Origin of the sequence: Pandoraea pnomenusa, assembly GCF_040391475.1 — a bacterium.
GTDB lineage: Bacteria > Pseudomonadota > Gammaproteobacteria > Burkholderiales > Burkholderiaceae > Pandoraea > Pandoraea pnomenusa_C.
On record NZ_JBEBXS010000003.1, the window covers coordinates 56,322 to 283,169 of the forward strand.

A 226,848-nucleotide genomic window follows, 5' to 3' on the forward strand; every position below is an offset into this window, starting at 1 on the left:
TGCTCTTCGCCCGAGCGCATCGCAGCACACTGCGACGCACGGCAACTGAGCGGACAACAGCCTCCGACGAAAAACAAACGCCGAGCCTGACGCATTGCACAAGCAATGCGCCGGACTCGGCGTTGGTCATTTTGCATTGATCGACGTTTGTCGGCGATGCCGGCCGGCAGCGCGTGTGACAGCCATCGCGCAACGCAAATTGTCTGACGCTTAGTGCAGCGTGGGCGCGTCGTCTTCGTCTTCGTCGACGATCTCGAGACCCGATGCGCCATGCGCATGCTGGTGCTCGATCTCTTCTTCCGTCGCCGGACGCACGTCAGCCACCGTCAGTTCGAAACGCAGTGCCATGCCGGCGAGCGGATGGTTGCCGTCGAGCACGACCTTGTCTTCAGCCACGTCGGTCACCGTGTAGATGAGCGTGTCGGCCTCGTCTTCGCCGTCTTCCGGCGTGCCTTCGAACTGCATGCCGACTTCCAGCGGTTCCGGGAAACGGCCACGTTCCTCGACCTTGATCAGCTCGGGATCGTAGTCGCCGAAGGCATCGGTCGGTTCCAGTTGCAGTTGCGTGGCGTAGCCGACGTCATGCCCATCGAGCGCTTCCTCGATCTTGGGGAACGTGCCATCATAGCCGCCGTGCAGATAGACCATCGGCTCGGCGCCGCTTTCTTCGATCAGGTTGCCCTGAGCGTCCGACAACTTGTAAGTCACCGAGACGACGGTATTCTTTTCGATCTTCATCAAACTCTCCGAAAAACAGCCCGCATTATACGCGCAGCCGTATGACAGCGACCCGGCAATCACTCGGAGCAACGCGACGACCTCCGCATGACGACATCCCTCCCCTCATCGCCCCTGCTCGGCGGCCTCGCGCCCGACGCGTTCATGAAGCGCTACTGGCACAAGCGTCCACTGCTCATTCGACAGGCGATTCCCGGCTTTACGGCCCCCCTTTCGCGTGACGCACTGTTCGCGCTCGCGGCGCAGGACGACGTCGAATCTCGTCTCGTGAGCTTTGCCCGCAAGCGGTGGCAACTCGCGCATGGCCCTTTCGACGCCGACGACCTGCCGCCGCTCACCCGCAAGCAGTGGACACTGCTCGTGCAGGGCGTGAATCTTCACGCACCGGCCGTCGATGCGCTCATGCAACAGTTTCGCTTCATTCCCGACGCCCGTCTCGATGACGTGATGATCAGCTACGCGACCGATGGCGGCGGCGTAGGCCCGCACCTCGACTCGTATGACGTCTTCCTGCTCCAGGCGCACGGCCAGCGCCGTTGGCGCATCGGGCCGCAGCGAGACACCACGTGGCAGGAAGGCGTGCCGCTGCGCATTCTCAAGCACTTCGACGCCGAAGAGGAATGGGTACTGGCGCCGGGCGACATGCTGTATCTGCCCCCGGGCTATGCGCACGACGGCGTTGCCGTCGGCGAATGCATGACGTACTCCATTGGCTTTCGCGCGCCGCTCGAACAGGAAATGCTGGAGAACTTCCTGTACTACCTCGCGGAAAACGCAGCCGACCTGCCATTCGCACGCCATTTCGCGGGTCGATACGCGGATCCGAAGCAATCGGCCGTCAAACATCCCGCTGCGCTGCCCGATGCCATGATCGACACGCTGATGTCGCAGTTGGAGAAGGTGCGATGGGGACAAAAGGAAGTGGAAGATTTCCTCGGCCGCTGGTTGAGCGAGCCGAAGTCGCATGTGTTCTTCGATCCGCCCGAGCGCCCGATTTCCGTCGACAAATTCGCGCGCGAAGCCGCGTCGCGCGGCGTTTCGCTATCACCCAAGACACAGCTGTTGTATCGACGCAACCGCTACTACGTGAACGGCGAGCCGCTTGAAGTCCCCGCCAGCACGCGATCAACGTTGCGCATGCTCGCCGATCATCGAAAGCTAAATGCAACGGAATGTGCGAATTTCGAGCAAAAAGACCAAGAAATCGTTGAAATTCTGTACGATTGGTATGCTTCGGGATGGCTACAACTCGAGCCGGACTCGGGGCCGGTGCGAAAGTTGCGCGCTGTAAGGAAAAAAGCGGGGTAATTGCGCGAGATTGACGTGACGCGTTGGGGAAAACCCAATATAATTTCTCGCCAAGCAGCTTGCATAGCCAAGGGTAATCCTCAATTGCCAATGTCTCGCAATCGGCTTTGCGCTGGCAAGAGCGTATTACCGTAACTAATTATTCATTCGCTTGTCTTCTACCATAAAAGGACGTGATCATGAAGAAGTCTCTCCTCGTCGCTTCGTTGTTGGCTATCGCCCTGACCGCCTGCGGCAAGAAGGAAGAAGCCGCTGCTCCGGCCGCTGACGCTGCCGCTTCGGCTGCTGCTGCTGCTTCGGACGCTGCTTCGGCTGCCGGCGCTGCTGCTTCGGACGCTGCTTCGGCTGCTGGCGCTGCTGCTGACACGGCCGCTTCGGCTGCTGGTGCTGCTGCTGACGCTGTTGCCTCGGCTGTTGACGCTGCTGCCAGCAAGTAAGCTCTCGCTGCCTCACGGCAGTTGAGCAAAAAAAGCCGGTCTTTCGACCGGCTTTTTTATTGTCCTTCGCTTGAGTTTCCCCTCGCCTTCCTTCCCTGCCTCACCCGCCTGCGCGCCGCTATCGGCTGCACGCGCCAGAGTGCTCCCTAGTAGCCCTCGCAATTCACCGCACTAGCACGTCAGCCAGTCGAAACCGCCCGCCTGCGTCGCCACCAAAATTTCCGTCGCCTCGGTGCCAATGACCGCCGACATGGCCGCCATGGCGAGTTCCGGCGTGTTGTTCTGCTCGCTCAAATGCGCGCAGATCACCCGTTGCAACCGAACTCTGTCGATAGCCCCGAGAATCTCCGCTGCAGAATCGTTCGCCAGATGGCCATATGTGCCACCAATGCGCGCCTTGAGCGACGGCGGATACTTGCTGTTGGCGAGCATCTCACGGTCGTGGTTGCATTCGAGCACCAGGGCGTCGCAACCGCCGAGCGTGGCGATGAGATGCGCCGTCGGGCAACCGGCATCGGTGAGCACCCCCAGACGTCGCACACCGTCGGAGAAGACGAATTGCAGCGGCTCACGCGCGTCGTGAGGCACCGTATAGGGATGAAGCTCGAGATCGCCGACCGACAGCCGCTCATCGGAACGACACCAGCGCACCAGCGTATCGTCGCCGTCGGATTTGAGCGTGGCATGCACCTTGACGGCCTGCCCCGTGCCCCAGCTCATGATGAGCGGAATCCGGTACTTGCGTGTGAGGGAAAGCGCACTGCCGATGTGATCGGCATGCTCGTGGGTGATCACGATGGCGTCGAGCGACGCCACGTCGATCGAGCGAGCCGCCAGGCGCCGCTCGACCTCTCGCATCGAGAAACCGCAATCGAGGAGAATACGCGTCGTGGAGGCGCCTTCCGACGCCTCCACCAGCAGGGCATTGCCTTCGCTGCCGCTGCCTAAACTGGCGAACCGCACGCCCCGCCTTAACGGAGCTGGTTGCCGATAACGCTGATGATCGTCTGCGCGATCTGCGAGTTGTCGACGTTACCCTTGTCGTCGAGCACTTGCACACGGGTCTGGCTGTCGCCTCGGCCCTGAACGTTCACGCTGAACTTCTTGGCCTTCTTGCTATCCTGCACTTCCTTCGCATGGAACAGGCTGTAGAAGAAGCCGTTGTCCTTGGCGAGCGTGGCCGGATCGACATAGCTCACGAAGTACAGACCCTTCGCGCGATCGCGGTCGTCCACCGTGAAGTTGCCGCGATCGAGCGCCACGCCCACACGACGCCATGCGCGATCGAACGGCTCGTTGATGTCGAGGTAAGCGGCGTCAGCCGTCTTCACGACCTGGCTCGTCGGACCACCGGTCGACTTGGCGTTCTCGACCTGCGCCTTGGCCTGATCGGCCTGCGCACCGAAGCGCTGCATCAGCTTGGTCAGCATGATCGCTTCGAGACCGGGATCGTTCGGCGCCGGCTCCCACTTGGTCGTGTCCTTCTGCGAGTTCGTGAACACTTCGACCATGCGACGATGCGTGATGTAGATGTCCGTGCCGCCGTTCGGATCACGTTCCACACGGGTACGGAAGCGATCGCGTTCGCCGGTCGAATACAGGCCGTCGAGCACCTTGCCGAGCAGATCGCGGATGATGTCCTGATTCAGCTTGGCGCGGTTTTCCGCCCAGTCGGTTTCCATCACGCCGGTATCGGCGGAATCGATCGTCAGCACGAAGCCGTTTTCTTGCCAGAACTCACGCAGCGTCGGCCACAGATCGCCGGCCGGCTTCTGGATCACGAGCCAACGCTCGTTGCCGTCGCGCACGACCTTCATGCCCGGCACGTCCGGCAGCACGGTGTCCGTCGGGTTGGCAGCAACGACCTTCTGCTGGGTTTCGTAGTTCGACAGCGTGGCGGTACCGCCCGGCGTCACATACTTGCGGTCTGCGGCCTGAACGTTCGTCAGATCCGGCGGAACGTCGAGCGAGGGGCCCGTCTTCGAGCTCTTGTAATCGACCTTGTCCGACGACAGCGCGCTCGAGAGCGAGCTGCATCCGGCAACGAGGGCCAACGAGGCAATAGCGGCCCATGCCAGCACGGGACGAGCTACGGAATTACTGACGATTCGTTTCATGAGTCGCAAAAAAAGGGGTGGGCAACGAACCCGGGTGCCTGAACGACAGGTTAGACAACGGCGATGTTGGCCGACTTGAGGGCAGCGAGCACCGTCTCGTGGCACGGCTGCGCAAGCGGCGTGAGCGGCAGGCGAATGCCCGACGCGATCATGCCCATCTTCTGCAGCGCCCACTTCACGGGGATCGGATTGGCTTCGACAAACATGGCTCGGTGCAATTCGAACAGCTTGAATTGCAGTTCCCGGGCCTTGGCCACGTCACCGGCCAGCGCAGCGGCGCACAGATCGTGCATCGCACGCGGTGCCACGTTCGCGGTGACCGAGATATTACCCTGACCACCCATGAGCATCAGCGCCACGGCAGTCAGGTCGTCGCCACTGTACACGGCGAAGCTCTTCGGGGCACGCCGGATCAGGTCGATGCCGCGATCCAGGTTGCCGGTGGCGTCTTTCACGCCCACGATGCCAGGCACTTGCGCCAGACGCAGCAGCGTGTCGTTGCTGGCGTCTGCCACGGTACGGCCGGGCACGTTGTAGAGAATGACCGGAAGGTCGACAGCTTCCGCGATCGCGCGGAAATGCTGGTACTGCCCTTCCTGCGTCGGCTTGTTGTAGTACGGCACGACCTGCAGCGACGCATCGGCGCCGACCTTCTTGGCGTGCTTCGTGAGTTCGATGGCTTCTGCGGTCGAGTTCCCGCCCGTACCGGCGATCACCGGCACCTTGCGGCCGCGCGACTTGCCGGCTTCGGCCGTTTGCTGCACGGCGATCTCGACGAGTTCGCAATGCTCTTCGACGTTGACCGTCGGCGATTCGCCCGACGTACCGACGATCACGATACCGTCCGTGCCTTCGTCGACGTGCCAGTTGATCAGGTTGCGCAGCGCTTCGCGGTCAAGGCTGCCGTCCTCTGCCATCGGCGTGACAATCGCGACGATACTGCCTTGAATCGGAGTTTGGGTAGTCATGGTTGATCGAACAATTCAGCGATAAGGGTGGATTGTAGCGGATTACGCAGCCGCCTCGTACAGCGCGGCAGTGCCGGGGTTTTCCCCGGGGGCGGCACGCGTGGCGCACAAGCGCTGCACACAGGCCGCGCGCGGCGCCGGTAATGTCACGTCTTCGAAGCCCGCCACGCGCAGTCCCGCCTCGCCTGCGACCGCGAGCAACTCGCCCGGCGCCAGCAAAAACAGCGGATTGGACGGTTTCCCGTACCTTTCGTTTCCGTGCGCAAAGGTCTCGTAAATCAGCACACCGCCCGGCGCAACACTCGCGGCGATGGCGTTGAACAGCGGCCGGTGCAGATAGTTCGTCACGACAACCGCATCAAAGGTCTCGCCCGGCGCGAACGGCCACGGCGCGCCCTCGAGATCAGCGATCAGCGTCGTCACGCCGGTCAGCGTTGCCATCGTGGCAAGCGCCGCGGCATCACGATCGACGGCCGTGACATGCGCCCCGCGCGCGGCCAACCAGCGCGCATGACGTCCGTGACCGCATGCGAGATCGAGCACGTGGGCACCGGGGGCAATCAGATGCGCCCAGCGCACGAGCCACGGCGACGGCGCACCGGTGCCATGCACCATCCCGGGAGCGGCCGCAGACGTCATGAATAGGACAGTCCCATGGCTTCGCGCACGTCGCGCATGATTTCCTGCGCCGACTTGCGGGCCTTTTCGCAGCCGTCGGCCACGATCGCGCGCAACAGCGACGGATCGTCCATGTACTTCTGCGCGCGCTCGAGCATCGGTTGCTGCTCGCGCAAAATGCCCTCGATGACCGGCTGCTTGCATTCGATGCAACCGATTCCGGCACTGCGGCATCCCTTCTGCACCCATTCGCGCGTGTCGTCGTCGCTATAGACCTGATGCAACTGCCACACCGGGCACTTCTCCGGATCGCCCGGATCGGTGCGACGCACGCGTGCCGGATCCGTCGGCATCGTGCGCACTTTTTTCGTGATCGATTCTGCGTCTTCGCGCAGGCCGATGGTGTTGTTGTAAGACTTCGACATCTTCTGGCCATCGAGCCCCGGCATGCGCGACGCCGGCGTCAGCAGCGCCTGCGGCTCGACAAGAATCAGCTTGCGCGCGCCTTCGAGATAGCCGAAAAGACGCTCGCGATCGCCCATCGACAGCGATTGCGACTCGGAAAGCATGGCACGCGCCTGTTCGAGCGCTTCGTCGTCGCCCTGCTCCTGGTACGCCGTGCGCAACTCCAGATACAGCTTCGCGCGCTTGCTGCCGAGCTTCTTCGACGCAGCCAGCGCCTTCTCTTCGAAGCCGGTTTCACGACCGTACAGATAGTTGAAGCGCCGCGCGATTTCGCGGGTCATCTCCACGTGGGGCACCTGATCTTCGCCGACCGGCACGTGCAGTGCGCGGTAGAGCAGAATGTCGGCCGCCATGAGCACCGGATAGCCAAGGAAACCGTACGTCGACAGGTCCTTTTCCTTGAGCTTCTCGATCTGCTCCTTGTACGTCGGCACCCGTTCGAGCCAGCCCAGCGGCGTGCTCATGCCGATGAGCAGTGCCAGCTCGGCGTGCTCGGGCACCTTGCTCTGAATGAAGAGCGTTGCCTGATTCGGATCGATCCCTGCGGCGAGCCAGTCGATCAGTACGTCCCATACGTTCTGTTCGATGACTTCCGGCGTTTCGTAGTGCGTGGTGAGCGCATGCCAGTCGACCACACAGAAGTAGCACGGATACTCCGACTGAAGCTGAATCCAGTTCTTGAGCACGCCGTGATAGTGGCCGAGATGCAGGCGACCTGTCGGTCGCATGCCGGAGAAAACGCGTTCGGGGTACATGGTCTCGTTATGTTTTGCGAAAACTTCAGGAAAGCAGCGACAACAGCGGCGTGAGCATCCAGACGATGACGTCACGGCCCCACTGGATGAGCGGCCACAACCACACGCGGCCGAGCACGCCGCTCACCACCAGCGCCATCACGATAAAAAAGCCGAAAGGCTCCACGCGCGAGAGCGTGTAGGCCGCGCGCGCAGGCAGCAGCGACACCAGCACGCGTCCGCCGTCGAGAGGCGGCACGGGAAACAGGTTGAACATGCACATCACGAGGTTCACCAGCAGCCCCGCCTGCGCCATCATCATGAAGAACGGCTCGTGAACGCCCGTCAGTTGCAGGACGACGGCGAGCACCGCCCAGAGAAAGGCCTGTACGAAGTTGCAGAGCGGCCCGGCGAGCGCGACCCAGATCGTATCGACGCGCGGATTGCGCAGGCTGCCGAACGCCACGGGCACCGGCTTCGCGTAACCGAACAGGAACGCCCCGCTGGTCATGAAATAAAGCGCGAGCGGCACCAGAATGGTGCCGATCGGGTCGATGTGCTTGAGCGGGTTGAGCGTCACGCGCCCCATCAGAAAGGCCGTAGGGTCGCCGAAGTATTTCGCGACATAGCCGTGGGCGGCCTCGTGCAACGTAATCGCGAAGAGGACGGGGAGCGCGTAGACCGCAATGGTCTGGATCAGGTCTGCATTCATAGCCAGCTATTGTATCAAGCAGACCCGCACGCCAGTATTACCGCGTATTGCACGATACGCTGGCGCACGGTGGCCGCCCGATTTCCCCGACCGCGCATATTTTCGCCTACGCCAGCCCGAACGGCGCCAGCGCCCCGCGCCCGCGACGCAGCACCTCCGGCGGCGTGACGGTCAGGTCGACCACCGTCGACGGCTCTTTGGGACACGCACCGCCGTCGATCACCAGATCCAGCTGCTTTTCCAGCTTTTCTCGAATCTCCTCCGGGTCGTTCAGCGGCTCGTCCTCGCCGGGCAGAATCAGGGTCGTCGCAAGCAGCGGCTGGCCCAGCGCTTCGAGCAACGCCAGCGTGATGGCGTGTTCCGGCACGCGCAGACCGATGGTCTTTCGCGACGGATGCGAGAGTCGGCGCGGCACTTCCTTCGTCGCCTCGAGAATGAACACGTACGGCCCCGGCGTGGTTGCTTTGATCAGCCGGTATTGCCGGTTGTCGACGATGGCAAACTCGGCCAGTTCGGACAGATCGCGCACGAGCAACGACAGCAACTGCTTCTCGTCGAGTCCGCGAATACGACGCAAGCGGTCCACGGCGTGCTTGTCGTCGATGTGGCACGCAATCGCGTAGCTCGAATCGGTCGGCAATGCCACGATGCCGCCCTTGTCGATGATCTGGGCGGCCTGCTTGATAAGACGTGGCTGAGGATTTTCCGGATGAATCTGGAAGAATTGCGACATAGCGTCGTAAGGTTACTGCCAGCGGCTCCAGATAGGGGTGAGATCCTCGGGCAGCGCAGGCAGCTTGCCGAGTAGCGCACGGCTCTCGGTCGGTCCATGGAAATCCGAGCCGCGCGACGCCAGAAAACCGTACCGGCGCGCGACGTCGGCATACTCGCGGTACTGCTCCGGCGTATGGCTGCCGGTAATCACTTCAATCGCCTCGCCGCCCAGATCGCGGAACTGATCGAACAGCACCCCGAATTCCAGCGGCGAAAACTTGTAGCGCCCCGGGTGCGCCACGGCAGCAATGCCGCCCGCGCCCCGAATCCACTTCACCGACTCTTCCAGCGTGGCCCACCGGTGCGCCACGTAGCCCGGACGCCCTTCGGCCAGATACTTGGCAAACACGTCGGAAACCGACGCGCATTTGCCGATCTCCACCAGATATCGCGCGAAATGCGTGCGCGAGATCAGATCGGGGTTGCCGACGTAACGCAGCGCGCCTTCATAGGCATCGGGAATTCCGGCGGCGGCGAGTTGGTCGCTCATCTGCTGCGCCCGTGCCGCCCGCCCGCCGCGCGTAGCGCCCAGCCCGTCGATCAGCGTGGGATTATCGGGGTTGATGTTGAGCCCGACGATATGCACGGTGCGATTCGCCCACGTGATGGAAATCTCCACGCCGCTGACGTATTGCATGCCGAGCGATTCCGCCGCCGCACGCGCTTCGCGTTGACCGCCGATCTCGTCGTGATCGGTCAGCGACCACAGCTCGACGCCGGCCTCGAACGCAACCTGCGCCACTTCAGACGGCGACAGCGTGCCGTCCGATACCTTGGAATGACAATGGAGATCCGCGTTGAGCATGATGAGCCGCCGGCAAGCCGTCTGGTCCACCAGACACCGGCGCGTGACGTAGTAATGACGCCTTCATTCTACCGCTCAAGTGCACGTGACGCGAGTTGCCGTCACGTCCGGTCGCGGCAGAAGTCGTCGATCAGCCGCGCCACTTCCTCCGGCTGATCGTGATGCAGCATGTGCCCCGCATCGGCCACGAAGGCTTCCGTCAAATTCGGAAAGACCTCGAAGCGTTCCCGGAAGACGTCCCCACCCTGCGCCCCGGCAAAGTGTTGCAGCACCTCGGAATCCCGGGCTTCGACGTGCAGCACCGGGGCGCTCACGTTGCTCCATACGGCCATGGCCTCGTCGAGACGGTACGGATACGGATTCGTGATCTTGTGGGCGGCATCGGCAAGCAGATGCCATTGACCATCGTCCGCCTGACGTGCCCAGCGCTGCGCCAGCCATGCAGCGCGCTCGGGCGTGAGGCGCGGGTTGGTCTTGCGCAAGCGCGCGGCCACGTCGTCCAGCGTGGCGTACGGGCGCAGCGTCGGGGGGCTTTGCAGGTCGTCGAGCCAGCGGCCCAATTGACGAATCGCCGCAAGCGGCTGCGCGGGCGGCAGACCGAAGCCTTCCAGATTCACCAGGCGCCGCACCCGCGACGGCCGCACCCCCGCGTACAGGCAAGCGACATTGCCGCCCATGCTGTGGCCGACGAGGTTGATGGCCTCGCCCGGCGCCGCATACACGTCGAGCAGGGCCTCGAGATCGGCCAGATAGTCCGGAAACCAGTAGCTGGCGCTGCGGCCGTCGGCGACGGGCCAGTCCGTCAGCCCGAAACCGCGCCAGTCCGGCGCGAACATATGCCAGCGTTGTGCCAGCGTCTGTGCCACGAACTGGAACGACGCCGAGACGTCCATCCAGCCGTGCAGGAGAAACAGCTTCGGCGCGCCAGGCGTGCCCCACTGACGTACATGATGGCGCAGGCCGCGCACAGTCAGAAACTCGGATCGCGATTCAAACATGATTCAGGCTCGACGCAGACAGATACTGAAGATCGAAACGATTGGGGTAAGCGCCGAGTATATCGGCTGGCGGGACGGCTTCAAAAATGCAGAAGACGACTGACGACGGGTCGCGTGGCGACTCACTCGTTCGCCTGGAGCGCCGCGAGCTCATCCTCGTCGAATCCCGCCTGCCGGCGGGCGTCGAGATTGAACGGCCCGCGAAGTCGCGGCGCGCTGTACTGCTTTGCAAGCCGGGCATAAGTCTCGACGGGCTCGCAACCGGCGCGCTCGCAGCCCCAGCGATACCAGTGATTCCCGATGGCCACGTGACCGATCTCGTCGCGCAGGATGATGTCGAGGATCGCCGCCCCGGCTGCGTCGCCCGCGCCAGCCAGCTTGGCCCTGATCGGCGGACTGGCGTCCAAGCCGCGCGCTTCGAGCGTGCGCGGCACCAGTGCCAGACGCGCCAGCCAGTCACCGGAAGTGCGGCGCGCCATTTCCCACAGGCCGTCGTGCGCGGGGAAACAGCCGTAGAAATACGTGTCGCCCAGCGTTTTGAGGTGCGCCGCCAGCAACGAGAAGTGATAGGCCTCCTCCACCGCCACCTGCAGCCAATCGTCGTAATACGCCACCGGCAGGTCGTCGAAACGCCAGAGCGCATCGAGCGCGAGATTGATGGCGTTGAATTCGATGTGGGCGAGCGCGTGCAAAAGCGCCGCGCGCCCTTCCACCGACGTGACGGCCCGGTGTTTCAGCTCTCTTGGCGACACGAGCGCCGGTGTCGCCGGACGCCCCGGAACCCCGGCATCTCGCTCATCGGGGTTGTGGGAAGCCCCCGCCGCCTCGAGGTGGCGCGCCGGATACCACCGCGCGGCGCCGCGCTGCACCGCCTCGCGAAGCGCCGTGACGCCCTCGGCCTTCTCATACGGGTCGCCAAGGCGCAGCAGCGCCAACGCGCGGGCTCGCGCGCAGTCCGCGTCATCGGAAGGGCTTCGGGGATCGTGAAAATCGCGCGCAGTGGATTCTGGCGCCGCATTGGGCGCCGCGGCGGCGCCGGGCGCAGGAGTGAAATCGGCCATGACGTTACAATAGCAATTTCGTCGATTCTAACCGCGAACCGAAGCTGCCATGCCGATCTATAAACTTGGAGACAAGACCCCGCAGATCCACGAGAGTGCTTTCGTGGCCGACACCGCGACCATCATCGGCGAAGTCGTTCTCGCCGAGAACAGCAGCGTGTGGCCGGGGGTGGCGATTCGCGGGGACAACGAACCGATCAAGGTCGGCGTGGGGACCAACGTGCAGGAAGGCGCCGTGCTGCACGCCGACCCGGGCTTCCCGCTGACGCTCGCCAATGGCGTGAGCGTGGGCCATCAGGCCATGCTGCATGGGTGCACCGTGGGCGAGAACTCGCTCATCGGCATTCAGGCGGTGCTGCTCAACGGCGCGGTCATCGGCCGGGACAGCCTGGTGGGCGCAGGCGCACTGGTCACCGAGCGCAAGACCTTCCCGGATCGCTCGCTGATTCTGGGCGTTCCCGCCAAGGTTGTGCGCGAACTGACCGACGAGGAAGTCGCGAACCTCAAGCGCAACGCGGATGTGTACGCAACGCGCCGTCAGGTCTTCAAGGAACAGTTGGTGCGCATCGGCTGAACGGGCCACCGGCCACGGCGTGCGCCGGCCAGCCGGCGCGCGGCGTCGATGCCGACGTGTTGAAAATGCGGCGCGCGCCCCCAAATACTGCAGCATTGACGCGCCAATCCCCGGCTTTTGTGCAATTTCGGCCCCGTTTGTGCGTTTTTTGTCCATCGCACCACCGCCCGGCACATTGACCGCCGTTGCCGCATTTTTCAGGAATTCAACCGTGTCCGATCAACTTCAGAAATTCATGTTCGACGCCGCCCCCGTGCGCGGCGAGTACGTCAGCCTCGACGCCACCTGGCGCGCCGTGCTGGAACGTCACGACTACCCGGCTCCCGTGCGTCACCTGCTGGGCGAAATGATGGCGGCAGCCGCCTTGCTCACGGCCAACGTCAAGTTCGACGGCGCGCTGATCCTGCAACTGCACGGCGACGGCCCGGTCAGCATGGCGGTCGTGGAGTGCAATGCCGACCTCACGATGCGCGCCACCGCCAAGTACCACGGCGAGATCCCCGACGACGCCACACTGAAGGCGCTCGTGAACGTCAACGGCCGCGCGCACTTCGCCATCACGCTCGACCCGCGCGTCAAGCAACCGGGGCAGCAGCCGTATCAAGGCGTGGTGCCCCTGTCCGACGAACACGGACCGCTGCCCGATATGGCGTCGGTGCTCGAGCATTACATGCACCATTCGGAGCAGCTCGATACGCGGCTGTGGCTCGCCTCGGACGGCGATCACGCGGTCGGGATCCTCCTGCAGAAGCTGCCGGGCCACGGTGGTACGGCCGGCATTGGTGCCGAGCGGGCGCCCGAACTGGACGAGGACACGTGGAACCGCGTCTGCCAGCTCGGCAACACGCTCAAGCGCGAGGAAATGCTCAGCACCGATCGGGAAACCATGCTTCACCGCCTGTTCTGGGAAGAGACCGTGCGCGTGTTCGATCCGCAGGTGACGTCGTTCCGTTGCACGTGTTCGCGCGACCGCGTCGCCAACATGCTGCGCACGCTTGGCGAAGCCGAGGTCATGAGCGTGTTCGACGAACGCCCCAATGTCGAAGTCGCCTGCGAGTTCTGCCGCCAGGTCTATCACTTCGACAAAGTCGACGCTGCACAGCTCTTTACCGAGCAGTCGCACGCCGCGCCGTCCGCACAACATTGATTCGCGCCAGCTCGGCGCCACGCCACGCAGGATCGCCGTCGGATCGCGGCCCCGTCGCTTCAGCACGCCCTACGTAGCCTACGGGAACGTATGGCGTGCCCGCGAATCTGAGTTTGAGCATCGACGATAACGACAGGCATTCGCTCGGGGAACTCACGCATGACCAGATCCGCGCCTTTGGCGCCCTCCGCTTCCATCGCCTCCATCGTTTCCGCCGGTGCCCCCGCGATTCGTCGCATTGGCGGGACACTCGGCGTGCTCTCCCTGACGCTCGCGGCGGGTTGCGCGCAGCTGCAACTGCCGCCGCCCGACGCACCGGTGGCGCGCCTGCCCGAAGCACCGCCGAGCGCCGCAGCGCCTGCCATGACGGAGGCACAAGCGCAGGACCTTACGCGGCTGAACAAGCGGATTTTCGAGGAACAGGAATCGACCATCGAGCAAGAGCGCGCGCAGCGGGCGCTCGATGCGGCCATGCGCAACTACTACAACAGCAACGCCTACTTCTATGGCGGCTGGGGTGGCCCGGGCTGGTATGGCCCGGGATGGTACGGACCCGGATGGTACGGCCCTCGCTCGTCGGTGGGCGTGAGTGTCGGCTTCTGAGCGACACCATGGCGTGAGGCAATAAAAAAGGCGTTCCCGAGGGAACGCCTTTTTCGTTTTACGGCCTGCGCCTGCCAGCGGCGATCAGTGATGTTGCGCCTTGTGCGCAGACTGCGCCTTGCCCTTCGACGGCGACGCGGGCGTCGCAGCCGGCGGTGCAGCGGCCACCGTCTTGTGCGCGGGCTCGGTCGACGACACGAGCGGTGCATCGCCGCCCGACACCCCTTGCGGGCCACCGGAGCCGTCCGGACCGACGAACTGCACGAACACTTCGCCGTCCTTGACCATGCCCAGCTCGAAACGAGCGCGTTCTTCGATCGCCGCCGTGCCGTCCTGCAGATCCTGCACTTCGCCGGCAAGGCGATCGTTACGTTCCTTCAACTGCTCGTTCTTCTGCTGTTCGGCGCTCAGCTCGTCGCGCAGTTCGTGCACGTACAACCAACCACCGTGGCCGAACCAGAGCGGATACTGGATCACTACTAACAGCAGCACCAGTACCAAGGTCACCATTCGCATGCTTTCGCCTGGCAAGAATTCCGGGATACGGCCCCCGACCGGAATCGGGGGTCATCTCCCGGGGAAACGGAATTAGCGCAGATTGTAGAACGTTTCCTTGCCCGGATACGACGCGATATCGCCGAGATCCTCTTCGATGCGCAGCAGCTGGTTGTACTTGGCGATACGGTCGCTACGCGAGAGCGAACCGGTCTTGATCTGACCGGCGTTGGTGCCCACGGCGATATCGGCGATCGTCGAGTCTTCGGTTTCGCCCGAACGGTGCGACACAACCGCCGTGTAGCCCGCGCGCTTGGCCATTTCGATGGCGGCGAACGTCTCGGTGAGCGTACCGATCTGGTTGATCTTGATGAGGATCGAGTTGGCCACGCCCTGGTCGATACCTTGCTTCAGGATCTTCGTGTTGGTCACGAACAGGTCGTCGCCGACCAGTTGCACCTTCTTGCCGAGCTTGTCGGTCAGGACCTTCCAGCCGGCCCAGTCGTCTTCCGACATGCCATCTTCGATCGACACGATCGGGAACTTGTCGCACAGATTGGCGAGGTAGTCGGCGAACTCTTCCGAGCTCAACGACAGCCCTTCACCGGCCAGTTCGTACTTGCCGTTCTTGTAGAACTCGGTCGAAGCGCAGTCCAGTGCGAGCAACACGTCGTCGCCCAGGCGGTAGCCGGCGTTTTCAACAGCTTGCTGGATGGTCGTCAGGCACTCTTCGTTCGACGCGAAGTTCGGTGCGAAACCGCCTTCGTCGCCCACGGCCGTGCTCATGCCCTTATCGGCGATCAGCTTCTTGAGCGCGTGGAAGATCTCGGCGCCGCAGCGCAGGGCTTCACGGAAGCTCGACTGGCCAACCGGCATCACCATGAATTCCTGGATGTCCAGGCTGTTGTTGGCGTGTGCACCGCCGTTGACGATGTTCATCATCGGCACCGGCATCTGCATGGCGCCCGAACCGCCGAAGTAGCGATACAGCGGCAGACCGGCTTCTTCGGCAGCGGCCTTGGCCACCGCCATCGACACGGCCAGCATGGCGTTCGCGCCGAGGCGCGACTTGTTGTCCGTACCGTCGAGTTCGATCAGGGTCTTGTCCAGGAAGGCCTGTTCGGCGGCGTCCAGGCCCATGATCGCTTCCGAAATCTCGGTGTTGATGTGCTCGACAGCCTTCTGCACACCCTTGCCGAGATAGCGATCCTTGTCGCCGTCGCGCAGTTCGATCGCTTCGCGCGAGCCGGTCGACGCGCCCGACGGCACTGCCGCACGGCCCATCACGCCCGACTCCAGCAGCACGTCGCACTCGACCGTCGGGTTGCCGCGCGAGTCCAGCACTTCGCGCCCGATGATATCTACGATTGCACTCATGTATTCCTCGGTATCTGTATGACTAAAACGCTAAAGGGAACCTGCTTCGCGCCGCGACCCGCCATGCGCCGTCTCCACGCCGGGCGCGCAACCCTGAGAAGCAGCGCGCGCCGAATCCTGACGTGGGCGCCGATGCTGCGCTCGCGCGGACACCGGCTGGGCAATACGTAGACGGGGGAACAACGGCGCCTCGAAATGAGGCACGGGCGGCCTGTGGGATGACATCGATGTCGACGGTGCGCTCGGCGTACGGCACGCGGGCATCTCCTGAGGGCTCGCCTTCGCGGCGGCCACTGCGACCGCTGCGCGACAAGCTTAACGACTCGACGCCATGCTGCCAAGGCGTCTGGCCGCTATACCCGTCCTGTGGGCGTACTGATAGTGGCCCCAGGACGGTGTGTCTCATTTCAGTTGAAATTATTTTCCAGAAACTCGCCCTGTTTCACCGCCGCGTCAATGGTCTTGAGCGTGGTGAGCAGTTCGCGCATGCGGCCGAGCGGCACGGCGTTCGGACCGTCCGACAATGCGCAGGCCGGATCCGGGTGTGTTTCCATGAACAGTCCCGAGACGCCCACGGCCACGGCGGCACGCGAGAGCACCGGCACGAACTCGCGCTGACCGCCCGAGCTGGTGCCTTGCCCGCCGGGCAGTTGCACCGAGTGCGTGGCGTCGAACACGACCGGCGCGCCGGTCTCGCGCATGATCGCCAGTGAGCGCATGTCCGAGACCAGATTGTTGTAGCCGAACGAAACACCGCGCTCGCAGGCCATGAACACGTCATCGGGCAGACCGGCTTCGCGCGCGGCGTCGCGGGCCTTGTCGATGACGTTGATCATGTCGTGCGGTGCGAGAAACTGCCCCTTCTTGATGTTCACCGGCTTGCCCGACTGGGCGCAGGCACGGATGAAATCGGTCTGGCGGCACAGAAAGGCCGGCGTTTGCAGCACGTCGACGATAGGCGCCGCCACGGCGACATCCTCTTCGGTATGCACGTCGGTCAGCACCGGCACGCCGAGCTGACGGCGCACTTCCTCAAGGATCTTCAGGCCTGCGTCACGCCCCGGGCCACGATACGACTTGCCCGAGCTGCGATTCGCCTTGTCGAACGACGACTTGTAGATGAACGGGATGCCCAGCGCGCTCGTCATTTCCTTGAGCTGCCCCGCGACGTCGATCGTCATTTGCTCCGATTCGACAACGCAGGTACCTGCGATCAGGAAAAACGGCTGATTCAGGCCAACCTCGAAACCGCACAGTTTCATGGGAACTCCTTGTTTCTCGCTCGCTGCGGTTCAGTCTCAGGCGGCCTTCTTGCGCGCTTGCTGACCTGCCAGCGCCGCTTCGACATATGCCTTGAAGAGCGGATGGCCGTCACGCGGCGTCGACGTGAATTCCGGGTGGAACTGAACGCCCACGAACCACGGGTGCACCTGCTGCGGCAGCTCCATCATTTCCGGCAGATTCTCGGTCGGCGTACGCGCCGAAATCACCAGACCTGCGGCTTCGAGCTGCGGGACATAGTGGTTGTTGACTTCGTAACGGTGACGGTGACGTTCGTTGACCGTCTCGCCATAGATGCGCGAGGCCAGCGTTTCGGTCTTGACCGGCACGCGCTGCGAGCCCAGGCGCATGGTGCCGCCCAGATCCGAATTTTCGGAGCGTTGCTCGATCTTGCCGTCGCGGTCCTGCCACTCGGTGATGAGAGCCACGACCGGGTGCGGCGTCGACGGCTCGAATTCCGTGCTGTTCGCGTCGGCCAGCTTGGCCACGTCGCGCGCGAATTCGATCACGGCGAGCTGCATGCCCAGGCAGATGCCCAGGTACGGCACGCGGTTCTCGCGGGCGAAGCGAATGGCCTTGATCTTGCCTTCGGTACCACGGCGACCGAAACCGCCCGGCACGAGAATGGCGTCGAGATGCTTGAGCGCGTCCGTGCCGTCCTTCTCGATCTGCTCGGAATCGATGTACTCGATGTTCACGCGCGTTTCCGTGTGGATGGCGGCGTGACGCAGCGCTTCGATCAGCGACTTGTACGACTCGGTCAGATCGACGTACTTGCCGACCATGCCGATGGTGACTTCATGCTTCGGATTCTCGACGGCATGCACCAGACGCGTCCACATGGACAGGTCGGCCGGCTTGGCTTCGATCTTCAGTTCGTCGCAGATGATCTTGTCCATGCCCTGGTCATGGAGCATCTGCGGGATCTTGTAGATGGTGTCGACGTCCCAGACCGAGATCACGGCGTCTTGCGGAATGTTCGCGAAAAGCGAGATCTTCGCGCATTCGTCTTCCGGAATCTGACGGTCGGCACGGCACAGCAGCACGTTCGGCGAAATACCGATTTCGCGCAGCTTCTGCACACTGTGTTGCGTCGGCTTGGTCTTGAGTTCGCCGGCCGTCGCAATGTACGGCACGAGCGTCAGGTGCACGAAGGCCACGCTGTTGCGGCCCAGGCGCAGGTTCATCTGACGTGCGGCTTCGAGGAACGGGAGCGACTCGATGTCACCGACCGTACCGCCGATTTCGACGATAGCCACGTCCGGATGGCCGTCCCAGGTCGAACGCGCACCGCGCTCGACGAAGGCCTGGATTTCATTGGTGATGTGCGGAATGACCTGCACGGTCTTGCCGAGATACTCGCCACGGCGTTCCTTGCGGATCACCGATTCGTAGATCTGGCCCGTGGTGAAGTTGTTCGCACGACGCATCTTGGCGCTGATGAAGCGCTCATAGTGGCCGAGATCGAGGTCGGTTTCCGCACCATCCTCGGTCACAAACACCTCGCCGTGCTGGAACGGGCTCATGGTGCCCGGGTCGACGTTGATGTAGGGATCAAGCTTGAGGAGGGTGACTTTGAGGCCACGCGATTCGAGAATCGCGGCCAGAGATGCGGCAGCAATTCCCTTACCAAGAGAGGAAACCACGCCGCCCGTGACAAAAACGAATTTGGTCATCGCAGTAATTGCTCGCGGGAAAGCCGGATTATACCCGAAAGCCGCCTCGCCCTCGACGTGCAGCGCGGCAAATTTTGACCTTGACAGGCATCGCACGGGCCGTCCCGGCACGTACGGCGCGCGCTCGCGCGAATCCGCACGCGCGCACAAATGCCACTTCCCCTCCCCGCGCCGCCAACCCGCAGCGAACGACCGGTATCAGGCGGCCATCGGATGGCGATGCGTTCCGCGCAATTCCGCAAGCATCTCCCGCACGGCGGCGGCCGTCTCGAGCGGACGCTCCATTGGGAAAAGATGTGTGCCCTGAACATAGCGCAAATGGGTGCCGACGATACGGCGCGTTGCGCCGATCCCGGCCTGCCGAAGCTCGCGCGACTCCGTGCCTGCGAGGAAGCCGACGGGTACCGGCACGCCTCGCAGGGCGCGAACGGCAAGCAACGGCGGCAGCGTGAGATAGATCCGATATTCGATATCGCGGGCGAATGCGAGCCGTCGCGCGTCGCCCTCTCCGCTCGGAAGCGTTCCGCAATCGATGTAGTCGCGCAGCACGTCCGGGTCCCAGCTCGCAAACGCCGGCTTGCTGGCGAAATGCTGCCAGGCGGACTCCCAGTCGGGCCAGTGATCGCGACGACGCTTGGTCACCCCCGCCGGAGACATGCGTTCGTAGAGCCCGGTCAGCATGCCCAGACGCAGCATCTGCGTGCGCCAGCCAGGGGTCACGATGGGAGAGTCGATCATCACGACACCCCGCACGCAGCGCGGCGCCTTGAGCGCCGCCATGAGGCTGAGGAAGCCGCCCAGCGAGTGTCCGACAAGCCACACCGGTTCGCCGCCGTATTGACGCTCCAGTGTGTCGACCAGCTCGTTGCGCAAATAGCGCCAGCCGGGTGTGACCGGATAACGCGGATCGTGGCCGATGCGATCGATGGCGCGCACGTCGTACTCGTCGGCGAGTGCGCCCAGCATCTTGCGGTATACGCCAGCGGGGAAGCCGTTGCCGTGCGAGAAATGAATGATGTCTCGTGTCATGGAATTCGTTGTCATGGCGAAGCACGCACGCTACGTGGTACTCGCAAAGCCATTTTAGCCAACCGCTCGCCTGATTCCCGTAGAGGTTTCCGTCGAATCGGGACGGGTCGCGGCGCGTTACCGGTGACGACGCTCACGCCGGTCACGCGCGAATGGGCACACGCCTGCGGCACGGCGCGGGCGGACAGCGTGTTGCCGATATCGTTGCGGCATCGGCACCGGCGTGGCGTTCACGGGATCCCGGGCGCCTCCGCATGCCAATACCGGCGATGTCGTTCGCGATACGACGCCGCCTCGATGCCTCGCGCCGTCGCCGTGAAACGCACGCCCCCGTGCGTCGGATTGCTCCAGAGCGCCGCGCCTGCAGCCTGATAGCGGGCGACGACCGGCGGCCTGGGATGCCGAAAACGATTGCGGTAGCCCGTTTGAAACACGACATGCCGTGGCGCTACGGCCTGCACGAACGCTGGCGTCGACGATGTCTGACTGCCGTGATGCGGCGCAAGCAGAATGTCCGCGCGCAGGGCGGAACCGAATCGCGCGAGCATGGTTGTCTCTTGCGGCGCCTCCACGTCGGCGGCAAGCAGCGCGCTGTGGCGCGCGTTCGCCACCTTTAGCACGCAACTGACGCCATTCGGACCCATGCGACCGAGCCAGCCCTCGCGCAGCGCCGGCGTGTCGGGGTGCAGGAACTGGAAGCTCACCCCATCCCACGTCCATCGCTGCCCGGCGAGGCAGGTTTGGTGCCGCTCGGCGGCACGCCGCACCCGGTGGCCGGATGGCAGCGACGACAGGAGCTGCGCCTGCGGGTAGGCCCGAAGCACACTCTCGGCCCCACCGAAGTGATCGTCGTGCGCATGACTGACGACGAGTCGATCGAGCTGCCGGATGCCATGCGCGCGCAGGTAGGGGACGATCACACGTTGCCCAGCGTCCGTACGCGGCCCCAGCGGTGGCCCCGCGTCGAACAGCAACGCGTGTTTTGCCGTCTCCACCAGCACTGCATTGCCCTGCCCGACGTCGAGCATGGTGACGCGGAATTCACCTTCGTCCAGCGGTGGCGAGGTCGCGAAGCATGCCGGACTCAGCAGCGCGAAACCCGCCAATCGGATTCCGGCGCACGCCGCCCTCCAGCCACGCATCCACATGGGCAATGGCGTCAGAATCGCAATCACGCCACCCACGGCCGCAGCCTGAACCCACGCCGGCGCGACAGCCACGCGCCATACCGCCCACGGAAATGCCGCAAGCGTTCCCAGCCAATCGGCCAGCCACACGACGACAATATGGGCGGCGGCCAGCGTCCACTGCGCCAAGGCGTGCGGCAACAGCAGGCTTGCCAGGGCCAATGGCGTCACGATCAGTGTCATGACGGGGATCGCCACGGCGTTCGCCAGCGGACCGAGCAACGGCACCGCACCGAACCAGGCAAGCGACAACGGGATCAGGCCGATGGTCACGGCATATTGCGCTCGCGCGGCCTGTCCGAGCCGCTCGCCCATCGCAACCGCCCACAGGTGCCACCTCCCTCGGCGCTGCGGCTCGGCCGCTGCCGACGCACGTGACTCCCATGACTCCCGTGATGCTCGTCGCGCTCCCCGCGTCACTGATGTGCGACGCCGCCGTCCCGCCATGACCAGCGCCGCGACGGCGCCAAACGACAACCACAGCCCCGGCGTCACGACCGCCCACGGATCCAGCGTCACAATGACTGCCAACGCCCACGTCAGCACGTACGACGGCGCCGCAGATCGTCCGCTCAACAGCGCCGTCACCAATATCGCCACCATGCCGACCGCACGCCGCACGGGCACGCCCCACCCCGCCACCGCACCATAGGCCACCGCGACGATCAGAGCCGCGATCGCTGCGGCCTTCGGCGCGGGCAACCAAAGCGGCAGACTAAAGCGGGAGCCACAGACGCGTCGCCACAGCATTCCCGTCAACGCGGCCACCATGCCAGCAACGAGCGACACGTGGAGCCCCGAAATGGCGAGCAGGTGATTGACCCCGGTATCGGCGAACACCTGCCAGTCGCGCTCGGCGATGTCGCCGCGCTCACCCAAGGCGAGCGCCATCAGTACGCCGCCATATCGGGCCGAGGGCGTCGACGACATGAGCGCCGCTCGAAAATCGTCACGCAGCTTCGCGCGCCAGGCGGCGAATCGATACCCCGGCACCGGTCCGGCCTGCCGGCGCTGCGGCGTCGCTTCCCGCGTCGACTGGCCTTTGCCACGGAAAACCTGCACGAATCCCGTCGCGCGAACGCCTCGCGCCAGCGCCGCCAACTCCGCGTCGAAACCGTGCCAGTTGGCGAATCCCCGTGGCGCCTTGAGCCGTACGGGCAACTGCCATTGCTCCCCCGTACGGGGCGCGGCGACCATGCGCAACATGTTCGCGCCCCCTTCACCGCCCCAGCGCGCCCGGCCCGGCCACACCAGCTCAATTCGCGCCGGCACCGCCGCCCGCTCGCATGTTGCCGAATGACTGCGGTCGTGCAGCGCTGCAGCGCTTTCCGAAACGGACGTCCGGCTCACGTCGGACGGCAGTGCGCATCCGTCCTTCACGAGGTAGGCTCGCTCCACATCGAATGCGAATCGAAGGTTGTCGTCGCTCGACACCGGTAGTCCGTCTACGACGCCCACCACGATCACATCGCGGCCTTCCAGCGATGAAAGCAGGTATTCGCCCAAGCGCGTTTCGGCGCGAAACGCGGCCCACGCGAATCCCAATACACCGGCACACAACGCCAGAATGACCCGCACACCCTGGCGGCGCCAGCGATTGCCCCTGCGCCGACTCGCGCCTTCGCTTTCCACATGCGCCGGTGCATTCGGCGCAACGCCGCCGCGGATTCTTTCATGCCGGGCCGTTGCGTTCGTTCGCGCGCAGTGCGGCGGGTCGATCTCCGGCAGCGCCGCGCCGTTCTGCCCGGCCGTCCCGGATCGCTGCCTTGCCGCGCCCCTCGCGCCGACGACGTCCGTCGCGGGTGCCCGCTCCGGACGCCCGCCGTCAGGTCCCGGAAGCCTCGTGAAATCGCGCGCCGCCGCCCGCCACATCGCCGGGATTGCCGCAAACATCCCAATGGCCGACACCGCAGCCGCACCGCCAACGACAGCGCCGAACCACGGCCCGGAAGGCAACGTCGGCGCCTGCTGCAGCCACCAGACGCCTGCGACCCACGCAAGCAGCACCAATCGCATGACGTCACCACGTCATGGTTCAGGATTCGCGCGACGCCCGGGCGTCAGCGCGATACCGACGGGGAAATAAGCGAGGTAACAGGCGTCGGCCCGTCGCCGGGCGTCATTGCCATCGCACCGGACAGGCGCGGCAGCACGCGCCACGCATTGGCGCACGTCGCCTGCGATAGCGCGTCATCCGACACCCCGCGAAGCGCCGCAAGCACCTGCGCGATTCGCGGCAACTCGACCGGGCTATTGCGCTGCTTGTAACGCCATTCCGGCGCAATGTCAGGCGCATCGGTCTCGAGGACGAGGGTATCGAGTGGCAGATCCGCCGCGAGACGACGAATCTGGAGCGCGCGATCGAAGGTCATCTGCCCGCCGAACCCCAGACAGAAACCTCGTTCAATGAACATGTCCGCCTGCTGACGGCTGCCATTGAACGCATGCGCGATGCCGCCGCGCGGCGTGAAGATCCGGAGTTGCTTGAGCAGTGCGTCCTGCGAACGACGCACGTGAAGAATGACAGGCAGATCGAAGTCGCGCGCGATCCTCAACTGCTCGACATAGAAGAATTGCTGACGCTCGGGGTCCAGCGTCTTGACGAAGAAATCCAGACCGATCTCGCCGATACCCACGAAGCGCGGATCGCCCATCGCCGCTTCCACCGCGCGGCGCAACGTCGCAATGTCCTCGTCTCGTGCGCGCGGCGTGTAGAGCGGATGGATGCCGAGCGCATACGCGCCCCCCGGCATCGCGCGAGCGGCCGCACGCGCCGCATCGAAGGTCGCGCACTCGACGGCGGGCACCACGAGTCCCGCCACGCCTGCGGCAGCGGTGTCGGCAATCACGGTCGAGCGGTCGGCGTCGAACTCGGCCGCATCGAGATGGCAATGGGTATCGATCCACATGGTCTGGTGTCCTTGAGCGTCAATTCTACGGGTCAGGGACAAGGCTCGCACGCCCGGCACGCTATGGCCATCGGACAACACCTTGTTCGGGCCTCGGAGATGGCCTAATTTCGCCACGTCCGCCGCGCCCCCTCCGACTCGCAAAAATGCAAAACGCCGGGGAATTCCCGGCGTTTGACTTACCGCAGCGACGCTTCAAACCGCCCCGAAGCGCAACCTCACGCTACCTCACGCAACCTCCAGCACGCCTTCGCGCAACCGGAGTGCGCGGTCGCAACGCCGCGCCAGATCAATGTCGTGCGTCACGATCACGAAGCTGGTCCTGAGCGTCTCGGACAATTCCAGCATCAGTTCGAACACGGTCTCGGCCGTATGCCCGTCGAGGTTGCCGGTCGGCTCGTCGGCGAGCACGCACGCCGGTTGGGTAACCAGCGCCCGCGCCATCGCCACGCGCTGACGCTCGCCGCCCGAGAGCTCCGACGGACGGTGCTTCACCCGCGAACCGAGTCCCACGCGTTCGAGCATTGCCTGCGCACTCGCGCGCGCTTGCTCGGTCGGCATGCGACGAATGCGCAACGGCATCGCCACGTTGTCGAGCGCCGAGAACTCAGCAAGAAGATGGTGAAACTGATAGACGAAGCCGAGCGACTGATTGCGCTGCGTCGTCTTGTCGCGCTCGCGCAGCGACGAAAACGGCTTGCCCAGCAGCGACACTTCGCCGCGCGACGGATCGTCGAGCCCGCCCAGCACGTGCAGCAGCGTGCTCTTGCCCGACCCGGACGCCCCGACGATCGCCACCTTCTCGCCGGGCGCCACGTCGAGACTCGCGCCGTTGAGCACCGTCACGTTGAGCTGCCCCTGCTTGAAGGTCTTGTGCAGATCGCGCGCGCGCAGCACCGGACCGTCGTAGGCGAGATTCGGCACCGGGTTCATGGATGGGTTCGCGTTACTCATAGCGCAGGGCCTCCGCCGGTTTGACGCGCGACGCGCGCCAGCTCGGGTAAATCGTCGCCAGAGCCGAGAGGATGAACGAGATCACCCCGATGCGGATCACGTCCGACGATTGCAGATCCGAAGGCAATTCGGAGATGAAATAGATGTCTTGCGGCAGGAAATGAATGCCCAGCAGACGCTCGATGAACGGCACGATGGTGCCGATGTTGACCGAGATCAGGCAGCCGAGGCCCACGCCGAGCAACGCGCCCGCAAAGCCGATGGTCACGCCCTGCACGATGAAGATTTTCATGATCGAGCCAGGCTGCGCGCCAAGCGTACGCAGAATGGCGATGTCCGCGTACTTGTCGGTCACCGTCATCACGAGCGACGACACCAGATTGAACGCGGCCACGGCGATGATCAGCGTCAGGATGATGAACATCATGCGCTTCTCGGTCTGCACCGCAATGAACCAGTTCTTGTTCTGCTGCGTCCAGTCGCGCACCCACATGTTGCCCGAGAGCGTCTTGGCCAGTTCGCGCGCCACGAGCGGGGCCTGCTCCATGTCCTGAATTTTCAGACGCACGCCGGTCGGACCGTCGAGTCGATAGAGCGTCTCGGCATCGTGCAGGTCGATCAACGCCAGCGAGCTGTCGTATTCGTAATGCCCGGCGGTGAAGATCGCCACCACGGTGAACTGTTTCACACGCGGCAGCACCCCCGCCGGCGTGATCGTGCCTTGCGGCGCGACGAGCGTGATCTTGTCGCCAATGCTCACGCCCAGCCCGCGCGCCAGTTCGCGTCCGAGCACAATGCCGAAGCTGCCCGGCGTGAGATTGGCCAGCGTGCCTTCGGTGATCTGCTTGCCGAGATCGGAGACCTTGGCCTCCTCGCTCGGCACGATGCCGCGCAGCACCACACCGCGCACATTGTCTTCACGCGTGAGCATGGCCTGCTCGCCCACATAAGGTGCGGCGGCGATGACGTTCTTGTTTTGCAGCGCTTCGGCGGCGGTGCGTTGCCAGTCGGGCAGGTTGCCGTCGACCGCAAAGACCTCGATGTGCGCCAGCACGGAAAGCATGCGGTCCCGAACTTCCTTCTGGAAGCCGTTCATCACCGAGAGCACCACAATGAGCGCTGCCACGCCCAGCGCAATGCCGGCCATGGAGATGAAGGAGATGAAGGAGATGAAACCGTTGCCGGAGGATCGCTTGCCGGTGCGTGTATAGCGCCAGCCGATCTGCCATTCGTATGGGAATTTCAAACGGATTCCTGATTCTTGATAAGGATCGATCGGAGCGTGCCGGCGCCGGTCTGCACCAGCGCCTGAGCCCGGCACCCGGTCCCTGCCCGGGGCAACGGACGGCACGTTCCGTACCTGACGTCAGGGTCACCCAACTGCCAGCGCGAAGTTTGCCATACAATTCGCCTCGACATGGATACACCTGCCCTGCACTTTCTCTTGCCGTTCGCGCTCCCCGCGTCGGCCCATTTGCCCGCACTGCTGGCCGAATTGGAGTTGCCCGCGCTCGAAAAGTTGCTCGCGCGCGGCGTTCCGGCGGCGCAGGACGTGCCGGAAGACCCGTTTGTCCCCACGCTGCCGCACGAGCGCTGGCTGGCCGACGCCTTCGGCCTGCCCGGCGTGCCCGCGCGCGCGCCGCTGGCGCCGTTCATGCTCCTCGAGGACAGTGGCTCGCTCGATACCCGCGTCTGGTATTGCGCCCAGCCCGCCCATATCCACATCGCCACCGACCATCTGGTGCTGACGGACCCGGCCGAGCTGGCGCTGAGCGCCGAGGAATCGGCGGCCCTCTTCACCACGGCGCATGCGCTGTTTGCCGAAGAAGGCGGCGAGCTGATCGCCCCGCGCCCCGATCGCTGGTACCTGAGCGCACCGGCGCTCGGCGAGCTGCTGACGGCGTCTCCGGCCCGCGCGGCCGGTCGTAACGTCGATATCTGGCTACCCCAGGGCAAGGCCGAGCTGACGTGGCGCAAGTGGCAGAACGAAGTGCAGATGGCCTGGTACGACCATCCGGCCAATCAGGCCCGCGAAGCGCGCCGCCTGCCGCCGGTCAACGCCTTGTGGCTGTATGGCGGCGGTCAGCGCATTGCCGCGCCCCGCCTGAATCGCCCATGCGTGACCGTGCTGGCCGACGACCCCGCCACGCGCGGTCTGGCCACTCACCTCCAGATCGCCTTGCATGGCACGAGCGCGGGCCTCGGCGCCGCGAACGGCCGCACGCTCGTGCAGATCGACTCCCTTACACCGCATTTCCTGATGGAAGACTGGGCGCGCTGGCGCGATGCCCTCGTGGACATCGACCGCACATGGCTCGCCCCCGCGCTCGAGCGCGTGTCCAAGGGCGAGTCGCGGGAAGTCGCGCTCACCCTGTGCGGCGACAGCCACAGCCTGACGATTCGCTCGCGCGGTGGCGACCTGCGCAAGTTCTGGCGACGTCAGTCGCTCGACGCCCGCATGGTGTCGTTCGCCCGGCTGGGTGAGGTCGTGGCATGACCGACATCGTCACCCGTCATGTCGACGACACGACTGCCGACGCCCTGGCGCGAGACGGCGTTCACCCGGTGCTCGCCCGCTTGTTCGCGTCGCGCGGCGTAGTCGGCAGCGAAGAGACCGAGACGGCGCTCGCGCGCCTGATTCCGCCCACACAGCTCAAAGGCGCGCAGGAAGCCGCTGTCTTCCTCGCCAACGCCATCGATGCGGGCAAGCGCATGCTCGTCGTGGCCGACTACGACTGCGACGGGGCAACCGCCTGTGCGGTGGCCGTGCGCGGCCTGCGCATGTTCGGCGCCAAGGTCGAGTACCTCGTCCCGAACCGCTTCGAATACGGCTACGGCCTCACGCCCGAGATCGTGGCGCTGGCCGCCAAGGGCAAGCAAGGTCCGCCTGATGTCTTGATTACCGTCGACAACGGCATCGCCAGTCTCGACGGCGTGGCGGCCGCGCAAATGCTCGGCATCGAAGTCGTGGTGACCGATCACCACTTGCCGGGCGCAGACCTGCCGAACGCGCGTTGCATCGTCAACCCGAACCAACCCGGGTGCGAATTCCCGAGCAAGAATCTGGCAGGCGTGGGCGTAATGTTCTACGTGCTGCTCGCGCTGCGTGCCGAACTGCGCGCGCGCGGCGCCTTCGAGGGGCGTGAGCAGCCGCGTCTGGACACGCTGCTGGATCTCGTCGCGCTGGGCACCGTGGCCGACGTCGTGAAGCTCGACGCCAACAACCGCATTCTCGTCGCGCAGGGCCTCTCGCGCATGCGCGCAGGCCGGATGCATCCGGGCATCAACGCGCTGTTTCGCGCCGCTGCCCGCAATGCCCGCCAGGCGGGCAGCTTCGATCTGGGCTTCGGTCTCGGCCCACGCCTGAATGCCGCCGGACGCCTCGCCGACATGTCGCTCGGCATCGAGTGCCTGCTCACCGACGACGACGCGCGCGCATGGCACCTCGCCCAGGAGCTCGACGCCATGAACCGCGAGCGCCGCGAAATCGAAGCCGGCATGCAGCAGGAAGCGCTGGCCGATCTGGCACGCTTCGATCCGCGCGCCGCCACCACGCTGTGCGCGTTCAACGAGACCTGGCATCAGGGCGTGATCGGCATCGTGGCCGCGCGGCTCAAGGAGAAGTTCTACCGTCCGACCATCGTGTTCGCACCGGGCGACGACGGGCAGATCAAGGGCTCCGGACGCTCGATTCCGGGCTTTCACCTGCGCGACGCGCTCGATCTCGTCACCAAGCGCGAGCCGGGGCTGATCGGCAAGTTCGGTGGCCACGCGATGGCGGCCGGCCTCACAATCGCCGCCGACGCCTTGCCGCGCTTTCAGGCCGCCTTCGAAGCCGTCGGTCAGGAATGGCTCGACGAGAAGGCACTCTCCCGTGTGATCGAGACGGATGGGGACATCGGCGACGAATGCTTCGTCCCGCCGTTCGTCGCGTTGCTCGACGCGCAGGTTTGGGGCCAGGGGTTCCCGCCACCGGTGTTCTCGGGGGAATTCGACGTGCTTTCGCAAGCGATCCTCAAGGACAAGCACCTCAAGCTGCAACTGGGGCGCGGCCGCATGCGCTTCAATGCGATCTGGTTCAACCACGCCGACACGTTGCCGAGCCGCGCGCGCTTCGCTTACCGATTGGCGGCCGATACGTTCAACGGGGTCTCGCGCGTACAGATGATCGTCGAGCACGCCCAGGGCTGACATCGCACGGCGACGGTGCGCCCCGCCTTCCGGGCAACACCGTCGCCTTCCCCTTGCACGCTACGCCGCTACCTGCGGCATGCCCCAACCGAATCTCAATTGAATCTCAACCGAACGGCGCTGCTGAGCGACGCGTGCGTCCGATCGGCGTGACGAATGCGAGCACGGCGGGCGCCAGCACGCGTACCCGATGCCAGCAACGCGACGGCACCACCGCCAGTCGCGGCGCCACGATTTCCAAGGTTCGCGACACCCCTGCCAGATCGACGTAGTCGAGCGCCAACGCACCGCGCGCGACCATCAGCAGTTCGTCGCCCGCTTCGTGGCACTCCCAGATGTCTGCATGGACGGCTGCGTCGTCGGGCGCATCGAACATGCCGATCATGCGCCGTGCGCCGCTTCGTGTGGCAAGCGTTGCGAGCATGTCGTCGTCATAGAGCCCGAGGAGCGCGTCTCGCCCCATGCCGCAAGCCCACGGCAGCCGCGCCCCCAACGCCCGCTCGTGATCGCCGTGAATGTCTGCCGCGTCCCCGGTATCGGGGACATCATGGCCATCACGGACGTTTCGCGCGTCAGCGCCCACGAACGGTCTCCCCGGCGGGGGTAGCAGGGGTAGCGGCGCCGTCGAGCACCAGCTTCGCCGACACGTGACGCGGCCCCATCACACGCTGACCGGTCAGCACGATGGTGCGCATCGCCTCGGCCCAGCCCTGCATCGACGCGCGCGACACCTCCGCGTGTACGACACTCGTGCCGGCGGAACTGGCGCGACGCGGTGCCTTGCCCGCCGGCCAGGCGCGGCGCAATTCGTCGTCGACAGGCGTGTCGTGGAAGCCGCCGCTCATCGTGACGTCGAACGCCAGGGCGCTGCCCGTGCAATACGCCATGCCCGAGACACCGAAGCGGTGCTCGCCTTCCGCGACCAGCCCCGTTACCTGAAACAGGCGAGACGACGCCCCCTCGCGCGGCGCGAGCACCAGCTCGATGGGCAAAGGCCCTTCGCCGTCGAGTTGATATGTCCCGTGCAGCGCGACCGTCGACGCCGCGCCGGCGCAGACGTCCGATCCCGGCGCCGCCGCGACCGTGGCCGCTCCCGAAAGCAGCAATGCCGCCGCAGCGCCGTGAATGGCGCACTTGAGATTCGTCGTTGGGTTCATGTCCTGGCTCCTGTGTGAAGACGCGACGCCGACAACCGACCGGCAAGCCACGCTCGCCGGTCGGTTGTCGCATCCGTCGTTTCAGTAATCGGCACGCAAGGTCAGCATGACGCTGCGCGGTGTGCCGTAGTGGTTGTTCCAGCTCGCGTTCGACAGGCTCTGGTAGTAGCGCCGATCGAAGACGTTGTTCAGATTGAGCGCCGCCGACACATGCTTGTTGTAGCGATACCCCGCGCGCAGATTCACCGTCGCGTAGCCGCCTTGCCGGAGCCGCAGCCCGTTGGAGGTGGCCGACGTCTCGCTCTGCACGTCGATGCCGCCGCCCACGCTCCAGCGCCGCGCGTCGAAGGGCAGTGCGTAGTTCGTCCAAAGGCGCAGCAGATGACGCGGCGCGAAGTCGGCGAACGTCTGCCCCTGCATCGTGGCGTCGCTGAGGTACTTCGTCGTGTTGAACGTGTAGCCTGCGAACACATTCCACGCGTCGGTGATCTGCCCGTTCGCCTGCATCTCCACCCCCTGGCTCTGCACGTCGCCCGACGCGATGTAGCGGCACGTCGTGCCCACGCACGGCACGCTCGGGTCGGTCTGCGCCCGGTTCTTCTGACGGATGCGGAACACGGCGAGCGAGACGTCGAGTGCGCCGTCCAGCAACTGCCCTTTCACGCCCGCCTCGTAGCTCGCGCCGGTGATCGGCTTGAGCAGGTTGTCGCCCGCGTCGAGCACCGTCTGGGGCTGGAAGATGTCGGCATAGCTCGCATAGAGCGACCACTGATCGTTCAGATCGAACACGATGCCGCCGTAAGGCGTCGCCTTCGCGCCGGTGCGGTAGCTGCTGGCCGGCGCGTGCTGGTCCCACCACGACACGCGCGCGCCCAGCACGAGCGTGAGCGGTTGCGCAAGACGTATGCGTCCCATGACGTAGGCGCCGTTCTGAACGGTGCGTGTGGGCGTCACGCTCGAGAACGGGCCGGTGGCCGGCTCCGGGACCGTGTTCGGGTCCCAGCGGAAAACGTTGACCGGACGGCCATTGACCGGCGGCACGAGCGCAGCACTGCGTTGTTGTGTCGTGGCTTCGAGCCGTTGCAGCCCGAAGAGCAGGTGATGCTCGCGGCCGAACAGCTTCACGGGGCCGTCGACCTGCAAGTCCAGGCCGGTCTGCGTGTTGTCGAAGCGATATGCCGCCCCGGTCAGTTGGCTGCCCGCGCCGGTCGACGGATTGATCGCGCCGAATGCCACGCCGTATTTGAGATCGCCGCCGGCATCGAGATAGTTCGCCGAGAGTTTCGCCGCCCAGCCGCTGCCCAGTTGCTGTTCGAGCGTGCCGAATACGCGCGTTTCGGTCCAGTTGAAGGTGTCCCACGACGAGCCCAGGAAGGTGGCGCGCGGCAGATTCAGGTCGCCTCCCGTGGTGGAGAACGGCACACCCGCGAGGTTCGGCGTCGAGGTCGTGCGCTGATGCTGCACGCCGACACGCAACATCGTCGACGCCGTGAGATCGGCCTCGGTCACGCCGTAGATCGTCGTGGCGTGCTGGCGGCCCACGTCGTAGTACATGCGCTGGCGGTCGTCCGAGACGGCGACACGCGCGCGCAACGAGCCGCTGGCGTTGAGCGGGCCGCCGATGTCGGCCTCCTCGCGATACCGGTCCCAACTGCCGAGCGTGGCCGACGCCGACGCCGCGAACGTCTTGCCCGGCCGCTTGTGCACGAGATTGACGAGTCCGCCCGGATTGCCCGTGCCGTGAAACAGGCCAGTCGCACCGCGAATGATCTCCACGCGTTCATAGGGCGTCATGTCCTGCGGACCTGCGGCCGTGTTGGCCATGAGGACCGGCACGCCGTCCTGCTCGAAGGCGTCGAGCTTGAAGCCGCGCGAGTAGAACGCCGTCGTGAGCAGCACGTAAGGTTGCACGGTAATGCCGGGAACCCGCTGCAAAACGTCTTCGACGGTGTGCGTGCCCTGCTGCGACATGAGCGTCTCGTCGACCACCGTGACGGTTTGCGGGATATCGCGCACCGACGGCGCAATGCGCCCGAGCAACGACCCCTGCTTGTCGGGATCTCGCTCGGCCGTGCCGCTCACCGTTGTGACGGGCAACGCGGCTGCGGCGTTGGTGGATACAGACGACTCGGCGGGCGCTGTCTGCGCGAAGGCAGACGTCACGACACCGCCGGTCACGACGGCGAGCGCCGCCAGGCTAACGGCTCGCCACACCCCGGGCGTGACCATCGGCGCCGTGCGCAAATCGGCAGCGGCACTGGAACAGATTGTTTTTTTGGAAGACATCGGCAACACATCAACGAGACGGAAAATCGATCTCGTCATCGTGCCGGGTACGTCCGGCCGTGACTCGCGTTTGCATCACCATCGCTGGCGATGCCATCACGAAGTGTCGCGTCGGCCTGTCAGCGGACTTCGCGCGTAAGTGTGTTGGGCAGCACGCCGAAGCGCTCGCGGAAGACCTTGGTGAAGTGCGAGTCGGTGTAGCCGCACTGCCATGCCGCTTCGCTCACGCTGATGCGGCGCGCGCTCAGCAACGTGAACGCCGTGGCGAGCCGACGCTCGCGCACATAGCCATGCACGGTCGTGCCGAACTGTTCGCGAAAGCCCGCACACAACTTGTTGACGTTGATGCCGACCTCGCGCGCCAGCGCCGGCAGCGACGGCGGCGTCTGCAATTGCGTGTCGAGCAAATCGCGCGCGGCAAGGACTGCGCGTCGCGTTGCGCGCTCGCGTTGGGACTCGCACGCACGGCGAACATGATCGCCGGAAGGTCCGGCCGTGACGCTCGCACTGCGCGGCGCCCTCGAGGCGTCCGACGCACGATCCGGCACATACGCGGCACAGCGCGCCAGCGCGTCGAACGACTGACCGACCAGCGCCAGGCGTTGCCATGCAGCGTCACTGTCGTGCGCGGGAGGTGAGATCATCGCGCTCGCCCAGCGACGCTCGTCGGCACTCATGGGACGCGTGAGCACCGCACTGCGCTCACACCAATCCCCTCTGACATCCGCCGGACCGCTCGCACAACGCGCATCCCACACGGCGTCGCGCCAGCCGCGCGTGAGCGCGTGCGCGTCGAGCCCGCACGTCGTTTGCAAGTAGCGCTCGGACACGCGAAGGCTGCAATACCGCAACGCGCCCGATTCGCCGTAGACATTCTCGATATCGAGCGCCTGCGCCCCGAAGCACACGTTGACGCTGCCCCCTGCCGCACGCAGCAGCGAAGCGCCGTTCGCCCCCCAATGCAACGCCCCGTCGAGCAGAAAGACGATCTTGATGGCGCCCGCGTCCAGCGCCTCGCGCACCGATTCGCCCGCGCTCGCCCGTTGCACGCCACGCGCGAGCGACAGGCCGTCGAGATCGATAGCGTGCCGCCACGGCTCAGAAGTGACCATTCCCCGATCATCCCGCATCAAATGTTAATGAGACCCATTATCATTTGATGCGGAACTTTACGCAACGAGCGGCAACCTGCGCACGCAAATTCTCGTTGTGCGAGAGGACGATTCGGAGAATCAGGCGGGCTGCGCCTCGGCGACGTACTCATGCATCACGCGCAGGAACGCTTCGCGCGCCGGGTGCACGTCTACGCCGCGATGCCGCACGAAGAAGTTCGGCACGGCGGCGAGATCTTCCATCGCGTGTCCGACGATATTCGCTTCCTGCCGGTAACGCAGGTAAATGCCGCGCGGCACCAGCGAGTACCCTACGCCCGCGCCGACGCACGCCACGATGGTGGCGTAACTGCCGTAGCTCAGAATGCGCCCCGGTGTGACCGCATTCGCGGCCAGCCACTGCTCCATCGTGGCGCGATACGGGCAGCCGGGCGGCCACATCAGCAACGTGGCGCCGGACAGATCCGATGCCTCGTGTACCCGGCCCGCCCGGGCCGGCGCAACGAGCACGATCGGTTCGCGGTAGATCTCGTCGGCCACCACCGACGCCTGCGCCTGCGCTTCCAGACAGGCCGTGCCGGCGATCAGCGCCGCATCGACGCGCCCGTGCTGAATCTCGTCGAGGAGATTGAGCGACGTATCGGTCACCAGATTCAGACGCACTTTCGGATACGCCGCATGGAACCGGGCAAGCACGGCGGGCAGCCGCGACGTCGCCGACGATTCGATTGCGCCAAGCGAAAAGTCGCCGGACGGCTCGTTGGCCGGATTGAGCGCCGCGGCGGCCTCACGCGAGAGCGCCAGAATGCGCTCGGCGTACCCGAGCAACGTGCGCCCGCTCGGCGTCAGTTGCAACTTGCGCCCCTGCCGGTGAAAGAGTTTGACGCCGACCGTGTGTTCGAGCGAGCGGATGCGCGCCGTTACGTTCGACTGGACGCAATGCAGCGCCTCGGCCGCCCCCAGCACACTGCCCTCGTCCACGATGGCCTTGAAGGTCTGAAGTTGCAGGAAGTCCATGAACGTCTCCGGGGAGGCATCGGGCACCCTGTCGAGGGTGCGGGAAAGGCACTGGGAAAAGGGTATCGCCCATGTTACTCGGCGAGCGCCGTCACTTCAATAATAGTGAACAAAATCGCCTCAACATTTCACTTTTTTAGTGCACGGGAAAGGCATAAGCTTCGGGTTATCCCTAGTGCGACGTCTGTCATGGCATCCCGCCTCCGGCCAGTACGCCGCCTCTCGCGAAGGAAGTCACATCATGTTCCGCCCTCTGCCCGCTGCCGCCCAAGTCAACGCCTACGCTCCGGTGGTTGCTGCGCCGGTCACGCCGCTCGGTCTGTTTTTCCGCGCCGTCGATCAATGGCGCGTGAGCTACGAGCAGCAATTGCAGGCCGAGGCCCTCGCCTCCTTCGACGACACCTCGCTGGCCGATGCCGGCTACGCGCGCGACGCGTTCGGCCTGCGTCACGCCGCACGCTGAAGACGCTGCCGCGCTGCGGCGGGCGTCGTCACCGGAGTCACACCGAAATCCCCGCAAAAGTGGGGGAAACAGGGCCTTCGCTGCGCTATAATTGCGGTTTTCCCGAATTCGCAACTGTCATAGCTCATGGAAGCCGAACGCCTCAACGCTCTCGAATCCCTGCTCGCCGATCTGCGCACCCGCGTCGGCGAGCTCAGGGGGTATCTTTGACTTCGATGTCAAGCAAGCTCGCCTGACCGAAGTCAACAAGGAACTCGAAGACCCCAACATCTGGAACGATTCCAAGCGTGCCCAGGCGCTGGGCAAGGAAAAGAAGTCGCTCGACGGCATCGTCACCAACCTGACGGAGCTCGACACCGGCCTTTCCGACACGCAGGAACTGTTCGACATGGCCCGCGATGAGGGCGATGAGGACTCGCTGCTGGCGCTCGAGAGCGACACGCAGGGTCTCGCCGAACGCGTGGGCGAGATGGAGTTCCGCCGGATGTTCAACAACCCGGCCGACCCGAACAACTGCTTCATCGACATCCAGGCCGGTGCCGGCGGTACCGAAGCCAACGACTGGGCCGGCATGCTGCTGCGCCAGTACCTGCGCTATTGCGAACGCAAGGGCTTCAAGGCCGAAGTGCTCGAAGTGTCGGACGGCGACGTCGCCGGCATCAAGAGCGCGTCGCTCAAGGTCACCGGCGACTACGCCTACGGTTATCTGCGTACCGAGACTGGCGTGCACCGTCTGGTGCGCAAGTCGCCGTTCGACTCGTCGGGCGGCCGTCACACCTCGTTCGCCAGTCTGTTCGTCTATCCGGAAGTCGATGATTCGATCGAAATCGACATCAATCCGGCCGACGTGCGTACCGACACGTATCGCGCATCGGGCGCCGGTGGTCAGCACATCAACAAGACCGACTCCGCCGTGCGTCTGACGCACATCCCGACCGGCATCGTCGTGGCCTGCCAGAACGACCGTTCGCAGCACCGCAACCGCGCCGAAGCGTGGGACATGCTCCGCTCGCGTCTGTTCGAGCACGAGATGCGCAAGCGTCGCGCCGAGCAGGACAAGCTCGAGTCGAGCAAGACCGATGTGGGCTGGGGTCACCAGATTCGCTCGTACGTGCTCGATCAGTCGCGCGTCAAGGACCTGCGCACCAGCGTGGAAACCGGCAATACCGGCAAGGTGCTCGACGGCGATCTGGACGACTTCATCTCGGCGAGCCTCAAGCAGGGAGTGTAAGGAATGGCGTTTGTCCGCACGCTTGCCGTGTGGGTGGTGAGCGCGTTGTGCATGCAGCGCGCCGCCGTTGCCGCCCCGGCCAGTACACCGGGCGCACCGGGTGCAAGTCCCGAGACGGGACCGTACCTGCATGAACTGCTCAAGCGCCCGGATTTTTCGGGCGCTTACGCGCGCATCGTCGCGCCGCGCAATGTTCCCGCGTGGGTGCGCCAAGGGGGCACGTCGACGCCATCGCAACGGGTGAGCGTCGCCGGCAAGCCGTGGTTGCTGGTGCAGAGCTGCAAGCCGCACGACTGCCCGAGCGAGTATGTCCACATTTTGTACGAGCCGCGCTCGCAGGCGATCGCGGCACTGTTCGTGCGAGACCCCAGTGCGACGGCCAATGCCGGACCACGTCAGGATCGCACCGAACTGATCTGGCTGGGCGCGCCCGACGGCTCGCTCAAGAATGCCCTGCTGCACACGCTGCGTTTTACCGAATAACCTCATCGTTCGCATCATGACCGATCACAACACTCCGGCCCAATCGGCCACCCCGGCCGGCGACCTGCCGCAGGACGACAACAAGCTCATCGCCGAACGCCGCGAGAAGCTGCAAGCCTTGCGCGCCAACGGCGTGGCCTTCCCCAACGACTTCCGTCCCGAGCAGCACGCGGGCGATCTGCAGACGCAGTATCAGGACGTCGACAACGAAGCGCTCGAAGCCAACCCGGTCGCCGTCTCGGTGGCGGGCCGCATGATGCTCAAGCGCGTGATGGGCAAGGCCGCGTTCGCGACGGTGCAGGACGGCAGCGGCCAGATCCAGTTCTTCATCGGCCGCGACGATGTCGGTGCCGACTCGATGACCGCCTTCAAGGGCTGGGACATCGGCGACATCATCGCCGCGACCGGCACGCTGTTCCGCACCCGCACCGGCGAGCTGTCGGTCAAGGTCAAGGAACTGCGCCTGCTTGCCAAGGCGCTGCGCCCGCTGCCGGACAAGTTCCACGGCCTGGCCGATCAGGAAACGAAGTATCGTCAGCGTTACGTCGACCTGATCACCTCGCCCGAGACGCGCAACACGTTCCGCGCCCGCGCGAAGGCCATCGCCTCGATGCGCAAGTACATGACGGACGCCGACTTCATGGAAGTCGAGACGCCGATGCTGCACCCGATCCCGGGCGGCGCCGCGGCCAAGCCGTTCATCACGCATCACAACGCGCTCGACATGCAGATGTATCTGCGTATCGCGCCGGAACTGTATCTGAAGCGCCTGATCGTCGGCGGCTTCGAGCGTGTGTTCGAGATCAACCGTAACTTCCGTAATGAGGGTGTGTCGCCGCGCCACAATCCGGAATTCACGATGATGGAGTTCTACGCTGCCTATACGGATTACCGTTGGCTGATGGACTTCACCGAAGCGCTGATCCGCAACGCGGCCGTCGACGCGCGCGGCACCGCGACCATCGAGTATCAGGGTCGCGAACTGGACCTGTCCAAGCCGTTCCACCGCCTGACGATCGTCGAGGCGATTCGCAAGTACGCTCCGGAATACACCGCCGCGCAACTGGCCGATGTCGAGTTCGTGCGCGGCGCGCTGCGCAACTACAAGGTGAATGTCGACGCACCGCAGTTCAAGAACGCCGGCCTGGGCGCACTGCAACTCGCCCTGTTCGAAGAGACGGCCGAAAGCCAGCTCTGGGAACCGACGTTCATCGTCGACTACCCGGTGGAAGTCTCGCCGCTGGCGCGTGCGTCGGACACGGTGCCGGGCATTACCGAGCGCTTCGAGCTGTTCATCACCGGCCGTGAGATCGCCAACGGCTTCTCGGAGCTGAACGATCCCGAAGACCAGGCCGCACGCTTCCGCGCGCAGGTCGAGCAGAAGGATGCCGGCGACGAAGAAGCCATGTATTACGACGCCGACTACATTCGTGCGCTCGAATACGGCATGCCCCCGACGGGCGGCTGCGGTATCGGCATCGATCGCCTGATCATGCTGCTCACCGACAGCCCGAACATTCGCGACGTGCTGCTGTTCCCGCACCTGCGCCGCGAAGACTGAGTCGCCGTTCCTTCGGCGTGCGGGGAAGTCCCACCGTCGCGCCGATAGTAAAAAATGCCGCAGCCTCCAGCGCTGCGGCATTTTTTTTGAGTGACGGCATTCGAGCGTGTGCCTCGACACGGATCACGCGCCAGGCTCGGTCACCGTTGCTCGCGAGGGCATTGTCGCCGTGGCGGGCGGGTGTGTTGTCGTCGGCGCCTCCGTTGGCGTTGGCGTTGGCGTTGGCGTTTCGGTCATTATTGATGCCGACTGGGTGGTTGCCGTGGTTGCCGTGGTTGCCGTGGTTGCCCTGGTTGTTGGCGTCGTCTGCGTTGCGCCTGACGCAGGCTGCGCCGTCGTCGTCCGGCGCGCATCACATGCCTCGCGCCGGCGCGTCAGTGCATCGTCCCCTGCCCGCCTGTTGCGCGGATTACGCCACCAGTCGCCGACACATTCGCGCGCGAAATCGGTGGTCTCGATGGCGGCCACCGTCTCCGGTGCCCCATCCGCACCGAGTACCGGGAACGATCCGCCGCGCACGGTCACGCGCGTCACGTTCGTCAGACAATCGGCGAATCCCGCCGCATGGCTGTGCAGCGACAGAATGCGTGCGACATCCGGATCGATGACTTCGTGAGGATCGACCTTCGTCGGCAGACGGCCCAGTACGTCGCGCCCGATCGCCCGGTAGAAGCTCGGATACGGATTGGCGAACCACGCGCCTTCGCAGACGTGCGGCATTCCCTTGCGCGTACCCGCCAGCCCCCACCAGCCCAAATCGTATTCCAGCCCGGCCATCGTGCCCGGCGTGAAGCCCGGCTGTTCGATGTAGATCGACGGGATTGCCATGGCGTCGGCCGTCCGGAAGTCGCTCGCCCCGCGAGACGCGTCGTCGGGACACGGAATGCCAAAAACGCTTTCGAGTCTGCTCTTGGGCGCGGGCATGTGCGGCGGCGGCGCGCCAAGGCATCGCAATCGCGTCTCGACGCCGGACGTCACCGCGCGGCTCGTGTCGTTCACCGGGCAGCCCTCGACGGGCGTCACCGCATCGAGCAACTCGAGCCAGAACGCCCCGTCGCGATGCTCGCGCAGGTAACCGATACGATCCGGCTCGGAATGCAGATGCATGACGGTGCGCCCTTCGGACTGCACCTCGACCGGTGCATGCATGGGAAGCAGTGTGTGGCAGCGCTCACGCGACACGGGTTGTGCAACGGCTTCGCACAAACGTGCCCCCGCAAAGTCCCCTGTCATGCATGCCGCCAGGGGTGACGTCGAGATGCCCGTCCCCGACAACGGCGTGCCGGGCGTCGCCGACGTGACCATCGTGGATGCGGGAGGTGCGTGATAACTTGCCGCGATCGGCATGAAAGCTGGCATACGTGGACTCCTTCAGACTCGGCAGCGGATTGTGCCGTCAAGGAGTCTAGGTAGCGTTCACACGTGCATTGTCGCGTCGCGTACGCGACCTATCCGAATCGGACGCGGCGCTTCAGAATGCCGGACTGCCGCGATACGCGGACGGCCAGTCGCCGTCCAGTCGCAACCAGCTTCGTGAGATGGGAAGGATCGCGCCGCTCGACGCCTCCTCGGCCAACTGCCGCAATGCCAGCGACGACAATGTCCTGCTATCCGTCGGGAACACGAGAAGAAACGTGCGATTGAGTGCCACGGCCGCGAATTCGGTCATGTGGAAGTGTTCAACCATCGACTGATAGAGATTGCCCAGCACGAGACCACCGGCGGGTGCCATCCAGTTGCCGCGGCATCCGCCGATCAATGTACCGTCGTCGAGCCGGGCGATGCCGAACTCGAAGTGGCGCGCCGTCCACGCCCGCGAGAGATTCGACGCGCCCTGCCCGAAGGCTGCTTCGAACGTCAGCCCGGCGGCCGTCAGATCCTTGCCGTGCAATTGCCGCAATCCCATCGGGCCGTCGAGCACGAGCGTCACGAAGACATCGTCGGAAAACGGTTCGCTGACGTCGCCCTCGGGGTCGTGCGCGTCGACCCAGGCACGCGACACCACGTACGGATAGATGTGCGGATGACTGGCCGCATCGAGCGGCGTGTCCAGCGGCGGCAACGTGTCGATCATGGGCATCCTGTTCACAGACAATGCGTGTCATTATGCGCGAGCCATCGCCGCAACGCACGGCATGCGATCACCGGCGCTCAACTTGTTTCAGTTGTTAAGACAGCGCCGCGCGCCCAGTCTGAAGAAGCCACTCAAACAGCCGAAATTTCCTTATTTTTCATGATCTTAAGCATCGCCACCCGTCAATTTCAGTGACGTCGACGCGACGCACGTTTTACATCGCGTTACAAAAAGAAACGGATGCCGAATCTCCGGTGGCGGACACTTTGTGCATGCGAAACAGCCCCGTGCACGCCAGCATGCAGAAAGGGCTGACGCGTTAACCGCACGATGGAGAGAACAACATGGATAACGATCTGCAACCGCGTCGTATGCACCCGCTGGTGGCGGCCGCCGCCGGCAGTATCGTCGTCGTCAGCCTGCTCGGTGTTGCCGCCATTACCGGCGTGCTGCCGGTCGCCAGGAGCACCGACGGACCGGCACCGAGCGGCAATAATTCGCAGTACACACTGACATCGTCGCAAACGCAGCCCTCGCTGAACGCGCAGCAGGCATCGCAAACGCCGCAGCCGCCGGCGCAGTCTCAGCAAGCCCTGCAGCAAGCCCAGTACGCGCAGCAGCAAGCCCCTGCGCAACGCGCCCCGGCACCGCAGTCGTATGCCCAGCAGCAAGGCGGGGCCCCTGCACAACAGCAAGCAGCGACCTGCTCGACCTGCGGCACCGTGCAATCGGTCGAGCCGATTCGCACGCAGGGCCATGCCTCCGGTATCGGTGCCGTGGGTGGCGCCGTGGCGGGCGGTCTGCTCGGCAACCAGTTCGGCGCCGGTAACGGTCGTACGGCCATGACCGTCGTCGGCGCGCTCGGCGGCGGTCTGGCCGGGAACGAGGTCGAAAAGCGCGTGCGTTCCGACACCGTGTACCGCGTGTACGTGCGCATGGATACCGGCAAGACGCGCTATTGGACCTATCAGTCCGCACCGGGCGTACAACCGGGGGATCGCGTCCGACTTGAGAACAACGGTCTGGTGCGCGCCAGCTGACACGCCTCTCGCGATGCGATCGCGACTTTGGTCACTCGCATCCCAGAAATGCAAAAGCCGCTCGAAAGAGCGGCTTTTGTTTTGTCTGCGTGACGTCGCGAAACGACGTCACACGGCGCAGCGATGCCGATCAGTCGACTCAGTCAGCTTCGTCGATCCACGCCTGCTGGATGGCCTCGAGAATCTTCTCGCCCGAGCGGTCCGGGGCGTCGTCGAAGCCGTCGAGTGCCATGACCCACGCGTGCAGGTCGGTGAAGCGCACGTATTTCGGGTCGACGTCGGGATGCGTTTCCGTCAGCGCAATCGCGATATCCAGCGTGTCAGTCCATTTCATGGGGCATGCTCCTGTTGTTCTCTCGTCACTGCAAGATGCCTGTCGGCACCGCTCAGTGATTTTCCTTCGCGTGGTTGATCGTGTACTTCGGAATCTCGACGACGAGATCCGTGTCGTCCGGCATCAGCGTCTGGCACGACAGACGCGACGTCGGCTCGAGCCCCCACGCCTTGTCGAGCAGATCCTCTTCTTCGTCTTCCGCCGGTTCGAGCGACTCGAAGCCCTCGCGCACGATCACGTGGCACGTGGTGCAGGCGCACGACAACTCGCACGCATGCTCGATTTCGATATGGTTATCCAGCAGTGCGCGGCACACGGACGTACCCGGCGCAACTTCCAGCACGGCGCCTTCCGGGCACAGCTCGACGTGAGGCAATACTACGATTTGAGGCATGGCTTTAGGTTTCCGTGTGTGTCTTACAGTTTGTCGATGTCCGCCACGCGACGGCCGGCCAGCGCTGCACGGATGCTCTTGTCCATGCGGCGCGCGGCAAACTCGTCGGTCGCGTGCGAGAGCGTTTCGGTCGCCGCCTTGATGGCGGTCTGGTCGTCGCCCGCGGCCTTCTGGCGCAGGTCGGCCAGCAGGCCGTCGATCTGTGCGCGCTCACCGGCGTCGAGCAGTTCCGGATCGGCCTGCAACGCGCTGTCGATGGCGACCAGCAGACGCTCGGCCTCGACCTGCTGCTCACGCAGCGCACGCGCGCGCATGTCTTGCTCGGCCGAGCCGAAGCTGTCCTGCAGCATGCGGGAGATGTCGTCGTCCGCCAGACCGTACGACGGCTTGACCTCGATGGACGCGGCCACGCCCGAGTGCATCTCCTGTGCCGAGACCGAGAGCAGACCGTCGGCATCGACCTGATACGTCACGCGAATGCGCGCCGCGCCGGCCGTCATCGGCGGAATGCCGCGCAGCTCGAAGCGGGCCAGCGAGCGGCAATCGGACGCCAGTTCGCGTTCGCCTTGCAGCACGTGGATCGCCATTGCCGTCTGGCCGTCCTTGAATGTGGTGAATTCCTGGGCGCGGGCCACCGGAATCGTCGCGTTACGCGGGATGATCTTCTCGACGAGACCGCCCATCGTCTCGACACCGAGCGAGAGCGGAATCACGTCGAGCAGCAGCCAATCGTCGCCCTCGGCCTGATTCCCGGCCAGCAGGTTCGCCTGCACGGCCGCGCCGAGCGCCACGACCTGATCCGGATCGAGATCGACCAGCGGTTCGCGACCGAAGAAAGCGGCCACCGCGGCACGCACTTGCGGCATGCGCGTGGCACCGCCCACGAGCACAACGCCCTTGACGTCTTCCGGGCCCATGCCCGCGTCGCGCAGTGCCTTGCGCATCGGGCCGATCGTGCGTTGCACGAGCGGAGCGCCCAACGCGGTGAATTGTTCACGCGTGAGTTGCAGGTCGACACTTCGGCCACCGGACAGCGGCAGCGCAATCGACGCCGTCTCGGCATCGGTCAACGCTTCCTTGGCGGTGCGCGCGTGATCGAGCAGACCGCGCACGTCTTCCGGCGTCAGGGACGCGATATCGAGACCGGCCGTCTGCGCCGCCCAGCGGTAGATGGCCTGATCGAAGTCGTCACCGCCGAGTGCAGAGTCGCCACCCGCGGCAAGCACTTCGAACACGCCCTTCGTCAAACGCAGGATCGAGATGTCGAACGTGCCGCCACCCAGGTCGTAGATCGCGTAGAGACCTTCCGCAGCGTTATCGAGACCGTACGCAATGGCGGCGGCCGTCGGTTCGTTGAGCAGACGCAGCACGTTCAGGCCCGCCAGACGCGCGGCGTCCTTGGTCGCCTGACGTTGTGCGTCGTCAAAATACGCGGGGACGGTAATCACGGCACCGACGAGATCGTCGCCCAGCGTGTCTTCGGCGCGCTGGCGCAGCGTGGCGAGAATCTCGGCCGATACCTCGACCGGGCTCTTCACGCCGCCAGCGGTCGTCATCTGCACCATGCCGGGCGCGTCCACGAAATCGTACGGCGCGTTGTCGGCATGCGCGACATCGGCCAGGCCCCGGCCCATGAAACGCTTGACGGAAACTATGGTGTTGCGCGGATCGCTGGCGGCCGCCGCTTTGGCGTCGTAGCCGATCTGCGTACGCGGACCGCCCAGATAACGCACGACGGACGGCAGCAGCACGCGGCCCTGGTCGTCGGGCAGCACTTCGGCCACACCGCTGCGTACGGAGGCGACGAGCGAATGCGTCGTGCCCAGGTCGATGCCCACGGCGAGTCGCCGCTGGTGCGGCGCGGGGGACATGCCGGGTTCGGAAATTTGCAGAAGGGCCATGACTTTGCAATGCGGGCGACGCGCTCGCGCGTGCGCCCTGTTCTCAAGCGGTTCTCAATGACATGTGACGGCGCCGCACCGGGCCGTCACGCGTTTTCCAGCATTTCGATGCGCTGCCCGATGTCGTCTTCGGCGCGCGCAATGAACATCAGTTGGCGCACGGCTTCGGCCGCCGGCTGCCAGGCTTCGCTGTCGAGCCAGTCGCCCAGCTTCGCGAGCCGCACGCGACGATCGTCGCGCAACGATTTTGCCAGCGCGTCGAGGGCGCCGATGTTGCGCGCGGCCACGGCGTCGTCGATGGCTTCGCGCCACTCCATCTGCTGCATCAGGAAGTCGGGGGCCATCGCGGTATTGTTCTCCGCGCCCACGTCGATGCCCTGCAACGTCAGCAAATAGGTCGCACGCTGCAGCGGGTCGCGTAACGTGCGGTAAGCCGCGTTCGCCTGCGCCGCCCATTGCATGGCGACGCGGCGCTCCGCATCGCTCGCACTGGCGAACCGGTCAGGGTGCACGCGCGACTGCACGGCACGGTACGCGGTGTCGAGCGCCTCGCCGTCGAGCGCAAAGCGCTGCGGCAGCTCGAACAGCGTGAAATAGTTGTCAGTCAATGCACTCATCGCGCAATCGTAAAAAAAGCGGCTCGCGCCGCCTTGTTGCCTACGCTGCTACCCATCCGAGCGCCTCACGGATCCGGCGGCTCGCCGCGTTCGCATTTGCGACAGCGCAGCCGGGTGCCCACCATGGCGTCGCGGCCGGCCTGGCTTTGCGTCCATGTCCGGATCTGCCACGGAGGGAGATGCCGGACATGTTGCCCATGCCCGCAGGCCAGTCGTGCGACCCATTGGCCTTCGTCGTCCTGCCGAAAACCGATGATCTCGCGCCACGGCGCGACATCACCGGTGTCGTCAGTGTCAGACGCGGAAGGATTCGCCGCAGCCGCACTCATCCTTGACGTTCGGATTGTTGAAGCGGAACCCTTCGTTCAGGCCTTCGCGAGCGAAGTCCAGCTCAGTGCCGTCAATGTACGGCAGGCTCTTCGGATCGACGATCACCTTCACGCCGTGGCTTTCGAAGACCGTGTCCTCGCCCGCCACTTCGTCGGCGTACTCCAGCTTGTAGGCCAGGCCCGAGCAACCAGTCGTCTTCACGCCCAGCCGCAGGCCCACGCCCTTGCCGCGCCGCGTCAGATAACGCGAAACGTGCTGCGCGGCCTTCTCGGTCAATGTAACGGCCATCTTTGCCTGATTCCTTTATCGGTCGTGCCGATCACGCAGCCGCAGCGGCATCGGCCGACTGGCCGTGCTTCTGCTTGTAGTCGGCAACGGCGGCCTTGATGGCGTCTTCGGCCAGGATCGAGCAGTGGATCTTCACCGGCGGCAGTGCCAGTTCCTGCGCGATTTCCGTGTTCTTGATGGAAAGCGCCTGATCCAGCGTCTTGCCCTTGACCCATTCGGTCACCAGCGACGACGAAGCGATCGCCGAGCCGCAACCGTAGGTCTTGAACTTGGCGTCTTCGATCACGCCTTCTTCGTTCACGCGAATCTGCAGCTTCATCACGTCGCCGCACGCCGGTGCGCCGACCATGCCCGTGCCAACGGCGTCGTCGCCCTTCTCGAACGAACCGACGTTACGCGGGTTTTCGTAGTGATCCAGAACTTCCTTGCTGTACGACATGGCTAACTCCTTGAATGCTCAGTGTGCGGCCCACTGGATCGAATTCAGATCGACCCCGTCCTTGTACATTTCCCACAGCGGCGAAAGATCGCGCAGCTTGCCGATCTTGCTCTTGAGCAGTTCGACCACGTAGTCGACTTCCTGCTCGGTCGTGAAACGACCCACCGTGAAGCGAATCGAGCTGTGCGCCAGTTCGTCGTTACGACCCAGGGCACGCAAGACATACGAAGGCTCCAGCGACGCCGACGTGCAGGCCGAACCCGACGACACGGCAACGTCCTTGATCGCCATGATGAGCGACTCGCCTTCGACAAAGTTGAAGCTGATGTTCAGGTTGTGCGGGACACGTCGTTCCATGTCGCCGTTCACATAGACCTCTTCCATTTCGGTCAGGCCCTTGAGCAGACGATCGCGCAGCATGCGCACGCGCTCGTTCTCGACAGCCATTTCCTCACGTGCCAGACGGAACGCCTCGCCCATGCCCACGATCTGGTGCGTGGCGAGCGTGCCCGAACGCATGCCGCGCTCGTGACCGCCGCCGTGGATCTGCGCTTCGATGCGCACACGCGGCTTGCGGCGAACATACAGCGCGCCGATACCCTTCGGACCATACGTCTTGTGCGCCGAGAACGACATCAGGTCGACCTTCAGCTTGGCCAGATCGATCGGCATCTTGCCGGTCGCCTGAGCGGCGTCGACGTGGAAAATGATGCCCTTCTCTCGGCAGATCTCGCCGATGGCCTCGATGTCCTGAATCACGCCGATTTCGTTGTTCACCGCCATGACCGACACCAGAATCGTGTCCGGACGCAGCGCGGCCTTGAGCACGTCGAGGTCGAGCAGACCGTCGTCCTTCACATCCAGATAGGTGACTTCGAAGCCTTCGCGCTCCAGCTCACGCGTGGTGTCGAGCACGGCCTTGTGCTCGGTCTTCACCGTAATCAGGTGCTTGCCCTTGCCTTGATAGAAGTGCGCCGCACCCTTCAGGGCGAGGTTGTTCGATTCGGTGGCGCCGGACGTCCACACGATCTCGCGCGGATCGGCGTTCACCAGCTTGGCAACTTCCTCGCGTGCCTCTTCCACTGCCTGCTCGGCAGCCCAGCCGAACGAGTGGCTGCGCGATGCCGGGTTACCGAACTGCTCGCGCAGGTAAGGCAACATCTTGTCCACGACGCGCGGGTCAATCGGCGTCGTGGCGCTGTAGTCCATGTAGATGGGGAGGTTGAGGGTGTCGTTTTTCATGGGGTGCTCCAGGATCGTGCCGTGGCGCCTGTTATGAACGGGCCATATCGAAGACCGAATTGGGAATGCGCGTCGCGATGGTCTGATTGTTCGTACCGGACTCGCGCGTGTCGCGCAGAACGGCCTGCTGGGCCTGTTTGCTGCGCTGCTGCTCGACGAGGTCGCGCAGCGAAACCGAATCGAGATACTCGACCATTTTCTGGTTGAGTGTCGCCCACAACTCGTGCGTCATGCAGTGGCCGCGATGGCCGTCCTGGCCCTTCTCGCAATTGCCCTTGCTGCCGCACTGCGTGGCGTCGAGCGGTTCGTCGACGGCGATGATGATGTCCGCGACCGTCACCTCTTCCGCGCGGCGCGCGAGACTGTACCCGCCGCCCGGACCGCGCACGCTCTCCACGATCTCGTGGCGGCGCAGCTTACCGAACAACTGTTCCAGATAAGAGAGGGAAATTCGCTGACGCTGACTAATGCCCGCAAGCGTCACGGGACCCGCGTCCTGGCGCATGGCCAGGTCGATCATCGCCGTGACGGCGAAACGGCCTTTCGTGGTAAGTCTCATGATGATGCAGGGGATTAATCTCGACTATTTTCGTCAAGTATAAATTCCCTACGAATTTAGTCAAGTACTTCTGGCGCACTTTTTGCGGAAGTTCCGTCGCCCGTTTGTGAAAATTCTCATTTTTCGGGACGTGCCTCAGTCTGCGGCGAGCGCAGCGGGAACAGCAGCACCAGGGGATTGCGCAGCACGGCGCGCCAGATGGCGCGATGGATTTGCCGGCGGTCGCCCAATCGCAGTGGACGCGATCGGAGCGCCATATGGAATGCTAACGCAAAACTGACACCGACGTTGAGCAGCGCCATCGATCCGACCCCGGCGACGGCCATCCAAAGTGCGGGGTCGCGCAGCACCGGGAGGCCGATCACGCCGATGGACGTGGCAATGGCCCCCGTCGACAGCGTGACGTGCCGGACCTCGAACGGCAATGCAAACGCCGTGAGAATCGCTGGCACCAACCCCAGCATGAAGCCGAGCGTGAGGTTGCCGAGTACCGGCGCAATATGACGCCGGCACGCGTCGGCGATGCGCGCCGCGCCCTGGCGCCCGAATACGAAACGCAACCGACGGTTGTACGCAAGCACGTCGCCAACGCCGTGCAGCGCAAACCAGTTGTCGGCCCAGCCGGATATCAGGCTCGAACACCATAGCAACACGCCGGTCAGCGCGGCGAAGAACGGCGTGACACCCAGAATCGAGAATGAGCTCAGCGTGGCGTGCGCCTTCTCCGGCGGGATCGTATTCATGCCGAGCGCCGCCGAGACGGCCCACTGCACCAGCAGACAGAACGGAAATACCATCGCCAGATTGCCGAAGATGGCCGCCGCTTGCGTACGCACCAGCGCGATCACCTCACCGACGAAGGCGTCCATACCGGCCGGCGTGTCCACGTCATCGAGCTTGCTGGCGATGGCCGGGGCCGTCATGGCCGGCTGTTTCGTCGCCAGCGTGAAGTGGCAGAAATGCATGAAGAGGAAGCAGATCGCGTAGTTCGCCCCGGCGAGGAAGCCTTCGACGATCGTCGGCAGGTGTGCGCTCGTGATCAGGAACTTGACGTAGACGGTCACCACCGTCACGAGCCCGCCACCGCAGGCCATCTTGAGCATCGTGAAGTATTCGCTGCGGGTCTGGGCGATGTAGTGCTCGCCCGTCTCGGCGCTGCGCTCCACGACCTTGCGTGCGAGCAGGCCGAACGACGTTCGTGCCAGCTCGCCTACGCTCTGGCTGGCCTGATTGGCCCGCACCAGATCGGCCAGCAGTTTCACGCGCGCCACGGCACGCTCCCCCGGTTCGCCCTGCGTGAGCCACGCGTCGAGCAGACGCTCCAGTCGCCGGATTCTCGCCTTCGTGCGCTCTACCTGAAAGACGATATCCACGCTCACGCCGTTTTCATCGAGATGCGCATAGACCTGACGCACGGCGCGCCCGCAGTCGTCGAGCAGCGCGCGGAACACATTGATTTGCTGCACGAAGCGCTGCGACGCCGGAGCGCCGTGGGCAAACTCCGCCCCGGCGTCTTCGAGTTCCTGCATCGCGCGCCCAAGCCGATAGAACGGCGACTCGGTCACGCGCGGGTACGGCAGGCGCGTACGCACCGCCTGCGACAGTCCGGTCGACGCGATCTGGTCGACGAGGTGATGCATCGCAGCGAGCAGATCCTGCGCGAATGGGTTCCAGTCGACGTTGTCGTCCTCGTCCTGGCCGAAGTGCAGCAAGGCGATGAGGTCCGCCAGCAACGCCGGGGGCATGGCGGCGATCCAGTCCGCCGCCCCGCCGTCCGGGAACATCAGCGAACAGAGCGCCGAGAGATCGCGTCGCGTGGGCGGCGGCGGGATCAGCGCCTTTTCGATACGCTCGACCAGCGCGCTCCAGAACCCGGGGCGCACCGGCATGCCGGTATCGCACAGCAGCGAAATGGCGTCGCTCTCATTGATGACACTGCGCAGCGTGCGTGCCACCGGCAGACGCCACGCCGGGTTGCGTTCGAGCATCTGCAGCAGGTAGCGCAGGCGCGTGTGCGGACGATAGCGCGCCGCCTCGCCCGCCGCCCGGTCCTCATTGACGAGCGCACCGCGCTTTTGCACCCAATGCGCCAACTCGATCAGCCACTGATTGCGAACGGCCAGTGGCGCATCCGGATCGGCATGCGCGAGCAGTTCGTCGAGCTGATGGCCGGCGTGACGCGAAGCGCGCCATTTACGCCAGTACGAGGTGAGCGAATTGAACATCGATGAGCGGGCGGGTGAAGTGAAGACGTGAGACGGGGAAAACTGCGGGAGAACGTGAATACGGCAAATACGGCCGAGTGGCGCGCAAGCGCGCGCCGCGATGGGGCGAATGATAGCCCCATCGGCATCGGTCGCGAAAGTGCGAGACGCCGCTCAGGCGTTCTTTTCGAGCCGGGCCAACAGGCCGTCGAGGCCGTCTTCGATGTAGTCGAGCACGGTCTCGAAGCCTTGCGCGCCGCCGTAGTACGGATCGGGCACCTCGGTGGCGTCGTGCCGCGTTGCGAAGTCCATCAATCGCACGATCTTGTGACGATACTCGGCCGGGCACCGCGCCAGGAGCTCTGACACGTTGGCGTTGTCCATCGCCACGATCCACTCGAAGCGCTCGAAGTCGTCGGCGGCGACGCGTCGTGCGCGCAACGCACTCAGGTCGTAGCCGCGCCGTTCGGCGGCCGCCTGGGTGCGATCATCCGGCGCGTGTCCGATGTGATAGCTGTGCGTGCCCGCAGAATCGACGGCCACAACATCGGTCAGCCCCGCAGCTGCCAGGCGATGACGGAAGATGCCGTCGGCACTGGGCGACCGGCAGATGTTGCCCATGCAGACGAAAAGGACGGAAGTTTGCTTCATACGCCCCTCACGCCTTCGGTCCCAACTCGGCTTCGCTCGCGCCGTCCGTGCCGAACACCAGCGCCTTCACGTGCAGCAACTGGTCGCGCACCTTGGCGGCCTTCTCGAACTCGAGGTTGCGGGCGTGCTCCTGCATCTGTTTCTCGAGTTTCTTGATTTCGCGGGCCAACTGCTTTTCCGACATGTCCTGATAGTGAGCCTGCTCCTTCGCCTCGGCGAGTTCCGCCTTCGCGTCCTGCGGATCGTAGACACCGTCGATGATGTCCTTGATGCGCTTCTTCACGCCCTGCGGCACGATGCCGTTCGCCTCGTTGTGCGCCGTCTGCTTTGCGCGGCGACGCTCCGTCTCGCTGATGGCCCGCTTCATCGAATCGGTCATCTTGTCCGCGTACAGAATGGCCGTGCCATTGACGTTACGCGCGGCGCGCCCGATCGTCTGAATCAACGACCGCTCGGCACGCAGGAAGCCCTCCTTGTCCGCATCGAGAATGGCCACGAGCGACACTTCCGGAATATCCAGGCCCTCACGCAGCAAGTTGATCCCGACGAGCACGTCGAATGCGCCCAATCGCAGATCGCGGATGATCTCCACCCGCTCGACGGTGTCGATATCGCTGTGCAGATAGCGGACCTTCACGCCGTTATCCGAGAGGTATTCGGTGAGCTGCTCGGCCATGCGCTTCGTGAGCGTGGTCACCAGCACCCGCTCCTCCACGGCCACGCGCTTGTTGATCTCCGAGAGCACATCGTCGACCTGCGTGCGCGCCGGACGCACCTCGATGATCGGATCGACGAGGCCCGTCGGACGCACCACCTGCTCGACCACCTGCCCCGTGCGCTTGCCTTCGTAATCGGCCGGCGTGGCCGACACGAAGATTGCCTGGCGCATCTTGCGTTCGTACTCGGCAAACTTGAGCGGACGGTTATCGAGCGCGGACGGCAGGCGGAACCCGTAGTTCACGAGGTTCTCCTTGCGCGCACGGTCGCCGTTGTACATGCCGTTGAACTGCCCGATGAGCACGTGCGACTCGTCGAGGAACATCAGGGCGTCGGGGGGCAGATAGTCGACGAGCGTGGGCGGCGGCTCGCCCGGCGCCGCGCCGGACAAGTGTCGCGAGTAGTTTTCGATGCCCTTGCAGAAGCCCAGCTCCTGCAACATTTCCAGATCGAAGCGCGTGCGTTGTTCGAGTCGCTGCGCCTCGACGAGCTTGCCTTCCTTATAGAAGAAGTCGAGCCGCTCGCGCAGTTCGTCCTTGATGGTCTCGATGGCGCGCAACACCGTCTCGCGCGGCGTTACGTAGTGTGAGGACGGGTACACCGTGAATCGCGGCACCTTCTGCCGCACCCGGCCGGTGAGCGGATCGAACAGTTGCAGCGTATCGACTTCGTCGTCGAACAATTCCACACGAAGCGCCAGCTCCGCGTGCTCGGCCGGGAAGATGTCAATGGTGTCGCCGCGCACGCGGAACGTGCCGCGTCCGAAATCCGTTTCGTTGCGCGAGTACTGCATGGCGATCAGCCGCGCGATGATCTCGCGCTGCCCAAGTTTGTCGCCCTGGCGCACCGTCAGAATCATCTGGTGGTATTCGCTCGGATTGCCGATACCGTAAATCGCCGACACGGTCGCCACGATCACCACGTCGCGCCGCTCCAGCAGGCTCTTGGTCGCCGACAGGCGCATCTGCTCGATGTGCTCGTTGACCGACGAATCCTTCTCGATGAAGAGATCGCGCTGCGGCACGTACGCTTCCGGCTGGTAGTAGTCGTAGTACGAGACGAAATACTCCACCGCATTTCGCGGGAAGAATTCGCGGAACTCCGAGTAGAGCTGTGCGGCGAGTGTCTTGTTCGGCGCGAATACGATGGCCGGGCGACCGAGGCGCGCGATGACGTTGGCCATCGTGAACGTCTTGCCAGAGCCCGTCACGCCGAGCAGGGTCTGGAACGCCAGTCCGTCCTCCACACCCTCGCTCAACGCGGCGATCGCCGTAGGCTGGTCGCCGGCGGCAGGGAACGGACAGTAGAGCTGATAAGGCGAATCCGGGAACGTGAGGAACTTGCTTTCGTCGAGATCGTTGTCAGCCGCAGGGGTCATGGCGGGGGCGCGAGCATGAGAGACGTAATCTGGCATTCTAGCGCGTCGGACGATTCCCTGAGTCCGATGGGTGACAGGAGCGGAGCGCGAGGAGAAGCGCGTCGATCGTCGCAAAAGGCGCGGTCCCGGCGGCATGGCTTCCCGGCGCCGCGCGCAAGCGATTTCACCGATTTCTGGCCAATTTCTGGCATTCCGTGGCAGTTTTCGTGCCGAAATACGGTCAATTCACACGGTAGCGGGCAGTGTTTACCACAAGCGCGGGTAATCTTCGCTAAAATAGCGAGTTGGGCCGATCCTGCGTTAGTTGCAGCCGACCCGCTGCATTTTCCTACTACCTGCCTCGAGCCGTCGAAATGACTCTCTTTTCCGCTGTCGAACTCGCCCCGCGCGACCCCATCCTTGGCCTGAACGAAGCCTACAACGCCGATCACCGCACGAATAAGGTGAACCTGGGCGTCGGCGTGTATTTCAATGCGGAAGGCAAACTGCCCCTGCTCAAGGCCGTGAAGGCAGCGGAAGAACAACGCGTGGCCGCCGGTCTGCCGCGCGGCTACCTCCCGATGGAAGGCATTGCCGCCTACGACAAGGCCGTGCAGGAAATGCTGTTCGGCAAGGAATCGCCCGTGCTGACCGAAGGCCGCGTGGTCACCGCCCAGGCACTCGGCGGCACTGGCGCCCTGAAGATCGGCGCCGACTTCCTCAAGCAACTGAACCCGAACGCTACGGTCGCCATCAGCGATCCGAGCTGGGAAAACCACCGTGCCCTGTTCACGACCGCCGGCTTCAACGTCGTGTCGTACCCGTACTACGACGCCGAATCGCACGGCGTGAACCTCTCGGGCATGCTCGACATGCTGGGCCAGGAGCCGGAAGGCACGATCGTCGTGCTGCACGCCTGCTGCCACAACCCGACCGGCGTCGACCTGACGATGGACCAGTGGGCGCAAGTCGTGGAAGTCGTGAAGGCCCGCAAGCTGGTGCCGTTCCTCGACATCGCCTACCAGGGCTTCGGTGACGGCATCGATGCCGACGCCGCCGTGGTGCGTCTGTTCGCCGCCTCGGGCCTGAACTTCTTCGTATCGAGCTCGTTCTCGAAGTCGTTCTCGCTGTACGGCGAGCGCGTGGGCGCCCTGTCGATCGTCACGAGCAGCAAGGACGAAACGACCCGCGTGCTCTCGCAACTCAAGCGCGTGATCCGCACCAACTACTCGAACCCGCCGACGCACGGTGGCTCGGTCGTCGCCGCCGTGCTGGGCAACGCCGAACTGCGTGCCCTGTGGGAAGAAGAACTGGCCGAAATGCGCGAGCGTATCCGCGCGATGCGTCTGGCACTGGTCGAGAAGCTGCGCGCCCACGGGGTCGAGCGCGACTTCTCGTTCGTGATCAAGCAGCGCGGCATGTTCTCGTACTCGGGTCTGACGGCCGACCAGGTCGAGCGTCTGCGCGAAGAGTTCGGCATCTATGCCGTGAGCACGGGCCGTATCTGCGTGGCCGCGCTCAACGACAAGAACATCGACCACGTCGCTTCGGCCATCGCCCAAGTGCTGCGCTAATCGCGCCAGCGTGCCCCGATGAGAAAGCCCGCCGCCCGGCGGGCTTTTTTTGTACCCCCGCTTGTTGCGTCGCAGCAACGATAGCTTATATCAATGATATCGATAAGCTAACACTATCGATCTGATGCGGATTTGCCATATATCAGGGTTATGCTGCGTTGCACACCCGCGATAAACGGTTGCATAATTCCCCCACCATCCGCCTCAGGGCACACAACATGCTGTATCAGATTCATGAGTACAACCGCGCGTGGCTGAATCCCCTCACCACGTGGGCCAAGGCTGCGGCGACGACGTTCGTCACCCCGGGCAGCCTGCTTTCGATGATGCCGGGCGCCCCGCGCATCGCCGCCGGTTACGAGCTGCTGTACCGGCTCGGCAAAGACTACGAAAAACCCGAATTCAACATCAAGGCGGTCGAAGTCGACGGCCATAACATTCCCGTCGTCGAAATGACGGCGATGGAAAAGCCGTTCTGCCGCCTGCTGCGCTTCAAGCGCTATGCCGACGACGCCAGCGCCGTCGGTCAGCTCAAGGACGATCCGGTGGTGCTGGTCGTGGCACCGCTCTCGGGCCACCACGCCACGCTGCTGCGCGACACGGTCACGACACTGCTCAAGGACCACAAGGTCTACATCACCGACTGGGTCGATGCCCGCATGGTGCCGCTCGAAGCCGGCGCGTTCCATCTGGATGATTACGTCGGCTACATCCAGGAGTTCATTCGCCATATCGGCGCAGAGAACCTGCATGTGATCTCGGTGTGCCAGCCGACGGTACCGGTGCTCGGCGCGATTTCGCTCATGGCGTCGAATGGCGAGAAAACGCCTAAAACCATGACGATGATGGGTGGCCCCATCGACGCGCGCAAGAGTCCCACCTCGGTCAATTCGCTCGCGACGAACAAGTCGTTCGAGTGGTTCGAGAATCACGTGATTCACCCGGTGCCGGCCAACTACCCGGGCTCGGGACGCCTGGTCTATCCGGGCTTCCTGCAGCATGCCGGGTTCGTCGCGATGAATCCGGACCGCCACCTGAAGTCGCACTGGGATTTCTATCTGGACCTGATGCGCGGCGACAACGACGACGCCGACTCGCACCGCCGCTTCTACGACGAGTACAACGCCGTGCTCGACATGGCGGCCGAGTATTACCTCGACACGATCAAGACGGTCTTCCAGGACTTCAGCCTGGCACGCGGCACATGGGATGTGTCCGGCGAGCGTGTGCGTCCGCAGGACATCAAGACCACGGCGCTCTTCACCATCGAAGGCGAGCTGGACGACATCTCGGGCAGCGGTCAGACGCAGGCGGCGCACGAACTGTGCACCGGCATCCCGGCCAAGCGCCGGGCGCACTTCACTGCACCGTCGTGCGGCCACTACGGGATCTTCTCGGGCAGCCGCTGGCGCAACGTGATCTATCCGCAAATCCGCGACTTCATCGCCAAGCACGGCTGATCGTCGATCGCGCCGCCATACGAAAACCGCCGCGAGGGCTTCGGCCCACGCGGCGGTTTTTGTTTCTGGCGAGCGCCCGATCGGCGAAGATCAGCGCACGCGCAGCGAATCGAGCAGCATCCGCGTATTGAAATCGGAATAGGATTTGCGCGGCTCCCCCACCATCACGTCGCGGCCCATGACGATGGACAGCGTGTGGCGGTTCGACATGACGTAATACCCCATGGCGGAAATTGTCACGTACAGGTCCACGGGATCGACGCCAACACGAATCTCGCCGCTGGCTTCCCCGCGCTTGAGCGTTTCCGTCAGCAATTCGACGATGGGCGAAATCTGCTGACGAATCTCCGTCGACTGACGCATCGACTTGGCTTCATGCAGATTCTCGTTATTGATGAGCCGGATGAGCTCGGGGTGCTCGGCGTAGTAGTCCCACACGAAATGGGCCAGCTCGGCCACGGCGTCGAGCGGCGCAAGCACGTCGAGCTTGAGCGCGTGTTCCGCGCGATTGAACTCTCCATAGACCTCTTCGAGCACGGCCAGATAGAGCTGGTCCTTGTTGCCGAAGTAGTAGTACAGCATGCGTTCATTGATGTCGGCTCGGCGGGCGATGCTGTCCACGCGTGCACCGCTCGAACCACGTTCCGCAAATTCCTCGATCGCCGCGGCGAGAATGCGCTGGCGGGTGCGTTCGGGGTCCCGTTTGATCTTCGTTTCTGATGTTGTCATGATCGGCCGGTCGTTCTCATCGGGCGGAATTATGGCACAACGGTTTCAGTGTTTCCGCAAAATGCAGGATAATTCGACTTTCCGCCGAATCCCCCACAACAGACGTGTCCGAAGTCACCGCGCTCGCCCAGCGCATCGATGCCCTATTGCCCCAGACGCAGTGCACCAAGTGCGGTTACGACGGATGCCGCCCGTACGCCGACGCCATTGCCAGCGGGCAAGCCAACTATAACCAATGTCCGCCGGGCGGTGCAGAGGGCGTCGCACGCCTGGCAAAACTGCTCGGCCGCCCTGTCATCGCACTCAATCCGGAGAACGGCGTGGAGCGCGCCCGCCCGCGCGCCGTCATCGACGAGTCGCTGTGCATCGGCTGCACGCTCTGCTTGCAGGCCTGCCCCGTCGACGCCATCATCGGCGCGGCGAAACTCATGCACACCGTGATCGAAGACCGTTGCACGGGCTGCGATCTGTGCGTGCCGCCCTGCCCGGTGGACTGCATCGACATGGTGCCGGTGACCGGCGAGCGCACGGGCTGGGACGCCTGGTCGTCAACGCAGGCCGACGAGGCACGTACGCATTTCGAAGCGCATCAGGCGCGTCTGGCGAAGGAAAAGGCCGAGCGCGAAGCACGACTGGCCGCGCGCGCGGCACGCGTCGCCGAAAATAACGCGCCGAAGGCATCGGAAGCACCATCGGATACGACATCGACGCCCTCGCCGGTTTCATCTGCCGACACTCAAACTCCGCAACCCGCCGTGGACGATGCGGCCGCCGCGGCGGCACGCAAGCAGGCCATCATCCAGGCCGCACTGGAGCGCGCCCGCCAGAAGAAGGCCGCACTCGCCGCCGAGGGACTCGGGCCGAAGAATACCGAGAACGTTTCGGCATCCGTGCAGGCACAGATCGACGAAGCCGAAGCGCGACGCAAGCGTCTCGGCATCGCCCCCGACGACGACAAGGCGTAGACCGGCGCCCGTCACTTTCGCAACCATCACAAGACCGACCGCGCGCCACCCGCCATGAACGACGCCAAACGCCGTGCCCTGTTCGAGACGCTGCAACAGCTCAATCCGAATCCGACGACCGAGCTGGAATACACGTCGCCGTTCGAGTTGCTGATCGCCGTGCTGCTCTCGGCGCAGGCCACCGACGTCTCCGTCAACAAGGCCACCCGCAAGCTGTACGCCGTCGCGAACACCCCGGCCAAAATGCTTGCGCTGGGCGAAGCCGGCGTCTCCGATTACATCAAGACCATCGGCCTGTACCGGACGAAGGCAAAGAATGTCATTGCCACCTGCCGATTGCTCCTCGACGTGCATGGCGGTGAAGTGCCGCGCTCTCGCGAAGCGCTCGAAGCGCTGCCGGGCGTGGGACGCAAGACGGCCAACGTGGTGCTCAACACGGCATTCGGCGAAGACACGATTGCCGTCGACACGCATATCTTCCGCGTGGCGAATCGCACTGGCCTCGCGCCCGGCAAAGACCCGCTGGCCGTGGAACTGGCACTGGAGCGCGTCACGCCGCGCGAATTCAAGCACGATGCCCACCACTGGCTCATCCTGCACGGCCGTTATGTGTGCAAGGCGCGCAAGCCGGAGTGCTGGCACTGTGCCATCGAGCCGCTTTGCGACTTCCGTCCGAAGACGCCGGCCCCCAGGGCCTGACGCCACACCGGCCAGCGAATACGTCACAAACAAAACGGGCGGCCCGATAATCGGGACCGCCCGTTTTGCTGATCTCGGGGATCGTTCTGCCCCGTCAGGCGCAGGACATCACGACCTCACGGCAACGACTCAGATGATGCGCGCCGCTTCGTCGAACGACAGACGCGGATTGCGCGGGAACAGTTGCGCCTGATCGCCGTAGCCCAGATTGCAGATGAAGTTCACACGCCATTCCGTACCGGCGAAGAACGTGTCGTTGACCTTCTGTGCGTCGAAGCCGGCCATCGGGCCGCAGTCGAGCCCCAGCGCGCGTGCCGCGAGAATGAAGTAACCGCCTTGCAGCGAGCTGTTCATGTGCGCCGCACCGGCGGCCTTGGCAGCGTCGCCCGAGAACATCGGCACCATCTTTTCGGCACCGTTCGGGAACAGCTTCGGCAGGTGCTCGTAGAACTTCAGGTCGTAGGCGATGATCGCCGTCACCGGGGCGGTGCGCGTCTTCTCGACGTTGCCCGGCGCCATGCATTCGACCAGCCTGGCCTTCGCTTCCTGGCTCTTCACGAAGACGATGCGCGCAGGCGTGGTGTTGGCCGACGTCGGGCCCCACTTCACGAGGTCGTACAGCTCACGCAGCGTTTCGTCGCTGACCGGCTTGTCGAGCCACACGTTGTGCGTGCGGGCATCGGTGAACAGTTGGGCGATGGCTTCTTTGGCGATGGTGCTCATTACGATTGACCTCGGGTGGTGAATTGCAAACGTTGGGCGATTGTACCGTCGTCGCGACGCACGCGCTGACGCGGCAAAAAACCCCCTGCAGCTGCCGCTCCCCCCTCCCCCGACCACTCATCAACCGCCCGACGACGTCCCACGCGCAGACAGCCACACCACCCCGGCCAGAATCAGCACCCCGCCGCCCAGCTGTGCCGGGGTAAGCGTTTCGCCCAGCAGCATGGCGGCGAGCAGAACGGTGACCACCGGCTCCAGCGTGGAGAGCATCGATGCGCGGCCCGCGCCGAGTCGCTGCAACCCGGCAAAGAACGTGAGAATCGCAATGACCGTCGAGCACACGGCAATGGCGACGAGCGCCGCCCATCCGCCCGCGCCGGAAGGCCAGTGCAACGGCGCACCCTGCGACGCGCGCACCGCCGCCATCAATCCGAACGAGACGGTGGCCGCCAGACAGACCAGCGTTGCCGTGGCACGGGCATCGACACCCCGCGTCAGCTTGGCGCCAACGACGATATAGCCCGAATAAATCAACGCCGCCGCCACGGCCAGCACCATGCCCAGCGGCTGGCCTTGCCCACCGCCCACCGTGAGTGCCGTACCGAGTGAGCAAAGCAACAGCGCGCCGAGCTTCACCGGCGTGAGGCGTTCATGCAGGAAGACCGCCGCCAGCATCGTCACGAAGACCGGGTAGAGATAGAGCAGAAGCGCCACGAGCGACGCTTGCGCGTATTGCAATGCCCCGAAGAAGCAAAGGGACTGGCCGACGTAGCCGATACCGCCCATCAGCGCGATGCCCAATGCCTGACGCCGCGATGGAAACCTCACGCGCCGTACCCGACACCAGCCGAGCAGCAGCATCGCCGCCACGAAAAAGCGGAACAGCAGCATGGCAAACATGTCGGCCCCGGCGGCCGACGCCGCCCGCGCGAAGATCGCCATCGCGCCGAATGCCGAGGCCGATACGGCGATCAGCACCACGCCCGCCCACGCCGAAGGCGGGGGGGTGGATGGCGTGACGTGAACATCGCCGCGAGCGGCGCAGGCGCGAGGGCTTTGCGACATGATTAGGCAAATTGAGCGACAATACGGCGTGTTTTCCAAGCGTTACCGGCGCGTTCCGTTCATGGCGGAGCCGCCCGGCGTATGGCTTGCAGCCGGGGATCAGTCTCCGGCATTGTAGCCACGGCACGCCCCACAAGAACCCCACGGAGTCCCCATGTTCAATCCGAGCCGCGACGAAGTCCGGCAATTCTTCTGTACCACCTGGCAAAAGCAGCGCAGCGGCAGCATTCTCACGCCACTGGAGACCATTGCCGCCGACTGGATACAGGAACACCCCGAATATCACGATGCGCTCGCCGACACCGACGAGGCCAGCGCGCGCGACTACTCGCCGGAGGCCGGGCAGACCAACCCGTTCCTGCATCTGTCGATGCATCTGGCCATCAGCGAGCAGGTCTCGATCGATCAGCCGCCGGGCATTCGCGCTGCGTATGAAAAGCTGACGAACCGCCTCGACTCGCCGCACGAGGCCCAGCATCGCATCATGGAGTGCCTGGGCCAGACGCTCTGGGAAGCGCAACGCAGCGGCCAGCCGCCCGACTCGGATGCCTACCTCCAGCGCATCGAGCAACAGGCATCGCGCTGAACGGCGAAGCACGGACGCGCCCGGACACCGAACGGCAGCCTCCACGCGACGAGCCACGCCGCGACAGCGCCGAGGCTCACAACACGAAACGACGGCCACCCATCGGGTAGCCGTCGTTTTTTGTGGACCTTTCCTGCGCTGCGGCTTACTTCTTCGTGACGAGATCGCCCGGCAGCGATTCGATGTAGGCCGCAATGTCCTTCAATTCCTGCGACGTGAACGGACGCGGCTTGCCGTCCTTGCCCACGGTGGCCGGATTGGACATGACCTGCGTCTTCATGATTGCATTGCTGCGACCGAACACCAGGCTGGTTTCGTTCTGGTACGCACGCAGGGCGTTATAGAGATAGTCCTGATACTGACCGGCCAGCTTCGGGTACTCGGGCGTGATCGGCGCGTTCAGATTGGCACCGTGGCAGCTCGCGCACATGCCCTTCTCGACGAGCGCCTTGCCGTTGGCCACGTTGCCGGCAGCGAACGCCGCGCCGGACACCAGGGCGCCGAGCGTCAGGGAAGCCGTCACGGCGGCTCGGGTCATTGCATACATCGAAAGCTTCATCGTGTTCTCCTCAGCCACGCACGTTTTATTTCTGGGGATTGACCGGCGTCGATGCCGACTGGGCCGCGTAGTAGGCGGCGATGTCGACGACATCCTGCTCGGTCAACGTGGCTGCGATGGCGTGCATCGACTGGAACTTGCGGTCGCCCTTCTTGTACTCGTTCAGGGCGTTTTCGATGTACTTCGCGTTCTGCCCGCCGATGCGGGGCACGTGATACACCTCGGGATACGCGGTGCGATAGTCGGGGATGCCGTGGCATCCGATGCACATCGCGACCTTGTTTCTCGCGTTCTCGAGGTTTGGCTTGAGTTCGGCCGCATGAAGCGTGAGCGATGTGCTGCCAAGCGCTAGCGCCATCATCGTGAGGAACTTTTTCATGGTCTTCTTGGGAACGTTTTTGGTTGGAATACCGGCCCGCAACACGCAGGTCGTCGTCCCGGCTCCAAGGCCGCCGACCTGTGAAAAAAGCAATCGATTGTAACCCACACCCCGCGCCCCGCAAACTCGGGGGTGACCCGCACAGTTCTCCGAAGTTTTTTCGCAAACCCTTGATCGAAAGGCACATTTTCATTGCCCGAGCGAGCCGTATGCGCAATGTCTTATACTGAACTTTTTCCCTGCCCGGCCAGACGGCCGGCTGTTTGCGGACGGTTCAGACAATGCGCTTCGAAGGCTCTTCCCAGTACGTCGCCACCGACGACCTCAAGCTCGCCGTAAACGCGGCGGCCACGCTCCAACGTCCGCTGCTCATCAAGGGCGAACCCGGCACCGGCAAGACCATGCTCGCGGAGGAAGTCGCCGCCGCGCTCGACATGCCGCTGCTCCAGTGGCACGTCAAGTCCACGACCAAGGCGCAGCAAGGCCTGTACGAATACGACGCCGTGTCGCGTCTGCGCGACTCGCAACTGGGCGACGAGCGCGTGCGCGACATCGCCAACTACATCGTCAAGGGCGTGCTGTGGCAGGCATTCGAGGCCGACCAGCCGGTCGTCCTGCTGATCGACGAGATCGACAAGGCCGACATCGAATTTCCCAACGATCTGCTGCGTGAACTCGACCGCATGGAGTTCTACGTCTACGAGACACGCCAGTTGATCAAGGCGCGCCACCGGCCGCTCGTCATCATCACGTCGAACAACGAGAAGGAACTGCCCGACGCCTTCCTGCGCCGCTGTTTCTTCCACTACATCAAGTTCCCCGAGCCGGCCACGATGCAGTCGATCATCGACGTGCATTTCCCGAACATTCGTCGCGAACTGGTGAACGCCGCGATGGCCACGTTCTTCGAAGTGCGCGAGATCCCGGGCCTGAAGAAGAAGCCCTCGACGTCCGAGCTGATCGACTGGCTCAAGCTGTTGATGGCCGAGGAAATCGGCCCCGAAGCCCTGCGCAGCGCCGACAACAAGCTGGCGATTCCGCCGCTCGCGGGCGCGTTGCTCAAGAACGAGCAGGACATGCACCTGTTCGAGCGTCTCGTGTTCATGAATCGCGCCAACCGGTAAGCGCGCCAACGTCATGCTGATCGACTTCTTCTACACCTTGCGCGCGGCCAAACTGCCGGTGTCGGTCAAGGAATACCTCACGCTGCTCGAAGCGCTGCAGCGTCAGGTCATCGCGCCCTCGCTCGACGAGTTCTACTACCTGGCGCGCCTCTCGCTCGTGAAGGACGAGAAGCATTACGACAAGTTCGATCAGGCGTTCGGTGCGTATTTCAAGGGCGTGCAGCAAGCGGTCGATGCGTCGGGCGAAGTGCCGCTCGAATGGCTCAAGAAGCGCATGCAACGCGAGTTGTCCCCCGAGGACAAGGCGCGCATTCAGGCGCTGGGCGGGCTCGACAAGCTCATGGAGCGGCTCAAGCAACTGTTCGACGAGCAGAAAGGCCGTCACGAAGGCGGCAACAAGTGGATCGGCACGGGCGGCACGTCGCCCTTCGGCAACGGCGGATTCAACCCCGAAGGCATTCGCATCGGCGGCCAAAGCAATGGCAACCGCACGGCGGTCAAGGTGTGGGACCAGCGCACGTATCGCGATTACGACGACGCCGTCGAACTCGGCACGCGCAACATCAAGGTCGCCCTGCGTCGCCTGCGAAAGTTCGCCCGCGAGGGCGCCGCAGAAGAGCTCGACCTCGACGACACCATCCGCTCGACGGCCGCCAACGCCGGATGGCTCGACCTGAAACTGGTGCCCGAGCGTCACAACAACGTGAAGGTGCTGATGCTGCTCGACGTGGGCGGCTCGATGGACGATCACATCGCGCGTACCGAAGAGCTGTTCTCGGCGGCAAAGTCCGAATTCAAGCATCTCGAGTTCTACTACTTCCACAACTGCGTGTACGACTATCTGTGGCGGCAGAACCGACGCCGTCACAGCGAACGCTTCGACACGTGGGACGTGCTTCGCAAGTATCCGCCCGATTACAAGCTGATCTTCGTGGGCGACGCCACCATGAGTCCCTACGAAGTCCTGCAACCGGGCGGCTCGGTCGAGTACAACAACAAGGAAGCCGGTGCGGTGTGGCTGCGCCGGTTCATCGACCGCTACCCGCATCACGCCTGGCTCAATCCGGAGCCCGAGGGGATATGGCAATATCGCCAGTCGATCTCGGTCATCCGTCAGCTCTTCGCGAATCGGATGTACCCGATTACGCTCGCCGGGCTGGAGTCGGCCATGCGCGTGCTAAGCAAGTAAGCGTCGCCTTCGGGCGCCGCACACGACGGCGGCGCCTCGTGCCCTCCCTGCAGGCATCGGTCGTCGGGCATCGCGCGTCGCGCGTCGCGTGACCGCCCATCACAACAACAACGTAACAACGAGAGACAGGCTTCCATCATGACGTCCAGCACGACTCCCCTGCCGCCCCTCCGGCCGTTGGCAGACACGTCGCCATCGGCCATCGTGGCCGGCTTCGTGGCCATGATGACGGGCTACACCAGCTCGCTCGTCCTGATGTTCCAGGCCGGACAGGCCGCGCACCTGTCGGCGGCGCAGATTTCGTCGTGGATCTGGGCGCTATCGATCGGCATGGGCCTGACGACCATCGGGCTGTCGTTGCGCTACCGCACGCCGGTGGTGATCGCGTGGTCGACACCGGGCGCCGCGCTGCTGATCACGTCGCTGCCGGGCGTACCGTATGGCGAAGCGATCGGGGCATTCATCGTCTGCAACGCGCTCATTGCACTCTGCGGGCTGACCGGCGGGTTCGAGACCATCATGCGGCGCGTGCCGCCCGCGCTGGCATCGGCATTGCTCGCGGGGATTCTGTTTCGCATCGGGCTGGAGATCTTCGTGGCCGCCCAGCACCAGACGGCGCTCGTGCTCTCGATGTTCTTCACCTACCTTGTCGTCAAGCGCCTCGCATCGCGCTACGCGATTCTGCTGGCGCTGATCGTGGGAACGGCGGTCGCGGGCGGGCTGGGGCTACTCGACTTCAGCCATTTCAACGTCTCGCTGGCCAAGCCGGTGTGGACGACGCCGTCGTTCTCGCTGTCGGCCACGATCAGCATTGCGATTCCGCTGTTCGTCGTGGCGATGGCCTCGCAGAACGTGCCGGGGCTCGCCGTGCTGCGCGCAGACGGCTACAAGGTGCCTGCGTCGCCGCTGATTTCGACGACCGGCATTGCGTCGGTGCTGCTCGCACCGTTCGGTTCGCACGGCATTCATCTGGCGGCCATTACGGCCGCGATCTGCACCGGACGCGAAGCGCACGAAGATCCGAACAAGCGCTACACCGCCGCCGTCTGGTCCGGTGTGTTCTATCTGATCGCGGGCACGTTCGGCGCGACCATCGCAGCGCTGTTTGCGGCATTCCCGAAGGCGCTCGTCGTCTCGATCGCGGCGCTTGCGCTGTTCGGCTCGATCATGAACGGTCTGGCCAACGCCATGCACGATACGAAGCAACGCGAAGCCGCGCTCATCACGTTCATGGTGACGGCGTCGGGTCTCACGCTGCTGTCCATCGGCTCGGCGTTCTGGGGATTGATCGCGGGCGTGCTGACGCTGGCGATTCTGCAGTGGCGGCGTGCCTGAGCGGCGGCGGGTGGTACCATCCTGCCCGCAATCACATTCGACCTTTCAGCAATTTTCGTAACCGCAGGAGCAGCAACATCATGGCAGTGATCGACCCGACCCCGGTCTTCAAGGACAACCTCTCGCAAATGACGATGCAGGGCATCGTGATCGACGGTATCGCCCGTATCGAATTGCTCGATGGCGCAGGCGCCGTGGTGGCGACCATCGAGAATGCGCCGGGCAAGCAAGGCTCGCTCGCCGTGTATCACTACCTCAAGCAAGCGTTCGGCGCGCTCGATGCCAAGGCCGCCCAGCACGGTCTCGCCGTGTTCGCCGAACATACCGCCGACGCCCGCAATCGCCCGGGCGCTCACCCGAACGTCGATCGCCTGCTGGCCATCGTCGCCGGTGGCGAGACCCTGCGCATCGAGGAAATCGCTGCCTGACGTGGCGAGCGGCACCGGCGGCACGCCCGACCGGCGCCCCGTGCCACGCGTGTGCGTGGCACGCGCAAAGAAAAAGCCAGCCTCACGGCTGGCTTTTTTGCGTCTGATCGGCGCGCTTCACGCCGCGCATGCCATCGGCGTCAGATCGTCAACACCGGACCGCCGTCACCATTGGCCGAGCGCAGTTGCTTGACCCAGCGCTTCGCAGGCAGGCCCGTCGCGGCCTCGACCACCTTGGCGCGTGCCTCGACGTCCGCCCATGCCACGGATAGCTGCGGGCCGTTGAACGCGAGCACGATCACGTTGCCGTCATGCACTTCGGGGAATTCGATCACTCGATTGTCGAACGCCTGACGCAGGCGACGAATGTTTTTCGGATAGCTGTCGTGATCGCCGAACAGGTTCATCGTCAGCATGCCCGGCTCGCGCAGCGTAGCGCGGCAGGCCTTGTAGAACGCCGGCGTGTCGTGCACCGGACCACGCGCAGTGGCGTCGTAGAGATCGATCTGCAGCACATCGACGGCGCCGTGATTGGCGGCGTCGGTCACGAAGTCCCAGGCGTCCATTTCGCGCACTTTCAGGTAGCGCGAGTCGCCGGGCATATCGAACATGGTGCGTGCGGCAACGACCACGGCCGGGTTCAGCTCGACGGCGGTCACTTGCGTGCGCGGGAACTGCTTGGCGGAGAACTTGGTGATCGAGCCGGTACCGAGGCCCAGTTGCACCACGTGCTTGGGCACATGCATGAACAGCAGCCACGCCATCATCTGCTGCGCGTATTCGAGTTCGATACGGTCAGGCTTGGACAAACGCATCGCGCCTTGCACCCATTCCGTGCCGAAATGCAGGTAACGCACGCCACCCATTTCCGAGAAAGTCACCGGTGCGAAACGCGGCTTGTAGGCCGGACGCGGGGAGCGGGCGGAAGTCTCGTCGGTCACGAACGCTTCGGCTTCGATGGATTTGCGTTTGATGAGGGTCATGTGTCCTTCTGTGATGCTCGGGAAATTCCGATGGGTTCGCATTGTACCGGGTTCGCGGCAACCGCCCCCTCGGACCACTCGGAGCACTCGGACCGCTCAGGCCAGCCACTCGCGCAGCGCGAGCCACGCGTCGCGCTTCGTTGCATAGGGAATCGTGTACGCCGGGCTGCTCGATGGCAGCAACACGACCGGCAGGCCCACACCGCCCTGCGCCAGCGCACGCTGCCCGATGCGGGCCGCCGTGCCGCCGTTGAAGGCAACCGCACGCAGCGACGGCAAGGTCGCGATCAACCCGGCGAGATCGCTGCCCGCGTGCAGTCGGATGTTGCTGTCGAGGCTGCCCGCTCGGCGCGCCTGCGCCACCACGTCCCACAGCCCCACGCCATGCTGGCGCACCCTCTCGAGCCGATCGGCGTAGGTGCATGACGGCAACGGCTCACCAATCACCTCGCCGACCAGATGCCAGAAACGATTCTGCGGATGCGCATAGTACTGCTGCTGCGCGAGCGAGACTTCGCCGGGCAAACTGCCGAGAATGAGCACGCGCGTGTGGGCATCCACCACGGGCGGGAAGTTGCGTTTGAGATCGCGGAGATCCAGGGGGTTGACGGGAGCAGGTGAGTTGGCAGCGGACATGACGCTTACTCGTGCGTCTGCGCGGCGTGCGCCGCCTGCAACCGACGCCAGAATCGCGGCAGGAACGCTTCGGTCACGAGCAACGGGGCGCCGTGACGCAGAAATACGGAGCGGCGTGCCCACAACCGCGCGCGCGGGTTGGCGCCAACCAACGGGTCGCGGGCATCGTGACGCGCCCGGCCGTGCAACAGATGCCGTGGACCCAGCGGGCTCGACACCAGCACCGATCGGGTCACCGTGGGATCGTGATACAGCAGATCGGCCAGCGGACGCGTACGCAGACGACGCATCGCCTGCCAGATCGATCGGCTGTACGCGAGCGGCGTAACGCTATGCGCGACGACCACCGGCTCGCCGTCGACCAGCAAGATCACGTCGCGGGCCCACATGGGTGTACGCGGCGCAACGCCAATGGCGCGGCACTGATCGGCGTCGGCGGGCATCACGCGCTCCGCTACGACGCGCACCGTCACCCGGCCGAGCGCCGACAAATGGCGTGTGAGCGCACCGCCCCGGGTCAACCAGTCCTTGTGACGACGCGAGAGCGCCGGTGCCGGGACAGCCTGCCAGCGCCGCCCGCTTACATCGAATCGGAAAGTCATGGCTCGGCATTATAAAGGCGAGACATGTCGTCACGCCGCCCACGAAATCGTCGTCGCCCTGAATGGCGAGTTCGCGATGGGAACCCCGCCCTGCGGGCCTGCAACGCTCGCGCCGCCGCCCGGCCACGACAGCACGCAGACAAAAAAGCCCCCGCGACATTTCGACGCGGGGGCCTTCGATCGATGCGAGCCACGCGCACGAGTCCATGCTCGTCGCGTTTGCGCCATCAGCGCGCGGCGAGCAGCAGCGCGTTGGTGCGCTTCACGAACTCGGCGGGATCTTCCAGATTGCCGCCTTCGGCAAGCAACGCCTGATCGAACAGCAGATGCGACCAGTCGGACAGATCGGCGCTCTCGGCCGTGAGACGCTTGACGAGCGGGTGCTCCGGGTTGATCTCGAGAATCGGACGGAACGCCGGCATTTTCTGACCGGCCGCCTTCATCAGACGCTGGAGCGTGCCGCTCATGTCGTTCTCGTCGGACACGAGGCACGACGGCGAATCGGTCAGACGGAACGTCACGCGCACGTCCTTGGCCTTCTCGCCGAGCACTTCCTTCATCTTCTCGACGAGCGGCTTGAGGTCGTCGCTGGTCTTCTCCTGCGCGGCCTTCTCGCCGGCGTCTTCCAGCGCCCCCAGATCGAGGTCGCCGCGTGCCACGCTCACGAGCGCCTTGCCCTCGAACTCGTGCACGTAGGAGAGCATCCACTCGTCCACGCGATCCGTGAGCAGCAGCACTTCCACGCCCTTCTTGCGGAACACTTCCAGATGCGGACTGTGGCTCGCCGCCACCCAGCTCTCGGCCGTGACGTAGTAGATCTTGTCCTGACCTTCCTTCATGCGGCCAACGTAATCGGCCAGCGACACGCTTTGCTCGGCGGAGTCGTTGTGCGTGCTCGCAAAGCGCAGCAGCTTGGCAATGCGCTCACGGTTCGCCTGATCCTCGCCGGTGCCTTCCTTGAGCACCTGACCGAATGCACCCCAGAACTGCGTGTACTTCTCTTGCTGGTTCTCGGCCAGATCCTCGAGCAGACCCAGCACACGCTTCGCGCAGCCTTCGCGAATCGCCTTCACGTCGCGGCTTTCCTGCAGGATTTCACGCGACACGTTCAGCGGCAAATCGGCCGAATCGACCACCCCGCGCACGAAACGCAGATAGTTCGGCAGCAGTTGCTCGGCGTCGTCCATGATGAACACGCGCTTCACGTACAACTTCAGGCCACCTTGCGAATTGCGATCCCACAGGTCGTACGGCGCGTGCCCCGGCACATACAGCAGTTGCGTATATTCGCTGCGGCCTTCCACACGGTTATGCGTCCAGGCCAGCGGTGCCTGCATGTCGTGGGCGATGTGCTGGTAGAACTGCGTGTATTGCTCGTCGGTGATCTCGCTTTTGCTGCGAGTCCACAACGCGCTTGCCTGGTTGACGGTCTCGTCAGCCTCGGCCGGCACCATCGCCTGCTTCTCCTCGTCCCAGGTTTCGCCGCGCATGACAATCGGCAGCGAAATGTGGTCCGAGTACTTGCGGATGATCGATTGCAGTTGCCACGACGACAGCAGCTCGTCCTCGCCTTCGCGCAGGTGCAGCGTGATGGCGGTGCCGCGCGGGGCGCGCTCGATGGTCTCGACCGAGAAGTCGCCCTCGCCGGTCGACGACCAGCGCACGCCTTCTGCGGCGGGCAAACCGGCGCGACGCGACTCGACCGTCATGCGGTCCGCCACGATGAATCCGGAATAGAAGCCCACGCCGAACTGCCCGATGAGGGCGGCGTCCTTCTGCTGGTCGCCCGACAGGCGCGAGAAGAATTCCTTCGTACCGGACTTGGCGATCGTGCCCAGATGCGCGATGGCTTCCTCGCGGCTCATGCCGATGCCGTTGTCCTCGATGGTGACCGTGCGGGCGTCCTTGTCGAACGACACGCGAATCTTGAGTTCCGGATCCTGCTCGTACAGCGTCGCATTGTTGATGGCTTCGAAGCGCAGCTTGTCGGCCGCGTCCGAGGCGTTGGAGATCAGCTCGCGCAGGAAGATTTCCTTGTTGCTGTACAGCGAATGAATCATCAGTTGCAGAAGTTGTTTGACTTCTGCCTGAAAGCTCATGGTTTCTTGCGCCATGGTCGGGAACCCTCGTGGATCGGTGAGATGAATGGAATGTCGACGCGAACCGCGCTGCGGCGCACTTGCGCGCGCGCTACCGCAGCGACGGTACAGCTCGGAACATAGGGACGAGCCGCCAGCATTTCAAGGCCGGCAGGAGGGTTATTTTGCGCAGACTTACCCGAGGTTGCGCGAAATTGCGGCCTGACGCGGCCGGACGCGACGAAAGCGCCGAGCGCCGCGGGGCGAATTGGGAATTGGGAATTGGGAATTGCGAATTGCGCATCGCCCATCGCGGCACCACCCAGCCGCCGTTTCAGGCCGCCAGTTCGAGCTGCCGCGACAGAAAGGTCAGCATGGCGGGATCGCTGGAGCAGGCAATGTTCATGCGCATCCACGTGCTGGGGGCCTGACGTGGCGAGAACAGCGCCCCCGGGGCGAACAGGAATCCGGCCTCGTGTCCGGCCGCCGCGATCGCACTCGTGTCGATGCCCGTGTCGACCCAGAAGAACATGCCCGACGTCGGCTCGCCGAACATACGCAGACCGAGGCGCTCCAGATGTCGCCGGGAGCCGTCTCGCACCTCGTCCAGGCGAGAGCGCAAACGCTCGACGTGACGCCGGTAATGCCCCTCGGTCAGCGCCTTGTAGACGATACGTTCGTTGATCTCCGGCGTGGTCGACCCCGAGAGCATCTTGTGATCGACGAAGGTCTTCGCCAGCGCGGGCGAACAGGCCACGAACGCCACCCGCAAATTGGCGGCGAGCGTCTTCGAGAAGCTGCCCATGTAGATCACGCGTTTGAGCTGATCGAGACTCGCCAGACGCGCCACCTGCTGATGCGGCGGACACAGGTCGCAGTAGATGTCGTCTTCGAGCACCATGAAGTCGTACTGCTCGGCGAGTCGCAGAATCTGGAACGCGCGAGCCGGCGTGAGCGACGTCCCCGTCGGGTTCTGAAGAATCGAATTGAGAATGAGCAACTTCGGACGATGCTGCTGCACGAGCCGTTCGAGCGCCTGCATGTCGAGCCCGTCGGGCGTGTAAGGCACGCCGACCGTGTTGGCGCCCTGCGACGCAATGCGGCCGAACATGACGAACCACGCCGGATCGCCCACCAGCACGGTATCGCCCGCACGCACGTAGAGCCGCAGCAGAAAATCCACTGCCTGCGTAATGCCTGACGTCAGCACGATCTGATCGGGCCGTGCGCCGATTTCGAGTTCCGCGAGTTGCGTCTGAAGTTGGACGCGCAACGGCAGGAAACCCAGCGGATTGCCCGCCTGCAGCAGATGCGCGCTCGACTGACGACTCATCGAGCGCATGGCCGACGTCATCATGTCGGCATCGAGCCAGCTTGCCGGCAGATAGCCCATGCCGGGCCCGCGCTCGGGCGCCACCTGATGCAGCATGCTGCGCACCAGCCACGCCACGTCCAGCGGTCCCTGCGTCACCATGGGTGCCGCGGCATTCTGCGGCGGCATCACCGGCCGCTCGCGCACGTAGAACCCCGAGCCGCGGCGCGCTTCGAGATACCCCTGCGCCACCAGCCGTTCGTACGCTTCGACGACGGAGAAACGCGATACGCGCTTGTCCTCGGCCAGCGAGCGGATCGACGGCATACGCATGCCCGGCAGGAACACCCGCTCTTCGATCCGCAGGCTCGCCCACTGGACGAGCTGGTCGACGAGCGTCATGCGCGCCGTTTCGATCGCGGCGTTGTCCGCCAGGATCAACGGAGAAATACGGTTCGTTGTCGTCATCGTCATCCACCTTGGCGGTGCGCACATGAAATCGCACCACACCCAACCGCATTCGGAAATTACGCATCGGTTGTGCCGATGCTGGCATTCGCGAGCGCTTGCCAACAGGCGTCGCTCGTTCAGCTGACAGACGCTTCGTGGTCAAAGTGTCAGCCCAATGCCGCTCATGGCTCAGCACTCTACGCCAGCCAGTTCCCCTGTCAATCCTGAACTGTACCGAAGATTACCTCGCCATCTGTATCGGTACTGTACCGGAGTTAACCGATAAAGTGTCCTCTCAACTGGAGACCGCCATGCGTGAAATCCGACTCTTCGAACTGGACCGGGGACAGACCGTCTTCTGGCAGAGCCCGGCTGCCGACTTCCCGCAATCGCTTCACGTATTGCAGGGACTGCTGTGGGTCACGGTGGAGGGCGAGCCCATCGACCACTGGCTGCACGCCGGGGAGAGTTTCGAGATGCGTGCCGGTCAACGTGTGTGGCTCGGCACCTGGCAGGAAGGCGCGCGTTTGCGCGTGAGCCAGCCTGCGCAAACGCTATCGGCGTCGGGCAGCCCGCGAGTCCCGCGTGCGCGCCGGCCCGGCTGGCGTCTCGTGTGGCGTGATATCGCCGCGCGCCTGACGAACCGTACCGTCTCGCGGCTGTCGCGCGGCTAAGGCGCTACCGCCCGGTCGCCATCCGGCCCGTAGACGCGTCGTCAACGCCAAATCAGCGCGATACCCGCGCGAGGCGGAGTAAGCTATCGGTTTTGCCGCGTGAACCCATTATGTCTGCACCTCAAGCCCTGAAACTGGACCATCTCGTGATCGCCGCCGCCACGCTGGAGGCGGGAGAAGCGCACGTCGTCGAGCAACTGGGGCTGACGGACGTCGTGCCGCAACGCGGCGGCAAGCACGCCCGCATGGGCACGCACAACAGTCTGCTGGGGCTGTGGGGTGGCGTGTATCTGGAGATCATTGCGATCGATCCGGAAGCGCCACCGCCGGCTCGCCCGCGCTGGTTCGGTCTGGATGACCCCGCCGTGCAGGCACGCCTCGCGCGTGGCCCGTATCTCGCGCATTGGGTGGCACGTGTGGATCGCCCGCGCTCGTTGCCGCGCTGGCAGGCGCAGTACCCGCAGCGACTCGCACCGGCGATCGCCATGCAACGCGGTGCGCTGACGTGGCAGATCGGGGTGCCCGATGACGGCAGCTTGCCCACATGGCAGGGCGCAGGTCAGGGCCTGTTGCCCACGCTGATCCAGTGGGACTCGCTGCAGCATCCGTCCGATGCGCTGCCGTCCTCGGACTGCGCGGTCACGACATTGCGCGGCTTTCACCCGCAGGCCGCGACGATCAACGAACAATTGCAGTGGCTGGGCGCAGACGCGCTCGTCAACATTGAAGATACGCTGGTCGAGCCGTCGCTTGCGGCGGAGTTTGACACCCCCGACGGTCCGCGCACCTTGCGCTAGGGCCCCGAAACACCCCACGCCCGGCACAACGCATGGCGGGCGGCGCACCCCACGAGACACACGAGGCGACACCATGAATTCGCGCGAATCCCAAGGCATGTTGATCGGATTGATCGGCGTGCTGATCTTCAGTCTGACGTTGCCGATGACGCGCATCGTCGTGGCGGAGGTCAACCCGCTGCTCAACGGGCTGGGTCGCGCGCTCGTGGCCGCGGTTTTCGCCGGGGCGCTGCTGTGGTGGCGCCGCGAGACATGGCCGACGCTGCGCCAGTTGAAGAGCCTTGCCATCACCTCGCTTGGCGTCATCATCGCGTTCCCCGTCTTCTCCGCCTGGGCGATGAAGACGATCCCGGCCTCGCACGGCGCGGTCGTCAATGGTTTGCAGCCGTTCTTCGTCGCGATCTACGCCTATTGGCTGGGCGGCGAACGGCCGTCGCGCGGCTTCTGGGGCTGCGCGCTCATCGGCAGCGCACTGGTCATCGCCTTCGCGCTGCGCGCCGGAGGCGGCACCCTGCATGCGGCCGACGGCCTGATGCTGCTCGCCGTCGTCATCGGTGCACTCGGCTATGCCGAAGGCGGCAAGCTCGCCCGCGAAATGGGCGGCTGGCAAGTCATCTGCTGGGCACTCGTCGTGTCGGCACCGGTGCTGCTGCTGCCCGTCGGCTGGCTCGCCTGGCACCAGCCGTGGCCGGTCAGCGGCAAGGCGTGGGGTGCATTCGCCTACGTCACTCTGTTCTCGCAATTCATCGGCTTTTTTGCATGGTATGCGGGCCTCGCCATGGGCGGAATCGCACGCGTAGGCCAAGTACAATTGCTTCAGATTTTCTTCACGATTGCGCTGTCCGCCCTCTTTTTCGGCGAACAGGTCGACGCGGTCACCTGGCTTTTCGCCGCCGGTGTCGTCATGACGATCGCACTCGGCAAGAACATGAAGATCGGCGCCTCGCGACTCACGGGCAAACCGGTCTGACGACGCGCGGCGGCGCACGCGATCCCTGCGCCGCCACACGTCTCCCCCCAGACGATTGCACCTGCCCTCACGCCTGCGGCACCCGCATCGTCCGACACTCGCGGCCACACGGAAAGGCCGCACCATCAAAAAAAGCGAGATCATCATGCATGATTGGCAATATTCGGAACGCGCCCGCAATCTGACCAGCTCGGCCATTCGCGAAATTCTGAAGGTCACCGAGCGCCCGGAGGTCATTTCCTTCGCCGGCGGCCTGCCCTCGCCCGCCACGTTCCCGGTGGCGCAAATGCGCGCCGCCGCCGAGCGCGTATTGACCGATTCGCCGCAAGCCGCCCTCCAGTACAGCGCCACCGAAGGCTTCGCGCCGCTGCGCGAATGGATCGCAAAGCGCTACTCGCGCGACGGCCTCACGCTCGCGCCCGAGAACGTGCTGATTACCACCGGATCGCAGCAAGGCCTCGACCTGATCGGCAAGATCTTCATCGACGAAGGCAGCCGCGTGCTGGTCGAAGCCCCGAGCTATCTCGGCGCCCTCCAGTCGTTCTCGCTGTTCGCGCCGAAGTACGTGCCGGTGCCCACGGACGATCACGGCCTGCTGCCCGAAGCGCTCACGCCGGAACGGGTAAACGGTGCACGTTTCCTGTACGCCATGCCGAACTTCCAGAACCCGACCGGACGCCGTCTGCCGATGGCGCGCCGCGAGGCCCTCGCCGCCGTGGCAAAGCGCGAGGGGCTGGCGATCATCGAAGACGACCCGTACGGCGAACTCGACTACGAAGGCCAGCGTCTGCCGAGCCTGATGTCGCTCGCACCCGAGCACGTGCTGTACATGGGCTCGTTCTCGAAGGTGATGGCGCCGGGCCTGCGCCTGGGCTTCATCATCGGCCCGAGTGCCGTGATCGCCAAGCTCGTGCAGGCCAAACAGGCAGCCGACCTGCATACGCCGAGCCTCACGCAACGCATCGCCTACGAGGTCGTGAAAGACGGCTTCCTCGACACGCACATCCCGTCGATCCGCACGCTGTACGCGGCACAGGCGCAGGCCATGCTCGCGTCGCTCGCCAGGCATATGCCGGCCGACGCAACGTGGACCACGCCCGCAGGCGGCATGTTCATCTGGTTGACATTGCCCGCCGGCATCGACACCATGCAATTGCTGGAGAAAGCGATTGCCCAGAATGTGGCGTTCGTGCCCGGGGCGCCGTTCTATGTCGACACCCCGCAAGCCAATACGCTGCGTTTGTCGTTCGTGACGGTGCCGCCCGAGAAGATCGAGGTGGGTGTGGCGCGCCTCGGTGCGCTTATCGCCGACGCCCTTCCGCGTCGCGCGGCCTGATCCGACGCTCGCTCTCGCGCTGGCCCGGCATGCGTCGGGCCAGCGCGTTTCCAGCCATCTGCAACTGCCTTACCGGCCGATCCGGCGACGCACGTATCGGCAGGTCCGAATCAACGAATCTGCAAGGAAGCCGTACATGTCCGTCTACGACAAACTGAAGCAAATGGGTATCGAATTGCCGAGCGCAGGTGCGCCCGCTGCCGCCTATGTGATGAGCGCCCAGACCGGCAACACCGTGTTCCTCTCGGGCCATCTGCCGAAGAAGGATGGCAAGATCTGGACGGGTAAGCTCGGCAAGGACGTCAGCGTCGACGAGGGCAAGGCTGCCGCACGCGCCGTCGCCATCGAGCTGATCGCCACGCTGCACGCCCACACCGGCGACCTGAACAAGGTCAAGCGCATCGTGAAGCTGATGAGCCTCGTCAATTCGACGCAGGAATTCACCGAGCAGCATCTGGTGACGAACGGTGCGTCGGAACTGCTCGCGGAAGTGTTCGGCGACGCTGGCAAGCACGCCCGCTCGGCCTTCGGCGTCGCACAGATTCCGCTGAACGCCTGCGTCGAGATCGAGCTGATCGCTGAAGTGGCCTGACGCGTCGGGGCACCAAAGAACCGCGTACTGCGGGGCGCGGCCGGCAGGAAGGGACGCATCATCCCCTGCGCTCTCGCAATGAAAAACAGCCACCCTCGGGTGGCTGTTTTGCTATCGAGCGACGCCCGACTTCGCGTTCGATCAGCGCGGCGTCACGCTCACGTTGGCGTAGGCACGACGCATGGCGATCGCCACGCCCAGCGAGATCACGACGGCCACGGCGAGCAAGGCAATCACGCCATGCCAGCCGTGCGACTTGAGCATCACGCCGGAGTAGCTGCCGAGCAGGCTCGACCCGAGGTAGTAGAAGAACAGATACAGCGCAGACGCAATCGCCCGGCCCTCGGTGGCGCGACGTCCGACCCAACTGCTCGCCACCGTATGAGCGCCGAAAAAGCCGAATGTGAAGATCGCCAGACCGATCACCACACCGAGCACCTTCGGCGCGAGCATGGTCAGCAGCCCCACCATCGACAGCGCGACCAGTACCCACAGCAAGCGCGCACGGCCCACGCGGTCGGAGAGCGGCCCCGCGATGAACGAACCGACCACGCCGATCAGGTACATCGCGAAGATCGCACCGATGGCCGCATGCGGCAGGTGAAACGGCGGCGCGGAAAGGTGGAATCCCAGATAGTTGTAGACGCTCACGAAGCTGCCCATCATCAGCCCTGCGAACAGATACAGCCCCAGCAGCGCCGGGTCCCCCAGATGGCGACGCGCGTGGCCCAGCGCTTCGCGCACCGTCATATGACGCGGAGTGAAACGGCGTGAATGCGGCAGGCTCCGGGCGAACTCCAGCCCCATGGCGAGACAGACAAGACCGATCACCGCCACCGACACACGCCACGAAAACATGTCCGCGACGAACGCCGAGAGCACCCGGCCAGCCATGCCGCCCAGAATGTTGCCGCCGATGTACAAGCCCATCGACATGCCCAGCGACCGCGGGTCGATCTCTTCGCTCAGGTAGGCCATTGCGATGGCCGGCAGCCCGGAAAGGGCCAGCCCCTTGAGCGCGCCGAGGATCACGACCGTCTCGAAGTTGGTGGAAAACGCGCTCGCCAGCGTGAGCACCGACGAACTCAACAACGCGATGGTCATCATCCGCTTGCGGCTCACGCGATCGGCGGCGACGCAGGTCACGAGCAAACCGAGCGCCATCATCATCGTGGCCGCCGAAACCGACCAACTCGCTTGCGCCGGTGAAATGCCGAACGTGGTGGTCAGCAGCGGCAGCAGCGACTGCATGCAGTACAACTGCGCGAACGTCGAGAAGCCACCGAAGAACAGCGCCCGACTGATGACGGCGTACTCGCGCGTGCCGCGCGAAACGCCCGCCGGAAGCTTGGCGGCCGATGCGCCGGCCGCGCTCGCGGCATTGGGAAGCGGAAGGGAATTCGTTGTTGCCATGACATTGGCCCGCCTCACGCGGGCCAAGGGTGAAATGTATACGCCGAATGATAGGTTTGCCGTTACCCTACGTCCAATATATATTTAAGCGACATTTCCATATATAAAACAAATCAATCGACATCGAGCAAGGATAGATGCATGGAACTGCGCCACCTGCGTTACTTCGTGACGGTTGCCGAAGAGCTGCATTTCAGCCGCGCGGCAGAGAAGCTCAACATCGGGCAGCCACCGCTGTCGATGCAGATCCGTGCCCTCGAAGAGGAATTGGGCGTGACACTGTTCGAACGTTCGCAGCGTCGGGTCTTCCTGACGACGGCCGGACGGGCGTTTCTCGTGCGCGCCCGCCAGATCCTGGCCGATGCCGAAGCGGCGCGTCTGGAAGTGCAGCAAATCGCCGGTCTCGACGCGGGGGAACTGCGCATCGCGTTCACCACGTCGGCCCCGATGACCAACCTGATGAAGCGCGTGTTGACCGGTTATCGACAAAGGTATCCGCGGGTGACGCTGACCTTGAGCGAATCGCCGTCGGAACGCCAGCGCGACGCGCTCGCGGAGCGCACGCTCGACATTGGCCTGCTGCGTCAGGCGGAGGACGCGCCGCCTGTGGCCGGCTTGCATTTCGAGACATTGATCGACGAAAGACTGGTCGTCGTGCTGCATCAGGGGCATGCCCTGGCGAACCACACGCGTCTGTCGATTGCGGATCTGGCGAACGAGGCGTTCATCATGCATCCGCCCGATGTCGGCACGGCGGTGGATGGCAAGATCCGCCGGATGTGCGAGCGTGCCGGCTTCGCCCCCCGAGTCGTGCAGGAAGCGCGCGAGTCGACGACGATCGTCGCGCTCGCGGCGAGCGGACTGGGCGTGGCAGTTCTGCCCGCAGCCGTGCGTTGTATTCAGATCGAGGGGGTTCGGTTCATGGCGTTGAGCGAGCCCGACGCCCATACACCGTTGCTGCTGGCGAAGCGCCGTGACGATGCCAGTCCGCTCGTGCAGGCCTTCGTTGCGATGTGTCGCGAAGTTGCCGGACATCTCGATGTGACGAGCCAGCCAGAGGTCTGACCGGCTCGCTTACGACGCATCAGGAACGCCTCAGGACGCGTCAGGATGCCTCATGACACCGCGCCCGGTGCGGGCTCCCGTCGAGCGCCGCCCTGGACGCCGTGGTGCCCCGGATGCCGTGATGCCGTGGTGCCGTGGCGCCGTGGTGCCGTGGTGCCGTGGTGCCGTGGTGCCGTGGTGCCGTGGTGCCGTGGCGCCGTGGCGCCGTGATGCCGTGGCGCCGTGACACCCGTGCTGCCGTGACACCCGAGGTGCCGCCGCTCGGCTCGCTCAGCCTCGCAGCGACGCCGCTAAGCCGATCACGACGATACCTAGCACCAGGTTAAGGATCACCAGACGGCGAATGCCGTTGACCGCTGCGGCGCCGTCCGGCCACGACTGCGCCTGCACCGCGCGCTGCAGACGCGGGAACAGCGCGAAGCGAATGTGCCCGAAGACCAGCATCATCACCACGCCAACGCCCGCCATCGCATGCACGGGCCAGCGCGCATGCAGTCCGCCCATGCCGAGCATCATGTGACCGCCCGAGAGCAGGATCACGACGATCGCGACGCCCACCCACGTGAAGAAGCGCGTGAACGCCGCCTCCCACAACGGCAGCCGTTGCTGCGGCGAGAGCTCCGAAGACGCCGGACGCAGACACGCCAGCGCGAAAAACATCCCGCCAATCCAGACGGCGACACTCACCAGATGCAGGAAAAGGCTGAAGGCATAAACGCTCATGCGTGACTCCCGTCAGGATGCCGAAGGCGCGGCCGGCAGTACCGGCGCGAGCGAACGCGGTTTGAACGTGGCGAACTTGACGCCCGGCGCACGCCCCTTGCGGGCACGCTTGCCGATGTTCGGGGCCAGCGAAGCGCCCGAGAGCGTCTCCGACTGCTCCTTGCCACCGCGCACTTCACCGAAGACGATGACACCGGCCTCACTGATCGGCACCGCCGACACGAGCGTCTGCTTGGCCTCCAGTCCGATGAGTGTGACACCACGCCCGCCGCCGGTGAGCGACTTCATTTCGTCCATGCCGAACACGAGCAGACGTCCATCGCTCGACAGGCACGCCACCGCGCTCGCCCCTTGCCAGATCGGCGTCGGCGCCAACGGCTCCGCACCCTCGTCGATCGTCATGAACGATTTGCCTGCCTTCACGCGGCTGACCATGTCGCCCAACTTCGTCGTGAAACCGAAGCCTGCCGAGGTCGCCAGCAGCAACGGCTGCTCGCCCGACGCGGCGTAGTAGTGCAGCAGGCGCGAGCCCGATTCGAGTTCGATCAGCGAGGTGAGCGGCACCCCGTCGCCACGCCCGCCCGGCAGCAATGCCACCGCCACCGAATACACGCGGCCATTACTGCCCCATGCGATCAACGGATCGACGGTACGGCACTCGAATGCGCCATACAGCGAATCGCCCTGCTTGAACGAGAAGCCCTGCGCGTCCAGGCCGTGGCCCTTGAGCGCGCGCACCCAGCCCTTGGACGAGACGACCACCGTGACCGGTTCGTCGATCACGCGCGCCTCGGCAACGGCACGCTTTTCCTCCTGAATGAGGGTGCGACGCTCGTCGCCGAACTGCTTCGCGTCGGCTTCGATTTCCTTGATGATCAGGCGCTTCATCGTGCTGTCGTTGGCGAGCAGCTCCTCGAGCTTCGCCTTCTCGTCACGCAGCGCGACAAGCTCCTGCTCGATCTTGATCGCTTCGAGTCGCGCCAACTGACGCAGGCGAATTTCGAGAATGTCTTCCGCCTGACGCTCGCTCAGCTTGAACGCACTCATCAGGGCGGCCTTCGGCTCGTCCGATTCGCGAATGATGCGGATGACTTCGTCGATATTCAGAAAGACGATCATCCGCCCTTCGAGAATATGGATGCGGTCGTCGACCTTGCCGAGTCGATGACGCGAACGACGCGTGACCGTCTCGAAGCGGAAGCCGATCCATTCGGTGATGATTTCGCGCAGCGACTTCTGTGCCGGACGTCCGTCGGCGCCCACCATCACGAGGTTGACCGATGCGCTCGACTCCAGGCTCGTGTGCGCGAGCAGCATCGTGATGAATTCCTGCTGGTCGATGCGGCTCGACTTCGGCTCGAACACCAGACGCACCGGAGCGTCCTTGCCCGACTCGTCGCGCACCGTATCGAGCATGCCGAGGACCGACTGCTTGAGGTTCTGCTGCTCGGGGGTCAGCGATTTCTTGCCGAGCTTGACCTTCGGGTTGGTGATTTCCTCGATTTCCTCGAGCACCTTCTGACCCGACGTATTCGGCGGCAGTTCATACACCACCGCCTGCCACTGGCCGCGCGCCATTTCCTCGATCTTCCAGCGCGCACGCACCTTCAGACTGCCGCGGCCGCTGTCGTAAGCGGCGCGAATTTCCGCCGCGCTCGAAATCAACTGGCCGCCGCCCGGGAAGTCCGGACCCTGCACGTGCGTCATCAGCTCCGCATCGTCGAGCTTCGGATTACGGATCAGCGCCACGGCGGCCGAGGCGACTTCACGCAGGTTATGCGACGGGATTTCCGTCGCCAGCCCCACGGCAATGCCCGAAGCACCGTTGAGCAGCACGAACGGCAAGCGCGCGGGCAGCAGGCGCGGCTCCTGGGTCGAACCGTCGTAGTTCGGCACGAAATCCACCGTGCCGGCATCGATTTCGTCGAGCAGCAGTCTGGCGATCGGCGTGAGGCGCGCTTCCGTGTAACGCATGGCCGCTGCGCCGTCGCCGTCGCGTGAGCCGAAGTTGCCCTGCCCGTCGATCAGCGGATAGCGCATCGAGAAATCCTGCGCGAGACGCACCAGCGCGTCGTAGGCGGATTGATCCCCGTGCGGGTGGAATTTACCGAGCACATCGCCGACCACGCGAGCGGACTTCACCGGCTTGGCGTCGGCCGCGAGGCCCATTTCGTTCATGGCGAACAGAATCCGGCGCTGCACCGGCTTCTGGCCATCGCAGACGTCCGGCAATGCCCGGCCCTTGACCACACTGATGGCGTAATCGAGATAAGCGCGCTCGGCATACGCGCCGAGCGTCAGCGTGTCGTCATCCGACGGTTGCGTAAAGAGATCTTCTACTTGTTCCATAAAACCTGTGGGTTTGCTGCGAACGTTTGACGAGTGTTCGGGTAGACGTTGACCGCGAGATCATACCAAGCTCGCTGGCACATTTCGGCAAAAACGCGTCCGAATGCCAAAGCAAGGCACGATTTCGGAATTTCGGAAGCCGGAATCAGCGCAAACGCGGGGGCGTTTCGGAAAATTCCGGGGGGTATATCAGTCTGTGGACGGCACGGAGGAGAGTGCCGGCGCCGACTCACGCATCGACGCGTTCGGCATGGTAGCAGGCACGACGGGCAGACCGGACGGTGCGCCGAGAATGACGTGGATACGCCCATCGCGCGACCCCGTCACGCGTGCATTGCCGACCTTGCCCTGACCGCCGCTGGCGCGCAGCGTACCGGCCGTGATGCCCGCAGGGGCATCGGGGTTGAAGCGCCGGTAGAGTTCGAGCACGGCGGCAACGTAGTCGCGTGTCTCGGGATAGGGAGGAATCTGGTCGGCGTGACGGGCGACGGCGCCCTCGCCTGCGTTGTAGGACGCGAGCACGAGTTCGAGGCGATCGGGGTATCGGGCCTGCAGATCGCGCAGATAGCGGGCACCGGTCAGCACATTGATCTGGGGATCCGTGAGCTTGTCGGCCACCGTACGTCGCGCATCGGCACGAACGCCGTAACGCTCGCCGGTCGCCGGGAGAACCTGCATGAGACCCACCGCGCCCTTGGGCGAGACGGCCGCGCTGTCGAAACCGGACTCGGCCGCGATCACCGCCTTGAGCAACGCCGCATCGACGTGAAACTGCTTCGCCGCCTGTGCGATTACCGGCGCCAGGGTCTTGAGGTTGGGATGACGGGCCAGCGCATCGTACAGACGCGACCGGTCGACACCGCTGACCACCCCGCCCTGCGGCGCGCCCATATCGACGTTGCCGCCCGAGCCCAGTACGAGACGATAGCGTGCGTCGAGCTTGCGCGCGGCGAGATGGGCAACGCCATTCTCGTCGACGTACCCATAGAGTTCGGCGTGCGCGAGGGGCGTCGCGGCAAGCAGCGTGGCTGCCAACGCGGGGCCCGCGAGAGCGCGCAGAGAGAACTTTCGGCGAAGCGCGCTGCGGCGATCCGCCGTCGAAACGGTATTACTGTTGACCTTTGACATGCACCTTGATCGTCTGGCTCATCGCCGGACCGTACGACTGGTGTGCCCCGTTGGCGAACTGCATCGTCAACGTGTGATCACCGGGCGTCAGATTGACAGTCGTCTCGGTCTGGCCTTTGCCAAAATGCAGGTGGGTGTCGTCGGTGGGCACGACCTGACCTGCCGGAATCGAATCGCCGTCGATGATGAGATGGTGATGACCGGTATTGGGCGTCATGTCGCCCGCCGGTTTGATCTCCATCCCCTCGACGCCGAACTTGACCACTACCGGATTCGTCACCGTTGCGCCATTGGCTGGCGTCACGAAGAAGACGCGGGGCTGAGCCGACTGTGCCACGGCGACGGCGCTGGCCGCCGCCAACATCACGGGCACGACAATGCAACGCATAGAACGCAACATAACGCGACTCCCGGTAGGGTGAAGGTTGGATTATCCCATCATGTGAGCACTCACGCTCGTTAGGCCGTGCATCAGGCCGTACGTGAGGCTCCCGTCATTGGAACGACATCGAAAAACGCGTTCAGATGTCCGCTTCCACTTCATTGCCCTTGGCTTCGAGCCAGCTACGACGCTGCGCCGCTTCGCCCTTGCCCATGAGCATGTTCATGCGTGCCACCGTGGCGTCGAAGTCGAGACCGCCGAGTGACACCGGGCTCAACCGGCGAGTATCGGGGTTCATCGTCGTTTCCCACAGCTGCGCGGCGCTCATTTCGCCAAGGCCCTTGAAGCGGCTGATCGACCAGGCCGTCTCTCGCACACCGTCCTTGCGCAACTTGTCGAGAATGGCTTCGAGCTCACCCTCGTCCAGGGCATAGAGCTTTTGCGCCGGCTTCTTGCCACGCGCCGGCGCGTCCACGCGATACAGCGGCGGGCGCGCGACATACACGTGCCCCTTCGCGATCAACTGCGGGAAGTGGCGGAAGAAAAGCGTGAGCAACAGCACCTGGATGTGCGAACCGTCGACGTCGGCATCGGAAAGAATGCAGATCTTGCCGTAGCGCAGATTCGACAGGTCGGGTGTGTCGTTCGCACCGTGCGGATCGACGCCGATCGCCACCGCGATGTCGTGCACTTCGTTGTTTGCGAAGAGACGGTCGCGTTCGGTCTCCCACGTGTTCAGCACCTTGCCGCGCAGCGGCAGAATCGCCTGAAACTCCTTGTCGCGCCCCATCTTCGCCGAGCCGCCCGCCGAGTCGCCCTCGACAAGGAACAGCTCGTTGCGCGTGATGTCTTCCGTCTCGCAATCGGTCAGCTTGCCGGGCAGCACGGCCACGCCGGAGCTCTTCTTCTTCTCGATCTTCTGGCCGGCGCGCGTACGCGCCTGCGCCTGACGAATCACGAGTTCGGCAAGCTTCTTGCCATGCTCGACATGATGATTGAGCCACAGCTCGAGTGCCGGACGCGTGAACGACGAGACCAGACGCACGGCGTCGCGGCTGTTCAGGCGCTCCTTGATCTGCCCCTGGAACTGCGGATCGAGCACCTTGGCCGACAGCACGAACGACACGCGCGAGAACACATCTTCAGGCAACAGCTTCACGCCCTTGGGCTGGAGATTGTGCAATTCGATGAAACCGCGAACGGCCTGGAACAGGCCTTCGCGCAGGCCCGACTCATGCGTGCCGCCTGCCGGCGTCGGAATCAGGTTGACGTAAGACTCGCGCACCTGCGCACCGTCCTCGGTCCATGCCACCACCCAGGCCGCGCCCTCCCCCTCGGCGAAACTGTCTTCGCTGCCGTCGGCAAAACGTTCGCCCTCGAACAGCGGGATCAACGGCTCGGCGCCGTTCAGCGACTCCACGAGATAGCCGCGCAGGCCGTGCTCGTAGAACCACGTCTGTTCTTCGCCGTTCTTTTCCTGGCGCAGCGTGACGCGCACGCCCGGCAGCAGCACCGCTTTCGAGCGCAGCAAACGTTGCAGTTCGCCCAGCGGCAGTGTCGGGCTGTCGAAATACCTGGTGTCCGGCCACACGGTCACGCGCGTGCCGCTCTTCTTCTCGCCGCGCGGTGCGGGGCGAGAATGCAACGCCACATTGACATTGCCGCCGTCGGCGAATTCGAGTTCGGAGATTTGTCCGTCACGCCAGACCGTCACGGCCAGACGCGTTGCCAGTGCATTCGTCACCGACACGCCAACGCCGTGCAGGCCACCCGAGAACGTATAAGCGCCGCCGGCGGCCTTGTCGAACTTGCCGCCCGCGTGCAGTCGCGTGAACACGATTTCGACGACCGGCACACCCTCTTCCGGGTGAATGCCGACGGGAATACCGCGACCGTCGTCCTCGACGCTCACGGAACCGTCCTTGTTCAACGTGACGAGAATCTGCTTGCCGTAGCCGCCAAGCGCTTCGTCCGACGCGTTGTCGATGACTTCCTGAATGATGTGCAGCGGATTTTCGGTACGGGTGTACATGCCCGGGCGCTGCTTGACCGGCTCAAGGCCCTTCAGAACCTTGATGGACGCTTCGCTGTACTGGGCGGGCGAATTTTTTTTCGACATAGCGTGACTGAATGAGGGTTCGTCGCGGGCGATTATCCACATTTCCTGTGGACAACCACGGGGAAAACCCATTAACACATGACAAAAGTGACGCCGGATCAACAACTTGAGTTGCGGCGCCCACATAATGGGCACTTAAGGCGCGCCCTGCGTCCGGCAACGTCCGTCCGGCGCGGGCAACGCCCGATGAATCGCGGCCTATTGTACTGTCACTCGCGGCGCGTTCGAGTGACAACGCGCAAGCCGCTCACGGCACCTCCCGTACCTTATGCGCCCTCGCCGCGCTGCTTGGCTTCGAGCACTTCCCAGCGTTCGAGCGCCTCGAGCAATTCCAGTTCGATCGCTTCGAAACGTTCGGACAACGCCGCTCCCGCAGCGGGGTCCTTCACGAAAATCGAACCGTCCTCAATCTTCGCGGCCGCTTCTTTTTGCTCGGTTTCCAGCGCGGCAATGCGCTCGGGAAGGCCGTCGAGTTCCCGCTGTTCCTTGTAGCTGAGCTTGACGGTGCGGTTGGTGCCGCGCTTGGGCGCGCTCGCCGCTTCCTTCACCGCATCCTCGGCCGGCGCGCGCTGCGCCGCGAGTGCAGCGGAACGTTCGCTCTGCACCTGCCAGTCGGTGAAGCCACCGACATACTCGCGCCAGTGACCATCGCCTTCGGCCGCGATCACGGACGTGACCACGTTGTCCAGGAACGTGCGGTCGTGGCTCACGAGGAACACCGTGCCGCTGTATTCCTCAAGGAGTTCTTCCAGCAGTTCGAGCGTCGGAATGTCGAGGTCGTTGGTCGGTTCGTCGAGCACCAGCACGTTGGCCGGGCGCGCGAACAAGCGGGCCAGCAGCAAACGGTTGCGCTCGCCGCCCGAGAGCGACTTGACCGGCGAACGGGCGCGCTCGGGGGAGAACAGGAAGTCGCCGAGATAGCTCATGACGTGCTTGCGCGTGCCATTGATCTCGATCCAGTCGCTGCCCGGGCTGATCGTGTCGAGCAGATTGCGCTCCGGATCGAGCTGCGCACGCATCTGATCGAAGTACGCGACCTGCAGGTTGGTGCCCACGCGAATCTGTCCGCTGTCCGGCGCGATCTCACCGAGGATCAGCTTGAGCATGGTCGTCTTGCCCACGCCGTTCGGCCCCACGAGACCGACCTTGTCACCACGCATGAGCGTCGCCGTGAAGTCGCGCACGATCATTCGTCCGCCATACGACTTCGTCACGTTGGTCAACTCGGCCACGATCTTGCCGGACTTCTCGGCCTGCGCAACGTCCATGCGCACGTTGCCCTGAATCTCGCGACGCTCTGCACGCTCGTTGCGCATCGTCTTCAAACGCTCGATACGCGACACGCTGCGCGTGCGCCGTGCTTCCACGCCCTTGCGAATCCACACCTCTTCCTGCGCGAGCAGCTTGTCGAACTTGTCGTTCTCCACGCGCTCGACTTCGAGTTGCGCCGCCTTGCGTTCCTGGTATTGCGTGAAGTTGCCCGGGTACGAAAGCAGGCGTCCGCGATCGAGTTCGACGATGCGCGTCGCCACGCGGTCGAGGAAGCTGCGATCGTGGGTAATGAACAACAGCGCGCCACGGTAGCCGATGAGCAGCTCTTCAAGCCAGCGGATGGCGTCGAAGTCCAGGTGGTTGGTCGGTTCGTCGAGCAGCAGCACGTCGGGCTTGGCCACCCAGGCTTGCGCCAGCGAAACGCGCTTTTGCATCCCGCCGGAAAGTGCGCCCACGCGCGCATGGGCGTCGAGTCCGAGCTGCGCGATGGTCGTCTCGACGCGCGTCTTGAGTTGCCATGCGTCGGCGGCATCGAGCGACGATTGCAACGTATTCAGACGCGCGAGCAGCGCGTCGTGCTCGGCACCGTCGGGGGCGTCGGCGAGTGCGGCGGCCGTGTGATCGTAGTCGGAGAGCAAGCCGTGCAGATCGCCCAGCCCCAGTGCCACGGCGTCGAAAACGCTGTGCTCCGGGTTGAACTCCGGCTCCTGCGCCACGTAGATCGTGTGCAGGCCCGCCTGACGTGCGACGAGCCCGTCGTCGGGCGAGGTCAGGCCCGCGACGATCTTGAGCAGCGACGACTTACCGGCGCCATTGCGCCCGATAAGCCCGACGCGCTCACCGGCTTCGAGCGAAAAATCGGCATTGTCGAGCAATGCCACGTGACCGAACGCCAATTGGGCGCCCGTAATGGAGTACAAGGCCATGTGTCGGGAAACGCGAGAACTGCGATGGGAGATATTGTAGTGCCGGGCACGCAGGCCCGGCCGATATTGCCGAAATTGCGAAAATTCCGAGTCGGCTTGCGCCTGGCAACGCCGCTATTGCGCCACCGGCGCGCGCAGCATTTCGATATGCATGATGCCGTCTTCATCATACGGCTCGCTGGCCTTCACAAAGCCGAAGCTGCCGTAAAACGCTTCCAGATGGGCCTGCGCGCCAATGCGCACCAGGGCGTCTGGCCACTGCACCTCGGCGATGGCCACCGCCCGCGCCAGCAACTCGCGCCCGAGGCCCGTGCCGCGATGCGACGCAGACGTGATCACGCGACCGATCGACGCTTCGTCGTAGGCGAGTCCGGGAGGCAACAACCGCAGATAGGCGGCAATCTGCGGCAGGTTCGAGGCGTCGCGCGACTGCGCGATGAGGTGCAGGCTCTGGGCGTCTCGTCCGTCGATGTCCTGATACGGGCATTGCTGCTCCACCACGAACACCGCATTTCGCGCGGCCAGGATGCGGTAAAGCAACGTGCCGCCCAGCTCATCGAACGACTTGCACATCCATTCCATTCCCGACTCCCCGGCCTTCGCGTAGCAAAGGCGGGACTATAGCACCGTCGCCAATCGACGATGCCAGCACCGCGCACACTGGGGGATGGGAAAAACCGGCTTACTGGTAGTAGACGATGCCCTGCTCGATGTCGGCACGGGCGTTGCGCTCGGCGTCGTCGAGGGCGTTGACCTGGGTGGCGAAACCATAAGCGGTTTGCACCTGGTAGGCACCCACTTTTTCCAGACCTTTCTGGGTCGGACGATGAATCTCGTAGTAGGCGTCCCAGCGAGCATTGTCGCGCTCGACGGCATGGACGCTGTACTGGAATTCTTGGTATTGCGTTGTTTTCATTTTGTATCCTTCTTACTGCTTGAAATTTGACGAATAACTATCCCTCTCGAATCGGCTTACGGTGGTGAGAGTGCAAACTCGCACAAATGTTTCCGTGAAGTGCACGCAGCGTATCGATCGAATGTGACAAACACGCGACATTTGCGTGACTGACATACGACAAACCCGACTGACGAGCACCGATGATGTACCGCGCGGCAAACCGCATCGCATGACGCAAGACCATGCGATCACCTGCGTTGCGCAAACCAAGGCGCAACTCGGGCGTGCTGTACGACTTCCTGTTTCGGGGAACGGTGGCCACTCATCCGGTCCGGACGGCGGCGAGAACGACGAAGCGTTCAAAGCGACATGCAATCAATAGCGCGACGCGCGACACTTCTGTAATGGTTTTCGTGTCGTGTGTCGAACAGCACCGAAAGGGGAGATTCCCCTGCCCGGCGATGCATGCCACGGGAAACTGCCTAATGCCCCCGAAGATGACGGGGAAATAAATGCAGTTGGCGAATGATAGCAGAAATCGACGCGCTGCGCACCGTAGCGCGTCGACCCGCATCCCGCGGCCATTTCCTAGGGGGCAGGCTCCCGATCGTCGATCTGGCGCAGCACCCAGTACATATAGCCGGCGAATGCGCCGAAGACCACGTGGCCGGCGACCATCGCCCAGCCGCGCGAGTCGATGAACCACGGGAAGAGCTGCGTCATCACGTAGAAATTGACGGCGTACACGACCAGCCCGAAAACGCCGCCCGCCACCGAGACGGTCACCACGTCCGAATCCAGACGGAACGGGGCGACGATTGCGCCGAGCACGACGCCCAGCACCACGCCGATGGCCGCATGCACGATGAGCGCCATCGCGACAATGGACAGATCGAACGTGGCCGGCTGCGTGATGATGCCCGGGCCGAGCACAATGGCCGCGACCATGCGCGGCGGCACCCACGGACTCTGGCCCGAGACCATCAGCACCATGAGCATTTCGACGGCGGAGAAAAAGGCACAGGCAACAAAGCCTGCGACGGCGGCAGCCGCCCAGTCCGGCGAGCGGTGCGTATAGCGGTGCGAGTGAAGGTGCAGTTCCATGATCTCCTCCCTGAAGGGTCACTCACGGAGCCACCGGCAAGACGGCGCGACCGGCAGTGTTTTCAGGATAGGACAATCCTTGCGTGGCGGCGGAAGTGCCGTCATGTCAACGCTATATACTTGGGTCACGGCCCGCCGTCGGCGGGACTTTCGGGAGATATCGTATGTCCAGTCTTATTGGCTTGCTCGTCGCTATCGTACTCGTGGGGATTCCCGTCTGGCGCATTCTGACCCGCCTGGGCCTGTCGCCCTGGTTCACCATTCTGGCCTTCATCCCGGTCGTGAACATCATTTCCCTGTGGTTGCTGTCCTACGCGAACTGGCCGGGCCAGCGCGGCACGGCGCAAGTGCCCACGGTGTAACCGTCGCCCGGCGCCGGTGCCTCGCGCGTGCGGGGCATTGGCGCGCCGGCGGCCCCGGCGCAGTCTTGACCCGGGCGGCAAGCGGGCCGCGCATGTGCCGCATGGGGCGTGCATCGATGCTCGCCCGTGGTGCAGTGCGGTACGGTAGAATATTCGTCAAACACCGTACACTGGACAGGCATGAGCACAGAGCTGAACGCGGCATCCAATTTCATCCGCAACATCATTGACGAAGACAACCGTTCGGGCAAATGGGGCCAGCGCGTCGAAACGCGCTTTCCGCCGGAGCCGAACGGCTATCTGCACATCGGTCACGCCAAGGCCATCTGCCTGAACTTCGGCGTGGCGCGCGATTACGATGGCGTGTGCCATCTGCGCTTCGACGATACCAATCCCGAGAAGGAAGAGACCGAATACGTCGACTCGATCATCGATATGGTCAAGTGGCTCGGTTTCAGCTATCAGACACCGCAGAAGGAACACCTCTACTTCGCGAGCGACTATTTCGAGCAGCTGTATCAGGGCGCCGAGATGCTGATCCAGCGCGGCAAGGCGTACGTCGACAGCCAGAGCGCAGACGACATGCGCGCCAACCGCGGCAACCTCACGGAGCCGGGCAAGGATTCGCCGTTCCGCAATCGCACGGTCGAGGAGAACCTCGACCTGTTCCGCCGCATGCGGGCAGGCGAGTTCGCCGATGGCACGCACGTGCTGCGCGCCAAGATCGACATGGCCTCGCCGAACATCAACCTGCGCGACCCGGCGATCTACCGCATCCGTCACGCCCATCACCATCGCACGGGCGACGCATGGTGCATCTATCCGATGTACACGTACGCGCACCCGCTCGAAGACGCCATCGAGAACATCACGCACAGCCTGTGCACGCTGGAGTTCGAAGATCAGCGCCCGTTCTATGACTGGGTGCTCGGCGAGCTGGCCGATGCGGGCATGTTCACGCGCCCGACGCCGCAACAGATCGAATTTGCCCGTCTGCAACTGACCTACGCGATCACGAGCAAGCGCAAGCTGCGCCAACTGGTCGACGAGAAGTTCGTCGACGGCTGGGACGACCCGCGCATGCCCACGCTCGTCGGGCTGCGTCGTCGCGGCTTCTCGCCGGAGAGCCTGCAACTGTTCTGCGAGCGCATCGGCGTGGCGAAGTCGGCGTCGTGGATCGACATGAGCATTCTCGAACAGGCCCTGCGCGACGATCTCGATCCGAAGGCGGCGCGCGCCACAGCCGTGCTCGACCCGCTCAAGCTGATCATCGACAACTATCCGGAAGGCAAGCACGAAGACTGTCAGGCACCTGTGCACCCGCACTTCCCCGAGCGCGGCATGCGCACGTTCCCGATCTCGCGCGAGCTGTGGATCGAACGCGAAGATTTCCAGGCCGAGCCGGTCAAGGGCTTCTTCCGTCTGTTCCCGGGCAACAAGGTGCGCCTGCGCTACGGTTACGTGGTGGAGTGCACGGGCTTCGACACCGATGCCGACGGTAACGTGAGCGCCGTGCACTGCAATTACTTCGAAGACAGCCGTTCGGGCACGCCGGGCGCAGACAACTACAAGGTCAAGGGCAACATCCACTGGGTGAGCGCGTCGCATGCGCTGGCCGCGGAAGTGCGCATCTATGACCGTCTGTTCCTCGATCCGAATCCGGACGCGGGCGAGAAGAACTTCCTCGACTTCATCAATCCGAACGCCAAGCATGTGACCCAGGCTTACATCGAACCGGGACTGATGAGCGCCGCGCCGGAAGACCGCGTGCAGTTCGAGCGCCACGGGTACTTCGTTGCCGATCGTCACGACTCGGTCCCGGGCAAACCGGTGTTCAACCGCATCGTGTCGCTCAAGGACAGTTGGGCCGTGAAGCCGGCCAAGGGCGGCGGCAAGTAAGCACGCCGTAGCCTGATCGCTGGACCGAACCCGCGCCGTCGTGCGCGGGTTTTGCTTTTTTGTGCCGCCCAACCCCGTGCACACGTGCGACGCCGCCCCCTTCCTCGTCGCTGTCCTCCCAGGCCCAGGCCGCAGCCCCCCGTCAAATACCGACTATAACCAGCGCACACGCCCGGTGGTCGCGGTTCGGCGTAAGCTCCCGCGCAACGCTCGCACCATGCCTGTCGCGCCCCGGTTCAGCACCGGGCCAACCGGCATGGCTGCGTGTCTCCTGCGGCAGCTCCGGCGGCCGCTGTTCATACCTTCGCCCGCCATGTCGCGCTTATCCTCGTCGCCGTCCCTGCCTGCAGCCCCTGTTCCGCCAGCCCTGACACCCCGGCAAGGGGCAGCGCGCTGGCTGCTCGACGAGTTGCCCGCGCTCGCGGCGAACTTTGCCCAGATCTATTTCATCCCATCGGCGGGCATCGGGTTGGGGCTGTTCGCCGTGCTCGCCCTCGCGGACTGGCATGCGGCCGTGACGGGGCTGGCGGCAAGTGCCGCCGCATCGTCGATTGCGGTGGTTTTGCAGTTGCCGTCCGGACCTCGACGCAGCGGGCTTTTCGGCTACAACGCCGCGCTCACCGGCGTCGCGTTCGGAGTGCTTTGGCAGCCCGGGTTGGCGTTTGCCGCATGGCTCGCAGTCTGCATCGGCATGACGGTCGTTGCCACCGCCGCACTTGCGCGCCGCCGGTGGCCAGCGCTGACGGGGCCGTTCGTCGGCGTGATGGCCCTCACGTGGTCCGTGCAGCCGTGGCTGGCCCTGACGCCGCGTGTCGGCGCATTCGCGTGCGACACCGGCACGCCAGGCTTTGTCTTCTGTTCCGTGGGGCAGGTGGTGTTCATCGCGCCGCTGGCGCTCGGGCTGCTCACCTGGTACGTGCTGACGCTCTGGAACGTACGCACCACGCTGTGGGCACTGGCCGCCGGGATCGTCGTTTGGGCGGCCATCTGGGCGCTTGCCGTGTCTTGGCCAGGGGGTGTCGGACAAGCTGGCGGCATTGGCGTCAATGCCTTCCTGGCTGCGCTCGGACTCGGCGCTTTCGGGCGTCGCCCGTCCGTGCGCTTCGGTGGCGCCGTATTGGCCAGCGTCTTTTGCGTAATGTTGGGCGCCGTGCTCGGCCCCGTGGGCTGGCCATATTTCACGTTGCCGTTCAATCTGGCCGTCTGGATCGTGCTGGGTCTGACGGCGGCCCGCCAAGCGCCGGTGCAAGCATAAAAAAATGCCCGGAACGTCTATGTCCCGGGCACTCGCTCATCGCTAACCCCGTATTGCGAAGCTGCCGTCTGTGCGGCCGAGGATTTCTCAGCTTCCCCGTGTGGTTTTGGCCTGCCCTCGCTCGCTATCGCGCACTTTCGAGCGCGTCCGAGCATTTTAATGCACATCTATTGTTGTTATCACTGCTTCCTCCCTGACGCTCACTAACGCCCCCCGACGCTGCGAACCGCTACCGAAGCCCAGGCCTCTTGCGTGCCGTACTAGTATCAACGGACGATTTCGAAAAAAGTTGACCGGGGTATACACCGATCGGCAATGCATGCCGCACGACAGCAGATCTCGCGAACGCACCGGCCGTAACGCCCGACACTGGCGGATCAGTCGGCCTCATCGCCTTCGTCGTGCGCACGAGGCTTGCCTGACGTCCCGGGCGTCTTCACGACGGCGTATCGCGCCAGTGTCTCCTGACGCGCGACATCGTGGGCCACCAGCGGCTGTGGATAATCCCGTCCCAACACCACATCGGCCTCATCCAACGTTTGCGGATCGGCCCGCCACGGCGCATGCAGCGCCTTGTCGGGCAATTGGGCCAGCTCGGGCACGTACTTTCGAATGAAGCGCCCCTGCGGATCGAATTTCTCGGATTGCGTCACCGGGTTGAAGATGCGGAAATAGGGTTGCGCGTCGCACCCGGTAGATGCGGCCCACTGCCAGCCGCCATTATTCGCGGCCAGATCGAAGTCGTTGAGCGCCTGCGCGAAGTAGGCTTCGCCGCGCCGCCAGTCGATCCCCAGATCCTTGATCAGGAAGCAAGCCGTCACCATCCGCAGACGGTTATGCATATAGCCGGTCTGATTGATCTGCCGCATCGCGGCGTCGACCAGCGGATAACCGGTTCGCCCCTCGCACCACGCAAGGAAGGCCGCGTCGGCCGCCTTGCCGCTCGCCCATTCGATGGCGTCATACGCCGGTTTGAACGCCCTGCCGACCACATGCGGGTGGTGATGCAGGATCATGAAATAGAACTCGCGCCAGATCAGTTCGCTCAGCCATGTTCGCGCGCCATTGCCGGCGTCGCCACCGCGCGACATCGCAGTATGCGCTTCACGCGCGAGCGTACGGATGGAGATCGTGCCGAAGCGAAGGTGCACGGACAGATAGCTCGGCCCGCGCATCGCCGGATAGTCGCGGCGCGCGTGATAGTGCGCCATGCGCGGCAGGAAATCGTCGAGCAGTTGCTGCGCGCCCGACTCGCCCGGCGGCACGACCATCCGGCGCGACGCCGGCACGTCGAACCCCAGCGACGCCAACGACGGCATCGTGCCGCTCGCGCCCGTCGCATCATGTGGCGGGACGACCAGCCGCTTGACATCGGCCTTGCGCCCATGCGGCGCGAGATCCACCGGCCGCACCTGCTTGAGCCATGCCCGCTGATACGGCGTGAAGACGCTGTACGGCTCGCCTTGTGCCGACAGGACCTCGTTGATCTCGAAGATCACGTGATCCTTGACGCCCTCGAACCCGATGCCGATCGCGTCGAGCGAACGGGCCACCGAGCGATCCCGTTTCACCGCCGCCGGTTCGTAATCGCGCCCGGCGAACACCGTCTCGACACGGAGCGACTTCGCCAGCGCCGGAATCTCCTGGGCCGGATCGCCATGCCGGACAATCAACGCCCCGCCGGCCGCCGTCAGCGCGTCGGCCAACTCGCGCACGCTGTCATGAATGAATGCGACCCTGCGGTCGTCGCGCGGCAGTCCGTCGAGAATCGTCGTGTCGAACACGAATGCCACGTAAACTTCGGCGCACGTCGCGAGCGCCTGGGCCAGCGTCGCGTTGTCCGTGCAGCGCAGATCGCGCCGCAGCCATACCAGACCTTTGTGGAATTCGCTCATGTCGGTTCGGCGCGACAACCGCACGCCGTCTTCGAGGGTTCGCGGGACATGCCCGCCAAATCCCGTACCATAGCGAGATCGCGGACTTTATGCCATCGGCCTCGATTACCTCATGATTCGGAAGCTTCCGATTTCCGCCCCCTCGCGCCTCGTTCCCGCCATCCTGATCTGTCTGACGGCGACGTTATTCGTGACGGGGTGTGCGACCCCATCGAAACCGCAAGTCGGGGCTGCCGCCACACGGCCTGCGGCCCCCGACGCCGCCACGCTGCGTGAGCGTCATCTGGCGGCCGCCGATGCCGCGGCCGACCAGTATCGAACTTGCCTCTACGGCCACGTCGCCCGGTACGTCAATCTGGTGCCCGACCCCACGCGACTGGCAGACGAAGCCGCCACCGAGTGTGCGCCGATCACGGAACGCTTCCATCGGGAGCGTCAGGCGGCGATCGTGACGTACACCTCGCGCTCGGACGCAGCACAGCAAGCCGATGCCGCCACACTCACGCTGCAAGCCGACGGACTGCGCGTTGCGCGCGCCCGTGCCACGGAGTTGCGAGCGCTTCGTTAAAGGATTTGTGCACCGGATTCGGGTTGGCCTTACGTAGTCTCCCGAACGTGCTTTCCCTAATCGGGCAAGCCCCGATTGGCGAAAAACCCGCAGGTGACCAAAATGAAATCGCCCTCTTACGTCCTTTTGGGGGTACTGCGACAACGTCATTTGCCCGCTTCGGCGGGCATTTTTCTTCGGAATCCGCAGAAATCGCGTCCGTGACGTTCAGGACGAGGAGGTCGTGATGTGCATCTTCAGCGCACGCGAAATGGATGTCACTTGTCGTCGGGCGCACGCGGCGCCGACGCGTCCGCGCCCGTCGTATCCTTCGGCGGTTCGTCGTGTCCCAGCCACCGGTGCACGAGGGCTTCGACCCGCCCGCCGAGCGCCAGCACGATAAGCAGCAGCACCATCGCGGCGAGCGCGATGTGCCATCGACCGAGGCCGCAGATGATGCCGATGCCGGTCGTGCTCCAGAGTGCCGCGGCCGTCGTAAAACCGTGCACCGACGAACCGTGATTCGGCCGGATGATGCACCCGGCGCCGAGAAAACCGATCCCCGCCACGATGCCCTGCACTACGCGGCTGACCGACGTGCTGTCGTAGGTCAGTGTCGAGCCCGGGAACGGGACAACGGCGAGCACGAACAACGCCGAACCGAACGAGACGATGGCCAGCGTGCGCAGGCCGACCGACTTGTGATGCAGATTCCGGTTCAGCCCGACGAGGCCGCCCAGAATCAGGGCCGCAGTAAGCCGCAACGTGACCTCGGTGATCTCTGCCATCCTTCACCCCGCCCCTTTGTCCTTTAGGCGCCCGCAGCGCGTGTCATGCCTGTGATGCGGCATTATCACCTGCCGATGGCGGTGTGAGGCTGCCCGCGTCGTCCCAGTCGTCGAAGAGTCGCAATTGCCGCGTCGCCTGCGCTTCCAGCATTCTCACCCCCACGCCCAGAAGTCGCACGGGACGCCGCTTGCGCCCGACGGCCTCCGCAAGCAACTCGCGGCACTGGTGCGGATCGACGCCAAGCGCGCCGGCTTCCGCCGTCGTGCGCGAGAAATCGGCGAAGCGGATCTTGACGAAGACCTTCGCGATCGCAAACGGCTCGCTGCGGCGCGCCCGCGCAATGCGCTCGGCGAGTTGCTGGAGCAGTGGTTCGAGCGCGGCCTCACAGTCCGCCAGCGTGCGCAGGTCGCGTGTATAGGTCGTCTCGACGCTGATCGACTTGCGCTCTCGATCCGGACTGACCTCGCGTGTGTCGATGCCCCGGCAACGCTCATACAGGCGCTGGCCGAACACACCAAAACGCTCCGAGAGTTCCGCCATCGAATGACTTCGTAAATCCCCGCACGAATCCACGCCCAACGCGCGCAACTTCTCCGCGGTCACCTTGCCGACGCCGAACAAACGCTCGACCGGCAGCACGGCCACGAAGGCATCTACTTCCGCCGGACGCACGACGAACATGCCGTCCGGCTTGCGCCAGTCACTGGCAATCTTGGCGATGAACTTGTTGGGCGCCACGCCCGCAGAGACCGTCAGCCCGACCTCGGCCGACACGCGCGCGCGAATCTCGCGCGCAATCAGCGTGGCCGAACCGTCGCAACGCTCGCTTTGCGTGACATCGAGATACGCTTCGTCGAGCGACAGCGGTTCGACAAGCTCCGTGTAGTCGCGATAGATCGCCATGATCCGCTTCGATGCTTCCTGATAGCGCTGCATCGACGGCGGAATGATGCGCAACTCGGGGCAGAGCTTGACGGCCTGCGCCGAGGGCATGGCCGAGCGCACGCCAAAGGCACGCGCCTCGTAATTGCAGGTGGCGACCACCCCGCGCTGGTCCGGCTGACCGCCAACGGCCAGCGGAATGCCGCGCAGCGACGGGTCGTCCCGCATCTCGACGGAAGCGTAGAAACAGTCGGCGTCGCAGTGGATGATCTTGCGCGTAATGGATGACATGGCGGGCGGCGAAAACACTGTGCAAATATACAGAATTCACGCAGCATTTGTGCCCCATCAGTCACATCCCGTCACCGCACGGGCAAGAACTGAAGAAACTGGGCGCCCAGCAAGTTTTGCACGTACCCGATGCCGGCACGCCGGTACTTCTCGTCGAGCATCTCTGCGAGCAGATCGAGACGACCGATGATCTTGCCGAATTCGCGCTCGAAGCTCACGTTGCGAACGTCGGCGATCTCGTTCGCGAACAGCAACGGATGGCCTGCGACGTCGCGGCGGCTCGCCAGCAGCCATGCGGCGATCTCGACATTTCGCGCGGCGTTGTAGATGCGTTGCGCGTCGAGCCCGTCGCTCAGGTAGAACACCGTCGATCCCCCATGCGCCGTGATGATCGTGTCGGACAGACTGAAGATGAACGCGGCAACACGATCGCCGCCGAATGCCGGATCGAGCGACAACGACAGCGCTTTCACGTCGCGCAGGCCCTTCAAGTCCGCGACCGTGCGTCGCCCTTCGACAGCGGCGCGCAGGTCGGTCAGGGCCTGGGCCTGCGTAGTTGCCCCGCTCTTGCGCCACTCGCGCGGATTGCGCTTGTAGAGCTTGTCCGCGAGCAAATACAGGCTTTCGAGGTTCGCGCGCATGGCGAGTGTCGCCATGCGGTTGGTATCCGTCTGCGCGAGATCGGCTGTCGTCATCGCCGTCGAACGCACCGTGCCGTGCGCCGTCGTCGTGTCCTGATAGGAAACGCAACCGGTGCACATCGCCGCACCGAGCAGGGACGTCATCATCCATCGCGTTCGCGAGCGGCGGAGCGAGACACGGCGCCTTGACGGGAAAACAAGCCGTCGGGTGATGGGCATATCGAAATCCATTGGCGACGACAATCGACGACTCTACGCGATGAACCGCCCAGGTTCGCGCCCGCGCCGGCGGAAAATTGTGACATTCGGTAACGCACGCGTCGTTGGCGCACTCAAGGCAACAGCGCTTCACGCGAATGCGCGAACAGCGGATGCGTCATCGCCTCCTCCAGTCTGAGCACCGGCGTCACGCAGCAATCGGCCTGTGCGAATCGCTCGATCCACTCGCGTTGCGGCGCGCCCTCAAACACCGCTGCCAGTTCGGCTTGCAGCGAGCGCGCGTCCTCGCCACCCACGATCTGCCCGAGCGACCAGTGACGCGTCTTCCATTCGCTGCGCCCCAGCACATCGCACATCGTCTGCCAGAACTTGAGCTCCAGCGCCCCCACGGCCATGAAGCGCCCATCGCTGGTGCGATAGACCTGGTAGCAAGGCACGCCGCCGTTGAGCAGATCTCCGCCCGCCCGCGACACCTGCCCCTGCCGATGCAGCGCCACGGCAGGCACGACGTTCGAGCGGAAAACCTCGTGCGTCATCGAGATATCGAGCCACCGGCCGCGCCCGGTGCGTTGTGCCGCCACCAGCGCCGCCAGCACGGCTTGCACCGCCGCCTGCCCGCCTCCGTACAGGTCGCCGATCTGGAAGTTAGGTACGATCGGCGCGTCGTCGGCGTCGCAAAGCTGGTCGAGCACGCCGGCGTAACCGATGTAGTTGATGTCGTGTCCCGCCGCCTGTGACAGTGGGCCATGCTGCCCATACCCGCTGATCGACGCCATCACCAGCGATGGCCGGTGGCGCGCAAGCGTTTCGTAGTCGAAACCGAGTCGCGCCATTACCCCCGGACGAAATCCTTCGAGCAGGACGTCGGCGCGCGCGACCCACTCGAGAAACGTCGCGCGCCCGTCGGCCTGTTTGAGATCCAGCCGTTCAACGGTCTTGCCGCGATTGAGCAGACGCCAGAAACCACTCGGCGGCGTCTCGCCGTCGCGCAGCATCATCTCGCGCGCATAGTCGCCGGCGCCCGGATCTTCGATCTTCACGACGTGTGCGCCCAACTCCGCGAGGCGCAATCCCGCGAGCGGGCCGGGCAACAATCGAGTGAGATCGAGGACCACCACGCCGGCGAGTGGTGCGTCGGACGCATCGGCGCGATCAGACGGACGCCGCGCGGCAGACGAATCGGGCTCGGTGGATTCGGCGGAAGTAGCAGACGTGGCGGAAGTGGCAAACGCGGCGGACACAGCGGACGACTGGATCATGACGGGGCACGGAACGGATGGCAGGGATGCCCACACCGTACCGCGCCATGCCGTCCATCCGCAAGCGGATAACAGGCATCCTTCGTTCGGATAACTCCGAATTCAGCCTCACCCGGCGCTGTCTTTCCACAAAACGGGACCGGCCGCACCGGAGGTGTCGCCCGTCGCCGGGTCGTGCGCGGGTTCCGCCACCACTCCCTCGCTCAACAGGCGCGCGATCTGACCGTCCGGATAGCCCAGATCGCGCAAGATTTCATGCGTGTGCTCGCCCGCAGCAGGTAACGCGCGCCGCGCAGGCAAGCGCTGACCAGCCATCGTGATCGGCAGCAGCGGCACCTGCGTGGGTTCGCCGTCCTCGGTCAACAGATCACCCAGCCCGCCGCTCGCGCGCAAGTGCGGGTCGTCGAACAGGGCCTGCGGTTTGACGATAGGCGCGAACGGCAAGCCATGCCGTTCGAAGGCAGCGGCCAGATAGCCGGCGTCGAAACCCTCGATCATCTCGCGCAGTAGCGGTAGCAGCCAGTCACGCGCCAGCACGCGATCGTTGTTGGTGGCGAGCCGTGGATCTTCCGCCAGGTCGTGACGGCCGAACACGTCGCAGAAAATCCGCCATTGGCTATCGCTCACCACCGCCAGGAAAATCTGCACGCCGTCGCGCGCGGTGAACACGTCGTAGATGCCCCACGCAGAGACCCGCGCGGGCATCGGGTCGGGCGCAGCGCCCGTCACCGCGTACTGCTGCATGTGTTGCGCCGCGAGCAGCACGCAATTCTCGAACAAGGCGCCCTGCACTTCCTGCCCGCGTCCCGTGGTCTTGCGCTCATAAAGCGCCGCGAGCGCCGCCAGCGCACCGAAAACACCGCCCATGATGTCGTTGACCGACGAGCCCGCACGCAACGGCTGCCCCGGCGGGCCGGTCATGTACGCCAGCCCGGCCATCATCTGCACGACCTCGTCGAGGGCCGTACGCGCCTCGTAAGGTCCGGGCAGAAACCCCTTCAGCGACACGTACACCAGTGCCGGATTGAGCCGCGAGAGCGTCCCGTAATCGAGACCGATCTGTCGCATGCGCCCCGGCTTGAAATTCTCGGTGAGCACGTCGGCCGTGCCCACCAGTCGCAGGATCAACTCGCGCCCCTCAGGCCGGCTCACATCCACGGCGAGGCTTCGCTTGTTGCGGTTGAACGTTCGAAAGAAGCCTGCACCCGTGCCCAGCAGACGCCGGGTGGCGTCGCCGCCGACCGGTTCCACCTTGATGACGTCGGCACCGAGGTCGCCGAGCACCATGCCGCACGTAGGCCCCATCACCATGTGGGAAAACTCCACAACGCGAATGCCCTTCAATGGCATCGGCGTTGCAGGGGACGCGTCCTGCATCGACTACCCTCCCGAACCTGCGCTCGACGCTGTGTCGTGTCTGCGGTCCGGCACGCTCACCGGATGCGGCACGAATCCATCGCGTCTTAGTTGATCGAAGCCGACGATATACCCCGCCAAGGCACTCGCTGCCACCGTGGCCGGACTGCCCAGCCACATCTGTCCCGGCCCGGAACGGCCAGGAAAATTCCGGTTCTGCGCGCTGATGACCACCTCATCGGCGGCGCGCGACACGCCGGGTCCGGCATTCACGCAGGCACCGCAACCCGGCGCGAGCATCGTCACGCCCGCAGCCTGAAATACCTTCACGTAGCCCTGGGCTTCGCACCATGACTGCACATCTTCACTGCCGTATTGCAGGTAGAAGCGCACACCGTCGGCCACGCAATGGCCGTGCGCCAGGCCCCAGGCGAGCACGTCGTGGCACGCCCGCAGATCGTCGCGCTTGCTACCCGTGCACGACCCGCCGTAGGCGATATCGATCGATACCGTCGCCGACAGATCGGCCAGTGCCACGCCGTTGCCCGGGTCGCCCGGACTCGCCACCATCGCGCCGAGTCGTGCGCAGTCGACTTCGATCACGTGGGCGTACGATGCCTGCACATCGCTCGTCATCCACGGCGCCAGTGCGACATCGATGCCGCGCCGCTCGCGCAAGTAGCGCACGGTTTCCTCGTCGGGCACGACCAGTCCGGTCAGTCCGCCAATCTCCGCCACCATGTTGGTAAGCGTGGCGCGTTCGTCGGTCGACAGCGCGCGCACCGCGTCGCCCGTGAATTCGATGATCTGGCCAATGGCGCGCCCGTCGCGGATATAAGGCAAGTGCAACAGGTGCAGCGCCAGATCCTTCGCGCCCACGCCCGCAGGCAACCGCGAGTGCAATTGCACGAGACAGGTGCCCGGCACCGCCAGACGCGCGTCGCCCGTCAACCAGGCATTCGCCATTTCGGTCGCCCCCACCCCGAACGCGAAGGCCCCGAGTGCACCGCAATGCGGCGTGTGCGAATCGGTGCCGACGACGACTTGCCCCGGCAGCGCGTAACGTTCGAGCATCAGGGCGTGGCAGATGCCCTCCGAGCCGCCGCCCGTGGCGCGTCCGTGAAGCCGGATATCGTGCGCCGCACAGAATTCGCGCTGCACCGCGCCGAGCCGTTGGGCCGCGTCGACCAGCGACGGGGCCCGGCTGCCATCGGCCGTCACGGCGTCGAGGTGCGTAAGGTGGTCTTCGAAACACAGCATCGACGCCCGATCATGGAGCGGGGGCACGTCCTCGCCTATGGTGTCGAACGCATGACGCAGGAAGCTCACCGCCATCGGCGTGACGTATTCGTGGGAGAAGCGCCAGTCGGCGGGCACGAACACGGCGTCGCCCGCACGCACGCGCGGCACGCCCAGCGCTTTTGCAATGATCTTCTCGCCGTACGTCATCGGCCCCGGCGCGTGGGCGGGACAGGGCGGCACGACTTCACCCGTCAGGCGCCGCCGTGTGTAGCCGAACAGCCCGCCGCTGCGCACGATCGCTTCGCCGAGGGCGTCGCAATCTTCCAGGAACGCCTCGATGGGCACGGCTTCGCCCGCTTGCAGACGCTCTGCGAGCGCCACGTCGGTCGACATCAACAGCCCGAGGTTCTGGCAGTTCTGCGCATAGATGCGCTCGAAGCTCTCGGCAATCACGATGCGAATGCCCGCGCACCATTCGGCAAACGGACTGGCTTCGCGCGACGACCCTTTGCCCCGACGCAAGCCGGCGACCGACAGCGCAAAGCCGCCGTCACGTACCGCGTTCGGCCTGACGGGGAACACACCGGCCGGATCGGCAGCGTCGTCATTGCATCGCAATCCGACATAAACGTAGTCGCCCAGCGTTTCGTCGAACGCCAGACACGCCCACGCGGGCGTCATTTCGTCGGTGGAGATCTGATCGCGTAGCGCACCGGCCTCGGCACGCGTGAGCACTTCCCCCGACAGTTGCCGGGTCATGGCCTCGGCACGGTCGCTCAACCACAACACCCGGCCATTCAGTTGCACGGTCGCTTGCATGGGATCGCTCCTCGATGGTTCCCGCATGGGGGTCACCCGTCTCGATCGCAAGTTCCGTGCCGAACCGAGGTGCGGCAACGAAGGGAAAGTGAAGTCATCACGTCCAAACACCCGTTTGTCGGGCGATGTTCAGGGGTACTGGCGATTTGCCTGCACGGCAAACGTGTTGGTCCAGGTGTCGCCCAGGCGGATCTGCGCCGGCTTGACTTCCGGCGTGAACGACGCGAGCGCCTTGAGCGCCGTGGCCGGGCCGCCGGTCGGCATCATGCCGTCGGGCGAGAACGCCTCGCGGCAATTGGCGAACGCCTTCAGATAGAGCGTCTTGTCGCCCAGCAGATACGATTCGGGCACCGTCTTGATGAGATCGGCGCCCGACGCATGTGCCAGCCATTTGTCCGCGCGCACGATGGCGTTGGCCAGCGCCTGCACGGTGTGCGGATTCTTCTGGATGAAACTTTGCGGTGCATACATGACGGCTGCCGGCATCGGACCGCCGAACACGGCGCGGGTACCGGCCTGCGTGCGGGTGTCGACAAGCACCTTCAGGTCGCCCGACTCCTGCAGCAGGGTCATCATCGGATCGACGTTGGACACGGCATCGACCTGACCGCCGCGTGCGGCGGCCACCACCGTGGCGTTGCTCCCCACGCCGACGATGGACACGTCGTTCGGCTTGAGGCCGGCCTTGGTCAACGCCACGTTCACGAGCATGTGCGTACTCGACCCCGGTGCACTCACGCCAATGCGCATGCCTTTGAGATCCTTGACCGACTTGACCTCGTCCGCCTTGCCCTTGACCACGCCGAGCACGAGTTGCGGCGCGGCGCCCAGCACGACGAACGCCTGATAGGTCAGCCCTTTGGTCTGCATCAGCAGCGTATGTTCGAACGCGCCGGTCCCCACGTCGGCACTGCCGCCTACCACGGCTTGCAGGGCTTTCGAGCCGCCCGCAAAGTCGTCGATGGTCACGTCGAGGCCTTCGTCCTTGAAGTAGCCGAGCTGCTCGGCAATGGTCAGCGGCAGGTAGTAGAGCCCGGGCTTGCCGCCCACGGCGATGGTGATCTTCGGTTTTTCCAGCGGTTGTGCAGGCGCAGCAAAGGCCCCGGAGGTCAGGCTCAGTGCCACGAGGCCCAGGGCCATGAGCGTGAGAACGAGAATCAATCGTCCCACGGCATCGCGCACGCGGCGCGCTTCGGCTTGTCTCATCGCGTGTCTCCTCCCGCCTGATGCGGGACGCAGGCGCGCTCCGGCTCGTCGGCCGGAATCGCTATCGGCCCCCAGAGCATCCGCCGGCCCCGCTGTGGGCACAAGTTGTGTTTCGGCATGCCACGCATCGCCGTTCACGATGCCTGTGCGTGCCGTGGGGGGCAATCCTGGGTGCCATCTGAGGTGCCATCAGGCCTCTTCGCACCCATCGGTTGTTACGCGCGTTCCCTCTGTTACGTTACGCGCGCACAAATGGTCGACCAGCATGCGCGACGCCACGGGTAGCGCGTCGTAACGCCGCACGCACACGATGAGTCGTCGGTCGGCCCACGAATCGGTCAGCGGCACGATGCGCAGCGCTGCTCCGTCCGTGACTTGCGAATAGATGCCCACAGCCTCGCGCGGCGCCACGGCCAGCCCCAGGTTGGCACGCACCATCCGGCAGACTGCTTCGAATGTCGAGACATGGATGCGGAATTTGACGGTCTTGCCCTGTTCGGCGGCCAGACGTCGCAGCACGGTGTACATGGCGCTGTCCGGATGCACGCCCACGTGGTCGAAATCGAGCGTGTCGATGAACGCGAGTTGCTCGGCGCCGGCCAGCGGATGATCGCGATGCAGCACGGTCACGATCTGGTCGTGGCGATAGGGGAAGACTTCGACGTCGCGGGTGTCCACGGCGTCCCAGCAGATACCGATATCGGTCGCACCGTCGGCCACACCGCGCACGACCTGCGCACTGGTGTGCTCTTCGAGGTCGACCTTCACGCCTTCGTGACGGCGCAGGAAGGCGCCCAGTTCATCGGGCAATGTTTCGACGATGGAGGAAACGTTGGCGAAGATGCGAATGTGGCCACGCACGCCGCTGGTGTATTCGGACAGATCGCCCTGCATCTTCTCGAGACTGCGCAGGACGTTGCGCGCGTGATGCAAGAGCGCCTCACCGGCGGGCGTGGCGCGTACGCCCCACTTGTGGCGCTGGAGGAGTGCGGAGCCGACGAGGGACTCGAGGTCGTTGATCCGCTTGCTCACCGCAGAAGGCGCGATGAACTCGCGCTCGGCCGCGCGGGCAATGCTGCTTTCCTCGCAAACCGCAACGAACAGTCGTAACGACACCAGATCGATCCGCCATAGCGCCATGCCTGTCTCCCGAAGGCACTGCATTGACAGCGATATTGCGGCGTGTGTGGCAAAAATGCCACCGGGCGCCGCCCTTGACGACACTGGAAAACAACACCGGGCCCCTGGAGGGAAGTCCGGCAGCCGCACAGACCCTGTCGACGACGATGGAGAGGGACCTGACGGAACGCGCCTCGGGTGCCGACAGGTTACAGGTTCCCGTCGGACGTCGTGCGTCCGTTTCAGTGTGCCCGCGCCGGTCCCTCCCAAGGCCCCGCTAGCGCATCGATCCCACAAGCAAAACGGTACCCCATCCCCCGTCTGCACTGTCGAACGATACCTCTGGCGGTGGTGCCGACGCCAAGGCCATGAACAGCCAACATTTGCAAATGATGATCGCAATCATTTTGTTGACGCTCAGACATCCCGGTTTCGTTGCCGGGTCTGCTTTGACTATAGTGCGGCGCTATCGGGGCGGCAACCGGGAATCGTTTCAGGAATTTACAACGGGGTAGAGTGCGGCCTCGAAACACCGCCTCGCACAGCGCGACGCTCCCGCCGCGCCAACGCCCTGCGTCCATGCGTCAATGTGTCAGCGCCGGCGGGCAATCGCGCGCGCGAGCACCAGTACCGGCAGCAGCCCCACGAGCACGAGTGTCAGGGCTGGCACGGCGGCCTCAGCCAGGCGCTCGTCCGCCGCGAGATGACTCGTGACGACGGCGAGCGTATCCATGTTGAACGGGCGCAGTGCGAGCGTCGCGGGGAGTTCCTTCATGACGTCGACGAAGACCAGCAGTGCCGCCGTCAACACGCTGCCGCGCAGCAGCGGCAGGTGCACGCGTCGCAGCATCGACCAGCCGCCTACGCCCAGACTGCGGGCGCTCGCGTCGAGATTCGGGGCGATGCGGGCGAAGCCGGCGTCGACACTTTGCAGCGCCGCCGGCAGGAAACGCACGAGGTAGGCGTAGATCAACACGCCGCCAGTACCGGCGAGCACGAGGCCGTCGGCCCCGAACACGTTGCCGATCCACGTGTCGAGATGCAGCACCGGCGTGAGAATGCCCAGCGCGATGACCGCGCCCGGGATCGCGTAGCCCACACCCACGAGGCGCACGGCGAGGCGCGTAACGCGTCCCGGCGCCAGCCGTTGTGCGTATCCCAGCACGATGGCAAAGAGGCTCGCGACGAGCGCGGCCATCGCGGCAAGGCGCACGGTGTTCCAGACCCACTCGCCGTAGCGCGTCCACGGCACCTGATCCAGCTCGGAGACCGCGAGGCGCAGCATGATGAGCGCAGGCAACACGAAGCCGATGACCAGCGGCAACGCACAACCGATCGTGGCGAGCGCCGCACCCGCGCCTCGCAATCGTGTGCGGCGTGAGGTCACGGGCGCACGCCCCGGCGCGCCGTAATATCGCAGGCGCGCCCGGCTGCGCGCTTCCGCGATCAGCAGGACAAGCACGGCGAACAGCAGGCACGCGGAGAGTTGCGCAGCGGCAACGCGGTCGCCCATCGACAGCCATGCCCGATAGATCCCCGTGGTGAAGGTGGGCACGCCGAAGTACGCGACTGCACCGTAGTCCGCCAACGTCTCCATGAGCACGAGCGCCACCCCAGCCACCAGCGCCGGTCGTGCGAGCGGCAACGCCACACGCAAGAACGCCTGCGTCGGGGTGCAGCCCAGGGTTCGCGCCGCCTCGAAAAAGCGCTGGCTGTGCTCGAGGAACGCCGTGCGCGCCAACAGATAGACATACGGGTAGAACGCCCCGGCAAAGACCCACGACGCGCCGTACCACGAACGCACTTCCGGGAACCAGGTGACGCGATCCACGGCGAGCCACTGGCGCAATGCGCTCTGCACCGGCCCGGCAAACTGGAGGAAGTCGGTGTATGCATACGCCGTAACGTAGGCGGGCATCGCCAGTGGCAGGATCAACGCCCATTCGAGAATGCGTCGGCCCGGGAACGTGTAATGCACGACCAGCCATGCGGGGATCACGCCCATCGCCAGCACGCCCGCACTCACGACGAGCGAGATTCGCAACGAATTCAGGGCGTACTCGGGCAGCACCGTGTCGAGCATATGCGCGAGCACGGCCCGCGTTTCGGCGTCGCCCGCGCCCAACGCCGCCACGATGCCGATCATCGGTATCAACACGACCAGCGCCGCGATCCAGGCGACCAGCCGCCACGCCCATCGGCCGGCGAATCGGGCAGCGAATCGGCCGGCAAATCGGCCGACGCGCAGGCGTCGCGCGGTCGGCGCGACACTCGCGGGGGACGTCATCGTGGTCGCAGCCATCACCGGGGACGACGGCATCGCCCGCAGCTCAACGGACTCGGACGGGAAATCGGCGGAGACAGACTCGGCGGCGGCGCGTGATTCAGGCGTCGATGACATCGGCAAATCGGTAGCGGAATGGGTTAGCGAACCGGCGGCGTACCGTCCGCGACGGCCGGACGGCCAATCGCGACGGCGACGACGCGCACGAGGCGACTGACCGTTGACAATGGCCCGGACACCTTGCGCCTCGCGTCGTTTCGGGGAACCGGCAGACATACACGGGTCTAAGCGTTGTAAATTATACGCATTCGCAATTGCGACTCTGACGCTGCCGGGACTGGAAAGTGCCCCGGCAAGGCAAGAAATGCGTCGCGACGTTCACTGCAATGCATGCGAGGCCCGCTCACCGGTCGTTCCCCCGTTCGACCGGTGGTTCGTTTGCCCGCCTACTCCGACCACGCCACGCCAACACCAGCCGATGCCCCTGCCCTATCTTCTGCTCGACCACATCAGCGTGAATTACGACGCCGCCGGACACCTTCACACAGCGGTTCGCGACCTGTCGCTGTCGCTGGCGCGCGGCGAGATCGGCTGTCTGCTCGGGCCCTCCGGCTGTGGCAAGACGACGGTGCTGCGCGCCGTCAGCGGCTTCGAGCCGCTCGCGGGCGGGCGCATCGTACTCGACGGCCACGAGGTGGCCAACGCGCAGATGAGCGAGCCGCCGGAGCGGCGTCATATCGGGGTGGTGTTCCAGGATTACGCGCTGTTTCCGCATTTGAATGTGGCGCAGAACATCGGCTTCGGTCTCGGACGCATGCCCCGCAGCGAACGGCAATCACGCGTGGAGATGCTGGCCGAACGCGTGGGGCTGGCAGGCGTCCTCCGAAAGTATCCGCATGAGTTGTCGGGCGGCCAGCAGCAGCGTGTGGCGCTTGCCCGCGCCTTGGCCCCCTCCCCGGCGCTGTTGCTGCTCGACGAACCGTTCTCGAACCTCGATCTCGATCTGCGCGAACGGCTCGCGGTGGAAGTGCGCGAGATCATTCGTGCCAGCGGCGCCACCGCCATTCTCGTCACGCACGATCAGCACGAGGCCTTCGCAATGGCCGATCGCATCGGCGTCATGCATGCAGGCGCGATTGCGCAATGGGCACCTGCGCGGGAGTTATGGCGCACGCCGGCCAATCGGGTGGTGGCGGACTTCATCGGGCGCGGCGCCTTGATTCCCGGCACGTTCCGGGGCAATACCGATGGCGGCGGCATCTCGCTCGAAATCGGCGAGGTCCCGGTCGCACCGCTGCTGGCGGAAAAGCTGTTGCGCACGGCGGCCAAGGACGCTTACCCGGTCGACGTCGACGTGCTCCTGCGCGCCGACGACATTGCGCACGATCCCGCCAGCCCGTTCGAGGCCACGCTGGTGCGGCGCGCGTTTCGCGGGGCCGACCAGCTCTACACATTGCGGCTGGCGTCCGGGCGCGAGGTCGTGGCCCGCATGGACGGCGATCTGGCGCATGAGATCGGCGAGCGCGTCGGGTTGCGATTGACGGTTCAGCATGCGGTGGCATTCGCGGCCAGTGCCGCCGAATCGGCTCACGCGATCACCGTTTGACGCTGACCCCGGCGCTTACCGGACGCCATCGCCCCGAAGGCTGGTAAAATCCGCCAAAACGGATGGGCCTATGAAACAGTACCTCGACTTCATGCGCCATGTACTCGAACATGGCACAGACAAAACTGACCGCACGGGCACGGGCACGCGCTCGGTGTTCGGCTATCAGATGCGCTTCGACCTGCAGGAAGGTTTCCCGCTCGTCACCACCAAGAAGGTGCACATCAAGTCCATCGTCCACGAATTGCTGTGGTTCCTCCAGGGCAGCACCAATGTGCGCTATCTGCAGGAAAACGGCGTATCGATCTGGAACGAATGGGCAGACGCCGACGGTGAACTCGGTCCGGTCTACGGCGCGCAATGGCGCTCGTGGCCGACGCCGGATGGCGGACACATCGACCAGATCACCCAACTGGTCGACCAGATTCGCAAGACCCCGGACTCGCGCCGCCTGATCGTCTCCGCCTGGAACGTGGGTGAGATTCCGCGCATGGCGCTGCCGCCATGTCACGCGTTCTTCCAGTTCTACGTGGCCGACGGCAAGCTCTCGTGCCAGTTGTATCAGCGCAGCGCCGACATCTTCCTCGGCGTGCCGTTCAACATTGCGAGCTACGCGCTGCTCACGCACATGATGGCGCAGCAGACGGGGCTGGACGTGGGCGATTTTGTCTGGACGGGCGGCGACTGCCACCTGTACAACAATCACCTCGAACAGGTGCAAACGCAACTCGCGCGCGAGCCGCACCCGTTGCCGAAGCTGGAGATCGCGCGCAAGCCGGACTCGATCTTCGACTATCGCTTCGAGGATTTCGAAATTACCGGGTACGAAGCGCATCCGCACATCAAGGCACCGGTCGCCGTATGACAATCCTGACGCTGGTCGTCGCCCGCGCCGAGAACGGCGTGATCGGGCGCGACAATCAATTGCCCTGGCGTTTGCTGGAAGACCTCGCCCACTTCAAGCGCACTACGCTCGGCAAGCCGATCGTGATGGGACGCAAGACGTACGACTCGATCGGTCGTCCGCTGCCGGGCCGCCGCAACATCGTGGTGTCGCGCAATCCCGATCTGAAGATCGAGGGCTGCGATGTCGCGGGTTCGCTGGTCGACGCCATGCGGCTGTGCGTGGGCGCGGAGGAAATCTGCCTGATCGGCGGTGCGCAGTTGTATGCCGAAGCCCTGGCGAGTGCCGACAAGGTGATCGTGACGGAAATTGCCAAGGCCTTCGAAGGCGATGCGCACTTTCCGGATCTGCCCGCCGCACAATGGCGTGAGACCGCCCGCGAGACGCATCACTCCCCGGCCCCCAACGACTTCGATTACGCCTTCGTGACCTACGAACGGATCTGACGTCGCGCCAATAGTGCCCGGATGTCACGGCGCGCAATGGCGCGCCGTTTTTCTTGCACAGTCGTCACCACGGCGAACTTTCGCCCTCACGCGCTGAGATTTTCTCTCGGCGCCGTCGCCCCCATCTCGAAGTCGCCATCGGCCGGCATCGAGATGCCGCTCGACACATAGACGCGGTCGCGACCGAGCCGCTTGGCGGCGTACAGCGCTTCGTCCGCGCAGGCAATCAGACGCTCCGGCGTGTCATTCACGGCGCCCTGCTGCGGCACATGCGTCGCACAGCCGACGCTGACCGTCACCAGCCCTTTCGGCCCCGGGCCGGGCTTTGCCAACGCCCTCACGCTGTCCGTCACGCGCGCGGCCACGAACTGTGCACCGTGGGCGTCGGTTTCGGGCAGGACGATCACGAACTCTTCGCCGCCGTATCGCGCGACGGTGTCTCCCGGGCGATGCGTCGAGCGCAACAATGCCAGCGCCACCTGTCCCAGGCACTCGTCGCCAACGGGGTGTCCGAACTCGTCGTTGTAGCGTTTGAAGTGATCGACGTCGACCATCAGCAACGACAACGGATGCCCGGCTCGGCGCGCCTGCTCGAAGTCGCGCGGAAACCTTTCATTGAAGTACCGACGGTTGAAGATGCCGGTGAGCGCGTCGCGGTTGCTGTACTCGATCAGTCGCAGGTGAGCACGGGTCAGCTCGCGGTACAGCCGCGTGACTTCCCACACCAGCACGCACACGAGCATGCCCGGCGCCGACATGCTGAACAACCGCGCGAGGTACCAGCCCAGCGAGAACTTCACGGTGCTCATGAGGCTGAGTACGGTGTCGGTCACGCAGGCGAGCACCGCGAGCGCAATCCATACGTCGAGCACGGTGCGCAAGCGGCCTAGCGCGAGCACGGCGCCAAGAACGCCGAGGTTCAGCACCAACAGCACGATGCCCGCACCGCTGGCGGAGAAGTCGCCCGGTGCAGTGGCGGGCGACAACGCCGGCGGCAACGGCACGGCCAGCACCGTCGCGCAAAGCAACATTCCGACGATGAGCGGCAGGCCGACGAAGCGCCAGATGGCACGTCCGGGAGGTGGTAGTTGCGTGACCGCCTGCGGCGTGAACAAACGGCGCGTGATCATGGCAATCAGAACGAGAATGGGAAACCCGGCATGCCAGAACACCCAGATCCAGCCGGAGGTCGTGGGATGTGCGCCGAACAGCCCTGCTGGCGTGAACAGGCCCGGATACGTGAGCAGCTGCATGGCGACGGTCAATGCGGTGAACGCATACGCCCCGGCGAGCAATCCGAAAACAGGAAGACGACTGACCTGAAACTGCGCGCCGAGCAGGAACGCAGCGATGGTGGCCGTCGTGAAGACCGTCAATCCGCACATGGGCAAAAACGGCGCCACGGCAGGCAACGCAGCCGTGGCATTCGGTGCCGCCAGGATCAAGGCGGCAAGGATGACGATCGCCAGGCAGCCGGCAAATGCCCGCTGCCCGCGCGACGCCCGCTCCATCAGAAAGCCGTCCATGAAGCCCCCCCCTCAGCCCGTGGCGTGTCGGCGTTGTCATACTTGTTGGGTGACACGCCCCGGCGCAGCGCAATCGAGTCCGCACAGGGACTGACAATTTGGGAAGGATGCACCAATTTCCGACGAATGCCAACCGTCAGAACGACAGCCGTTCGGTCTGCGGATCTCCGCGCATGAGGGCTGTCATGCGCCACGTGCACTGCGGGAACTCGTCGCAGAACATACGTAGTATCTGATGCGGATCGCAGGTCGTTCCGCACGTGAATGCATCGAAGAATGCCCTACTCTCGTCCGGATAGGTATGCAACGACACGTGCGACTCGGCAAGCAGCATCAAGAGGGTGACCCCGGAAGGCTGAAACACGAAGTCGACGGTTTTGATCAGCGTTGCACCGGAACGAACGATGCCTGCTTCGAGCAGCGAACACAGATAAGGGGCGTCATTGAGCGCTTCTGCGTCGATCCCGTAGAGATCGGCCAGGATATGCCGCCCGAAGAATCCATAAGGACCGGCAGGATCTTCCGCATTCAGCTTCGCCGACCTCCCGTCGGCGCGCGCAGGCGGCACAAGGACGTGTGACGCTTTCATCTCATCGGGCATCAATGACCTCGGGATTCTCGGCACGGCGGCGAGCAACCAGCCATACACCCATGCCCGCAGCGGCCACAACGAGTAGCCCATTGGCGACCAGCCCGCCACTGAGTCCGCCCATGCTGACAAGTCCCCCGGCCAATACCCCGGAGAAGGCTTCACCGGTGTTGGCCAGCGTTGAGAACACGCCGAAGTTCATGCCGATGCGATCCGACGGCGAATTCCGTTGTATCAGCGTCGCAAGTACCACATCGACACACGCCCCGGCAATGCCCATCCCGAACGCGATCAGTAACATCCATGGCACCCCCGGAAGCATCGGGAGCATCGAGAGGCAGCCGCCGTAGAGCGCCCAGTAGCCAAGCAACCTGGCCGCGCTCATCCGCCGTGGGCGGCGAGTATAGGCGAATGCACCGGCGATTGTCCCTCCGGCGAGGACACTGGCAACCACGGCCGCGGCGCCCTGCGTGCCACCGACTTCGATGGCACGCGCCGGAATCATTACGCGAAGCGCCGCCCCGACGAAGAGAATGCAAACCGACGACATCACGATCGCAGCAAACAAAGGCGGGCTTCGCGAGATCTCTCGACACGCCCGCGACCATGCCCCACACATTCGTACCAGCCGGTGCCACCATCCTGTCACGTCTCCACCGCCTCGGGCTCGGGATGACGCGGAAATCGGTGCGAACCGAGCGCGAACGCTTTGCGGTACCCGATACAAGAGTCCGCATGCGACCAAATAAGTCAGCGCATCGAATGCCATGACCCATGTTACGGAACCCACCCACAACAATGCACCGGCCAGCGCAGGTCCAACCGCTGCCCCTACCTCCCACGAGATCTGGGTCAATCCGTTCGCTGCAACCAGATGCCCGCCGTCCACCAGCCGGGGAACCGTCGCTTGAAATGCCGGCTGAAAGAGCGTACGAAACGTGGTCATGGCACACCCCGCCAGCGCCAGCCCCCATGGGGCGAGCGACTCGAGATACACCGCAAGCGCCAATGCCAGGGTGATCGTGGCGCGCGCCAGATCGCACCCGAGCATGACCTGCCGGGCGTTGGCGACGTCCGCCAATCGCCCACCCAACGGCCCCGCGACGAGGTACGGAAGGAATCGCAGGAAGTAGATCCACCCGACTTGCTGCAGATCGCCCTGAGTCAAAGCCAACGCCAGGAGAACGAAGGCCAGTTCATGTGCACCGTCGCCGGTTTTGGAGATGAAGTCGGCGGTCAATACGCGCGTGAACAGTCGCTCAGATCGAAGCACCCGAGTCAAAGAAGCGGTCATGGGCACTTAATGCGCGAAGCGCAATTCGCTGATATTCATATGCCGCTCACCTGAGGTGAGCTGAGAAACGACAAGTCGATTGAGCAACGCTCGCTCATTTTTCGGCATCAGATAGACCATCATGTTCACATACCAATGCCAGCCCAACCGGGTCAGCTCATAGCAATCGACTGACTCGTTGATCATTCCCGCTTCCAGCAACTGCCCGAATCGGTCGCGGACATCCGTCGGCACTCGCGAAAAATCAACGCGTCGCTTATCGACCCTGCCGTGATAGGGCAGTCGCAGAATGACAGGACGCGCATAGTCCAATGCAACGTCATGCTCGCTTATCGATACGGGCAACTCCGCCTGCGCCAGCGTTTGGTGATAAATGGATCTGGAATGCGTGTTGGTCATGAAATGACCGAGGACCGCACTGACGGCATTGACACCGAATCCGAGCAAATCGCAATCGTCGTATCCGTAGACGTGCTCGTGATAGACAAATGAATAGTCGTTGCTCACAACCGTATCTGCAGAGCACGAAGATCGCACGTAGCCGTGACCGTTGTGCGGGGCAAATCCGGCATGGCGCAGGAACTCGTCGGCCAGTGACCTCATCGAGAACTTGCGCGCCGCAGAAGTTGGCGCGTACCCCGCCTTGGCGATCTTCCTGTGAAGCGTCACCTGCGTCATGACGTTGTCGATGGGATAAACGTCGATATTGGTCGTTCCCAAGGCGACTGCCTGCTCGAGATCGCTAAGCATCACTCCTTCATCCGATCCGCTCATGCCGTAAAGCAAATCAAACGACTGGCGCGCAAAACGGGCTGTCAGACACTGCACGGCGGCATGCACCTGGTCCAGGGTGGCCGTCAAGTCGAACATGTCTCGCCAATGCGGGCTGAACGTCTGCAATCCGAACCTTGGATGCGTCACGCCAATCTCGCGCATGGCCTCCGCGCCTTCTGGCGTAAGACTCTTCACTTCGATTTCGAACGAATACTCCTCAATTCGCGAGAGGTCGAAATGATGCCGAATTCGCTCACCAATCCGCCGAATCTGTTCTGGAGACAGCAGGCTAGGCGTTCCGCCACCGAAGAAAATGGCGCGCACGGGCACCGCGCGCAAGTCGACCACCGCCGCTTTCAATTCGATCTCCGTGAGTAAATCGTCAACATACCGATCAACGACATCTGCATTCCGAAATGTCCCACGCGTGAAGGGGCAGAAGCTGCACACCGTCTCGCAGAACGGAATGTGAAAGTACAGCGCTCGCGACTTCGCATGATGATTTGCTTCCCGCAGCACGCTGTCGAAGGACGCCGTTTTACTCGATGCGAGATGTCCCGGATAGAAGAAGTTGTAAATGGGGAATTGCTTGTCGAACTTGAGCAACGTTGCGTCTGCTAATAGCTGCATGGCACCCTCGGATGTTTTGCCCGGTCATAAAGGCGAGACGCGTCGCCTTGCGACGACGCGCCCGCGGCATGCCCTACCAGGCCACCGCGCGAACCTCATCTGATTCACCCGTTTCCAGGAAATCAAATTCACTCAGGATCATGTCCATAGGATTACCTCGCATTGAATAGATTGGAAAAGTTGACATTGATTTCGCCAACGCCTTGCCGCGTTCCGTGCTGAGCTTTGACAAGATGTGATTTGTACAGCGCTGCGTGTGCGATAAGCGCTGCCTATCGATTTCGTCGACACCCGTAAGGAACGCAGCGTCAGACTAAGCGCGACGCTGCCGTTGTCCAATACGTATCGAATACGATGACGGACAGGCTGCGGACCGTCTCCCCAAGTACGGATTGTCAGCGAGAGGATTCGTCCTAAATGGTCGCTCCGGTGCGATCTCGCGATTCTGACGCCCCCCAGAGCCAGCAAGCGGGAGACAGGCATCGGCGGAGAATCGTGACGTGCACCGGACGTGCGATGTCGGCGCTGCCCATGTTCAATGGGAGCGCACGGGTGCCAACAGCCCACACACGCCCCTGGGAGACCACATGGAGTTCGAACTTCCGTCCGGATTACGAAGACTATTTGATGACGCCACCGGAAGCTGGGGCTGCAAGGACAAAACCTCGTCGTTCCTCTACGCCAATGACGCATACGGCAGACTGCTCGGTCTGGCGTCACACGTCGACGTCGTAGGTCGAACTGATTTCGATATGCCGGGAAAGACCGTGGAATGCGCACCCGACTTCCAAGCCCAGGATCGGGAGGTGATGGCAAGCGGCAAGGTGCGACGCATCTTCGACTGGCATCCGTACCGGGACGGGGAATGGCAAGCTCACATCTTCAGCAAAATGCCTCTCGTCAGTGAGACAGGCGAGATCGTCGGCACGATTTTCCACGGCGAGGAGCTCTCGCAATTCTCCGATTTCCAAATACTCGGGACGCTCCTGAGTCAACTTGATGACGGGGGCACGCATACCCCCAATGGCCGCCAAACAAGTTTCTTGCTTGATGTCGCCGACACCCCAGAGCCGGAACTTTCGAGTCGCATGGGAGAAGTTCTCTTCTTTACCGTACGCGGTTGGAGTGCGAAGCGAATCGCCAAAGTCCTCTCGCTCTCGCCCAGGACGGTCGAAGCTCACATCGACACGCTCCGACACCGATTTCAAGCGTGCAACCGTGCGCAACTTATCGAAGCCGCCATGGCCGCCGGATACTTCACCAGAATTCCCGAGACCTTATTTAACCGACAGCTGTCGATCATGTTGAGTTCTTCGTAGCGATATGAACGTCGGCAAATGCAAAACGCGCCGCCCGCTCATGCATGAGCGGGCGGCGCGCAGTGCTACCGATCATTCAGACTTTCGCCTGCGGGCAAGCCCATGGCAACGAGGCTTCAAGCGGCCATCAACCGCCCAAATACGCCTCCAACACCCGCGGATTGCCCAACAGGTTGCGCCCCGTGTCGTCGAGCACGACCTTGCCGGTCTCCAGCACGTAGCCGTGCTGTGCGATCTTCAGCGCCTGCCGCACGTTCTGCTCCACGAGGAAGATCGTCAGGCCGTCGGCGTTGATTTCCTTGAGCGTATTGAAGATGCCCTGCACGATAATCGGCGCCAGCCCCATCGAAGGCTCGTCGAGCAACAGCAAACGCGGACGCGCCATCAACGCACGACCAATCGCCAGCATCTGCTGCTCGCCGCCCGACAGGTTGCCCGCCATCTGGTCGATCCGCTCCGCCAGCCGCGGGAAGCGCTCAAGCACCTTGTCCAGATCGGGCTTCACGTTCTGCTTGTCGCGACGCGTGTAGGCCCCCAGCTCCAGGTTCTCGCGCACGGACATCGTCGTGAGCGTGGCGCGGCCTTCGGCGACCTGCACCAGACCGCGCTGCACGATCTTGTTCGGTGCCAGCCCGCCAATGTCCTCACCTTCGAACAGGATCGTACCCGCCTGCTTCTTGATCAGGCCCGACAACGCCAGCAGCGTGGTCGACTTGCCCGCACCGTTGGCGCCCACGAGCGAGGTGATCTCGTGCTCGCGCAACGCAAAATCGACGCCTTTGACAGCCTCGATATGCCCATAGGCCACCTTCAGGCCCTTCACTTCGAGCAGCGCGCTCATGCCTTGTCCTCCGCGCCAGCCGCCAACGCAGCCACATCGTCGTCGTCATCGCGTCCGAGATAGGCTTCGATGACCTGCGGGTTGTTCTTGATCTCGTCGGGCTTGCCCTCGGCAATGATGCGACCGAAGTTCAGCACCGCGATCCGCTCGCACAGGCCCATCACGAAACGCATGTCGTGCTCGATCATGAAGATCGTGTAGCCACGCGCCTTGATGTTCTCGATCTCGCTCATGAGATCGACCTTTTCACCCGTGTTCATGCCGGCCACGGGCTCGTCGAGCAACAACAGCTTGGGCTCGGTCGCCAACGCACGCGCCAGCTCGAGCTTGCGCTGGTCGCCGTACGACAGGTTGTCCGCAATGTCGTACGCCTTGTGGTCGAGCTTCACCCACGAGAGCAGCTCGTGCGCGCGCTCACGCGAGCGCTTCTCCATGTCGCGGAACCCGGGCAGCGACAGCAGCAGCCCCGCCGGACCATAGGAGAGGTGGCGATGCATGCCCACCACGACGTTCTCGATCAGCGTCATCTCCTTGAAGATGCGGATGTTCTGGAACGTCCGGGCAATGCCGCGCTGCGTGATCCGGTGCGGCTTCTGTCCCACGAGGCTCTCGCCATCGAAGGTGATGCTGCCACCCGTAGGCTGCAGCAGCCCGGTGATCAGGTTGAAGACGGTCGTCTTGCCGGCACCGTTCGGGCCGATCAGGCCGAAGATGGTGCCTTGCGGCACTTCGATGTTCACGTCCTGCAGCACGTGAAGACCGCCGAAACTCTTGGAAATGTTGGAAAGCTTTAGCATGTCGTGTCCCCCGTCCGCTTACGTGGAAGAGGCCGAACGCGTCTTGCCGGCACCGAACCAACGACGAAAACGCATCGGGTCCCAGATGCCCTTGGGCAGGAACAGCACGATCAGCACCAGGATCAGGCCGTTGACCACAAGACGGAAGTCGTTGAACGCACGCAGCAACTCCGGCAACAGCGTAAGGATGGTGCTACCGAGCACCGGCCCCACGAGGCCGTTGATGCCGCCGAGAATGGCCATCGTCAGAATCTCGACGCCCCGGTCGAAGCCGAATTCGTTCGGCCCGATGAAAAACGTCAGATGCGCATTGAGCGCGCCCGCCAGACCGGCAAGCACGGCGCCCAGCACGAAGGCGAGCATCTTGTAGCCGGTGACGTTGATGCCCATGAGGCCCGCCGCCGTCTCGTCTTCCTTGATGGCTTCGAAGGCGCGACCCACCTTCGAGCGGCGCAAACGCCACAGCACCAGCAGCGCGATCACGACCGCACCGGCCACATGCCACCACTGGGTGAGTTGCGGAATGCCGTTCAGGCCCAGCGCACCCCCGGTCAGGTCCTCGGTGTTGAGGATCAGCACACGCACGACTTCGCCGAAGCCAAGCGTAGCCATCGCAAGGTACACGCCCGACAGACGCAGCGTCGGCTTGCCGATGATGAACGCGACGAGCGCCGGCGCCGCCATGCCGCCCGCAAGCGAAATGGCAAACGGTGTCTCGTAGTTCATGGTGAGCAGCGCGGCGGTGTACGCCCCGATGCCCATGAACGCGGCATTGGCCATCGCCAGCATGCCGCACGAGAGCGTGAGGTAAATCGACAGGGCCAGCAGCGCGTTGGTGCCAAGAGTCAGCACCAGGTTGCTGTAAACCGCCCAGAAATTATTGAACCAGTCCATTGCGCCCCCGTGATTACGCTTTGCGTTCGAGCACTTTGCCGAACAACCCCTGCGGACGCACCAGCAGGATCAGGAACAGCAGGCCGAACGCTACCGCGTCGCGCATGTTCGAACCGATATACGCGACCGACATGACTTCGGCGAAGCCCAGGAACAGGCCACCGATCATCGCACCGCGAATGTCGCCCATGCCGCCCAGAATGATCACCGCGATCCCCTTGTGCAGCATCGGCTGCCCCATGAGCGGGAACACGGCGTTGGAATACAGCCCGATCAGCACACCGGCCATGCCGCCCAGCCCCGCCGCGGCGAACGACGTCGCGAGGAACAGCCCCTCGACGTTGATTCCGAGCAGATAGGCTGCCTTCGGCGATTCGGCAATGGCACGCAGCGCGCGGCCCAGTTGCGTTCTCTTGATCGTGGTGATGAGCACCGCCATCAACGCGAACGAGACGAAGATGATCGCGAGTTCCAGCACGGTCATGTGCACGCCGGCCACCGTGATGGTGTCCTGCGAGACGACGTCGTACGGGAAGCGCAGGTTCTCCGCACCGAAGATGCCCTGCACACCGTTGTTGAGCAGAATGCCCACACCGATGGTGGCGATCATCGGAATCAGGTGAGGCGCACCGCGTTTGCGCAAGGGTTTGAGCACGAGCACGTCGATGAGCAGCCCGAGCGAACCCGCGACGATCACCGCCGTGACGATGGCCGCCCACAACGGCAGGTGCAGGCGAACGACGGCCTGCAGCGCGGCGTAAGCACCGACCATGAAGACCGCGCCGTGCGAGAGATTGATAACGCCGAGGATGCCGAACACGAGTGTGAACCCGAGCGCGAACAAGGCGTACACGCACCCGAGGGAGAGCGCGTTGACGAGTTGCTGTTCCAGCATGGTGTGTATTCCAGCCTGAGGGACGGAGGCGCGCACCGCGCGGGGGTGCGGCGTGCGCCAGAAACGCCGATGGGCGTAGCGCCTTTCGGCCCTACGCCCATGCGGACTTCTTCAAGTACTGCCGGGCTGCTTACTTCTCGATGACGTACTTGCCGCCCTTCGTCACGCTGACGATCGGCGCCTGTTGCGCATCGTAGCCAGCCGGCTTGCCGTTCTTGCCCGTCGCCTGACGGAACGCGAACTTGCCCGTCGCGCCGTCATGCGTGACCTTCGGCAGCGCATCGCGCAGGGCCTTGCGGTCAGCTTCGAGGTTGCCCGAGATCTTCACGTTCTTGATCGCGCCGGCAGCGATGTACATCGCGTCGTACGCCTGCGCAGCGAACTGGTCCGGCGCCACGTTGTACTTGGCCTTGTAGGCGCCAATGAACTTGGTGTTGGCCGGGGTGTTGTTCTCGATCGACCACGGGCTACCCACCCACAGACCGTCCGAGCTGCCCTTGGCCAGGTCGAACACCTTGACCGAGTTCATGCCGTTGCCGCCGATGAACGGCACGTTGATACCCAGTTGACGGGCCTGCACCATGATCGGCGCGCCTTCGGCGATCAGCGCCGACAGCACGATGGCGTCCGGATTGCTCGCCTTGATCTTCGTGAGCTGTGCCTTGAAGTCCACGTCGCCCTTGGCGAACGTCTCGGTCGTGGTGACCGGGATCTTCAGGTCTTCGAGCGCCTTCTTGAAGTTGTCGTAACCGCTCTTGGTAAAGACGTCGTCGTTACCATAGAGCACGGCGACCTTCTTGATACCGGTGTGCTTGGCCGCGACCTTGATGGTCTCCGGCAGCACGTCGGCTTCGGTCACCGAGTTACGGAAAATGTAGTCGCCGATCGACGTGATGCCGTCAGCCGTATTCGAGGTACCGAACGCCACCGTCTTGCCGGCTTGCGCGATCGGATCGGCGGCCTGCGCCGAGTTCGACAGCGTCGGGCCGAACACCATGAGCACCTTGTCCTGGAAGATCAGCTTCTTGAAGACGTTGATCGCCTCTTCCTTCTTGCCCTGCTCGTCTTCGACTTGCAGTACGAGCTTGTTGCCGTTGATGCCGCCGGCGGCGTTGATTTCGTCAGCGGCGAGCTGGAAACCGTTCTTGATGGCCGCGCCATACTGCGCAGCACCGCCCGACAGAGCCTCGGCCACGCCGATCTTCAGATCGGCTGCGTGGGCCGCAGCCACCATCCCCGTAGCGACAAGCGCGCTCAGCAACTTGGTCATGGTGCTTTTCATGAGTCCTCTTCCTCCAATACCTAGTCTCTAGTTATGAGAAGGCGCGCCTTATGAGCGCGCCCATTACCCTAACCACCGTATCCATTCTTAAGCCTTAGCTTAAGAAAACTCCTAAGCATAACGCAAACTGCTGGCAACGGACACGGCAAATGGGGTTTTGCCCCGTTATGGCGCATAAATGCAACGCGTTTATGGCGCCATAACCGATTTTTGCAGCATCAATGACCGGCAATGGTCATTTGTTCAATCAGGATTGACCCGACCTCCTTGGTCCCGCGCACGAGCGTGTCGGCGCCAATGGCCACGATCTGGCGGAACATGTCGTTCAGGTTGCCCGCCAGCGTGATTTCCTCGACGGGGTACTGAATCTCGCCGTTTTCCACCCAGAAACCCGAAGCGCCGCGTGAATAGTCGCCCGTCACGTAGTTCACGCCCTGCCCCATCAACTCGGTTACCAGCAGACCGGTGCCGAGCTTGCGCAGCATGGCGCGGAAGTCGTCGGTCGGCGCCGTGAGCTTGCTGTACATGCGCAGATTGTGCGAGCCACCGGCGTTACCGGTCGTCTGCATGCCCAGCTTGCGGGCCGAGTAGGTCGAGAGGAAGTAGCCTTGCACGACGCCGTCGCGCACCACATCGCGCGAGCGCGTCTTCACGCCTTCTTCGTCATAGGGCGCGCTGCCCATGGCGCGCGGCACGTGCGGGTCTTCGTGGATATTCACGTGGTCGGCAAACACCGGCTTGCCCAGCGTGTCGACCAGGAAAGTGGCCTTGCGGTAAAGGGCCCCGCCGCTGACACCCTGCACGAACGCCCCGAGCAGGCCCGCAGCCAGCGGTGCCTCGAACAGCACCGCGCATTTTCGGGTGGACAACTTGCGGGCGTTCAGGCGGGCCAGAGCGCGCTCGGCCGCATAACGGCCGATGGCTTCCGGCGAGGCCAGATCCCCGGAGGCACGCTTGGACGAATACCAGTCGTCGCGCTGCATATGGCTGCCGGAACCGGCGATCGGCGAGACCGACAGGTAGTGACGCGAGTACGGATAGCCCGAAAGGAAACCGCGGGTCGTGCCCAGCATGAACTGCGAGTGCTGGGCGGAAACGCCGGCGCCTTCGGAGTTGCGGATCAGCGGACTCACGTCCAGCGCTGCCTTTTCGGCGCGGCGGGCCAGCTCGACTGCCTCGTCGGCCGTAATCTCCCACGGGTGGAAGAGCGACAGATCCTGCGGATGCATTTCCAGCAATTCGGACTCCGCCAGTCCGGCGCAGTCGTCTTCGGCCGTGAAGCGCGCAATGTTGTAGGCGGCATCGACCGTGTCGTGCAACGCCTTGCGCGAGAAATCCGACGTGCTGGCGTTGCCGCGACGCTGGCCGATAAAGACGGTGACGCCAACCAGCTTGTCGCGGTTGCGCTCGATGGTCTCGACCTTGCCGCGTCGCACCGAAACCGAGAGCCCGTCGCCCTCGGAGATCTCGGCTGCCGCGTCGGTGGCGCCGAGCGAACGCGCGTATGCCAATACGTCGCTGATGATTTCCTTGAGTTGATCCTGGGTATGCGTGAAGTGCTGGGTCGCTTGGGACATCGGCGCGATTCGGTCGGTAGCTGAATAGGAACCGCCATCTTAGCGCGACTTCCACGCCATCGTGCGTAGGCCCGACAACTATTTGGACGTCGCGCGCCGCGTTACAATAGCGGCTATGACGCACATTCAACGCTTTAACCGTATCGCCCACAGCGAGCTTTCCGACGAAGGCCCGAGCAAATCCCAGCGCAAGCGCGAGTCGCACGCCTTGCAGGATCTGGGCGAAGAACTGGTCAACCTGGCCAAGGACGCGCTCGCCCGCGTGCCGATGCCCGAAAACCTCGAGCAGGCCGTTCGCGACTGCCGCAAGATCACCGCGCACGAAGGCCGTCGCCGCCAAATGCAGTACGTCGGCAAGCAGATGCGCACGCTGCACGAGTCCGAAGTTCAGGCAATTCAACAGGCGCTCGACGTGATCAAGGGCGTTTCCAAGGCGGAAACGGCCAAGCTGCACGCGCTCGAGCGCTGGCGCGAACGCCTGTTGGCCAAGGACGAGGCCCTTACCGAGCTGGTCGCCCAGCATCCGGCGGCCGACGCCCAGCAACTGCGCACGCTCATTCGGAACGCCCGCCGCGAGCAAGCCGCGCAAAAGCCGCCCAAGGCGTTTCGCGAGCTGTTCCAGGCACTCAAGGACCTGCTCGGCACCGGCTCTGTCAGCGCCGAGTCTTCGGAAGAGCCCGAGACCGATCTGCCGGAATTCCCAACCCGCGAGGAAGATTACTGATGGTCGCCCGTTCCCATCCGGACGAGCTTCGCGTAGGCCTCGTCTCGATCAGCGATCGGGCGAGCCAGGGCACGTATGAAGACCAGGGCATTCCGGCCCTTCAGGCGTGGCTTGGCAGCGCGCTCACGTCGCCGTGGGTGACCGAGGCCCGCCTGATCCCGGACGACGCCGAAGGCATCACCGCCACCCTGGTCGAACTGGTCGACACGATGCAGTGCGATCTGGTGCTCACGACCGGCGGCACCGGCCCGGCCCGACGCGACGTCACCCCCGAAGCCACGCTTCGCGCGGGAACGAAGGAGATGCCCGGTTTCGGCGAGCAGATGCGCCAGATCAGCCTGCGTTTCGTGCCGACGGCGATTCTGTCCCGACAGGTCGCGGTGATCCGTGAGACGGCAGACCACGCGGCCCTCATCATCAACCTGCCCGGCCAACCCAAGTCGATCAAGGAAACGCTCGAAGGGCTGCGCGACGCGGACGGCAAGTCCGTCGTGCCCGGCATTTTCGCTGCCGTGCCGTATTGCATCGATCTGATCGGCGGCCCGTACATCGAGACCGACGACGCCGTGTGCAAGGCCTTCCGCCCGAAGAGCGCGATCCGGGCACCGAAGCCGGCTTGACCGAGCGGTCCCGGCTCACCGGAAGCGCCATAAGAAAAACGCCAGCGAATTCGCTGGCGTTTGCTTTGGAACACGAGTGACGCGTCAGACCGGTGTGGCGGTCGGCGCACCGTTGGCGCCCGGGACTTCCGTCTTCAGGAAGTGCTCGCGGTAGTAGACCAGTTCGTCGATCGACTCGTGGATATCGGCCAGCGCCGTATGGGCGGCGCGTTTCGTGAAGCCCTTGTAGACGGTCGGTTCCCAGCGGCGGCACAACTCCTTGAGCGTGCTGACGTCCAGATTCCGGTAGTGGAAGAACGCTTCGAGCTTGGGCATGTAACGCGCCATGAAGCGGCGATCCTGGCAGATCGAATTGCCGCACATCGGCGACTTGTTGGGTGGCACGTATTGCGACAGGAATTCGATCAGTTGCGCCTCGGCCGACGCCTCATCGACACTCGATGCCTTCACGCGGTCGATCAGGCCCGAGCGGCCATGCGTCGACTTGTTCCAGTCGTCCATGCCGTCGAGCACGGCGTCGGACTGGTGGATCGCGAACACCGGGCCTTCGATACGACGCGTGAGGGCCGAGTCGGTCACGACGACGGCCACTTCGATGATCCGGTCGCTGTCCGGCTGCAGACCGGTCATTTCCATGTCCAGCCAGACCAAATTGAATTCGGCGCGCGCGAGCGTCGGTTGGGCGTCAGCGGGGGTGGGATTTTGGGATGGAATGACGGACATGATCGGAACACTCTGGAAAACGCATCGGTGGGCGACCAGGCTAGGCGCCTGACCGGTCGAAAGAACTTATAATTCTCGCATACTTCAGATTCCTACCAAGCGCATGTTCACTTATCTCTTCGTGATCTTCCTGCTGGCGATGGTCATGACCAAGCTCTGGCTGGCGGCCCGTCAGATCCGGCACGTCGTTGCCCATCGAGCCGCCGTTCCCGAGCGGTTCGCCGACACGATCACGCTGACCGACCACCAACGCGCCGCTGACTACACGGTCGCGCGCACGCGTCTGGGCATGGCCGAGATCTTCGCGCAGGCAGTGCTGCTCGTGGCCTTTACGCTGCTGGGCGGGTTGAGTTTCCTGCACCTCGGCATTTCGGAGTGGCTCGGCGAGGGCTATGTCGGCCAGATCGCGCTGATCGCCGCCGTCCTGCTGATCTCCGGCATCGTCGACCTGCCTTTCACTTACGTGCGGCAATTCGTCATCGAACAGCGCTTCGGCTTCAACCGCATGTCGCTGGGCCTGTTCATCGCGGACATGATCAAGGGCACCGCAGTGGGCATCGCGCTCGGCTTGCCGCTGCTGTTCGTCGTGTTGTGGCTCATGGATCGTGCCGGCCCGCTGTGGTGGCTGTACACCTGGGTCGTTTGGGTGGCCTTCAATCTTTTCGTGCAATTCATCTTCCCGCACGTCATCGCGCCGATGTTCAACAAGTTCGAGCCGCTCGCCGACGCGTCGCTCGCGCAGCGCATCGAAGGCCTGATGCAGCGCTGCGGATTCGCCGCACGCGGCCTGTTCGTGATGGACGGCTCCAAGCGCTCGGCGCACGGCAACGCCTATTTCAGCGGGTTCGGCCGCGCCAAGCGCATCGTGTTCTTCGATACGCTGATCGAGCGTCTGTCGCCGGCGGAAATCGAGGCAGTGCTGGCCCATGAGCTGGGGCACTTCAAGCGTCGGCACATTACCAAGCGCCTGATCGTGGCATTCGCCCTGTCGCTGGTGTTCCTCGCCCTGCTCGGCTGGCTCAGCGGCCGCGTGTGGTTCTACACCGATCTGGGCGTCATGCCGTCGATGACCGGCAGCAACAATGCGCTGGCGCTGGTCCTGTTCTTCCTCGTACTGCCGGTGTTCGGCTTCTTCGCCAGCCCGCTGAGCAGCCTCACCTCGCGCAAACACGAATTCGAGGCCGACGCTTTCGCGGCCAGCCAGACGCAGGCCAGCGACCTCGTGAACGCCCTCGTGAAGCTGTATCAGGACAACGCATCGACGCTCACGCCCGACCCCGTCTATACCGCGTTCTACTATTCCCATCCGCCCGCGTCGCAACGCATCGACCGACTGCTGGGGCACGCATGAAGCGCGGTTTCAAGGGGAAGGCCTCGCCGGTCGAGACGACCGCGCAGGAGCGACGACTCGGTCGCGTGACGGCAGCTCACGGCCGCCACTATGTCGTGGAAGCCGACGACGGCGAAACGGTGCTGTGCTTTCCGCGCGGCAAGAAGAGCGAAATCGCCGTGGGCGACGAAGTCGCATGGGCGCGCACAGGCGATCAGGGCGTGATCGAAGAGATTTTGCCGCGCCGCAATTTGCTCTATCGTTCGGATCAATTCAAAAGCAAGCTGTTCGCGGCCAACATCGACCAGTTGGTCATCATGCTGGCGACGGAGCCGTACTTCAGCGAAGACTTGCTCGGTCGCGCCCTGGTCGCGGCCGAAGCGAACGAGTTGCGCCCGCTGATCGTGCTCAACAAGACCGACGTGATTGGCGCGCTACCGGCCGCTCGTGAGCGACTGGCCCCCTATCGCGCGCTCGGGTACGACGTGCTCGAACTTTCCGTGAGAGCCGATCCTGAGGCGGCGAAGGCGTTGTTGCTGCCGCGTCTGGCCCATCAGGCTTCGCTCCTGCTGGGACAGTCGGGCATGGGGAAGTCGAGCCTGGTCAATCTCGTTGTGCCCAACGCCGACGCCGCCACGCGCGAGATTTCCACAGTGCTCAATTCGGGCAAGCACACGACGACCTTCACGCGAATCTTCCATCTGCCAGAAGGCGGACTGCTCATCGACTCGCCCGGCTTTCAGGAGTTTGGCCTGCACCACCTCAAGGAAGGCGCGCTGGAACGCGGATTCCCCGAGTTCCGCCCCTTGCTCACGGGATGCCGGTTCTACAACTGCCATCATCTGAAGGAGCCGGGCTGCGCCATTCTCGAAGCCGTCGCCGACGGGCGGATATCTGCACAGCGTCATGCACTCTATGCCCAACTGGTCCACGAATCGGAGCAGCAGATTCCGTATTGACGCCGTGTATTTGCGACAGCCGAATCGCAGAGACTGTCGCCGCTGAAACAAAAAACCCCGCAAAAGCGGGGTTTTTTATTTGCATGACCGAATCAGCCGAGCCAGACGGCGAGAGTCAGCAGCAGCAAGAGCAGCATCCACAGCAACACCGCACGCCACACCAGACCGACGGCGGCCTGAAGCGTACGCGGGGTGCATTCGCTGCCGACCGGCAGCACGGCGTCGTCGCCCTGATTCAGCGCGTCGACGCTCGACACTTCCGCCAGCGGCCCCGTCAGGCGTGCCCCCAGCGCACCGCTGCCGGCGGCCAACAAGATGCCTTCATTCTCGTTCGGCCACTGCTTGGCGTAGTGACGCCACGCGTAAATCGCGTCCTCGAAGTTACCCACGATGGCGAATCCGATGGCCGTCAATCGCGCTGGCACCCAGTCGATGATATGGAAGGCCTTGCGTGCAAACGAGCCAAACCCCGGGCTGCGATCCGGGGCCGCCTCCGTCCAGCGACGCGACAGATACTCGGCCAGACGGTAAAGCACTGCGCCCGCCGGCCCCACCGGCATCAGGAACCAGAAGAACACGCCGAAGACGTGGCGATGCGAAGCGATCACAGCGTGCAACAACGTGTGGCGCACGATCTCATCGACCGGCATGTCCACGGTGTCGATGCCGATCCACTGACGCAAGATCTCACGAGCTTCGTTGACGTTGTCGTTATTCAACGCGACGTGAATGTCGGTGAAGTAGTGGCTGAACTGACGAAAACCCATCGTCAGATAAACGATGAGCACGTTCCATGCAAAGCCCAGGAAAATGTTCACCCGCATGAGCAGGTAATAGATCACGCCGACCGCCAGCACGAACGGCAGCACAACAACCAGCCACGCCAGCACGCCATGACGCGGCTGGCCGGCGTCAAACGTCTGCGAGGTGTGCGTCGCGTGGGAGCGAATCAGGTTGTAGATCGGGTTTTGCGTGGAGAGGGCACGCACCTGCTCTAGGATCAGCGCGAGGAGTACCGAAAAGAATGTCATGCGTGCGATCAGATCACCGGACGGAATGATGTAACGATAGCACAGCTTCGCGCAAATGCCCGTCCCAAGCGCCTGCGCGACGCACCTCTCGCAGCCTTCAGGCTGACATTTCGCGCGAACGCTCCATGCTTCGCGTCAGGCCCGCAAGAGTTGGTAGAAGTTGCGCAACATGCCGGCCGTCGCGCCCCAGATGAAGTACTCGCCGCCGGTCGGCCGCGGATAAGGCATGGCGTAGAACCGACGTTCCCCCACCTGATAATTGAACACGCGTATCTGGTGATGCGCCGGATTCATGAGGAAGTCGAGCGGCACCTCGAAGATTTCGTCGACCTCGCCAACATCGGCCACGAGGTCGAACGGCGGCGTCACCAACCCGACGACCGGTGCGACGCGAAAGCCGGTCCCCGTGACATAGTCCGGCAGGCGCCCAATCACTTCCACCGCTCCCGAATCGAGGCCGATCTCTTCGCGCGACTCACGCAAAGCCGTGGCGATCAACGTCGGATCGTCGGGCTCGCGGCTGCCCCCAGGAAAACTCACCTGCCCGGCATGCGTGCTGAGGTGTTGCGTGCGTCGGGTCAGCAACACGGTCGTGCCGTGCGGGCGCATGACCAGCGGCACGAGTACCGCAGCGGCGCGTGGCGTAAATACCGGTGGCGCAACGAGCTCGATGGTGCCGGTTTCCGGCGTCCAGATCGGCGGGCTTGCGAGACGGTCTCGTAACGCTTTGGGAGTCAACCGCTCCGCCGGCACCGGCTCGCCCTCGCCCGTCGAGACGATGGGTAAGGCTTCAGGATGCAGGATGAGGGGTGGCGCCACGTAGACCTTTGAACGATGGACAACTTTGCTATTTTAACGAGGAAGCGAAAAATGCGTGCACGCGAAGAAAATGGCAATTCCCCGGCAATTCAACGCATTCGATTGCGATGACGCACCGCCGCAACGGCGTGCGTCGTGACCAACAGCGGAGCGCGCAAACAAAAAAAGCACCCCGGAGGGTGCTTTTTCCATGCGGCTTTGGCTGCGCCCGGCCACGAGGTCGCCAGGCGTAGCGGCGTCCGACTTACTCGGCAGCAGCAGGCTTGCTCTTGAACGTGAGCTTTTCCTTGATACGTGCCGACTTGCCCGAACGCTCGCGCAGGTAGTACAGCTTGGCGCGACGAACGTCACCGCGACGCTTGACTTCGATGCTGGCGATCAGCGGCGAGTACGTCTGGAACGTACGCTCAACGCCTTCACCCGACGAAATCTTGCGAACGATGAAGCCCGAGTTCAGGCCACGGTTACGCTTGGCGATCACGACGCCTTCGTAAGCCTGAACGCGCTTGCGGTTACCTTCAACCACGTTCACGTTGACGATCACGGTGTCGCCCGGGGCGAATTCGGGGATCGTCTTGTTCGCGGTCAGACGCGCGATTTCTTCCTGCTCGATCTTGGCGATCAGATTCATTTACCACTCCTTGTGCCATCGTATCGGCGTTATATACCGGCGAGCCGGCCCCGACAGAGGATGGGTTCAAACCGAGTGCCGTCCCCATGACGACACCCGCTGCCTACTTGGCCGGTACGTTGGACGTATCGGCTCGCAGGCTTGCCAGCCATGCCTCGTCGGCACGACTGAGCAATCCGCTGGCGCGCGCAGTCTCGATCAGATCGGGGCGCTTGCGCCAAGTATTGGTCAACGCCTCACGGCGCCGCCATTTTTCAATCTCGGCGTGATGCCCGCCCAACAGCACATCGGGCACGCGCACGCCTTCGTATTCTTCCGGCCGCGTGTAGTGCGGACAATCCAGCAGTCCGTTGACGAAGCTATCCTGCTGCGCCGACTGCTCGTCATTCAACGCGCCCGGCAGCAACCGGATCACCGAATCCATCAGCGCCATGGCGGGCAACTCACCGCCCGACAACACGAAATCGCCAACGCTGACTTCCTCATCCACCACACGATCGATCAGGCGCTGATCGATGGCTTCGTAGCGACCGCAAAGCAGAATCAGACCCTGCTCCTGCTCGCGCAACTCCACAACGCGGCGATGCGTCAGCGGCTTGCCTTGCGGCGACATCAGCAACACCCGACCACGAGGCACACCCGCTTCCGCTTGCGCGGCTTTGGCGGCTGCGATCGCGTCGTCCAGCGGCTTGGCGAGCATCACCATGCCCGGACCACCGCCGTAGGGCCGATCGTCGATCGTGCGGTAATTGTTATGCGTGAAATCACGCGGATTCCAAAACCGCAGACCGTAGCGCGACTGCTTGAGCGCCCGGCTGGTGACGCCCCAGTCGGTCAGTGCCCGAAACATCTCGGGAAAGAGCGTGACGACGTCAAACTGCATCAGACCGGTTCCGTTCAGAGGTGCCCGGGCAAAACAACGACCGGGCGGTCAATCGGTATCTCAATAGTCCAGGCCCCAGTCGACCACGATGCGCCCCGCGTCGGTATCGACGGTCTGCACATATTGGCCAACGAACGGGATCAGACGCTCGGCGGTCTTCGCCGGCTTGTCGTCGGCGGCCGGCACCTCGTAGGCGACGCGCAACACCGTGTGCACGCCGTTATCGAGCAACCCGACTACCTTGCCAAGCACTTCGTCCTGCAAATTCGTAACCTGGGCGCCGATCAGGTCGACCCAGTAAAACTCATCGTCTCCCGCAGTCGGGAACGCACTGCGCGGCACCCAGACCTGAAGTCCCTTGAGGGCTTCCGCGGCCGTCCGGTTGTCGCTGCCGCGCAGTTGCGCGACGACAGTTCCGGAATGCGCCCGGCTGTACATGACTTCAGCCTTGCTGAAATCGGAATTGCCGGGGCGGCACAAGTACCAACGATCTGCGGACAAGAGGCTTTCGCCCTCGCCCGTGTGCGGCTGCACCTTGATCCAGCCGCGAATTCCATAGGCGTCGCCGATGTAGCCCAGCTCGACGAGGTCGTCGGGCACTTCGGTCACAGGTGCGAGCACCTGCTCGGCGCGCGTGCCGGCGGCGCGTCGTGCTTCAGCACCGATTTTCAGCGGTACCCGCTCACGTGCGGGTCGGGCAGAACGAACCATGCCAATCCAACGTTGTGACGAACACACGGCGGTGCCCGCTCCAGATCGCTCGGGAGCAGGCACCGCCGTTCAATTCTCATGCCATCGGCAGGCCGACAGCAATGCGTACAGCTTGATCCGCTGAAAGCTTAGGCAGCAGCCTTGGCGCCTTGCTTGATCAGACGAGCCACGGTCGGCGACAGTTGTGCGCCAACGCCTTGCCAGTACGTCAGACGGTCTTGCGCAATGCGCAGACCTTCCGTGCCTTCGGCAGCGACCGGGTTGTAGAAGCCAATACGCTCGATGAAGCGGCCATCGCGGCGATTACGCGAGTCGGTTGCAACGATGTTGTAGAACGGGCGCTTCTTCGCGCCGCCGCGAGCAAGGCGGATAACGACCATAATAAATCCTTGTGAATCCAGAAGTGTTCGGACAGAAAACGCGTGATTATAGCGCAAAACCCCCGTCAAAACAAACACTTCCCAAGCCGCCGATCGAATCCCCCTCAACCGCCTATCTAATAGAGAGCGTGCATGCCGTTCACAGGCCACTGACGGCCAGCGTGGGCACTGGTCTACAATGCACCCATCCTTTGTGCGAAGCGAGTCCGACATGCGACGATTCCCCGATGGATGGCTCTCCTCCCAGCGCACCGACGCTCGGCCCTGGCCGGTGCGGTTCGCCCGGTGGGCTGCCGGCCTCCGTCGCCATGCTCGCCACGTCGGCCTGCTGGTCGCCGCCGCACTGGTCCTTGCCCCCGCTTTCGCAGCCCCGCGCGACGCCCTGCCCATCGAACGCCTGTCCCTGCCACCCGGCTTCCACGTCGAGGTCCTCTCCGACCAGGTTCCGGGCGCTCGCGGGATGGCGCTCGGCCCGAAAGGCACGTTATTCGTTGGCAGCCGCGCCCAAGGCGTCGTCTATGCGATCACGCTGGATCCCTCGCGCGCCTATGCGGCCAAGGTTCGTACGATCGCGTCGGGGCTGAACATGCCCGTCGGCGTTGCGATGCGCAATGGCGCCCTTTACGTCTCGGCCGTCTCACGCATCGTCAGACTCGACGACATCGAGAACCGCCTGGACGATCCCCCCAAACCCGTCGTCGTCTACGACAAGCTCCCCAGCGAAACCCATCACGGATGGCGGTATATCGCCTTCGGCCCGGATCAGCGTCTCTATGTCGGCGTCGGCGCGCCCTGTAACGTATGTCGGCGTGACGAAAACCGTTACGCCATGATCGGCAGCTTGCGCCCCGACGGCAGTGACTGGCGGGTCGTCGCCCGAGGTGTACGCAATTCGGTGGGTTTCGACTGGCAACCGGGCACGAACACGCTCTGGTTCACCGACAACGGCCGCGACGAGTTGGGCGACGACGTGCCCGACGACGAACTCAACAAGTTGACGCGCACGGGCGAACACTTCGGTTTTCCGTACTGCCACGCAGGCGACGTCGCCGATCCCGAGTTCGGGCACCTGCGGACCTGTTCCGCCTTCACGCCGCCGGCGGCGAAGCTCGGCGCGCACGTTGCGGCCCTCGGCATGCACTTCTATACAGGCAAGCAGTTCCCCGAAGACTACCGCGGCAGCATTTTCATTGCGGAGCACGGTTCATGGAATCGGAGTCGCAAGGTGGGCTACCGTGTCGTTCGCGTGGTGCTCGATGCCAAGGGTAACGCCATCCGGCAGGAAGTCTTTGCGCAGGGCTGGCTGGGAGACGACGAATCGGTCTGGGGCCGTCCGGTCGATTTGCTGCCCCTGCCCGACGGGTCGCTGCTCATCAGCGACGACTACGCCGGTGCCATCTATCGCATTACGTATCGAAAGCCGTGAGGTGACCGGATGACGCATCATCGACAGTCAATTCGCAATGCCCGCAACGCCCCCGCCATCCACGCCAATGCCGCCGAGGAACTGAGTCGGGGTGTCTTCGGTCAACCTTTCATGGCACTCACGGCGCCGGTCGGACACGCTTCGCGCAGTCCGTCGTGACAGATTCGCCGTCCCTGCCCCCTGCGCAACCACTTCCATACAAGATCATGACCCAACGCCTACTCTCGTTCCTGCCCTCCTCGTTTGCCACCTATATGGCGACACTGTTGGTGCCCGCCGCCTTACTCGCCGGTTGCGCAGCGCCATCGGGCGGCGGCGCCAATCCGGCGACGGGGGCGTCCGGCGGCACGGCAGCCGCCACCGCGCCGGCCGACCTGCTCGGTACATGGCAACTCATGACATGGGAAGGCCCCGGCGACATCCCCAGCCTGCCGGAAGGTCGTGCGATCAACCTTACGTTCAATGACAAGGGGGCGTTCTCCGGGACTGGCGGATGCAATCGCATCTTCGGTCAGTACAAGGTCGGCCCGGCCAACGGTCAGTTGACGATTCAGGCACCGGCGTCCACGCGCATGGCTTGCGCCGATTCGATGGCATTCGAAGACCGCTATCTGAAAACGCTGCCGCGCGTGACGAATTTCGAGCGTCGCGACACGCAACTGGTCCTCACGGCCCAGGGCGGCGAAACACTTACCTATGCCGCGCAAACGCTGCTCAACCGGACGGTCGCCGGCGCCAACGGTTCGAAGGCCGAGGACCGTGTGCTGGATGTCGACTCCCAAATGGCAGACTGCGTTGGCGTAGCGCCGCGCAAGTGCTTGCGGGTGCGCAACGCCGATGATTCCGGCAAAGCGCCGTGGGAGCTTTGGTACGCCAACATCGATGGATTCGACTGGAAGCCCGGCGTAGAATACCGCGTGAAAATTCACGGCGAGCCCGTCGCCAATCCGCCTGCCGACGCTTCGAGCATGCGCTGGACGCTTGTCGAAGTCATCCGCGAAACGCCTGCCCGATAACGATTCAAAATGAACGCAGTCGCTTACAAATCCAAGACCCTCACCGCCGGACTGGCAATGCTGTTCGGCACGCTCGGCCTGCATCGCTTCTATCTGTATGGCTTGCGTGACCGATTCGGCTGGGCCCACCTCGTGGGATCTGCCTGCGGTGTTGCCGGTTGGGGATTGTTGGTCACGAGCGAGCTGCGTTCGCCTGCGGGATGGGCCCTCACGATTCTGGGCGCCATCTCGCTGTTTTCTGCATTTCTTGCCGCGATCGTCTACGGACTGCGCCCCGACGAGCGCTGGAATGCCCAATTCAATTCGGGTGCCCAACACAAGTCGCGCTCCGGCTGGACCGCCGTGATCATCGTGGCCATTTCGCTGTTCGTGGGCGCCATGCTCATGATGTCCGGCTTCGCCGTTGCGTTTCAGACCTACTTCGAAACGCACGACACGCCGAATCGCCTGTCGCAATAATCGACACAACGGCGCCCACTGCTGCCACACCACCCCGTGACGACGACCACTTCCCGCGCTCCCCGCCCGACGCTCGGCTTCATCGGGGCCGGCCGCGTCGCACGTGCCCTCGCAAACGCGGCCGCAAATGCGGGATATGAGGTGACCGCGATCGCCAGCCGACGCGCCGACACCGCGCAACGCCTCGCGTCTTCGCTGCCGCGATGCACGGCCCTGCCGATCGACCGTCCCGAGGACATGAACGCCGTGTTCTCCCGCGCCGATCTCGTCTTTCTGACCGTGCCGGACGACGCCATCGCCGCGTGCGCATCGCATCTCGCCCCGAAGCCCGGTCAGGCGCTGGTGCATTGCAGCGGCGCGTCGGAAGTCGCGCTGCTCGCCCCAGCCGCCGAACATGGCGCACAGATCGGGGGCTTCCACCCGCTGTTCCTCTTCGCAGGTCTCGACGACGACGCCGAACGCCTTTCCGGGAGCACGATCACGATCGAGGCCGACGGCCACCTCGACGAGACGTTGCGCACCTTGGCAAATGCCATTGGCTGTCGAACCCTGTCGATCCCGGCTGGCGAGCGCATGCGATATCACGCGGGGGCAAATTATGCCGCCAGCTTCCTGCTCTGCCTGCTCGACGAAGCCACCGAGCTTTGGCAAGCGATCGGCATGCCGGCTGACGACGCACGCCACGCCATGTGGCCGCTCGTCATGGGAACGCTCGCCGCCGCCCGCGAACGCGGGCTTTCCGGCGCCCTGGCCGGCCCGGTATCGCGCGGCGACGCCGGCATCGTGACCCGTCACACGGAAGCGCTTGCCTCCCTCGGCAGCAACCACGCGACGCTGTATTCGCTCCTGACGATCCGCGCGATTCGACTCGCCCGCCAGCGTCCAGGGGCCGACAACGCAGCGCTCGACGCGATCGCCCGGGCCATCGCCCCGTATGTGCCTCCCGTGTCGCCACCAACAGCGCCCGACGCAGACGCCTGACCACGCGAAGCCAGTCCGCCACGCCTCACGCCTCGTCGCCCAAGGCCGGAACAGACCGGCCACGCCCCTCGTCTGATACGTCCACATCTTCGCCCCCGAATACTGTATAAAAACACAGTATAATGAGATGCAATCCTCGCGAATGTCCAACATTCGCGCGCCGGACTGCTTTCAAGGAGACGAATCATGGCTTCCTCATTCGCGCCACCCGCGTCGCGCAAGGGCCGAGGCGCCACAGCCAACCTGGAATCCCGCTTTTCCGAGTTCCACCGCGAAAGCGACGAAACCCGGCACGAATCGGACGCAGCCCAGGAATGCGAGGTCAAATTCGTGACGCACGTCGCGCTGGAGAACGCTCGCACCATCATCTCCCGCAACACGTCGTCGGATATTCCCTTCGACCGCTCGATCAATCCCTACCGCGGATGCGAGCACGGTTGCACCTATTGCTTCGCGCGCCCCACGCACGCGTATCTCGGCCTGTCGCCGGGCCTCGACTTCGAAACACGCCTGTACGCCAAACACAATGCGGCCGAGCGACTCGATGCCGAACTGCGCAAGCGCGGCTACCAGCCCGCCCTGCTCGCGCTCGGCGCCAACACCGATCCCTATCAACCCATCGAGCGCGAATACGGCATCACACGAAGCGTGCTGGAGGTGCTCGAGCGGTTCGGCCACCCCGTCGGCATCACGACAAAATCCGCGCTGGTCACCCGCGACATCGACATCCTGTCGCGAATGGCCCAGCGCGGCCTCGTCCGGGTATTCATTTCAGTGGGAACGCTCGACGCGGACATTGCACGCAAGATGGAGCCTCGCGCCAACACGCCGGCGCGCCGGATCGAAGCCATCCGGAAGTTGACGGACGCAGGGATTCCCACGGGCGTCATCGTGGCGCCGATCGTGCCGGCGCTCACGGATTTCGATATTGAACGCGTGCTGACGACAGCATCCGAGGCCGGCGCCTCCTACGCGGCATACGTCATGTTGCGGCTACCGCGGGAAGTGCACGACGTGTTCGTCGAATGGCTGGAGGCGAATTACCCGATGCGGGCGCGCCACGTCATGAGCCTGATCGAGCAGGTACGTGACGGCAAACACAACAGTTCGGAATTCGGCACCCGGATGAAGGGCACCGGCCTGCACGCCGAGCTGATCCGGCAGCGCTTCCATCTGGCGGCTCGCAAATTGGGGCTCAATCAGGCACGTCCGCCACTGCGCAACGATCAGTTCCGAGTGCCGCCCCCCTCCCCCCCGAGGGCGTCCTCGACCGCCGATCCGGCGGTATCCGATGTGCGCGCCAGCACCGACCCGCAGTTACCGCTCTTTTAGCGCCCCACGGCGACCGACGCTCACTCGTCCACGGAGATGGTGAGCGTTTCCTTGATTTCTTCCATCACGACGTAACTCTTCGACTGCACCGCCCCCGGCAGTTGCAGGAGGATGTCGCCCAACAGCTTCCGATACTCGGACATCTCCCTGATACGCGCCTTGATCAGATAGTCGAAGTCGCCGGAGATGAGATGGCACTCCATGACTTCGGGAATTCGCAGGACCTCCCGGCGGAACTGATCGAACATATTTCCCGACTTGTGATCGAGCGTGATCTCCACGAACACCAGCAGCGCCGCCCCGAGCGCCGCCGGATTGACACGCGCGAAATACCCCATGATCACGCCGTCGCGCTCCATGCGCTTCACCCGCTCGATACATGGCGTGATCGAGAGCCCGACCTGCTCGGAGAGGTCTTTCATCGACATCCGGCCGTCCTGCTGGAGCAGCGTCAGGATGCGTCGATCGAGTCGATCCAGCGTTCGGACGGATTGCTGCTGAACTCTCATGAATTATTCCTGAATCCTGGAGATATACATTAACTAAACCTAGTGATCCGAGAATAGCATGCGAATTATTACTGGATAACTATGGTTTTACAGGAGTCAACGCAATGAAGGTCATCGTTCTCGGCAGCGGCGTCATCGGCGTCACCAGCGCGTACTACCTGGCGAAGGCCGGGCACGACGTCACGGTGCTCGATCGTCAGGCAGGGCCGGCGCTCGAGACCAGCTTCGGCAACGCCGGCCAGATTTCGCCGGGGTATGCGTCGCCGTGGGCTGCGCCGGGCATTCCGACGAAGGCCATCAAGTGGTTGTTCCAGAAACACGCCCCGCTCGCCATTCGTCCGGACGGCACGCTCACGCAGCTCAAGTGGCTCTATCAGATGCTGCGCAACTGCACACCGGAGCGTTATGCCGTCAATAAGGAACGCATGGTGCGCATCGCCGAATACAGCCGCGATTGCTTCCGCTCGCTGCGTGCCGAGACCGACATTCCTTACGAGGGCCGTCAGGCCGGTACGTTGCAACTGTTCCGCACGGAGGAGCAGTTGGCAAACGCCGCGCGCGACATCGCCGTGCTCGAGGAGGCGGGCGTGCCGTTCGAACTCCTCGACAGCGCCGCCCTTGCCAGCGCCGAACCCGCCCTGGCCGCCGTCTCGCACAAGCTCACCGGCGGCCTGCGCCTGCCGAATGACGAAACGGGCGACTGCCAGTTGTTCACTACGCGTCTGGCGGCAATGGCCGAAGCCCTTGGCGTGAAATTCCGCTACGACATGCCGATCGACGCCCTGCAAGTTGCCGGCGACAAGATCGAGGGCGTGGTGTGTGCCGGCATGATGCAGCGCGCCGACGCCTACGTGGTGGCACTCGGTTCGTACTCCACACCGTTCCTGCGCGGCATCGTCGACATTCCGGTGTATCCGCTCAAGGGCTATTCGATCACCGTACCGATCGTGGACGCGCAACGTGCACCGGTCTCGACCGTGCTCGACGAAACGTACAAGATCGCGGTCACGCGCTTCGACGACCGCATCCGCGTGGGCGGCATGGCCGAAGTCGTCGGCTATGACAAAACGCTGAAGCCGGCACGCCGCGCCACGCTGGAAATGGTCGTCAACGATCTGTATCCCGGCGCAGGCAATACGGCCGAAGCCTCGTTCTGGACCGGCCTGCGTCCGATGACACCCGACGGCACACCGATCGTCGGCGCCACCGCGCTGCGCAATCTGTTCCTGAACACCGGACATGGCACGCTCGGCTGGACAATGTCCTGCGGCTCGGGCCAGTTGCTGGCCGACCTGATGTCCGGGCGCCGGCCAGCGATCCTGGCCGACGACCTCTCGGTGGCGCGCTACAGCGATGCGCCCGACGCGCAAGCCCAACCGGCTTTCGCCTGACCAGTCAACGGCACCTTCGGGTGCCGTTTTTTATTCGCGTTGCATGAATCGCTTTTGCTGTCACATCACAACAAAGGAGACGCATCATGAAAATCGGTGTACCCAAGGAGATCAAGAACCACGAATACCGCGTAGGCATGACGCCCGCAGCCGTACGCGAAGTGGTGGCACGCGGGCACGAGGTGTGGGTCGAGACGCAAGCCGGTGAAGGTATCGGCATGGACGACACGGTCTACGCTGCCGCCGGCGCACGCATCGCTACCAATGCCGTCGATGTCTTCGACCGCGCCGAGCTGATCGTCAAGGTCAAGGAGCCGCAGGCCGTGGAACGCGCCCGCCTGCGCGCGCATCACACGCTGTTCACTTACCTCCATCTGGCGCCCGACCCCGAGCAGACGCGCGACCTCATCAAGAGCGGCGCCACTTGCATTGCGTATGAAACGGTGACCTCCGCCACCGGCGGCCTCCCGTTGCTCGCGCCCATGTCGGAAGTGGCCGGACGCATGTCGATCCAGGCGGGCGCCACCGCGCTGGAGAAGACGCATGGCGGACTCGGTCTGCTGCTTTCGGGCGTGCCCGGTGTGGAAGCCGGCAAGGTCGTCATTCTCGGCGGCGGCGTCGTGGGCACCAACGCGGCCACGGTCGCCGTGGGCATCGGTGCGCAGGTCACGGTCATCGACAAGTCGGTCGACGCCTTGCGTCGTATCAGTGCGCAGTTCGGCGGCCAGGTGCAGACGGTTTATTCGACGCAACATGCCATCGAAACCCACCTGCGCGAGGCCGATCTCGTCATCGGTGGCGTGCTGATTCCGGGGGCGGCAGCGCCGAAACTCATCACCCGAGCCATGCTTGGACTGATGCGCAAGGGATCGGTGATCGTCGACGTCGCCATCGACCAGGGCGGATGCTGCGAGACGTCGCGCGCCACGACACATGCCGACCCGGTCTACGTGGTGGAAGGTGTCGTGCATTACTGCGTGGCCAACATGCCCGGCGGCGTGCCGCGCACGTCGACGTTTGCGCTCAACAACGTGACCTTGCCGTTCATCCTGCAACTCGCCGACCACGGGCCGGTCGCGGCCATGCGCGCCGATCCGCACTTGCTGGCCGGGCTCAACGTGGCGCGCGGCATGGTGACCAATCGTGGCGTTGCCGAGGCGCTGGGGCTGGCGTATCACGACCCGAAGGCGGTGCTGGCGAACCTGCCTGCTGCGGCATAGCGACGCGGCGCCGTCGGGCGCCCACTGTCCGAGCACCGGCCCCCGTAAACGGACGTCGACCCGACGTCCGTTTTTCATGCGCCACACGTCGCCGACATGTGGCGACATGTAGCGACAGGCGGCGACGACAGGCCGCAGCAGGCCTCGCGCTTTGGACATGGGCGTACTCACTTCGTTATACTTCCCCCATCTCGACGGCGCCGCCGGTCACCCCGGCACCAGGCACGCGCTGCCGCGCGGCATCCCCGCCTGCCCTCAAGCCGTCAATGTCCATGAGCAAGTGATGAACGCCGACCCGCAAGAACTCAATAAATTCAGTGAACTGGCCCACCGCTGGTGGGATCCGCACAGCGAATTCAAGCCGCTGCACGAGATCAACCCGCTGCGCCTCGACTGGATCGAGCAACACGTGCAGCTTCAAGGCAAGCGCGTGCTGGATATCGGCTGCGGCGGCGGCATTCTCGCCGAATCGATGGCGCGTCAGGGCGCTCGCGTCAAGGGCATCGACCTGTCGTCGAAGGCACTCGGCGTAGCCGACCTGCACAGCCTCGAAGCCGGACTTTCCATCGACTACGAAGAAATTTCCGCCGAAGCGCTCGCCGCCCGCGAAGCCGGCACCTACGACGTCGTGACCTGCATGGAGATGCTCGAACACGTGCCCTCGCCGGCATCGATCGTGGCCGCTTGCGCCACCCTCGTCAAACCGGGGGGGCATGTCTTCTTCTCCACACTGAACCGCAATCCGAAAGCCTGGCTGCTGGCCGTCGTCGGCGCCGAGTACGTGCTGCGCATGATTCCGCGCGGCACCCACGATTACGCCAAATTCATCCGCCCGTCGGAGCTGGCTTCGTTTGCCCGGGCCAGTGGGATCACCGTACGCGACATGCGTGGCTTGTCCTACAATCCGATCAACAAGCGCTACTCGATCAATCGCGACACCGACGTGAACTACATGATCGCCTGCACCCGCGACGCCTGATATGTTCGTGCCCCCCGCCCACCCTCTTGCCTCCCTCGACGCTGCGCCGCACCTGCTGAACGGCGACGTTCGCGCCGTGCTGTTCGATCTGGACGGCACCCTGGCCGACACCGCGCCCGACCTCGTCGCGGCCGTCAACAAGGTGCGTACAGACCGTGGCTTGCCGCCGGGCCCGTATGAAACGCTGCGCCTGCAAGCCTCGCATGGCGCGCGCGGATTGATTGGCAGTGCCTTCGGTGTCACCCCGGACGATGCCACCTTCCCGTCGCTGCGCGACGCGTTCCTCGCCAATTACGAAGCCGCCCTGTGCGTGCAGAGCCATCTGTTCGATGGCGTGCCTGCGCTGCTCGCGGCCCTGGCCGAACGCGGGGTGCCCTGGGGCATCGTCACCAACAAGGCCGCACGCCTGACCAATCCGCTTGTCAAGCTGCTCGGTCTCGCAGATACCGCTGCCTGCGTCGTATCGGGCGATACGACGCCGCATAGCAAGCCGCATCCGGCGCCGTTGCTCTACGCAGCCGAGTGCATCGGCATTGCCCCGACCCAGATCGTGTACGTTGGCGACGACCTGCGCGACGTGCAGGCGGGTAAGGCAGCCGGCATGGCAACGATTGCAGCGGCCTACGGTTATTGCGGCGATACGCTCGCGCCAGCCCAGTGGCAGGCCGATGCGGTCGTCGAACGCGCGGGCGCGATCGCCCCGCTGGTGATGCTGCCGGCCTGACGGGCCGGGTCATCGCCTGCCGGGACACGGCCGCCGCCGCAGCGGCCAGTCCCGGGTCTGTCCCGCCGCGCTCGAGTGGCGCGGCGCGTGCTTCACTGGCTGCTTACGGGAGACCGCATGGCCGAGCAAGCGAACGATCGCAAACCTTCTCCGGATTCCGCCGAAGACGGCACCCGTCTGCAACAAGGCATCGCCCGCGCACAAGCGCTCGGACGCGATCCCGACGTGCGCCGGCGTGCACGCAAGACCGGCCTGTGGGCCGTCGCCGTGATTGCCGTATTCGGCGTCATCGGTTACTTCACGGTCCCCGCCGTGCTCAAGCACTACGCCGTCGACAAACTCTCCGCCTATCTGGAACGGCCGGTGAGCGTGGGCGACGTCAGTTTCAATCCCTACACGCTGCGTCTGGACCTGCATCAGGTGCATATCGGCGACAAGACGCCGGGCCAGCCGTTCGTGGACGTCGGCATGCTGCGCGTGAACGCCTCGTGGAGCTCGCTGTTCCGCCTCGCGCCAGTCGTCGACGAGCTCTACGTCGACACGCCGGTCGTCAACATCGTGCGCACCGCGCCGCAGCGTTTCAACTTCTCCGACATCATCGATCGTGCGACCTCGGGGCCGCCGTCTCCGGAGCCGTCGAAACCTGCCCGCTTCGCCCTGAACAACGTCCAGATCAAGAACGGCACGGTGCGCTTTGACGACGCCGTGCAGAACGAGAAGCACGTCATCGACAATCTGCAGGTCGGTGTGCCGTTCATCGCGAACCTGCCTGCCGACACCGATATCTTCGTGCAGCCGTTGTTGCAGGCGTCCATCGACGGCGCGCCACTGCATATCTCGGGACAGACCAAGCCGTTCGCCGATTCGCTGGAGTCGACGGTCGACATCAAGCTGGACCGCCTCGATGTGCCGAAGTACCTCGGCTACTCGCCCGTCACGGTGCCCGCGCAGATCAAGAGCGGCGCCGTCAGCACCGATCTGAAACTGCGCTTCACGCGCGACAAGTCGGGCAATCACGTGCTGCTGACCGGCACGGCCGGGCTGTCCGATGCCGTCGTCAAGGAGGCCGATGGCTCGCCGCTGGTTGCCGTCAAACAGGTCGACGTGAAGCTCGGCAAGGTCGAACCGCTGAACAACGTCTTTCACATCGACAGCGTGCGCATCGACGGCCTCGACCAGCAGATCACGCTGGAAAAAGATGGCTCGATCAACGTCGCGAAGGCACTGCTGCCGCAGCGTCCGGTAATCAAGGCCGTCGGCAAGGCGGTCGATCAGGCTGCGGCGTCGCCGAAGGCCAGCGAAGCGGCCAAGGCCGCGCCAAAGGTGCCGGCCGAGCAAACGGCCCGGCCCGCAACACCTGCCTCGGCTGCGGAAGCCGCGCAGGCCAAGGCCGCTGCCGCCGAACAACCCACGCCGCTCGACCTGCTGGTCGGCGAAGTCTCGGTGGTGAACAGCAAGGTGCGCTTCACCGACGAGCGCGGCGCGAAGCCGGCGAGCATCGCGCTGGAGAACATCCAGATCGGTGTGAAGCAGTTCTCGACGCTGGGCAAGGAACCCGCGACATACGACGCGGCGATCGGCATTCAGAGCGGCGGATCGCTCAAGGCACAAGGTCAGTTCAGCCTGCCCGCCTATAACGCCAGCGGCGAACTCGATGCGCAATCCATCGCGCTCGCGCCGCTGCTGCCGTTCGCGCAGGGTGCGCTGGCAGGCGACCTGAAGAGCGGCACTGTCGGGGCACAGGCCAAATTCAACGCGGCCTTCGCGCCCGACAAGCAGCCCAACGTCCAGATTTCGCCCGCGACAGCGACCCTCGAGAAGATCGAGTGGCTCACCGGCAACAAGGGCGATGCGCCGCTCAAGCTTGCCAAGGCGGAGGCGAAGCTGTCGCACTTCGATCTGGGGGCCCGTCAGGCCGTACTCGATGAAGTCACGATCAGCGGGCTCGACGTTGCCGCCCGCCGGGACAAGGACGGCAAGATCAACCTGCTCGCCCTCACCGGCGGCGGCCAGTCGAAGGCGTCCACCGGTGGCCAGAATGCCAACGCGCGCGTGGGTACGGAGCGCGGCCGCAAGACGTCGGCCAAATCCGGCACGGCGTCTGCCGGTGACTGGCAATGGAAGGTCGGCAAAGTCGCGCTCGAGAATGCGAGCATCGGATTCGAGGATCGCGCGGTCAAAGGCAGACCGATCAACGCGAAGTTCGCGCCGCTCAACGTCAAGGTGCAGAACGCGTCGCAGGACATGACGAAACCGTTGCAGCTGGAAGTGACCGGCACGCTCAACAAGAAGGGCACCCTCAACGCGACGGGCAACGTCACGCCGCAGCCGCTCGCGGGCGACTTGCAAATCAAGACGCAGCAGCTCGATCTGGCCGCCTTCGATTCGTACATGAGCGACGAGTTGAACGCCAGCATCGCGAGCGCCCTGCTCTCCAGCACCGGTCGCGCCACGTTCTCCATGAAGGGCGAAACGCCGCAGGTAACGTATCGCGGCGACGCCACGCTCGGCAACGTGCGTCTGCTCGACAAGGTGACGACGGACGACTTCATGCGCTGGAACGCGCTGTCGGTGCAGCAGATCAACATGGCGGTGGGCAGCGGCAAGCCGAACGTGCAGTTGGGCAGCATCGCGCTGTCGCGCTTCTATGCGCGTCTGATCATCAATGCCAATGGACGTCTGAACCTGGCCGACGTGGTCGGCAACAAGGAATCGGCTCCGCGCTCGCTCACCCGGGCGAACGAAGGCATTCCGCTGGATGGCAAGCCGGCCAAGCCGCCGCTCGACGCGGCCGCGTCCGCCGTGGAAGCCGAGCAGCCGACCGAGGTCGAGAAGAAGGAGCAGAAGCCGGGCGAGACCACGGCGCAGCGCGGACCGGGATTTGGCGCCGGCAAGGCGCTGCCGGCAGACATCCATATTGGACGGATCACGCTGCAAGGCGGCAACATCAACTTCACGGATAACTTCGTCAAGCCGAACTACACGGCCAATCTGACGGATATCGGTGGACGCATCGGTGCTTTCGGCACGGCGACGACCGAACCGGCCGAGGTGGCGCTGCAGGGCAAGGTGAACCGCAACGCGCCGATCGACATCAACGGCAAGATCAACCCGCTCGCGCCGATGGCGTTCGTGGATCTTGGCGCAAAGGCCGACGGCATCGAGCTGACCAACCTCACGCCCTACTCGACCAAGTACGCGGGCTATCCGATCGAGAAAGGCAAGCTGACGGTCGACGTGCACTATCTGCTCGATCAGGCGAAGCTCACGGCGAACAATCACATCTTCATCGACCAGCTGACGTTCGGCGACCGCGTGGAAAGCCCCACGGCGACGAATTTGCCGGTACGCCTGGCGGTATCGTTGCTGAAGAACTCGCGCGGTGAAATCGATGTGGACATTCCGATTTCCGGCTCGCTGGAAGATCCGCAGTTCAGTCTGGGCGGCGTGATCTTCCGCGCGTTCGTGAACCTGATCGTCAAGGCGGTGACGGCGCCGTTCAGCCTGCTGGCGTCAGCGTTTGGCGGTGGCGATCAGGAACTGGGCTTTGTCGAGTTCGCACCGGGCAGCGCGCGTCTCACGCCGGAAAGCGAGAAGCGCCTGGAAACGCTGGTCAAGGCGCTGACGGACCGTACGGCGCTGAAACTGGAGATCGAGGGTCGCGTGGACCCGGCGAAGGACACCGACGGATTGCGTCAGGTCGCGGTCGAGCGTGCGATCAAAGCGCAGAAGGTGAAGTCCATGGTCGGCAAGGGCGAGAGCATCGACGTGGACAGCGTGACGGTAAGCCCGGAAGAGCGCAGCAAGTTTTTGACGGCCGCTTACAAGGCGGCGGACTTTGCCAAGCCGCGCAATATGATCGGGTTCGCGAAGTCGCTGCCGGACGACGAGATGCAGAAGCTGATGGAGACGAACATCAAGGTCGGCGACGACGATCTGCGCGCGTTGGCGGATCGGCGGGCGCAACGGGTGCGGTCGTGGCTGGACGGCAAGATCGCGTCCGACCGGCTGTTCGTGGTGGCGCCGAAGCCTACCGCAGAGGGCATCAAGGACAAGGGGGCGACGACCCGAGTGGACTTCTCACTGAAGTGAGCCATTTGTGTCATAATCGACCATTCCACGGGGCCGACATGGTTTCGACGTGGGTAGCGAAGCGATTCAGGGCATACCGAGGACCCGTCACCTCGTTAATCAATGGGAAAAAACGTAACTGCAAACGACGATACGTTCGCACTGGCAGCCTAAGGGCCGCCGTCCTCTGCCTAGTTCACTGACGGACTAGCGTCGCAAGACCGGTAGCAATACCGCCAGAGGTCATTTACGTCAGTTAAGCCTTGGCGGCGCCACGACGCCAAGGTCGAAAATTTAGTGGATCGCTGTTGCGTAGCGTGTTCGTCCGCGACAAAACGGTTAAATCAAATGACAGAACTAAGTATGTAGAACTGGTCGTGGAGTACTTGCGGACGCGGGTTCGATCCCCGCCGGCTCCACCAAACACCTGACCGTCGACGAAAGGCGGTTGCACATCGCGCTAGAGAAACGGGCCTTCGGGCCCGTTTTTCGTTTCTGCGGCGTTCTCGCCGATCGGCTACGGCAGCGGAGTGATGCCCACCATCTTGGGGGGCTTCCCCGGTTGCGCTTCAAATCCCATCTTTTTGAGAAGGTCTATTGTTTTTTGCCGTTTCGGGAGGAAATCTTGGGAGACGCGTCGATTGCTCACAATCCAGGCAAGGAGTGGGAGATCTAGTCGGTATCCGTGCTCAAGCAAATAATCGACGACACCAAATTGCCCAAGATTTGCTGCAATCAAAGCGACACCGAAACCGTCTTCATCCTTGGCGTTGACGTCCGCTCTCGCCTCAACCAGAAGCTTCATGTTGTCCGGATACATAACCGCCTGACGCATCGCATTGAACAACAGTCCTCCATGTCTCGCATCCGGGTCGCCCTTATACGCGAGCAGGACTCGTAATACATCCGGCGACTCCAATCCGGCAGCCAACCAGACGAGATGAATTTCATGCTCAGGGCCGATCGGTTGATTCGGATCTGCCCCTGCCTCCAGCAAGGCACGCATTCCAGGCACACTCTTGGCCGAAAGCGCCCACCCCAAAGGCGACATGTTCTTATCGCCGACCGCGTTGACGTTCGCACCCTCCTTGACCAGTCGGTTGACTGCCGACACGTTCCCTTCGGCTGACGCGCGAGCCAATGCAGCTTCCTTTGTGTTTCCGAAGTAGTCCTTTACCGTGCCGTCCGCGACCTTCATCTCGCAACTCGCAAACATCGGGAAAAGCAGAACAACGACAAGAACCAAGAAACCGCATCGACGCAAGTGCATATTCCATTCCCCATATTTTTTTCATTGTTATCGCAACCCGTGTCAGCAGGCTGAACATATTGCACGGAGTCAGGGAGGCACATTGAACCGTGGATCTCGGTCTTGCCGCCCAGGTCGACATCGCAGCATACTCTGTAAGCGCGCTGGACCGGCCATCCTGCAACAAGTAAAACATTGGCCTCGACTGGCCTTTGATTTCGTACGCGGCGCGCAAAGTACATTCCCACGCAATTCCGACCTCGCTGAGTCCTCATGTACGAACATCTGAAGCATTTGCAGCCGACAGGCATCCCGCTGTTAGAGCGATTGAGAACGCTGGAAGCATCTGACGTGGAGGCACTCAACGCCCGATTCGCCGGTATTCCGAAAGACTATTTGCGATTCATGAGCGAAGTCGGGCACGGGCCTTGGTTCGATGAATATGATTTCACCCCGTACTTTTTTCTCCCCGCGCCAGTCGATGCGAACAATGAACATTTCAAAGATTCGTTGATATACGAAGACAGCTTAGACGCACCAGCCGCCATCGGGCCCGTTTGGATGTTTGCACTCGACTCCCAAGGTCACGCGTTCTGCTTCGACGCCGGTGACGACTGGCGAATCGTCTGGATCGACACCACCCGCACGGTAACCCGCCTCGGACTATCGTTTCGACAACTGGTTGAAGGGCTATTGGTCTGCTACCCGCAAATGCCGGAGTATTACCGCGAAGGCAATTGGTTTGACAGCAGCGGAGCACCGTACTCGGCCCCACAAGGCGTAACGTTTCCAAACGACCAACCCGCCGACCACTGACGTCAAAGCGCTTGGCAGTGACAGCAAAACTGAAGGTAATCCACCTCGCCAAACCGCTTATCAGCGCCCGTCCACCGGTCTCGCATACGGTTTCGCAAACGTCGCCTTCGTGTAGGCAAGTGCAAACCCGGCCCGCTCGGTATTTCGCGCGCTGACGTTCTGGGCACGCGCGGTCACGCTTGCCATGACGCATCCCGCCGCCCTCGCCGCCGCCAATCTCGCTCGAATCAGTGCGAGTTGAACGCCACGCCCACGATAGGCCGGATGCGTGCTGGCAATGTATAGATGTGCCACCTTCCCCATCGGGCTATCGATAACGCTCACCCCGGCCGTCCCCGCTACGCGTCCGTCCAGCAGCGCGATAAAGCGTGTGGTATCCGTGCGCGCCAGTGCGATCTTCGCGAGCGTTTCGAGCAGCACACGCGGTCGCGGCGTTGCCTGCGTTTCGAATGCCGCCACCGAATTCGGTACAAACAGACCGTCGACGATCGACCGGTCGGTCACGATCTCGACGCCGTCCGGCGGTGGCAGATCAACGTCATCCCCCTCGAGCCCGCGAACGTAGGTATTGCTGAATGCGTTCACCGTATATCCGCGTGCAGACAGGACGGCCAGCGTCGAGGGGTCGGCATGCGGGCAGACGTCGATTTCAACGTCCAGCGCGCGCACATGATAAGCGTCCTCAAGCTGCCGGATCGCCTCCGCGTCGACCGTCGCCCCCATGCCCAGCCCCGTCACATGATTCAGCTTTCGGCCGAACACGCGATCCGTGAGTGCAGCCATCCCACCACACACGTTCAGCGCATACGCGTCATCACGTTGGGTCAGACTCCGAAACATTGCTACCTGCCGGGCCAGATGCGACGCCTCGACAAACTCCAGCGCATGCGCGACTTCAAATCCAGTCAGAATCATGGGAATGGCGATCCGAGATAGTGCGGAGTCTCGCAATTTACCATCAGAGGACCGCTACCACGGCCATCAACGACACCCCCAAACCACTGACGGAAGCGACAAAAAGACAACGGGCCGCGAAGGCCCGTTTTCATTTCCAACATCAACCAGCGCGCAAACCGCTCAATGCGCCTTCGCCGCCGCCCGCTGACGCACCAGCAGCAAGCTCGTCAGGATAAACGCCAGCAGTGCGAACGATGCCGAGTAGCGGCTCAACGCCAGTCCGCCGGCGCTCACCGGCTTGTCGAGAAAGTCGCCAACGACAGCGCCCAACGGACGCGTCAGAATGAACGCCGCCCAGAACAGCAACGTGCGCGGCAGACGCGTCCAGAAGTATGCAGCGACGATCACCAGCAACAGCGCACCGAACACCACCGCCGCGCCGGTGTAGCCCAACCCTGCGGTGTCGGCCGTCCAGTCGCCCAGCGCGGTCCCCAGCGTCTGCGAAAACATGATGGTGATCCAGTAGAACGCTTCCGCCTTGGGCGTCGTGATCGAGTTCACCGACACGGAACCCGTCGCCCGATACCAGATCCACAGCGACGCCATCAACAAGGCCAGCAGAATCGCCGATCCACCCGCGTAACCGATGCCCAACGACCTGTCGGCAAAATCCGCCAGCGTCGTGCCCACTGTCGTCGTCGCAATGATCGTCGCCCAGTAAAGCATCGGATGGAACGCCTTCGCGCGGATCTGCGCCGTCACCGCGATCGCGAAGATCACCGCGAAAATGGCCGTCCCGACGAGATAACCGAGATTCATCGACATGGAGACGGCATCGCCGCCGGTTTCTCCCAACGTCGTCGCCGCGATCTTGACCACCCAAAACATCAGGGTGACCTCGGGCACCTTGCTAAGCGTCTGCTTGACGTGTTCGTTCATGACGAAACCTTCCCATTGAAGTTGGCCCTGACACCACGTCAGGGCCACTTTGATAACAAGTTAAGTTTCGCGCGCCACACTTAGTTGCCACATAGGTCAGGCATCATCGCGGCACATTCACATTTTCATTGGCGCCGACGCGGGAAATGGCGACAATCAGCCCCTGATCCTCCCGATTCACGGCCTCGAATGCCCTCAAAACGCAACAAGAAGCGTCTGAAAATTGCCGTCGCCGGATTGCTTGCCACCGTCGGCATCGGCATCGCAGGACTCGTGTACGCACTCCCCTCGTCGGCCGCCGCCGCGTGTCCCGGGTGCTACGGCCTGGAAGAGGCCGCGGCCGGCATTTATGTGCAGAAGGACATCGGCGAGCACGAACGCACCGCGATCATCCAAACCGTCGAGTCGTCGCGCACGCTGTTGAACGGCTTCTGGGGACCGCTTCAGGCATCGCCGCGCGTTCTGGTGTGTTCGGATGAGGCATGCTTCCGCCGGTTGGGGGGTGGAAAGCGCCGCGGGATGTCGCTGTACGATCGCGTTGCTGTCCTGTCGCCACGCGGCACGAACGTCACGATTGCCGCGCACGAACTCTCGATGAACGAGCTGCACCATCGCATCGGCCTGTGGGCCTTCGCGACGGGCGCGGTGCCGATCTGGTTCAACGAAGGCATCGCGATGTTGTCGTCCGACGATCTGCGCTACCTCGCGCCGGCCGATCAGGCGAACCGTTGCCTCGTCGACGTTTCCGCCGCGTCGCTACCGTCGGGCATGTTCGAATGGAATCGTACGGCGCTGACAGACCGTCAGCTCTACGCCAAGGCGGCCTGTCGCACGAGCCAGTGGATGACGACGCATGGCGGCCCGTCTGCCGTCGTTGCCCTGATCGACAGCATCGGCGCGGGCGTGTCGTTCGACAAGGCGGCGCGATAACCCCGCCACTGCCGACATCGGCCGCCTCACCTGCACCTACGGCAGAGAGATCGCTCCGGCGACATGCTGCGCCCGAGCGGCCCCTCACAGCGCCTTACCCTGCCTTTGCGCCCTGCAGACCGAGGAACGGGAACGGCGGCGCGGCCTTGAACTGGCCCGAGACTTCACCGCTGAACGTATTGCGCTGATCCTTGCCGAGATCCAGCCGCAAGACCTGCGCCCCCGCCGAGAAATCGACCTTCTTCAGATCCACCCAGAACGTGTTCGGCGTGAGCGCCGACTCGAAGAAGTACAGCATGCGCTTGTGATCGACGACGGTACGCCAGCGCGTCGAAGAGATGTTCGGCTGGTCGGGCGTGGTGATCCCGAACGGCACCGACGCGTTGCGAATCACGCCGAACACGCTCGCCAACGCCTCGACCGGGTCTTCGCTCTTCGGAATCGCATTGACATAGAACGACGCCCGCGCAAAGCGATCCGACGCGCGATTCGTGCCGGGCAGGAAGGTCGTGCCGCCGATCTGTTGCCAGTAGGTATTCAACGCGAGCTGTTCGTCGAATGTCGGCGAGTTGGTCATCACCTGGTACTGCTTGCCGTGATGAATCACCTGCCGTCCGTTGATGTACTCCACGATGGCGCTGTCGCCCGACTTGTCCGACATTGACAAATGCAGCGTGGTGAGACGATCCTCGCCCGGCACGTTGGCCGTCACCACGGTGAACGGCTCCTTCTCCAGCGCCGCCACTGCCTCGGCCACCGTCGCGAAGTTGTCCAGCACGTACTGCGCCCAGGCCGCAATCGTCAGCCCCGGCCGGGCCTTCTGATCGAACTTCGGATACTGCGACTCCACCAGCCACAACAGTTGCGCGGAGAGCCCCTTTTCGTTGACGCCGTCGGTCGTCGACACGTCATACCCGGTCGCCACCACGCTACCGTACTTGGCCGTCCAGCGAATCGAGTTGGGGCCGGCCTCACCGTTGCGGGCGATGCCGCGCGGCAGCACATACAGGTTGGTCGCGACGTCGAGCTTCCAGTCCATGGAGCGCGCCGTAATGACGTCGTCGTTCGCACCCAGATACACGACACGAGTGCAGGCAAGCGCGGACAGCGGGGAAAAGGCGAGCGTCGCGGCAGCGACCAGACAGGGCAGGGTCTTGACGAACTTGCGGGGCATGGCGATACCTCACGTTGGGGGGAAGAGTCCGCAGGAATCGTCAGTATAACGAGGGAGTCCTTCCCCGACGTGCGCGGCGTCAATGCCTCCGATCACAACATCAATCGATCAGAATCGGATAGAGCGACGCCACGAGCAAGGCCGCCGCCACACCGTTGAAGATGCGCACCGAACGCGCGTCCGTGAGCACTCGACGCATCGCCACGCCGAACCCTGCCCACAAACCAATGCACGGCGCACCCAGGATGCCGAAGATCAGCGCGAGCAGCGCCACGTCCGGCAGATGCGACGCCTTCGGCAAGTAGGTACTGATCGCCCCCACGCCCATCACCCACGCTTTCGGGTTGACCCACTGGAAGGCGGCAGCACCGATGAACCCCATCGGCCGCTCACGCCCGCGGCGCTCGTCGTCCATCGGACCGGAACGTGCGAGATGCCAGGCCAACCACAGCAGATACGCCGCCCCCACGTACTTGAGCACCGTGTGGATCAACGGGAATTTCACGAAAACCGAATGCAGCCCGGCCCCCGTCAGAAACACCATCAACGCAAAGCCGAAGGCGATGCCCGCCAGATGCGGCAAGGTGCGCACGAAGCCGTAGTTCAGGCCCGAAGCGAGGACCATCATGTTGTTTGGCCCAGGGGTCACCAGCGTGATGACCGCGAAGGCGCAGAAGGCCAGCAGTTGTTCAGTCGTCATGTTCAAAATCCGGAAAACCCGCGCCGGTGCAGCCCTCGTGCAGCCACTTGCCGATGCGCGGCCCCCAAGCATAGACAAGCGCACCGCCCGAGGCCCGGTACAGTTCGCCGATTCCGCACAGGCCTGTACCGGCCGGGAACCATGACAGTTGGGCTTCTCGTGGCAACTCAAGCGTGACGCGTAGCGCGCGCCACGACGTCGGCACCGGCGTCGTGCGAGAATCGATGCCATCCGAACGTAGCCGTCATGCCGATGCCCTCCCGGCGATCACACACCGATCGTTCACGGTTCGCCGAAGCATCGCCGACGACGGCTCACCGACCGACCGAGATCGCCCCCGATGCCGCCCCGTCTGCCACCGCTGTCTGCCCTGCGTCTGTTCGAATCCGCCGGACGCCACCAGAGCTTCAAACGTGCCGCCGCCGAACTGCATCTCACGCCGAGTGCCGTCAGCCACGGCATTGTCGGACTGGAGCAGACGCTCGGCGTCGCGCTGTTCACGCGCTCGCCGCAAGGCCTGACACTCACCCCCGAAGGCGTGGACTATCTCGCCTACGTGACGGAAGCCTTCTCGCTGCTGCTGACCGGCACGCGACGCCTCCCTACCCCCGACGCCTCACGTGCCATCGCCATCACCTGTGCCCCCACGCTCGCCTCGCGCTGGCTGCTGCCACGCCTCGCGAATTTCGTCCACCAGATGCCGGGCGTGGATATTACGGTCGACACTTCGCGCCGTCAGGTCGGCTTTCCGGCCGATGGCTTCGACTTCGCGATTCGCCTCTCGCGCGCGCCTGTGGCGAGCGACACGTGGCACCGGTTGTTCGGCGAACGATTCCTGCCGGTGTGCAGCCCGGCGTATCTGGCCATGCACGCGGACGCCGACGGCAATCTCGACCTGCGCGCCGCATCGCGCATTCATGTGAGCAGTGCCAGTGAAGACTGGCAGGTCTGGGCGGAAGGCGCCGGCGTCGACGACTTCGACACCCGGGGCGGCCTGAGCTTCGACAGCATCCAGCTCGCCTTCGAGGCGGCCGTGAGCGGCCTGGGCGTCGTCATCGGACGCCGCCCGCTGGTCGACGAATATCTCGGCAACGGCGCCCTCGTACCGGCACATGAGAGCACCACGCCGTCGCAGGGGGCCTACTGGCTGATCTGCGCCCGAGACATCGAACCGCACCCGGAATGTGTGGCGTTCCGCGACTGGGTCATCGAACAGGCGAGCGTCCATCAAGGTGAATAGAATTCACCCGACTGAACATACAACTCCTTTGCCACACGGTCGTTTCGTTGCCAGACTTCGGTGAGGAGGACTCATCACCATGACGAATACTGCCGTTCCCGCTTCGCCCTCGCTGCAAGGCCGCGTCACCCTGATCATTCTTGCCGGTGCGCTCGTGCTGAGCGCTGCGATGGGCACCCGCCAGACCTTCGGTCTGTTCATCAACCCGTTTTCCTACGACCGCGGCGTGCCGGTCACGCTCGTGGCCTTCGCCATCGCGTTGCACAACCTCGTGTGGGGCTTCGCGCAGCCCTTTGCAGGCGCAATGGCGGACCGTCACGGCCCCGCCCCCGTGGTCGCCTTCGGCGCGTTCGCCTTTGCCGCCGGTCTCGCGCTGGCCGCACTCGCACCGTCCGGCATCTGGCTTGTGATCGGGCTGGGGGTGCTGGTCGGACTCGGCATCAGTTGCACGACGTTCGGCGTGGTACTGCCTGCGGTGAGTCGCGCCGTCACGCCCGAGAGGCGCACGATGGCGATGGGGCTGGTGAGTGCAGGCGGCTCACTCGGACAGGTCGCCCTCGTGCCCGTCGCGCAGATGCTGCGCCAGACGTACGGCGTCTCGACGTCGCTCTTCGTGCTCGCGATGATCCTGTGCTGCGCGGCACCGCTCGGCTTGCTCATGACGTTACAACGACGCGGCAGGCGATCCGGGGCACAGGCCGCCGTCGAGGCCTCGCCCGCTTCGGCGGCCAACGACAACGAACATGTCTCGCTACGCGAAGTGCTCCTCCAGGCGCGCACGCACCGGGGCTATCAGCTGCTGACGCTCGGCTTCTTCACGTGCGGCTTTCAACTGGCGTTCATTGCGACCCACCTGCCGGGCTACCTGGTGATGTGCCACATGCCGATCAGTCTGGGCGCCACGGCCCTCGCGCTGATCGGGTTGTTCAACATGCTGGGGAGTTGGGCGTGCGGCTGGCTGGGCGGACGCTATCGCCAGCACCATGTGCTCGGCTGGCTGTATCTGATTCGGGGCGCGGCCATCGCTCTTTTCTTCCTGTCGCCGAAGACCGACACCAGTGTCGTGATCTTCGCCGCCGTCATGGGCTTGACGTGGTTGGGCACGGTACCGCTCACGAGTGGGCTGGTCGCCAAGGTGTTCGGCATGCGTCACCTCGGCACGCTCTTCGGCGTGTGCTTCATGAGCCATCAGGTCGGCTCGTTCCTCGGCGCATGGCTGGGCGGGTATGTGCTGGACGTGACCGGCTCGTACAACCTCGTCTGGGCGCTGACGGCGATCCTCGGCGTGGTTGCGGCCGCGCTGCACTTCCCCATCGACGACGAGAGCGTGGTGCCGCCGATGCGGCAACCGATACCGGCTCGCGCCTGACGCACTCGCCCGGCAATGGGCAACACGGGCTTACAGGCGGTGGGCGTTGGCCAGACGGAAAATCTTCGTCCACCGTTGTGCCAACGAACGGTTCGGCATCGGCACACGCCAGTCGGCGCGGGCGTTGTGGGCAAGCGTCATGACGAGCGCCCACCGTCCGTCGTCGTTCACCGGGTGGGCCGATGTCACGTCGGAGAACACGAAGCGTGTCTCGTGATCGTCCACACGGATCGAGCCCATCTTGCGATCGGCATCGAGCGCGAGTTCGCCCCAGGCGCCCGAGACGCTCACCATGCGCTTGCCGTCGCGGCGCACGCCATGCACCGCACGATAGCGGCGCAACGCATCGGCGGCCAGCCACACGACGATCAACACGCACACCACAATCGTTGCGATGGCGGCGAGGGTGCCGAAGCGCAACGCGACTGCGGCATACAAGCGTATCGCACCGTACACAATGCCCGCCAACACGACGAGCGCCAGAAGAATGAATGGCACGTCGGCCTCCCTACGTCACTACCGTTCATGGGCCATCACGTTAACAACGTGCTGACGTCGCGCCGAACGCCGGCCCCACGAACCACGAAGCCCCGCCAGCGGAACGGCCCGGCGGGGCTTCATTTCACCACAGACGGCGCCTGCGCGCCGGTTTGCACCGACGGCCGGCTCCGCCCCCTACGGCACGGCTTACCGTTGCGGCTGCGGTGCCGCGCCAACGTCCTTGCGCACCTTGGCCACTTGCGCCGCCGTGACTGCCGGCGCCTTGTTGCCCCAGCTCGAGCGCACGAAGGTCAGCACGTCCGCCACGTCCTGATCGGTCAGGCGGTCGTCGAAGCCCGGCATCGCGTAGTGCGTCGGTGCCGACTTCGTCCACGGCATCTCCCCACCGCGCAGCACAATGTGGATGAGCGAGGTCGGATCGGCCGAGTTCACCGTCGAGCTCAACGCCAGCGTCGGGAACGTCTGCGTGTAACCCTTGCCCGTGCTGCGGTGACATGCGGCACAGTTGTCGAGGAACGTGAGCGCACCGTTACTCTTGTCGGTGCCCGTGCGCAACGCCTTGGCCACCGTCTCGTCGTAGGCGAGCGCCTTGGCGTTCGGGTCGACCGGCTTCAACGTCTTCAGGTACTTGGCAATGGCCGCGAGGTCGTCGTCGCTCATGTGCTGGGCGCTATGCTGCACCACGTCCGACATGCCGCCGAAGGCTGCGGAATGGTCGTTGCGCCCGCCCTTGAGGAACGCCGTGATGTCGCCTTCGGTCCAGTTGCCCAGACCGTCGGTCACATCGCCGCGCAGGTTCTTCGCCAGGAAGTTGTCGACCACGCCGCCCGAGAGGAACGCGGTGCTGTCGTCGGTGAGCGCTTTTTCCTGCAACGCGAAACCGCGTGGCGTGTGGCACGCACTGCAATGGCCCAGCCCTTCGACGAGATAACGTCCGCGTGCGATCGGATCGTTGTCGGTCGATGCAGCATCGGCCACGACTGCCGGTGCAAACATCTTGCGCCAGATCGACAACGGCCAGCGCATCGACATCGGCCACGGAATCTCCGTCGCCTTGTTCGCCTGCGCGACCGGCTGCACGCCATTCATGAAGTAGGCATACAGCGCCTTGACGTCGGCCGGACGCACCTTCGCATACGAGGTGTACGGCATGGCCGGATACAGCGTCGAGCCGTTCTTCGCGATACCGTGACGCACGGCCCGATCGAAGTCTTCGAGGCTGTAGTTGCCGATGCCGGTGTCCTTGTCCGGCGTGATGTTCGTCGAGTAGATCGTGCCGATGGGCGACGCAATCGGCAATCCACCCGCGAACGGCTGGCCCTTGGGCGCCGTGTGACACGCCGCACAATCGGCCACGCGCGCGAGGTACTCGCCCTGCTTCACGAGTTGCGCCTGCGGATCGTTGGCAGCGGGCGTCGGAGTCCCTGCGGCCGTCACGGCAGAGGCCGTCACCGACGGCGTGGGCACCGGGGTCACGGCAGGCGTGGCGGGCGGCGTGGCATTCTGTGCCCACACCGCCACGGCCGCCACGGTGAGCGCGCCGGCAGCGAGAGCCACGGCGGAGCGTTTCATCATCGTTTTGCGGATCATGGTTGCGCTCCTCAAGCCTGCACCAGCGGGCCAGCGTCCTTGAGGTACTGTTCGCGAATCGCCTTCGCCGACCAGTACGCCAACGCCGCCACCACACCGGTGGGGTTGTAGCCCATGTTCTGCGGAAACGCCGAAGCGCCCATCACGAACACGTTGGACACGTCCCAACTCTGCAGATACTTGTTGACCACGCTGTTCGACGGGTTCGTGCCCATGATGGCGCCCCCGGTCGTGTGCGTGCTCTGGTAGATCCGCGTGTCGTAACGCGTGCCCTTCTTGCGAATCGCGCGGAACACCTTCTCCGGATTCATCGCCTTGCCGACTTCCTCCATGCGGTCGCCCATGTAGCCGAGCATGTTGTACTCGTTGTCGTGCCAGTCGAAGGTCATGCGCAACAGCGGCACGCCGTAGGCGTCCTTGTACGTCGGATCGAGATCGAGGCACGCGTCGCGGTACGACATCACCGAGCCGGAAATGCCGATGGTCATGTAGCGCTGATACGCGTCGGCGATGCCCGCCTTCCACTTGCTGCCCCAGGCGGGTGTGCCCGGCACCGTCGGCGTCATCTTGATCGGACGGCCGCCATAGCGCACGTGACGAATACTCGCGCCGCCAATGAAGCCCAGCGGACCGTGATCGAACTGGTCGCCGTTCAGGTCGTCCATCGACACGCCGCCGGCGCCCGTGCCGATGAACGGATTGAGTTGCGTGCCCTTGGGCAGCAGCACGTTCACGGCACCGTTCATCTGGTACGCGTAGTTCTTGCCGACGACACCCTCGCCCGTCTTCGGGTCATACGGCTTGCCGATGCCCGAGAGCAGCAGCAGTCGCACGTTGTGCATCTGATACGCCGCCAGAATCACGATGTCGGCCGGTTGCTCGACTTCGCGCCCCTGCGCGTCGATGTAGGTCACACCCGTGGCCTTCTTGCCGTCGCTGTCGAGATTGACCTTGACGACATACGAATGCGGACGCAACTCGAAGTTGGGCTTCTTGAGCAGCACCGGCATGATGGTCGTCTGCGGCGAGGCCTTCGAATACATGTAGCAGCCGTAGTTCTCGCAGAAGCCGCAGAAGTTGCACGGCCCGAGGCGCACGCCGTACGGGTTCGTGTAAGGCTGGGAGGTATTGGCCGCCGGCGCGGGATACGGGTTGAAGCCGACTTCGCGCGCTGCCTTCTCGAACAGCGCGGCGCCGAAGGTGTTCTGCAGCGCGGGCGTCGGGTATTCGCTGGAACGCACCCCTTCGCGCGGGTTGCCGCCAGGCATGATCTTGCCGTTCAGGTTGCCGGCCGTACCCGACGTGCCGAACACCTTCTCGGCGAAATCGAAGTGCGGCTCCAGCTCTTCGTAGCTCACGCCGAAGTCCTGAATCGTCATGCCCTCGGGGATGAACTTCTTGCCGTAGCGCTCTTCGTAGTGGCTGCGCAGCTTGAGCTCTTCGGGCAGGATCCGGTAGTGCATGCCGTTCCAGTGGAAGCCTGCGCCGCCTACGCCGTTGCCCAGCAGGAACGAACCGTTCTGACGGTACGGCACGGCGAGATCGTCCGGCGTATGACGAATCGTGACGGTCTCACGCGCCAGTTCCTGAAACAGCTTGCCGCGCACCGAGTATTCGAGTTCGTCGATGACCTTGGGGTACTGCGCATCCGTCGGCGTATCGCGCATGGCGCCACGCTCGAGTGCCACCACGTTCAGCCCTGCATCGGTGAGTTCCTGGCCGAGGATCGCCCCGGTCCAGCCGAAGCCCACGATGACGGCATCGACCTTGTCTTTCTTGATTGCCATGGATTAGCCCCGCTTTCCGGAAATCGACACAGGCCCATACGGGTACTTGACGTTGTGCTGGTCCACCCAGTCCATGAAGTCGGCGCGGGCACCGGGGAATCCCACCAGCTTCCAGCCGACCATATCCTTGTTGCCGCCGTGAATCGGATCCGACAGGAAACCTTCCTTGGTGTTGGCGAGCAGGTAGGAGAAGAACGTGCGCGCGGGCACGCTGTCGAATTCGATCTTCGCGTGCTCCAGATCGCCGAGCACGGCTTCCTGCGTGGCGTGGTCGAGATCGGCGAACGCCTTGTTGTACTGCTTCTTGCAGTACGCGTCGCAGGCCGCAATGCCGTGGCGATAGATGTCGCGCGGCACAAGGCTGAGCTGATAGCCCATCTCGGGCGGCTGATCGGTATGGAACGGCCCCTGCATGTACCAGAGCTTGCCGTAGCCGAAAGGCGTTTCCATCTGACGATCGATGAACTGCGGCACATCGGCCTGCAAGGCACCCGGACCGAGGTCGTCGGCGGGAATGAGACGATCGACGGCCGCACTCACGAAACGCCATTCGTCAGCAGTGAAGTACTTGGGCTCGTAGGTCTTGGTCGAAGCGGCGGGGGCAGCGGCGTTGTCGCTGCTACAGGCGGACTGCGTAAGCGTCGCACCGGTGGCGAGAGTCGTGGCAGGCACGATCGCCAGCACCTGGCGCAAAAAGCGCCGGCGCGGTTCCTTGTCCTGTGACATGGAGTTCTCCGTTTTTGGGGGGACGAATCACGCATGACAGTCAAGCGGTGGCTCGCCATGCGTGAGGAAAACCTGACAGGCTATTCACCTCGCGTAGCGCATTTAACGCGGCCATTCTACTGACAAGCTCCCTACATGGCAAAGCAAGAGATTGTTGCGCAAATCACGCAACATATTGATTAAAAAGGCTTGCAGATAATTAAAATATTTACTATTACGCGCGCACGCAACGTTTCGCACCGCAGAACATGCGGGGCATACCGGACGGCCGGAAGGCCTTCGCGAGACACCGTCCGGGCGACGCGCATGCATTGATGAAGAAATCGGGCCGCCCCGTTGAACGGTGGCGGCCCGATGTCTGGTTACGACTCGTCGACTGGCGGTGGCGACTTCGGCAACGGCGGAGGCGGCGGCGCCTGCCACTTGCGCGACAGCACCGGGGGTAGCGCAGCGGAGGGACTCACGCGTTTGTGCCGATTGGCCCCGCTCCATTCGATGACGCGCTCGATCTCGGCGTCGGCAAGCGACTGGATGCGTCCATCGGCCCCATCGAATGCATCACGGTGCGGCCGCCCTCCGACCACTCGCGCGCCGGAATCGTCACGCATGCGCCGGGGTTCGTGAGGCGAAGCCGATGACACTGGCGCCTCCTCCACGTTGTCTTCGTTGACTTCCGCGATAACCTCGAACTGCGTTTGTCGATGCGCACGCGTCACGCGCTCCGGCCCGAAGGTGACCGTCGGCGAACGTGTCATCGAAGGTCTGCGGCCGTCTTCCTGGAAAGCGCCTCGCGCAGGCGTCGCATCAGACACGGAGACCGAAGCGGCCTCGTCAACCGCCCCTTCGCGTCGGAACGAGGTCTCCTCCTCGACGCTCGCCAGTCGCTTGACCGACGTCAGGTTTGCGTCCAGGTCCGTTGACTGCGCCGAGAGGCTGTCCGCATCATCACCGTCGACGAGTCCGTGCGGCACGCTGCGCTCGCGCGCCGCAGCTTCGGACGAGCGAGTCTGCAATTCGGAAAGTAGATCGGTTGCCCGCTGGGCGCTGCGCTCCATGTCGCGGATACGATTGAACAGCCACGACGCACCGTTTCCCGGCGGCACGAAGTCGGACTTCGCATCATTGAGCACGACCGTGCTCTCATAGCGACCGAACCCTCGCGCATTAAGTGTGTCGAGCGTGACGCGAGTGCCGGGCGGCAGCCCGATCAACATCGCCAGATTGGCGGCTTCGCGCTGCGCACGCAGCTTCTCCGCCGTCAGCCACGAGCGAGATTTCGCTGGCTTTAGCACGCATCGATCTCCGCGGAACGCGAGCCGTAATGGCACGTTCGCGCCGTCTTTGGATCGCTCTTTCTCCGCTTCGCGCGTCATGTCGTTGAGCAGGAACAGGTCACGGCGATCGTACTTGATCTGCGTGAGCTTGTTGCTCAACGACCTGTCCGTCAACGCATACATGGCGTGACAAAGCTTGTCGACGCCCACTTGCGACATGACGGCCGGCAGGGCATGCCGGGCATCCGGTGCGCGTTCGATTTCTGCATCCCCGCGCTTGACGATATCGTCAAGCGCCCGAATCGCACCGGCCTGCACCTCGTAGGGAGCCATCGGGTAATCGCGCACATGGGCCTCGTCGCATGGCGTCTGTCCCGTGCCGACTGCCCTGAGCACATCGAATCGCCCGGTCTCGAATTTTCGTTCGACGTTCGCGGCGACGAGGTATGAATTACGCCAGTTTGCCAGCGCTTCGCGCACCTCCTGCGAGGTGGCGATCAACTCATGCGCGTCACGGATGTCGTTGCTGGATTCGATCAGCCATGCGTTGAACGAAATTTGCGAGGTCCCCGAGATTTCGAGTCGGGTGCGCTCGGGGTACACGCGCCACGCGCGCCCCGCAACGTTCGGCATGGCCCCCAGCCGTTCGAAATCGCTGCCGAAACTGTCGTGCCTCTCCGGCGACTTCGCCACGAGGTTTCGCAGCACCACAGGCTCACAGACACCCGAGGAAAATAGTCGTGCAATTCCCATTTGAACAATCTCCTTGTTGCCAGACCGGACGGTCTTCAGCCGCAGGGAGACTAGTGGGGATTGCAGCAGTGCGATGTCGATTGTGGGGGACGGCTTCGTTTTGTGGCACAGGCTCATGCATTCCCTGCACGCAAAACGCGTAAGGGGCCTGTGCCTGCGATTCAGAAACGCGCCAGGAGTTGTCCGAGCAGCGCCGCGCCTTCTTTCCCTTTGGCGGAATCGGCCCAGAGGCGGTCGATCATGGCGCGATACATGCCGACACCGTCGGGCGATGTGGTGATGGTGGCAATCCCGGTACGCAGATTCGGCAATTCGCCGAGACGGAACGGCGAGACCGCCACGTATGCTTCGCCCTGCGCCTCGAAGATCTGAAATGTCTCGTTGGGCATGTTGTCGCTCACGATCCCGATTTGCACGCCCGTCGTATCGGCCTCCAGAAACTCGACGATGCGCGCGACTTCGCGTCGCGCTGCCAGCTTCCGCTCCAGTTGCACGCCCGGCGACAAGCCGAGGCGGCCGACGAGCCCGTGGTGCAGGAACTGCTCGATCTGACGCAACCCGATCAGACTCGTCACCGCCAGGCGCTGCCGCGAGAACGTCGACTTTCGCTCCTGCAAGATGCCGAGCACCCGGTCGATGGTGTTCGTCCAGTGCTTGTCGGCGAGCGTCGGTGGAATGCTCTCGTCGAGCATGTGACGCAACCACACGCCGTAGTCTTCGGAGGTCAGCAAAAACGAGATCGGATCGAAGTGCGCGACGATGCGCTCGGAGCGGCTTTCGAGCTGACGCATGCGCTCGAAATAGCTGACCGCCGAATCGTGGTACTCGACTTCCACGCCCAACAGATTCGCCAGCGACACGCCGAGCAACGCGGCCAATCGCTCCAGCGTGTCGATCTTGACGATCTCGCCGCGCTCCAGTTTGTAGATGGCCGCGCGTGAAATATCGAGCTGCTCCGCCACATCCTCACTGCGCAATTCCGCCGCAAGACGATACGCGCGCAGGCGCTCGCCGATGGCTCGGAAGTTGAAACGCGCGCCTCGCGGCGCCCGGGATGCATGGGTTGTTGCAGCAGCTCGAGTCAAATCGCCTCCTGTCGGATGGCAGTGCCCGGCGCGGCAGATTGTGCCGGGCCCGCATTGCAGTGCCGGGATTATACCGGTCGCCCAATCGGCCCGCGCCCCCACACGACCGGCTCGCCGCCACGTCGCCGACGGGTTGCGCCGTATCAAACCAGTTCACACCGGTTCGCACTTCAGCGCCGCCGTCGAGCGCTCCCCGTTCCGCTACCCGGAATATTTTTCCGATTGTCTATTTTTTTAGACATCGGCACGATCCGAGGCACGGGTCCCCCACCCCATGAGAATGCCCTGCTCCAAGGGCGTGCTCGCCCCCCATTGGGGGATGACCCGACGCGCCGGCAGTGATAGCCTGCGCGCCGTCCAGAAATTTATACAAAACAACGAGGGAATGATGAACACCTGGCACAAACTGGCTGGCGCTGTCGCCTTGGGCGCCGCCGCGCTGACGCCCGCAGCGCACGCACAATCGAGCGTGAGCTTCTACGGACTGGCCGACGCCTATGTCGGCTCGGTCAAGAACCCCGGCGGCAATGCCGCCGTAGTGCAGCAAGGCGGCGGCATGACCACGTCGTACTGGGGCCTGTCGGGCAATGAAGACCTGGGCGGGGGCAACAGCGCGCTGTTCGTGATCGAGAGCTACTTCCAGCCGAACAACGGCACCTACGGACGCTACTCGGGCGACAGCTTCTTCTCCCGCAATGCCTACGTCGGGCTCTCGAGCCGTGCGGGCACGCTGCGTCTGGGCCGCATCACCACGCCGCTCTATCTCGCGACGATCCAGTTCAACCCGTTCAACAACTCGTACACCTTCTCGCCGATGATTTTCCACACCTACAAGGGTCTGGGAACGCAGGGGGTGGTGGGTGACTCGGCATGGAACAACGCGATCGCGTACACGTCGCCGAGCTACGCCGGTCTCGCGGGCACCCTGCTCTACGCCACCGGCAACAGTGCAACCGATCACAGCGCGAAGAAGTGGGGCGCTGCGCTCACTTACGCCAACGGCCCGTTTGCCGCAGCGTTCAACTACCAGTACGTGAACTTCAGTGCCACGCCCGGCGACTTCGGTTCGCAACTGCCCGGCGTTACGGGACTGACGAATCAGAACACCGCGCAACTGGGCCTTTCGTACGACTTCGCGGTGGTAAAGGTCTTCGCGCAATACATGCTCGTGGCGAGCCAGGCGGCAAGCGGCAACTTCCATGCGAACACCGGACAGTTGGGCGCGTCGGTGCCGTTGGGCCGTGGCAGCGTGCTCGCCTCGATTGCGTACACCGGTTCGAACGGCTCGGGCGACAACCAGCGCCGCACCACGTGGGCACTCGGCTACGACTATCCGCTCTCCAAGCGCACCGACATCTACGCCGCTTACAAGTACGACCGCATGAGCGACATGTCCACCGGACAGACCTACGGCGCTGGCCTGCGCATGAAGTTCTGAGCGAATGCGGGGGGGATGGCAACGTTCACCCCGCGCGCCCGAAACCCCGTGGCGACGCGCATTGTCCGCACGAATGCGCCGCCGCCAGCGACTTCGCGATCAGGGTATAACCCGATAATTTTCGTCTTGCCTGCCTCGCCACGTTCGATTAGTCTAAATATTTAGACAGATGGAGAGCATGATGGATCTGCAACTCGCATGCGCCTGGTTACAGCGCGACACGGTCGGCCTGTCCGATATCGAAGATTTCGCCGTACGTTGTCTGAACGCCTCGCGCACGGCCACGCGCGAATCCGCCGCCCTGCTGTTGCTGGCCCAGACCGCGCAGACGTTCTCGGAACGCCAGTCCGGCATTGCCGCCAGTGGCGAGACCTTCCACGCGTTCCTCACCAGCACCAGAACCCAGGCCACGCGTCTGCGCGACGCCGCCGCCACGTCCGACGCCGACTTCCTCGCTGCACTCAACGCGTTCGCTGCGCAGTTGACGACCGAGGTCTACGCATAAGGTGCTGTGGGAGCGGCGTGTCCCCGGCGGTATTTTTTTCTTCCGATCGTCTAAAAATTTAGACATTCGGGACGATTCAACGAATTCGACGAAGACCACGGCGCCTTCACCGATTGACCGCTGCGTGGATTCGCCGCCCCCACAGGAACGGAACATGGAAGCCAACCTGAACTCACAAAGTGCACAACGTGCGGACGCTGCGCGTGACGACACGGTCACTCCCTACGCATGGAAAGCCCTCGCCGGTTCCGCCATCGGCTACGCGATGGACGGCTTCGACCTGCTCATCCTCGGCTTCATGCTGCCGGCCATTACCGCGGGTCTGCAACTCACCGCCGGGCAAGCCGGCGCGCTCGTGACGTGGACACTCATCGGCGCCGTCGCGGGCGGCATTCTGTTCGGCGCACTCTCGGACCGCTACGGCCGCGTGCGCATGCTCACGTGGACGATCCTGCTATTCGCCGTGTTCACCGGCCTGTGCGCGTTCGCACAAGGCTTCTGGGACTTGCTGGTGTATCGCACCATCGCGGGCATCGGACTGGGTGGTGAGTTCGGCATCGGCATGGCACTGGCCGCCGAAGCGTGGCCGGCGGCGAAACGCGCACGGGTGTCGTCGTACGTCGCACTCGGCTGGCAGACCGGTGTGCTCGCCGCCGCCCTGCTCACGCCGTTGCTGCTCATGCACATCGGCTGGCGCGGCATGTTCCTCGTGGGCGTGCTGCCCGCGCTGGTCGCCTGGGTACTGCGCAACAAGCTGCACGAGCCGGAAGTCTTCGTGCGGCGCGAGAAGACGCCGAAGTCCGGCAGCAGCAACGCCTTCCGCCTGCTCGTCAAGGACACCCGCACCACACGCGTGAGCCTGGGCATCGTGATCCTGTGCTCGGTCCAGAACTTCGGCTACTACGGCATCATGATCTGGCTGCCGACGTTCCTCTCGCAGAAGCTCGGTTTCTCGCTCACGAAGTCCGGTCTTTGGACGGCCGCCACCGTCGTCGGCATGATGTTCGGCGTGTGGGCCTTCGGACAACTCGCCGATCGCATCGGCCGCCGTCCGACCTTCCTGCTGTATCAGGCCGGTGCCGTCGTCATGGTGATCGTCTACGCGCAATTGACCGACCCCACGGTAATGCTCTTCGCCGGCGCGCTGATGGGGATGTTCGTGAACGGCATGGTCGGCGGCTACGGCACGCTCATGTCCGAGGCCTACCCGACCGCCGCGCGCGCCACCGCCCAGAACGTGCTGTGGAACATCGGACGCGCCATCGGCGGGCTCGGCCCCGTCGTCGTCGGCGCGCTCGCCGCGCGCTACTCCTTCCAGATCGCCATCGCGCTGCTTGCGAGCCTTTACGTGCTCGACATGCTCGCCACGCGCTTCCTGATCCCCGAACTCAAAGGCGTTGAACTCGAATGAACGATTTGCAAGAGGCGACTTGCTGCACGCCCACGGTCGCGACCCATCGCTGCCGTGTGCTCAGCCATCGCGCCGTCAACGCGCGCTACCGCTACCTGCGTCTGCAGGCGGACGCCCCCATTGCGCTCACCACGCAGCCGGGCCAGTTCTACCAGTTGAAGTGCCCGGTCACCGACACCGAGGCGCCCTTCCTGCTGCGCCCGATGAGCGTGTACGGCACCGGCCCGGCCGCCGACACCATCGAGTTTCTCTACAACGTGACGGGCGTGGGCACGCGTGCGCTTGCCACGCTGGACGAAGGCGCCACACTCGACATCGTCGGCCCGCTCGGCAATACCTTCACGCTCGATACCGCCGACGGCGCGTGGCAACGGGTGATGTTCGTCGCCCGGGGCGTGGGCCTGGCCACGATGGCCCCGCTCGTGCAACGCGCGGCGGCGGCCGGCCTGAAGCTGACTGTCGTCATGTCGGCGCGCAGCGAAGCCGATCTCATGCGCGACGAATTCCTGCGCACACCCGAAGCCCGTGAACTCGCCGACGTGCATTGCGTGTTCGACAGCGACGGCTCGTCCGCCGTCGACGCGCTCGAACCGCGCGTGCGTGCCCTGCTCGATGCCGCACCGCACGACGCCGTGTACACGTGCGGCTCGCACCGGCTGCTGATGCTGCTCCAGCGCGTGATCGCTTCGCACCCGCACATGACGGCCGAAGTCGCGATGGAACAACGCATGGCGTGCGGCATGGGCGTGTGCCTGTCGTGCGTGCGACTGTTCGATTGCGGCGGCGACAAGCAATTCCTGCGGGTGTGCCGTGAGGGCCCCGTGTTTCCGATTCGCGACGTTGTCGGGGAGGTGGACTTTGGCTGATCTTTCCGTTCGCATCGGGTCGCTCACCCTGCGCAACCCCGTCATGCCCGCCTCGGGCTGCTTCGCCGTGGAGTACGCCGAGGCACTGGATCTCAATCGTCTTGGCGCGCTCGTCATCAAGAGCGTGTCGCCCGCTACGCGTGCGGGCAATCCGACGCCGCGCGTGAGCGAGACGGCCAGCGGCATGCTCAACTCCATCGGCATTCCGAGCAAGGGGCTGGACGCGTATCGCCGTGACGTGCTGCCCGCCTACACGCGCTTCGATACGCCGGTTGTGGTCTCGGTATCGGCCGATACCGCGGAGTCCTTCGGCGACGCCTGCGCCACGCTGTCGCTGCCCGAAGTCGCCGCCATCGAAGCCAACATTTCGTGTCCGAATCTCGAAGCGGACGGCATGGCCTTCGCGATGCAACCCGAATCGACGTACAAGGCCGTGAGCGCGATCCGCCGGCGCACGTCGCATCCGCTGTGGGTCAAGCTCACGCCGAATGCGGGCCAGATCGCGCTCATCGCGCGCGCGGCGGAAGACGCCGGGGCCGATGCCATCGTCATGGGCAACACCGTGCTCGGCATGGCCATCGACGTGCGCACGCGCAAGCCGAAACTCGGCAATGTGATGGGCGGACTCTCGGGCCCTGCGATCAAACCGCTCGCCGTGCGGCTCGTGCATCAGTGTCATCGCGCCGTGCGCATTCCGATCATCGGCTGCGGCGGCATCGAAACGGCAGACGACGCTGTCGAGTTCATGCTCGCGGGCGCAACGGCCGTCCAGGTCGGAACCGCCTCGTTTCGCGATCCGGCCGTGATGGGACACATCGTCGACGGGCTCCACGCGTATTGCGACACGCAGCGTGTCGACAAGATCGCCGAGCTCACCGGCGCAGTCGCGCTCGACCCTCAACTTACCGATCGCTGGCTGCGCTTTGCCCAGCAGTCGGGTTGAGCCAACCTCGGTCGGCACCTGGCACCACGTAGTCCGCATCAATACGCATTCATACGCACCAACGCGCAACCCTCGCGACCCGTTCGCGAAAAGAAGCACACACATGGAACTGAACGCGCTGGCCCCGCTGGCCGAGCAACTCTTCACCGACCTGCGCCGTCTGGGCGACGACGGCGTCGGCATCACTCGCGACAGCTACGGCGACGGCGAGAACGCTGCCGCCGCATATCTCACGGAATGGGCAGGCCATCAGGGACTGACCGTCACACGCGATCGCGCCGCCAACCTCGTCTTCACGCTGCCCGACGACGCCGGTGACGCCCCCGCCACGTGGATCGGATCGCATCTCGACTCCGTCCCCCAGGGCGGCAACTACGACGGCCTCGCCGGGATCGTCGCCGGTCTGCTGTGCCTCGTCGAACAACGGCGTTCGCAGCGCTACACCGCCACGCCCGTGCGCGTGCTCGCCTTGCGCGGCGAAGAAAGCGCCTGGTTCGGACGCGCCTACATGGGCTCGAGCGCCCTCTTCGGCAAGCTGACCGACGCCGATCTCGCCATGACGCATCGCTCGCACGGACGCACGCTCGCGCAGTGCATGACCGAGGCGGGCGCCGACGTCGAGGCGATTCGCGACGGGGCGATGCTGTTCGACGCGTCGCATGCCAAGGCGTGGCTGGAGCTGCATATCGAGCAGGGACCGGTGATGATCGCGCGCGACATGCCGGTGGCCATCGTGCCGGGCATTCGCGGCAATGTGCGGCACAACCGCGTGTCGTGCATCGGCGAAGCCGGTCACTCGGGAGCGGTGCCCCGTTGGCTGCGTCACGACGCGATGTTCGCCGTGGCCGATCTCATTACGCGTCTGGACGAGCATTGGCGGGCGTTGCTCGAGCGCGGCATCGATCTCGTCGTCACCACCGGCATCGTCGGCACCGATCCGGCGGAGCACGCCATCTCGCGCATTCCCGGCAAGGTGGATTTCAGTCTGGAGGTGCGCAGTCAGAGCCTGGATACGCTCGACGTGTTCTACGAACTGATGCGCACGGAGTGCCGCGCCATCGAGCGCGATCGCGGTGTGCAGTTCGTGTTCGACCGGCGGCTGTCGTCGGCGCCCGCCGTCATGGATGCCCACGTGTCGTCGCTGCTTGTCGACGCCTGCCGTGCGCTCGAACTGCCGCAGGAACGCGTGCCGAGCGGCGCCGGGCATGACGCCGCCATCTTCGCCAACGCGGGCATTCCCAGCGGCATGGTGTTCGTGCGCAATGCCAACGGCTCGCACAATCCCCACGAAAGCATGGACCTCGACGACTTCATGCGCGGCGTGCAGGTCATGGCCGACGCCACGCATCGACTCTGACCGGTCCGTCGCCGGATGTTGCATCCCAATGCAATCGGGCCGCATTTCTGCGGCCCGATGCCTTTGAGGCGGTGTTTGCGCGATTGACGGCCTGCGCCGTTCCTGTCGCCCTTCCCGCTTACGGTGCCAGCGCGATGACTTCCGCTACGGCCGCCGTGAGCTTCTTTGCATACGGCACGTGCAGGAACTCGTTCGGGCCATGCGCATTCGACTTCGGACCGAGCACGCCGCACACCATGAATTGCGCCGTCGGGAACCCTGCTTGCAGCGTGTTCATCAGCGGGATCGTGCCGCCCTGGCCGATGAACGCGACATCCGCACCATAGTGGCGTTGCGACGCCGTATTCAATGCCGACGCCAGCCACGGTGCCACCTCGGGAGCGTTCCAGCCGGACGCGGCACCCGCGTCGGGTTTGAACGTGACCTTGGCGTTGTACGGCGCATCGAGTTCGAGCAACGACTTGAGTTCGGCCACGGCCTTCGTCGCGTCGATGAGTGGCGGCAGGCGCAGCGACAGCTTGAACGCCGTGCGCGGACGCAACACGTTGCCCGCGTCGGCCAGCGCGGGCATGCCTGCCGCACCGGTCACCGACAACGACGGCCGCCACGTCGAATTGAGCAACGCTTCCTTCGGATCGGTGGTCGTCGGCAGCACCGACAGGCCGTCCTGACCGCAGGCCCACGGCATCTTCTTCCAGACGTCGTCGCCCAGAATGTGCGCCGTAGCTTCGGCTTCGGCAAGCCGCTGCAACGGAATCGGCGAGTGGAACCCCTTGGGCAGCACGTTGCCGCTGCCAGCGTCTTCCAGACGCTCGAACAACTGACGCATGATCCGGAAGCTCGACGGCGCGATGCCGCCATAGCCGCCAGAGTGAATGCCTTCGTCGAGCACCTGCACTTCGAGGCTGCCCGAGATGAGCCCGCGCAGCGAGGTCGTCAGCCATAGCTGATCGTAGTTGCCCGCGCCCGAATCGAGACAGACGACCAGCCCGACACGGCCCAGGCGCTCGCGTAGCGCATCGACGTACGGCAGCAGGTCGTAGCTGCCCGACTCTTCGCAGGTCTCGATGAGGCCGACGCAGCGCGGGCGCTCCACGCCTTGCGCGTCGAGCGCCGCCAGCGCCGTGAGGCTCGAGTAGATGGCATAACCATCGTCTGCGCCGCCGCGGCCGTAGAGCTTGCCGTCTTCGAGCTTGGGCGTCCACGGGCCGAGATCCTTGCGCCAGCCGTCGAACTCCGGCTGCTTGTCGAGGTGACCGTACAGCACGATGGTCTCGGTGCTCCCCGAACGCGTGGCCGGAGCTTCGAAGAAGATCACCGGCGTGCGCCCTTCCAGACGAATCACTTCGAGCGTCAGGCCCTTGACCCGCTGACGCTCGGCCCACTGGGCGGCGTCGCGCACCACGCGATCGATGTAGCCGTTGCGCGCCCAGTCGGCATCGAAGCCCGGGCTCTTGGCCGGCACGGCGATGTAGTCGGTCAGCGCGTGGAGGATTTCATCGTTCCATTTCCGTTCGACGAATTCGCGCAATGCCGCCGTGTCGAGCGACGGCTGAGTCGGGGTGACGATGTCGTTCATGGGGGAGTGTCCTTGGGGGAGATCCGGCGCGTTCGCCGCATGCGATGCCGGCGAGCCGTATGGCGTCATGATAGCCATTCCGGCGACGGCTGGCGACGGGAGGCCGCAGGCGCACGGCAGCGCGCCGCCCGGTGACGCCGCCATTTTTTTAGTAGTCGTCAGCTGCCGGTGCCGGGCGGCCCGAATCGGAAGACGATTTCCCCGGCAGCGCCCGTCGCTTTCACACACGCAGCGGACTGCGTGCCCTTCGCGGGCACGTCCAGTGTGTGTTCGGTATCGGCGGCGTTGCAGCGCCAATAGAACGTGACCGGACGTTCGCACTTGTTGGAGACCTCATAGCGATAGTGCGTGACATCGGCTGGCAGCGCACGCAGCACCCCGCAGGGCTGACCGGACGCGTCGAGCGGCTCCGTGGGCGCGGACAGGGTCTGCGCACCCGCCGTCGCGCTCGCCAGACAGGCGAGCGTCACCAGCAAGCCAGAGATCCCCGAACGATACGTGCCGATGCCGGCCATCAGATCCAGCGCCATGCGATGGCAATGGCCCCGATGGCAACGCCGATCGAGATCACCACACCAAACCATGCCAACTGCGCGCGCCGTGCCCGACGGCGACTGGATTCCGACGTGTCGTAGAAACGACCCAATCCGCCCGAGTAAAGCTTTTCCCAGCGAATTTCCATGGCGCACCTCACAAATCAATCAAACCGGCCCGCACAACTGATCTTTTCTTCTTTATCGAAAGTTTTGAGGCGCAAGACAATCCGGGCAAATCCGGGGCTGATTCCGACATGCGAAATTCCCGAAATTCCGACACCGCGCCTTCGCCTCAAGATCGCACTATTCTTTTGGAATTGCAATAGCGTGAACTCGTACGATGCAGCACCAAAGCCACGAGAGACCCCATCCACGACAATGGCTATTCGCGCACGCAACACGCTTTAGCGTATGCCAAACGCGTCTTTAATTCGAGGCGCCCCGCTTTCAATTCGACTTTAACGGTACGAGCCATTACGAAACCTATTTCGCGTGTAACAAAAGGTTTCAAAAACGCACGATCGTTCGTGCAGGTCAGCGTTCAAATCGAATGTTTGAAGTCAAGGAGGAAAGCCTGCAGCGGCGCCAGCAGCCGGCCGCTACCATGACGCAAGTCAGACCGACATTACGTCCACGAACAAGGGAATTTGCAGAAAGCAACGTGGCGCGGCAATCCGCCGGGGGCGGTGCCGCGCACGAAAAGGAAGATGGGTGACTTTAGCGTCCCAGGAAGGCCGCGCCGACAGACAGAAGTACGAAACCGCCGACGCTACAGGCGATCGCGATTGCCAAAAGGCGTTGAAAGAGCTGCTCGCGCTCAGTGGCGCTGCGATGGGAACGGGGTGCATCGTGATGAATCGTTCCCCAACCACTCGAATACACTTTTTTCCAACGGATGTGCATAAGTTACCTCGCGTTGTTTAGTGTTCGTAGCCTTGCCGGTCATCGATTCACGCTATCGGAATCGACGAGACGCAGGGCTAGTATGCGCCTTGTCCGGCAGCCGTAAACCCCCTATCCGTGCTGCGTCGCCGCATGCCAAATGCTTGATGCACAAGGAATTCGAGACGGAAATACGCCTTGAAGAAAACCGTCACCGTGACGTGATTCGAGATTTGTGACAGTACGTGTCAATGCGACAGAATGTCGCAGGTGCGACAAGTTGTCGCGCAACCCGCATGAAGTCTGACTTTGGGGAATTTTCCGGCTGCGACGAGCGCGGGGCTGTCACGGAACCGATGGCGTCTCGGACCTGCGCAACGCGCGCGTTCGACGCGAGGCAATGCCGGGGATTTCAGCGTTTCGTGCGCTGCAACATCGATTTTTCGAATTCCCGACAAATCTGGGGTAAATCCGGGGGCGTTGGCGCCCTCGCCCCCATCGCCGTCAAGATTCGAACGGGTTTTTGACCTGCCGGGCGGTCGTGCCCGACGCCACCGATGCATGCTCCGGTAACTCGCCGCTCGAAAGACTGGCCACGACGGCATCGAGGACCGCCTTGAGCGCCTGCGCCTGACGTAGGCCCTGCGCGTCGCGGCGAATCTCCAGATTGCCGAACAGGGCGATGCGGTCCGTATGGTTCTCGACGTTGAACTCGCCCAGCGCAAGCGCATCGGCCTCGTTGGCGAACGGGGTGAACGTGACGTTAACGGAAGACGAAGCGGTCATGGAAAGCTCCTGAATCGGGGGAAGTCAGTCACAAGTCGGAAAGCCTCGGTGGCACACGGCGTCCGGCAGGTCGCCGCGACACCGCTACCGCGCTCAGCGGATGATCGTACGCAAGAAGTCGAGCACCGTCTGCACTTCGCGGTACGACGGCACGTCCGGATCGCGCTTGCGCTTGCCGCCGCCAGCCGCCTTCGGCCTGGGCAGCGACATCACGGTGGACTTCACGCCCGGCGGCATTCCTGGGAAGAAGTCGATCCCGGCAATCTTCTCTAGCTCCGCCACGCTCACGACCGAATAGTCACCCGTCGCCTCGTTCGCGACAAGATAGGCCCCGGCCTGTTTGCGCTTCGGGTCGTAGACCACCTTGTACAACTGCGTAGGCACCATCACCCGACTGCCCACCTGGGTGATCGACTTGCCCTTGAAGAGCGGCCCCGTGATGACGAACAGTTCGCCCCGATCCTGCGCGAGCTTGCGCACGCTCGATTCGATGCCGGCCCACAGATAGCGGTTGTTCTCGCTATTCTGCGGCACCATGTTCGCCAGCGAAAAGCTCTGCGATTGCGCTTGCGCGTCGGGCATATCGGCCGAGGGCGCCATGTGCCCACGGTCGTAGCCCGAACGCACGTAGTCGCGCAATTCGGCTCGCTCGTCGGCCGGCAATCGGGATTCGGCATGGAAGTTGTTCACGCGCGAGATCTGTTTCGCGTCGCTCAGGTTGGCGCGCGTGAGATGCTCGGCCGACCACAGCGGTGTGCGCGTCACGCCCGAATGCATGACACCGAACGCGTCGAAACACACTTCGCGCGCGTTGCGTGTCATCGCGGTGTTGGTGATGTCGGGCGCGGTGCCGGACCAGTAGTGATTGCCACATGCGGACGCCGCAGCGTGCGCGTCCGCGGAAATCGTCAGGACGGTCGGGATGACCGCAAGAGAGACTGCCAACTGCCCGGCCATCGCGCGCAAGCCACCTGCGCGCACTGCGGTGACCGTCCATCGAGACTGCTTCATCGCACTGCTTGGGGTAAGACGTAAGGGGGTGCGATTGTAGCGGATGAACGGCTATTCGGGGGCGATGTTTCCCGCGCCGTAGGCTGCGCATTGCAGGGTTTGGGCCGGCCCGAGATTGCTGCATTCGTCCGCTTGCGCGCTCGGCAGCCACGCCTGCGCGAGAAAGAGCAGACACAGCATCAGCGCGAGCATGAGAAGCAGCGTTTTCATTGCGGCATCCGGATTGGGTTGCCGCATTGTATGCGCCAATGCCGCCGCGCAACCTGTCGGCGCGCCGCGGAATTGTTTCCTTTCGTTACCGGCTGACTTGCGCCGCCCCATGCGCGGCGCGCCAGGCTTTACGCACTAGGCACGTCGCCCCGCTGCGCAACGAGCGCCGCCAACGGTTCGTTCAATACGCCGTCGGCGCGCAGCCCTTCGACCACGCCAACGCGATCCGGCATCGCGCGATTCTGCGACATCTTGAATTTGCCCTCGATGCGACGAATCGGAATCTCCACACCGATGATGGCGCGCAGCATGCCGTCGATGAAGTCGGCGGGGGCATCTTCCACGGCCCAGGGCGCGGCGCGTCCCTGCTCCTGAGATTGCGTCAGGTCGCCGACGAGGCGTCGCAACCATGCGGCGTCGTCGATCACGCGCGGCTTGCCCCACGCATGCACCGCCGCGTAGTTCCACGTGGGCACCACCTTGCCGTGCTCGGCCTTCGCGGCATACCACGACGGCGTGATGTACCCCTGCGGCCCAGTGAACGCAACAAGGCAGTCCTCAACGCCCTGCAACGCCGCAACATGCGGATTGGCCCGCGCCAGATGCGCACGCAACGTACCCAACTCGCCCTCTTCCGGATACATCAGAAACGGGATCGAATCCGCGATCAGCCCCTGTGCCCCCGCGCTCACGAGCAGGCCGAGCGGATGTTGGCGAATGAGGTCGTGCAGCACCTCGGGGCGATCCTCGGTAAAGGCGGCAGGCTGATACATCGATGACTCCGGACGAAGGTGCCGAACTGACGGGACGGCGAGATGGAATAGCGCGTAGCGTACGGCCTCACGTGGCCCTCAGCAAAGGCCCAATATGAATGATTTTTTTGATACCACGCGCCTATTCCTGGGATGCGACCGAAACGGGCGCCCCATGTCGCCCGCCGGTTTGGCTGCCTGTCGTCGATATCCGGAAGATCAGAGGAACGACTTTGCCTGGCTGAGAATCTTGTCGCACACCTGGCGCGTGATCTGTTCCTTAAGCCCGCCGCCGTTCAGGTCGACGGTCTTGCCATCGGACGATGACAGCAAGCCCTTGGCGCCGTCGAGATAGCCCGGGCTGGCGGCCGGCGATCCGGATTGCGTACCGAGCTTGCCGAGCAGCTTGTCCTTGACGTCGGTGGCCGAGCTGAGATTTGCGCCGCTCAGATAGTTGTTCTTGACGCAAAACTCCAGCACGCCGGTGGCGTTACCGATACTTCCCGACGTCAGCGACCCGGCCGATGCCATCCCGCCGAGGCTGCCGAGCCCGCCCGAATTCCCGCCGCCGGAACTGCCGCCAACGGCGTTCTTGAGCATGTCGAGCTGTGCCTGTGCCGGCATGGGGGTTGCCAGCGCCAGCATGAGGGCGACACTCGCGCCCACCGTACCGGCCTTCGTCCATCCCTTGAAACCGGCATGTGCCGAACGTTCCGTGCATCGCGACATACGATCCTCCGTGATGTGAATGACGTGGGGTCAGGTCGATTCACTATAGCAGGACGTTTGTTACGGAACGATAAATTGCCCCTCGTTTCCGATATCGGAAACGGGGGACCCAGCCGATCAAAGCAGGGCTGCCACGGTGTCGTTCGTCTCGGGGACGATCACGCTGGCGTCGACACCGGCGTTTTCCTTGAGCAGGAAGACGAGATGATGACCGGCAAGCAACTCGATGCGACGATCACGTGCGAACTCTTCAACACCGTCGTCGAGGCCACCGGTCGTGATGAGCATGCCGCGCGCCGCACCGATCTGCTGCATTTCGGACAGGATGGCGCGGGCAGCGGCCAGGCCAAGACGCGCCGACGGATCCATGTCGCGATAGATGCGCACCACGACGTCGCCACCGAAGATGGGATGCGGGTCCCAGGCGCGGCACGTCAGCAAGCCCGCCTCGTCGCCGGGCAGCAGCGGCGGGCCTTCGAAGCCGTGCGAGCGCAGCAGGTGGAACATCACCTGCGTGAAGTCCTTGTCGGTGAGCGTCATCAGGTTGAAGCGGCGGTCCACGGCGACGTCGGCATCGGTGACGACTTGCGTCATGTCGACACCAGCAACGGGCGCGACAGGGACCAATGCTTCGGGTCGCTCCGAGACGCGAGCGCCCAGCGTGGACAGATGCGTCGCCGGGTCGCCTTCGGCCAGCGTAAGCGCGGCGAAATCGGCACGCGCCACATGTACGCTGGCCAGACACACGCGATTGTCACCATCGCCGGCGTACGCGTTGAATACGATCGCGTTCACATGACGCAGCGGATCGGCCGCAAACAACTCATGTAGCGAGCGCAACACGATCTGGCGCAGCGCGTTGCCATAAGCCTTCGCGCGGATCGTTTCGTTCGCGGGCACGCCGTGAATGGCACCTTCGGCTGTGTTGTAGCGATATTCGAGTGCGGCGGGCACGGCGGCGTCGAGCGACGGCACGTCGTAGCCGATGGCGAGCAGCTTGTGGTTCTCGACGTAATGAGCGGCGAGCGTCTGCGCAAACGCTGCGGGGTACGGGCTGCGGCTGAGCACGATGCGTGCGTAGCCGGTCACGGCGGCCGCCTCACCACGCAGCAGCGCGCCTTCGAAGTCGGCAACCGCCGCATTGTGGCGCGCGCTCTCGGCGCGGGCCGCTTCGGTGGCCTTTTGCTGCGCGATCTGGAGAATCATCGAGCCCTGGGTGCGACGGATCTTCGATGCCTCGTACTCACGCTCGGCATGCACGAACTCGCTGCGGGCCTTGGCCACCGCCTGTTCGTAGCGGCTCGATGCCCCTGGCATCGCAAGCGCCAGGCGCCCCGGCTTCTCGGGCGCAAACGTTTCCCATTCGGGCTTGGCCAGAATCTTGGGAAGATGACGGGTATCGAGAGCCGGCGGCGTATTGCTCGCCCTCAGGTCGGCAGGCGGAATGCGCAGGTCGCGCGCGAGACCGTCGGCCAGCAACCGCTCGAGACGTGCCATCTCGAGTTTGGCCAGCGCGCCCTGCGAGGCCGCCTCGGCCTGTCGCAATGCCAGTTCCAGCTTTTCACGGGCGGCCGGATCGGCGGCGGGTGCGTCGTCCAACGCGCGTCGCGCCTGATCTACGGCACGCACTTCTGCCAGCGAACGCGCTTGCGACTGGGCGTGCTGCTGCTCGCGCGTGTGTGCGGCGCGCCAGAATTCCCGCGCCTGACGATCGATGATGCTTTCGAATCCCCGGTTCACTACTGCCCCCGCATGCGATTTTGGTTTTGTTTTTCCAAGCAAACTTCCACACCTGAGTCTGTCGTGCCTCTGAACCGCCAGCGCGCCGATGTCGCCCCGTTGTGACCGGACAGTATCCGACATTTGCGTAGGGGACGATTGTAGGACGATGGCACCTCAACCCGCAAAGAATTCTTTCCTATGCTTTCCGTCCGAGCATGTCACAGGTGCAACGGTCGCACCCTGATCGTCATCAAATCGCCACGACGGCAGCGCAGGCTCGAGCCTCCTTGTAGACTTCGCATCATGACCGATATCGCCTCGAATCCCACGCCGCCGCCGGCCGCGACCGCCCCACCCTCGCCGACCTGCCTGCGGACTGCCTGGAGCTGCGTCGCGGCTTGCCTGCTCTTCGCGGTGATTGCGATTCCCTGGATCGACCGACCGGTCGTGGACGTAGCGCACCTGCACACGCAGGGCACGCCGTGGATTGCCCATGTGGCCGAGTTGCCCTCGGCGCTGTTCGTGCTGGCGTGGCCCGTGTTCGCCGTGTTTGGCGTTGCGCTCGTCTGGCGGCGCCAGCTCCCGGCGTGGGCCACGACGCTCTGGCTCGCGGGCGGCGCGGTCGGCGTGGGCAGCGTACTCAAGCAGGGCCTGAAGTTCGTCTTCGGACGCACCTGGCCCGCGACCTGGATCCACAACAATCCGTCTTATCTTCATGATGGCGTATTCACTTTCCGACTCTTCGGCGGCGACGGTTCGGCCTACGCATCGTTTCCGTCGGGCCACCTGACCGTCATGCTCGCGTTTGCCACGGTCGTCTCGCTGCGGCACCGCCGGCTCCGATGGCCGTGCGCCGTCGCCGTCGCGCTCACCGGATTCGGCCAGATCGCCGCCGCCTATCACTGGGTGAGCGATGTGTTTGCCGGTGCTGCGCTCGGCATTGCCGTAGGCACGGCCTTCGTCACCGCGTGGCAGCGTTGGGGCGAAGACCGCAGTGTGCGCGCCGGCGTTTGAATGGCCAACGAGGCGCTGATGGCCTCGGGCGTACACGGCGTGCGCCAATGGGGTGCGTGTCGGGAGACACCTTTGGGACGTGAGCAAACGGGACGCAAATCGATGCCAGCGACCCGCGATATCCCCGCATAATGGCGGATTGCTCCAGCGCACGGGCTTCACCGTGCGCCGTCCGCTCCATGACTGTCGATCCTCTGATTCCCCTGATTGCCGGCGCCTGCGTCGGCGGATTCGTCCAAGGTCTGTCCGGCTTTGCGTTCAGCCTCGTCGCGCTGTCCTTCTGGGCATGGTCGCTGCCGCCCACGCTGGCCGGCCCACTCGCCGCCTTCTGCTCGCTCGTCGGCCAGTTGCTGGCGCTGCGCGCTGCGCGCCGCGCCGTGCCGCTCGACCGACTCGCGCCGTTCATTCTGTGCGGCCTCGTGGGCGTGCCGGTCGGTGTGTGGATCCTGCGCTACCTCGACCCCGTCTGGTTCCGCGCGGGCATCGGCGCAGTGCTCGTCATCTACTGCCCGATCCTGCTGTTCGCCGCCCGCCTGCCGCGTATCCGCCACGGCGGACGCACTGCCGACGGCGCCGTCGGTTTCATCGGCGGTGTCATGGGCGGCATCGGCGGACTGGTCGGGGTCGTGCCGACGCTGTGGTGCACGTTGCGCGGCTGGGACAAGGACATGCAGCGCGCCGTGATGCAGATCTTCTTCATTGCGATGCACACGCTCACCGTCACGCTGTATGCGGTGCATGGCGTCATCACGACCCAGACACTGCACATGTTCGCGATTGCCGTGCCGGCGATGATTCTGCCAACGCTTGCGGGCGCATGGGCCTACAAATTTCTCTCCGATCACACCTTCCGTCGCATGGTGCTGGCGTTGCTCGCCTGCTCGGGCGTGACGCTGCTCGTGGGCACGGTGCCTGAGCTGCTCGCGCGATAAGGACGACCACCACCGCCGTCACCGCAAACAAGCATCAGGCGGCGGCGTTACGATGAGCGTACCGCTGCTTCGCACCGGGTTCGCCCCCGTCGCCCGCCATGTCTGCCGTTGCCTCGTTCCTCGATCGTGCCGCCGCAGGCAATGCGCTGGCCGAAGCCCTCGCCGCTCACGACCTGCTCACGCGTTGTGCGCCGCCGCTGGTGTTGGCGATTCCGCGCGGCGGCGTGCCGGTCGCACTGCCCATCGCACGGCAACTGAACGGCACGCTCGACGTGTTGCTCGCGCACAAGCTGCGCGCGCCACATCAGACGGAGCTGGCCGTGGGCGCCGTCGACGAATTTGGCGGGATCTTCCTCGCCGATCACGCCCTCTCGCTCGGCGCCACGGGCACTTACCTCTCGCACGAAACCGCACGACAACGCGCGCTCATTCAGCAGCGCAGGCAGGCGTACACGCCGGGGCGTGGTGCGCCGCACGTGCAGGGCCGCCCGGTGGTCGTGGTCGACGACGGCATCGCCACCGGCGCGACGATGATCGCCGCGTTGCGGGCCATGCGACGACTGGGTGCCACACCGCTGATCGCGTGTGCGCCAGTGGGCGCGCGCGATGCGATCGCCCGGCTGGCGAGCCTGGCAGACGCCGTCGTTTGCCTCGAAACCCCTCAGCCGTTTTATGCGGTGAGCGTGGCGTACAACGACTTCGTCCAGACTGACGACGCGACGGTGATCGCATTGCTTGCGATGGCCGCCGACCGTCCATAGGCAACCGCAGGCCGACAGGACCGCCCGGGGCCGTAGCGGCGCACCCCGCGATTGCACTACACTTGAGCCTGCCGTGTGCAACGCCCCACGAAGCGAGTCAGAGGGCGAACGCACTGCCTGCGCCGCCTCTTGCCCCTCAGTTTCGACGGAGCCTGTGATGACGACGTCCCTGATTCTCAACGTGATCGGCCCGGACCGCCCTGGCCTGGTCAATGCGATCGCCGATCGCGCCACCGCCGCCGGCGCCAACTGGTTGGAAAGCCGTCTCGCCAATCTGGCCGGGCAATTCGCCGGCATCATCCATCTGCAAGTCCCCGATGAAAACGCCGTGGCGCTCACGCAGGCCCTGCACGCGCTCGAGACGCACGGCCTGAAGATCGGCGTCACGCACGCGCAAAGCGCCGCCGCAGATCCGGCGGCCCGCACGCTTCAGCTCGATCTCGTCGGACAGGACCATCCGGGCATCGTCAAGGAGATCTCGCACGTGCTGTTCGCGCGTGGGATCAGCATCGACGAGCTCGCCACCGAATGTGTCGAAGGGTCGATGTCGGGCGGCACGCTGTTTCGCGCTACCGCCCGCCTGCACGTGCCCGCATCCGTGAGCACGGCGTCGTTGCGCGAAACCCTCGAAAGCCTGGCCGACGACCTCATGGTCGATGTCGAACTCGATTCCCCTGCCGGTGCGTGAGCGCACATCGATGAAGCGAGCCTTCCTGTTCGTCCTCGGGGCGGTGGCCGTTGTCGCCCTGCTCTCCTTGCTCCCCCTGCCCTTCGAGCGTCAGACGCATGTCGTGAACACGGTCACGTTGCGTGCGCCGCCGCAGGCCGTCTACGACTTCGTGACCACGCCCGCGAACTGGCCGAAGTGGCATCCCGCGTCGCTCTCGGTGCAGGGCATGACGGACCATCCGCTGAAGGTGGGTGAGGAAGTGGCCGAGGAATTCCGGCTCGCGGGCCGGCACGGCATTCTGCACTGGACGGTCGTCGAGGCGAATCCGCCGTACGAGTGGCGCATCGAGGGCGAGGTCAACCGACGTCCGTCGGGAGAAGTGCGATACCGGATCTCCCCCGACGGGACCGGCACCCGCTTCGAGCGCGATTTCGTCTATCGCACGCCGAACCTGCTGTTCCTGCTGCTCGACCCGATCTTCATCGGGCCGCGCGTGCGCGCGGAGTCGGCGCAAGGCGCCAGACAACTCGAACAGATTTTCCTGGCGCTCGCGCCGCCCGTTCCCGAGCCGGGATCGATCCCGGGCGCCGGGGACAATGCGGCCAGCGCCGTGCCGGCGCAATCGGCGCACCCCGCGCAACCCGCGCAGTAAGCGCCCCACGCGACCCGAGGCCCCCGATCACTCGTTGAACGTGGCCCCCATCGTCTCGGCGGCGGCTTGCAGATCCGGCAGGAACGTCATGAGCTTTTCCAGCGTGCAATGCTGTGCGCTGGCCTGCACGGCGATGGCCGCACACGCTCGATTGCGATCGAGCATCACCGGCACCGCCACGGCGATCATGCCCGGCACATGCTCCTCGTTATTCGTTCCCACGCGACGCTTGCGCGTCTCAGTCAATTCCTCGCGCAGATCTTCCAGGTCGGTGATGGTGTTCTCCGCACGAGGACGCAGCGGCAGGTGAGCGATCAACTTCTCGCGACGCGCCCGCGGCAAAAACGCCAGCAGCAGCTTGCCGCTCGCCGTGCAATGCAACGGCACGCGCGAGCCGGGCGAGAGTTTCAACTGACGCGACCAGTCGGTCTCGATCCGGTCGAGATAGACGAGGTCGTCGCCGGAGAGCATCGACAGGTTGCAGGTCTCGCCGAACTTGTCGACCAGTTGCTGAAGAATGCCGTGACGTGCCGCCGCCGGGCCCACATGCATCAGCGCATTGACGGCCATCGCCCGCACACGCGACGACGGTTCGTAATGCCGGCTGCCGGCTTCGCGAGTGACGAGCCAGGCTGCCTCGAGCTGCTTGAGAATGCGGTGTACGGTTTGCTTGGGCAAACCGATCGCGGCGACGATTTCCGCCAGCGTCATGGGTGCGCCGGAAGCACTGAGGATTTCAAGAATGCGAAATGCGCGGACGGCCGCGGCGTTCGACTGATTGCTCATGTCGGTTGGGTCTCGGGGTCGAGTTGTGTTCTAGGTCGTTATCGCTCGCGGCGGTCTCCCTTCTGCCCTGCGTCGACACGCCTTCGCCCCAGCCCGCTACCAAGCCACCAAGCTGCCACGTCGTCGCGCCGTCGCGCCGCGACGTCCCGTTTTCCGCATTCTAGTGCCAATCACCCATCTCTGACGATTCGAGACAAACCCGGAGATATTCGGAATACCAGATACGACTCGACGGAAATGAAAAAGGGACCGGGGGCGCAGCCGCCGCCCGGTCCCACGATCATTCGCTGACCTTCCGTCTCGTTATCCGCTATCGAGACGGAGGTTGCGCCCGGCTCAGGCCTTGCCCGACAACACGCGCAGACGGTGGATCAGGCTCGACGTATCCCAGCGCGAACCACCCAGCGCCTGAACATCGCCATAAAACTGGTCGACGAGCGCCGTGACCGGCAGCGATGCCCCGGCGCGCTGCGCTTCGGCCAGACACAGCCCCAGATCCTTGCGCATCCAGTCGACGGCGAAGCCGAAGTCGTACTTGCCGTCGATCATCGTCGGGCCACGGTTGTCCATTTGCCAGCTGGCGGCCGCGCCCTTGTTGATGACGTCGAGCACAAGCGGCATGTCCAGACCGGCGCGCTGACCGAAGTTGATGGCCTCGGCCAATCCCTGCACCAGTCCGGCGATACAGATCTGGTTGACCATCTTGGCAAGCTGACCGGCGCCGGATTCACCGATGCGCGTGACCGCGCGCCCGTAGGCGCCCAGCGTGGCCGCGACCCGATCGAATGCCGGGGCGTCGCCGCCGCACATGATCGTGAGTACGCCGTTCTTGGCACCGGCTTCGCCACCGGACACCGGGGCGTCGACGAAATGCAGGCCCTGTTGACGCGCTGCAGCATACAGTTCGCGCGCCACATCGGCGGAGGCCGTCGTGTGATCGACGAAGACGGCGTCGGGCTTCATGCCGGCGAAGGCCCCCTGCTCGCCCAGCACGATGCTGCGCAGGTCGTCGTCGTTACCGACACAGGCCGCGACGATATCGGCGTCGCGCACCGCTTCGGCCGGGGTCGCCGCATGCGCGCCGCCGTACGTCTTGGCCCACTGCTCCGCCTTGGCTGCCGTGCGGTTATAGACCGTGACCTGATGACCGGCGCGCTGCAGATGACCGGCCATGGGGTATCCCATTACGCCCAGTCCCAAAAAGGCGACGCGCAGGGGAGATGCTTGCGATGAAGAGGAAGTCAATTCAGGGGCCTCGCAGGTTGATTCGCTAACAGGAACCTGTCCGGGCACGAAGCCGGCATGAAGCCGGCATGCGCACCGGGCGGTCCCATCTGATTACAGGGGGCTTGCGAGCCATCATTATAAGGACGCCCCACGGGCGCGCGCCAGCGCCACGGCCCCGTCATACGGGACGTTCGGGCAATTTCGCCCCAGTTTGGTGCGCACCAGAGCGGGGGAAAATCGTCCATTAATCCTTCGTAAACAGGGCCCGATCGTGCTCGTTTGAAAAATTCTGTTTCCGTGACTGGCGTTGGTGCCCGGTTCCGATACAATGCGCGGCATGGCTGATTTTGATACCTGTTGGTCAATTCGCGTTTACTACGAGGACACGGACGCCGGAGGCGTTGTCTTCTACGCCAACTATCTGAAATTCTTCGAACGGGCCCGTACCGAGTGGCTGCGTTCGCTTGGTATCGAGCAACTCGAACTGGCCCGCAATACCGGCATGATCTTTATTGTGCGCGCCACGGCACTCGACTACCTGAGCCCTGCCCGGCTCGACGATCTCGTTGTCATCAAGAGCCGCATCGAACGCCTGGGTGGCGCGTCGGTCGACTTCCTCCAGGAAGCCTGGCGCGATGCGCCGGACGGCAGCAGCGAACTGTTGGCGCGCGGCAGCATCAAAGTTGGCTGCGTGAGCGCCGACAAACTGCGCCCCGGCAAGATTCCGGCGCACGTGCGTCTCGCCATGCAATCGGCTTCAACGGCCGCACAGGCCGCCGCGAGCGAATCCGCCCGCGAGGGACGATAAGAATTCCGGTCATTCAATAACCACACCATGCCCGATCAAGACCTTTCCATCATTTCGCTGGTCATGCACGCCAGCGTGCTCGCCCAGGCTGTCATGGGCCTGCTGCTGTTGCTCTCGCTGCTCTCGTGGACGCATATCTTCCGCAAGATCTTCGCGATCCGCCGCGCACGCACCCAGACCGAACGCTTCGAGCGCGACTTCTGGTCCGGCGGCGATCTTCAGGCGCTGTATCAAAGCGCGCTGAACAACCGTCACCAGACGGGCGCCCTGGAACGCATCTTCGAATCGGGCATGCGCGAATACATCAAGGCGAGCGAGAAAGGGCTGAACGATCCGCACGCCATTCTGGACGGTGCACGCCGTGCCATGCGCGCTTGCTATCAACGTGAAATGGACTCGCTCGAAGCCAACCTGCCGTTCCTCGCATCGGTCGGTTCGGTGAGCCCGTACATTGGTCTGTTCGGTACCGTGTGGGGTATCATGAACGCATTCCGCGGCCTCTCAAATGTGCAGCAAGCCACGCTCGCCAACGTGGCCCCGGGCATTGCGGAAGCGCTGGTGGCCACCGCCATCGGTCTGTTTGCCGCCATCCCTGCCGTGGTTGCCTATAACCGCTTCGCCACCGACATCGACCGGCTGTCGATCCGCTTCGAAAGCTTCATCGAAGAGTTCTCCAACATCCTGCAACGGCAGATTCACTAAGCACTCCGGGAGCGCCGAGACATGGCAGGTTCTATGCGCAACGCTCGCCGCGGCCGTCGCGCCATGGCGGACATCAATGTCGTGCCGTACATCGACGTGATGTTGGTGCTGCTCGTCATCTTCATGGTGGCCGCCCCGCTGGTGGCGCCGTCGATCGTCAATTTGCCGAGCGTGGCCAACGCGAGCCCGCAGCAGCAAACGCCGCCGGTGGTCGTCAACATCGAAGCGGACAACCGCATGCTGGTGCGCTACAAGGATGGTGAGAACACCATCGAGCAGCGCATGAGCGCCGGCGATCTGACCGGATTCCTGCAAGGCCGCCAGGCCGCGAATCCGGACCAGCCGGTCGTCATTGCCGCCGACAAGTCGGTGCGCTATGAAATCGTCATGAACGTGATGTCCGATCTCAAGGCCCAGGGCGTCAAGCGCGTGGGCCTGCTCGTCAAGCAGAAATGAGCCGCACCGTAGCCCGCTCCGACCGTCCCATTGGTCCGCGCAAGGATGAGCGCGGCACGGGACGGGCATTCCTTCTCGCGCTGCTCATGCACGCGCTGCTGTTCGCATTGCTGTTCTACGGCATGCGCTGGCAGAACAGTTCGCCCGCCGGGTCCGAAGCCGAGTTGTGGACACCGACGGAAGTCGCCGAGCCGACGCCGCGCGTGGTGACGCCGCCGCCGACCCCGGCACCGCCTGCGGTCGCCGCGCCCACGCCGCCGGAAGAGGATGCCGACATCGCCCTGCAGCAGAAGAAGCGCAAGCAGGAGCAGCAGGCGGCCGAACAGGCGCGTCTGCTCGAGGCACAGCAGGAGAAGGCACGCCAGGAAGCGCTCAAGCAAAAGCAACTGGCCGAGCAACAGGCGGCTGCCGAGCTCGCGCGCAAGAAGGCCGCCGCGGACGAAGCCGCGCGGCAACAGAAGCTGGCCGATCAGAAGAAGGCGGACGACCTCAAGCATCAGAAGGAAGAAGATGCCAGGAAGGCCGAACAACTGAAGCAGCAGCAACTGGCCGACGCCCAGAAAAAGGCGGATGCCGAGAAGAAGGCTGCCGAAGACAAGGCGGCGAAGGCCAAGGCAGCGAAGGAAGCTGCGGCGCAGAAGGCGGCCGATGCGGCGCGCAACGAGCGTCTCGCCTCGCTGCGCGGCATGGCCGGCGGCACGCCGGGCGCCACCGGCAACGGTCTTGGCTCGCAGGCAGGCGGCACCGGCTCCGGCGCAGGCGGCACTGCCTCGGCGGGCTACGCCGACCGGGTGCGTGCCAAGGTCAAACCGAATATTGCTTATGGCGGCGACACCGAGGGCAATCCCACGGCAGTCGTTGCAGTACGCCTCGCCCCGGACGGCAGCGTACTTTCGATGCAGCTGGTCAAATCGAGCGGCAATCCCGCCTGGGACGCCGCCGTGCAGGCCGCCATCACCAAGTCCGATCCCTTGCCGCGCGACACGAACGGCAAAGCCCCCCCGAGCGTCAACCTTCGCTTCAGCCCGAAAGGCTGAGTCTGTTGTCAAACGGGAACGAAAACCGAGCGATGCGCGTCCATTTTCATTTGAATGTGGTAAAAATGGCGCTTGCACCGCGTAACTGACCAATCGAACGCATGCGAATTTCCAGTCAATATGCATGGCGTGCGCTGGTGGCCTCCTGGCTCACTGCGGCTTGCACGATTGCCCATGCGCAGACACCGCTGACCGTCGACATTACGGGCGTCGGTAGCAACCGCTACCCGATCGCCGTGTCGAATTTCAAGGGCACCGCGCCGACGGACATCGTGTCCGTCATCAAGGCCGACCTGAGCAACAGCGGACGTTTCAATCAGATCGACACGGGCGGTGCCACCGTCGGCGTGGACGATTCGGTCGATCTCGGCACGTGGCGCGCCAAGGGTGCGAACGCGTTCGTCTCGGGCACCATCGTTCCGCAAGGCAACGGCAACTTCCAGGTCAGCTTCCGTCTTTACGATGCCGTGAACGGCCAACCGCTCGGCGGCCTGGCGCTCACGTCGTCGCAGGCCAATCTGCGCCTGACTGCACACAAGATTGCGGACTATATTTATCAGAAGCTGCTGGGCGATCGCGGCGTGTTCGCCACGCGACTGTCGTACGTACTGCATAACGGTCCGAACTACCAGTTGCAGATTTCGGATTCCGACGGTCAGGACGCACGCGTGGCGCTCAACAGCCGCGAGCCGATCATCTCGCCGGCGTGGTCGCCGGATGGCACGAAGGTCGCCTACGTGTCGTTCGAGAAGCGCAAGCCGGTCGTGTACATCCACGATCTGCCGTCGGGTCGCCGCGCCGTGCTGGCCAACGAGAAGGGCAACAACTCGGCACCGTCGTGGTCGCCGGACGGCAGCAAGCTGGCCGTGGCCCTCTCGCGCGACGGCAACACGCAGATCTATCAGGTCAACGCCAATGGCGGCGGCCTCAAGCGTCTGTCGCGCAGCGGCGCGATCGACACCGAACCGCAGTATTCGCCGGATGGCAAATGGATTTTCTTCACGAGCGATCGTGGGGGTGGTCCGCAGATCTACAAGATGCCGGCCGGCGGCGAAAGTGAAGGCGGCGCACAGCGCGTGACCTTCAAGGGGAGTTACAACGTCAGCCCGCGAATCAGTCCCGACGGCAAGTTGCTCGCGTTCATCGCGCGTCAGGGTGGCGGATTCCAGCTGTGCGTGCAGGATATGAGTACTGGCGATGTTACGGCACTGACCGACACCAGGCACGACGAATCACCGAGTTTTGCCGCGAACGGCAAATACATTCTTTACGCAACGCAGTCAGGAGGCCGAAAGGTCCTTGCAGCAGTTTCGGTAGACGGGCAAACCCGGCAGATTCTTCAGGTCCGTGGAGGGGAAGTTCGCGAACCCTCCTGGGGCCCCTTTATGCAATAACATCAACAGCAACACCAACATCAATTGGAGGCTCATATGAGTTCCCTGCTTCGTAATATCCTCGCCATCTCTTCGCTGGCCGCTCTGGCCGCTTGCTCGTCGGGCGTGAAGCTCGACGACCAGGCTAACGCCAACAAGGGTCAGACCACGACCGACGCTCGCGCCGTGACCCCGGTCGACGCTTCGGCAGCCGAGCTGAACAACCCGAACGGCCCGCTCGCCAAGCGCAGCGTGTTCTTCGGCTTCGACAAGTACGACGTGGACTCGCAATACACCCCGATGCTCCAGGCTCACGCGCAGTTCCTGGCCAAGTACTCGCAACGTCACGTGCTGGTTCAGGGCAACACCGACCCGCGCGGTACGAGCGAATACAACCTGGCCCTGGGTCAGCGTCGTGCTGAAGCCGTGGTGAAGGCAATGACGGCACTGGGCGCCAACCCGAGCCAGATGGAAGCCGTGTCGCTGGGCAAGGAAAAGGCTACGGGTACCGACGAAGCCACCTGGGCCCAAGACCGTCGCGTCGACCTGGTCTATTGATTGAATCGTTATGACGTCTCGTTTGCTTAAAAACATCATTTGCGCTGCGACGCTCGGTACTGCGGTGCTGAGCCCGCTCGCGCATGCCGGATTGTTCGACGACGACGAGGCGCGCAAAGCGATCCTCGACATCCGCAGCCGTCTGGATTCGGACAAGCAGCGGATCGAGGGGCTCACGCGCAACGTGCTGGATTTGAACAACCAGATCCAGCAGTTGCAGCGTGATCTGGCCGACCAGCGCGGCCAGAACGAAGATCTGAAAAATCAGCTTGCGAACCTGCAACAGAGTCAGAAGGATTTCTACAACGACCTCGACGGCCGTCTGAAGAAATTCGAACCGCAGCAGATGACCGTCGGCGGTGTTACCGGCACCGTCCAACCGGGCGAGAAGGATATTTTCGACGCCGCCCTGACGAAATTCCGCAACGGTGACTACAAGGGTGCGCAAACGGCATTCCGGACTTTTGCAGCAAAGTATCCCGACAGCCCGTATCAACCTGAAGCTCAGTTCTGGCTTGGCAATGCGCAGTACGCCAACAAGGATCTGAAGGGGTCCACTGCGACGCTGCAAGGGATTGTGACGAAGTATCCGACGAGCCCGAAGGCTGCCGAGGCCATGCTGGCAATTGCCAGCAACCAGGCGGAATCCGGGCAGACTGCGGCAGCGAAGAAAACGTTGCAGGATCTGGTGACCAAGTACCCGGACACCGAATCGGCAGCGGAGGCCAAGAAGCGTGCGGCCAAGCTGAAGTAAGACGCCCACTCGGGAGGCTGCGCGAACCAGCCTTTCGTGTCAGGACACTCGTCAAACGCACAACGCCGCCTCTTGGGCGGCGTTGTCGTTTTCCGCGATTGCAAGTGGCGGGGGGGAGTCGCGTAGAATACGGGCTTTCCTAGAACGGCCGGGCACGGCCGCAATCGTCTTCTCGCCACATGACCGACGTCGATCTCACCGCCCTCTCCCACACTGTCGTGTGGCTCACCTTTGGTCTGGCCTTCGTATTCGGTGCCGTGCTCCAACGCACGCACTTCTGCACGATGGGCGCGCTCTCCGACATCGTCAACATCGGCGACTGGAACCGCATGCGCATGTGGTGGCTCGCGATCGGTGTCGCGACCGTTGGCACGGGCGTGCTGGCATCGCAGGGCATCATCGATCCGGTCAAGGCGATCTACACCACGCCGCGCTTCACGTGGCTCTCGTATCTTGTTGGCGGATGGCTGTTCGGCTTCGGCATGGTGCTGGCGTCCGGGTGCGGCAGCAAGACGCTCGTGCGCATCGGCGGCGGCAATCTTAAGTCGCTGCTCGTCTTCGTGATGATCGGCCTGACGGCCTACATGACACTCAAGGGCTTGTTCGCGGTGTTTCGCGTGGCAGCGCTCGATAGCGTGCAAACGACGTTTGCGAACTCGCAGGATCTGCCCACACTGCTCGGCGGCTGGTTCGGTGGCGACGTGCATCGCGCACAACTCGTGCTCGGTCTCGTGATCGGTGGTGCGTTCGTGATCGCAGCGCTCGCACGTCGCGAGTTCTGGACCTTCGACAATCTGCTCGGCGGCATTGTCGTGGGCGCGATCATCGTGGCGCTCTGGTACGTGTCGGGCAAGATCGGCTATGTCGCCGAGAATCCGAACACGCTGGAGGAGAGTTTCGTGGCGACGAACTCCGGCAAGATGGAAGCGCTGTCGTTCGTCTCGCCGCTCGCCTACACGGTGTACTGGCTGATGATGTGGAGCGACACGAGCAACGTGATGACGCTGGGCATCTCCAGCGTGTTGGGGGTGATTGCGGGTTCGTTCGCCTATGCACTCGTGTCGCGCAATTTCCGCTGGGAAGGTTTTCAGGGCACGGAAGACACGGCGAACCACATGGTGGGTGGCGCGCTGATGGGTTTCGGCGGCGTGACGGCACTGGGCTGCACGGTCGGGCAAGGGCTGTCCGGCCTGTCGACGCTCGCCCTCGGATCGTTCCTCGCCATCGCGGCAATTCTGGTGGGCGGCATCTGCGCGTTCAAGTATCAGATGTGGCGAATTGAGCGCAGCGTTTGAACGAAATTCGCGCCTACACGCGGGAAAACGCCCCGAAACGGACACATTCGCGTCACACGGGTATTGACACTATAACGACGTTCCCGCTATAATCTTTTTCTTCTTTGGGTCGTTAGCTCAGCTGGTAGAGCAGCGGACTTTTAATCCGTTGGTCGCAGGTTCGAATCCCGCACGGCCTACCAAAAGAATTCAAGGGGTTGCGAGAAATCGCAACCCCTTTTCGTTTTCGCGTGCGGGAATTTTTCCGGCTTTTCCGCACCGTCCGTCACTCCGGCCACCCTGGATTGGTGGCGTACATTATCGAGACGAAAGCCAGACCGTCGGACGATCTGGTCTGGACACCATCGCTTTGCGAGCAGGGGCCGTACGATTGGATATTTGTCGGGCCGCAGTTTTCCTTCGTCAGGCAAGATGGGAAAATTCGACTGCAGTCTATTCAGATCAAGCGAATGTAGTCACCAACACGTGCAGCAACGCGCCGAAATGATCCGATTCCGCCATTCCGCGATCCCATTCATTCGATGAAGCCGACCGGCGCGTACACGTCATGGACGAAGAAGATGCTTGAACGCGAGTTCATTCGCTTTCTCATCGTCGGCGTGGCCAATACTGCGTTCTTTTACGCGACGTATGCGATGTGCCTCGCGTTCATCCAATACAAGCTCGCCTACACCGTCTCGTTCGCGCTCAGCGTGGTCTTCTCCTACTGGCTGAACTCGCATTTCGTCTTCCGGGTCAAGCTGTCGCTGAGCGGCCTGCTCAGGTTTCCGCTGGTGTATCTGGTCCAGTATCTGGGAGGTATCGCGTTGATGTACCTCCTCGTCGATTGGCTCCATCTGTCGGCCTATCTCGCGCCGATCATCGTCGTCGGCCTCACCATCCCTGTCACATTTCTGCTCTCCCGCACGCTCCTTCGCGGGAAGCGCTTCGGCTGAGTCTAAAGTTTTCGCTGCACTTGCCGAAGTCATGAACTATCCCTCGATGCGCAGACGCGCGCGTCACGTCGCATGGGGACGAGGGATCACACGATGATTTCAATCAGGCAGCGGAGAGATTTTGATGTTCGTTAAAACCGTTCTGGGTGCGCTGGCCAGCGTCGTACTGGTCAATGCCGCATGGGCAGAAGAAGCGGGAGACTGGCTCACGGTGGCCGAAACGCCGAAGACCGTCTGGCAGGGGAAGAAAGGAAGCGGCGCGTTGTCGAATGTCGACGGCAAAAAGAACAACGGCTACAAGTACCTCTATCAGATTCGTAACAAATCGCAGAACACCTACAAGTACGGACAGGCCGTCGTGCTGCTCGATGCCTGCCGAAAGGGCTTCGGCTACGTGTATTACAACGGGATGGAAGGTCAGTACACGGGCAAGGACCAGTTCGTGCGCTTCGGCCCCACTGTCGCCGACAGCCTGGGCACGATGGCCTGTACGAGTTGGGATAGCGACACGGGGAAAGTCTCGCGCACCGAGAACGGCGACGCCTGGGAGTTCGCAGCACAGGTCGAGAAGTCGGGGAACAAGATTTTCGTCAAACGCGACACGCTTCACACGCGCAGCTTCAAGGGTAAAGCGTCGGTCTCGATTCTGTCGCGCTTCGACAATCTGCGCGAAAAGACCTACGAGTACACCGAATACGTGATCGCGAAGGCCGATTGCGATCGTGGCTACGGCACGCTTTACGAACTCAATTTCGACGGCAACGTGTCCGACAAATGGGATGTCGCACTCAACGGCGACTCCGTGGCGTCGGCCGTGGGTGGCGTCGTGTGCAGCAAGCGGTAACGCCATCATCGGAGGGCGGCGTCATCGCGCCCTCCTCCTGCACGTTCAAACCGCAGGCGACATGCCCTTCACCACCGCCGCCGCGTGCCCTACCGCCTCACCCTGTCGGCGTCCGGCCATTTCACTGCTGCCCGGATCGTTCTCGGGAAGCCGGTGACGTTCGATGTCCTTTACGGCCTGAATGGCCGTCGCGTCGATACCGTCGGTGAGCGGCTTCGGGTCGACACCGATCGCGAGCACCATCAGCGCCATTGCACCCAGCAGTGCGAACTCGCGACGGCTCAGATCGCGCAATCCCGCCACCCGCGCATTCGCCACGCGCCCGAAGATCACGCGCTTGTACATCCACAACGTGTACGCCGCGCTCAACACCAGCGTGAGCGACGCCAGCGCGCCGATCCAGAAATTGGCCTTGATCGCGCCCATCAACACGAGAAACTCGCCCACGAATCCCGACGTGCCCGGCATGCCCACGTTCGCCATCGAGAACAGCATCGCAAACGCGGCAAAGCGCGGCATCGTAGCCGCAACGCCACCATACGCATCGATCGAAGCACTTCCCGTGCGGTCATACAGCATGCCCGTGCACAGCAGCATCGCGCCGGACACAATGCCGTAGGAAATCATCTGCATCACCGCGCCGTCCGTGCCCATTTCCGAGAACAGGAACAGACCGAGCGTGACCAGCCCCATGTGCGCGACCGCAGAGTAGGCAAGTAACTTGCGCAAATCGGTTTGCACCAGCGCCACGAGGCTCGCGTAAATCACGGCGATCAACGACAGCACCACCATCAGCGGTGCAAGGAAATGGCTCGCATCGGGTAGCAGCGGCAGATTGAAACGCAGCAGGCCGTAGCCGCCCAGCTTCAGCATGCCGAGCATCACGGCGGCGCCGGTGGGCCCATCCAGATGCACTTCCGGCAGCCACGTGTGCACCGGCCACATCGGCACCTTGACGGAAAAAGCGCCCAGGAAGCCGATGAACAACATGACCTGCACGGCGAGCGGCAAATGCAGCGTCTGCCAGCGGGCAATGTCGAAGCTCTGGGTCTGCATGTACAGATAGAGCATCGAGAGCAGCATCATCAGCGAGCCGGTCAGCGAAAAGAAGAAGAACTTGATGGCCGCATGCGTGCGATTGGCGCGTCCGTACACGCCGATCAGCAGATACAACGGCAGCAGCGTGGCCTCGAAAAAGACGAAGAACAACATGCCGTCCTGCGCGGTGAACACGCCCTGCATCAGCCCCGAGAGCACGAGGAAGCTACCGAAGTACGCGCTCATGCGCGTCGTCACCGCACGCCACGACGCCAACACCACGATCACCGTCGTGACACCGGTCAGCGCCACCAGCCAGAGCGAGATGCCGTCGATACCGACATGCCACGACGCATCGAACGACGTGATCCAGCGAAAGCGCTCGACAAACTGAAGACTCGTCACACTGGTACGAAAGCCATGCACCAACGGCACGATAGGCGCCGCAGAGACCACCGCTGCGATTAGCGAGGCCCAACGTACGGCATTGGGGTGACGATCCTGGCCCAGCAGCATGACGAGTGCGCCAGCCAAGATGGGAAGCCAGATGAGAAGCGACAGGATGGGGAACATAGGGGACCTGATGTGCTGCAACAAAAACCGGACGCTGTTGCACGCCATCCGCGCAGTGAGGGACGAACCAGCCCAGCACGCTTTACCAGTGGCAAAGCGCGCAACCCAAGACAAATCAATGCTTGCGGGAGGGGACGCCATGCGCGGCGGCGTCAACGAAGGTCGCAAGCATACGCGCCTCAAATGCATTTTGCATCGCAGCAAATTTTACAAATGGTTGCGCAAATGCCATCCGACCGGACGGTCGGTGAGTGCGTCGTCCTGCACGCGCCCGCGTGACAGTGCATTGCGTTGAGCCTCGAATTCAGTGCGACGGCATGCGGCCGTCGCACTCATCGAATTCGTCAACAACCCATTGCGGAAACTGGAGACAGTGCAGACGTCTCGACCCGCGAGCACACATCGCAATCACGTGCGTACTGGCAAGCCGAAAACGGGTCGGAAGCGTACGACGTCAGGCCTTCGGACGCCGCAGATCGAACATCGGGCCGATCTCGGCATAGTCGCCGAGATATCCGGCGCGCATCACCGGGTGTGCCTTCGCGGTATCGAAGGTGCCGTCTTCGCGCAGAAACTCGCGTCGGATGTGCACGCCGACGACCTGTCCGAGCGCGAGCCAGTTGTCCATCGGTTTGCCATCGAGCCCCTGCAACCGCACGATTTGGAGCAGCTTGCATTCGAGCGATGCCGGCGACTCCGCCACATGCGGCACGTCGACATTGACGCCGGGCGCCTTGGTCAAACCGGCAAGCTCGAACTCGTCGACCTCGCGTGGCACGGGCGCCGACGTCTTGTTCATCTGCGCGACAAGCGATTGGCTCGTGAAATTCCAGACGAACTCACGCGTCGCCTCGATGTTGGCGATGGAGTCCTTGAAGCCCTCGCTGCAAAAACCGATGATCGGCGGGAAAGTCGCGAAGGCGCCGAAGAAGCTGTACGGCGCGAGATTGACCCGGCCTTGCGCGTCGCGGCTCGAAATCCAGCCGATCACGCGCGGCGCGACAATCGCCTTGAAAGGATCGTGGGACAACCCGTGCCCTTTGGCCGGATCGTAGAAGTGAACGTCGTTTGACATGAGACCGCTGATCGAAATGAAAAGAGATGCCGTCGATGCTAACGCACTCTGCGCGCACGTGTCGCCGACCTAAGCCGACGCAACGCGAGCGAGGCGCGTGATCAATGTCCGATGCCCCGGCCACTGTGCCGCCAGCGCCGCCGGATCGGCCATCTCGAAGTCCTCGAAGGCAAACCCCGGTGCCACAGTGCAGCCGACCAGCGAGAAGGCGGTCGACGGCGCCGGTTCGGCTGCGAACCAGCGCCCGGCCGCCACGACGTGCTGCAACTGCTCGCCGCCAGCGACATCAAGCCCCACGCGGGTCGTCGTCAACACGCCTGTCGCGTCGATCTCATGCACCCACAGCGTGCCGCCGAGATGGAAATGCCAGATCTCATCGCTGCGAATACGGTGGAACGCGGAGAAGTCGCCCGCTTCAAGCAGATAGAGAATGGCCGTCGAGACGCTGCGCGGCCCGGCAAATCCGGCGGGCAACGCGGGCGGCTCGATCGTCTGTTGCGCGCGGTACGTCTCGCGGTAATGCCCACCTTCCGGATGCGGTTGCAGCGCCAAGGCGCTCACGAGATCGGCGGCAGACGGCATATCGGTCTCCTGGATGATTGACGGGATGAACGCCTCACACGATATCGCATTGCGGCAGATTGCTGCCCCGCGATTTCCATGGAATTCACCTGCCAAAACAAAGGTTCCGATCAGTGAAACGTTGGCGATGCCGGCGGGTATCGGCCCCTTCCCCGGGAAAGCCGCATAAGGCAACGCTTATGACGCCATAGCGAAGGGACCCAACGAGGATTGTCGATTTATGCGACGATTGCCGTGTTGCGTCGCGCAAGGCGGCGCGTTTTTCATTGTATGCGCCGCCACGGCGCCGTCAGACCATGCCTGCCACGCTCAAGATCGATTTTGTTTCCGATGTCGCCTGCCCCTGGTGCGCCATCGGCCTCGCCTCGCTGAAGACCGCGCTCGGCCGCCTCGGTAACGAGGTCGAAGCCGACCTGCATTTCAGCCCCTTCGAACTGAACCCCGACATGCCCGTCGATGGCGTGCCGCTGGCCGACTACATGTCGCGCAAGTACGGTCTGTCGCCGGAGCAACTGGCACAGAACCAGGCCAACATCAGCGCGCGCGCAGCGGCGGAAGGCTTCCCGATGCACATGGAGCTGCGCACGCACGCGTACAACACGTTCGATGCGCATCGCTTGCTGCACTGGGCGCAAACGGTCGGCAACGACAAGCAACTCGCCCTCAAGGAGGCGCTCTTTCGTGCCTACTTCCAGGACGGCAAGCGCACAAGCGATCCGGAAGTGCTGGTCGACGCCGTCGCCCAGGCGGGCCTCGAAACGGCGCGCGCACGCGAGATTCTCGCGTCCGACGAATACGCCGACCAGGTGCGCGCGCTGGAGCGCCATTACCAGAACCTCGGCATCCGCTCGGTCCCGGCAGTCATCTTCAACAACCGGCACCTCGTGAGCGGCGGCCAACCGCCGGAAGTCTTCGAACAGGCGATCCGCCAGATTCTGGCCGAGGGCTGATCCGTCATGTCGTCGCTCCCCCCCACCGCCGGCACGCCGGCGGTACGCCCTGCGGCACAAACGCAGTTGCACGAACCGCCCGCTGCCGGACGCGGTCTTGCCATGACGGCGATCCTGCTCGCCGTCTCGCTCGCCAGCCTCGATACCGCCATCGCCAACACGGCCCTGCCGCAAATGGCGATCGACCTGAACACCACGCCGTCGGCGTCCGTCTGGATCGTGAACGCCTATCAACTGGCGATGGTCGCCACGTTGCTGCCGTTCGCCGCGCTCGGTGAGCGCGTCGGCCACAAGCGTGTGTTCATGGGGGGCGTAGCGGTGTTTCTCGTCGCGTCGCTCTTGTGTGCACTTTCGCCCTCGCTCGGCTTTCTGGCGGCAGCGCGACTGCTGCAAGGCGTGGGCGCAGCGGCAGTGATGAGCGTGAACATCGCCCTCATCCGCTTCCTGTACCCGGCCCATCAACTCGGGCGTGGCGTCGGGCTCAACGCGCTCATCGTGGGGATCTCGTTCGCCATCGGGCCAACCGTCGCGTCTGTCGTGCTCGCGTTCGCCAGTTGGCCGTGGCTGTTCCTGATCAACGTGCCGACCGGATTGCTCGCACTGGCATTCTCGCGCAGGAACTTGCCGGACACGCCGCGCAGCGAGCACAAGCCGGACATGATTGCCGCACTGCTCAACGTGGCCACGTTCACGCTGCTGATCTTCGCACTGAGCCAGAGTGCGCAGCAGGCCGACTGGCATCTCACGCTTGCCTGCTTCGTCGGTGCACTGGTGTTCGGCTGGGCGCTGATTCGACGGGAGCGCGGCCACCAGGCGCCGATGCTGCCGGTCGATCTGATGCGTCTGCCCGCCTTCGCACTGTCGACCGTGACGGCCATTTGCGCCTTCGCAACGCAAGGACTGGGACTGGTCTCGCTGCCGTTCTACTTCGAGAACGTGCTGCATCGCAGTCCTATCGAAACCGGTTTCCTGATGACGCCGTGGCCGTTTTTCGTGGCGGCCATTGCGCCGGTTGCGGGACGCCTGTCCGACAAGTATCCGCCCGGCGCACTGGGCGCCATCGGTCTGGCAATGTTGAGCGCGGGCATGGCGTTGCTCGCGCTCATGCCCGAGCATGCGGCGCTCTGGGACATCGGCTGGCGCATGGCGCTCTGCGGGCTGGGCTTCGGTTTCTTCCAGTCGCCGAATCTGAAGGCGTTCATGCACAGCGCGCCGCCGGAGCGCAGCGGGGGGGCGAGCGGCATGGTCGGTACGTCGCGCCTGCTCGGTCAGGCGACGGGTGCCGCGCTCGTGGCACTGGCGCTGGGTCTGGCCGGCACCCACGGCTCGACATGGGCGCTGGCGTGGGGCGCCGCCTTCTCCGCAGCCGGATGCCTCGCGAGTGGTTTGCGACTGGTCAAGCGCGCCGCCTGAGTCTGCGCGAAACGTTCGATCCCCGAAGCCCCGCCTCGCGCGGGGCTTTGTCGTTTCCGGCCCATGCGTTCCGCGTGAGCGAAGGTTCGGAATTCTCCGCTTGAAAGAACGAAAGACATCGACTACTGTACAAAATCACAGTATTCGATAATCGCCAACCGAGGAGTGCGTAATTGGATCATTCTGCAAATGGACCGTTCGACGTCCAGCTCGAGCCGCAATCGTTATCGCCAGTGGCAGAAAACACCGGGCTTGGCCGTCTTTCCCTGAACAAGCGTTACCACGGTGATCTGGAAGCCGTGAGCCAGGGTGAGATGCTGTCGTTTCGCAGCACGACGCCGGGGTCGGCGGGCTATGTGGCAATGGAGACGGTGACCGGCGCGCTACATGGCCGCAGCGGTACGTTCGTGCTCCAGCACAGTTGCACCATGACGCGCGGCGCGCCTGCGCAGTCGATCACGGTCGTTCCGGATTCCGGCACCGGCGCGCTGGCCGGATTGACCGGCAGTCTGACGATCGTCATCGCCGACGGCCAGCATTCCTACGCGTTCGCCTACGGCCTTCCCGACGGGCAGTAGCGCGGTCATTCATCTCATTGACGGAGGCACATCATGAGCCATCGCGGCACCGATCGCCAGATCGACAACATCGAATTCAATGTCAGCGACATTGCGCGCAGCAAGGCGTTTTACGGTAGCGTGTTCGGCTGGACGTTCACCGACTACGGCCCCACCTACACCGAGTTCAGTGACGGACGGCTCACCGGCGGGCTGACCACGGGCGGCACCATTCGGCCCGGTGGGCCGCTGGTGATTCTCTACGCCGACGATCTGGCGCAGACACAACGTCGTGTCGAAGCGGCGGGCGCCCCGATTACCGTGCCGGCATTCGACTTTCCGGGCGGACGACGCTTCCACTTCACCGACCCGGACGGGTATGAGCTCGCGGTGTGGTCTGCGGGGAAATAGCTGCCAGACGGGAACGATACGAGAGCGGTATCCCCCTGAATGCACAACGCTTCGTTTGGAGCCCTCCTTGCGCATTGCGCATTGCGTATACGCCTTAAGTCCAATGCACGCCCACGACCCGATGGATACCATGCCTTCGGAACGTCTTGTTTGGGTCGTGCGCCAGAATGGAGTCCTGTAGGCATCCCCTCCTCCTGAAACCTTCACCGGTACAGCGCTCGCCCAATACCCGGGGGCTGTACCGTTATTGACGCGGATCGTTCGTCAATTCAGTGCGAAGTCGGCGATAGCTCGCCGCTTCTCACGACTCGCAAGGAGGCTGGTATGAAAAAGGAAGATCGGAAGTCGAGCGAATCTGTGCCGCGGCCGGAGGCCGAAGCCCCGGTCACCGAGCTGAACGCACAGGAAATCGACCAGGTCAGCGGGGGAGCTGGCGGCAGGAAAACAACGACCGTATTGGCGGGTAACACCTCGCAAGACTCGCCGGTGACGGCAAATAAAAAATCCTTCTTCTAAGTGCAAGCTGGCGGCCGATTTCGGCCGCCTTGCGCTGGACGATGGACATGGCGAACACACGGCGAATGAGTGAGGGCGCACCGCCAATCTGCAACGGCCCGCCTATCGCAGACAAGCGTGTGTAACAACGTCTGATCCCTATGGCCACAGCCCCCGGATCGCACCGCTCCCTATCACTCGACCGTCACCGATTTGGCAAGATTTCTCGGCTTGTCGACATCGGTGCCGCGCGCGACGGCGGCGTGATACGCGAGCAGTTGCATCGGGATCGTGTGCAGAATCGGCGACAGCAGCCCGTAGTGCTCGGTCAGACGAATCACGTCGATATCGGGCCCGGGCGACAGGCCGCAATCGCTGTCCGCGAAGACGTAGAGCCTGCCGTTACGCGCGCTCACCTCATGCATGTTCGACTTGAGCTTTTCCAGCAGACGGTCATTGGGCGCCACCGCCACCACGGGCATTTCGTCACTCACCAGCGCCAGCGGGCCATGCTTCAACTCGCCCGCCGGGTACGCCTCGGCGTGGATGTACGAGATTTCCTTCATCTTCAGCGCCCCCTCCATCGCCACCGGGTAGTGCAGGCCCCGACCCAAGAACAGAATGTCCTGACGTCGTGTCAATTGCTCCGCCCAGCCGATGATCTGCGGCTCGAGTGCCAGCACGCGGGCAATCGCGTCCGGCAGGTGCCGCAGCGCGCGCAGATGCTGCTGTTCGTCCTCGTCCGACAGGCGCTTGCGGGTCTGCGCGAGCGTAAGCGCCAGCAGGAATAGCGAGACGAGCTGCGTCGTAAACGCCTTGGTCGATGCCACACCGATCTCGACGCCCGCACGCGTGAAGAACGTCAACGCACATTCACGCGCCAGCGCGCTCGTGGCCACATTGCAGATGGCCAGCGTGTGATGCATGCCCCGCGCCTTCGCCGCGTGAATGGCGCCAAGCACATCGGCCGTCTCACCGCTTTGCGAGACCGCGACGACCAGCGCGTTCGGATTCGCCACGCTATCGCGATAGCGATACTCGCTGGCAATCTCCACGCTCACCGGCAATTGCGCGAGGCTCTCGATCCAGTACTTCGCCGTAAGCGCCGCGTGATAGCTGCCGCCACACGCCAGCAACAGCACCGAATCCACAGCGTTGAACACGCGCCAGGCAGTGTCGCCGAACAATTCCGGCATGATCGACGTTACGTCCTGCAACGTATCGGCGACCGCGCGCGGTTGCTCGAAGATTTCCTTCTGCATGTAGTACCGATAAGGGCCGAGATCCGCCGCGCCACTATGCGCCGCCACTCGATTGACCGGGCGCTCCACGCGCTGCCCCTGCGCATCTTCGACCCAATAGCGATGCAGTTGAATGTCTGCCACGTCGCCATTTTCCAGATACACGATCCGATCGGTAACGCTGGCCAGCGCGATCGCATCCGACGCAATGAAGTTCTCGCCCTCGCCCACCCCGAGAATGAGCGGCATGCCGTCACGTGCACCTACCAGACGGTGCGGTTCATCGCGGCAGATCACCGCGATGGCATAGCTGCCCGCCAGTTGCGCCGCAGCGGCCTTCACCGCCGCAAACAGATCGCCATCGTACAGATGGTCGATCAGATGCGCGATGACTTCGCTATCGGTCTGGCTCGCGAAGCGATAGCCGTGCGTCTGAAGCGTGGCACGCAACGCCTCGTGATTCTCGATGATGCCGTTGTGCGAGAGCGCGATGCGCGGCGTCTCGGCGCCTGGCGAAAAATGCGGATGCGCATTGTCCGTGACCGGCTTGCCGTGCGTGGCCCAGCGCGTGTGCGCTATGCCTGTGTAGCCCGAGAGTTGCATGCGCGCGACTTCGTCCTGCAAATTCGCGACGCGCGCCACACTCCGCGCACGCACCAACGCGCCGTCGGCGTACAGCGCCACGCCGCACGAGTCGTACCCGCGATACTCCAGCCGCTTCAGACCGTCGACCAGCGTAGGGACGATGTCCCGTTGCGCCACCGCACCGATGATTCCACACATAACGCTTCTCCGAGAGGATTCGTTGCCCGTCAGTGAAGCGATGGTAGAGTTGACGAACTGAAATTAATCGTCAAAATCAACATTTTTATGAAATTTAAATTCACACAATCAACATAGTGAAATTTAATTTCAAACGTATCCCCTTTCAAAAGCCAACATGACGACCGTGACCCTCGACGATCTGGATCTGCGCATCCTGAGCACGCTGCAAGCCGACGCATCGATCTCGAACCTGGAACTGTCGCGCCGCGTGCACGCGTCTGCGCCTACCTGTCTTCGACGCGTACGTGCCCTCAGGGATGCAGGCGTGATCGCCCGACAGATTGCGATTCTCGAGCCGTCCAAACTCGGCCCGACGCTCACGGCAGTCGTGGAAGTGAGTCTGGACCGGCAAACCGCAGAAGACTTCGACGCCTTCGAGTCCTACATCTGCGCCGAGTCCGCCGTCACGCAGTGCTATCGCGTATCGCCGGGCCCGGACTTCGTGGTGATCGCACAGGTACGCGACATGGCCGAATACGACGGACTCGCACGACGGCTCTTCAAAGGCGCATCGAACATTCGAAATGTCCGCACCTTCTTCTCGACTCGCATGGCGAAGTTCGAAGCCAACGCACGAGTTCAAATGAATCGACCGCACTGACGGCATGGGCCGCAAAGCGAAAGCCTGCGATTCCTGCTTGTATTTCGCCAATGCAGATCGCCACACAGCAAGGCAATTCATCGATATCGGATTGCGACAAAGTTCATTTGAACATTTCACCAAGTCATTCGAACGTCACACTCGGCTGTCAAAGTGACGCCCATTCCAGACAGAATGCGCGATACAAGACTGCCCGATGGATCTCTCAGAACGCCAAACCCGCATCGTCTCGTTGTTTCGTCAGCATGGCGAAATGAGCGTCGACGCCCTCGCCGAGCATTTCGGCGTGGCCACGCAGACCATCCGGCGCGACGTGAATGCGTTGTGCGATGCGAACGTGCTGCGCCGTTACCACGGCGGCGCACGTCTGCTCACGCCCGGCCCGAATCAGCCCTACGAGGTGCGGCGCGTACGCAATCTCGAAGGCAAGCTTCGCATCGGACAGGCCGCCGCCGAACGGATCCCGGACGGTGCAACCGTGCTGCTGGGCATCGGCACCACACCGGAACAGGTGGCCGTGGCCCTCGTGCATCGCAAGCGCTTGTGCGTCATCACGAACAACCTGCGCGCCGCGTTGGTCCTTGCCAGCAATCCCGAACATCGCGTGATCGTCCCGGGCGGTGAGTTGCGCTCGCCCAACCCCGAAATTCTTGGTGACGAAGCGGATCGGCTCTTCCGTGCGTATCGCGCCGACATTGGCGTGTACAGCGTGGGCGGCATCGACGACGACGGCACCCTGCTCGACTACGACCGACATGAGGCGGCCTCTCGCGAAGCCCTGCGCGACGCCAGCCGCTACCGCATTCTGGTGGCCGACGCGTACAAGTTCACACGCAAGCCGAGCGTGCGCGGCGGACAACTCGACGACCAGCACCTCGTCGTCACCGACGGCCCGCTACCCGACGCGTTGAGCGACTACCTGCGTGCGCTGCCGTCTGCGGCCGATCGCCCCGAATTCGTTACCGTCTGACACACCCCACGATCCCCTTGTCCGCCCCGAGATCCGCCACCATGTTCGCCGCTTCGTTTCGTGCCGCCGCCCCAACCCCCACCTGGGCCCGATTCACCGCCGCTAGCCTCACCGCGCTCGCCTGCGCCGTGGGCGGACTGACTTCGCCTGTGGCGAGTGCCGCCCCGCTCATCGTCGCGCATCGCGGCGGCACCGGCGACACGCCCGAGAACACCGTGCAGGCGTTCACCAACGCGTTGCATAACGGCGCGCAGGCACTGTGGATGACGGTGCAAGTCACACGCGACGGTGTCCCGGTGATGTACCGTCCCGCCGACCTCTCGGCCCTCACGGACGGCCACGGCAAGCTCGCCGATCTCGACTACGCCGACGTGCGCAAGCTCAATGCGGGCTACGCGTTCTCGCGCAAGACTGCTGACTCGCAGACCGTCTATCCCTACCGTGACCATCCGCTGCCGATCCCGACGCTGCGTGAAGCGTTGGCTGCCGTGCCTGCCGATGTGCCGGTGTTGCTCGATATGAAGCAGACACCCGCAGCGCCGCTCGTCGAAGCCGTCATTCAGGTGCTCGACGACACGCAAGCCTGGTCGCGCGTACGCCTGTACTCCACCGAGGCCGACGCCACCGACCGGATGCGCGAACGACGCCCGCAAGCGCAACTTTTCGAATCGCGCGACGCGACGCGCAACCGACTCGTGACCGCTGCGCTGGCGGGGCAATGCGCCACGCCTCCCGCACCCGGCACCTGGGTCGGCATCGAGCTTCACCGGCAAGTGGAGGTTGTCGAGCGCTTCACGCTCGGCCAGGGGGTGTCGAAAGTCGTTGCCAACTGGTGGACGCCTGCCGCCGTCCAGTGCTTCAAGTCGCGTGGCGATGTGCATCTGGTCGCCTTCGGCGTGGAAACGCCGCAGGATTTCGAAGCCGCGTCGCAGCTCGGCTTCGACGCCGTGATGACAGACTCTCCCGCCCGCCTGCGCGCTGCGCTGGTCGATCAGGGACAGATCCCCAAAAAATAAGCGCTCTCGGCAACCGCGCTCGGTTCACGCCGCGCGCGGGCCACACCGCCGTTGACGAATCGAGGTCTCGCATCTCGAATCAAATGTCATATTTAGGATTCCAAATTTACAAAGCAATGCGCTAACACGGCACAAGCCCCCGCCAAGCGCATTGCGCAACGTTGCTCCACGCACAGGAAAATCACCATGAAGTTCCCTTCTCGCTCCGTCCTCACGCGCGCTGCCGCCCTCGTCACCGGGTGCTCCGCTGTCGCGTTCGCTCACGCGCAATCCAACATTACGCTCTACGGGATCGTCGACGGTGGCGTCGGCTACGCCAGCAATGTCGCCTCGGTCACGCGGGCCGGCGCGGCAGGCCGCCCCGCCGTGCTCAACGGCGCGTCGAGCTACGCTTTCCAGAATGGCACATGGCAAGGCAGCCGCTGGGGCATTCAGGGTACGGAGGATCTGGGCAGCGGCCTGAAGGCCCTGTTCCGGCTCGAGAACGGCTTCAGCATCGCCAACGGCATGGCGAGTCAGGGCGGCGCCCTGTTCGGCCGTCATGCCTATGTCGGCCTTCAGGACAAGACCTATGGCACCTTCACGCTCGGGCGTCAGTACGATCCGCTGATCGATCTCGTCGGCTCGGTCGGTGGCACCGCCCTGCTCTCCGGTGTGGCAGCACACCCCGGCGACGTGGACAACCTCGATCACAGCTCGCGCGTGAACAACGGCGTGAAATATCGTTCGCCGTCATGGGGTGGGTTCACATTCGGGGCCATGTACGGCTTCGGCAATCAGCCGGGCTCGATGAGCCGTCAGAGTACCTGGGGCCTGGGCGGGCAATATGCAAACGGCCCGCTCGTCTGGGGCGTCGGGTTCTCGCACGCCAACAACGACAAGACCGGCGCCACCGATACGACCATCGGCAGTTGGGCCGGGTCGTCGGACTCGGCTTTCGGGTCGTCGATCAACGCCGGTTACGCCAGCGCCCGGGCACGCGATGTGATCGCCACGGCCATGACCTATCAGATCGGCAACACCACGCTGGGCGCGAACTACAGCCACACGGAATACGCCCCGGGCACCTTTTCGCGCTTCACGCAAACGGCGAAGTTCGATACGGTCGGCGTGCTGGCCATGTATCGCTTCACGAATGCGTTCCGCCTCGGCGGTGGCTACAGCTTCACCAACGTGAATGCCCCGGCGGCGAATGTGTCGGGCGCGAAATACCACCAGTTCAACCTCGCGGCCTTCTACAACCTGTCCAAGCGCACCGAACTTTACGCGCTGGCCGGCTACCAGAAGGCCTCGGGCAGCACGCTCGACGCCTACGGCAATGTGATCGATGCCACCGCATCGGTCGGCGACGCGGCCAATGGCATGTCGTCGGCGACCAATTCGCAGACGGTCGTGCGGCTGGGCGTCAGCCACGTCTTCTAAGCAGGGGAAGTCGTCGGGCCGCAGCGCGTGATGAACCAAAAGCACGTCTGCGGCTCGCGCAGCCGAAAAAGATGGCGGCTATGCCACCTAGGCTGCCTGAGCCGGCAACGCCGGCACCAGCGTCACGCGTGGCGGGGGCAACATGGTGACAGCGTGCATCTGCGCCCGCAGCCAGTCTCGCGGACTGTTGCCAGTCTTGCGACGAAACGCGCGGGCGAGCGCCGAGGCGCTGTCGTAGCCAACCTCTTCCGCCACACGCGCAATCGGCTGCCCGTCGCGCAAACGCTTCTGTGCCAGTCCGATGCGCCAATCCAGCAGATAGTCGGCGGGAGACTGTCCAACGACCTCACGGAACTGCGCAGCGAAATTGGCGCGCGACATGTTGGCGGTCCCGGCCAGCGACTCCACCGTCCACGCCTCGCCGGGCTGGTTGTGGATCACATGCAATGCGCGCGCCAGACGCGGGTCGGCCAGTCCGGCCAGCATGCCGCGACTCACCATGCGCGCTTCCAGCACGTGGCGCAGCAACTGAATGACCAGCAACTCGAACAGACGATCCATCACCGCGAGTCGTCCGCACTGTGCGCCGAACGCCTCGGCGAAGAGCCAGTTCAACGTGAGATCGAGGGTGGATACCGACTGCGTCGGCAGCACCAGGTATTCCGGCAGCGCGGCAACCAGCGGATTGTTGTGACCGCCGTCGAATGACAGCGAGCCGCACACCAGCTCCGTGCGATCGCGCTCGTCCGAGAGCAACTGGTGGTGATTGCGGCGTGGAAAGAAAATCAACGACGGTTCGACGATTTCGCGACGCGTGCCATCTTCGAGCACCAGCGAAACTTCCCCGGAACGCAGCAAATGCAGGTGACCGCCGTCGTGGGCGTCGACACCGTAACTGGCAATGCCGCACAGGCCGCCGCTGTGAAATACACCGGCGCGAACGCCGAAATTCGAAATCAGGGTGGAGAGTCGATCCATGACGCACTCATGACGAATAACCCGGTGCGCTGATTATGGAGGAATTGGCCAAGCCTTGCTTGGAAGCCCTCCACCCTGCTGACATCACATGCAGCGACGCTTCAGGCGCGGCCATCACCCAGCAACGACGGCGTGCCGATTTCCGAGCGCACCTCGGCGCGCGAGCGGCCAACCGACGAGCGCTGTTGCAGCAGCGACGGATAAGTTTGCAGCGATTGGTCGAGTTGGCCTGACGCAAGCGCCTGACGCAATTCCTCGCGCACTTGCGCGCGCGTCACACCTTGGGAAGCCACCGGCTGGGAAGCGTCGGCCGTCTGCGTTTCGGCGAAGGCGGAAGTGGCGGCCAAAGTGGCAGTGGCAATCAGGGCAGCGGCGAAAATACGAGCGTTCATGATGAAACTCCTTTCGTTCGGCAGATTTGCCGTATGTCGGTTGCCGACATGCTTCGGTCGTTCGTTGGAAGCTATCGGGTACGACTCAAGATTACGAAAGGACGGCCCAAAATTCGCAGCAGCCCGTCTGCAAGATGCGACCAATCGTCCGAAGATGACGATAGGCGTTGGCAGATGCTATGGCGACGATAGGAATCATCGATGGGCAGGACAAAGCGCAGGCGCCGACGTCGCAGCGGTGGCGATCAGGCTTCGGTGACGCGGCGCTTGACCTTGATGTCTTCGACGGGAATCGCCGCTGCGACGGCATCGCCCAACAGGCGACGGATGACGCCCGGCTTGCCGAGCAGATCGGCCAGTGTGTAGCGATCGAGGACTTCGAAGTAAGCGCGCAGCGCCTCGCCGAGCACACCGCGCAGATTGCACGCCGACGTGATGACGCAACCGTTGTCGCCCTGATGGAAGCACTCGACCAGGGCGAAATCCGGTTCCATCGCGCGCACGACCTCTCCCAGACCGATACGCTCGGGCGGGCGACCCAACCGAATGCCGCCGGAACGACCGCGCACGGTATGCAGAAAGCCCAGTTGCCCGAGCTTCTGCACAATCTTCACGAGGTGATTCTTCGGGATATCGAACGCTTCGGCAACCGACTGCACATGCACAAGCTCGTCGGGATACACCGCGACGTAGAGCAAGGTGCGCAGACTGTAATCGGTATGGTCGGTGAGTCGCATTCGACGAAGACGGGAGCGTGCTGACAGGGCCGGCATCGCGCCCCGGATGGTATTGCAGCGCAGTTTAACATGGCTCTGCGATGCATCTTATCCCCGCCCGGCCGTCGCCGCCAGACGCGTCGACGCGCCCTGTGACGCCGCCCGTGCGGCCCAGCGCTGCCGCCACACCAGCCACTCGCCTACGATGCCGCGACGGAACAGCAGCACGCAGAGCACGAAGATGACGCCGGTGACCACACTCACCATGGTGCCCAGTCCCGTGAATGCTTGCCAGCCGGTCGCCTGGGCCAGCCAGTTACCGATGTCGCCGAGCTTGGTCTCCAACGACACGATCAGCAACGCCCCGACCACAGGCCCGAAGCGAGTGCCCATCCCGCCGACTAGCGTCATCAGAATGACCGACCCCGAGAGCGACCAGTGCACGTCGGACAGCGTGGCGAAGCCCAGCACGAGCGTCTTGAGCGATCCGGCCAGCCCGGCAATCGCCGCCGAGAGCACGAACGCCAGCAGCTTGAACCGTTCGGCCTCGTAGCCCAGCGAGATCGCCCGCGGCTCGTTCTCCTTGATCGCCGCCAGCACCCGGCCGAAGGGCGACGCGATCACTCGCGACATCAGGGCGAACGTTGCTGCCACTACCGCCAGCACCACGTAGTACAGCGTCAGGTCGTGGTCGAGCGACAGACCGAAGAGCGTCTGACGGGGCACCCCCTGCAGACCGTCCTCCCCGCCGGTGAATGGCGCTTGCAGACAGAAGAAGTAGAACATCTGCGCAAACGCGAGCGTGATCATGGCGAAGTAGATCCCCTGACGCCGAATCGCGAACAGCCCGAAGATCAAGCCGAACGCGGCCCCCGTCGCCACCCCCGTCAGCACGCCCGCGAGGGGCGACCACGCCAGATCGCGCATCACATAGCCCGCGAAGTACGCCGCGCCGCCGAAGAAGGCCGCGTGACCGAACGACAACAGCCCAGTATAGCCGAGCACCAGGTTGAGCGAGCATGCAAACAGCGCGAAGCACAGGACCTTCATGGCGAACACGGGATACACCCCGAGCGCCGGCAGCGCGAGCAACAACACGAGCAGCACAAGATCGAAACGGTATTGACGCATCATCGACGACTCACTTGTAGGCATAACCACCGAACAGACCATGCGGGCGCACGAGCAGCACCAGCGCCATGATCACGAACACGACCGTGGCCGAAGCCTCCGGATACCAGAGCTTGGTCAGGCCTTCGAGCACGCCGAGCACCAGCCCCGTCACCACCGACCCGGCAATCGATCCCATGCCGCCGATCACCACGATCGCGAAGACCGTCACGATCATCGGTTGCCCCATCAGCGGCGAGACCTGCATGATCGGCGCAGCGAGCACGCCCGCGAACGCGGCCAGCGCCGCGCCGAATGCATACGTGAGCGTGACCATCAGCGGCACGTTCACGCCGAACGTCTCCACCAGACGCGCGTTCTCGGTCCCCGCGCGCAACAGCGCGCCGATCCGGGTGCGCTCGATGACGAACCACGTCAATGCGCAAGCCGCCAGCGACGCCACCACCACCCATGCCCGATAGTTCGGCAGCACCATGAACGGCAGGCGCGTCGCCCCGGCGAGCAGGGCCGGTCCTTCGAACGACATGCCCGACACGCCGTACGCCGAGCGGCCCAGCCCCTCGATGACGAGCGTGAGGCCCAACGTGAGCAGCAGGCCGTAAAGGTGATCGAGCTTGTAGATGCGCGAGAGCAGGCCACGCTCGATGGCCACGCCCAGCAAGCCGGCCACCAGCGGTGCGAGCACCAGCATCGCCCAGTAGTTCAGCCCCAGATACTGGCCGCCCATCCAGGCCACGAGCGCGCCGATCATGAACAGCGCGCCGTGGGCGAAGTTGATGACATTGAGCAAACCGAAGATGACCGACAGGCCGAGGCTCAGTACGGCGTAGAAGCAACCGTTCACCAGCCCGAGCATCAGTTGGCTGAGCAGCGCCGGTAGCGGAATATCGAATGGATTCACGGCATGACCTTCAGAACGGGTTACACGTTGAGCAACGTTTGCAGCGCGCCCGTGTGGGCAGCCAACTGCGCGGCGTCGAATTGCAGCGCGATGCGGCCGTGCTCCATCACGTAGAAGCGATCGGCCAGCGGCGCGGCGAAATGGAAGTTCTGCTCGACCAGCACGATGGTGTAGCCGCGCGATTTGAGCGTTTCGATCATGCGGGCCAGCGTGCGCACGATCGCCGGTGCCAGACCTTCGGAAATCTCGTCGAGCAGCAGCAGACGCACGCCCGTGCGCAGGATTCGCGCAATGGCCAGCATTTGCTGCTCGCCGCCCGACAGGCGCGTGCCCGGGCTGTGACGTCGCTCCGCCAGATTGGGGAACATCGCGTAGATCTCGTCGAGCGACATGCCCGCCTGCGCCGACACGCCGTCGCCGGCCGCCAGTACCGGCGGCAGCAGCAGGTTTTCTTCGCATGACAGGCTTGCGAAGATGCCGCGCTCTTCGGGACAGAAACCCACGCCGCAGCGTGCGATCCTGCGCGTCGGCAGGCCGATCGTCTCGCGCCCGAACACCCGCACCGAGCCGTCGCGGGTGTCGGTCAGGCCGAGAATGGCGCGCAGCGTGGTACTGCGGCCCGCGCCGTTGCGGCCCAGCAGACTCACGACCTCACCCTGCCCGGCGACCAGATCGACGCCGTGCAGGATGTGCGATTCGCCGTACCACGCCTGCAGGCCGGACACGGCCAGTGCCGGCACGCTCGCCGTCACGAGCGACGCTTCATGCGCCTTCATGCGTGTGCTCCTTCGAGTTCGGCGTCCGCCGTGCCCATGTAGGCTTCGCGCACGCGTGCGTCGGCCGTGACCGTCGCGTAATCGCCCTCGGCCAGAATCTCGCCGCGCTGCAAGACCGTGATGGTGTCGGCAATGCCCGCAACCACCTTCATGTTGTGTTCGACCATGAGGACGGTGCGCCCGACCGCCACCTGCCGGATCAGCGCCGCCACGCGCTCGACGTCCTCGTGCCCCATGCCCTGCGTCGGTTCGTCGAGCAGCATTACGTCCGGCTCCATCGCGAGCGTGGTGGCGATCTCCAGCGCGCGCTTGCGTCCGTAGGGCAGCGAAACGGTCAACTCGTCGGCGTAGGCAGCGATGCCCACTTCGTCGAGCAATGCCATCGCCCGGGTGTCCAGATCGCCCACCGCCCGAGTGCTGCGCCAGAAGTGGTACGACCGGCCCGTGGCCCGTTGCAGCGCGACGCGCACGTTCTCGATGACGGACAGATGCCCGAACACGGCCGAAATCTGGAACGACCGAATCATGCCGCGACGCGCGACCGTCGCCGGTGCAAGACGCGTGATGTCCTCACCGCGATAGAAGATCTGGCCCGACGTCGGGGTGAGGAACTTCGTCAACAGGTTGAAGCAGGTGGTCTTCCCGGCACCGTTCGGCCCGATCAGCGCGTGAATCGCCCCACGCCGGACCTTCAGATCGACGCCGCCCACGGCCGTGAAGCCGCGAAACGCCTTGGTCAGCTGCCGGGTTTCGAGAATGATGTCGTCGTGATGCATGCCCTCACCCCACCACCGGCAACGGGGTAACGCCATAACCGTGTTGCAGGCGACGCTCGAGCACAGGGTCTTCCAGTTCGAAGTCGAAGCGCTCGGCTGAACGAATGCCGCCGATGGCCGCGAGCGTGCCGCACAGCATGGCCGTGCCGTCTTCGAACCGGCCGCCCGCCTGGGCGAAGCGATCGAGCAGATCCTGCGGCGAGCGCATCGCCGTCACCGGGCCTTGCTGGTACAGCACCTTCTCGCCGCCGATATTGGCGTAGCTGCGCAACGTGAGCCGGTCCCAGTGCGCCTCGACATCGGCCAGCCGCCACAACACCGTCGCGCACGGCTTCTCGCACATCTGCTTCGACACCGTGACGCCGTACGTCTCCACCTCGCGATCCGTGTGGTCCGATGCGACACCGACATACGTCTCGCCACCGCTGCGCACCAGCAGGAACTCCACCTCCCCGCTGCTCGCGCGCCCGCTTGCCTCGATCTGCACCTGGGTGGTGAGACGATCGCTCGACACCCGATAGAACATCGGTGTGGCGGCCGGACGCTTCACGCCCAACGCCTCGAGTTCCTGGATGTGGTGCTCCATCGCTTCGGTATCGCGGCCGGTCCAGCCCGCGATCACCAGTTGCTTGATGGGGATGTCACGATCGACGACACCGTCTGCCGTCTGCACTACGAAATGCATGAGATTCATTTTTCCGACTCCGGTCATGGCTGTCTTTCTCGAACTCGCGTCTACAACTCGCCGCCCGCACTCACTTCTTGATGAACGCGCACTGGCTCTGCGCCAGCGGGCGGAACGCCTCGTTGGCAGGGATCGTCTGCACCACCTTGTAGTAATCCCAGGGCTTCTTCGATTCCTTGGGCGACTTCACCTCCACGAGGAACATGTCGTGAACCATCAGCCCGTCGGGACGAATCTGGCCGCCCTTGGCGAAGAAGTCGTTCACCGGAGTGGCCTTCATCGACGCCATCACCGTGTCGGCATCGTCGGTACCGGTGCGCTGCACCGCCTGCAGGTAATGCGTGACCGACGAGTAGGTGCCTGCGTGCACGAGCGTCGGCATCTTTCCTGTCTTCGCGTAGAAGCGTTGCGCCCACGTGCGAGAGGCGTCGTCGCGATCCCAGTAGAACGCCGTGGTGAGCGTCATGCCCTGCGCCGCTTCGAGGCCCAGGCTGTTGATGTCGCTGATGAACATGTGCAGACCGGCGATCTTCTGCTTGCCCGGCCCGGTAATGCCGAACTCACGCGCAGTCTTGATCGCGTTCACGGTGTCGGCCCCGGCATTGGCCAGTGCAATGACCTTGGCGCGCGATGCCTGCGCCTGCAGCAGGTACGACGAGAGGTCCGAGGAATTGAGCGGATGCTTGGCGCGGCCCGCGACCTTGCCGTTCACGTGCTGCAGGGCTTCGGTGGCGTCCTTCTCGAGCGACGCACCCAGCGCGTAGTCGACCGTCAGGAAATACCAGCTGTTGTCGCCGCTGCGTGTCATGGCCTTGACGGTGTTCGAGGCGAACGAATAGGTGTCGTACGAGTACTGCACGGTATACGGCGAGCACTCCTCGTTCACCAGGCGCGTGGTCCCGGCGCCGGTCACGATGGCGATGCGCTTCTTGGCCTTGGCCACGTTGGCCACGGCAAGCGCCACCGACGACGGCAGCAAGTCTTCGACCACATCGACCTGCTGATTGTCGAACCAGTCGCGCGCGATGGTCGCGGCCACGTCCGTCTTGTTTTGATGGTCGGCCGAAATGACCTTGACCGGCACGCCGTTGACCTTGCCGCCGAAGTCGTCGACGGCCATCTGCGCGGCGATCACCGAGCCCTTGCCGCCGATGTCGGAGAAGATCGACGACATGTCGGTCAACACCCCGATCTTCACCACACCGTCGCTGATCTTGCCCGGCTGCGCCTGGGCGGGAACCGACGTGGCGAAGGCAGCGGCGGTGGCGAGCGCCAGCGAAGCCCATGATGAAATACGACGTGCGCGAAACGTAGACATGATGTTTTCCCGATAGCCTGTAGAGGTTTCGTATGTGTGTGCGTGCGAATGTCTCCGGCGACGCGGCCACGCCCTCACGTGTGCCGCGCCCGTGCCCTGCCTTGAGCGTGTCAGGCCGGGTCGTAATAGTGGATTTCGAGCAGCAGGCAGCCGCCATTCGATTTGAACGGGCCGTGGAAGGCACCCGGCGGACGGCAGGCGTAGGTATTCGGCGCAAAGGCTTCGCCGCCCTCGCCTTGTGCGTCGTTGCCGACTGTCAGATCACCTGAGACGAGATAGACCTCCTCCCAGTACGTATGGACGAACGGCGCCTTGGTGTAGATGCCCGGGGCAAAGCGCAGCAGGCGGGTGCGACTGCCTGCGCGGTTGGGCTCGTCGAGCGCGCCCGCGAGAATCTTCTGCTCGATGCCGGGCGGATAGCCGGGGGGGACTTCCCACCCGTCTTTCATGTCGATGGTGTGGAACTCATCGTGCAGCTTGTTGATCGCCATGGGAACTCCTTGTCTGTGGCTGAGGTTTGCGTTGTCGTGGGGAAGGAATGCAGGTCGGGCGAATCAGGCCGCCACCGGCTGGCGGACGATTTCGTCCGAGAGCGCATACGTACCGAGCAGGTTGTCGACCAGACGCGTGGCCTTCTGCCAGTCGTAGGTGCGATAGGCGTGCCCCTTGGTCACGAAGGTCGCCCCGGCGTAGAACATCTCGTACTGGTTGTGGCGCGACGCGAATTCGGAACCGACGGCATCCCACGCGAGCTTGAAGAACTTCACGCGCTCCTCGGCATCGGCCACCGGCGACTTCTGGGTCTTCTCGATGATGCTGGCGAGCATCGGGTTCTCGAAGTCGTGGATGCTCGAGGGCAGCATGATCATGCCGCCGCCGGCAAGCTCGCGAAGCGTGCTGAGCACCTTGGTGTAGAGCTGCTGCGTGAGTACCTGCGAGCCGTAGAGCAGGCTGCGGTCCGGCACGTAATAGCCGCCTTCCATGTGGCCCTTGGCCTCCATCCCGTGAACCCATGCCTCGACCATCGCGGCTTCGGCCGCCAGTTGGCCCAGCGTCTCGCGCACCTGCGGGAAGGCGTTCGTGCCGTTCACTTCGGTGATGCGCAAGGCAATGCCCACGAGGAAGCGCAGCTTGACCATCAGCCGCACCTGGCACTGGTAGTTCTGATAGCTGTGTGCCGGCGTGGCATGGAACTGCTTTGCACACATGGCCGTGTCGCCCGCCACGAAGATGCGCTCCCACGGCACCTTCACGTCGTCGAAGTACAGCACGGCATCGTTTTCGTCGAAACGCGAGGCGAGCGGGTTGTCGAATACCGACGTGGCGCTGCCCTCGTACGACTTGCGCGAAAGCACGCGCAACCCCTTGGTGTTCATCGGAATGGCGAACGACAGCGCATACATCTCGTCGCCGGCCTTGAGCGGCTGGATGCAACTGCAGAACACCTCGTTGGCCATGATGCCGCTCGTCGCGAGCATCTTGGCGCCGCGCACCGTAATGCCCTCGTGGTCCTGATCGACGATGCCCACGGCAAGGTACTTGTCTTCCTGCTCGTGCGCCGCCTTGGACTGATTGGCCTGCGGATTGACGATCACATACGTCAGGAACAGATCGTTGTCGCGGGCGTACTTGTAATAGTCACGCAACGCACCGGCACGCTTCGTGTCGTACTGCTCGAAGACATCGATGCCCATGACCATGCCCGAAATGCACGACGCCACGTGGTCGGGCGAGCGCCCCATGAAGCCGTAGTGCAGTTCGCTCCAGGCTTCAAGCATCTCGCGGCGCTGCACCAGCTCGTTGTAGCTCGTGGGCAGTTGCCAGATGCGCGAGACCTGATCGCCCGTGTCGGGCGACGCAAAGGTCATTGCGTCCAGGTTCTCGGGCCGCGCCTGAAAGTCATACAGACTGGCGTAGCTGCGAATCGAATTGCGGAAGGCCGGGTGTGTGGTCACGTCGCCGACGGGTTTGCCGTCGATGTACACCTCGCGCCCGTCGCGCAGTTGGCCGATATGTTGACTACCGTTCTTTACCATGACTCTCTCCTGAAACCCCTGGAAACTCACGCCGCCACCGGCGCGGTATCGAGCGAGCGGTATTGCCCGCCAAAGAAAATGAGCGGACGGCCGTCGTGGCGCGCGGTGTGGCGCACGACCCGTCCGACGAAAATCACGTGGTCGCCGCCGTCGTGCTGCGCGTGGGGCTCGCACTCGAAGGCCGCCAGCGCGCCGGGCAACCGGCCAATGCCCTCGCCCTCGAAGCTCACGCCCTCCCATTTGTTGCCACGCGCCGTGGCGAAGCGGTTCGACGTCTCGCGCTGGCTCTCGTCGAGCACGTTCACGGTGTAGCGGCCCGCCGTGCACAGGTCGTCGAGGCTCAGGCAGCGCCGGTCGACGGAGAACAGCACCAGCGGCGGATCGAGCGAGACCGAGTTGAACGACGCCACGGTGATGCCGACGGGCGGGCCGTCGGCGCGCGGCGCGGTAATCACGGCCACGCCGGTGGCGAACATGGCGAGCGTGCGGCGGAACTGCCGGGCCTCGTCTTCCTGAACCGGAACTGCGGGCGATGCATCGTTCATGGCGACCTCCTTCTCAAGCCGATCCGGCACTGGCAACGTCATCGACCGGAACATCGATTCGTTGTTTTATGTACCACACCGTCTTTTGTATTTAGCTTTGTTTGTTAGTCATTATTCAACGTTAACAAAATTAGCTAAACAAGAAAGGTAAACCCTGAGAGCTACGCCGGTGCATCGGCATTTCGCTGGTGCATTGCCGCACCTCATTCGTGCAAAACCCTTTATGGCATTGGGGTTTCCGGCGTATCGCAAAGCACAAGACACAACCGGATCGCGTGCAACCTATCTCGTTTACCCGAGGCATCCGGCGTCGAAAACGGGGGGGCATGAAACCCTTTTTTCATTGTGGGAGAGCGCAATCCGGCTGCGCTGCGGTGCTACACTCGGCCGCAATTCATGATGTCCACCGGATGATTCGGAGTCCCCTATGTCGTCACCTGCACCGTCGCCCACGCCGTCGCTTTTCGAGGCGCCCATCTACATGGATTACAGCGCCACGACACCCGTCGACCCGCGCGTGGTCGAGAAAATGGTGCCGTACCTCGCCGTCAACTTCGGCAACCCGGCCTCGCGCAGCCACAGCTATGGCTGGGCGGCCGAGGAAGCCGTGGAGACGGCACGCGAACATGTGGCGGCCTTGCTCGGCGCCGATCCGCGCGAGATCGTCTGGACCTCGGGCGCCACCGAAGGCAACAACCTCGCCATCAAGGGCGCGGCGAATTTTTACAGCGGCAAGGGCAAGCACCTGATTACCGTCAAGACCGAACACAAAGCGGTACTCGACACCATGCGCGATCTGGAGCGTCAGGGCTTCGAGGTCACGTATCTGGACGTGCAGGAAGACGGGCTGATTACGGTCGATACCGTGCGCAACGCGCTGCGGCCGGACACCATCCTGGTGTCGGTCATGATGGTCAACAATGAAATCGGCGTGATCCAGCCCATCGCCGAGATCGGCGAGTTGTGCCGCGAGCGCGGCATCGTGTTTCATTGCGACGCGGTGCAGGCCGCGGGCAAGATCCCGATCGACCTGCAAACGCTCAAGGTCGATCTGGTGACGGTGACCGCACACAAGCTGTACGGCCCGAAAGGCATTGGTGCGCTTTACGTGCGCCGCAAGCCTCGCATCCGCATCGAGGCACAGATTCACGGCGGCGGGCACGAGCGCGGCATGCGCTCGGGCACCCTGCCGACGCACCAGATCGTCGGCATGGGCGAAGCCTTCCGACTGGCGAAGCTGGAGCTGGCGTCGGAAGCCGCGCGCGTCGGCGCATTGCGCGACCGACTGCTGGCAGGACTCAAGGCAATGGACGAGGTCTACGTCAACGGCGACATGACGCACCGCGTGCCGCATAACCTCAACGTGAGCTTCAACTTCGTCGAAGGCGAGTCGCTCATCATGGGCATCAAGGGCGTGGCCGTCTCGTCAGGCTCGGCCTGTACGTCGGCATCGCTCGAACCGTCGTTCGTGCTGCGTGCGCTCGGGCGCAGCGACGAGCTCGCGCACAGCTCCATCCGCTTCACGCTCGGACGCTTCTCTACCGAAGCCGAGGTCGACAGCGTGATCGCCATGCTGCGCTCGACTGTGGGCAAGCTGCGCGAAATGAGCCCGCTGTGGGATATGTATCAGGACGGCGTGGATCTGAACACGATTCAGTGGGCGGCGCACTGAGCCATCGGGGAGCGCCGCGTCAGATGCGCGGCGCCTGCCCCCCGGCGCCCGACCGTTAGCGCTTGTCGCGAATCGCGAGCAGGTGACCGAGGTCGAGCGTGGCGCGGTCGCCATTCGCGACCAGCCGGTCGACAACGGCGCAAAGCACCTTGAATTCGGTGCGCGTCACGCCGTCGAACAGCACGTCGTTGATGCGTTGTTGCGAGGGCGTGAGTTCATGGAGCAGCTTCGCGCCGGCCGTGGTGACCGTCAGGCTCATCTTGCGCCGGTCTTCGGGGTTCTGTCGCTTGTCGATCAGCTTGAGCGCCTTGAGCTTGTTCGTCTCGATGGTGACAAACGCACCGGAGAGGTGCAGATGCTCGGCCAGTTGGTTGACGGTCACGTCGCCGAGCGACGACAAATGCACGACCGACTGCAAGAGCGAGTACTGGATACCGGTCAGGCCGATCAGGCTGCCGAAGCCGTCGCGCACCGACAGCAGGCGCGCTGCGAACGGCAGCAGACCGTTGATCAGGTGGCGGAATTCGGCGTCGGAACCGTCGATGAGACAGGCTGGATTGGTGACGGTAAGGGCCTTCGGGGCCGACGATTTGGGCATGACGGGGTCGGGAAAATGTGGCGCAGCACGCCGAGACAATGACTTTGAAAAAAAATTATACTGCAAAGTTATCGTCGCACTGGCGGGCGAGGTTTCCGCTCACCCCGCCCTTGTCCGTCGTCATGTGGCTGGCGATCCCGCAATCGGTCTCGCCAGCCTGCCGGCTTACCAACGAACGGTTGCCCCGGCCATCCACGAATCGGAATACGTCTGCGGGTTGAGCCCGCGGCGGTACCCGACATCGAGATCGAGCCAGGACTTCGGGCTGTAGATCGCGCCGACAATCATGAACGCCGGGTTCGTGCGCTGCGAGAAGTCCGGATTTTGCGACGTGCCGATGTCCAGAATCAGCTGCGTCGTCGGTAGTACGCGATAGAGCACCGCCGCCGACGCCTTCCACAACGCCTGGCGCTGCCCTTGCGTGTTGCCCTGATAGGCCGCCCCCGCGTTCACCAGGAAGGTCCAGTCGTCGACCACGTATTGAGCGAGCAACGCGGCGCCGGCGTTCACCCGGCCCGTGCCCAGCCCGCGCTGGTCGTTACCGGACGGGAACGTGAAGTACGGCTTGAGGCCAAGGCTCAGCGCCCCGTTGTCGTACATACGCCATTTCACGCCGGTTTCCACGTCGCCAATGCCGTTGCCGGCAGTGTCGCCACGCGATTGCAGATGCGTGTACGGCACATTGACGTAAAGGTCCACCGTCTCGCCAACCCCTCGCGTAAGCGTGCTGTTCCACAGCGTTTGACGCCCCGTGTCCTGCTGCTTCGACGTGACTTCGCCGTTCGTCTCGAACTGCCAGTTGGCGTCTCCCTGCGTGCCGGTATCGTCGGTGACCAGCGGGTGCGCGGCGAACGCGCTCAACGGGCAAGCCAGTGCGAGGGTCATCAGATGCTTCTTCATGTTTCGTTCTCTTTCTCGACGTGTGGATTTCCGGGCGCCCCGCGCCCGGCGTGTGTGTGAGTTGCGGCCCCCGCCCGTGGGACGGGGGCGTGACGCTCGGGCAAGGCCCGGTGTCAGAACCAGCGGCCGAAGCGGCGGATGTAGATCGTCTTCACGACCTGCGCCAGCGCGATGTAGCCGAGCATGGTCGCCACGAGCCAGTAGAAGTACGAACCCGGCAGGCTCACGAAGCCAAGGGCTTCGGCGAACGGCGAATACGGCAGCCAGCAGGCCAGTGCGATGGCGACCGTGGTCGACAGCATGATCGGCAGCGCCGGGGTGCTTTGCAGGAACGGAATCTTCTGGGTACGCAGCAGGTGAACCACGAGCGTTTGCGACACGAGTCCTTCAATGAACCAGCCCGAGTTCATGATCACCTGCCCGGCATCGCCGCCGTGCGCGTGATACAGCGCCCCGGCACCGAAGACCGTCCACATCAGCGCATAGGTCGTGATATCGAACACCGACGAGGTCGGCCCGAGCCACAGCATGAAGCGGCGAATGTTGCCGGCGTCCCACTTGCGCGGCTTCTTGAGGAACTCCGGATCCATGCGGTCCCACGGCAGGAACATCTGCGAGATGTCGTACACCAGGTTCTGCACGAGCAACTGCATCGCGAGCATCGGCTCCCAGGGCAGGAATGCACTCGCCACCAGCACCGAGAACACGTTGCCGAAGTTGGAACTGGCCGTCATGTTCAGGTACTTGAGGATGTTGCCGAACGTCTCGCGGCCCTTGATCACGCCCTCCTCCAGCACCATCAGACTCTTCTCGAGCAGGATGATGTCGGCGGTTTCCTTGGCGATGTCCGCGCCGGTGTCCACCGAAATGCCGACGTCGGCATCGCGCAGGGCCGGAGCGTCGTTGATGCCGTCACCGAGGAAGCCCACGGTGTGGCCGTTCGCCTGCAGGGCCTTGACCACGCGCGCCTTGTGCAGCGGGGCGAGCTTGGCGAACACGGTGGTGCGCTTGACGGCTTCACGCAGCGTGTCGTCGTCCATCGGCTCGATGTCCGCGCCGAGCAGCGGCGTGCCGGGTTCGATCCCGACCTGACGGCACACCTTCATGGTGACGATCGGGTTGTCGCCCGTGAGCACCTTCACCGCCACGCCGTGCTCGCGCAATGCGGCAATGGCGGGCGCGGCCGAATCCTTGGGCGGATCGAGGAAAGTCAGGAAGCCGCAGACCGTCAGACCGGCTTCGTCGGACGTTTTGTATTGCGTCTTCGTCTCGCCCGCCGGAATGTCGCGGGTGGCCACGACCAGCACGCGGAAGCCGTCTTCGTTGTAGGCCTCGGCACGCGCAAGCAACTGGGCGCGCGCTGCGTCGTCGAGCGCCTGCACACCCTGCGGCGTCTTCACATGCGTGGAGACTGCGAGCATTTCTTCGACAGCACCCTTGGTAATCATCTGGTGCTCGCCGCGATCGTTCGCCACCACAACCGAGAGGCGGCGGCGCACGAAGTCGAACGGCAATTCGTCGATCTTGGCAAACGTGCGCGGTTGCACCGAGTCGCCGATCTCGTTGGCGCGACGGATAATCGCCACGTCGATCAGATTGCGCTGGCCGCTCTGGTGATAGCTGTTGAGCCACCCCAGACGCAACACGTCTTCGCGTACGTCACCCGCGACATCCAGATGCTGCTCGAGGATGATGCGGTCCTGCGTAAGGGTGCCGGTCTTGTCGGTGCACAGCACGTCCATGGCGCCGAAGTTCTGCACCGAGTTCAGCCGCTTGACCACCACCTTGCGACGCGCCATGGCCATCGCGCCGCGCGCGAGGTTGGCGCTCACGATCATCGGCAACATTTCCGGCGTGAGGCCCACGGCTACCGCCAGCGCGAAGGTCAGCGCGCTCACCCAGTCGCCCTTGGTCAGGCCGTTGATCATGAAGACGACCGGCACCATCACCAGCATGAAGCGGATCAGCAACCAGCTCACGCTGTTCACGCCGCGATCGAAGCTCGTTTCCACGCGCTTGTGGGTCACCACGTTTTTCGCCAGAGCGCCGAAATACGTATCGCCAGCAGTGGCGACGACCACACCCGTGGCCGTGCCGCTCACCACGTTCGTGCCCATGAAGCAGATGTTCGACAGGTCGAGCAGCGTGGTGCTGCTCTGCCCGGCGGCGATCTCCGCGGACTTTTGCGCAACCGCGCCAAGCGTGTCGTACTTCTCGACGGGCAGCGCCTCGCCGGTGAGCACTGCCTGGCTGATGAACAGGTCGCGGGACTCGATCAGACGCAGGTCGGCCGGGATCATGTCGCCCGCCTGCAACGTCACGATGTCGCCCACGACCAGCTCGCGCATGGCGACTTCGTGACGCTCCGACTTGCCCGACGCCGTCATGCGGCGGCGAACGCTCGCCGTCGTACGCACCATCGCCTTGAGCTTCTCGGCCGCACGCAGCGACCGGAATTCGGAGAAGAAGCGCAACAGACCGCTGATCGTCACCATCGTCATCAGGATGATGATGCCCTTGTAGTCGTGATCTTCCGGGGCGGCGAAGTAGACGTCGGTGAAGTAGCTGACCACCGCAAGCACGAGCAGCACCATCACGAACGGGTTCTTGAAAGCGCCGAACAACTGCACGACCCAGTGGGGCGGCTTGTCGTGCGCAATTTCGTTGGGGCCGTAGCGGGTCTGGCGCAGGCCGACGTCGGCGAGCGTGAGGCCGCTCTTGTCGGTGCCGAGGGTATGGAGGACATCGTGCAGCGGCTCGGTGGCCAGACGTGCAACGACGTCGGGCCCGGTGGCCGGCAGATCCGAGGGTGTCGAGTGATCGACGAAGCCGCGCTGCTTCTGGCGCGAGCGAAGTTCTTTGGTCATGACGAGTTCCCTGGCGCGGCTTACGCTGGCATGGCGGCCGGCCGGTCTCGTCAGGCGCTACCGGATGACAGGTCTCCGGAAAAAGGCGCGAACGTGTCCAGCCGCGCCGCGCGGCGCGCGGTCGGTGAAAACAGGATTACGTGGTTTTGGCATGGGGTCGCCCGCCGGAATGCCGCGCATCGTGCTCGCGGTTCCGACGGGCAACATTCGACTACTTCCGTCTTCCATATCGGACTCCCTGGGTTGATTGGATGGGGACACCGCCGCAGGCCTTCGCCTCGAGCGGCAGTTCAGTCGCGGCGACGCTGAGGTACGGTGCCCAGGCGTGTGGAGGCCTGGCTTCTGCCAGCGCATGGCGCGCGACGCGTCGCGTCGTCGGACCAGAACACGCGGCGCACGCTTCGCTCGTCGGACAGACGCATGACGAGCGAGGTGAGCGAAGCGCGCGACGCTTGCGGGCAGTCGAGCGTCACGGTGGCGGACGCTTCGTCGCGGTCGCTCCAGTGCGTGATGCTCACGTGCGTGGCGCGAAGGCCGAGGGCGCTCAGATCGATGAACATCTGCTTGCGCAATGCCCCCAGGGCATCGGCCAGGCAGACGACGGTCAGGCGCGACACCGGCGTGGCGCGCGTGGGTTGGCTCTGGAAAGCCTGAAACGTTTGAAAAGCTCGCATGACTTCCTCGCATGACTGCGAAGCGCACATGCCATGGACGGCATGAACGGACGGCACATGTGCGTGCGACGTCGCAATTCCGGATAACGGACGCGAAACGACGACACCCATCACGGGCACGACAGTGGAAATTTCTGCGGGAGTGGCGCCGGGAACATCACGCTCAGGCAGAGCGTTCGAGTGGCGCTAGACACCGCATCCTGCTTGAGGACGCGGCACAGGGAATGGCTGTGGTTCCTCAGGCAATCAATCGATCAAAGATCGAGGACTACTGGCATCGGAATTCACGGGCAACCCCTTAAATTGAAGACAGGGCGGATGGTAACTGAGGCCAATTTGCAACGTCAAGCATAAATTGCTGCACCGCAATCACGATGGGATTCGGCCCACGATCAACCCGGCGAAACTGCCGCCCAAGGCCGCCGGACGGGCGTCAGCGGCGATGCGCCGACCTCAGGACACCGACACATCGACAGCGTTCCAATGCACTTGCCATTGACAGGGATATTTCCCATACGTTATTAATAATGATTATCATTAACAAATTCGTGACATCCCGTTTCAACTGCTGCATGACCGTTGCCAGTCTTCGCGCTGGTCCAGAGCGTCGTGAGTGGACCGAACATCAGACTGGATCATGCAAACCCCGGCCCCCCTCCTTTCCACTGTCGAGTTGTTATACAGCCATCATCACTCCTGGTTGAAAGGATGGCTGCACCGGCGTCTGGGAAGTGCCGAGCAGGCAGCCGACATTGCGCACGACACGTTCGTGCGACTGCTTGGCAGCGAACGGGTGCCGGCAACCTTTGACGAGCCGCGCGCGTATCTCACCACCGTCGCGCAGAATCTCGTCTCCAATCACTGGCGCCGCCAGAAGCTGGAACGCGCCTATCTCGATGCCCTCGCCCACGTGCCGCGCGACGTCGAATGGTCGCCCGAAACCCGCGCGATGGTGCTCGAAACCCTGATCGAACTCGACCGTTTGCTCGACGGCCTGCCGACCATCGTCCGGCAGGCGTTCCTGCATTCGCAACTCGACGGGCAGACACACGCGCAGGTGGCCGAGGCGCTCGGCATCTCGATCCCGACCGTCAAACGTTATCTCGCGAAAGCGCTGCAACGCTGCTACTTCGCCGACCTCTCGTTTCTCGGGTGAGCACGACATGCCTGCGATTCGCTCAAGCTGGTACGACGCCACCGTCGACGCCGCCACAGTACCTACACACGTCGCAGAGCGCGCCGTCGAGTGGCTGATCGAACTTCAGAGCGACGATGTCTCGCCACACATCGTGGCCGAGTGGCAGCAATGGCGCGCCGCACACCCTGATCACGAACGCGCGTGGCAGCGTATCGAATCCGTCAAAGGCAAGCTCGCCCCGCTCGCTTCCCCCGTCGAGGCGGGCATTGCACAGGCCGCGCTGGCGCCACCCGCGTCGAAACAGCGCCGCCGCGCCGTCAAGGCGCTCGCCGTCCTGCTATTCGCGGGCAGCGGCACCTGGGGGGCGATGCATTCGACGCGCTGGCAACGCTGGTCGGCCGACGTGCAGACCGCCGTCGGCGAGCGGCGCACGCTCCGGCTCGAAGACGGCACGCAGCTCGTACTCAATACCGGCAGCGCCGTCGACATCGTTTATCGAGAGGATGTGCGCCGCGTGAGGCTCATCGCCGGTGAAGTGCTGATCACGACTGCGCCCGACACGCACTCGCCCGCGCGCCCGTTTCTGGTGGAAACGTCGCAAGGTACGGCGCGCGCACTCGGCACGCGTTACAACGTCAGGCAGTTCGACGACGGCACGCACGTGAGCGTATTCGAAGGCGCGGTGGAGATTCGTCCGCGCGCCAACGCCACCCGCGCCCTGGTGCTGCGCGCGGGGCTGCACGCGAGCTATACGGCCGACAGCATTTCCGATCCGGTGACGTTGCCATCGATGAATGCAAGCTGGGCCGATGGCTTCATCGTCGCGCGCAGCATGCGGCTTGCGGATTTCGTGGCGGAACTGGCGCGCTACAGCAACGCGTCGCTCTCATGCGAGGCGAGTGTGGCGAACCTGCGCGTCTCGGGCACGTTTCCGCTCGACGACGTGGGCAAGGTACTCGACACGCTCGGCACCACGCTGGCAGTGCGCACCGAGTCGGTCACGCGCTTCTGGGGCAGCCGGGAAATCCGGCTCGTGCCTGCATAGGTCATTTAACCGAAGTTTTTTTCAAAAAGGTGATCCGTTTCGATTTTTCGCGGGTCATGGAAGTCGAGCACTACCGCTCCACTTCCACACGAAAGGTCAGATCATGGGTCACGTCCGGGGGCTGCAACACCAGCCAAGCCAACCACATCGGGTACATCGCCGCACGCGGCTGGCCAGCGCATTGGGTCGCATCGCTCTCGGCGCGGCCGTGGCCATGCCGATGGCCGCCGTACTTGGCACACCGCTTGCCGCGCACGCACAGAACACACCGGGCGCGCGCGCCTTCGACATCCCTGCCGGCCCTCTCGAAGAGACCCTGAGTCGCTTCGGGCGCGACGCCGGGATCATGCTGTCGTTCAAGCCCGAAGTCACGGCGGGACGTCACAGCAACGGCCTGAAGGGCACCTATACGCCGCGCAACGGCCTCGAAGCACTGGTCGCGGGCACCGGCGTCGACGTCGTGCCGCAGTCGAACGGCAGCTATCTCATCCAGCCCTCGGCAAGCGCCGTCGGTCTGGACAATGCCGTGGCATTGCCCGCAGTGAACGTAAACGCCGCCGCCTATGACAACGGCCTGCAGCCCGCCTACGCCGGCGGCCAGATCGCACGCGGCGGCAGCCTCGGCATGCTCGGCTCTGCCGATGCCATGGACGTGCCGTTCAGCACGATGAACTACACCGAGCAGATGGTGCGCGACCAGCAGGCGCGCACGCTGGCGGACGTGGTCATCAACGAATCGTCGGTGCGCATGCTGACCTCCAGCGGCGGCTTCGGCGAAGACTTCCAGATTCGCGGGTACACCGTCTCGAGCAGCGACGTGGGCCTGAACGGCTTGTATGGCATGGCATCGGCCAGCCGTGTGCCGGCCGCGATCGTCGAGCGCGTGGAAGTCCTCAAGGGACCGGGCACGTTGATGAACGGCATCGGGCCCAGCGGCAGCATTGGCGGTGCGATCAACGTGGTGACCAAGCGCGCCACGAGCGAGCCGATCACGCGCCTGACGACCACGTTCCAGAGCAAATCGCAACTGGGTGTGGAAGCCGACGTCGGCCGCCGCTTCGGCGAGAACCAGGAATGGGGTGTGCGCGTGAACGGCGTCTTCAAGGACGGCAACACCACAATCGACAACGGCAAGCAGCAGATCGGCTTCGGCTCCGTCGGTCTCGATTACACGGGACAACGCCTGCGCTGGTCGCTCGACGCCTACACGCAACACGAAGGCGACGAGAACTTCCGTCCGCAGATCGGCTTCCAGTCCTCCGTCAAGACGATTCCCGATGCCCCCTCGGGCTATCGCAACTTCTATCCGGGCAGCGAGTTGCATCTGCACGACTCGGCGGTCACCACACGACTGGAATACGACGTGCTGCGCAACGTCACGGTCTGGGGCGCCGTCGGCTATCACTACGCCACCGCCTACCAGACGTTCCCGAGCGGCCCCGCCGACGCGCTGGGCAACTTCACGGTGATGAACTCGTACTACGATTCGTACACGCGCTCGCGCACCGCCGACGTGGGCGCACGTGCGAACTTCAAGACGTTCGATATCGGCCACACGCTCACGGTGCAGGCGTCGCGACTCGAACAGGATTCGGGCAACGCGTATGTGCCCGGCACGACGTCGGTCGCATCGAACATCTACAACCCGGCGCCGCTGCCGGCGGTCGGCGCGCCGCGCACCGACGCGAAGAAGGCGTCCGAATCCGCACTCACGAGCATTGCCGTCACCGACACGCTGTCGTTCCTGGGCGATCGCGTACTGCTCACCGGCGGCCTTCGCCATCAACGCGTGGCGCTCGACAACTTCAACACGGCCAACGGTGCGCTCACGTCGAGCTACGACCAGAGTGCCGTGTCGCCGCTCGCAGGCATTGTCGTGAAGCCGCTGCAGAACATCTCGGTGTACGCCAACTTCACCTCCGGTCTCTCGCGCGGCGGCATCGCCCCGGCGACGGCGCGCAACGCCGGGCAGGCCTTCCCGCCCTACAAGTCGAAGCAGTACGAAGCCGGCGTGAAGGCCGACTGGGGTCCGGTGACGACGACCGTCTCGGTCTTCCAGGTGCAGCGCCCGAACGCGGTGACCGACCCGTCGACCAACATCTACAGCTTCGACGGCGAGCAGCGCAACCGTGGCATCGAGCTTTCGGCCTATGGCGAGGTCGTCAGGGGCCTGCGCCTGATGGCCAGCGCCACGTTCTACGACGCGAAGCTGACCAAGACGGCCGGCGGCGTGAACGACGGCAACGACGCGAACGGTGTGCCCAAGCGCGCCTTCAACCTCGGCGTCGACTGGGATACGCCGTGGGTACCGGGGCTTTCGCTCAACGGCCGCATCATCAACACGTCGCGCATGTACTTCAACGCGGCCAACAC

General features: G+C 64.0%; 219 protein-coding genes, 1 tRNA gene and 1 other RNA gene (2 of these 221 running past the window's edge). 92 read left to right on the forward strand and 129 right to left on the reverse strand.

Annotation, left to right across the window (positions count from 1 at the left end; all coding sequences use genetic code 11):
• Positions 1 to 49, forward strand: partial view of a hypothetical protein gene (locus ABWO90_RS04385; protein WP_353189981.1) — the final stretch only. It extends 1,313 nt beyond the left edge of the window; only the last 49 of its 1,362 coding nucleotides appear in the window; the start codon falls outside the window, past its left edge; the stop codon is at positions 47 to 49.
• Positions 50 to 210: 161 nt separating this feature from the next.
• Here the strand turns inward: ABWO90_RS04385 and ABWO90_RS04390 are convergent, their stop codons facing one another.
• Positions 211 to 738 (reverse strand): FKBP-type peptidyl-prolyl cis-trans isomerase, encoded by a 528-nt coding sequence (locus ABWO90_RS04390; RefSeq protein WP_353189982.1) that lies wholly within the window; start codon positions 736 to 738, stop codon positions 211 to 213.
• Between the two features lie 87 nt (positions 739 to 825).
• Here ABWO90_RS04390 and ABWO90_RS04395 point away from each other — a divergent pair, with 87 nt between their 5' ends.
• Together ABWO90_RS04395 and ABWO90_RS04400 are read left to right on the forward strand one after the other, a co-directional pair.
• Positions 826 to 2,046: a ribosomal protein uL16 3-hydroxylase gene (locus ABWO90_RS04395; RefSeq protein ID WP_353189983.1), complete on the forward strand. Its 1,221-nt coding sequence runs from the start codon at positions 826 to 828 to the stop codon at positions 2,044 to 2,046.
• A 179-nt stretch (positions 2,047 to 2,225) separates the two neighbouring features.
• Positions 2,226 to 2,483 (forward strand): hypothetical protein, encoded by a 258-nt coding sequence (locus ABWO90_RS04400; RefSeq protein WP_353189984.1) that lies wholly within the window; start codon positions 2,226 to 2,228, stop codon positions 2,481 to 2,483.
• Positions 2,484 to 2,654: 171 nt separating this feature from the next.
• On the opposite strand, the gene ABWO90_RS04405 is transcribed toward ABWO90_RS04400, so the two are convergent.
• The 10 genes from ABWO90_RS04405 to ABWO90_RS04450 all read right to left on the reverse strand — a co-directional run bounded on the left by ABWO90_RS04405 (position 2,655) and on the right by ABWO90_RS04450 (position 11,735).
• On the reverse strand, positions 2,655 to 3,446 hold the full coding sequence (locus ABWO90_RS04405; RefSeq protein ID WP_353189985.1) for an MBL fold metallo-hydrolase: 792 nt from the start codon (positions 3,444 to 3,446) through the stop codon (positions 2,655 to 2,657).
• Between the two features lie 8 nt (positions 3,447 to 3,454).
• Positions 3,455 to 4,600 (reverse strand): NlpB/DapX family lipoprotein, encoded by a 1,146-nt coding sequence (bamC, locus tag ABWO90_RS04410; protein ID WP_353189986.1) that lies wholly within the window; start codon positions 4,598 to 4,600, stop codon positions 3,455 to 3,457.
• A gap of 50 nt (positions 4,601 to 4,650) precedes the next feature.
• A complete protein-coding gene (gene dapA, locus ABWO90_RS04415; RefSeq protein WP_353189987.1) occupies positions 4,651 to 5,568 on the reverse strand; it encodes a 4-hydroxy-tetrahydrodipicolinate synthase in 918 nt (305 codons plus the stop codon).
• A gap of 42 nt (positions 5,569 to 5,610) precedes the next feature.
• The gene (locus tag ABWO90_RS04420) at positions 5,611 to 6,207 is read right to left on the reverse strand and encodes a class I SAM-dependent methyltransferase (protein ID WP_353189988.1); all 597 of its coding nucleotides are present in this window, start codon (positions 6,205 to 6,207) and stop codon (positions 5,611 to 5,613) included.
• Positions 6,204 to 7,406, reverse strand: coding sequence for a tryptophan--tRNA ligase (locus ABWO90_RS04425; protein ID WP_353189989.1), 1,203 nt, complete (start codon positions 7,404 to 7,406; stop codon positions 6,204 to 6,206). The genes ABWO90_RS04420 and ABWO90_RS04425 overlap by 4 nt, the downstream gene beginning before the upstream one ends.
• 25 nt (positions 7,407 to 7,431) lie before the next feature.
• Positions 7,432 to 8,097, reverse strand: a complete 666-nt coding sequence (locus ABWO90_RS04430) for a site-2 protease family protein (RefSeq protein ID WP_353189990.1) — start codon at positions 8,095 to 8,097, stop codon at positions 7,432 to 7,434.
• A 106-nt stretch (positions 8,098 to 8,203) separates the two neighbouring features.
• Entirely contained in the window at positions 8,204 to 8,830 is a 627-nt protein-coding gene (locus ABWO90_RS04435) for an L-threonylcarbamoyladenylate synthase (RefSeq protein ID WP_353189991.1), read from the reverse strand.
• Between the two features lie 12 nt (positions 8,831 to 8,842).
• Entirely contained in the window at positions 8,843 to 9,676 is an 834-nt protein-coding gene (locus ABWO90_RS04440) for a 3',5'-nucleoside bisphosphate phosphatase (protein WP_353189992.1), read from the reverse strand.
• Positions 9,677 to 9,777: 101 nt separating this feature from the next.
• On the reverse strand, positions 9,778 to 10,674 hold the full coding sequence (locus tag ABWO90_RS04445) for an alpha/beta fold hydrolase (RefSeq protein WP_353189993.1): 897 nt from the start codon (positions 10,672 to 10,674) through the stop codon (positions 9,778 to 9,780).
• Positions 10,675 to 10,796: 122 nt separating this feature from the next.
• The gene (locus ABWO90_RS04450; protein WP_353189994.1) at positions 10,797 to 11,735 is read right to left on the reverse strand and encodes a ferritin-like domain-containing protein; all 939 of its coding nucleotides are present in this window, start codon (positions 11,733 to 11,735) and stop codon (positions 10,797 to 10,799) included.
• 49 nt (positions 11,736 to 11,784) lie between these two features.
• On the opposite strand from ABWO90_RS04450, the gene ABWO90_RS04455 reads away from it, so the two are divergent.
• From ABWO90_RS04455 to ABWO90_RS04465, 3 genes are all read left to right on the forward strand, one after another.
• Entirely contained in the window at positions 11,785 to 12,309 is a 525-nt protein-coding gene (locus ABWO90_RS04455; protein ID WP_353189995.1) for a gamma carbonic anhydrase family protein, read from the forward strand.
• Between the two features lie 211 nt (positions 12,310 to 12,520).
• Positions 12,521 to 13,456: an Hsp33 family molecular chaperone HslO gene (hslO, locus tag ABWO90_RS04460; RefSeq protein WP_353189996.1), complete on the forward strand. Its 936-nt coding sequence runs from the start codon at positions 12,521 to 12,523 to the stop codon at positions 13,454 to 13,456.
• A gap of 159 nt (positions 13,457 to 13,615) precedes the next feature.
• Complete coding sequence (locus ABWO90_RS04465) at positions 13,616 to 14,059, forward strand: hypothetical protein (RefSeq protein ID WP_353189997.1); 444 nt, start codon at positions 13,616 to 13,618, stop codon at positions 14,057 to 14,059.
• Between the two features lie 84 nt (positions 14,060 to 14,143).
• Here the strand turns inward: ABWO90_RS04465 and ftsB are convergent, their stop codons facing one another.
• The 9 genes from ftsB to ABWO90_RS04510 form a co-directional block, all read right to left on the reverse strand.
• Positions 14,144 to 14,575 carry a cell division protein FtsB gene (gene ftsB / locus ABWO90_RS04470; protein WP_353189998.1) on the reverse strand — a complete coding sequence of 144 codons (432 nt, stop codon included), beginning with the start codon at positions 14,573 to 14,575 and terminating at the stop codon, positions 14,144 to 14,146.
• Positions 14,576 to 14,647: 72 nt separating this feature from the next.
• A complete protein-coding gene (eno, locus tag ABWO90_RS04475) occupies positions 14,648 to 15,931 on the reverse strand; it encodes a phosphopyruvate hydratase (protein ID WP_353189999.1) in 1,284 nt (427 codons plus the stop codon).
• A 407-nt stretch (positions 15,932 to 16,338) separates the two neighbouring features.
• Positions 16,339 to 17,193, reverse strand: a complete 855-nt coding sequence (kdsA, locus tag ABWO90_RS04480; RefSeq protein ID WP_353190000.1) for a 3-deoxy-8-phosphooctulonate synthase — start codon at positions 17,191 to 17,193, stop codon at positions 16,339 to 16,341.
• Between the two features lie 36 nt (positions 17,194 to 17,229).
• On the reverse strand, positions 17,230 to 18,888 hold the full coding sequence (gene pyrG / locus ABWO90_RS04485; protein WP_353190001.1) for a CTP synthase: 1,659 nt from the start codon (positions 18,886 to 18,888) through the stop codon (positions 17,230 to 17,232).
• Between the two features lie 198 nt (positions 18,889 to 19,086).
• Positions 19,087 to 19,917 carry an alpha/beta fold hydrolase gene (locus tag ABWO90_RS04490; RefSeq protein WP_353190002.1) on the reverse strand — a complete coding sequence of 277 codons (831 nt, stop codon included), beginning with the start codon at positions 19,915 to 19,917 and terminating at the stop codon, positions 19,087 to 19,089.
• Between the two features lie 230 nt (positions 19,918 to 20,147).
• Complete coding sequence (locus tag ABWO90_RS04495) at positions 20,148 to 23,120, reverse strand: DNA internalization-related competence protein ComEC/Rec2 (RefSeq protein ID WP_353190003.1); 2,973 nt, start codon at positions 23,118 to 23,120, stop codon at positions 20,148 to 20,150.
• A 44-nt stretch (positions 23,121 to 23,164) separates the two neighbouring features.
• On the reverse strand, positions 23,165 to 24,013 hold the full coding sequence (locus ABWO90_RS04500) for a TatD family hydrolase (RefSeq protein WP_353190004.1): 849 nt from the start codon (positions 24,011 to 24,013) through the stop codon (positions 23,165 to 23,167).
• Between the two features lie 228 nt (positions 24,014 to 24,241).
• Positions 24,242 to 24,967, reverse strand: a complete 726-nt coding sequence (gene lolD, locus ABWO90_RS04505; protein ID WP_353190005.1) for a lipoprotein-releasing ABC transporter ATP-binding protein LolD — start codon at positions 24,965 to 24,967, stop codon at positions 24,242 to 24,244.
• Positions 24,960 to 26,213 (reverse strand): lipoprotein-releasing ABC transporter permease subunit, encoded by a 1,254-nt coding sequence (locus ABWO90_RS04510; protein WP_353190006.1) that lies wholly within the window; start codon positions 26,211 to 26,213, stop codon positions 24,960 to 24,962. Before ABWO90_RS04510 ends, lolD begins: the two co-directional genes overlap by 8 nt.
• 171 nt (positions 26,214 to 26,384) lie before the next feature.
• On the opposite strand from ABWO90_RS04510, the gene ABWO90_RS04515 reads away from it, so the two are divergent.
• A complete protein-coding gene (locus ABWO90_RS04515) occupies positions 26,385 to 27,464 on the forward strand; it encodes a regulator (RefSeq protein WP_353190007.1) in 1,080 nt (359 codons plus the stop codon).
• Positions 27,461 to 29,158, forward strand: a complete 1,698-nt coding sequence (gene recJ / locus ABWO90_RS04520; RefSeq protein WP_353190008.1) for a single-stranded-DNA-specific exonuclease RecJ — start codon at positions 27,461 to 27,463, stop codon at positions 29,156 to 29,158. Before ABWO90_RS04515 ends, recJ begins: the two co-directional genes overlap by 4 nt.
• Before the next feature lie 106 nt (positions 29,159 to 29,264).
• Here recJ and ABWO90_RS04525 read toward each other — a convergent pair whose 3' ends face one another.
• The 5 genes from ABWO90_RS04525 to ABWO90_RS04545 form a co-directional block, all read right to left on the reverse strand.
• Complete coding sequence (locus ABWO90_RS04525) at positions 29,265 to 29,741, reverse strand: hypothetical protein (protein ID WP_353190009.1); 477 nt, start codon at positions 29,739 to 29,741, stop codon at positions 29,265 to 29,267.
• Positions 29,731 to 30,315 carry a hypothetical protein gene (locus ABWO90_RS04530; protein ID WP_353190010.1) on the reverse strand — a complete coding sequence of 195 codons (585 nt, stop codon included), beginning with the start codon at positions 30,313 to 30,315 and terminating at the stop codon, positions 29,731 to 29,733. Before ABWO90_RS04530 ends, ABWO90_RS04525 begins: the two co-directional genes overlap by 11 nt.
• Before the next feature lie 81 nt (positions 30,316 to 30,396).
• Complete coding sequence (locus ABWO90_RS04535; protein WP_353190011.1) at positions 30,397 to 32,601, reverse strand: TonB-dependent siderophore receptor; 2,205 nt, start codon at positions 32,599 to 32,601, stop codon at positions 30,397 to 30,399.
• 119 nt (positions 32,602 to 32,720) lie between these two features.
• A complete protein-coding gene (locus ABWO90_RS04540) occupies positions 32,721 to 33,713 on the reverse strand; it encodes a helix-turn-helix transcriptional regulator (protein ID WP_353190012.1) in 993 nt (330 codons plus the stop codon).
• Between the two features lie 120 nt (positions 33,714 to 33,833).
• Complete coding sequence (locus ABWO90_RS04545; protein WP_353190013.1) at positions 33,834 to 34,730, reverse strand: LysR family transcriptional regulator; 897 nt, start codon at positions 34,728 to 34,730, stop codon at positions 33,834 to 33,836.
• A 241-nt stretch (positions 34,731 to 34,971) separates the two neighbouring features.
• Between ABWO90_RS04545 and ABWO90_RS04550 the strand changes: the two genes are divergently transcribed.
• The 4 genes from ABWO90_RS04550 to lysS all read left to right on the forward strand — a co-directional run bounded on the left by ABWO90_RS04550 (position 34,972) and on the right by lysS (position 38,468).
• On the forward strand, positions 34,972 to 35,193 hold the full coding sequence (locus ABWO90_RS04550) for a hypothetical protein (RefSeq protein ID WP_353190014.1): 222 nt from the start codon (positions 34,972 to 34,974) through the stop codon (positions 35,191 to 35,193).
• A gap of 126 nt (positions 35,194 to 35,319) precedes the next feature.
• Positions 35,320 to 36,424 (forward strand): peptide chain release factor 2 gene (gene prfB / locus ABWO90_RS04555; protein ID WP_353190015.1). Its coding sequence is split into 2 segments (ribosomal slippage): positions 35,320 to 35,391 and positions 35,393 to 36,424, totalling 1,104 coding nucleotides; the frame shifts between segments, so codons are not numbered across the junction.
• 3 nt (positions 36,425 to 36,427) lie between these two features.
• The gene (locus tag ABWO90_RS04560; RefSeq protein ID WP_353190016.1) at positions 36,428 to 36,907 is read left to right on the forward strand and encodes an Ivy family c-type lysozyme inhibitor; all 480 of its coding nucleotides are present in this window, start codon (positions 36,428 to 36,430) and stop codon (positions 36,905 to 36,907) included.
• A 16-nt stretch (positions 36,908 to 36,923) separates the two neighbouring features.
• Entirely contained in the window at positions 36,924 to 38,468 is a 1,545-nt protein-coding gene (gene lysS, locus ABWO90_RS04565; RefSeq protein WP_353190017.1) for a lysine--tRNA ligase, read from the forward strand.
• 123 nt (positions 38,469 to 38,591) lie between these two features.
• Here lysS and ABWO90_RS04570 read toward each other — a convergent pair whose 3' ends face one another.
• Both ABWO90_RS04570 and ABWO90_RS04575 read right to left on the reverse strand, forming a co-directional pair.
• Entirely contained in the window at positions 38,592 to 39,827 is a 1,236-nt protein-coding gene (locus tag ABWO90_RS04570) for a hypothetical protein (protein WP_353190018.1), read from the reverse strand.
• Positions 39,828 to 39,939: 112 nt separating this feature from the next.
• Positions 39,940 to 40,542: a hypothetical protein gene (locus ABWO90_RS04575; RefSeq protein ID WP_353190019.1), complete on the reverse strand. Its 603-nt coding sequence runs from the start codon at positions 40,540 to 40,542 to the stop codon at positions 39,940 to 39,942.
• Positions 40,543 to 40,886: 344 nt separating this feature from the next.
• On the opposite strand from ABWO90_RS04575, the gene ABWO90_RS04580 reads away from it, so the two are divergent.
• Positions 40,887 to 41,582: a glycine zipper 2TM domain-containing protein gene (locus tag ABWO90_RS04580; RefSeq protein WP_353190020.1), complete on the forward strand. Its 696-nt coding sequence runs from the start codon at positions 40,887 to 40,889 to the stop codon at positions 41,580 to 41,582.
• Positions 41,583 to 41,721: 139 nt separating this feature from the next.
• Here ABWO90_RS04580 and iscX read toward each other — a convergent pair whose 3' ends face one another.
• From iscX to uvrB, 12 genes are all read right to left on the reverse strand, one after another.
• The gene (iscX, locus tag ABWO90_RS04585) at positions 41,722 to 41,916 is read right to left on the reverse strand and encodes a Fe-S cluster assembly protein IscX (protein WP_353190021.1); all 195 of its coding nucleotides are present in this window, start codon (positions 41,914 to 41,916) and stop codon (positions 41,722 to 41,724) included.
• A 52-nt stretch (positions 41,917 to 41,968) separates the two neighbouring features.
• Entirely contained in the window at positions 41,969 to 42,310 is a 342-nt protein-coding gene (fdx, locus tag ABWO90_RS04590; RefSeq protein WP_047907601.1) for an ISC system 2Fe-2S type ferredoxin, read from the reverse strand.
• A gap of 23 nt (positions 42,311 to 42,333) precedes the next feature.
• Positions 42,334 to 44,211: a Fe-S protein assembly chaperone HscA gene (gene hscA, locus ABWO90_RS04595; RefSeq protein ID WP_353190022.1), complete on the reverse strand. Its 1,878-nt coding sequence runs from the start codon at positions 44,209 to 44,211 to the stop codon at positions 42,334 to 42,336.
• 86 nt (positions 44,212 to 44,297) lie between these two features.
• The gene (gene hscB / locus ABWO90_RS04600; protein WP_353190023.1) at positions 44,298 to 44,828 is read right to left on the reverse strand and encodes a Fe-S protein assembly co-chaperone HscB; all 531 of its coding nucleotides are present in this window, start codon (positions 44,826 to 44,828) and stop codon (positions 44,298 to 44,300) included.
• Between the two features lie 65 nt (positions 44,829 to 44,893).
• Positions 44,894 to 45,085 (reverse strand): DUF3565 domain-containing protein, encoded by a 192-nt coding sequence (locus ABWO90_RS04605; protein WP_353190237.1) that lies wholly within the window; start codon positions 45,083 to 45,085, stop codon positions 44,894 to 44,896.
• Positions 45,086 to 45,122: 37 nt separating this feature from the next.
• Positions 45,123 to 45,446: an iron-sulfur cluster assembly protein IscA gene (gene iscA / locus ABWO90_RS04610; RefSeq protein ID WP_353190024.1), complete on the reverse strand. Its 324-nt coding sequence runs from the start codon at positions 45,444 to 45,446 to the stop codon at positions 45,123 to 45,125.
• A 31-nt stretch (positions 45,447 to 45,477) separates the two neighbouring features.
• Complete coding sequence (gene iscU, locus ABWO90_RS04615) at positions 45,478 to 45,885, reverse strand: Fe-S cluster assembly scaffold IscU (RefSeq protein ID WP_353190025.1); 408 nt, start codon at positions 45,883 to 45,885, stop codon at positions 45,478 to 45,480.
• Positions 45,886 to 45,903: 18 nt separating this feature from the next.
• Complete coding sequence (locus tag ABWO90_RS04620; protein WP_353190026.1) at positions 45,904 to 47,127, reverse strand: IscS subfamily cysteine desulfurase; 1,224 nt, start codon at positions 47,125 to 47,127, stop codon at positions 45,904 to 45,906.
• A gap of 31 nt (positions 47,128 to 47,158) precedes the next feature.
• On the reverse strand, positions 47,159 to 47,686 hold the full coding sequence (iscR, locus tag ABWO90_RS04625) for a Fe-S cluster assembly transcriptional regulator IscR (RefSeq protein ID WP_353190027.1): 528 nt from the start codon (positions 47,684 to 47,686) through the stop codon (positions 47,159 to 47,161).
• Positions 47,687 to 47,802: 116 nt separating this feature from the next.
• A complete protein-coding gene (locus ABWO90_RS04630) occupies positions 47,803 to 49,911 on the reverse strand; it encodes a site-specific recombinase (RefSeq protein WP_353190028.1) in 2,109 nt (702 codons plus the stop codon).
• 153 nt (positions 49,912 to 50,064) lie between these two features.
• Positions 50,065 to 50,541 carry a low molecular weight protein-tyrosine-phosphatase gene (locus ABWO90_RS04635; protein ID WP_353190029.1) on the reverse strand — a complete coding sequence of 159 codons (477 nt, stop codon included), beginning with the start codon at positions 50,539 to 50,541 and terminating at the stop codon, positions 50,065 to 50,067.
• Between the two features lie 7 nt (positions 50,542 to 50,548).
• Positions 50,549 to 52,636, reverse strand: a complete 2,088-nt coding sequence (gene uvrB, locus ABWO90_RS04640; protein WP_353190030.1) for an excinuclease ABC subunit UvrB — start codon at positions 52,634 to 52,636, stop codon at positions 50,549 to 50,551.
• Between the two features lie 353 nt (positions 52,637 to 52,989).
• On the opposite strand from uvrB, the gene ABWO90_RS04645 reads away from it, so the two are divergent.
• Positions 52,990 to 54,189: an amino acid aminotransferase gene (locus ABWO90_RS04645; protein ID WP_353190031.1), complete on the forward strand. Its 1,200-nt coding sequence runs from the start codon at positions 52,990 to 52,992 to the stop codon at positions 54,187 to 54,189.
• A 218-nt stretch (positions 54,190 to 54,407) separates the two neighbouring features.
• Positions 54,408 to 55,649 (forward strand): polyhydroxyalkanoate depolymerase, encoded by a 1,242-nt coding sequence (locus ABWO90_RS04650; RefSeq protein ID WP_353190032.1) that lies wholly within the window; start codon positions 54,408 to 54,410, stop codon positions 55,647 to 55,649.
• 90 nt (positions 55,650 to 55,739) lie between these two features.
• On the opposite strand, the gene ABWO90_RS04655 is transcribed toward ABWO90_RS04650, so the two are convergent.
• Positions 55,740 to 56,378, reverse strand: a complete 639-nt coding sequence (locus tag ABWO90_RS04655) for a TetR family transcriptional regulator (RefSeq protein WP_353190033.1) — start codon at positions 56,376 to 56,378, stop codon at positions 55,740 to 55,742.
• A gap of 104 nt (positions 56,379 to 56,482) precedes the next feature.
• Here ABWO90_RS04655 and rsxB point away from each other — a divergent pair, with 104 nt between their 5' ends.
• Together rsxB and nth are read left to right on the forward strand one after the other, a co-directional pair.
• On the forward strand, positions 56,483 to 57,343 hold the full coding sequence (gene rsxB / locus ABWO90_RS04660; RefSeq protein ID WP_353190034.1) for an electron transport complex subunit RsxB: 861 nt from the start codon (positions 56,483 to 56,485) through the stop codon (positions 57,341 to 57,343).
• Between the two features lie 54 nt (positions 57,344 to 57,397).
• Complete coding sequence (gene nth / locus ABWO90_RS04665) at positions 57,398 to 58,042, forward strand: endonuclease III (RefSeq protein WP_353190035.1); 645 nt, start codon at positions 57,398 to 57,400, stop codon at positions 58,040 to 58,042.
• A 129-nt stretch (positions 58,043 to 58,171) separates the two neighbouring features.
• Here the strand turns inward: nth and ABWO90_RS04670 are convergent, their stop codons facing one another.
• A complete protein-coding gene (locus ABWO90_RS04670) occupies positions 58,172 to 58,765 on the reverse strand; it encodes a malonic semialdehyde reductase (protein ID WP_353190036.1) in 594 nt (197 codons plus the stop codon).
• 120 nt (positions 58,766 to 58,885) lie between these two features.
• The gene (locus ABWO90_RS04675; protein WP_353190037.1) at positions 58,886 to 59,830 is read right to left on the reverse strand and encodes a DMT family transporter; all 945 of its coding nucleotides are present in this window, start codon (positions 59,828 to 59,830) and stop codon (positions 58,886 to 58,888) included.
• Positions 59,831 to 59,984: 154 nt separating this feature from the next.
• On the opposite strand from ABWO90_RS04675, the gene ABWO90_RS04680 reads away from it, so the two are divergent.
• Positions 59,985 to 60,416, forward strand: a complete 432-nt coding sequence (locus ABWO90_RS04680) for a DUF1841 family protein (RefSeq protein WP_353190038.1) — start codon at positions 59,985 to 59,987, stop codon at positions 60,414 to 60,416.
• A gap of 145 nt (positions 60,417 to 60,561) precedes the next feature.
• Here the strand turns inward: ABWO90_RS04680 and ABWO90_RS04685 are convergent, their stop codons facing one another.
• A complete protein-coding gene (locus tag ABWO90_RS04685; RefSeq protein WP_502922541.1) occupies positions 60,562 to 60,975 on the reverse strand; it encodes a c-type cytochrome in 414 nt (137 codons plus the stop codon).
• Positions 60,976 to 61,000: 25 nt separating this feature from the next.
• A complete protein-coding gene (locus ABWO90_RS04690; protein WP_353190039.1) occupies positions 61,001 to 61,354 on the reverse strand; it encodes a c-type cytochrome in 354 nt (117 codons plus the stop codon).
• Positions 61,355 to 61,635: 281 nt separating this feature from the next.
• Here ABWO90_RS04690 and ABWO90_RS04695 point away from each other — a divergent pair, with 281 nt between their 5' ends.
• From ABWO90_RS04695 to ABWO90_RS04710, 4 genes are all read left to right on the forward strand, one after another.
• A complete protein-coding gene (locus tag ABWO90_RS04695; protein WP_353190040.1) occupies positions 61,636 to 62,478 on the forward strand; it encodes an AAA family ATPase in 843 nt (280 codons plus the stop codon).
• Between the two features lie 13 nt (positions 62,479 to 62,491).
• Complete coding sequence (locus ABWO90_RS04700; protein ID WP_353190041.1) at positions 62,492 to 63,667, forward strand: vWA domain-containing protein; 1,176 nt, start codon at positions 62,492 to 62,494, stop codon at positions 63,665 to 63,667.
• A 138-nt stretch (positions 63,668 to 63,805) separates the two neighbouring features.
• Positions 63,806 to 65,002, forward strand: a complete 1,197-nt coding sequence (locus ABWO90_RS04705; RefSeq protein WP_353190042.1) for a benzoate/H(+) symporter BenE family transporter — start codon at positions 63,806 to 63,808, stop codon at positions 65,000 to 65,002.
• Between the two features lie 86 nt (positions 65,003 to 65,088).
• Positions 65,089 to 65,430 (forward strand): DUF2322 family protein, encoded by a 342-nt coding sequence (locus tag ABWO90_RS04710; RefSeq protein WP_353190239.1) that lies wholly within the window; start codon positions 65,089 to 65,091, stop codon positions 65,428 to 65,430.
• Between the two features lie 140 nt (positions 65,431 to 65,570).
• Here the strand turns inward: ABWO90_RS04710 and ABWO90_RS04715 are convergent, their stop codons facing one another.
• The 5 genes from ABWO90_RS04715 to ABWO90_RS04735 all read right to left on the reverse strand — a co-directional run bounded on the left by ABWO90_RS04715 (position 65,571) and on the right by ABWO90_RS04735 (position 71,509).
• Positions 65,571 to 66,413 carry a class I SAM-dependent methyltransferase gene (locus tag ABWO90_RS04715; protein WP_353190043.1) on the reverse strand — a complete coding sequence of 281 codons (843 nt, stop codon included), beginning with the start codon at positions 66,411 to 66,413 and terminating at the stop codon, positions 65,571 to 65,573.
• Between the two features lie 96 nt (positions 66,414 to 66,509).
• The gene (locus ABWO90_RS04720) at positions 66,510 to 67,049 is read right to left on the reverse strand and encodes a DNA-deoxyinosine glycosylase (RefSeq protein WP_353190044.1); all 540 of its coding nucleotides are present in this window, start codon (positions 67,047 to 67,049) and stop codon (positions 66,510 to 66,512) included.
• Positions 67,050 to 67,054: 5 nt separating this feature from the next.
• Entirely contained in the window at positions 67,055 to 67,651 is a 597-nt protein-coding gene (locus ABWO90_RS04725) for a chorismate--pyruvate lyase family protein (protein WP_353190045.1), read from the reverse strand.
• A gap of 227 nt (positions 67,652 to 67,878) precedes the next feature.
• Complete coding sequence (htpG, locus tag ABWO90_RS04730; protein WP_353190046.1) at positions 67,879 to 69,765, reverse strand: molecular chaperone HtpG; 1,887 nt, start codon at positions 69,763 to 69,765, stop codon at positions 67,879 to 67,881.
• Positions 69,766 to 70,063: 298 nt separating this feature from the next.
• Positions 70,064 to 71,509, reverse strand: a complete 1,446-nt coding sequence (locus ABWO90_RS04735; RefSeq protein ID WP_353190047.1) for an aminotransferase-like domain-containing protein — start codon at positions 71,507 to 71,509, stop codon at positions 70,064 to 70,066.
• Positions 71,510 to 71,802: 293 nt separating this feature from the next.
• On the opposite strand from ABWO90_RS04735, the gene ABWO90_RS04740 reads away from it, so the two are divergent.
• From ABWO90_RS04740 to ABWO90_RS04760, 5 genes are all read left to right on the forward strand, one after another.
• Positions 71,803 to 72,165: a DUF2917 domain-containing protein gene (locus ABWO90_RS04740; RefSeq protein WP_353190048.1), complete on the forward strand. Its 363-nt coding sequence runs from the start codon at positions 71,803 to 71,805 to the stop codon at positions 72,163 to 72,165.
• Positions 72,166 to 72,275: 110 nt separating this feature from the next.
• Entirely contained in the window at positions 72,276 to 72,962 is a 687-nt protein-coding gene (locus tag ABWO90_RS04745) for a VOC family protein (RefSeq protein WP_353190049.1), read from the forward strand.
• Positions 72,963 to 73,035: 73 nt separating this feature from the next.
• Positions 73,036 to 73,932 (forward strand): DMT family transporter, encoded by an 897-nt coding sequence (locus tag ABWO90_RS04750; protein ID WP_353190050.1) that lies wholly within the window; start codon positions 73,036 to 73,038, stop codon positions 73,930 to 73,932.
• A 145-nt stretch (positions 73,933 to 74,077) separates the two neighbouring features.
• A complete protein-coding gene (locus ABWO90_RS04755) occupies positions 74,078 to 75,268 on the forward strand; it encodes an aminotransferase-like domain-containing protein (protein ID WP_353190051.1) in 1,191 nt (396 codons plus the stop codon).
• 136 nt (positions 75,269 to 75,404) lie between these two features.
• A complete protein-coding gene (locus ABWO90_RS04760) occupies positions 75,405 to 75,860 on the forward strand; it encodes a RidA family protein (protein ID WP_353190052.1) in 456 nt (151 codons plus the stop codon).
• Between the two features lie 141 nt (positions 75,861 to 76,001).
• Here the strand turns inward: ABWO90_RS04760 and ABWO90_RS04765 are convergent, their stop codons facing one another.
• Complete coding sequence (locus tag ABWO90_RS04765; protein WP_353190053.1) at positions 76,002 to 77,273, reverse strand: MFS transporter; 1,272 nt, start codon at positions 77,271 to 77,273, stop codon at positions 76,002 to 76,004.
• A gap of 141 nt (positions 77,274 to 77,414) precedes the next feature.
• Here ABWO90_RS04765 and ABWO90_RS04770 point away from each other — a divergent pair, with 141 nt between their 5' ends.
• The gene (locus ABWO90_RS04770; protein ID WP_353190054.1) at positions 77,415 to 78,338 is read left to right on the forward strand and encodes a LysR substrate-binding domain-containing protein; all 924 of its coding nucleotides are present in this window, start codon (positions 77,415 to 77,417) and stop codon (positions 78,336 to 78,338) included.
• Positions 78,339 to 78,390: 52 nt separating this feature from the next.
• Positions 78,391 to 78,564: a hypothetical protein gene (locus tag ABWO90_RS04775; RefSeq protein WP_353190055.1), complete on the forward strand. Its 174-nt coding sequence runs from the start codon at positions 78,391 to 78,393 to the stop codon at positions 78,562 to 78,564.
• A gap of 44 nt (positions 78,565 to 78,608) precedes the next feature.
• On the opposite strand, the gene ABWO90_RS04780 is transcribed toward ABWO90_RS04775, so the two are convergent.
• The 9 genes from ABWO90_RS04780 to ABWO90_RS04820 all read right to left on the reverse strand — a co-directional run bounded on the left by ABWO90_RS04780 (position 78,609) and on the right by ABWO90_RS04820 (position 89,239).
• Positions 78,609 to 79,061: a CopD family protein gene (locus tag ABWO90_RS04780; RefSeq protein ID WP_353190056.1), complete on the reverse strand. Its 453-nt coding sequence runs from the start codon at positions 79,059 to 79,061 to the stop codon at positions 78,609 to 78,611.
• A gap of 12 nt (positions 79,062 to 79,073) precedes the next feature.
• Positions 79,074 to 81,410 carry a DNA topoisomerase IV subunit A gene (gene parC, locus ABWO90_RS04785; RefSeq protein ID WP_353190057.1) on the reverse strand — a complete coding sequence of 779 codons (2,337 nt, stop codon included), beginning with the start codon at positions 81,408 to 81,410 and terminating at the stop codon, positions 79,074 to 79,076.
• A gap of 189 nt (positions 81,411 to 81,599) precedes the next feature.
• On the reverse strand, positions 81,600 to 82,538 hold the full coding sequence (locus ABWO90_RS04790; RefSeq protein WP_353190058.1) for a lytic transglycosylase domain-containing protein: 939 nt from the start codon (positions 82,536 to 82,538) through the stop codon (positions 81,600 to 81,602).
• On the reverse strand, positions 82,519 to 82,938 hold the full coding sequence (locus tag ABWO90_RS04795) for a DUF4399 domain-containing protein (RefSeq protein ID WP_353190059.1): 420 nt from the start codon (positions 82,936 to 82,938) through the stop codon (positions 82,519 to 82,521). Before ABWO90_RS04795 ends, ABWO90_RS04790 begins: the two co-directional genes overlap by 20 nt.
• A 121-nt stretch (positions 82,939 to 83,059) precedes the next feature.
• A complete protein-coding gene (locus ABWO90_RS04800) occupies positions 83,060 to 85,039 on the reverse strand; it encodes a DNA topoisomerase IV subunit B (RefSeq protein WP_353190060.1) in 1,980 nt (659 codons plus the stop codon).
• A gap of 266 nt (positions 85,040 to 85,305) precedes the next feature.
• Positions 85,306 to 87,237: an ATP-binding cassette domain-containing protein gene (locus tag ABWO90_RS04805; protein ID WP_353190061.1), complete on the reverse strand. Its 1,932-nt coding sequence runs from the start codon at positions 87,235 to 87,237 to the stop codon at positions 85,306 to 85,308.
• 114 nt (positions 87,238 to 87,351) lie between these two features.
• Positions 87,352 to 87,819, reverse strand: coding sequence for a GNAT family N-acetyltransferase (locus ABWO90_RS04810; protein ID WP_353190062.1), 468 nt, complete (start codon positions 87,817 to 87,819; stop codon positions 87,352 to 87,354).
• 100 nt (positions 87,820 to 87,919) lie between these two features.
• Positions 87,920 to 88,153: a hypothetical protein gene (locus ABWO90_RS04815; RefSeq protein WP_353190063.1), complete on the reverse strand. Its 234-nt coding sequence runs from the start codon at positions 88,151 to 88,153 to the stop codon at positions 87,920 to 87,922.
• Positions 88,154 to 88,723: 570 nt separating this feature from the next.
• A complete protein-coding gene (locus tag ABWO90_RS04820; RefSeq protein WP_353190064.1) occupies positions 88,724 to 89,239 on the reverse strand; it encodes a hypothetical protein in 516 nt (171 codons plus the stop codon).
• A 164-nt stretch (positions 89,240 to 89,403) separates the two neighbouring features.
• Here ABWO90_RS04820 and ABWO90_RS04825 point away from each other — a divergent pair, with 164 nt between their 5' ends.
• From ABWO90_RS04825 to ABWO90_RS04835, 3 genes are all read left to right on the forward strand, one after another.
• Positions 89,404 to 89,601 carry a hypothetical protein gene (locus tag ABWO90_RS04825; protein WP_353190065.1) on the forward strand — a complete coding sequence of 66 codons (198 nt, stop codon included), beginning with the start codon at positions 89,404 to 89,406 and terminating at the stop codon, positions 89,599 to 89,601.
• A gap of 180 nt (positions 89,602 to 89,781) precedes the next feature.
• On the forward strand, positions 89,782 to 91,500 hold the full coding sequence (locus tag ABWO90_RS04830) for a glutamine--tRNA ligase/YqeY domain fusion protein (RefSeq protein ID WP_353190066.1): 1,719 nt from the start codon (positions 89,782 to 89,784) through the stop codon (positions 91,498 to 91,500).
• Between the two features lie 313 nt (positions 91,501 to 91,813).
• Positions 91,814 to 92,755, forward strand: a complete 942-nt coding sequence (locus ABWO90_RS04835) for an urea transporter (protein ID WP_353190067.1) — start codon at positions 91,814 to 91,816, stop codon at positions 92,753 to 92,755.
• A gap of 377 nt (positions 92,756 to 93,132) precedes the next feature.
• Here ABWO90_RS04835 and ABWO90_RS04840 read toward each other — a convergent pair whose 3' ends face one another.
• Positions 93,133 to 94,650, reverse strand: a complete 1,518-nt coding sequence (locus tag ABWO90_RS04840) for a cryptochrome/photolyase family protein (RefSeq protein ID WP_353190068.1) — start codon at positions 94,648 to 94,650, stop codon at positions 93,133 to 93,135.
• A 112-nt stretch (positions 94,651 to 94,762) separates the two neighbouring features.
• Here ABWO90_RS04840 and ABWO90_RS04845 point away from each other — a divergent pair, with 112 nt between their 5' ends.
• On the forward strand, positions 94,763 to 95,218 hold the full coding sequence (locus ABWO90_RS04845; protein WP_353190069.1) for a hypothetical protein: 456 nt from the start codon (positions 94,763 to 94,765) through the stop codon (positions 95,216 to 95,218).
• Between the two features lie 257 nt (positions 95,219 to 95,475).
• Here ABWO90_RS04845 and ABWO90_RS04850 read toward each other — a convergent pair whose 3' ends face one another.
• The 9 genes from ABWO90_RS04850 to ABWO90_RS04890 form a co-directional block, all read right to left on the reverse strand.
• A complete protein-coding gene (locus ABWO90_RS04850) occupies positions 95,476 to 95,985 on the reverse strand; it encodes an MgtC/SapB family protein (RefSeq protein ID WP_353190070.1) in 510 nt (169 codons plus the stop codon).
• Positions 95,986 to 96,028: 43 nt separating this feature from the next.
• Positions 96,029 to 97,159 (reverse strand): DNA polymerase IV, encoded by a 1,131-nt coding sequence (dinB, locus tag ABWO90_RS04855; RefSeq protein ID WP_353190071.1) that lies wholly within the window; start codon positions 97,157 to 97,159, stop codon positions 96,029 to 96,031.
• 71 nt (positions 97,160 to 97,230) lie between these two features.
• Positions 97,231 to 97,947, reverse strand: a complete 717-nt coding sequence (locus ABWO90_RS04860) for a hypothetical protein (protein WP_353190072.1) — start codon at positions 97,945 to 97,947, stop codon at positions 97,231 to 97,233.
• Between the two features lie 185 nt (positions 97,948 to 98,132).
• Complete coding sequence (locus tag ABWO90_RS04865) at positions 98,133 to 99,278, reverse strand: CaiB/BaiF CoA transferase family protein (RefSeq protein WP_353190073.1); 1,146 nt, start codon at positions 99,276 to 99,278, stop codon at positions 98,133 to 98,135.
• Between the two features lie 108 nt (positions 99,279 to 99,386).
• Positions 99,387 to 100,655 carry a CaiB/BaiF CoA transferase family protein gene (locus ABWO90_RS04870; RefSeq protein WP_353190074.1) on the reverse strand — a complete coding sequence of 423 codons (1,269 nt, stop codon included), beginning with the start codon at positions 100,653 to 100,655 and terminating at the stop codon, positions 99,387 to 99,389.
• Positions 100,656 to 100,658: 3 nt separating this feature from the next.
• Positions 100,659 to 102,695: an aconitase family protein gene (locus ABWO90_RS04875; RefSeq protein WP_353190075.1), complete on the reverse strand. Its 2,037-nt coding sequence runs from the start codon at positions 102,693 to 102,695 to the stop codon at positions 100,659 to 100,661.
• Between the two features lie 129 nt (positions 102,696 to 102,824).
• On the reverse strand, positions 102,825 to 103,901 hold the full coding sequence (locus tag ABWO90_RS04880) for an ABC transporter substrate-binding protein (protein WP_353190076.1): 1,077 nt from the start codon (positions 103,899 to 103,901) through the stop codon (positions 102,825 to 102,827).
• 189 nt (positions 103,902 to 104,090) lie between these two features.
• The gene (locus tag ABWO90_RS04885; RefSeq protein ID WP_353190077.1) at positions 104,091 to 105,041 is read right to left on the reverse strand and encodes a LysR family transcriptional regulator; all 951 of its coding nucleotides are present in this window, start codon (positions 105,039 to 105,041) and stop codon (positions 104,091 to 104,093) included.
• A gap of 571 nt (positions 105,042 to 105,612) precedes the next feature.
• Positions 105,613 to 107,421 carry an ABC transporter permease gene (locus tag ABWO90_RS04890; RefSeq protein ID WP_353190078.1) on the reverse strand — a complete coding sequence of 603 codons (1,809 nt, stop codon included), beginning with the start codon at positions 107,419 to 107,421 and terminating at the stop codon, positions 105,613 to 105,615.
• A 361-nt stretch (positions 107,422 to 107,782) separates the two neighbouring features.
• Between ABWO90_RS04890 and ABWO90_RS04895 the strand changes: the two genes are divergently transcribed.
• From ABWO90_RS04895 to ABWO90_RS04905, 3 genes are all read left to right on the forward strand, one after another.
• Positions 107,783 to 108,910: an ABC transporter ATP-binding protein gene (locus ABWO90_RS04895; RefSeq protein WP_353190079.1), complete on the forward strand. Its 1,128-nt coding sequence runs from the start codon at positions 107,783 to 107,785 to the stop codon at positions 108,908 to 108,910.
• 70 nt (positions 108,911 to 108,980) lie between these two features.
• Positions 108,981 to 109,775 carry a thymidylate synthase gene (locus ABWO90_RS04900; RefSeq protein WP_353190080.1) on the forward strand — a complete coding sequence of 265 codons (795 nt, stop codon included), beginning with the start codon at positions 108,981 to 108,983 and terminating at the stop codon, positions 109,773 to 109,775.
• A complete protein-coding gene (locus tag ABWO90_RS04905; protein WP_353190081.1) occupies positions 109,772 to 110,260 on the forward strand; it encodes a dihydrofolate reductase in 489 nt (162 codons plus the stop codon). Before ABWO90_RS04900 ends, ABWO90_RS04905 begins: the two co-directional genes overlap by 4 nt.
• An 86-nt stretch (positions 110,261 to 110,346) precedes the next feature.
• Here the strand turns inward: ABWO90_RS04905 and ABWO90_RS04910 are convergent, their stop codons facing one another.
• From ABWO90_RS04910 to ABWO90_RS04925, 4 genes are all read right to left on the reverse strand, one after another.
• Positions 110,347 to 111,786, reverse strand: coding sequence for a sensor domain-containing diguanylate cyclase (locus ABWO90_RS04910; RefSeq protein WP_353190082.1), 1,440 nt, complete (start codon positions 111,784 to 111,786; stop codon positions 110,347 to 110,349).
• Between the two features lie 136 nt (positions 111,787 to 111,922).
• Positions 111,923 to 112,387 carry an adenosylmethionine decarboxylase gene (gene speD, locus ABWO90_RS04915; RefSeq protein ID WP_353190083.1) on the reverse strand — a complete coding sequence of 155 codons (465 nt, stop codon included), beginning with the start codon at positions 112,385 to 112,387 and terminating at the stop codon, positions 111,923 to 111,925.
• On the reverse strand, positions 112,377 to 113,669 hold the full coding sequence (locus ABWO90_RS04920; protein WP_353190084.1) for an MFS transporter: 1,293 nt from the start codon (positions 113,667 to 113,669) through the stop codon (positions 112,377 to 112,379). The genes speD and ABWO90_RS04920 overlap by 11 nt, the downstream gene beginning before the upstream one ends.
• A gap of 6 nt (positions 113,670 to 113,675) precedes the next feature.
• Positions 113,676 to 115,073 (reverse strand): coproporphyrinogen-III oxidase family protein, encoded by a 1,398-nt coding sequence (locus ABWO90_RS04925; protein ID WP_353190085.1) that lies wholly within the window; start codon positions 115,071 to 115,073, stop codon positions 113,676 to 113,678.
• A gap of 587 nt (positions 115,074 to 115,660) precedes the next feature.
• Between ABWO90_RS04925 and ABWO90_RS04930 the strand changes: the two genes are divergently transcribed.
• Positions 115,661 to 116,392 (forward strand): PAS domain-containing protein, encoded by a 732-nt coding sequence (locus ABWO90_RS04930; RefSeq protein ID WP_353190086.1) that lies wholly within the window; start codon positions 115,661 to 115,663, stop codon positions 116,390 to 116,392.
• Between the two features lie 127 nt (positions 116,393 to 116,519).
• Here the strand turns inward: ABWO90_RS04930 and ABWO90_RS04935 are convergent, their stop codons facing one another.
• From ABWO90_RS04935 to pmbA, 6 genes are all read right to left on the reverse strand, one after another.
• The gene (locus ABWO90_RS04935) at positions 116,520 to 117,233 is read right to left on the reverse strand and encodes an ABC transporter ATP-binding protein (RefSeq protein ID WP_353190087.1); all 714 of its coding nucleotides are present in this window, start codon (positions 117,231 to 117,233) and stop codon (positions 116,520 to 116,522) included.
• Positions 117,230 to 118,030, reverse strand: coding sequence for an ABC transporter ATP-binding protein (locus ABWO90_RS04940; protein WP_353190088.1), 801 nt, complete (start codon positions 118,028 to 118,030; stop codon positions 117,230 to 117,232). The genes ABWO90_RS04935 and ABWO90_RS04940 overlap by 4 nt, the downstream gene beginning before the upstream one ends.
• An 18-nt stretch (positions 118,031 to 118,048) precedes the next feature.
• Positions 118,049 to 118,924, reverse strand: coding sequence for a branched-chain amino acid ABC transporter permease (locus ABWO90_RS04945; RefSeq protein ID WP_353190089.1), 876 nt, complete (start codon positions 118,922 to 118,924; stop codon positions 118,049 to 118,051).
• Positions 118,925 to 118,937: 13 nt separating this feature from the next.
• Entirely contained in the window at positions 118,938 to 119,819 is an 882-nt protein-coding gene (locus ABWO90_RS04950; RefSeq protein ID WP_353190090.1) for a branched-chain amino acid ABC transporter permease, read from the reverse strand.
• Positions 119,820 to 119,949: 130 nt separating this feature from the next.
• Entirely contained in the window at positions 119,950 to 121,101 is a 1,152-nt protein-coding gene (locus tag ABWO90_RS04955) for an ABC transporter substrate-binding protein (protein ID WP_353190091.1), read from the reverse strand.
• Positions 121,102 to 121,319: 218 nt separating this feature from the next.
• Entirely contained in the window at positions 121,320 to 122,678 is a 1,359-nt protein-coding gene (gene pmbA, locus ABWO90_RS04960) for a metalloprotease PmbA (protein WP_353190092.1), read from the reverse strand.
• A 115-nt stretch (positions 122,679 to 122,793) separates the two neighbouring features.
• On the opposite strand from pmbA, the gene yjgA reads away from it, so the two are divergent.
• Both yjgA and mog read left to right on the forward strand, forming a co-directional pair.
• On the forward strand, positions 122,794 to 123,402 hold the full coding sequence (gene yjgA, locus ABWO90_RS04965; RefSeq protein WP_353190093.1) for a ribosome biogenesis factor YjgA: 609 nt from the start codon (positions 122,794 to 122,796) through the stop codon (positions 123,400 to 123,402).
• Entirely contained in the window at positions 123,402 to 124,022 is a 621-nt protein-coding gene (gene mog, locus ABWO90_RS04970; RefSeq protein ID WP_502922542.1) for a molybdopterin adenylyltransferase, read from the forward strand. Before yjgA ends, mog begins: the two co-directional genes overlap by 1 nt.
• Before the next feature lie 84 nt (positions 124,023 to 124,106).
• On the opposite strand, the gene orn is transcribed toward mog, so the two are convergent.
• A complete protein-coding gene (orn, locus tag ABWO90_RS04975; RefSeq protein ID WP_353190094.1) occupies positions 124,107 to 124,745 on the reverse strand; it encodes an oligoribonuclease in 639 nt (212 codons plus the stop codon).
• Positions 124,746 to 124,848: 103 nt separating this feature from the next.
• Here orn and ABWO90_RS04980 point away from each other — a divergent pair, with 103 nt between their 5' ends.
• Both ABWO90_RS04980 and rsgA read left to right on the forward strand, forming a co-directional pair.
• The gene (locus tag ABWO90_RS04980; RefSeq protein ID WP_353190095.1) at positions 124,849 to 126,096 is read left to right on the forward strand and encodes a M48 family metallopeptidase; all 1,248 of its coding nucleotides are present in this window, start codon (positions 124,849 to 124,851) and stop codon (positions 126,094 to 126,096) included.
• Positions 126,093 to 127,034, forward strand: a complete 942-nt coding sequence (gene rsgA / locus ABWO90_RS04985) for a ribosome small subunit-dependent GTPase A (protein ID WP_353190096.1) — start codon at positions 126,093 to 126,095, stop codon at positions 127,032 to 127,034. The genes ABWO90_RS04980 and rsgA overlap by 4 nt, the downstream gene beginning before the upstream one ends.
• A gap of 92 nt (positions 127,035 to 127,126) precedes the next feature.
• Here the strand turns inward: rsgA and ABWO90_RS04990 are convergent, their stop codons facing one another.
• The 6 genes from ABWO90_RS04990 to rpsP all read right to left on the reverse strand — a co-directional run bounded on the left by ABWO90_RS04990 (position 127,127) and on the right by rpsP (position 131,489).
• Positions 127,127 to 128,065 carry a CobD/CbiB family protein gene (locus tag ABWO90_RS04990; RefSeq protein WP_353190097.1) on the reverse strand — a complete coding sequence of 313 codons (939 nt, stop codon included), beginning with the start codon at positions 128,063 to 128,065 and terminating at the stop codon, positions 127,127 to 127,129.
• Between the two features lie 135 nt (positions 128,066 to 128,200).
• A complete protein-coding gene (locus ABWO90_RS04995; protein WP_353190098.1) occupies positions 128,201 to 128,884 on the reverse strand; it encodes a CoA pyrophosphatase in 684 nt (227 codons plus the stop codon).
• A gap of 244 nt (positions 128,885 to 129,128) precedes the next feature.
• Positions 129,129 to 129,515: a 50S ribosomal protein L19 gene (gene rplS, locus ABWO90_RS05000; protein ID WP_044455193.1), complete on the reverse strand. Its 387-nt coding sequence runs from the start codon at positions 129,513 to 129,515 to the stop codon at positions 129,129 to 129,131.
• Positions 129,516 to 129,618: 103 nt separating this feature from the next.
• On the reverse strand, positions 129,619 to 130,398 hold the full coding sequence (gene trmD, locus ABWO90_RS05005; RefSeq protein ID WP_353190099.1) for a tRNA (guanosine(37)-N1)-methyltransferase TrmD: 780 nt from the start codon (positions 130,396 to 130,398) through the stop codon (positions 129,619 to 129,621).
• A 60-nt stretch (positions 130,399 to 130,458) separates the two neighbouring features.
• The gene (gene rimM / locus ABWO90_RS05010; RefSeq protein WP_353190100.1) at positions 130,459 to 131,109 is read right to left on the reverse strand and encodes a ribosome maturation factor RimM; all 651 of its coding nucleotides are present in this window, start codon (positions 131,107 to 131,109) and stop codon (positions 130,459 to 130,461) included.
• A 128-nt stretch (positions 131,110 to 131,237) separates the two neighbouring features.
• Positions 131,238 to 131,489 (reverse strand): 30S ribosomal protein S16, encoded by a 252-nt coding sequence (rpsP, locus tag ABWO90_RS05015; RefSeq protein WP_017234865.1) that lies wholly within the window; start codon positions 131,487 to 131,489, stop codon positions 131,238 to 131,240.
• 211 nt (positions 131,490 to 131,700) lie between these two features.
• Here rpsP and ABWO90_RS05020 point away from each other — a divergent pair, with 211 nt between their 5' ends.
• From ABWO90_RS05020 to ABWO90_RS05045, 6 genes are all read left to right on the forward strand, one after another.
• Positions 131,701 to 132,915 carry a PQQ-dependent sugar dehydrogenase gene (locus ABWO90_RS05020; RefSeq protein ID WP_353190101.1) on the forward strand — a complete coding sequence of 405 codons (1,215 nt, stop codon included), beginning with the start codon at positions 131,701 to 131,703 and terminating at the stop codon, positions 132,913 to 132,915.
• Positions 132,916 to 132,924: 9 nt separating this feature from the next.
• Positions 132,925 to 133,074 carry a hypothetical protein gene (locus ABWO90_RS05025; protein WP_353190102.1) on the forward strand — a complete coding sequence of 50 codons (150 nt, stop codon included), beginning with the start codon at positions 132,925 to 132,927 and terminating at the stop codon, positions 133,072 to 133,074.
• A 47-nt stretch (positions 133,075 to 133,121) separates the two neighbouring features.
• Positions 133,122 to 133,931 (forward strand): DUF4377 domain-containing protein, encoded by an 810-nt coding sequence (locus ABWO90_RS05030; RefSeq protein WP_353190103.1) that lies wholly within the window; start codon positions 133,122 to 133,124, stop codon positions 133,929 to 133,931.
• A gap of 9 nt (positions 133,932 to 133,940) precedes the next feature.
• Positions 133,941 to 134,390: a TM2 domain-containing protein gene (locus ABWO90_RS05035; protein WP_353190104.1), complete on the forward strand. Its 450-nt coding sequence runs from the start codon at positions 133,941 to 133,943 to the stop codon at positions 134,388 to 134,390.
• A gap of 36 nt (positions 134,391 to 134,426) precedes the next feature.
• A complete protein-coding gene (locus ABWO90_RS05040) occupies positions 134,427 to 135,371 on the forward strand; it encodes a Rossmann-like and DUF2520 domain-containing protein (protein WP_353190105.1) in 945 nt (314 codons plus the stop codon).
• A gap of 186 nt (positions 135,372 to 135,557) precedes the next feature.
• Entirely contained in the window at positions 135,558 to 136,703 is a 1,146-nt protein-coding gene (locus tag ABWO90_RS05045; protein WP_353190106.1) for a PA0069 family radical SAM protein, read from the forward strand.
• 20 nt (positions 136,704 to 136,723) lie between these two features.
• Here the strand turns inward: ABWO90_RS05045 and ABWO90_RS05050 are convergent, their stop codons facing one another.
• Entirely contained in the window at positions 136,724 to 137,212 is a 489-nt protein-coding gene (locus ABWO90_RS05050) for an Lrp/AsnC ligand binding domain-containing protein (protein ID WP_353190107.1), read from the reverse strand.
• A 104-nt stretch (positions 137,213 to 137,316) separates the two neighbouring features.
• Here ABWO90_RS05050 and ABWO90_RS05055 point away from each other — a divergent pair, with 104 nt between their 5' ends.
• From ABWO90_RS05055 to ssrA, 6 genes are all read left to right on the forward strand, one after another.
• Positions 137,317 to 138,603 (forward strand): D-amino acid dehydrogenase, encoded by a 1,287-nt coding sequence (locus ABWO90_RS05055; protein ID WP_353190108.1) that lies wholly within the window; start codon positions 137,317 to 137,319, stop codon positions 138,601 to 138,603.
• A gap of 86 nt (positions 138,604 to 138,689) precedes the next feature.
• Positions 138,690 to 139,823, forward strand: coding sequence for an alanine dehydrogenase (gene ald, locus ABWO90_RS05060; protein WP_353190109.1), 1,134 nt, complete (start codon positions 138,690 to 138,692; stop codon positions 139,821 to 139,823).
• A gap of 280 nt (positions 139,824 to 140,103) precedes the next feature.
• A complete protein-coding gene (gene ubiG / locus ABWO90_RS05065; RefSeq protein ID WP_353190241.1) occupies positions 140,104 to 140,802 on the forward strand; it encodes a bifunctional 2-polyprenyl-6-hydroxyphenol methylase/3-demethylubiquinol 3-O-methyltransferase UbiG in 699 nt (232 codons plus the stop codon).
• Position 140,803: 1 nt separating this feature from the next.
• Positions 140,804 to 141,526, forward strand: a complete 723-nt coding sequence (gene gph / locus ABWO90_RS05070; RefSeq protein ID WP_353190110.1) for a phosphoglycolate phosphatase — start codon at positions 140,804 to 140,806, stop codon at positions 141,524 to 141,526.
• A gap of 117 nt (positions 141,527 to 141,643) precedes the next feature.
• A complete protein-coding gene (locus ABWO90_RS05075) occupies positions 141,644 to 145,618 on the forward strand; it encodes a DUF748 domain-containing protein (protein WP_353190111.1) in 3,975 nt (1,324 codons plus the stop codon).
• Between the two features lie 29 nt (positions 145,619 to 145,647).
• Positions 145,648 to 146,019, forward strand: a transfer-messenger RNA (tmRNA) gene (gene ssrA / locus ABWO90_RS05080).
• Between the two features lie 95 nt (positions 146,020 to 146,114).
• On the opposite strand, the gene ABWO90_RS05085 is transcribed toward ssrA, so the two are convergent.
• Positions 146,115 to 146,795, reverse strand: coding sequence for an ankyrin repeat domain-containing protein (locus tag ABWO90_RS05085; protein WP_353190112.1), 681 nt, complete (start codon positions 146,793 to 146,795; stop codon positions 146,115 to 146,117).
• 324 nt (positions 146,796 to 147,119) lie between these two features.
• Here ABWO90_RS05085 and ABWO90_RS05090 point away from each other — a divergent pair, with 324 nt between their 5' ends.
• Complete coding sequence (locus ABWO90_RS05090) at positions 147,120 to 147,662, forward strand: hypothetical protein (protein ID WP_353190113.1); 543 nt, start codon at positions 147,120 to 147,122, stop codon at positions 147,660 to 147,662.
• Between the two features lie 60 nt (positions 147,663 to 147,722).
• Here the strand turns inward: ABWO90_RS05090 and ABWO90_RS05095 are convergent, their stop codons facing one another.
• The gene (locus ABWO90_RS05095) at positions 147,723 to 148,577 is read right to left on the reverse strand and encodes a GNAT family N-acetyltransferase (RefSeq protein WP_353190114.1); all 855 of its coding nucleotides are present in this window, start codon (positions 148,575 to 148,577) and stop codon (positions 147,723 to 147,725) included.
• A 162-nt stretch (positions 148,578 to 148,739) separates the two neighbouring features.
• Entirely contained in the window at positions 148,740 to 149,498 is a 759-nt protein-coding gene (locus tag ABWO90_RS05100; protein WP_353190115.1) for a COG4705 family protein, read from the reverse strand.
• A gap of 189 nt (positions 149,499 to 149,687) precedes the next feature.
• Here ABWO90_RS05100 and ABWO90_RS05105 point away from each other — a divergent pair, with 189 nt between their 5' ends.
• Positions 149,688 to 150,428 (forward strand): hypothetical protein, encoded by a 741-nt coding sequence (locus tag ABWO90_RS05105; protein WP_353190116.1) that lies wholly within the window; start codon positions 149,688 to 149,690, stop codon positions 150,426 to 150,428.
• 94 nt (positions 150,429 to 150,522) lie between these two features.
• Here the strand turns inward: ABWO90_RS05105 and ABWO90_RS05110 are convergent, their stop codons facing one another.
• Both ABWO90_RS05110 and ABWO90_RS05115 read right to left on the reverse strand, forming a co-directional pair.
• Entirely contained in the window at positions 150,523 to 151,602 is a 1,080-nt protein-coding gene (locus tag ABWO90_RS05110) for a linear amide C-N hydrolase (RefSeq protein ID WP_353190117.1), read from the reverse strand.
• A gap of 100 nt (positions 151,603 to 151,702) precedes the next feature.
• The gene (locus tag ABWO90_RS05115) at positions 151,703 to 152,302 is read right to left on the reverse strand and encodes a LysE family translocator (RefSeq protein ID WP_353190118.1); all 600 of its coding nucleotides are present in this window, start codon (positions 152,300 to 152,302) and stop codon (positions 151,703 to 151,705) included.
• Positions 152,303 to 152,642: 340 nt separating this feature from the next.
• Between ABWO90_RS05115 and ABWO90_RS05120 the strand changes: the two genes are divergently transcribed.
• Both ABWO90_RS05120 and ABWO90_RS05125 read left to right on the forward strand, forming a co-directional pair.
• A complete protein-coding gene (locus ABWO90_RS05120) occupies positions 152,643 to 153,542 on the forward strand; it encodes a LysR substrate-binding domain-containing protein (protein ID WP_353190119.1) in 900 nt (299 codons plus the stop codon).
• 79 nt (positions 153,543 to 153,621) lie between these two features.
• Positions 153,622 to 154,911 (forward strand): MFS transporter, encoded by a 1,290-nt coding sequence (locus ABWO90_RS05125; protein WP_353190120.1) that lies wholly within the window; start codon positions 153,622 to 153,624, stop codon positions 154,909 to 154,911.
• A 30-nt stretch (positions 154,912 to 154,941) separates the two neighbouring features.
• Here ABWO90_RS05125 and ABWO90_RS05130 read toward each other — a convergent pair whose 3' ends face one another.
• The 6 genes from ABWO90_RS05130 to ABWO90_RS05155 form a co-directional block, all read right to left on the reverse strand.
• Positions 154,942 to 155,409 (reverse strand): hypothetical protein, encoded by a 468-nt coding sequence (locus tag ABWO90_RS05130; protein WP_353190121.1) that lies wholly within the window; start codon positions 155,407 to 155,409, stop codon positions 154,942 to 154,944.
• A gap of 189 nt (positions 155,410 to 155,598) precedes the next feature.
• Complete coding sequence (locus ABWO90_RS05135) at positions 155,599 to 157,002, reverse strand: c-type cytochrome (protein ID WP_502922543.1); 1,404 nt, start codon at positions 157,000 to 157,002, stop codon at positions 155,599 to 155,601.
• 11 nt (positions 157,003 to 157,013) lie between these two features.
• Entirely contained in the window at positions 157,014 to 158,789 is a 1,776-nt protein-coding gene (locus tag ABWO90_RS05140) for a GMC family oxidoreductase (RefSeq protein ID WP_353190122.1), read from the reverse strand.
• 3 nt (positions 158,790 to 158,792) lie between these two features.
• Positions 158,793 to 159,515 carry a gluconate 2-dehydrogenase subunit 3 family protein gene (locus ABWO90_RS05145; RefSeq protein WP_353190123.1) on the reverse strand — a complete coding sequence of 241 codons (723 nt, stop codon included), beginning with the start codon at positions 159,513 to 159,515 and terminating at the stop codon, positions 158,793 to 158,795.
• Positions 159,516 to 159,877: 362 nt separating this feature from the next.
• A complete protein-coding gene (locus tag ABWO90_RS05150) occupies positions 159,878 to 161,542 on the reverse strand; it encodes a hypothetical protein (protein ID WP_353190124.1) in 1,665 nt (554 codons plus the stop codon).
• Positions 161,543 to 161,703: 161 nt separating this feature from the next.
• Positions 161,704 to 162,627 (reverse strand): helix-turn-helix domain-containing protein, encoded by a 924-nt coding sequence (locus ABWO90_RS05155; protein WP_353190125.1) that lies wholly within the window; start codon positions 162,625 to 162,627, stop codon positions 161,704 to 161,706.
• A 385-nt stretch (positions 162,628 to 163,012) separates the two neighbouring features.
• Between ABWO90_RS05155 and ABWO90_RS05160 the strand changes: the two genes are divergently transcribed.
• The 6 genes from ABWO90_RS05160 to ABWO90_RS05185 all read left to right on the forward strand — a co-directional run bounded on the left by ABWO90_RS05160 (position 163,013) and on the right by ABWO90_RS05185 (position 169,147).
• The gene (locus ABWO90_RS05160) at positions 163,013 to 164,065 is read left to right on the forward strand and encodes a porin (protein ID WP_353190126.1); all 1,053 of its coding nucleotides are present in this window, start codon (positions 163,013 to 163,015) and stop codon (positions 164,063 to 164,065) included.
• A 178-nt stretch (positions 164,066 to 164,243) separates the two neighbouring features.
• On the forward strand, positions 164,244 to 164,570 hold the full coding sequence (locus ABWO90_RS05165; RefSeq protein ID WP_353190127.1) for a hypothetical protein: 327 nt from the start codon (positions 164,244 to 164,246) through the stop codon (positions 164,568 to 164,570).
• Positions 164,571 to 164,724: 154 nt separating this feature from the next.
• The gene (locus ABWO90_RS05170) at positions 164,725 to 165,981 is read left to right on the forward strand and encodes an MFS transporter (protein WP_353190128.1); all 1,257 of its coding nucleotides are present in this window, start codon (positions 164,725 to 164,727) and stop codon (positions 165,979 to 165,981) included.
• Positions 165,978 to 166,847 carry a dihydroorotate dehydrogenase electron transfer subunit gene (locus ABWO90_RS05175; RefSeq protein WP_353190129.1) on the forward strand — a complete coding sequence of 290 codons (870 nt, stop codon included), beginning with the start codon at positions 165,978 to 165,980 and terminating at the stop codon, positions 166,845 to 166,847. The genes ABWO90_RS05170 and ABWO90_RS05175 overlap by 4 nt, the downstream gene beginning before the upstream one ends.
• The gene (locus ABWO90_RS05180; RefSeq protein ID WP_353190130.1) at positions 166,840 to 167,790 is read left to right on the forward strand and encodes a dihydroorotate dehydrogenase; all 951 of its coding nucleotides are present in this window, start codon (positions 166,840 to 166,842) and stop codon (positions 167,788 to 167,790) included. Before ABWO90_RS05175 ends, ABWO90_RS05180 begins: the two co-directional genes overlap by 8 nt.
• A 103-nt stretch (positions 167,791 to 167,893) precedes the next feature.
• On the forward strand, positions 167,894 to 169,147 hold the full coding sequence (locus tag ABWO90_RS05185) for a hydantoinase/carbamoylase family amidase (RefSeq protein ID WP_353190131.1): 1,254 nt from the start codon (positions 167,894 to 167,896) through the stop codon (positions 169,145 to 169,147).
• Positions 169,148 to 169,265: 118 nt separating this feature from the next.
• On the opposite strand, the gene ABWO90_RS05190 is transcribed toward ABWO90_RS05185, so the two are convergent.
• From ABWO90_RS05190 to ABWO90_RS05230, 9 genes are all read right to left on the reverse strand, one after another.
• On the reverse strand, positions 169,266 to 170,726 hold the full coding sequence (locus ABWO90_RS05190; RefSeq protein WP_353190132.1) for a M20 family metallopeptidase: 1,461 nt from the start codon (positions 170,724 to 170,726) through the stop codon (positions 169,266 to 169,268).
• Positions 170,727 to 170,884: 158 nt separating this feature from the next.
• Complete coding sequence (locus ABWO90_RS05195) at positions 170,885 to 171,256, reverse strand: hypothetical protein (protein WP_353190133.1); 372 nt, start codon at positions 171,254 to 171,256, stop codon at positions 170,885 to 170,887.
• Complete coding sequence (locus ABWO90_RS05200) at positions 171,241 to 171,408, reverse strand: hypothetical protein (protein ID WP_157112269.1); 168 nt, start codon at positions 171,406 to 171,408, stop codon at positions 171,241 to 171,243. Before ABWO90_RS05200 ends, ABWO90_RS05195 begins: the two co-directional genes overlap by 16 nt.
• Before the next feature lie 1,240 nt (positions 171,409 to 172,648).
• The gene (locus ABWO90_RS05205) at positions 172,649 to 172,930 is read right to left on the reverse strand and encodes a hypothetical protein (RefSeq protein ID WP_353190134.1); all 282 of its coding nucleotides are present in this window, start codon (positions 172,928 to 172,930) and stop codon (positions 172,649 to 172,651) included.
• A 93-nt stretch (positions 172,931 to 173,023) separates the two neighbouring features.
• A complete protein-coding gene (locus ABWO90_RS05210) occupies positions 173,024 to 173,941 on the reverse strand; it encodes a DNA/RNA non-specific endonuclease (RefSeq protein WP_353190135.1) in 918 nt (305 codons plus the stop codon).
• A 51-nt stretch (positions 173,942 to 173,992) separates the two neighbouring features.
• Complete coding sequence (locus tag ABWO90_RS05215) at positions 173,993 to 174,151, reverse strand: hypothetical protein (RefSeq protein ID WP_353190136.1); 159 nt, start codon at positions 174,149 to 174,151, stop codon at positions 173,993 to 173,995.
• A gap of 128 nt (positions 174,152 to 174,279) precedes the next feature.
• Complete coding sequence (locus tag ABWO90_RS05220; RefSeq protein ID WP_353190137.1) at positions 174,280 to 174,924, reverse strand: FMN-binding negative transcriptional regulator; 645 nt, start codon at positions 174,922 to 174,924, stop codon at positions 174,280 to 174,282.
• Between the two features lie 198 nt (positions 174,925 to 175,122).
• Positions 175,123 to 175,632, reverse strand: a complete 510-nt coding sequence (locus tag ABWO90_RS05225) for a YjjA family protein (protein WP_502922544.1) — start codon at positions 175,630 to 175,632, stop codon at positions 175,123 to 175,125.
• Between the two features lie 117 nt (positions 175,633 to 175,749).
• Positions 175,750 to 177,372 (reverse strand): restriction endonuclease, encoded by a 1,623-nt coding sequence (locus tag ABWO90_RS05230; protein WP_353190138.1) that lies wholly within the window; start codon positions 177,370 to 177,372, stop codon positions 175,750 to 175,752.
• 285 nt (positions 177,373 to 177,657) lie between these two features.
• Between ABWO90_RS05230 and ABWO90_RS05235 the strand changes: the two genes are divergently transcribed.
• The 5 genes from ABWO90_RS05235 (at position 177,658) to ABWO90_RS05255 (ending at position 181,383) form a co-directional block, all read left to right on the forward strand.
• Positions 177,658 to 178,368, forward strand: coding sequence for a phosphatase PAP2 family protein (locus ABWO90_RS05235; RefSeq protein WP_353190139.1), 711 nt, complete (start codon positions 177,658 to 177,660; stop codon positions 178,366 to 178,368).
• 179 nt (positions 178,369 to 178,547) lie between these two features.
• Positions 178,548 to 179,300 (forward strand): sulfite exporter TauE/SafE family protein, encoded by a 753-nt coding sequence (locus tag ABWO90_RS05240; protein WP_353190140.1) that lies wholly within the window; start codon positions 178,548 to 178,550, stop codon positions 179,298 to 179,300.
• 98 nt (positions 179,301 to 179,398) lie between these two features.
• A complete protein-coding gene (locus tag ABWO90_RS05245) occupies positions 179,399 to 180,061 on the forward strand; it encodes a phosphoribosyltransferase (RefSeq protein WP_353190141.1) in 663 nt (220 codons plus the stop codon).
• 157 nt (positions 180,062 to 180,218) lie between these two features.
• The gene (locus ABWO90_RS05250; RefSeq protein ID WP_353190142.1) at positions 180,219 to 180,749 is read left to right on the forward strand and encodes a glycine cleavage system transcriptional repressor; all 531 of its coding nucleotides are present in this window, start codon (positions 180,219 to 180,221) and stop codon (positions 180,747 to 180,749) included.
• Positions 180,718 to 181,383, forward strand: coding sequence for an SRPBCC family protein (locus ABWO90_RS05255; protein WP_353190143.1), 666 nt, complete (start codon positions 180,718 to 180,720; stop codon positions 181,381 to 181,383). The genes ABWO90_RS05250 and ABWO90_RS05255 overlap by 32 nt, the downstream gene beginning before the upstream one ends.
• A gap of 27 nt (positions 181,384 to 181,410) precedes the next feature.
• Here the strand turns inward: ABWO90_RS05255 and ABWO90_RS05260 are convergent, their stop codons facing one another.
• Together ABWO90_RS05260 and ABWO90_RS05265 are read right to left on the reverse strand one after the other, a co-directional pair.
• Entirely contained in the window at positions 181,411 to 182,169 is a 759-nt protein-coding gene (locus tag ABWO90_RS05260) for an IclR family transcriptional regulator (RefSeq protein ID WP_353190144.1), read from the reverse strand.
• Between the two features lie 336 nt (positions 182,170 to 182,505).
• Positions 182,506 to 183,414, reverse strand: coding sequence for an NAD(P)-dependent oxidoreductase (locus ABWO90_RS05265; protein WP_353190145.1), 909 nt, complete (start codon positions 183,412 to 183,414; stop codon positions 182,506 to 182,508).
• A gap of 310 nt (positions 183,415 to 183,724) precedes the next feature.
• On the opposite strand from ABWO90_RS05265, the gene ybgC reads away from it, so the two are divergent.
• From ybgC to ABWO90_RS05320, 11 genes are all read left to right on the forward strand, one after another.
• Entirely contained in the window at positions 183,725 to 184,204 is a 480-nt protein-coding gene (gene ybgC / locus ABWO90_RS05270; RefSeq protein WP_353190146.1) for a tol-pal system-associated acyl-CoA thioesterase, read from the forward strand.
• A gap of 27 nt (positions 184,205 to 184,231) precedes the next feature.
• A complete protein-coding gene (tolQ, locus tag ABWO90_RS05275; RefSeq protein ID WP_023596825.1) occupies positions 184,232 to 184,906 on the forward strand; it encodes a protein TolQ in 675 nt (224 codons plus the stop codon).
• A 21-nt stretch (positions 184,907 to 184,927) separates the two neighbouring features.
• Complete coding sequence (gene tolR, locus ABWO90_RS05280) at positions 184,928 to 185,362, forward strand: protein TolR (protein WP_046291400.1); 435 nt, start codon at positions 184,928 to 184,930, stop codon at positions 185,360 to 185,362.
• Complete coding sequence (gene tolA / locus ABWO90_RS05285) at positions 185,359 to 186,399, forward strand: cell envelope integrity protein TolA (RefSeq protein ID WP_353190147.1); 1,041 nt, start codon at positions 185,359 to 185,361, stop codon at positions 186,397 to 186,399. The genes tolR and tolA overlap by 4 nt, the downstream gene beginning before the upstream one ends.
• Before the next feature lie 101 nt (positions 186,400 to 186,500).
• A complete protein-coding gene (gene tolB / locus ABWO90_RS05290; protein ID WP_353190148.1) occupies positions 186,501 to 187,793 on the forward strand; it encodes a Tol-Pal system beta propeller repeat protein TolB in 1,293 nt (430 codons plus the stop codon).
• Positions 187,794 to 187,829: 36 nt separating this feature from the next.
• A complete protein-coding gene (locus ABWO90_RS05295) occupies positions 187,830 to 188,330 on the forward strand; it encodes an OmpA family protein (RefSeq protein ID WP_353190149.1) in 501 nt (166 codons plus the stop codon).
• 10 nt (positions 188,331 to 188,340) lie between these two features.
• Complete coding sequence (gene ybgF, locus ABWO90_RS05300) at positions 188,341 to 189,084, forward strand: tol-pal system protein YbgF (protein WP_353190150.1); 744 nt, start codon at positions 188,341 to 188,343, stop codon at positions 189,082 to 189,084.
• A 179-nt stretch (positions 189,085 to 189,263) separates the two neighbouring features.
• Positions 189,264 to 190,379, forward strand: a complete 1,116-nt coding sequence (locus ABWO90_RS05305) for a YeeE/YedE family protein (RefSeq protein ID WP_353190151.1) — start codon at positions 189,264 to 189,266, stop codon at positions 190,377 to 190,379.
• A gap of 106 nt (positions 190,380 to 190,485) precedes the next feature.
• Positions 190,486 to 190,561 (forward strand) — tRNA-Lys (locus tag ABWO90_RS05310).
• A gap of 339 nt (positions 190,562 to 190,900) precedes the next feature.
• On the forward strand, positions 190,901 to 191,314 hold the full coding sequence (locus tag ABWO90_RS05315) for a GtrA family protein (protein WP_353190152.1): 414 nt from the start codon (positions 190,901 to 190,903) through the stop codon (positions 191,312 to 191,314).
• Positions 191,315 to 191,438: 124 nt separating this feature from the next.
• Complete coding sequence (locus ABWO90_RS05320; protein ID WP_353190153.1) at positions 191,439 to 192,158, forward strand: hypothetical protein; 720 nt, start codon at positions 191,439 to 191,441, stop codon at positions 192,156 to 192,158.
• Positions 192,159 to 192,203: 45 nt separating this feature from the next.
• Here ABWO90_RS05320 and ABWO90_RS05325 read toward each other — a convergent pair whose 3' ends face one another.
• The 3 genes from ABWO90_RS05325 to ABWO90_RS05335 all read right to left on the reverse strand — a co-directional run bounded on the left by ABWO90_RS05325 (position 192,204) and on the right by ABWO90_RS05335 (position 195,426).
• The gene (locus ABWO90_RS05325) at positions 192,204 to 193,769 is read right to left on the reverse strand and encodes a complex I subunit 4 family protein (RefSeq protein ID WP_502922545.1); all 1,566 of its coding nucleotides are present in this window, start codon (positions 193,767 to 193,769) and stop codon (positions 192,204 to 192,206) included.
• Between the two features lie 454 nt (positions 193,770 to 194,223).
• Positions 194,224 to 194,844, reverse strand: a complete 621-nt coding sequence (locus ABWO90_RS05330; protein WP_353190155.1) for a flavin reductase family protein — start codon at positions 194,842 to 194,844, stop codon at positions 194,224 to 194,226.
• A gap of 69 nt (positions 194,845 to 194,913) precedes the next feature.
• Complete coding sequence (locus ABWO90_RS05335) at positions 194,914 to 195,426, reverse strand: cupin domain-containing protein (protein ID WP_353190156.1); 513 nt, start codon at positions 195,424 to 195,426, stop codon at positions 194,914 to 194,916.
• Between the two features lie 296 nt (positions 195,427 to 195,722).
• Here ABWO90_RS05335 and ABWO90_RS05340 point away from each other — a divergent pair, with 296 nt between their 5' ends.
• The 5 genes from ABWO90_RS05340 (at position 195,723) to ABWO90_RS05360 (ending at position 199,273) form a co-directional block, all read left to right on the forward strand.
• Entirely contained in the window at positions 195,723 to 196,376 is a 654-nt protein-coding gene (locus ABWO90_RS05340) for a DsbA family oxidoreductase (protein ID WP_353190157.1), read from the forward strand.
• A 6-nt stretch (positions 196,377 to 196,382) separates the two neighbouring features.
• A complete protein-coding gene (locus ABWO90_RS05345) occupies positions 196,383 to 197,789 on the forward strand; it encodes an MFS transporter (protein WP_353190158.1) in 1,407 nt (468 codons plus the stop codon).
• 173 nt (positions 197,790 to 197,962) lie between these two features.
• Entirely contained in the window at positions 197,963 to 198,367 is a 405-nt protein-coding gene (locus ABWO90_RS05350) for a DUF3224 domain-containing protein (protein WP_353190159.1), read from the forward strand.
• A 33-nt stretch (positions 198,368 to 198,400) separates the two neighbouring features.
• Positions 198,401 to 198,757, forward strand: coding sequence for a VOC family protein (locus tag ABWO90_RS05355; protein ID WP_353190160.1), 357 nt, complete (start codon positions 198,401 to 198,403; stop codon positions 198,755 to 198,757).
• A 324-nt stretch (positions 198,758 to 199,081) separates the two neighbouring features.
• Complete coding sequence (locus ABWO90_RS05360; protein WP_353190161.1) at positions 199,082 to 199,273, forward strand: hypothetical protein; 192 nt, start codon at positions 199,082 to 199,084, stop codon at positions 199,271 to 199,273.
• 173 nt (positions 199,274 to 199,446) lie between these two features.
• Here the strand turns inward: ABWO90_RS05360 and glmS are convergent, their stop codons facing one another.
• Positions 199,447 to 201,276 (reverse strand): glutamine--fructose-6-phosphate transaminase (isomerizing), encoded by a 1,830-nt coding sequence (gene glmS / locus ABWO90_RS05365; protein WP_353190162.1) that lies wholly within the window; start codon positions 201,274 to 201,276, stop codon positions 199,447 to 199,449.
• Between the two features lie 157 nt (positions 201,277 to 201,433).
• Between glmS and ABWO90_RS05370 the strand changes: the two genes are divergently transcribed.
• From ABWO90_RS05370 to ABWO90_RS05385, 4 genes are all read left to right on the forward strand, one after another.
• Complete coding sequence (locus ABWO90_RS05370) at positions 201,434 to 201,919, forward strand: Lrp/AsnC family transcriptional regulator (protein ID WP_353190163.1); 486 nt, start codon at positions 201,434 to 201,436, stop codon at positions 201,917 to 201,919.
• Positions 201,920 to 202,115: 196 nt separating this feature from the next.
• Positions 202,116 to 202,889, forward strand: a complete 774-nt coding sequence (locus ABWO90_RS05375; RefSeq protein ID WP_353190164.1) for a DeoR/GlpR family DNA-binding transcription regulator — start codon at positions 202,116 to 202,118, stop codon at positions 202,887 to 202,889.
• A gap of 41 nt (positions 202,890 to 202,930) precedes the next feature.
• Positions 202,931 to 203,905: a glycerophosphodiester phosphodiesterase family protein gene (locus ABWO90_RS05380; protein ID WP_353190165.1), complete on the forward strand. Its 975-nt coding sequence runs from the start codon at positions 202,931 to 202,933 to the stop codon at positions 203,903 to 203,905.
• 186 nt (positions 203,906 to 204,091) lie between these two features.
• Positions 204,092 to 205,327, forward strand: coding sequence for a porin (locus tag ABWO90_RS05385; protein ID WP_353190166.1), 1,236 nt, complete (start codon positions 204,092 to 204,094; stop codon positions 205,325 to 205,327).
• An 87-nt stretch (positions 205,328 to 205,414) separates the two neighbouring features.
• Here ABWO90_RS05385 and ABWO90_RS05390 read toward each other — a convergent pair whose 3' ends face one another.
• From ABWO90_RS05390 to ABWO90_RS05445, 12 genes are all read right to left on the reverse strand, one after another.
• Positions 205,415 to 206,305, reverse strand: a complete 891-nt coding sequence (locus ABWO90_RS05390; RefSeq protein WP_353190167.1) for an AraC family transcriptional regulator — start codon at positions 206,303 to 206,305, stop codon at positions 205,415 to 205,417.
• A 101-nt stretch (positions 206,306 to 206,406) separates the two neighbouring features.
• Positions 206,407 to 206,697 carry a DUF4148 domain-containing protein gene (locus ABWO90_RS05395; protein ID WP_353190168.1) on the reverse strand — a complete coding sequence of 97 codons (291 nt, stop codon included), beginning with the start codon at positions 206,695 to 206,697 and terminating at the stop codon, positions 206,407 to 206,409.
• 245 nt (positions 206,698 to 206,942) lie between these two features.
• Positions 206,943 to 207,434 (reverse strand): Rrf2 family transcriptional regulator, encoded by a 492-nt coding sequence (locus ABWO90_RS05400; protein ID WP_353190169.1) that lies wholly within the window; start codon positions 207,432 to 207,434, stop codon positions 206,943 to 206,945.
• 87 nt (positions 207,435 to 207,521) lie between these two features.
• On the reverse strand, positions 207,522 to 208,547 hold the full coding sequence (locus ABWO90_RS05405; RefSeq protein ID WP_353190170.1) for a branched-chain amino acid ABC transporter permease: 1,026 nt from the start codon (positions 208,545 to 208,547) through the stop codon (positions 207,522 to 207,524).
• A gap of 7 nt (positions 208,548 to 208,554) precedes the next feature.
• Positions 208,555 to 209,445: a branched-chain amino acid ABC transporter permease gene (locus tag ABWO90_RS05410; RefSeq protein WP_353190171.1), complete on the reverse strand. Its 891-nt coding sequence runs from the start codon at positions 209,443 to 209,445 to the stop codon at positions 208,555 to 208,557.
• A 20-nt stretch (positions 209,446 to 209,465) separates the two neighbouring features.
• Positions 209,466 to 210,221, reverse strand: a complete 756-nt coding sequence (locus ABWO90_RS05415) for an ABC transporter ATP-binding protein (protein WP_353190172.1) — start codon at positions 210,219 to 210,221, stop codon at positions 209,466 to 209,468.
• Positions 210,218 to 210,997: an ABC transporter ATP-binding protein gene (locus ABWO90_RS05420; RefSeq protein WP_353190173.1), complete on the reverse strand. Its 780-nt coding sequence runs from the start codon at positions 210,995 to 210,997 to the stop codon at positions 210,218 to 210,220. The genes ABWO90_RS05415 and ABWO90_RS05420 overlap by 4 nt, the downstream gene beginning before the upstream one ends.
• Positions 210,998 to 211,001: 4 nt before the next feature.
• Positions 211,002 to 211,691: a DUF2848 domain-containing protein gene (locus ABWO90_RS05425; RefSeq protein ID WP_353190174.1), complete on the reverse strand. Its 690-nt coding sequence runs from the start codon at positions 211,689 to 211,691 to the stop codon at positions 211,002 to 211,004.
• Positions 211,692 to 211,752: 61 nt separating this feature from the next.
• A complete protein-coding gene (locus tag ABWO90_RS05430) occupies positions 211,753 to 213,000 on the reverse strand; it encodes an ABC transporter substrate-binding protein (protein WP_353190175.1) in 1,248 nt (415 codons plus the stop codon).
• A gap of 110 nt (positions 213,001 to 213,110) precedes the next feature.
• A complete protein-coding gene (locus ABWO90_RS05435; RefSeq protein ID WP_353190176.1) occupies positions 213,111 to 213,491 on the reverse strand; it encodes a cupin in 381 nt (126 codons plus the stop codon).
• A gap of 63 nt (positions 213,492 to 213,554) precedes the next feature.
• The gene (locus tag ABWO90_RS05440) at positions 213,555 to 215,036 is read right to left on the reverse strand and encodes a 4-hydroxyphenylacetate 3-hydroxylase family protein (RefSeq protein WP_353190177.1); all 1,482 of its coding nucleotides are present in this window, start codon (positions 215,034 to 215,036) and stop codon (positions 213,555 to 213,557) included.
• A 26-nt stretch (positions 215,037 to 215,062) separates the two neighbouring features.
• The gene (locus tag ABWO90_RS05445; protein WP_353190178.1) at positions 215,063 to 215,581 is read right to left on the reverse strand and encodes a flavin reductase family protein; all 519 of its coding nucleotides are present in this window, start codon (positions 215,579 to 215,581) and stop codon (positions 215,063 to 215,065) included.
• Between the two features lie 427 nt (positions 215,582 to 216,008).
• Here ABWO90_RS05445 and ABWO90_RS05450 point away from each other — a divergent pair, with 427 nt between their 5' ends.
• Positions 216,009 to 217,253, forward strand: coding sequence for an IscS subfamily cysteine desulfurase (locus tag ABWO90_RS05450; protein WP_353190179.1), 1,245 nt, complete (start codon positions 216,009 to 216,011; stop codon positions 217,251 to 217,253).
• Between the two features lie 55 nt (positions 217,254 to 217,308).
• On the opposite strand, the gene ABWO90_RS05455 is transcribed toward ABWO90_RS05450, so the two are convergent.
• The 4 genes from ABWO90_RS05455 to ABWO90_RS05470 all read right to left on the reverse strand — a co-directional run bounded on the left by ABWO90_RS05455 (position 217,309) and on the right by ABWO90_RS05470 (position 222,292).
• The gene (locus tag ABWO90_RS05455; protein ID WP_353190180.1) at positions 217,309 to 217,851 is read right to left on the reverse strand and encodes a MarR family winged helix-turn-helix transcriptional regulator; all 543 of its coding nucleotides are present in this window, start codon (positions 217,849 to 217,851) and stop codon (positions 217,309 to 217,311) included.
• Between the two features lie 165 nt (positions 217,852 to 218,016).
• The gene (locus ABWO90_RS05460; RefSeq protein WP_353190181.1) at positions 218,017 to 218,751 is read right to left on the reverse strand and encodes a transporter family protein; all 735 of its coding nucleotides are present in this window, start codon (positions 218,749 to 218,751) and stop codon (positions 218,017 to 218,019) included.
• 113 nt (positions 218,752 to 218,864) lie between these two features.
• The gene (gene mgtA, locus ABWO90_RS05465; protein WP_353190182.1) at positions 218,865 to 221,618 is read right to left on the reverse strand and encodes a magnesium-translocating P-type ATPase; all 2,754 of its coding nucleotides are present in this window, start codon (positions 221,616 to 221,618) and stop codon (positions 218,865 to 218,867) included.
• A 290-nt stretch (positions 221,619 to 221,908) separates the two neighbouring features.
• Positions 221,909 to 222,292 carry a hypothetical protein gene (locus ABWO90_RS05470; protein ID WP_353190183.1) on the reverse strand — a complete coding sequence of 128 codons (384 nt, stop codon included), beginning with the start codon at positions 222,290 to 222,292 and terminating at the stop codon, positions 221,909 to 221,911.
• A 637-nt stretch (positions 222,293 to 222,929) separates the two neighbouring features.
• Between ABWO90_RS05470 and ABWO90_RS05475 the strand changes: the two genes are divergently transcribed.
• The 3 genes from ABWO90_RS05475 to ABWO90_RS05485 form a co-directional block, all read left to right on the forward strand.
• Positions 222,930 to 223,448, forward strand: a complete 519-nt coding sequence (locus ABWO90_RS05475; protein ID WP_353190184.1) for a sigma-70 family RNA polymerase sigma factor — start codon at positions 222,930 to 222,932, stop codon at positions 223,446 to 223,448.
• A gap of 7 nt (positions 223,449 to 223,455) precedes the next feature.
• Complete coding sequence (locus tag ABWO90_RS05480) at positions 223,456 to 224,475, forward strand: FecR domain-containing protein (RefSeq protein ID WP_353190185.1); 1,020 nt, start codon at positions 223,456 to 223,458, stop codon at positions 224,473 to 224,475.
• Between the two features lie 103 nt (positions 224,476 to 224,578).
• On the forward strand, positions 224,579 to 226,848 hold the 5' portion of the coding sequence (locus ABWO90_RS05485) for a TonB-dependent siderophore receptor (RefSeq protein ID WP_502922546.1). Its footprint extends 190 nt past the window's final position; 2,270 of the gene's 2,460 nt are visible here — the first part of the coding sequence; it begins with the start codon at positions 224,579 to 224,581; its stop codon lies off the right edge, out of view.

Bases quoted from the DNA above. Each gene is read 5' to 3' on its own strand.
- tolB (WP_353190148.1), top strand. From the start codon at position 186,501: ATGCGAATTTCCAGTCAATATGCATGGCGTGCGCTGGTGGCCTCCTGG.
- ABWO90_RS04560 (WP_353190016.1), top strand. From the start codon at position 36,428: ATGGCGTTTGTCCGCACGCTTGCCGTGTGGGTGGTGAGCGCGTTGTGC.
- ABWO90_RS04705 (WP_353190042.1), top strand. From the start codon at position 63,806: ATGACGTCCAGCACGACTCCCCTGCCGCCCCTCCGGCCGTTGGCAGAC.
- ABWO90_RS04720 (WP_353190044.1), bottom strand. From the start codon at position 67,049: ATGTCCGCTGCCAACTCACCTGCTCCCGTCAACCCCCTGGATCTCCGC.
- bamC (WP_353189986.1), bottom strand. From the start codon at position 4,600: ATGAAACGAATCGTCAGTAATTCCGTAGCTCGTCCCGTGCTGGCATGG.
- ABWO90_RS04745 (WP_353190049.1), top strand. From the start codon at position 72,276: ATGTCTGCACCTCAAGCCCTGAAACTGGACCATCTCGTGATCGCCGCC.
- ABWO90_RS04465 (WP_353189997.1), top strand. From the start codon at position 13,616: ATGACCAGATCCGCGCCTTTGGCGCCCTCCGCTTCCATCGCCTCCATC.
- ABWO90_RS05380 (WP_353190165.1), top strand. From the start codon at position 202,931: ATGTTCGCCGCTTCGTTTCGTGCCGCCGCCCCAACCCCCACCTGGGCC.
- ABWO90_RS05470 (WP_353190183.1), bottom strand. From the start codon at position 222,292: ATGCGAGCTTTTCAAACGTTTCAGGCTTTCCAGAGCCAACCCACGCGC.
- ABWO90_RS05255 (WP_353190143.1), top strand. From the start codon at position 180,718: ATGTCGAACTCGATTCCCCTGCCGGTGCGTGAGCGCACATCGATGAAG.
- ABWO90_RS05440 (WP_353190177.1), bottom strand. From the start codon at position 215,036: ATGGTAAAGAACGGTAGTCAACATATCGGCCAACTGCGCGACGGGCGC.
- glmS (WP_353190162.1), bottom strand. From the start codon at position 201,276: ATGTGTGGAATCATCGGTGCGGTGGCGCAACGGGACATCGTCCCTACG.
- ABWO90_RS04420 (WP_353189988.1), bottom strand. From the start codon at position 6,207: ATGACGTCTGCGGCCGCTCCCGGGATGGTGCATGGCACCGGTGCGCCG.
- ABWO90_RS04455 (WP_353189995.1), top strand. From the start codon at position 11,785: ATGCCGATCTATAAACTTGGAGACAAGACCCCGCAGATCCACGAGAGT.
- ABWO90_RS04580 (WP_353190020.1), top strand. From the start codon at position 40,887: ATGGATAACGATCTGCAACCGCGTCGTATGCACCCGCTGGTGGCGGCC.
- ybgC (WP_353190146.1), top strand. From the start codon at position 183,725: ATGCGCGGCATGGCTGATTTTGATACCTGTTGGTCAATTCGCGTTTAC.
- mgtA (WP_353190182.1), bottom strand. From the start codon at position 221,618: ATGACCAAAGAACTTCGCTCGCGCCAGAAGCAGCGCGGCTTCGTCGAT.
- ABWO90_RS04755 (WP_353190051.1), top strand. From the start codon at position 74,078: ATGCATGATTGGCAATATTCGGAACGCGCCCGCAATCTGACCAGCTCG.
- ABWO90_RS05375 (WP_353190164.1), top strand. From the start codon at position 202,116: ATGGATCTCTCAGAACGCCAAACCCGCATCGTCTCGTTGTTTCGTCAG.
- ABWO90_RS04675 (WP_353190037.1), bottom strand. From the start codon at position 59,830: ATGTCGCAAAGCCCTCGCGCCTGCGCCGCTCGCGGCGATGTTCACGTC.
- ABWO90_RS05195 (WP_353190133.1), bottom strand. From the start codon at position 171,256: ATGGCGCTGGATCTGATGGCCGGCATCGGCACGTATCGTTCGGGGATC.
- ABWO90_RS05120 (WP_353190119.1), top strand. From the start codon at position 152,643: ATGCCGCCCCGTCTGCCACCGCTGTCTGCCCTGCGTCTGTTCGAATCC.
- ABWO90_RS05420 (WP_353190173.1), bottom strand. From the start codon at position 210,997: ATGCATCACGACGACATCATTCTCGAAACCCGGCAGCTGACCAAGGCG.
- ABWO90_RS05400 (WP_353190169.1), bottom strand. From the start codon at position 207,434: ATGCGACTCACCGACCATACCGATTACAGTCTGCGCACCTTGCTCTAC.
- ABWO90_RS05325 (WP_502922545.1), bottom strand. From the start codon at position 193,769: ATGTTCCCCATCCTGTCGCTTCTCATCTGGCTTCCCATCTTGGCTGGC.
- ABWO90_RS05235 (WP_353190139.1), top strand. From the start codon at position 177,658: ATGACCGATATCGCCTCGAATCCCACGCCGCCGCCGGCCGCGACCGCC.
- ABWO90_RS04425 (WP_353189989.1), bottom strand. From the start codon at position 7,406: ATGTACCCCGAACGCGTTTTCTCCGGCATGCGACCGACAGGTCGCCTG.
- ABWO90_RS05315 (WP_353190152.1), top strand. From the start codon at position 190,901: ATGAAGCCGACCGGCGCGTACACGTCATGGACGAAGAAGATGCTTGAA.
- ABWO90_RS05390 (WP_353190167.1), bottom strand. From the start codon at position 206,305: ATGGATCGACTCTCCACCCTGATTTCGAATTTCGGCGTTCGCGCCGGT.
- ABWO90_RS05135 (WP_502922543.1), bottom strand. From the start codon at position 157,002: ATGATCCGCAAAACGATGATGAAACGCTCCGCCGTGGCTCTCGCTGCC.
- ABWO90_RS04875 (WP_353190075.1), bottom strand. From the start codon at position 102,695: ATGCAAGCGACCGTGCAACTGAATGGCCGGGTGTTGTGGTTGAGCGAC.
- ABWO90_RS04920 (WP_353190084.1), bottom strand. From the start codon at position 113,669: ATGACCGCTTCTTTGACTCGGGTGCTTCGATCTGAGCGACTGTTCACG.
- orn (WP_353190094.1), bottom strand. From the start codon at position 124,745: ATGTCCGTCATTCCATCCCAAAATCCCACCCCCGCTGACGCCCAACCG.
- ABWO90_RS04635 (WP_353190029.1), bottom strand. From the start codon at position 50,541: ATGAAGCAAACTTCCGTCCTTTTCGTCTGCATGGGCAACATCTGCCGG.
- ABWO90_RS05125 (WP_353190120.1), top strand. From the start codon at position 153,622: ATGACGAATACTGCCGTTCCCGCTTCGCCCTCGCTGCAAGGCCGCGTC.
- ABWO90_RS04655 (WP_353190033.1), bottom strand. From the start codon at position 56,378: ATGACAACATCAGAAACGAAGATCAAACGGGACCCCGAACGCACCCGC.
- ABWO90_RS04765 (WP_353190053.1), bottom strand. From the start codon at position 77,273: ATGGCAACAACGAATTCCCTTCCGCTTCCCAATGCCGCGAGCGCGGCC.
- mog (WP_502922542.1), top strand. From the start codon at position 123,402: ATGGTCGCCCGTTCCCATCCGGACGAGCTTCGCGTAGGCCTCGTCTCG.
- ABWO90_RS05185 (WP_353190131.1), top strand. From the start codon at position 167,894: ATGGAACTGAACGCGCTGGCCCCGCTGGCCGAGCAACTCTTCACCGAC.
- ABWO90_RS04860 (WP_353190072.1), bottom strand. From the start codon at position 97,947: ATGATGACGTCCCTGCTCGGTGCGGCGATGTGCACCGGTTGCGTTTCC.
- recJ (WP_353190008.1), top strand. From the start codon at position 27,461: ATGACCGACATCGTCACCCGTCATGTCGACGACACGACTGCCGACGCC.
- ABWO90_RS05385 (WP_353190166.1), top strand. From the start codon at position 204,092: ATGAAGTTCCCTTCTCGCTCCGTCCTCACGCGCGCTGCCGCCCTCGTC.
- ABWO90_RS04650 (WP_353190032.1), top strand. From the start codon at position 54,408: ATGCTGTATCAGATTCATGAGTACAACCGCGCGTGGCTGAATCCCCTC.
- ald (WP_353190109.1), top strand. From the start codon at position 138,690: ATGAAAATCGGTGTACCCAAGGAGATCAAGAACCACGAATACCGCGTA.
- ABWO90_RS05050 (WP_353190107.1), bottom strand. From the start codon at position 137,212: ATGAGAGTTCAGCAGCAATCCGTCCGAACGCTGGATCGACTCGATCGA.
- ABWO90_RS04815 (WP_353190063.1), bottom strand. From the start codon at position 88,153: ATGAAAACAACGCAATACCAAGAATTCCAGTACAGCGTCCATGCCGTC.
- tolA (WP_353190147.1), top strand. From the start codon at position 185,359: ATGAGCCGCACCGTAGCCCGCTCCGACCGTCCCATTGGTCCGCGCAAG.
- ABWO90_RS04445 (WP_353189993.1), bottom strand. From the start codon at position 10,674: ATGTTTGAATCGCGATCCGAGTTTCTGACTGTGCGCGGCCTGCGCCAT.
- pmbA (WP_353190092.1), bottom strand. From the start codon at position 122,678: ATGTCCCAAGCGACCCAGCACTTCACGCATACCCAGGATCAACTCAAG.
- ABWO90_RS04945 (WP_353190089.1), bottom strand. From the start codon at position 118,924: ATGGACTGGTTCAATAATTTCTGGGCGGTTTACAGCAACCTGGTGCTG.
- ABWO90_RS04680 (WP_353190038.1), top strand. From the start codon at position 59,985: ATGTTCAATCCGAGCCGCGACGAAGTCCGGCAATTCTTCTGTACCACC.
- ABWO90_RS04700 (WP_353190041.1), top strand. From the start codon at position 62,492: ATGCTGATCGACTTCTTCTACACCTTGCGCGCGGCCAAACTGCCGGTG.
- ABWO90_RS04820 (WP_353190064.1), bottom strand. From the start codon at position 89,239: ATGGAACTGCACCTTCACTCGCACCGCTATACGCACCGCTCGCCGGAC.
- eno (WP_353189999.1), bottom strand. From the start codon at position 15,931: ATGAGTGCAATCGTAGATATCATCGGGCGCGAAGTGCTGGACTCGCGC.
- ABWO90_RS05030 (WP_353190103.1), top strand. From the start codon at position 133,122: ATGACCCAACGCCTACTCTCGTTCCTGCCCTCCTCGTTTGCCACCTAT.
- gph (WP_353190110.1), top strand. From the start codon at position 140,804: ATGTTCGTGCCCCCCGCCCACCCTCTTGCCTCCCTCGACGCTGCGCCG.
- ABWO90_RS05165 (WP_353190127.1), top strand. From the start codon at position 164,244: ATGATGGATCTGCAACTCGCATGCGCCTGGTTACAGCGCGACACGGTC.
- rpsP (WP_017234865.1), bottom strand. From the start codon at position 131,489: ATGGTCGTTATCCGCCTTGCTCGCGGCGGCGCGAAGAAGCGCCCGTTC.
- ABWO90_RS05115 (WP_353190118.1), bottom strand. From the start codon at position 152,302: ATGACGACTGAACAACTGCTGGCCTTCTGCGCCTTCGCGGTCATCACG.
- ABWO90_RS05480 (WP_353190185.1), top strand. From the start codon at position 223,456: ATGCCTGCGATTCGCTCAAGCTGGTACGACGCCACCGTCGACGCCGCC.
- ABWO90_RS05450 (WP_353190179.1), top strand. From the start codon at position 216,009: ATGTCGTCACCTGCACCGTCGCCCACGCCGTCGCTTTTCGAGGCGCCC.
- iscX (WP_353190021.1), bottom strand. From the start codon at position 41,916: ATGAAATGGACTGACACGCTGGATATCGCGATTGCGCTGACGGAAACG.
- ftsB (WP_353189998.1), bottom strand. From the start codon at position 14,575: ATGCGAATGGTGACCTTGGTACTGGTGCTGCTGTTAGTAGTGATCCAG.
- ABWO90_RS04950 (WP_353190090.1), bottom strand. From the start codon at position 119,819: ATGCTGGAACAGCAACTCGTCAACGCGCTCTCCCTCGGGTGCGTGTAC.
- ABWO90_RS04780 (WP_353190056.1), bottom strand. From the start codon at position 79,061: ATGAGCGTTTATGCCTTCAGCCTTTTCCTGCATCTGGTGAGTGTCGCC.
- ABWO90_RS04990 (WP_353190097.1), bottom strand. From the start codon at position 128,065: ATGACATTCTTTTCGGTACTCCTCGCGCTGATCCTAGAGCAGGTGCGT.
- ABWO90_RS04900 (WP_353190080.1), top strand. From the start codon at position 108,981: ATGAAACAGTACCTCGACTTCATGCGCCATGTACTCGAACATGGCACA.
- ABWO90_RS04940 (WP_353190088.1), bottom strand. From the start codon at position 118,030: ATGCTAAAGCTTTCCAACATTTCCAAGAGTTTCGGCGGTCTTCACGTG.
- ABWO90_RS05320 (WP_353190153.1), top strand. From the start codon at position 191,439: ATGTTCGTTAAAACCGTTCTGGGTGCGCTGGCCAGCGTCGTACTGGTC.
- iscU (WP_353190025.1), bottom strand. From the start codon at position 45,885: ATGTCGTACAGCAAGGAAGTTCTGGATCACTACGAAAACCCGCGTAAC.
- dinB (WP_353190071.1), bottom strand. From the start codon at position 97,159: ATGTCATCCATTACGCGCAAGATCATCCACTGCGACGCCGACTGTTTC.
- ABWO90_RS05370 (WP_353190163.1), top strand. From the start codon at position 201,434: ATGACGACCGTGACCCTCGACGATCTGGATCTGCGCATCCTGAGCACG.
- ABWO90_RS04695 (WP_353190040.1), top strand. From the start codon at position 61,636: ATGCGCTTCGAAGGCTCTTCCCAGTACGTCGCCACCGACGACCTCAAG.
- ABWO90_RS05145 (WP_353190123.1), bottom strand. From the start codon at position 159,515: ATGTCACAGGACAAGGAACCGCGCCGGCGCTTTTTGCGCCAGGTGCTG.
- htpG (WP_353190046.1), bottom strand. From the start codon at position 69,765: ATGGCGCAAGAAACCATGAGCTTTCAGGCAGAAGTCAAACAACTTCTG.
- ABWO90_RS04690 (WP_353190039.1), bottom strand. From the start codon at position 61,354: ATGAAAAAGTTCCTCACGATGATGGCGCTAGCGCTTGGCAGCACATCG.
- ABWO90_RS04775 (WP_353190055.1), top strand. From the start codon at position 78,391: ATGACACCGCGCCCGGTGCGGGCTCCCGTCGAGCGCCGCCCTGGACGC.
- ABWO90_RS05105 (WP_353190116.1), top strand. From the start codon at position 149,688: ATGCCCTCAAAACGCAACAAGAAGCGTCTGAAAATTGCCGTCGCCGGA.
- rplS (WP_044455193.1), bottom strand. From the start codon at position 129,515: ATGAATCTGATCGCCAAGATCGAGCAGGAAGAAATCGCGCGTCTGACC.
- ABWO90_RS05425 (WP_353190174.1), bottom strand. From the start codon at position 211,691: ATGAATCTCATGCATTTCGTAGTGCAGACGGCAGACGGTGTCGTCGAT.
- tolR (WP_046291400.1), top strand. From the start codon at position 184,928: ATGGCAGGTTCTATGCGCAACGCTCGCCGCGGCCGTCGCGCCATGGCG.
- ABWO90_RS05240 (WP_353190140.1), top strand. From the start codon at position 178,548: ATGACTGTCGATCCTCTGATTCCCCTGATTGCCGGCGCCTGCGTCGGC.
- ABWO90_RS04800 (WP_353190060.1), bottom strand. From the start codon at position 85,039: ATGTCGAAAAAAAATTCGCCCGCCCAGTACAGCGAAGCGTCCATCAAG.
- ABWO90_RS04735 (WP_353190047.1), bottom strand. From the start codon at position 71,509: ATGACGACAACGAACCGTATTTCTCCGTTGATCCTGGCGGACAACGCC.
- ABWO90_RS04895 (WP_353190079.1), top strand. From the start codon at position 107,783: ATGCCCCTGCCCTATCTTCTGCTCGACCACATCAGCGTGAATTACGAC.
- ABWO90_RS04530 (WP_353190010.1), bottom strand. From the start codon at position 30,315: ATGAACCCAACGACGAATCTCAAGTGCGCCATTCACGGCGCTGCGGCG.
- iscA (WP_353190024.1), bottom strand. From the start codon at position 45,446: ATGGCCGTTACATTGACCGAGAAGGCCGCGCAGCACGTTTCGCGTTAT.
- ABWO90_RS05330 (WP_353190155.1), bottom strand. From the start codon at position 194,844: ATGTCAAACGACGTTCACTTCTACGATCCGGCCAAAGGGCACGGGTTG.
- ABWO90_RS04790 (WP_353190058.1), bottom strand. From the start codon at position 82,538: ATGTCAAAGGTCAACAGTAATACCGTTTCGACGGCGGATCGCCGCAGC.
- ABWO90_RS04715 (WP_353190043.1), bottom strand. From the start codon at position 66,413: ATGACCCTCATCAAACGCAAATCCATCGAAGCCGAAGCGTTCGTGACC.
- ABWO90_RS05475 (WP_353190184.1), top strand. From the start codon at position 222,930: ATGCAAACCCCGGCCCCCCTCCTTTCCACTGTCGAGTTGTTATACAGC.
- ABWO90_RS04670 (WP_353190036.1), bottom strand. From the start codon at position 58,765: ATGAGCACCATCGCCAAAGAAGCCATCGCCCAACTGTTCACCGATGCC.
- ABWO90_RS05430 (WP_353190175.1), bottom strand. From the start codon at position 213,000: ATGTCTACGTTTCGCGCACGTCGTATTTCATCATGGGCTTCGCTGGCG.
- parC (WP_353190057.1), bottom strand. From the start codon at position 81,410: ATGGAACAAGTAGAAGATCTCTTTACGCAACCGTCGGATGACGACACG.
- ABWO90_RS05110 (WP_353190117.1), bottom strand. From the start codon at position 151,602: ATGCCCCGCAAGTTCGTCAAGACCCTGCCCTGTCTGGTCGCTGCCGCG.
- ABWO90_RS04890 (WP_353190078.1), bottom strand. From the start codon at position 107,421: ATGTCATCGACGCCTGAATCACGCGCCGCCGCCGAGTCTGTCTCCGCC.
- ABWO90_RS05395 (WP_353190168.1), bottom strand. From the start codon at position 206,697: ATGAACGCTCGTATTTTCGCCGCTGCCCTGATTGCCACTGCCACTTTG.
- ABWO90_RS04770 (WP_353190054.1), top strand. From the start codon at position 77,415: ATGGAACTGCGCCACCTGCGTTACTTCGTGACGGTTGCCGAAGAGCTG.
- ABWO90_RS05160 (WP_353190126.1), top strand. From the start codon at position 163,013: ATGATGAACACCTGGCACAAACTGGCTGGCGCTGTCGCCTTGGGCGCC.
- tolQ (WP_023596825.1), top strand. From the start codon at position 184,232: ATGCCCGATCAAGACCTTTCCATCATTTCGCTGGTCATGCACGCCAGC.
- ABWO90_RS04685 (WP_502922541.1), bottom strand. From the start codon at position 60,975: ATGAAGCTTTCGATGTATGCAATGACCCGAGCCGCCGTGACGGCTTCC.
- rsgA (WP_353190096.1), top strand. From the start codon at position 126,093: ATGAAGCGCGGTTTCAAGGGGAAGGCCTCGCCGGTCGAGACGACCGCG.
- ABWO90_RS05215 (WP_353190136.1), bottom strand. From the start codon at position 174,151: ATGAAAACGCTGCTTCTCATGCTCGCGCTGATGCTGTGTCTGCTCTTT.
- pyrG (WP_353190001.1), bottom strand. From the start codon at position 18,888: ATGACCAAATTCGTTTTTGTCACGGGCGGCGTGGTTTCCTCTCTTGGT.
- ABWO90_RS04955 (WP_353190091.1), bottom strand. From the start codon at position 121,101: ATGAAAAGCACCATGACCAAGTTGCTGAGCGCGCTTGTCGCTACGGGG.
- ABWO90_RS04395 (WP_353189983.1), top strand. From the start codon at position 826: ATGACGACATCCCTCCCCTCATCGCCCCTGCTCGGCGGCCTCGCGCCC.
- ABWO90_RS05405 (WP_353190170.1), bottom strand. From the start codon at position 208,547: ATGATGCGTCAATACCGTTTCGATCTTGTGCTGCTCGTGTTGTTGCTC.
- ABWO90_RS05085 (WP_353190112.1), bottom strand. From the start codon at position 146,795: ATGAAGGTCGCGGACGGCACGGTAAAGGACTACTTCGGAAACACAAAG.
- dapA (WP_353189987.1), bottom strand. From the start codon at position 5,568: ATGACTACCCAAACTCCGATTCAAGGCAGTATCGTCGCGATTGTCACG.
- ABWO90_RS04825 (WP_353190065.1), top strand. From the start codon at position 89,404: ATGTCCAGTCTTATTGGCTTGCTCGTCGCTATCGTACTCGTGGGGATT.
- ABWO90_RS05095 (WP_353190114.1), bottom strand. From the start codon at position 148,577: ATGATTCTGACTGGATTTGAAGTCGCGCATGCGCTGGAGTTTGTCGAG.
- ABWO90_RS04935 (WP_353190087.1), bottom strand. From the start codon at position 117,233: ATGAGCGCGCTGCTCGAAGTGAAGGGCCTGAAGGTGGCCTATGGGCAT.
- ABWO90_RS05020 (WP_353190101.1), top strand. From the start codon at position 131,701: ATGCGACGATTCCCCGATGGATGGCTCTCCTCCCAGCGCACCGACGCT.
- ABWO90_RS04725 (WP_353190045.1), bottom strand. From the start codon at position 67,651: ATGACTTTCCGATTCGATGTAAGCGGGCGGCGCTGGCAGGCTGTCCCG.
- ABWO90_RS04495 (WP_353190003.1), bottom strand. From the start codon at position 23,120: ATGCGATTGGTGCTGCTTGCGTGGGTCGCAGGCGTCTGGTGGCTGCAG.
- iscR (WP_353190027.1), bottom strand. From the start codon at position 47,686: ATGAGACTTACCACGAAAGGCCGTTTCGCCGTCACGGCGATGATCGAC.
- ABWO90_RS04910 (WP_353190082.1), bottom strand. From the start codon at position 111,786: ATGGACGGCTTTCTGATGGAGCGGGCGTCGCGCGGGCAGCGGGCATTT.
- yjgA (WP_353190093.1), top strand. From the start codon at position 122,794: ATGACGCACATTCAACGCTTTAACCGTATCGCCCACAGCGAGCTTTCC.
- ABWO90_RS04865 (WP_353190073.1), bottom strand. From the start codon at position 99,278: ATGATCCAGTCGTCCGCTGTGTCCGCCGCGTTTGCCACTTCCGCCACG.
- ABWO90_RS04880 (WP_353190076.1), bottom strand. From the start codon at position 103,901: ATGAGACAAGCCGAAGCGCGCCGCGTGCGCGATGCCGTGGGACGATTG.
- ABWO90_RS04905 (WP_353190081.1), top strand. From the start codon at position 109,772: ATGACAATCCTGACGCTGGTCGTCGCCCGCGCCGAGAACGGCGTGATC.
- ABWO90_RS04630 (WP_353190028.1), bottom strand. From the start codon at position 49,911: ATGTTCAATTCGCTCACCTCGTACTGGCGTAAATGGCGCGCTTCGCGT.
- ABWO90_RS05025 (WP_353190102.1), top strand. From the start codon at position 132,925: ATGACGCATCATCGACAGTCAATTCGCAATGCCCGCAACGCCCCCGCC.
- ABWO90_RS04835 (WP_353190067.1), top strand. From the start codon at position 91,814: ATGTCGCGCTTATCCTCGTCGCCGTCCCTGCCTGCAGCCCCTGTTCCG.
- ABWO90_RS05340 (WP_353190157.1), top strand. From the start codon at position 195,723: ATGCCTGCCACGCTCAAGATCGATTTTGTTTCCGATGTCGCCTGCCCC.
- ABWO90_RS04515 (WP_353190007.1), top strand. From the start codon at position 26,385: ATGGATACACCTGCCCTGCACTTTCTCTTGCCGTTCGCGCTCCCCGCG.
- ABWO90_RS05245 (WP_353190141.1), top strand. From the start codon at position 179,399: ATGTCTGCCGTTGCCTCGTTCCTCGATCGTGCCGCCGCAGGCAATGCG.
- ABWO90_RS05415 (WP_353190172.1), bottom strand. From the start codon at position 210,221: ATGAAGGCGCATGAAGCGTCGCTCGTGACGGCGAGCGTGCCGGCACTG.
- hscA (WP_353190022.1), bottom strand. From the start codon at position 44,211: ATGGCCCTTCTGCAAATTTCCGAACCCGGCATGTCCCCCGCGCCGCAC.
- ABWO90_RS05460 (WP_353190181.1), bottom strand. From the start codon at position 218,751: ATGAAGAAGCATCTGATGACCCTCGCACTGGCTTGCCCGTTGAGCGCG.
- ABWO90_RS04435 (WP_353189991.1), bottom strand. From the start codon at position 8,830: ATGTCGCAATTCTTCCAGATTCATCCGGAAAATCCTCAGCCACGTCTT.
- ABWO90_RS04740 (WP_353190048.1), top strand. From the start codon at position 71,803: ATGCGTGAAATCCGACTCTTCGAACTGGACCGGGGACAGACCGTCTTC.
- ABWO90_RS05445 (WP_353190178.1), bottom strand. From the start codon at position 215,581: ATGAACGATGCATCGCCCGCAGTTCCGGTTCAGGAAGACGAGGCCCGG.
- ABWO90_RS04795 (WP_353190059.1), bottom strand. From the start codon at position 82,938: ATGTTGCGTTCTATGCGTTGCATTGTCGTGCCCGTGATGTTGGCGGCG.
- ABWO90_RS05435 (WP_353190176.1), bottom strand. From the start codon at position 213,491: ATGGCGATCAACAAGCTGCACGATGAGTTCCACACCATCGACATGAAA.
- ABWO90_RS04450 (WP_353189994.1), bottom strand. From the start codon at position 11,735: ATGGCCGATTTCACTCCTGCGCCCGGCGCCGCCGCGGCGCCCAATGCG.
- ABWO90_RS05455 (WP_353190180.1), bottom strand. From the start codon at position 217,851: ATGCCCAAATCGTCGGCCCCGAAGGCCCTTACCGTCACCAATCCAGCC.
- lolD (WP_353190005.1), bottom strand. From the start codon at position 24,967: ATGAGTAACGCGAACCCATCCATGAACCCGGTGCCGAATCTCGCCTAC.
- ABWO90_RS04440 (WP_353189992.1), bottom strand. From the start codon at position 9,676: ATGCTCAACGCGGATCTCCATTGTCATTCCAAGGTATCGGACGGCACG.
- ybgF (WP_353190150.1), top strand. From the start codon at position 188,341: ATGACGTCTCGTTTGCTTAAAAACATCATTTGCGCTGCGACGCTCGGT.
- ABWO90_RS04805 (WP_353190061.1), bottom strand. From the start codon at position 87,237: ATGGCCTTGTACTCCATTACGGGCGCCCAATTGGCGTTCGGTCACGTG.
- ABWO90_RS05345 (WP_353190158.1), top strand. From the start codon at position 196,383: ATGTCGTCGCTCCCCCCCACCGCCGGCACGCCGGCGGTACGCCCTGCG.
- ABWO90_RS04810 (WP_353190062.1), bottom strand. From the start codon at position 87,819: ATGGAATGGATGTGCAAGTCGTTCGATGAGCTGGGCGGCACGTTGCTT.
- ABWO90_RS04840 (WP_353190068.1), bottom strand. From the start codon at position 94,650: ATGAGCGAATTCCACAAAGGTCTGGTATGGCTGCGGCGCGATCTGCGC.
- kdsA (WP_353190000.1), bottom strand. From the start codon at position 17,193: ATGAAACTGTGCGGTTTCGAGGTTGGCCTGAATCAGCCGTTTTTCCTG.
- ABWO90_RS04930 (WP_353190086.1), top strand. From the start codon at position 115,661: ATGGAGTTCGAACTTCCGTCCGGATTACGAAGACTATTTGATGACGCC.
- ABWO90_RS04430 (WP_353189990.1), bottom strand. From the start codon at position 8,097: ATGAATGCAGACCTGATCCAGACCATTGCGGTCTACGCGCTCCCCGTC.
- uvrB (WP_353190030.1), bottom strand. From the start codon at position 52,636: ATGACCCCTGCGGCTGACAACGATCTCGACGAAAGCAAGTTCCTCACG.
- ABWO90_RS05225 (WP_502922544.1), bottom strand. From the start codon at position 175,632: ATGTCGCGATGCACGGAACGTTCGGCACATGCCGGTTTCAAGGGATGG.
- ABWO90_RS05220 (WP_353190137.1), bottom strand. From the start codon at position 174,924: ATGTATCAGCCTGCCGCCTTTACCGAGGATCGCCCCGAGGTGCTGCAC.
- ABWO90_RS05205 (WP_353190134.1), bottom strand. From the start codon at position 172,930: ATGACCGCTTCGTCTTCCGTTAACGTCACGTTCACCCCGTTCGCCAAC.
- ABWO90_RS04830 (WP_353190066.1), top strand. From the start codon at position 89,782: ATGAGCACAGAGCTGAACGCGGCATCCAATTTCATCCGCAACATCATT.
- ABWO90_RS04400 (WP_353189984.1), top strand. From the start codon at position 2,226: ATGAAGAAGTCTCTCCTCGTCGCTTCGTTGTTGGCTATCGCCCTGACC.
- nth (WP_353190035.1), top strand. From the start codon at position 57,398: ATGAACGACGCCAAACGCCGTGCCCTGTTCGAGACGCTGCAACAGCTC.
- ABWO90_RS05100 (WP_353190115.1), bottom strand. From the start codon at position 149,498: ATGAACGAACACGTCAAGCAGACGCTTAGCAAGGTGCCCGAGGTCACC.
- ABWO90_RS05295 (WP_353190149.1), top strand. From the start codon at position 187,830: ATGAGTTCCCTGCTTCGTAATATCCTCGCCATCTCTTCGCTGGCCGCT.
- ABWO90_RS05055 (WP_353190108.1), top strand. From the start codon at position 137,317: ATGAAGGTCATCGTTCTCGGCAGCGGCGTCATCGGCGTCACCAGCGCG.
- ABWO90_RS04570 (WP_353190018.1), bottom strand. From the start codon at position 39,827: ATGCCAGCTTTCATGCCGATCGCGGCAAGTTATCACGCACCTCCCGCA.
- ABWO90_RS05305 (WP_353190151.1), top strand. From the start codon at position 189,264: ATGACCGACGTCGATCTCACCGCCCTCTCCCACACTGTCGTGTGGCTC.
- ABWO90_RS04390 (WP_353189982.1), bottom strand. From the start codon at position 738: ATGAAGATCGAAAAGAATACCGTCGTCTCGGTGACTTACAAGTTGTCG.
- speD (WP_353190083.1), bottom strand. From the start codon at position 112,387: ATGCCCGATGAGATGAAAGCGTCACACGTCCTTGTGCCGCCTGCGCGC.
- ABWO90_RS05250 (WP_353190142.1), top strand. From the start codon at position 180,219: ATGACGACGTCCCTGATTCTCAACGTGATCGGCCCGGACCGCCCTGGC.
- ABWO90_RS05210 (WP_353190135.1), bottom strand. From the start codon at position 173,941: ATGAAGCAGTCTCGATGGACGGTCACCGCAGTGCGCGCAGGTGGCTTG.
- fdx (WP_047907601.1), bottom strand. From the start codon at position 42,310: ATGCCTCAAATCGTAGTATTGCCTCACGTCGAGCTGTGCCCGGAAGGC.
- ABWO90_RS04540 (WP_353190012.1), bottom strand. From the start codon at position 33,713: ATGGTCACTTCTGAGCCGTGGCGGCACGCTATCGATCTCGACGGCCTG.
- ABWO90_RS04870 (WP_353190074.1), bottom strand. From the start codon at position 100,655: ATGCAGGACGCGTCCCCTGCAACGCCGATGCCATTGAAGGGCATTCGC.
- ABWO90_RS04850 (WP_353190070.1), bottom strand. From the start codon at position 95,985: ATGGCAGAGATCACCGAGGTCACGTTGCGGCTTACTGCGGCCCTGATT.
- ABWO90_RS04490 (WP_353190002.1), bottom strand. From the start codon at position 19,917: ATGACACGAGACATCATTCATTTCTCGCACGGCAACGGCTTCCCCGCT.
- rimM (WP_353190100.1), bottom strand. From the start codon at position 131,109: ATGGTTCGTTCTGCCCGACCCGCACGTGAGCGGGTACCGCTGAAAATC.
- ABWO90_RS04535 (WP_353190011.1), bottom strand. From the start codon at position 32,601: ATGTCTTCCAAAAAAACAATCTGTTCCAGTGCCGCTGCCGATTTGCGC.
- ABWO90_RS04550 (WP_353190014.1), top strand. From the start codon at position 34,972: ATGTTCCGCCCTCTGCCCGCTGCCGCCCAAGTCAACGCCTACGCTCCG.
- ABWO90_RS05140 (WP_353190122.1), bottom strand. From the start codon at position 158,789: ATGGCAATCAAGAAAGACAAGGTCGATGCCGTCATCGTGGGCTTCGGC.
- ABWO90_RS04500 (WP_353190004.1), bottom strand. From the start codon at position 24,013: ATGTGGATCGATACCCATTGCCATCTCGATGCGGCCGAGTTCGACGCC.
- ABWO90_RS05090 (WP_353190113.1), top strand. From the start codon at position 147,120: ATGTACGAACATCTGAAGCATTTGCAGCCGACAGGCATCCCGCTGTTA.
- ABWO90_RS04760 (WP_353190052.1), top strand. From the start codon at position 75,405: ATGTCCGTCTACGACAAACTGAAGCAAATGGGTATCGAATTGCCGAGC.
- ABWO90_RS05170 (WP_353190128.1), top strand. From the start codon at position 164,725: ATGGAAGCCAACCTGAACTCACAAAGTGCACAACGTGCGGACGCTGCG.
- ABWO90_RS05335 (WP_353190156.1), bottom strand. From the start codon at position 195,426: ATGCCGTCTGCCGCCGATCTCGTGAGCGCCTTGGCGCTGCAACCGCAT.
- lysS (WP_353190017.1), top strand. From the start codon at position 36,924: ATGACCGATCACAACACTCCGGCCCAATCGGCCACCCCGGCCGGCGAC.
- hscB (WP_353190023.1), bottom strand. From the start codon at position 44,828: ATGAGTGCATTGACTGACAACTATTTCACGCTGTTCGAGCTGCCGCAG.
- ABWO90_RS05150 (WP_353190124.1), bottom strand. From the start codon at position 161,542: ATGGGAATTGCACGACTATTTTCCTCGGGTGTCTGTGAGCCTGTGGTG.
- ABWO90_RS05355 (WP_353190160.1), top strand. From the start codon at position 198,401: ATGAGCCATCGCGGCACCGATCGCCAGATCGACAACATCGAATTCAAT.
- ABWO90_RS04545 (WP_353190013.1), bottom strand. From the start codon at position 34,730: ATGGACTTCCTGCAACTTCAGACCTTCAAGGCCATCGTGGACGAGGGC.
- ABWO90_RS04885 (WP_353190077.1), bottom strand. From the start codon at position 105,041: ATGGCGCTATGGCGGATCGATCTGGTGTCGTTACGACTGTTCGTTGCG.
- ABWO90_RS04980 (WP_353190095.1), top strand. From the start codon at position 124,849: ATGTTCACTTATCTCTTCGTGATCTTCCTGCTGGCGATGGTCATGACC.
- ABWO90_RS05190 (WP_353190132.1), bottom strand. From the start codon at position 170,726: ATGAACGACATCGTCACCCCGACTCAGCCGTCGCTCGACACGGCGGCA.
- ABWO90_RS05175 (WP_353190129.1), top strand. From the start codon at position 165,978: ATGAACGATTTGCAAGAGGCGACTTGCTGCACGCCCACGGTCGCGACC.
- trmD (WP_353190099.1), bottom strand. From the start codon at position 130,398: ATGCAGTTTGACGTCGTCACGCTCTTTCCCGAGATGTTTCGGGCACTG.
- ABWO90_RS05075 (WP_353190111.1), top strand. From the start codon at position 141,644: ATGGCCGAGCAAGCGAACGATCGCAAACCTTCTCCGGATTCCGCCGAA.
- ABWO90_RS04575 (WP_353190019.1), bottom strand. From the start codon at position 40,542: ATGATCGACACGTTGCCGCCGCTGGACACGCCGCTCGATGCGGCCAGT.
- ABWO90_RS05360 (WP_353190161.1), top strand. From the start codon at position 199,082: ATGAAAAAGGAAGATCGGAAGTCGAGCGAATCTGTGCCGCGGCCGGAG.
- ABWO90_RS05200 (WP_157112269.1), bottom strand. From the start codon at position 171,408: ATGGAAATTCGCTGGGAAAAGCTTTACTCGGGCGGATTGGGTCGTTTC.
- ABWO90_RS05035 (WP_353190104.1), top strand. From the start codon at position 133,941: ATGAACGCAGTCGCTTACAAATCCAAGACCCTCACCGCCGGACTGGCA.
- ABWO90_RS05045 (WP_353190106.1), top strand. From the start codon at position 135,558: ATGGCTTCCTCATTCGCGCCACCCGCGTCGCGCAAGGGCCGAGGCGCC.
- ABWO90_RS05260 (WP_353190144.1), bottom strand. From the start codon at position 182,169: ATGAGCAATCAGTCGAACGCCGCGGCCGTCCGCGCATTTCGCATTCTT.
- ABWO90_RS04925 (WP_353190085.1), bottom strand. From the start codon at position 115,073: ATGCAGCTATTAGCAGACGCAACGTTGCTCAAGTTCGACAAGCAATTC.
- ABWO90_RS04620 (WP_353190026.1), bottom strand. From the start codon at position 47,127: ATGAAAAACGACACCCTCAACCTCCCCATCTACATGGACTACAGCGCC.
- ABWO90_RS04645 (WP_353190031.1), top strand. From the start codon at position 52,990: ATGACTCTCTTTTCCGCTGTCGAACTCGCCCCGCGCGACCCCATCCTT.
- ABWO90_RS04750 (WP_353190050.1), top strand. From the start codon at position 73,036: ATGAATTCGCGCGAATCCCAAGGCATGTTGATCGGATTGATCGGCGTG.
- ABWO90_RS04845 (WP_353190069.1), top strand. From the start codon at position 94,763: ATGATTCGGAAGCTTCCGATTTCCGCCCCCTCGCGCCTCGTTCCCGCC.